135 protein-coding genes, 1 pseudogene and 1 CRISPR repeat array (2 of these 137 only partly in view) are annotated in these 230,686 nt (G+C 42.0%); of the genes and pseudogenes, 95 read left to right on the forward strand and 41 right to left on the reverse strand.

The features are described from left to right. The 5 genes in view from NQ505_RS05395 to NQ505_RS05415 are tightly spaced (at most 52 nt apart) and all read left to right on the forward strand, a layout consistent with a single transcriptional unit that may run on beyond the window. On the forward strand, positions 1-871 hold the end of the coding sequence (locus NQ505_RS05395; protein ID WP_009001271.1) for a SusC/RagA family TonB-linked outer membrane protein. 2,129 nt of this gene lie to the left of the window's left edge; 871 of the gene's 3,000 nt are visible here — the last part of the coding sequence; its start codon lies beyond the left edge, outside the window; its stop codon occupies positions 869-871. A 42-nt stretch (positions 872-913) separates the two neighbouring features. Next, positions 914-2,377: a RagB/SusD family nutrient uptake outer membrane protein gene (locus NQ505_RS05400; protein WP_369749101.1), complete on the forward strand. Its 1,464-nt coding sequence runs from the start codon at positions 914-916 to the stop codon at positions 2,375-2,377. Positions 2,378-2,413: 36 nt separating this feature from the next. Further along, on the forward strand, positions 2,414-3,928 hold the full coding sequence (locus tag NQ505_RS05405; RefSeq protein ID WP_009001269.1) for a SusF/SusE family outer membrane protein: 1,515 nt from the start codon (positions 2,414-2,416) through the stop codon (positions 3,926-3,928). A 14-nt stretch (positions 3,929-3,942) separates the two neighbouring features. Next, positions 3,943-5,721 carry a glycoside hydrolase family 66 protein gene (locus NQ505_RS05410; protein ID WP_009001268.1) on the forward strand — a complete coding sequence of 593 codons (1,779 nt, stop codon included), beginning with the start codon at positions 3,943-3,945 and terminating at the stop codon, positions 5,719-5,721. Positions 5,722-5,773: 52 nt separating this feature from the next. Further along, a complete protein-coding gene (locus NQ505_RS05415; RefSeq protein ID WP_009001267.1) occupies positions 5,774-8,290 on the forward strand; it encodes a glycoside hydrolase family 31 protein in 2,517 nt (838 codons plus the stop codon). A gap of 46 nt (positions 8,291-8,336) precedes the next feature. On the opposite strand, the gene NQ505_RS05420 is transcribed toward NQ505_RS05415, so the two are convergent. Then, positions 8,337-12,398: a two-component regulator propeller domain-containing protein gene (locus tag NQ505_RS05420; protein WP_009001266.1), complete on the reverse strand. Its 4,062-nt coding sequence runs from the start codon at positions 12,396-12,398 to the stop codon at positions 8,337-8,339. Positions 12,399-12,730: 332 nt separating this feature from the next. On the opposite strand from NQ505_RS05420, the gene NQ505_RS05425 reads away from it, so the two are divergent. From NQ505_RS05425 to NQ505_RS05460, 8 genes are all read left to right on the forward strand, one after another. Then, positions 12,731-13,930 (forward strand): glycoside hydrolase family 88 protein, encoded by a 1,200-nt coding sequence (locus NQ505_RS05425; protein WP_009001265.1) that lies wholly within the window; start codon positions 12,731-12,733, stop codon positions 13,928-13,930. 25 nt (positions 13,931-13,955) lie between these two features. Then, on the forward strand, positions 13,956-15,206 hold the full coding sequence (locus tag NQ505_RS05430) for an alginate lyase family protein (protein WP_009001264.1): 1,251 nt from the start codon (positions 13,956-13,958) through the stop codon (positions 15,204-15,206). Positions 15,207-15,230: 24 nt separating this feature from the next. Then, positions 15,231-18,323: a SusC/RagA family TonB-linked outer membrane protein gene (locus tag NQ505_RS05435; protein WP_009001263.1), complete on the forward strand. Its 3,093-nt coding sequence runs from the start codon at positions 15,231-15,233 to the stop codon at positions 18,321-18,323. Between the two features lie 11 nt (positions 18,324-18,334). Then, positions 18,335-20,056 carry a RagB/SusD family nutrient uptake outer membrane protein gene (locus NQ505_RS05440; protein ID WP_009001262.1) on the forward strand — a complete coding sequence of 574 codons (1,722 nt, stop codon included), beginning with the start codon at positions 18,335-18,337 and terminating at the stop codon, positions 20,054-20,056. A gap of 46 nt (positions 20,057-20,102) precedes the next feature. Beyond that, positions 20,103-20,414, forward strand: a complete 312-nt coding sequence (rhaM, locus tag NQ505_RS05445) for an L-rhamnose mutarotase (RefSeq protein ID WP_009001261.1) — start codon at positions 20,103-20,105, stop codon at positions 20,412-20,414. Positions 20,415-20,441: 27 nt separating this feature from the next. Beyond that, positions 20,442-21,926 (forward strand): alginate lyase family protein, encoded by a 1,485-nt coding sequence (locus NQ505_RS05450; RefSeq protein ID WP_009001260.1) that lies wholly within the window; start codon positions 20,442-20,444, stop codon positions 21,924-21,926. Positions 21,927-21,943: 17 nt separating this feature from the next. Beyond that, on the forward strand, positions 21,944-23,185 hold the full coding sequence (locus tag NQ505_RS05455) for a BACON domain-containing protein (RefSeq protein ID WP_032854058.1): 1,242 nt from the start codon (positions 21,944-21,946) through the stop codon (positions 23,183-23,185). Between the two features lie 71 nt (positions 23,186-23,256). Further along, on the forward strand, positions 23,257-24,690 hold the full coding sequence (locus NQ505_RS05460; protein WP_032854056.1) for a sialate O-acetylesterase: 1,434 nt from the start codon (positions 23,257-23,259) through the stop codon (positions 24,688-24,690). A 188-nt stretch (positions 24,691-24,878) separates the two neighbouring features. On the opposite strand, the gene NQ505_RS05465 is transcribed toward NQ505_RS05460, so the two are convergent. Beyond that, the gene (locus NQ505_RS05465; protein ID WP_009001257.1) at positions 24,879-25,751 is read right to left on the reverse strand and encodes an endonuclease/exonuclease/phosphatase family protein; all 873 of its coding nucleotides are present in this window, start codon (positions 25,749-25,751) and stop codon (positions 24,879-24,881) included. A gap of 21 nt (positions 25,752-25,772) precedes the next feature. Further along, the gene (locus tag NQ505_RS05470; RefSeq protein WP_009001256.1) at positions 25,773-29,756 is read right to left on the reverse strand and encodes a hybrid sensor histidine kinase/response regulator transcription factor; all 3,984 of its coding nucleotides are present in this window, start codon (positions 29,754-29,756) and stop codon (positions 25,773-25,775) included. Positions 29,757-29,913: 157 nt separating this feature from the next. Between NQ505_RS05470 and NQ505_RS05475 the strand changes: the two genes are divergently transcribed. The 10 genes from NQ505_RS05475 to NQ505_RS05520 all read left to right on the forward strand — a co-directional run bounded on the left by NQ505_RS05475 (position 29,914) and on the right by NQ505_RS05520 (position 43,242). Further along, positions 29,914-30,960, forward strand: a complete 1,047-nt coding sequence (locus NQ505_RS05475) for a glycoside hydrolase family 130 protein (protein ID WP_009001255.1) — start codon at positions 29,914-29,916, stop codon at positions 30,958-30,960. A gap of 17 nt (positions 30,961-30,977) precedes the next feature. After that, complete coding sequence (locus NQ505_RS05480) at positions 30,978-32,225, forward strand: MFS transporter (RefSeq protein WP_009001254.1); 1,248 nt, start codon at positions 30,978-30,980, stop codon at positions 32,223-32,225. 166 nt (positions 32,226-32,391) lie between these two features. Then, positions 32,392-33,552, forward strand: a complete 1,161-nt coding sequence (locus NQ505_RS05485) for a glycoside hydrolase family 130 protein (RefSeq protein WP_009001253.1) — start codon at positions 32,392-32,394, stop codon at positions 33,550-33,552. A gap of 8 nt (positions 33,553-33,560) precedes the next feature. Next, entirely contained in the window at positions 33,561-36,728 is a 3,168-nt protein-coding gene (locus NQ505_RS05490; RefSeq protein ID WP_009001252.1) for a SusC/RagA family TonB-linked outer membrane protein, read from the forward strand. 14 nt (positions 36,729-36,742) lie between these two features. Continuing rightward, a complete protein-coding gene (locus NQ505_RS05495; protein WP_009001251.1) occupies positions 36,743-38,683 on the forward strand; it encodes a RagB/SusD family nutrient uptake outer membrane protein in 1,941 nt (646 codons plus the stop codon). A 32-nt stretch (positions 38,684-38,715) separates the two neighbouring features. After that, positions 38,716-39,444: a DUF3823 domain-containing protein gene (locus tag NQ505_RS05500; protein WP_009001250.1), complete on the forward strand. Its 729-nt coding sequence runs from the start codon at positions 38,716-38,718 to the stop codon at positions 39,442-39,444. Positions 39,445-39,470: 26 nt separating this feature from the next. Further along, positions 39,471-40,304: an endonuclease/exonuclease/phosphatase family protein gene (locus NQ505_RS05505; RefSeq protein ID WP_009001249.1), complete on the forward strand. Its 834-nt coding sequence runs from the start codon at positions 39,471-39,473 to the stop codon at positions 40,302-40,304. A 17-nt stretch (positions 40,305-40,321) separates the two neighbouring features. Beyond that, the gene (locus NQ505_RS05510) at positions 40,322-41,701 is read left to right on the forward strand and encodes an SMP-30/gluconolactonase/LRE family protein (RefSeq protein ID WP_009001248.1); all 1,380 of its coding nucleotides are present in this window, start codon (positions 40,322-40,324) and stop codon (positions 41,699-41,701) included. A 61-nt stretch (positions 41,702-41,762) separates the two neighbouring features. Next, positions 41,763-42,557, forward strand: a complete 795-nt coding sequence (locus NQ505_RS05515; protein ID WP_009001247.1) for an endonuclease/exonuclease/phosphatase family protein — start codon at positions 41,763-41,765, stop codon at positions 42,555-42,557. Positions 42,558-42,756: 199 nt separating this feature from the next. After that, positions 42,757-43,242 (forward strand): HU family DNA-binding protein, encoded by a 486-nt coding sequence (locus NQ505_RS05520; protein ID WP_009001246.1) that lies wholly within the window; start codon positions 42,757-42,759, stop codon positions 43,240-43,242. A gap of 84 nt (positions 43,243-43,326) precedes the next feature. Here NQ505_RS05520 and NQ505_RS05525 read toward each other — a convergent pair whose 3' ends face one another. Next, complete coding sequence (locus tag NQ505_RS05525; protein WP_009001245.1) at positions 43,327-44,046, reverse strand: FadR/GntR family transcriptional regulator; 720 nt, start codon at positions 44,044-44,046, stop codon at positions 43,327-43,329. A 240-nt stretch (positions 44,047-44,286) separates the two neighbouring features. On the opposite strand from NQ505_RS05525, the gene NQ505_RS05530 reads away from it, so the two are divergent. The 11 genes from NQ505_RS05530 to NQ505_RS05580 all read left to right on the forward strand — a co-directional run bounded on the left by NQ505_RS05530 (position 44,287) and on the right by NQ505_RS05580 (position 61,167). After that, a complete protein-coding gene (locus NQ505_RS05530) occupies positions 44,287-47,442 on the forward strand; it encodes a SusC/RagA family TonB-linked outer membrane protein (protein WP_004324074.1) in 3,156 nt (1,051 codons plus the stop codon). A 13-nt stretch (positions 47,443-47,455) separates the two neighbouring features. Next, positions 47,456-48,973, forward strand: a complete 1,518-nt coding sequence (locus tag NQ505_RS05535; protein WP_009001244.1) for a RagB/SusD family nutrient uptake outer membrane protein — start codon at positions 47,456-47,458, stop codon at positions 48,971-48,973. A 21-nt stretch (positions 48,974-48,994) separates the two neighbouring features. Further along, positions 48,995-50,680: an IPT/TIG domain-containing protein gene (locus NQ505_RS05540; RefSeq protein WP_009001243.1), complete on the forward strand. Its 1,686-nt coding sequence runs from the start codon at positions 48,995-48,997 to the stop codon at positions 50,678-50,680. Positions 50,681-50,683: 3 nt separating this feature from the next. Further along, on the forward strand, positions 50,684-52,960 hold the full coding sequence (locus NQ505_RS05545) for a chondroitinase-B domain-containing protein (RefSeq protein ID WP_032854054.1): 2,277 nt from the start codon (positions 50,684-50,686) through the stop codon (positions 52,958-52,960). A gap of 36 nt (positions 52,961-52,996) precedes the next feature. Then, positions 52,997-55,204, forward strand: coding sequence for a heparinase II/III family protein (locus NQ505_RS05550; RefSeq protein ID WP_009001241.1), 2,208 nt, complete (start codon positions 52,997-52,999; stop codon positions 55,202-55,204). Between the two features lie 26 nt (positions 55,205-55,230). After that, on the forward strand, positions 55,231-55,575 hold the full coding sequence (locus NQ505_RS05555; protein WP_004324069.1) for a cupin domain-containing protein: 345 nt from the start codon (positions 55,231-55,233) through the stop codon (positions 55,573-55,575). 4 nt (positions 55,576-55,579) lie between these two features. Beyond that, the gene (locus NQ505_RS05560; protein ID WP_004324068.1) at positions 55,580-57,046 is read left to right on the forward strand and encodes an MFS transporter; all 1,467 of its coding nucleotides are present in this window, start codon (positions 55,580-55,582) and stop codon (positions 57,044-57,046) included. 22 nt (positions 57,047-57,068) lie between these two features. Further along, positions 57,069-57,821, forward strand: a complete 753-nt coding sequence (locus tag NQ505_RS05565) for an SDR family NAD(P)-dependent oxidoreductase (protein ID WP_004324067.1) — start codon at positions 57,069-57,071, stop codon at positions 57,819-57,821. Between the two features lie 225 nt (positions 57,822-58,046). Then, entirely contained in the window at positions 58,047-59,249 is a 1,203-nt protein-coding gene (locus tag NQ505_RS05570; RefSeq protein WP_009001240.1) for an alginate lyase family protein, read from the forward strand. Between the two features lie 27 nt (positions 59,250-59,276). Then, complete coding sequence (locus NQ505_RS05575; protein WP_009001239.1) at positions 59,277-60,266, forward strand: alpha/beta hydrolase; 990 nt, start codon at positions 59,277-59,279, stop codon at positions 60,264-60,266. A gap of 4 nt (positions 60,267-60,270) precedes the next feature. Beyond that, positions 60,271-61,167: a heparin lyase I family protein gene (locus tag NQ505_RS05580; protein ID WP_009001238.1), complete on the forward strand. Its 897-nt coding sequence runs from the start codon at positions 60,271-60,273 to the stop codon at positions 61,165-61,167. A 153-nt stretch (positions 61,168-61,320) separates the two neighbouring features. Here NQ505_RS05580 and NQ505_RS05585 read toward each other — a convergent pair whose 3' ends face one another. Then, entirely contained in the window at positions 61,321-63,456 is a 2,136-nt protein-coding gene (locus tag NQ505_RS05585) for a TIM-barrel domain-containing protein (protein WP_009001237.1), read from the reverse strand. 203 nt (positions 63,457-63,659) lie between these two features. Here NQ505_RS05585 and NQ505_RS05590 point away from each other — a divergent pair, with 203 nt between their 5' ends. From NQ505_RS05590 to NQ505_RS05600, 3 genes are all read left to right on the forward strand, one after another. Next, a complete protein-coding gene (locus tag NQ505_RS05590) occupies positions 63,660-64,463 on the forward strand; it encodes an alpha/beta hydrolase (RefSeq protein WP_009001236.1) in 804 nt (267 codons plus the stop codon). A 147-nt stretch (positions 64,464-64,610) separates the two neighbouring features. Continuing rightward, positions 64,611-65,558, forward strand: coding sequence for a cysteine synthase A (cysK, locus tag NQ505_RS05595; RefSeq protein WP_009001235.1), 948 nt, complete (start codon positions 64,611-64,613; stop codon positions 65,556-65,558). Positions 65,559-65,637: 79 nt separating this feature from the next. Next, positions 65,638-67,404: a CotH kinase family protein gene (locus NQ505_RS05600; protein ID WP_032854052.1), complete on the forward strand. Its 1,767-nt coding sequence runs from the start codon at positions 65,638-65,640 to the stop codon at positions 67,402-67,404. A 241-nt stretch (positions 67,405-67,645) separates the two neighbouring features. Here NQ505_RS05600 and NQ505_RS05605 read toward each other — a convergent pair whose 3' ends face one another. Continuing rightward, the gene (locus tag NQ505_RS05605) at positions 67,646-70,501 is read right to left on the reverse strand and encodes a hypothetical protein (RefSeq protein WP_009001233.1); all 2,856 of its coding nucleotides are present in this window, start codon (positions 70,499-70,501) and stop codon (positions 67,646-67,648) included. A 251-nt stretch (positions 70,502-70,752) separates the two neighbouring features. Here NQ505_RS05605 and NQ505_RS05610 point away from each other — a divergent pair, with 251 nt between their 5' ends. From NQ505_RS05610 to bglX, 5 genes are read left to right on the forward strand one after another with little or no spacing between them, the layout of a single operon-like run. Beyond that, positions 70,753-73,782: a SusC/RagA family TonB-linked outer membrane protein gene (locus NQ505_RS05610; protein ID WP_009001232.1), complete on the forward strand. Its 3,030-nt coding sequence runs from the start codon at positions 70,753-70,755 to the stop codon at positions 73,780-73,782. Between the two features lie 45 nt (positions 73,783-73,827). Further along, positions 73,828-75,294 (forward strand): RagB/SusD family nutrient uptake outer membrane protein, encoded by a 1,467-nt coding sequence (locus NQ505_RS05615; protein ID WP_009001231.1) that lies wholly within the window; start codon positions 73,828-73,830, stop codon positions 75,292-75,294. Positions 75,295-75,317: 23 nt separating this feature from the next. Beyond that, positions 75,318-77,426 carry a family 43 glycosylhydrolase gene (locus NQ505_RS05620; protein ID WP_009001230.1) on the forward strand — a complete coding sequence of 703 codons (2,109 nt, stop codon included), beginning with the start codon at positions 75,318-75,320 and terminating at the stop codon, positions 77,424-77,426. A 28-nt stretch (positions 77,427-77,454) separates the two neighbouring features. Beyond that, on the forward strand, positions 77,455-78,819 hold the full coding sequence (locus NQ505_RS05625; RefSeq protein WP_032854050.1) for a glucoamylase family protein: 1,365 nt from the start codon (positions 77,455-77,457) through the stop codon (positions 78,817-78,819). A 37-nt stretch (positions 78,820-78,856) separates the two neighbouring features. Beyond that, positions 78,857-81,142: a beta-glucosidase BglX gene (bglX, locus tag NQ505_RS05630; protein ID WP_009001228.1), complete on the forward strand. Its 2,286-nt coding sequence runs from the start codon at positions 78,857-78,859 to the stop codon at positions 81,140-81,142. 159 nt (positions 81,143-81,301) lie between these two features. Here the strand turns inward: bglX and NQ505_RS05635 are convergent, their stop codons facing one another. The 9 genes from NQ505_RS05635 to NQ505_RS05675 form a co-directional block, all read right to left on the reverse strand. Next, complete coding sequence (locus tag NQ505_RS05635) at positions 81,302-83,704, reverse strand: glycoside hydrolase family 3 N-terminal domain-containing protein (RefSeq protein WP_009001227.1); 2,403 nt, start codon at positions 83,702-83,704, stop codon at positions 81,302-81,304. A 7-nt stretch (positions 83,705-83,711) separates the two neighbouring features. After that, positions 83,712-86,024 carry a glycoside hydrolase family 3 N-terminal domain-containing protein gene (locus NQ505_RS05640; RefSeq protein ID WP_009001226.1) on the reverse strand — a complete coding sequence of 771 codons (2,313 nt, stop codon included), beginning with the start codon at positions 86,022-86,024 and terminating at the stop codon, positions 83,712-83,714. A 43-nt stretch (positions 86,025-86,067) separates the two neighbouring features. Further along, a complete protein-coding gene (locus NQ505_RS05645) occupies positions 86,068-87,702 on the reverse strand; it encodes a cellulase family glycosylhydrolase (RefSeq protein ID WP_009001225.1) in 1,635 nt (544 codons plus the stop codon). Between the two features lie 20 nt (positions 87,703-87,722). After that, positions 87,723-88,103, reverse strand: a complete 381-nt coding sequence (locus NQ505_RS05650) for a hypothetical protein (protein WP_007757599.1) — start codon at positions 88,101-88,103, stop codon at positions 87,723-87,725. A gap of 35 nt (positions 88,104-88,138) precedes the next feature. Then, positions 88,139-89,761, reverse strand: coding sequence for a SusD/RagB family nutrient-binding outer membrane lipoprotein (locus NQ505_RS05655; protein WP_009001224.1), 1,623 nt, complete (start codon positions 89,759-89,761; stop codon positions 88,139-88,141). A 12-nt stretch (positions 89,762-89,773) separates the two neighbouring features. Beyond that, positions 89,774-92,953, reverse strand: coding sequence for a SusC/RagA family TonB-linked outer membrane protein (locus tag NQ505_RS05660; protein ID WP_009001223.1), 3,180 nt, complete (start codon positions 92,951-92,953; stop codon positions 89,774-89,776). Positions 92,954-93,583: 630 nt separating this feature from the next. After that, complete coding sequence (locus NQ505_RS05665) at positions 93,584-97,666, reverse strand: hybrid sensor histidine kinase/response regulator transcription factor (RefSeq protein WP_009001222.1); 4,083 nt, start codon at positions 97,664-97,666, stop codon at positions 93,584-93,586. Further along, on the reverse strand, positions 97,663-98,142 hold the full coding sequence (locus NQ505_RS05670; protein WP_009001221.1) for a pyridoxamine 5'-phosphate oxidase family protein: 480 nt from the start codon (positions 98,140-98,142) through the stop codon (positions 97,663-97,665). Before NQ505_RS05670 ends, NQ505_RS05665 begins: the two co-directional genes overlap by 4 nt. 17 nt (positions 98,143-98,159) lie before the next feature. Further along, positions 98,160-99,029, reverse strand: a complete 870-nt coding sequence (locus NQ505_RS05675; RefSeq protein ID WP_009001220.1) for an AraC family transcriptional regulator — start codon at positions 99,027-99,029, stop codon at positions 98,160-98,162. 268 nt (positions 99,030-99,297) lie between these two features. On the opposite strand from NQ505_RS05675, the gene NQ505_RS05680 reads away from it, so the two are divergent. Genes NQ505_RS05680 through NQ505_RS05720 form a run of 9 tightly spaced genes read left to right on the forward strand, consistent with a single transcriptional unit; the run spans position 99,298 to position 113,352 of the window. Beyond that, the gene (locus NQ505_RS05680; protein ID WP_009001219.1) at positions 99,298-102,354 is read left to right on the forward strand and encodes a SusC/RagA family TonB-linked outer membrane protein; all 3,057 of its coding nucleotides are present in this window, start codon (positions 99,298-99,300) and stop codon (positions 102,352-102,354) included. An 11-nt stretch (positions 102,355-102,365) separates the two neighbouring features. Continuing rightward, on the forward strand, positions 102,366-103,889 hold the full coding sequence (locus NQ505_RS05685; protein WP_009001218.1) for a RagB/SusD family nutrient uptake outer membrane protein: 1,524 nt from the start codon (positions 102,366-102,368) through the stop codon (positions 103,887-103,889). A gap of 27 nt (positions 103,890-103,916) precedes the next feature. Further along, entirely contained in the window at positions 103,917-104,873 is a 957-nt protein-coding gene (locus tag NQ505_RS05690; RefSeq protein ID WP_009001217.1) for a hypothetical protein, read from the forward strand. Positions 104,874-104,877: 4 nt separating this feature from the next. Continuing rightward, positions 104,878-106,350 carry a cellulase family glycosylhydrolase gene (locus NQ505_RS05695; protein ID WP_009001216.1) on the forward strand — a complete coding sequence of 491 codons (1,473 nt, stop codon included), beginning with the start codon at positions 104,878-104,880 and terminating at the stop codon, positions 106,348-106,350. Positions 106,351-106,352: 2 nt separating this feature from the next. After that, positions 106,353-107,870: a hypothetical protein gene (locus tag NQ505_RS05700; RefSeq protein ID WP_009001215.1), complete on the forward strand. Its 1,518-nt coding sequence runs from the start codon at positions 106,353-106,355 to the stop codon at positions 107,868-107,870. An 8-nt stretch (positions 107,871-107,878) separates the two neighbouring features. Continuing rightward, positions 107,879-109,315, forward strand: coding sequence for a sialate O-acetylesterase (locus NQ505_RS05705; RefSeq protein ID WP_009001214.1), 1,437 nt, complete (start codon positions 107,879-107,881; stop codon positions 109,313-109,315). Further along, the gene (locus tag NQ505_RS05710; protein WP_009001213.1) at positions 109,312-110,733 is read left to right on the forward strand and encodes an aryl-sulfate sulfotransferase; all 1,422 of its coding nucleotides are present in this window, start codon (positions 109,312-109,314) and stop codon (positions 110,731-110,733) included. The genes NQ505_RS05705 and NQ505_RS05710 overlap by 4 nt, the downstream gene beginning before the upstream one ends. Before the next feature lie 7 nt (positions 110,734-110,740). Next, entirely contained in the window at positions 110,741-111,760 is a 1,020-nt protein-coding gene (locus tag NQ505_RS05715) for a glycosidase (RefSeq protein ID WP_009001212.1), read from the forward strand. Continuing rightward, complete coding sequence (locus NQ505_RS05720) at positions 111,757-113,352, forward strand: sodium:solute symporter (protein WP_009001211.1); 1,596 nt, start codon at positions 111,757-111,759, stop codon at positions 113,350-113,352. Before NQ505_RS05715 ends, NQ505_RS05720 begins: the two co-directional genes overlap by 4 nt. 98 nt (positions 113,353-113,450) lie before the next feature. Here the strand turns inward: NQ505_RS05720 and rnr are convergent, their stop codons facing one another. The 9 genes from rnr to NQ505_RS05765 form a co-directional block, all read right to left on the reverse strand. Then, positions 113,451-115,607, reverse strand: coding sequence for a ribonuclease R (gene rnr, locus NQ505_RS05725; protein WP_009001209.1), 2,157 nt, complete (start codon positions 115,605-115,607; stop codon positions 113,451-113,453). A 220-nt stretch (positions 115,608-115,827) separates the two neighbouring features. Continuing rightward, entirely contained in the window at positions 115,828-117,405 is a 1,578-nt protein-coding gene (locus NQ505_RS05730) for an FISUMP domain-containing protein (protein ID WP_009001208.1), read from the reverse strand. A gap of 55 nt (positions 117,406-117,460) precedes the next feature. Then, positions 117,461-118,513 (reverse strand): BACON domain-containing protein, encoded by a 1,053-nt coding sequence (locus NQ505_RS05735; protein ID WP_009001207.1) that lies wholly within the window; start codon positions 118,511-118,513, stop codon positions 117,461-117,463. A gap of 32 nt (positions 118,514-118,545) precedes the next feature. Further along, positions 118,546-119,898, reverse strand: a complete 1,353-nt coding sequence (locus NQ505_RS05740; protein ID WP_009001206.1) for a DUF4302 domain-containing protein — start codon at positions 119,896-119,898, stop codon at positions 118,546-118,548. 12 nt (positions 119,899-119,910) lie between these two features. Further along, a complete protein-coding gene (locus NQ505_RS05745) occupies positions 119,911-120,813 on the reverse strand; it encodes a putative zinc-binding metallopeptidase (RefSeq protein WP_009001205.1) in 903 nt (300 codons plus the stop codon). Between the two features lie 18 nt (positions 120,814-120,831). After that, positions 120,832-122,391 (reverse strand): RagB/SusD family nutrient uptake outer membrane protein, encoded by a 1,560-nt coding sequence (locus tag NQ505_RS05750; RefSeq protein WP_009001204.1) that lies wholly within the window; start codon positions 122,389-122,391, stop codon positions 120,832-120,834. Positions 122,392-122,426: 35 nt separating this feature from the next. After that, positions 122,427-126,017 carry a SusC/RagA family TonB-linked outer membrane protein gene (locus tag NQ505_RS05755; protein ID WP_009001203.1) on the reverse strand — a complete coding sequence of 1,197 codons (3,591 nt, stop codon included), beginning with the start codon at positions 126,015-126,017 and terminating at the stop codon, positions 122,427-122,429. Between the two features lie 151 nt (positions 126,018-126,168). After that, the gene (locus NQ505_RS05760; RefSeq protein WP_009001202.1) at positions 126,169-127,332 is read right to left on the reverse strand and encodes a FecR family protein; all 1,164 of its coding nucleotides are present in this window, start codon (positions 127,330-127,332) and stop codon (positions 126,169-126,171) included. Between the two features lie 62 nt (positions 127,333-127,394). Beyond that, the gene (locus tag NQ505_RS05765) at positions 127,395-127,997 is read right to left on the reverse strand and encodes an RNA polymerase sigma-70 factor (RefSeq protein ID WP_009001201.1); all 603 of its coding nucleotides are present in this window, start codon (positions 127,995-127,997) and stop codon (positions 127,395-127,397) included. 44 nt (positions 127,998-128,041) lie between these two features. Between NQ505_RS05765 and NQ505_RS05770 the strand changes: the two genes are divergently transcribed. Together NQ505_RS05770 and NQ505_RS05775 are read left to right on the forward strand one after the other, a co-directional pair. After that, positions 128,042-129,049 (forward strand): NAD-dependent epimerase/dehydratase family protein, encoded by a 1,008-nt coding sequence (locus NQ505_RS05770; RefSeq protein WP_004322948.1) that lies wholly within the window; start codon positions 128,042-128,044, stop codon positions 129,047-129,049. Beyond that, positions 129,040-130,005, forward strand: a complete 966-nt coding sequence (locus NQ505_RS05775) for a phosphatase PAP2 family protein (protein WP_004324044.1) — start codon at positions 129,040-129,042, stop codon at positions 130,003-130,005. Before NQ505_RS05770 ends, NQ505_RS05775 begins: the two co-directional genes overlap by 10 nt. A gap of 90 nt (positions 130,006-130,095) precedes the next feature. Here NQ505_RS05775 and dusB read toward each other — a convergent pair whose 3' ends face one another. Next, on the reverse strand, positions 130,096-131,091 hold the full coding sequence (dusB, locus tag NQ505_RS05780) for a tRNA dihydrouridine synthase DusB (protein ID WP_009001200.1): 996 nt from the start codon (positions 131,089-131,091) through the stop codon (positions 130,096-130,098). A 124-nt stretch (positions 131,092-131,215) separates the two neighbouring features. Between dusB and NQ505_RS05785 the strand changes: the two genes are divergently transcribed. From NQ505_RS05785 to NQ505_RS05820, 8 genes are all read left to right on the forward strand, one after another. Further along, a complete protein-coding gene (locus NQ505_RS05785; RefSeq protein WP_004302691.1) occupies positions 131,216-132,505 on the forward strand; it encodes a peptidase U32 family protein in 1,290 nt (429 codons plus the stop codon). A 45-nt stretch (positions 132,506-132,550) separates the two neighbouring features. Next, on the forward strand, positions 132,551-132,952 hold the full coding sequence (locus NQ505_RS05790; RefSeq protein ID WP_009001199.1) for an acyl-CoA thioesterase: 402 nt from the start codon (positions 132,551-132,553) through the stop codon (positions 132,950-132,952). Then, on the forward strand, positions 132,949-134,073 hold the full coding sequence (gene dprA, locus NQ505_RS05795; RefSeq protein WP_004322956.1) for a DNA-processing protein DprA: 1,125 nt from the start codon (positions 132,949-132,951) through the stop codon (positions 134,071-134,073). The genes NQ505_RS05790 and dprA overlap by 4 nt, the downstream gene beginning before the upstream one ends. An 883-nt stretch (positions 134,074-134,956) precedes the next feature. Beyond that, on the forward strand, positions 134,957-139,489 hold the full coding sequence (gene cas9 / locus NQ505_RS05800) for a type II CRISPR RNA-guided endonuclease Cas9 (protein WP_009001198.1): 4,533 nt from the start codon (positions 134,957-134,959) through the stop codon (positions 139,487-139,489). Beyond that, on the forward strand, positions 139,486-140,499 hold the full coding sequence (locus tag NQ505_RS05805; RefSeq protein WP_009001197.1) for a virulence RhuM family protein: 1,014 nt from the start codon (positions 139,486-139,488) through the stop codon (positions 140,497-140,499). The genes cas9 and NQ505_RS05805 overlap by 4 nt, the downstream gene beginning before the upstream one ends. After that, positions 140,492-141,424, forward strand: coding sequence for a type II CRISPR-associated endonuclease Cas1 (cas1, locus tag NQ505_RS05810; protein ID WP_009001196.1), 933 nt, complete (start codon positions 140,492-140,494; stop codon positions 141,422-141,424). The genes NQ505_RS05805 and cas1 overlap by 8 nt, the downstream gene beginning before the upstream one ends. Next, the gene (gene cas2 / locus NQ505_RS05815) at positions 141,424-141,756 is read left to right on the forward strand and encodes a CRISPR-associated endonuclease Cas2 (protein WP_009001195.1); all 333 of its coding nucleotides are present in this window, start codon (positions 141,424-141,426) and stop codon (positions 141,754-141,756) included. The genes cas1 and cas2 overlap by 1 nt, the downstream gene beginning before the upstream one ends. Positions 141,757-141,864: 108 nt before the next feature. Continuing rightward, a CRISPR array of direct repeats spans positions 141,865-144,287; the repeat unit is 47 nt; unit sequence ATTGTTTCCAATGGTTCAAAGATACTAATTTGAAAGCAAATCACAAC. A 290-nt stretch (positions 144,288-144,577) separates the two neighbouring features. Then, positions 144,578-144,799 carry a DUF4248 domain-containing protein gene (locus NQ505_RS05820; RefSeq protein WP_004324036.1) on the forward strand — a complete coding sequence of 74 codons (222 nt, stop codon included), beginning with the start codon at positions 144,578-144,580 and terminating at the stop codon, positions 144,797-144,799. A gap of 499 nt (positions 144,800-145,298) precedes the next feature. On the opposite strand, the gene NQ505_RS05825 is transcribed toward NQ505_RS05820, so the two are convergent. Continuing rightward, positions 145,299-145,523 (reverse strand): helix-turn-helix domain-containing protein, encoded by a 225-nt coding sequence (locus NQ505_RS05825; RefSeq protein WP_004322957.1) that lies wholly within the window; start codon positions 145,521-145,523, stop codon positions 145,299-145,301. Positions 145,524-145,646: 123 nt separating this feature from the next. Between NQ505_RS05825 and NQ505_RS05830 the strand changes: the two genes are divergently transcribed. The 7 genes and pseudogenes from NQ505_RS05830 to NQ505_RS05860 all read left to right on the forward strand — a co-directional run bounded on the left by NQ505_RS05830 (position 145,647) and on the right by NQ505_RS05860 (position 153,684). Next, positions 145,647-146,039, forward strand: coding sequence for a hypothetical protein (locus tag NQ505_RS05830; protein WP_009001194.1), 393 nt, complete (start codon positions 145,647-145,649; stop codon positions 146,037-146,039). A gap of 232 nt (positions 146,040-146,271) precedes the next feature. Then, complete coding sequence (locus NQ505_RS05835) at positions 146,272-148,047, forward strand: oxaloacetate decarboxylase (RefSeq protein ID WP_032854138.1); 1,776 nt, start codon at positions 146,272-146,274, stop codon at positions 148,045-148,047. Between the two features lie 397 nt (positions 148,048-148,444). Further along, positions 148,445-148,933, forward strand: coding sequence for an HU family DNA-binding protein (locus tag NQ505_RS05840; RefSeq protein ID WP_009001192.1), 489 nt, complete (start codon positions 148,445-148,447; stop codon positions 148,931-148,933). 231 nt (positions 148,934-149,164) lie between these two features. Next, positions 149,165-150,442 (forward strand): DUF3575 domain-containing protein, encoded by a 1,278-nt coding sequence (locus tag NQ505_RS05845; protein ID WP_009001191.1) that lies wholly within the window; start codon positions 149,165-149,167, stop codon positions 150,440-150,442. A 57-nt stretch (positions 150,443-150,499) separates the two neighbouring features. After that, positions 150,500-151,452: pseudogene (locus tag NQ505_RS05850) on the forward strand (DUF5119 domain-containing protein). Between the two features lie 54 nt (positions 151,453-151,506). Then, positions 151,507-152,499 carry a fimbrillin family protein gene (locus NQ505_RS05855; protein WP_009001190.1) on the forward strand — a complete coding sequence of 331 codons (993 nt, stop codon included), beginning with the start codon at positions 151,507-151,509 and terminating at the stop codon, positions 152,497-152,499. 345 nt (positions 152,500-152,844) lie between these two features. Then, positions 152,845-153,684, forward strand: a complete 840-nt coding sequence (locus tag NQ505_RS05860) for a helix-turn-helix domain-containing protein (RefSeq protein WP_009001189.1) — start codon at positions 152,845-152,847, stop codon at positions 153,682-153,684. Positions 153,685-153,805: 121 nt separating this feature from the next. Here the strand turns inward: NQ505_RS05860 and NQ505_RS05865 are convergent, their stop codons facing one another. From NQ505_RS05865 to NQ505_RS05880, 4 genes are all read right to left on the reverse strand, one after another. After that, complete coding sequence (locus NQ505_RS05865) at positions 153,806-154,561, reverse strand: succinate dehydrogenase/fumarate reductase iron-sulfur subunit (protein WP_009001188.1); 756 nt, start codon at positions 154,559-154,561, stop codon at positions 153,806-153,808. Between the two features lie 36 nt (positions 154,562-154,597). Next, entirely contained in the window at positions 154,598-156,577 is a 1,980-nt protein-coding gene (locus NQ505_RS05870) for a fumarate reductase/succinate dehydrogenase flavoprotein subunit (protein WP_009001187.1), read from the reverse strand. A 37-nt stretch (positions 156,578-156,614) separates the two neighbouring features. Then, positions 156,615-157,319 (reverse strand): succinate dehydrogenase/fumarate reductase cytochrome b subunit, encoded by a 705-nt coding sequence (locus NQ505_RS05875; RefSeq protein ID WP_004324017.1) that lies wholly within the window; start codon positions 157,317-157,319, stop codon positions 156,615-156,617. A gap of 120 nt (positions 157,320-157,439) precedes the next feature. Next, the gene (locus NQ505_RS05880) at positions 157,440-158,312 is read right to left on the reverse strand and encodes a helix-turn-helix domain-containing protein (RefSeq protein WP_009001186.1); all 873 of its coding nucleotides are present in this window, start codon (positions 158,310-158,312) and stop codon (positions 157,440-157,442) included. 155 nt (positions 158,313-158,467) lie between these two features. On the opposite strand from NQ505_RS05880, the gene NQ505_RS05885 reads away from it, so the two are divergent. Beyond that, positions 158,468-159,910, forward strand: coding sequence for a sulfatase (locus NQ505_RS05885; protein ID WP_009001185.1), 1,443 nt, complete (start codon positions 158,468-158,470; stop codon positions 159,908-159,910). 12 nt (positions 159,911-159,922) lie between these two features. Next, positions 159,923-162,286 carry a family 20 glycosylhydrolase gene (locus NQ505_RS05890; protein WP_009001184.1) on the forward strand — a complete coding sequence of 788 codons (2,364 nt, stop codon included), beginning with the start codon at positions 159,923-159,925 and terminating at the stop codon, positions 162,284-162,286. 146 nt (positions 162,287-162,432) lie between these two features. Here NQ505_RS05890 and NQ505_RS05895 read toward each other — a convergent pair whose 3' ends face one another. The 8 genes from NQ505_RS05895 to NQ505_RS05930 all read right to left on the reverse strand — a co-directional run bounded on the left by NQ505_RS05895 (position 162,433) and on the right by NQ505_RS05930 (position 174,409). Further along, a complete protein-coding gene (locus tag NQ505_RS05895) occupies positions 162,433-164,013 on the reverse strand; it encodes a sulfatase (RefSeq protein ID WP_009001183.1) in 1,581 nt (526 codons plus the stop codon). Next, a complete protein-coding gene (locus tag NQ505_RS05900; RefSeq protein WP_009001182.1) occupies positions 164,006-165,499 on the reverse strand; it encodes a sulfatase-like hydrolase/transferase in 1,494 nt (497 codons plus the stop codon). The genes NQ505_RS05895 and NQ505_RS05900 overlap by 8 nt, the downstream gene beginning before the upstream one ends. A gap of 195 nt (positions 165,500-165,694) precedes the next feature. Then, positions 165,695-166,825, reverse strand: a complete 1,131-nt coding sequence (locus tag NQ505_RS05905; protein WP_009001181.1) for a DUF1735 and LamG domain-containing protein — start codon at positions 166,823-166,825, stop codon at positions 165,695-165,697. 6 nt (positions 166,826-166,831) lie between these two features. After that, on the reverse strand, positions 166,832-167,764 hold the full coding sequence (locus NQ505_RS05910) for a glycoside hydrolase family 18 (protein ID WP_009001180.1): 933 nt from the start codon (positions 167,762-167,764) through the stop codon (positions 166,832-166,834). A gap of 29 nt (positions 167,765-167,793) precedes the next feature. Further along, positions 167,794-169,350 (reverse strand): SusD/RagB family nutrient-binding outer membrane lipoprotein, encoded by a 1,557-nt coding sequence (locus tag NQ505_RS05915; RefSeq protein ID WP_009001179.1) that lies wholly within the window; start codon positions 169,348-169,350, stop codon positions 167,794-167,796. A 13-nt stretch (positions 169,351-169,363) separates the two neighbouring features. After that, positions 169,364-172,597 carry a SusC/RagA family TonB-linked outer membrane protein gene (locus tag NQ505_RS05920; RefSeq protein WP_050547502.1) on the reverse strand — a complete coding sequence of 1,078 codons (3,234 nt, stop codon included), beginning with the start codon at positions 172,595-172,597 and terminating at the stop codon, positions 169,364-169,366. A gap of 261 nt (positions 172,598-172,858) precedes the next feature. Then, a complete protein-coding gene (locus tag NQ505_RS05925; RefSeq protein ID WP_009001177.1) occupies positions 172,859-173,761 on the reverse strand; it encodes a FecR family protein in 903 nt (300 codons plus the stop codon). 78 nt (positions 173,762-173,839) lie between these two features. Next, positions 173,840-174,409, reverse strand: a complete 570-nt coding sequence (locus tag NQ505_RS05930; RefSeq protein WP_009001176.1) for an RNA polymerase sigma-70 factor — start codon at positions 174,407-174,409, stop codon at positions 173,840-173,842. 222 nt (positions 174,410-174,631) lie between these two features. Here NQ505_RS05930 and NQ505_RS05935 point away from each other — a divergent pair, with 222 nt between their 5' ends. After that, positions 174,632-175,594: a glycoside hydrolase family 18 protein gene (locus NQ505_RS05935; protein ID WP_009001175.1), complete on the forward strand. Its 963-nt coding sequence runs from the start codon at positions 174,632-174,634 to the stop codon at positions 175,592-175,594. A gap of 117 nt (positions 175,595-175,711) precedes the next feature. Here NQ505_RS05935 and NQ505_RS05940 read toward each other — a convergent pair whose 3' ends face one another. Next, positions 175,712-179,830, reverse strand: a complete 4,119-nt coding sequence (locus NQ505_RS05940; protein ID WP_009001174.1) for a two-component regulator propeller domain-containing protein — start codon at positions 179,828-179,830, stop codon at positions 175,712-175,714. 190 nt (positions 179,831-180,020) lie between these two features. Here NQ505_RS05940 and NQ505_RS05945 point away from each other — a divergent pair, with 190 nt between their 5' ends. From NQ505_RS05945 to NQ505_RS06010, 14 genes are all read left to right on the forward strand, one after another. Beyond that, positions 180,021-183,152 carry a SusC/RagA family TonB-linked outer membrane protein gene (locus NQ505_RS05945; protein WP_032854041.1) on the forward strand — a complete coding sequence of 1,044 codons (3,132 nt, stop codon included), beginning with the start codon at positions 180,021-180,023 and terminating at the stop codon, positions 183,150-183,152. A gap of 15 nt (positions 183,153-183,167) precedes the next feature. Beyond that, complete coding sequence (locus NQ505_RS05950; RefSeq protein ID WP_009001172.1) at positions 183,168-185,018, forward strand: RagB/SusD family nutrient uptake outer membrane protein; 1,851 nt, start codon at positions 183,168-183,170, stop codon at positions 185,016-185,018. Positions 185,019-185,030: 12 nt separating this feature from the next. Beyond that, positions 185,031-185,705, forward strand: a complete 675-nt coding sequence (locus NQ505_RS05955; RefSeq protein WP_009001171.1) for a DUF3823 domain-containing protein — start codon at positions 185,031-185,033, stop codon at positions 185,703-185,705. 77 nt (positions 185,706-185,782) lie between these two features. Next, a complete protein-coding gene (locus NQ505_RS05960) occupies positions 185,783-186,781 on the forward strand; it encodes a family 43 glycosylhydrolase (protein WP_032854040.1) in 999 nt (332 codons plus the stop codon). 84 nt (positions 186,782-186,865) lie between these two features. Next, a complete protein-coding gene (locus NQ505_RS05965) occupies positions 186,866-188,458 on the forward strand; it encodes a glycoside hydrolase family 30 protein (RefSeq protein ID WP_009001169.1) in 1,593 nt (530 codons plus the stop codon). 222 nt (positions 188,459-188,680) lie between these two features. Continuing rightward, entirely contained in the window at positions 188,681-192,748 is a 4,068-nt protein-coding gene (locus tag NQ505_RS05970) for a two-component regulator propeller domain-containing protein (protein WP_009001168.1), read from the forward strand. A gap of 156 nt (positions 192,749-192,904) precedes the next feature. Then, positions 192,905-196,105: a SusC/RagA family TonB-linked outer membrane protein gene (locus NQ505_RS05975; protein WP_009001167.1), complete on the forward strand. Its 3,201-nt coding sequence runs from the start codon at positions 192,905-192,907 to the stop codon at positions 196,103-196,105. A 12-nt stretch (positions 196,106-196,117) separates the two neighbouring features. Beyond that, entirely contained in the window at positions 196,118-197,647 is a 1,530-nt protein-coding gene (locus tag NQ505_RS05980) for a RagB/SusD family nutrient uptake outer membrane protein (protein WP_004302645.1), read from the forward strand. Between the two features lie 28 nt (positions 197,648-197,675). Continuing rightward, positions 197,676-198,725, forward strand: a complete 1,050-nt coding sequence (locus tag NQ505_RS05985) for a formylglycine-generating enzyme family protein (protein WP_229036826.1) — start codon at positions 197,676-197,678, stop codon at positions 198,723-198,725. Between the two features lie 39 nt (positions 198,726-198,764). Then, the gene (locus NQ505_RS05990; RefSeq protein ID WP_004302643.1) at positions 198,765-199,937 is read left to right on the forward strand and encodes a glycoside hydrolase family 105 protein; all 1,173 of its coding nucleotides are present in this window, start codon (positions 198,765-198,767) and stop codon (positions 199,935-199,937) included. Between the two features lie 12 nt (positions 199,938-199,949). Further along, positions 199,950-204,059 (forward strand): hypothetical protein, encoded by a 4,110-nt coding sequence (locus NQ505_RS05995; protein WP_009001166.1) that lies wholly within the window; start codon positions 199,950-199,952, stop codon positions 204,057-204,059. A gap of 60 nt (positions 204,060-204,119) precedes the next feature. Continuing rightward, positions 204,120-205,388, forward strand: a complete 1,269-nt coding sequence (locus tag NQ505_RS06000; protein WP_009001165.1) for a DUF4861 domain-containing protein — start codon at positions 204,120-204,122, stop codon at positions 205,386-205,388. A 19-nt stretch (positions 205,389-205,407) separates the two neighbouring features. Next, positions 205,408-207,375: a hypothetical protein gene (locus tag NQ505_RS06005; RefSeq protein ID WP_259827811.1), complete on the forward strand. Its 1,968-nt coding sequence runs from the start codon at positions 205,408-205,410 to the stop codon at positions 207,373-207,375. A 93-nt stretch (positions 207,376-207,468) separates the two neighbouring features. Further along, positions 207,469-209,811: a hypothetical protein gene (locus NQ505_RS06010; RefSeq protein ID WP_009001163.1), complete on the forward strand. Its 2,343-nt coding sequence runs from the start codon at positions 207,469-207,471 to the stop codon at positions 209,809-209,811. Between the two features lie 104 nt (positions 209,812-209,915). On the opposite strand, the gene NQ505_RS06015 is transcribed toward NQ505_RS06010, so the two are convergent. Beyond that, on the reverse strand, positions 209,916-210,578 hold the full coding sequence (locus NQ505_RS06015) for an HU family DNA-binding protein (RefSeq protein ID WP_009001162.1): 663 nt from the start codon (positions 210,576-210,578) through the stop codon (positions 209,916-209,918). 764 nt (positions 210,579-211,342) lie between these two features. Here NQ505_RS06015 and NQ505_RS06020 point away from each other — a divergent pair. After that, on the forward strand, positions 211,343-211,687 hold the full coding sequence (locus tag NQ505_RS06020) for a hypothetical protein (protein ID WP_009001161.1): 345 nt from the start codon (positions 211,343-211,345) through the stop codon (positions 211,685-211,687). 184 nt (positions 211,688-211,871) lie between these two features. On the opposite strand, the gene NQ505_RS06025 is transcribed toward NQ505_RS06020, so the two are convergent. After that, entirely contained in the window at positions 211,872-214,229 is a 2,358-nt protein-coding gene (locus NQ505_RS06025; protein WP_009001160.1) for a glycoside hydrolase family 3 protein, read from the reverse strand. Between the two features lie 199 nt (positions 214,230-214,428). On the opposite strand from NQ505_RS06025, the gene NQ505_RS06030 reads away from it, so the two are divergent. The 9 genes from NQ505_RS06030 to NQ505_RS06070 form a co-directional block, all read left to right on the forward strand. After that, entirely contained in the window at positions 214,429-216,021 is a 1,593-nt protein-coding gene (locus NQ505_RS06030) for a glycoside hydrolase family 43 protein (protein WP_009001158.1), read from the forward strand. A 168-nt stretch (positions 216,022-216,189) separates the two neighbouring features. Continuing rightward, positions 216,190-217,755: a glycoside hydrolase family 43 protein gene (locus tag NQ505_RS06035; protein WP_009001157.1), complete on the forward strand. Its 1,566-nt coding sequence runs from the start codon at positions 216,190-216,192 to the stop codon at positions 217,753-217,755. Positions 217,756-217,942: 187 nt separating this feature from the next. Next, the gene (locus tag NQ505_RS06040; protein ID WP_009001156.1) at positions 217,943-219,451 is read left to right on the forward strand and encodes a cellulase family glycosylhydrolase; all 1,509 of its coding nucleotides are present in this window, start codon (positions 217,943-217,945) and stop codon (positions 219,449-219,451) included. A gap of 25 nt (positions 219,452-219,476) precedes the next feature. Further along, complete coding sequence (locus tag NQ505_RS06045; RefSeq protein WP_009001155.1) at positions 219,477-222,650, forward strand: SusC/RagA family TonB-linked outer membrane protein; 3,174 nt, start codon at positions 219,477-219,479, stop codon at positions 222,648-222,650. A 23-nt stretch (positions 222,651-222,673) separates the two neighbouring features. Then, positions 222,674-224,302, forward strand: a complete 1,629-nt coding sequence (locus tag NQ505_RS06050; RefSeq protein WP_009001154.1) for a RagB/SusD family nutrient uptake outer membrane protein — start codon at positions 222,674-222,676, stop codon at positions 224,300-224,302. 13 nt (positions 224,303-224,315) lie between these two features. Beyond that, positions 224,316-225,782: a glycan-binding surface protein gene (locus NQ505_RS06055; protein ID WP_009001153.1), complete on the forward strand. Its 1,467-nt coding sequence runs from the start codon at positions 224,316-224,318 to the stop codon at positions 225,780-225,782. Between the two features lie 65 nt (positions 225,783-225,847). Then, positions 225,848-227,341, forward strand: a complete 1,494-nt coding sequence (locus NQ505_RS06060; RefSeq protein ID WP_009001152.1) for a glycoside hydrolase family 43 protein — start codon at positions 225,848-225,850, stop codon at positions 227,339-227,341. Positions 227,342-227,394: 53 nt separating this feature from the next. Beyond that, positions 227,395-229,158, forward strand: coding sequence for a glycoside hydrolase family 9 protein (locus NQ505_RS06065; RefSeq protein ID WP_032854036.1), 1,764 nt, complete (start codon positions 227,395-227,397; stop codon positions 229,156-229,158). A gap of 64 nt (positions 229,159-229,222) precedes the next feature. Then, on the forward strand, positions 229,223-230,686 hold the 5' portion of the coding sequence (locus NQ505_RS06070) for a two-component regulator propeller domain-containing protein (RefSeq protein ID WP_032854034.1). It continues 2,565 nt past the right edge of the window; the window shows 1,464 of its 4,029 coding nt (coding positions 1-1,464); it begins with the start codon at positions 229,223-229,225; its stop codon lies off the right edge, out of view.

Below are 230,686 nucleotides of genomic sequence, written 5' to 3' on the forward strand. Positions count from 1 at the left end.
TTTTGAAGATACTACCGAAACTTTCACCAATGCCGGCAAGATGCGCAACAAAGGAGTGGAAATGACCTTGCGTACTATCAACCTGAAAGGGCTTTTCTCTTGGGAGTCTGCCTTAACAGCCACTTATAACAAGAACGAAATTCAGGACTTGAACAGCGAAACTCCGATGTTCATCAACCAGATGGGGAATTCATACGTGACTATGCTTAGAGCCGGTTATCCGATCAATGTATTCTACGGATACGTAACCGACGGACTTTTCCAGAACTGGGATGAAGTGAACCGCCATGCTACCCAACCGGGCGCTGCTCCGGGCGATATCCGTTTCCGGGACTTGAATAATGATGGAGTTATCAACGATGAAGACCGTACCGTTATCGGCAACCCGAATCCGAACTGGTTCTTCTCTCTAAGCAATAATTTCTCTTATAAGGGATGGGAACTCTCTGTTTTCCTGCAAGGCGTATCGGGAAACAAGATTTATAATGCCAACAATGTAGACAACGAAGGAATGGCAGCCGCTTACAACCAGACCACGGCCGTACTGAACCGCTGGACGGGAGAAGGAACAAGTAACTCCATGCCGCGTGCTATCTGGGGAGACCCGAATCAGAACTGCCGCGTATCCGACCGATTTGTGGAAAACGGTTCCTACCTCCGTCTGAAAAACATTACGCTTTCGTATACACTGCCTAAAAAGTGGATGCAAAAGATTCAACTGGAAAATGCCCGCATCTCTTTCTCTTGCGAGAATGTGGCGACTATCACCGGATATTCCGGCTTTGACCCGGAGGTTGACGTTAATGGTATCGACAGCAGCCGCTACCCTATCTCACGTACGTTCAGCATGGGTTTGAACTTTAACTTTTAAATCAGGAGGAAGAATATGAAAAAGATAACAACTTTGGTAATGATGTTTGCCATATTGGCATTGACCTCATGCAACGATTTCTTAGATAAATATCCTAAATATGGCGTCGATCCCGAATCGGAAGTAACGAACGAGATTGCCGTGGCACTGACTACTGCCTGCTACAAGACTCTTCAGTCATCTAATATGTATAACCAGCGTATCTGGAGCCTTGATATTATCGCAGGTAACAGTGAGGTAGGCGCCGGAGGGGGAACCGACGGACTGGAAACTGTGCAGGCTTCCAATTTCATAGCCCAGAGTGATAATGGCTTTGCTTTGTACGTATGGCGTTCTCCGTGGGTAGGTATCGGACGTTGTAACATTGTGCTTTCCAATCTGCCTTCGGCAGCTGTCTCCGATGAGGTAAAGACCCGTTGCATGGGTGAGGCTTATTTCCTGCGTGCACATTACTACTATATTCTGGTTCGTCTGTATGGAGGTGTGCCTTTGCGTTTAACGCCGTTTGAACCGGGAGAATCTACGGATATTGCCCGTAATACGGTAGATGAGGTATATGCCCAGATTTTTTCTGACTGCAAGAATGCAGTAAATATGCTTCCTCCGAAAAGCAGTTATGGAGACAGTGATAGAGGACGTGCCTGCAAAGAAGCTGCAATGGCTATGCTGGCGGATATTTATCTGACATTGGCGCCCAATCATCGCGAATACTATAATGAAGTAGTGACTCTGTGCGACAATATTGCTGCGATGGGATACGATTTGACCCAATACAATTATGCCGATAATTTCAATGCCACTATCAATAATGGTCCGGAATCCCTTTTCGAAGTACAATATTCCGGCAGTACGGAATATGATTTCTGGGGCGGTGATAACCAATCATCCTGGCTGTCGACTTTCATGGGACCTCGTAACTCAAGTCTGGTGGCCGGTGCTTATGGATGGAACCTGCCTACGGAAGAATTTTTCAAGCAATATGAGGACGGTGATTTGCGGAAAGACGTAACTGTCTTGTATCAAGGTTGTCCTGCTTTTGACGGGATGGAATACAGACGTTCCTGGTCGAATACGGGTTATAATGTGCGCAAGTTCCTTGTGTCGAAGACTGTTTCTCCGGAGTATAATACCAATCCCAACAACTTCGTAGTATATCGCTATGCAGATGTTCTATTGAAGAAAGCGGAAGCATTGAACGAGCAGGGACATCCCGACCAGGCTGCCGAACCATTGAACATCGTCCGCAAACGTGCCGGACTGGCAGATGTGCCGACTACTCTGACGCAGACTGAAATGAGGGAGAAGATTATTCACGAGCGCCGGATGGAGCTTGCCTTTGAAGGACACCGCTGGTTTGATATGATCCGTGTGGATAATGGAAATTATGCATTGACATTCCTGAAATCCATCGGTAAGAATAATGTGACCAAGGAACGTCTCCTGTTGCCTATTCCGCAGACAGAGATGGACTCCAATCATCTGATGACTCAAAATCCCGGTTATTAATCCGTTTTATAATCATTCATTTAGATAAATAATATCATGAAGAAATATATATATCAGTTGTTATGCTCTCTTTTCATCGGCGGAACGATGGTTGCCTGTGCCGAAGATTATATGGAGACAAATAAAGGACATGATACCCTCACTCTTTCGGTGAATCAGCAGGACTTGGTGTTGAACGAAAAGAACCATAGTCAGGAAGCACTCGCTCTCTCATGGACTACCGGAACGAATTATGGAAGCGGTAACCGTATCTCTTATACGCTGGAACTGGCGAAAGCCGGAACGGACTTTGCAAATGCTTATTCGGTGGATTTAGGTACGGGAACGTATCAATGGACTAAGAAAGTGGAAGAACTCAACCAATTCCTGAATACGCAGTTCGGTATCGGTTATGCTGTGAAAGCGGAGTTGGAGGCACGTATCACAGCGGTTGTTGCCGGAATGGAAGAGCAGAAGCAAAGTGCGACGACTGCTTTTACGGTGACTACGTATCAGCCGGTTACTACTACGCTTTACCTGATTGGTGATGCTGCTCCGAATGGGTGGGCTGCCGACAATGCGACAGCGATGGAGCGTACGGATAACGGACAGTTTACATGGACAGGAAAACTGAACGCCGGATCATTGAAATTTATAACGACATTGGGACAATTCTTGCCGTCGTACAACCGTGACGCCACTGCAGTGGAAGCACTCAAGCTGACTTACCGTACATCGGGCGACGAGCCGGACGAGCCGTTTGTAATCGATGAAGGGGCAACCTATATTGTAAAAGTAGACTTGCTCAATCTGACGTTGACACTGACTGAAACGGAAGATATCGGTTGGAGATTTGACGAGTTCTTCATTGTCGGTTCGTTTACCGGAAATGGTGGCTGGGAATTTGAGGCACTGTCTAAAGATGCTGTTCAGATGGATTTGTTCCATTATGGAGCTGTGATTCCTTGGAAGGCAGACGGAGAATTTAAGTTTAGCTCTGTGGCGGATTTCGGCCAGTCGGACGCTTTCTTCCATCCTGCCGTAGCAAATGCTCCGTACACTTCGACGTCAGTAGTGCTTGGAGGCGACGATAATAAATGGCAAATGAAAGAGGCTGAATGTGGCAAACCTTATAAAGTATGGTTCTATACAGGCAAAGGAAAAGAAAAGATGCTGATGCGTCCGTTTACTCCTTACGCAGGATTGTATCTGGTGGGTGAGGCAACTCCGAACGGATGGAGTCTGGACAATGCTACACCGATGACTAAGAGTGTCGACAGTCCTTATATCTTTACATGGAGCGGTATGCTGAAAGCCGGTGAGATGAAGATTTCCTGCGATAAGCAGACTGACTGGAACGGAGATTGGTTTATGGCGGATAAGGACGGTAAAACTCCAACGGGTGAAGTGGAAACAGCATTGTTCGTCACTAAATCGGATGCAGATTTGAGCAGTATGTATCCGGATGCAGATTTGGGTGGTCTGGACTATAAGTGGAATATTCAGGAGGCCGGTTCTTATCAGATTACGATTGACCAGTTGAAAGAGACGATCTCGATTGTGAAACAATAAAACAAGAATTCAAGATGAAAAAAATAATATATCTGGTAGCTGCTTTCCTGTGTATGGCTTGCAGTGATGATAATGAGTCGAACCAACAGAATGGAGGAGCTTCGGGCGGTGTTACCGAAGTGACTCCGGTAACATCGGATTTGAGTGTAGACCTGTCTACGGACAAGGCTTTCTACAAACCGGGGGAGAAAGTGGTGTTTACAGCGGATGATGCTTTGCCTGCCGGAACTAAAGTGCGTTATCGCCTTTCGGGTGAAACGGTGGGAGAAGAATCGGTAAATGGTACGAGCTGGACATGGCAACCGCCTACCACCGATTTTAAAGGGTACATGGCAGAGCTTTATCGTCAGGAGAACGGAACGGATGTAATAGTCGGTACGATTGCGGTAGATGTATCCAGTGATCCGGCACGTTTCCCGCGTTATGGCTTTGTCGCTGATTTCAGTCAGGAGAAGACAGCCGAAAAGACACAGGAAGAGATGGAGTATCTGAACCGTCATCATATCAACTGGGTGCAGTTCCAGGATTGGCATAATAAACATCACTGGCCGTTGGGCGGTACACGTACACAGTTGGATGAGGTCTATATGGATATCGCTAACCGGGAGGTTTATACAAGTTCGGTGAAAAATTACATTGAAGCGCAGCATCGTTTCGGTATGAAGTCTATGTTTTATAATCTTTGTTTCGGAGCGTTGAAAGATGCTGCTACGGATGGAGTGAAGGAGGAATGGTATCTGTTTAAGGATGCTTCTCACACTACTAAGGATAGCCATGACTTGCCGGGCGGATGGAAAAGTAATATTTGTCTGGTAGATCCTTCTAACAAGGAATGGCAGAAATATCTGGGCGAAAGGAATGACGATGTATATGCAAACTTCGCTTTCGATGGTTATCAGATAGACCAATTGGGACGACGTAGCACGCTTTATAATTATAGTGGTATTCCTGTTAACTTGCGTGAGGGATATGCCTCTTTTATAGATGCAATGAAGCAGGTACATCCGGACAAGAGTTTGGTGATGAATGCGGTGAGCCGTTACGGTGCCCGTCAGATAGGGGAGACGGATAAAGTGGATTTCTTCTATAATGAAGTATGGGCGGATGAGGCTGATTTTACCAATCTGAAAGCTATTCTTTATGAAAATGGAGTATATGGCGATTATCAGTTGAATACGGTTTTTGCAGCTTATATGAATTATAACAAGGCAGATAACCGGGGGGAATTTAATACGCCGGGTATTCTGCTGACGGATGCTGTCATGTTTGCTTTGGGCGGTTCGCATCTGGAATTGGGAGGCGATCATATGTTGTGTAAAGAGTACTTCCCGAATGAGAATCTGACAATGAGCGAAGAACTGAAAACAGCGATGGTTCATTATTATGACTTCCTGACTTCTTATCAGAATCTGCTTCGTGACGGAGGTACGGAAAATAGTATCACCATGAATTGTACCAACGGGGAAATGAGGTTGAATGTATGGCCTCCCCAACAAGGTTCGGTCACTACTTATGCCAAGCAGGTGGGCAGCAAACAGGTGATACATCTTCTTAACTTCTCGCAAGCAAACAGCCTTAGCTGGAGAGATGTGGACGGCACGATGCCGGAACCGACCTTGATAACGAAAGCTGCTTTACAAATGAATCTGCCGGCCAAAGTGAACAAGTTATGGGTAGCTTCACCGGATGTACATGGAGGCGCTTTGCAGGAACTGGCTTTTACGCAGGAGAACGGAGTTGTTTCTTTCACATTGCCGTCCCTGAAATACTGGACAATGATTGTGGCTGAATAAAACTAATTGCGCATGCTTAACTGAATAAATCGGCTATGGCAGAATAACTAAAATGATAGGTATGAAGATTAGATATAGGTTATGGGTGTGGGTATTGTGCCTGATGTTTCCAACATGGGTATGGGCGGAAAATGCGATATATACATGCACTTCTTTTACACAACAAGGACGTCAGGTGACTTTTCACCTGACGGACAGTGCTGCGTTGCAGTTACAGCTTTGTAGCCCTTCGGTAGTCAAAGTTTGGTTTTCGCCCGATGGACAGCTGCAACGGAAGAATGCCTCTTTTGCAGTGATTAATGAAGAGTTGGAAGATGTAGGAACCGTCCATGTGGACGAACAGGCAGCCTGTTATGAGATCTTTACTCCGAAATTGCGTATTCGGGTAAATAAATCTCCGTTGAGTCTTCAGATATTTGATAAGTATCAGAAACTCCTGTTTAGTGATTATGCCGACAAGGGGCATGTGAGTGAAGGAACAAAGAAGACGGAATATAAAGTGCTCCGTCGTGACGAGCATTTCTTTGGACTGGGAGAAAAGACAGGAAAGATGGACCGTCGTGGCGAATCTTATAAGATGTGGAATAGTGACAAACCCTGTTACAGTATAGTGGAAGATCCGCTCTACAAGAGTATTCCTTTCTTTATGAGCAGTTATCGGTATGGTATTTTTCTTGATAATACGTACAAAACGGAATTCAAGTTCGGTACGGAAAGTCGCGACTATTACAGCTTTGAAGCTCCGAACGGTGAAATGATCTACTATTTTATCTTCGGCAAAGACTATAAGGAAATTATCGGCCAATACGTCGGACTGACGGGCAAACCTATCATGCCGCCGAAATGGGCGCTGGGTTTTGCTCAATGCCGTGGTCTGCTGACAAGCGAAAAGCTAAGTCGCGAAATAGCCGAGGGTTACCGGAAACGTGGAATCCCTTGTGATATTATCTATCAGGACATCGGCTGGACGGAATACTTGCAGGATTTCGAATGGCGCAAAGGAAACTATGAGAATCCAAAGAAGATGCTTTCGGATTTGAAAGGGATGGGTTTTAAGGTAGTAGTATCTCAAGATCCGGTAATTGCACAAGCCAACAAAAGGCAATGGGAAGAAGCAGATCGTTTGGGTTATTTTGTAAAGGACAGTACGAACGGTAAAAGCTACGATATGCCCTGGCCTTGGGGTGGTAACTGTGGAGTGATGGATTTCACTTTGCCTGCCGTAGCCGACTGGTGGGGAACCTATCAGCAGAAACCGATTGACGACGGTATCTCCGGCTTCTGGACGGACATGGGCGAACCTGCCTGGAGTAACGAAGAGCAGACGGAACGTCTCGTCATGAAACACTATCTGGGTATGCACGATGAAATCCATAATGTCTATGGATTGACTTGGGATAAAGTGGTGAAAGAACAATTTGAAAAGAGGAATCCGGACCGTCGTGTGTTCCAAATGACTCGTGCTGCTTATGCCGGGTTGCAACGCTATACGTTCGGTTGGACAGGTGATAGCGGGAACGGAGATGATGTGTTGCAAGGCTGGGGACAGTTAGCCAATCAGATTCCCGTAATGCTTTCCGCCGGTTTAGGACTGATACCGTTTTCTTCCTGTGACATTACCGGTTACTGTGGAGATATTGAAGATTATCCGGCTATGGCCGAACTCTATACCCGTTGGATACAGTTCGGAGCATTTAATCCTTTGAGCCGTATTCACCACGAGGGAGATAATCCGGTGGAACCGTGGCTTTTCGGTCCCGAAGCAGAAAAGAACGCAAAGGCGGTTATCGAGTTGAAATATCGTTTATTGCCTTATATCTATACTTATGCCCGCGAAGCTTATGATACAGGATTGCCTATCATGCGCCCTCTGTTTCTCGAATATCCAATGGATATGGAAACATTTTCTACGGATGCCCAATTTATGTTCGGTCGTGAATTGCTGGTAGCTCCTGTGGTGAAGAAAGGCGCTCGTACTAAAAATGTCTATCTGCCCGAAGGTACATGGATTGACTATAATAACAAGAAGACGGTTTATACCGGAGAGCAATGGACTACGGTTGATGCTCCCTTGTCCTCCGTTCCTATGTTTGTGAAGCAAGGTTCTATCATCCCCACCATGCCGGTGATGAACTACACCCATGAGAAACCGGTATATCCACTAACTTTTGAAGTTTTCCCTGCACAGGAAGGTGCACAGGCTACCTTTACTCTCTACGAAGATGAAGGAGAAGACTTAAGATATCAGCGCGATGAATTTGTCAAAACGCCGATTGTTTGTAATACTTTGGCAAATGGATATGAATTGACTGTCTCTGTCCGTGAAGGAAAAGGTTACACTGTCCCCGGTCCGAGAAATCTATTATTCCGTATTTATTCTGCGAAAGCTCCGAAAGAGGTAACTGCTAAAGGAAAGGAGATAAAGAAGGTAAAACCTGAACGATTGGAAGAAAATTTAGAGAATGACACGGAATCTGTATTATGGAGTTGGGATAAAGAAACTGGTGTATGTAGTGTGCGAATACCTGATAAGGGTATTGATGAGCAGATTATGATTGCTTTTAAATAAGTGGTGAAGCGTGCAAGACAAAAGTATCTTGCACGCATCCATATTACTATATTGAGTGATTCTCTTTTTGTTCCTGGTGAAACTTACGATAAGCAGTAGGAGACATTCCGAAATACTCTTTAAAGCTTTTTCCAAAATAGTTTAATGAACTGAAACCCAGTTGGAAACTGATATCACTAATGTTGTATTCTTCATTCTCCCGAAGCATTTTTGCAGCAGTTTTCAGTTTTATATTTTGAATAAAATAATGAGGAGATTCCCCTGTTATCTTTTTCATTTTCAGGAATAGCTTTGTCCGGCTTAGTCCTAATTCTGAACATAACAGGGTGACGTTAATATCTCCGTTTCCTTCTTCCAACTTGGTTTGTACAATTCTTATTATATGATCGATGAAATCTTGGTCGAGCTTATTGTTGGTCAGTTGCTCTGCACTATTGTTTTCTAAAGTTTTGTATCGTTCCTGTAATTTTCGTCTGTTATTTAGTAGGTTAATGCATTTAGCGATTAGAATTCTGATATTAAATGGTTTGGTGATATAATCATCGGCTCCACAATTGAGTCCTTTAATATTATGTTCCACACTACTAAGTGCAGTGAGCAGAATGACCGGAATATGGCTGGTGTCAAAATGAGACTTTATCCTTGCACATAGATTTATACCGGAGATGCCGGGCATCATCACATCTGATAAAATAAGATCCGGTGAATTGAGCTGTGCGATTTTGAATGCATCTTCGCCATTCTTTGCTTCATAGATTTCAAAGATGGGTTCAAATATCTCTATGAGTAATTTCCTCAATTCATCGTCATCCTCAACGATAAGTAAAGTCGATGAATGATCGAAATCCTTTTTCTGCTGTATGATGAAATCTTCCAGGTTTTCCAAGCTCTCTTCTTCATTCTCTATACTAATCGGGCTATTGATTATCCCTGTGTTCCTTTGATTCTCTATGATGGTGATGTTTTTATCTTCTTTAAAGTACTCATTACCGATTGGTAATTCGACAATGAATGAACTACCTTTTCCTACTTCACTTTCAACCGTTATTTGTCCATGATGTGCCTTTACAATATTGAGTGACAGTGATAAGCCTATCCCTGTTCCGGTGTTGGATAGTTCTCTGTTTACAGAGTTGTTTACCTGAAAGAAACGTTCAAAGATTCGTTCTGTCATGTCTTTGGGTATCCCAATGCCGGAATCATTGAATGTTATAATTACGGAAGACGCAGAAGTCGTTATTTTAATCTCGACTGTTCCATTTTCCGGAGTGAATTTGAAAGCATTCGATAGAATGTTATTGAAAACCTTTTGTAGTTGTACTTCATCAAACCACGTGTATTGGCTCTTTTGGTCGAACACAAAATTGAAATGAATATTCTTTAGTTCGGCATAGCTAACGAAAGAATCATATATTTCCTGTGTGAATAAAACGATATCTTGCTGTTTGATTCTTAACGTGAAATTTTCTTTGTTATATTTCAGGAAGTCGAGTAGTTCATTGATTAAAGCACCCATTTTGGCAGCCCTGTTATGTACCTCACGCAAGCTGTTCTGGATAGTAGCCAATGAGTAATTTGACATAAGAATAAGTTCCAGTTGTCCGGATATTAATGCGATCGGTGTTTTTAACTCATGTGATATATTTTCAAGGAAACGCATTTTGGATTCATTTATCGCGTCTTTTTGCAGTTTATCCCGCCTTTCAAGTTCCAGTGAATTTCTTAACAATAGCTTGGAACGGTAGAAATAGGCAATGCTGATAATGATGGCTAGTATTAGCAACGTATATAATAGATAAGCGTACCAGGTGGCATAAACAGGAGGGATAATCGTGATCCCCAGACTGATTTCATTAAGTTCGGCTTCATCTTTAAAAGAAATATTTCTTACTTTTAGCTTATAGTCTCCATAAGGTAAGTTCATGTAGTTGATTGATTTTTGGGGATGAAATTCAATCCAGCTATTGTTATAGCCATCCAGTTTATACTGATATCTGGATTGTCCGAGATTTACGAAGTCGTTGGTTCCGATTTCGACAGATATATTATTCTCATGATGCTTCAACCTGATGCAGTCTGTTGCAAAAAGAGAACGAGGTAATATTCGGGAAGAATCATTTGCCGACACTTCTTTATTATTAACAAATAGTTTGGAGAAGAACATTTTAGTGGATAGACTTTCCGGAAACAAATTCTTTTCAGAAATCATGGCAAGGCCGTTTATTCCTCCCATGATGATACGGTTATCACTGCTTTTCATTATGTCACCCGGAATCATTGACGGTAAGACGAATTTGTTTTGTGACTTATAATTATAGCTTCTTTTTGTTTTGAGATCGATATGGGATAAGCCGTTTGCACTGGTGACCAAAAGCTGATGATCGGACAGAGGATAAACGGCGCTTAGATAATCACTGTCGAGATTGCTGTTTTTGCTGTTTATCTGTTCGAGCCTATCTTGAGTAGGATGATAAATAAGAATACCTGCGCCTAATGTGGTGGCTATGATGCGATTGCTATTATCTTGAATAAGAGACGTAATGGTATTCTTGGAAGAAGCGGTGATTTTAGCAAGATATTTGTCAAGACTGCGTACATAATTCTGTTTGATACTGTAATAGCACAGGTTATTCCCTCCAATCCACAAGTTGTCCTGCTTGTCTATCATCAATGAGTTTACAGCATAGATGTATTTGTCGAGAAGATGTATCTTTTGAATGCTGCCATCTTCCAGATTCATATAATATACTCCCGAAAGCGTGCCCAGATATAAGATATTTTTGTGACGGATGATAGCCTGAACGATTTCCGACCGTTTTGTATGGTCGGATGGATCGATTGTGAAATGTTTGAATTCTTTTCTGTCAATCGAGTAACTGCAAAGTCCGCCGAGATGAGTCCCGATCCATATTGTACTGGATGTATCATCATAATATAAGGTCTTGATATTGTTGTGGGATATTGTGTTGTTCTCTTTCGTATAGTATGTATATGCATCTGTTTCGGGTAGGTAGGATACCAACCCGTCTCCTTCTGTACTGATCCATATCCGTCCTGTCTTGTCTTCTATAATTTTGCTGATTACGGGTCCGATACCGGCATGTCCCAGTTTCAGATTATTATATTCAAAGATGTCAGTATGCGGATTGTAGTAATCCAACCCTCCATAGTAGGTACCGAACCACATTGTGCCTTGATCGTCTTTCATGATAATCCAGACAGAGAGGTTGCTTAGTCCCGCACTACCCTCTTTTTCCAGACCATAAAAACTGATATCACCTGTTTGCGAGTTGATGACATTCAATCCCAACATGGTTCCTATCCAGATATTTCCGTTGTTGTCTTCACATACTGTTCTTACATAATTGCTGGCTAAGGTAGGCTCCGTATATTGGATAACGTCGCCCGATGGAGTTAGTTTGAATAATCCTTCATTCAGGGTGCTCACCCAGATGTTCTTCCGGCTATCTTCGTTTATCGATATAATTTCACTGCGGGTAGTCAGTACTTTCTGTTGCCTGCCTGATGGATCAATGGTAAATACCCCGTCATGTTTGGTGCCGATATATAATAATTTGCCGGACGTTTCTTTCAGCGATGAGATACTTAGGTTGTTGCCATCAATTTTGTATTTGGCCTGACATATACCTTCTTTATAATTATAGACACTATCCAATAAACCGATCCATAATGAGTTGGTACCATAATTGAAGGCAATGGACGGCAATATCTGTGTGTTGGGCTGGCTGAATATGATACGGCTTTCCTCTTTTATCAGGTCATATTCAATGATGCTGTAATCCGTATTGACATATAAGTGGCCTTTCTTATCCCCACAGATTGTCGGAACAAGGTTGGACTGTATCCAGTTGTTTATTCCCATGAAGTTGACAGATTCGATATAATTTCCATTATATTTCTTCACACCGTCTTTAGTTCCAATCCATAAGATACCCGATTCATCCTGATAAAGTCCGTTAATCGTAATCTGGGGAAACATGGAATTGAGTGATAAATGCTGGAAGTTTATCGTCTCGAATCCAGCGATGGATGAGACGCATGAAACCAGCATAAATATAATAGCGACTAGTCTGTTATGTTCAGGCATATATTAAAAGCGTTAATTAAGTTTCTATTGTTTTCGGAACTTCCTATATTTAGTTTTGGTATTAGTCTTAGGGATTCATATAATGGGGGACTATTATTATATATCTTATATCTGATAGCAGGTTCGATAATTACAAATGTATCGTTATTTTTTGAGATAATGAAACAAAAAACGGTTTGTAATAGGGATATGAACAAAATTATAGAACCTTTGGAACTTTTTTATCCAATGCTGCTTCCTGTAATCTCCTACTTTTGCTCTTGCTATCAGGAGAAAACCTTTGGATGGATCTTTAAATTTTTAATATATCTCAAATTATAAGCAAAGAAAATATGAAAAATTATGTGGCAATATGTCTGCTCTCATTGATGGTATCAGGATGTACGACAACCTTGGAACCTTCTATGGAACACATGGTCGATTATGCCTTGAACCGGGCGGTAGAACAATATAAGCATATGTATTCTGTTATGGATTCTATCCCGGAAATGTTACCCCGTTCGATAGATAAAAATGGCGCGCTTGCAACCTCGGATTCTTATTTCTGGACGAGTGGCTTTTATCCCGGGACTCTTTGGAATTTGTATGAATATACTGGAGATGAGCAGCTCAAGGAGATGGCTTCCAAGATGAGTGATAGAGTCGAGATCCAGAAGTATAATAAAGATAACCATGATGTCGGTTTTATGATAAACTGTTCTTTCGGAAATAAATACCGGCTATTGGGTGATACTTCCTGCATGGATATAGTCACTACTACAGCCCGATCATTATCTACACGTTACCGTTCTGCTGTAGGATGCACACGTTCATGGAGTCATCCGGGCACTTTGCATTGGCAGTTTCCTGTAATCATTGACAATATGATGAACCTTGAATTACTTTGTCGAGCAACGGAGTTCTCGGGTGATAAACGTTTCTATGATATGGCAATTTCTCATGCTGACAAAACAATGGAGAATCATTTCAGACCGGATTATAGTTGTTATCACGTGGTGAATTATGATACAATCAGCGGCAATGCACTTCAGAAATGTACATGGCAAGGGTATAGTGACGAATCAGTATGGAGCAGGGGGCAGTCTTGGGCATTGTATGGATATACTATGATGTATCGGGAAACGAAACAACCACGTTATCTGGAACAGGCAAAGCATATTGCCGGCTTCCTTCTTAATCATCCGAAGATGCCTCAGGACAAGATTCCTTATTGGGACTTTGACGATCCAAAAGTTCCGGATGCCTTGAGAGATGCTTCAGCCGCTGCCATTATGGCTTCTGCTTTACTGGAACTGTCGGGTTATGTAGACAAGGTAACCGGACAAGGATATATCGCTGTTGCCGAAACACAGCTTAGAACACTGGCTTCGGACGAGTATCTGGCAAAGCCGGGAGAAAACTGTAATTTCATACTTAAACACAGTGTAGGCTTTTTGCCGCAGAATAGCGAAGTGGATGTACCTCTGACTTATGCAGATTATTATTTTGTAGAAGCATTAATGAGGTATAGAGCCATGCACTTGAAAGAATAGAGTTACTAACTAAAATCATTACTATATGAAAAACAAGTTGATGAAGGTATCATTGTTACTGTTTTTGATGGTTCTCATCGCAGGCAAGTCACTTTCTCAGAACCAATCGGTTAGAATTAAAGCGGGACATCCCCGCCTGATTCTGTCGGGTACGGACATTGAGTTGATGCGGGGAAATGCTCTTTCGGATATTGAGCCTTGGAAAACAGCTTGGAAAAAACTGAAAGGTGAAATAGACGGTTATGCAGACAAGAAATGGAAACCGAATGTGTATCGGGGAGATGCCAGTATGTCTTTCTACAAAGCTGCTATACGTGACGGGTCGGCTGCAAGAGATTTGGCAATTGGCTATCAGATCACTAAAGATAAACGCTATGCGCACAAAGCCATTGAAATAATCAATGAGTGGTCTTCTCCTAAAAATGCTCCGGGCACTTATTTCGATCCGGATAAATTCTATCCTAATACCGGTATGTTGGTTTCACGTGGCGTATTTGCGTTCCTTTATGCCTATGATTTGCTTTGCGCGGATAACTTGATAGAAAAAAGTAAGCAGATACAATTTGAGGCATGGCTCCGAATATTGCTTCCTCATATAGAAGAAGGCGTGAAACGCTGGGTGGAGAATGACTACTTTGGAAAACAATATTTTCAGAATCATATAGTTGCGGAAGTTGTGGGGTTGATGTCTATTGGTATTATTTTGCGTGATAATGAGCTGGTGAATTATGTATATGACGGAGAAACAAATCCACATAATATAAAGAAGGTAATTGAGGGTATCATTTTGATGAAAGGACAACCGCCTTACTGTGGTGAACCCGGCTCATGGCCAACACAAGATGGAGAGATAATGGATCGTTACAGGCATTTTGCATTGACTCATTACGGACAGACTACGAAGCCGAACAGAGCCTTACAGTATGCAGGATTATCGACTAATTTGCTAATGATAGCAGCAGAAATGGGACGTTTGAACGGGCTGGATCTTCATCATTATGTAGCTCCTACCGGTGAGAGTATTAAATTGCCTTTACTCTTCTATGCTGATTTTTATATCACTAAAGATGCTTCTATCAAGGGAGGATTCTATACAGGTGAAGACTCTTGGATTAACTACAACGATCAATCAGTATTTACACTGTGGGAGGTAGGGCATGCCCGTTATCCGGAGGAGAAAGTCTTTAATGAAGTTTTGCGTACCAATGATCGTACGGCTCATAACCTGCATTTGTTAGGTCCGGTGGTTTTGACTCATGGACGCTGTATTGAATAAAATAATCTTTAATAATTAATATCTATGAAACAGAGAAACATCAGTAAAGGAATATATTCATTATATGTGATTATGTTCATGCTCATGATCCCGATAGGAGATCTGTGGGCTCAAGATCCGTTAAATATAAGCGGTAAAGTCGTAGATGTGAACAATGAGCCCCTGATTGGAGCTACCGTTCAGGTAAAAGGGAAGCAAACGGGGACTATCACTAATATAGAGGGGCGGTTTTCTGTCAATGTTCAGGCAAAAGATATACTTGTCATTTCTTATATGGGATATGCTTCTCAGGAAATGATTGCATCAAAGGCTAATGGAGCGACTATTACTCTGGTTGAGGATGGGAAAACACTGGAAGAAGTGGTGGTAGTAGGATACGCCACCCAGAAAAAAGTGAATCTGACAGGTTCGGTATCTACGGTGAACCTGACTGAACAGGCTGAAAGCCGCCCGATGACCAGTCTTTCAACCGGATTGGCAGGATTAAGTTCGGGACTGTATGTCAATCAGGGATCAGCCCGTCCTAATAACGATGGAGCCACCCTGCTTATCAGGGGACAGGGAACTCTGAATAATTCTTCGCCATTGATTATTATTGATGGAGCAGAAGGAAATATAAATGAGGTTAACCCACAGGATGTAGAATCTGTTTCTGTACTGAAAGATGCGTCATCTTCTGCTATCTATGGTTCAAGAGCCGCCAATGGGGTTATCTTGATAACGACCAAGAAAGGCTCGGAAGGCAAAGCGTCGATTTCCTATAATGGGTATGTTTCTTTCCAGAAACCTTCGAATACAATTGAAACTGTATACAACTATGCCGATTATATGGAGTATTATAACGAAGCGGCTTATAATGTTGACCCGACAGCAATGCCGGTATATTCGGAACGGAAAATAGCGGAATGGAGAGTTCACCCCAATGAACCCTACTTGTATCCGAATACAAAGTGGGAGGATGAAGTTTTTTCAACAGGGGTGTCTACTAATCATAATTTATCATTCTCTGTCGGAAACCAGAAACTGAAAGCATTTGGATCTGTAGCTTATCTGAACAATCCGGGTATTGTGGAGAATTCGGCTTATGAAAGATTTACTGCCCGTTTGAATGTGAATGCCGAACTAAAGCCTTGGATTACAATGGGGATGAATATTAGCGGTCTGAAATCAAATGCCGAGATGGGTTCCAAATACATGAGTTCGCTTTTTAGTAACATCTCCAGCCCCGGTATTGTCTACCGGCATCCGGATGGCAGGTATGGATCTGCCGAGAATCCGGAAGAGAATCAGCAAGTGCAAAGTCCTCTCTATCATCTGAATATGTATCAAGGAGATATTGAAGTTAATAACTTCACCTCCCGCTTTTGGACGAATATAAAGGTTTTCAAAGGTTTAAATATAGAAGCATCTTACACGTATCGCCGTAATAATTCGCAAGAGGAAGAGACTCCGGTTTATGCTGACCGTTGGAATTTTCAATCTAACACAATAACCCAGATGGCAGCCGGTAGAACGTTTGTAAGGAATAAGAATTGGACTAATACGCATCACGTAGCTGATGTGGTAGCTCGTTATCAGAAGACATTTTTTGATAAGTTGGATGTAGGTATATTGGCGGGAGCTAGTCAGGAAAAGGATAATGTAAAATGGTTTGAGGCGAAGAGATATGATCTTCTTGCAGATAATTTGTCTGTCATTAATGGTGCTACCGGAGATTCTGAAACAAGTGGGGCTGCAACAGACTGGGTGATGCGTTCTTATTTCGGACGAATAAACCTGTCATGGGCGGACAAATATCTGTTTGAAGGGAATATTCGCCGGGACGGTTCTTCCCGCTTCCATAAGGATCATCGATGGGGGACGTTCCCTTCTTTCTCCTTGGGATGGCGTATGTCGGAAGAGAACTTTATGAAGTCAATTAAATGGCTGGATATGTTGAAGTTGAGGCTCTCATGGGGTGCATTGGGTAATAATGCGGTAGATAATTATGAATACCAGTCTGTGTACAATAAAGATAATTATGTTTTAGGAAACTCTGTTGTGTCGGGATTGGCACAGATACAGCTGGCTAATGCAATGGTTTCATGGGAAACGACCTATGTCACCAATATCGGACTAGACTTCAGTCTTTTTGGTTCAAAGCTGGATGGAACAATAGAACTTTTTAATAAAGATACGCATGATATTCTTATCGATTTACCAGCACCATTGCTTGTTGGTAATGCGTCCATCCCTACTCAAAATGCAGCAAGAGTGCGGAATAGAGGTGTGGAAATGAATCTGAAGTGGAATCATAGGATTGGTAAAGTAAACTATTTTGTGGGTGGTAATTTTACTTTCATAGACAATGAAGTAACGCGGTTTAAAGGAGAGGAAAGGTCGATTTCGGGGACGAACATGATTCAAGAAGGCTATCCTATCAATATTCAATATGTATTGGCGGTAGACCGGATTCTTCAAACGGACGAAGACATGTTGTTTGTTGAAAAGATGATTAAAGACGCACCGCTCGATCCTACCACCGGGCAACGTGTTAACCCGTTTGCTTCTTATGGAACTCCGAAGAAAGGTGATTTTTTATACAAAGATTTGAATGGTGATGGTGTTATCGACGATAATGATAAATATGCAGTAGGGCATGGACTTGCTCCCCGTCTGACGTATGGCTTCTCCTTAGGGGCAGAATGGAATGGATTCGACTTCTCTTGTTTGTTCCAGGGAAATGCCGGTTTGCAGGTATATTGGCAAGATAAATTCTATATGGGATATATTAATTATGGAGATGTAATCAACAAAGAAATAGCCGAAGGTGCCTGGCGGGAAGGGCGTACAAATGCCACTTATCCCAGATTACTGACCGGGTTGAATACGTTAAATGCCCAGCCGAGTGATTTTTGGGTTCAGAATAAGTCATATTTGCGATTAAAGAATGTTCAGATAGGGTACAAGATTCCTAAGAAACTTCTTCAAAAGCTGGATATATCCCAACTTCGACTATACACAAGTTTGGAGAATATGCTAACTTTTACTTCCTATAAAGGGATTGATCCGGAGATAAGTGGTACAACTTATCCGACGATGAAGCAGATAACGGTAGGTGTGAATGTAGTCTTTTAAAAAATACGATTATGAAAACAGTCAATTATATTATGGTAGCGGTTGCCGTGACACTGGGATTCAGCAGCTGTTATGATCTGGATGTGGCTCCGTATGATAAGGTCGCTCAAAATAACTATTGGAAAACGGAAGCCGATGCCAAATCGGGAGTTATGGGGGTATATGCCCAACTGAAGGATTATGGTGCTTATGGCTATATGCCTCTTTTCGACACTTACTCGGATATAGGTCACGGACCGGGCGGACCTGTTGAACAGGGCACATATAACGGTGCGTATGATTTCCTGGTGCAAAATTGGCGGGACACTTATGATGGTGTGCAGCGTGCCAATACCGTTATTAAGAATGTATCGGGTATGTCAATTGACGACCAGGTGAAAAATAACGTCTTGGGAGAAGCTCATTTTCTGCGGGCTTTGTATTATTTCCATTTAGCTGATTTTTTTGGCGGAGTACCTATCTATGATGAGAGTTGGGAAGTCTCCGAATCTTTCAATGAAATGTTGCTGCCTCGTAATTCAAGAGAGGAAGTTTGGAATTTCATTATTAAAGATCTGACTTTTGCTATTGCAAACCTTCCTCTCAAATGGGCGGTCTCCGACTATGGAAGGGCGACAAAGGGAGCGGCTTATGCATTACGTGGAAAAGCATATCTTTATACAAAGAATTGGTCTGAAGCGATTGCCGATTTTGAGGAAATTGTATATAACAAAACCAATCAGTATGGTTATCAATTGTATCCGGATTATCTGACTTTGTTCACTTCGGCAGGACCGGTTCCTAATGATAATGAAACAGTATTTGCCATTCAAAATAAAGGTACTACTGACAATTTGTATGGTATGCCGCTTTGTACTTTGTATGGAACACGCGGCTCTTATGGCGGTGGTCGTGCTACTTGTATGCCGTCGGTAACTTTGGCGGATATGTATGAAGAGAAGGATGGACAGAAGTTTAACTGGAATAATTATATTCCCGGATATAATGAAAGTGATGCTGTGAAGAAAAAAGCGTTTCAGGCAACCTTGAATTCGACCAAACAGAAATTGGAAACAATCCCTGATACCACTTTATTAGGTGAGATTTACAGAGGGAGAGATCCGAGAATGATGCAATCATTGATTGTTCCTTACTCTTATTATAATGGTTATATAGTGGGAACAGGGGCTAAAAAGCAATTGTATGCGATTGCGGCGGGTACTACGGTGGCCAATGGTTTTATTCAGAATGACAGAGGATGGAATGTGTATTTCTACCGGAAGTTTGTTCCGATTGAAGATATGGGTGGTGCCATCACCAATCGTAATCACACTCCTATCAACTTCCCTATCATTCGTTTTGCAGATGTGTTATTGATGCTGGCTGAAGCTTATAATGAAGATAACCAATTGGACGAGGCTGTCGCTGAACTGAATAAGGTAAGAAAAAGACAGTCAACGAATATGCCGGCATTAAATAGTGGACCGGCCTGGTTACAGGTTTCAGATAAAGAGGATATGTTCGAGCGTATTATGCATGAACGGGCCGTGGAACTTGTTGGTGAAGGACACCGTTTCAGTGATTTAAGACGTTGGGGGGTGGCTGCGCAATATCTGAATAATCGTCAGGAGAAAGACTTTACCGGAGAGATTCGCTTTACCCGTAAGTTTACGGAAAGAGATTATCTGTGGCCGATCCCAAGTGAAGAAATTCAGCGGAATCCGGCTCTGAAACCTAATAATCCGGGATGGTAACCTGTCCGTTTTTCGTATGTACTTAGTAAATAAATGGAGGTAAACAATGAAAAGAGAAGCTTTTAAAATGTATCTGAAACCCGGTTTTGAAAAAGAATATCAAAAGCGGCATAGCGAAATATGGCCTGAACTGGTAAAGCTTTTGAAGTCGAACGGAGTGTCCGATTATTCTATATTCTGGGATAAGGAAACGAATGTGTTGTATGCTGTGCAGAAGAATGATGGGGCAGGCTCGCAAGATATGGGCGATAATGAAATCGTGAAAAAATGGTGGGACTATATGGCGGATATCATGGCAGTTAATCCGGATAATTCACCTGTCAGTATTCCATTGGAAGAAGTTTTTTATATGGAATAAGAACATTAACTATTAAACGAAAATAATATGAAATTAGAATATAAACATTCGATCATCCTGACTTTGCTGTTGTTAACACAGATGCTTATGGCGTGTAATGATAACGCGAAGAATACGGAAATAGCTTTAGTTTCAGATGATGCCGTTAGTATTGGATATGGTGGCGGGGAAGAACTGATTAAGTTCATTTGCTATGATAACTGGACAATTTCATCAGATGTGTCGTGGATAACATTTGGGGGGCTGACAGAGGGTAGCGGCAATGCAATTATAAAGATTCATATAGAGAAAAATACATCTGGAGGGGATCGTACGGGAAAGCTCTCTATTACTTGTGGAGGTAACATAAAGATAATAGAAATCAGACAATCTATAAAAACGATTGATATAGAACATAAACATCCTTCTATCCTTTATACCAAAGAGGAATTGTTGAATATAAAACAAATGGTTGAAGGCAACAGTTCGGCAAGTATAACAACGACCTACAACAATCTGATGAAGCGCTGTAACAATGCACTGACTTATACGGCGACTCCTTATACGGGACAAGATCCTACAAAGTTTATTGAAGAGAGTTATGTTCCCGGATCAAACTCCCGCGATCTGGCTTTGGCATACTGGTTTACAGGGGATAAAAAATATGCCCGGAAATCAATTGAAATAATAGAGGCTTGGGCGAAAGCGTGTAAAGACATTAGTTATGTGGCTGATGCGGGCAGTGCGATGTATCTTACCAGAGGTATGTATCCAATGGTTTGTGCTTATGATATGCTGATTTCGGAGAATATCATGAGTGATGAGACAAAGAAGAATATAACAGATTGGTTCCAGGTGCTATATAAGGAAGGGATGATTAGTATCAATTTGTGGGAAGATAACGATTACTTTAATAAGCAATATTACCAGAATCATCTTGTAGCCCATTCAATGGGAATACTGATGCTCGGACTGGTTACAGATGATGATGAATTGGTTCAGTTCGCTATTGATTCTCCTGCAAACCCAAGGGATGTAAAAGAACTGTTAAGCGGCTGTATATTGATGGATGGCGATACTCCGTGCTCAAGAGAAAAAGCAGGTTCGGCTCCTCCTGTGAAGGGGGAAATTTATGATCGTTACCGTCACGACACAGGGCCATTAAAGGGATTGCAATATACGCATCTCACACTCACATTATTGTCTACAACTGCTCGTATGTGCTATAATAACGGGTTGGATTTGTTTGCGTATACAGCTCCGACCGGAGAGAATTTACGTTACTGTTTTGAGTATTACAGTGATTTCTACCGGTCTATGGATTCATGTATAAAGTCAGGATATTATTGTGGTGAAACGGAACGTATGACAAAAGCCGGTGATAATCCGGGTATGTATGAAATGGGGTTGCGATATTATCCGGATAGCGAACCTATCAGGCAATTGATAAACTCGGGTACATTCAACAGAGAGTCGTCATATATGGACTTATTGGGATATACCCGGCTTCTTTCAGCAGAAATTAATGAATAATTCAAAAGCGATAGATTATGAGAAAATATATTTCAGACCATTGGATAAAGTCATTTATGATAATGATAGGCATCGGGCTATTCGGAGTGTCTGCCGGAGTTTTGCAATCATGTGACGATGATGATGAAATACAGAACAAACCGACTCTTTATATCATAACGGAAGATATTGAAGCTCTTAGCACTTATGGGGGAACTATACCGATAGAATTCCTTTGTAATTTGGACTGGCAGGTATCAACAGATGCCGCTTGGATTACTTTGGATGCTAAGGCAGGCAGTCAGAGTGCTACCATAAATGCAAAGGTTACTAAAAATGATGAAGGGGTGGACAGAATGGGTGTGATTAAGATAGTGGCCGGTGAATTGGAAAAAAGATTGAATATTCATCAGAAATATAGAGATACTTCTACGCCACAGTTAAGCATCACTACCAAAAGTCCTATCAAACTGGATTTTGAGGGTGGAAGAAACTCTATATCTTTCGTTTGTAATGTCGGTTGGGAGGCTTCAACCGATGTAGAGTGGATTAGTTTTACCAGCGAAACCGCGGGCTTGGAGGATGGAACCTTGAATTTTGTAGTGGAAAAGAATGGGGGTGATGTGATCCGGGAAGGAAAGGTTACTATTACTGCTCAGGGTATCACTAAAAGTGTAGATATTGTTCAGCAAACTGAAGCAATGGGGGGAGTGAACTTATTGGATACTCCTGAAGAAGATTACAGCTTTGAGAGAATTACTACCAACAAATATTGGCCGGCTCTTGGAGAATGGGGTGGATCGGATAGTCAGGGGATTGGTAAATTCGGAGCAAGTGCCACTGCCGTCCGGGTTGCTGCAAACTCGCCTATATCTCATACCGGATCATCTTATTTATTCGTACGTATGCGTGAGAACGAAACTGCCAATTCTTTAGACTGGTTATGGAGAAAGGTGAAAGGGTTGACTCCAGGCAAGTCTTATACATTTTCCTTCTGGTTCAAGACTCCTTCAGCGGCGGAAATGCCTCAGCCGGGAAATATCAGGCTTGGTGCGGTGATTAATGAAACGGACATACCGACATTATCCAATCCATTGGCTCCGGAAGTTACTTTTGGATTTGTTGCGGCTTCCGATGGCGTTTTAAGCAGTTCTGATGAGCATAAGAAAGTTTCTTATACTTTCACTATGCCTGCTGATAAGACAGATGTATATATTGTTTGGAGAAGAAATGGAAATCAACAGCCGTTCCTTGACGATATGAGTTTGGTAATGAATTAACGGATATGAACGAATCTTGGCCCAGGGGTACAATTTTAATGTAATCCTGGGCCAAACTTTATATGAACAATATGAAAAAGCTTCTAAGTATTTTGATTTTATGCTTCTGTTTTTCATCTTTTATACAGGGAAAGATTAAATTACCTGCTATGATGGGAGATCATATGATACTCCAGCAAAATAGTAGCGTTAAACTGTGGGGATGGGCGGATAATAAGAAAGTTACTGTTACTACCTCCTGGAATAATCAGACTTATCAGGTACTAACGGATAAGAACGGAGCCTGGTTGGTTAAGGTGAATACTCCTGGGGCAAGCTATACTCCTTATTTCATTACAATTAGTGATGGAGAGGAGGTTATCCTTTCAGATATATTGATAGGGGAGGTTTGGATTTGTTCCGGTCAATCTAATATGGATATGCGTATGATGGGAAATACGGGACAGCCTATTGATCGTTCATTGGAGACAATTCTGCATGCTGGTAATTATCGTAACCGTATCCGCTTTATTGCTGTTTCAAGAACGAAAGATGTACAGCAACGAACTGATTTTGAAGGGAGAAAATGGGAGGTATCGGCACCGGAAGCGGTCATGACTTGTAGTGCGGTTGCTTATTTCTTTGCAAAACAAGTCACAGAAGTGCTCGATATTCCGGTAGGGCTGGTTATTAGTAGCTGGGGAGGTTCCCGGATAGAATCATGGATGAATGAGAAAACATTAGCTTCTATTGATGGAGTAGACATAGAGGCTGTCAGAAGTTCGAAATTAAAAATGCATCATCGCTTGGAGTGCATGTACGATACCATGTTGTGGCCTGTGAGGAACTTTACCGCACGTGGTTTCCTTTGGTATCAAGGGGAGTCGAATATCTTCAACTATTACTGTTATGCTCCGATGATGACTGCTATGGTTCAGTTATGGAGAGAGGTTTGGGAAGCACCGGATATGCCTTTTTATTATGTCCAGATTGCTCCTCATAAGTATAAAGATAGTCAGGATACGGATGCAGCTTTATTAAGAGAAGCGCAGACAAAAGCTCTTGAAGCGATACCCAATTCCGGTATGGTTTCTACTACCGACATTGGTGATGAGTTTTGTATTCATCCACCTCAAAAAGACATAGTAGGGCTTCGTTTGGCTACTCTGGCTTTAACTAAAACATATAACATTTGTAGACTTCCACCTACTGGGCCGACGATGACGAAAGTCGATTACTTAGAGGGTAAGGCAATTGTCACTTTTGATAATGCTTCTGCCGGATTAACGCCGGCATTCTGTAACTTGGAAGGATTTGAGATTGCAGGAGCTGATAAGAAATTTTATCCGGCTCAAGCACAAATTGTAGATCGTACACCCACAGTGAGAGTTTGGAGTGAACAAGTCAATCAACCGATAGCTGTGCGGTATGCTTTTCGTAACTATGTAGGAAATGTCTTACTGCGTAATACTTTTGGATTGGCTGCATTTCCTTTTCGGACGGATGCGTGGGATGATGTGAAATAAAGAAGATGTTTTGTATTGGATATACAACTTAATGCTTAGAGTCAGCAATCAATTTCTTTTGTATGCTGTTCCGAAAAGTGATTACTTTCAGAAAATATATTCAGGATAATTGATAATATTTTCTTTATGATAGCCCATAAGAAATAAGTTTGATATTATCCTGAATAATATTATCATAATACAGTTTTTTACTTTCTATTAAACCTTAATACTGCCTTTACCGGGAAATGATCCGAAGGAATATGAGATTCATACTTTCCAGTAGTTTCGTTCTTGGTGCGATAAGTATCTGTTAATACACCGTATTTCTCTACAGTAAAATTGGGGGTTACGAAGATATGGTCAATACGGTTCGGAGTATATGTATTCGGATTCCAGCCTGTACATGTCCCATTAGTCGCATATCTCATTTGAGCTACCTCGTAAGAATCTGATAATATTCCGGATTCATGAAGAACCTGATAACTTTCACTGGTTTGGTCTACATTGAAATCACCTGTCAGTATAACGGGATCTTTGCCGCACATTTCCTTAATTTTGCTAATAACCAGTTTGGCACTTTCTCGGCGGGCTACCACTCCGATATGATCCATGTGCAGATTAAAGAACCAGAATTTGAACTTACCGGTTTTGTCTTTGAATTCTCCCCACGTGCAGATGCGGGTATAAGCAGCATCCCATCCTTTATTTGGCTTTGTAGTGTCTTCCGACAACCAGAAGTTGCCGGACTTGAGTAGCTTGAATTTATCTTTCCGATAGAAAATAGGAGCATATTCTCCTTTTGTCTTGCCGTCATCCCGTCCTACACCTATGTAGTTGTACGCAGGCAGAGCGTTGAGCATGTCTTCCAGTTGATTATGTTTCACTTCCTGTGCTCCAAAAATATCGAAGTCATGGAAAGTGATTAACTGGGTAAGTACCGGGCAGCGTTGTTCCCAGCCATTTCCCGCTTTGGCATCGTTGGGATTACTGTTTCGTACGTTGTAGGAGGCTACATTTAGTTGCTGCGCATTCAGTATTGACACACCACAGAGCGTCAATACAATCAAAAGTTTTCTCATTGTCTTTTTATTGTTAAATGGTTATTTAGTATCTTTTTCTTCTGTTTGTTCGCTTCTGTATTCTTTGGGAGATGTATTGTACAATTTCGCAAACTCCCGGTAGAAATAAGACTTGTTCGAGAAGCCTGATTTATACATAATTTCGGTGACGGTGAGCTTAGTTGTTTTTAGCAGGCTAGCGGCATACTCTAAACGAATGGTACGGACAAACTCGCTTGGTGTTTTTTCAGTCAATTCTTTGAGTTTGCGGTACAATCCTGCTTTACTTACTCCTATAAAGTCTGCAAGAGAATCCGGATTCATGGATTCATCGTCGATATTATCTTCAATGAACTTGATAATCTTGTTCAGTAATAATTCATCCTCTTTGTGCATGGTGATCCCATCCCTTACAATAAGAGAGGAACGGCCGGATTTGAAATACTCTTTCATCAGAGAGTATTTATTAATCATATTCTCTACCGCACTCAACACATGTCTTGGATGGAAAGGTTTAGGGATATACAAATCTGTTCCGTGATTATAGGCATTGATCTGGTCTTCAATAGAGTTTTTGGCAGAAATATGAATAACCGGAATATGCGCTGTCCGTTCATTAGACTTCAATATATCTGTCAGTGTAATGCCATCTAGTTTGGGCATTAATACATCACTGATAATGATGTCCGGTTGCTTTTGTTCTACTTCTTTCAGCGCCTCTTCTCCATCGGCAGCTTCGCGAACCTGATAGTAGGGAAGCAGAATATCTTTCAACAGTTCCCGGATATTCTTTTCGTCTTCTACAATCAGTATGGTAATTTCTTTCTGCTTAGGAATGAAAAGCATTTCACTGATCTCTGTCTCTTCTTCTGTAGGCTGACTTTCTTTTTCGGAATTCATGTGCATAGGAGGCAGGGATACATTGAATTCTACATATTCTCCCAAAGTACTTTCTATAGTGATTTCTCCACCTAATAATTCAGTCAGGCTTTTGGTTAGGTTCAGACCCACTCCGGTACTTCCGGCGTGCTTCAGGTTACTGCTCTCGAAAATCTTAAAGCGACTGAATATTTCGCTCGTTTGCTTTTCAGTCAATCCCTTACCAGAGTTGCGTATACGGAAATGTAATGTTCCGGTAGTGGCATTCTGTCTTATTTCAGCCCGGATATATCCTCCGGACGGTGTATACTTGAAGGCGTTAGATAATAAGTTGAATATAATTTTCTCCAGTGCATTCCGGTCTGTAGTAAAAGACGACACTTCTTTACTTTTGAAACTAAAGTCTATTTTATTCTCTTCAGCAATTTCAGTATAGTTGTCTGACACATAATCAACGAGTAGCTGGATATCTACTTTCTCTGCATAGATAGCCGTATGTCCCGATTCTGCTTTCCGAAACTCCATTAGTTCGTTGATGAGTTTCTGCATCCGGTCGGCATTGTTCTTGATGATGTAGATATACCTTTTCGTATAACTGTCAAGGTCTGCTTTTTCCAGCAGATGCTGTGCCGGACCATATATCAGTGTTAGCGGAGTGAAGAACTCATGTGCCACGTTCGTAAAGAAGTTCAACTTCGATTCATGAATACGTTGTTGATTTTGCTTTTCAATATGTTCTAGTAAAATCTGGCGATTCAGTCGGATACGATTCTTGATGACAGACTGTGTTATATAAATAGCAATAGCAATTAAAATAAAATAGATAATAAAGGAAGTAGTACTTAGCCACCAAGGATAGGCGACATCCAGATGAAGAGAGTAGATCTGATTGCTCCATACACGGTCACCATTGGTACATTTTACTTCCAGTTTATATTTCCCCGGAGGAAGTTTGGTGATGACGATATTGGGGTTGTTTTCGTTGTAAATCCATTCATCGGCGAAGTCAATAATCCGATAACTAAATTCGCAGTTCTCGTTGTTGATAAAGTCGTGTGCTGTGAACCCTAATGTAATGTAAGGTTCGTCATAGTCGAGCCGGAGCGTATGATTAAAAATACGCTCGTAAATGTTTTGGCTGGTATTATTAATTTTTAGACTATTCAAACTTAGAGTAGCAATATGGTCCCGTAAACGTATTTTGTTCTCATCGAAATAATTCAGCCCACTGACTCCTCCGAAATACAACCATCCTGCTTTATCCTTAAAAATCGCTCCATCGGAAAATTCATCATTTTGTAATCCGTTTCTGGAAGAATAGTTAGTAATCTTTCCCGAAGATAGATTAATAAAAGAGATACCTTGATTGGTACTTGCCCAGATATTACCGTTTTCATCTTTCAGAATACCGTGAATCGTATTGTTGGGTAGTCCGTTGTGATCCGTATATTCCATAATAGATGGCGGAATGTCTGCCGGAAATAATCGATTGAGGCCGTAACTGGTGCCTATCCAAATGCTGGCAGAATCTCCTTTGGTCAGATAGAGTATATCATTGTTGGTTAGGGATAAAGTAGAGTCTATCTCATGAATTTGTTGGAAGCATTCGGATGCGATATCGAACTTATTGATTCCGCCACCTCGTGTGCCTAGCCAAAGTTCATTTTCATTATACCCGGCAATGACCGAATAAATGATGTTATTACTTGGTGAGGAAGGTCCGGGAGATTTATATTGTTTCATTTCTGTCACTTTATAACTTTTTCCTTCCCTTTGCAAGGTTAGTTTGATAAGTCCATAGCCGGAAGTGCCCAACCATAATAGTGAGTCGTTATGAGTGAACAGAATGCTGTATACAGCTTTGAAAGTCGGATATTCAGCAGGAATGCTTAACTTCTTTACCTGACTGCTATTAAGTGGAATATAATTGATGCCCGTTCCCTCGGTTCCGATAAATATGTCTCCGGACATATTTTTTCGGATAGTATAGACAGAATTGGAAATCAATCCGTTGCCGATTGACAGATAAGGTTCGACCTGCCGTTCCTGTTTGTCAAGCAGCAGAATTCCTTCTCCTTTGGTTCCCACGAGTATATTACCATTATCTTCTTCGCAAAAACAACGTACGGGATAATCAGTTTTTACGGTGTGGAATGGAGAACTGTGTTCATAGACTTCCAATACTCCTTGCCCGTCGGTGCCTACCCAGAGTATATTCTGCGAACCGATGTAGATGGTGAAAATGGATGCTTTCGCTGGTAATTGAGGTAATTCCATTGAAGCATTATCTTCCAGATTATACCTGATACATCCCCCTTCGATAAAGCTGATGAGAAGATACTCTTTGTGGCAGATAACTTGCGAAACCGTTTTATTTTCTGGAATATCTATGCTATTCAGTATGCGGTTGTCCAAAGAAACAGTTAATGCCCGGTCATCGTTAATGATAAGATAATCTTGAGAAAGATAAATGCCGGAAATGGAAGCAGGTTGTTTGATTTCTTTTTTGAACGAGAGTTCGGGATTAGAGCTATGGACAGATAGTTGATAATGTAATAATTGTCCATGTCCTGTGAGGAAGAATACTTGGTCTTTGGAATCAATAACGAAATTTTTGATGTCATCAGGAAGATTATTCTTCAATGGAACAAAGTCCTGTTTCCGGTCGTCAAAATAGAATAAACCTTGTTCCTTCACATAGCAGATAATGTATTTGCCGGAAGTGATACCCAGCAGGAATGATTTCTCTTGTTTGGGCGGATTGTTCTGCGTACCTAAATAATAAGGAGTAAATTGCTGTGTGGAACGTTTCCACCGGTTGACACCATAGTCGGTAGATACCCACAAGACAGAGTCATTTTGCTCGATAATTTGCCAGATTACATTATTACTGATAGATCCTGCATTTTTTTTATTATAAGAATAGGTTTTAAAGCTACGTCCGTTGTAGGCATTCAGCCCGTCCCATGTTCCTACCCAGAGAGTATGTTCCGAATCTTCCAGAAAACAATTCACTGAATTATTGGATAACCCGTCTGCATTCGAAATCTGTTTCACTACATTCTGGGAATGTAATAAAACAGGCATCAGGCATGAATAAATAAGGATGCAGATGTAGCGGAAATATGAGTGTTTTCGTAGAATCATGTCGCAAAGATAGAGAGGAAAAATAAGAAAACAAAGATAAAAATATGCTGTACAACACCTGTATACCCTTTTGAGAATATAGTACACCTTTTACGTTGTTGTGCAGGGTAGCTTTGTCACCAGAAATAAAAAAAAACACATATTTAATAATCTGAAAATGGATATTGCAAAACGATTTCATCAAAACCCATTGTTGAAACCCTCCGACTTACAACCAGGAATAGAAGGTATGGAAATCACCTGTTTCCTGAATCCCGGCGTGTTCCGTTTCGACGGAAAAATTTGGTTATTACTGCGAGTGGCCGAACGGCCTGTGCAGAAACAGGGAGTTATTAGTTTTCCCGTATATAATAAAGATGGAAAAATAGAAGTGCTCTCTTTCGATGAGAATGACCCGAAACTGGATGCTTCTGATCCTCGTGTGATAGGATATGCAGGGCAGAATTATCTGACTACCATGTCTTATCTCCGACTGGTGTCGAGTGAAGACGGAATTCACTTCAAGGAAGAGCCGGATTATCCTCCTATTTTTGGTAAAGGAGCATTAGAGGCTTTTGGCATTGAAGATTGCCGGGTGGCCACTACTGCCGATGGTTATTATCTTACGTTTACGGAAGTCTCTTCTGTAGCTGTTGGTGTAGGGCTGATTCATACTTATGACTGGAAAAACTATACTCGTTATGGCATGATTTTCCCTCCTCATAATAAAGATTGCGCGCTGTTTGAAGAGAAAGTGAACGGAAAATATCTTGCACTGCATCGTCCGAGTAGCCCAGAGTTGGGTGGCAACTATATTTGGCTTGCCGAATCACTCGACCGACTGCATTGGGGCAACCACTGTTGCATTGCAACTACCCGTCCTGATAGTTGGGACTGTGCCCGCGTGGGTGCAGGAGCGGCACCTATTTGTACAGAGGAAGGGTGGTTGGAAATTTATCATGGTGCGGACTATCAAAACCGTTATTGTCTGGGAGCTCTTCTACTTGATTTAAATGATCCTTCAAAGGTAATTGCCCGAAGTAAAGAACCTATCATGGAGCCTGTTGCTCCTTACGAACAAACCGGATTTTTCGGGAATGTAGTTTTCACCAACGGACATTTGGTAGAGGGAGATAAGATAAGGCTTTATTATGGTGCCAGTGATGAAGTAATCTGTGGGGCGGAGTTGTCTATTGCAGAGATTCTCCGTTCATTAAAGTCGTAATATAAATAAGATGGATAATGAATAAACTAAAAAGAGAGTATCAGTTCTTCAAACAGCAAACTTCTAATGTACGGGTCTTGCTGATGACTAATCTTCTTTATGCGCTGGTGCTTCCTGTAGTTGAGATTTTCGTGGGCGCTTATGTGATGCGCCATACCAGTGAACCGGTTTCGGTGGCTTTTTATCAGCTTTTCATGTACATTGGCATCATTACTACCTCATTTGTGAATGGTTTCTTGTTACGACATGTGAGTGTGAAGATGCTGTATGCAGGAGGGATATTAGTTAGTGGATTGTCGATGTTTGCCATGATGTTGGTAAAGTCATTAGGCTTTGTGGAATTGGGTATAGCCGGATTTGTACTTGGAGCTGCATCGGGCTTCTTCTGGACTAATCGCTATCTGCTGACTCTGAATAACACGACAGATGATAGTCGTAACTACTTCTTCGGGCTGGAGTCTTTTTTCTTTTCCATTACTTCGATTACTGTACCTTTATTGATTGGAGCATTTATCAGTCAGATAGATGGCAGGGAAATAATGGGATGCCTGATTGATATTAATGGAGCCTATCGGTTGGTGACGGTTGGAGTAATCATAGTGACTTTGTTTGCTGTAGCCGTTTTATGGCGTGGTAAGTTCGCCAATCCGGTGCAGAAGAATTTTCTGTATTTCCGGTTTTGTACACTTTGGAAAAAAATGTTGTTGCTGGCTTCCCTGAAAGGAATGGTACAGGGATTTTTGGTGACCGCTCCTGCTATTCTGGTTCTGAAGTTAGTAGGTGATGAAGGCGTATTGGGGCTAATACAGGGAATCAGTGGTACACTGACAGCTGTTTTGGTTTATGTATTGGGACGAATAACCAAACCTGAAGACCGGTCGAAGGTATTTATAGCCGGGCTACTTGTCTTTTTTATCGGTACTCTGTTCAACGGAATCTTGTTTTCAGCCACCGGAGTGATTATCTTTGTCCTCTGTAAGGTGATCTTTCAGCCATTGTTTGACTTGCCTTATTACCCTATTATGATGCAAACTATCGATGCAGTAGTAAAAATCGAAAAAAGAAATGAATATACCTATATTTTAAGCCATGAGTTCGGACTATTTCTGGGACGTGCTTTCGGACTAATACTTTTTATGGTACTCGCATTTGTCATATCACAGGATTTTGCATTGAAGTATGCATTGATCCTGGTGGGAGCTTTGCAGTTGATTGCCTATCCATTAGCCCGGAACATCATCAGACAGAATCAAGCTATTCGCTAATATTTCAAAATCGTTAAATCGTCGTTGCAAACGAATGAATTATTATGTTGTACAGCACCTATATACCCTTTTGAGAATATAGTACACTCAATTTTTGTGGAGCGAGGGTAGTTTTGCTGACAGAAAAACAAGGAACGACTGATTCGGAAAAACTAAAAAATGACGTATGATAAAACTAAAAGCTGTAATCTATTTAATTAGTATGATGACACTTGCCGGATGCTCGGGTCAGAAGCAAACATCTGCTGTTGTTGAAGAGCAGAACGAACATTGGATAATAGGTCCTTTCGTTCGTCCGGAAGGAGTGAATCCGGTGATTTCTCCACAACCGACTACTTTTCAATGCCCGATGCGCAAGCAGTTGGTAAAATGGGAGGAGAGTGATACTTTCAATCCGGCAGCCACCGTTAAAGATGGAAAGATTGTAGTACTCTATCGGGCAGAAGATAATTCAGCGCAAGGTATAGGAAAGAGAACATCCCGCATTGGCTATGCAGAAAGTACGGATGGAGTGACGATGAAACAATCGGATGCCCCTGTATTATTCCCTTCCGAAGACGATTATAAAGAAATAGAATGGGAAGGAGGTTGCGAAGACCCGCGTGTGGCAATGACGGAGGATGGATTATATGTAATGCTCTATACAGCTTGGAATCGTCATCTCCCCCGTCTGGCAGTTGCTACTTCCACCGACCTGAAGAACTGGACAAAGCATGGACTTGCTTTTGCAAAAGCGTATAACGGACGTTTTGCCAATATAGCGAGCAAATCTGCTTCTATTGTTACCGGGGTGAAGGATGGAAAACTTGTCATTGAGAAAGTGAATGGCAAATATTTTATGTATTGGGGGGAAAATGCCGTATGTGCAGCAACTTCCGACAACCTGACAGATTGGACACCGGTATTGAACGAGAATAATGAATTGAGAGAAATTGCCAAACCCCGCAGCGGCTATTTTGATAGTCGTTTGACAGAGTGTGGTCCTCCTGCCATAAAAACAACAGATGGTATTGTCCTACTGTATAATGGTAAGAACGGATATAAAGAAGAAAGAGATTCGGAATATCCAGCTGGAGCTTATTGTGCAGGGCAGTTTTTGTTCGATGCCGATGATCCTTATCAAGTACTGGGTCGTTTGGATAAACCATTCTTTGTGCCTGAGGCTGCTTTTGAGAAGAGTGGTCAATATAAAGACGGAACAGTATTTATAGAAGGATTGGCTTACTTCAAAAATAAACTATATCTCTATTATGGCTGCGCTGATTCGCAGGTTGCAGTAGCGATATGTGATAATAATATGGATTTAAAACTCAAAACACATAACTAATTTAATCTATGAAACATGGTTGTAAAATGAACACGGTTGTCTCAAAGTCGTTCAATGACCGGCTGAAGATAGCCACTGTTTCAGCTTTAATGGCAGGGACGTTCTTGTGTCTACCTTTCACGGTATATGCAGAAAATCCTTTGATATCAGATGTTGAACAGACGGTACGGAATATCTCGGTAAAGGGTGTGGTGGTTGATGCCAATGGAGAACCTGTTATCGGAGCTTCGGTACAGTTGAAGGGGAGTACCGGTATAGGAACGATTACTGATTTGGATGGTAAGTTCACTTTGTCAGTTCCGGCTAACGGAGTGTTGCAAATATCCTATATCGGATATAAAACGGCTGAAGTGAAAGTAAACGGACAAGCCGGATTGAAAGTAACTTTGCAGGAAGATACGGAAACGTTGGATGAAGTGGTAGTAGTAGGTTATGGTATTCAGAAGAAAGCTTCTGTGACTGGATCGGTAGCTGCCATCTCTTCAGATAAGTTGATGGAGGTAAAAGCTCCTAGTGTGACAAATATGCTTGCCGGACGTTTGCCGGGGCTGCGTGCCGTGCAACGTAGTGGTAGTCCTGGCGATGACGGAGCTTCTGTTGATATTCGCGGATATGGAAGTATGTTGGTGATTGTGGATGGTATCGAGCGTGATTATGCCCAACTAGACCCGAATGACATCGAATCAATTTCCATACTGAAGGATGCCGCCGCAGCTGTTTACGGTTTTAAAGGTTCTAATGGAGTTTTATTGGTGACTACTAAAAAAGGAACGGAGCAAAAGGCAAAGATAGAATATAATGGTTACGTAGGTTTTCAGAAAGTGACCCGCTATCCGGAAATGATGAATGCCTATGAGTATGCTTCACTTTACAATGAAGCGATTCATAATGCGAATCCGTGGCGCGGAGCTTCTGCTTACTCGCAGGAGCAGCTGGAAGCTTACCGGAATGGTACGGCAGGTACGGATTGGTGGAATGAAACCATGCGTAGCTCAGCTCCTCAAACTTCACATAACTTGAGCATGACGGGAGGTACGGAGAAGGTGAAATATTATATGTCTATCGGATATATGGATCAGGGCGGCATCATCCGTTCGGGCGACTGGAACTACCAACGTTACAATGTCCGTTCAAACCTAAGTGTAGAAGTTGCTAAAGGGGTGAACGTAGAGTTGCGTTTGAGCGGACGGTTTGATAACCGCAAGAAGCCTTATAACGGCGATAATCTGTTCCGTTCGGCACAAATGGCAATCCCGACTTATTCCATGTATGCCAATGATAATCCGGATTATTGGGGAGCGGTAGGTGATATGGCTAATCCTGTACATGTATCCAGTTCGGATGACAGCGGATATGAAGATCGTCTGCGTCGTGAATTTAACAGCTCATTGGCTATTACCTGGAAACTTCCCTGGGTGAAAGGACTGATGGCAAAAGCATTGGTTGCTTATGATTATACAAATAAGGAATGGAAAACATGGAGGAAAGATTTGTCGGAATATACTTATGATTATGCCAATGAAGAGTATATAGAGAAGGTGATTAATACCGCACATCTGGAATCGAAACTGGAAAATTATGATAAACCGACTTATCAGTTCTCAATGAACTATAATAATACGTTTGCCAAGAAGCACAATATTGGTGCTATGCTGGTATGGGAAATGTATAATGACAAAAGAAGTTGGGTGACCGGAACACGTGATTTTGCTATCGGACTCATTCCTGACTTGGATTATGGAGATAAAACCAATCAGGAAGCCTTCGGTAAAACACAGGAAACGGCACATGCCGGTCTGGTGGGGCGTTTGAATTATGATTTTTCCAATCGCTATCTTGTTGAGTTCAATTTCCGCTACGATGGAACCTATAAATTCCGTGAAGGTAACCGTTGGGGATTTTTTCCAGGTGTGTCTTTAGGGTGGCGTGTTTCCGAAGAGGCCTTTTTCAAGAAACTGTTGCCTGATATGGACAACCTGAAAATCCGTGCTTCGTATGCCAAAGTGGGAGATGAAGGAGACTTCGACGCTTTTCAATATCTGGATGGATATACATCTCATGGGAGCTATATTATGGGCAGCAACGGAGTGACTTCCGGTATGACTACGGTAGGTATGGCCAATCCGTGGCTGACCTGGTATGAATCAAAGATTATGAATATTGGCTTTGAAGCCTCTTATCATAGAGGATTGATTTCCGTAGAATTCGATTGGTTCCGTAGAAACCGTTCGGGACTTCCTGCTACTCGTGTAGGATCATTACCTACTATTTTCGGAGAATCAATGCCGCAGGAGAATCTGAATTCTGATATTAATACGGGATTTGAGATTGTAGTTGGACATAAGAACCGGATTGGTAACTTCAATTATAATGTGTCGGCTAATTTCTCTACTACCCGGATTAAGTATGATTATGTAGAGAGAGCTGCTTCTACCAATATGTATGATGATTGGCGTAATAACACGAACGGTCGTTATAAAGATATTCGTTGGGGAAAGAAAGTTATTGGACAGTTCTCCAGTTTCGAGGAAATCTTGAATTCACCGGTTCAGGATAAAGACGGTAACCGTTCATTAATGCCAGGTGATCTGAAATTTGAAGACTATAATGGGGATGGCATTATTGATGATAACGATACGCAGCCACTCGGACATGGTGCTACTCCACGTATGTATTATGGATTGAATATGTCCGGAGAATATAAAGGATTCGACCTGACGGTATTCTTTCAGGGGGCAGCAGGTCATGATATTTATGTCAGTGGGGATATTCTGGACCCATTTATCCAGCAGGGTTTGGGTAATGGACTGGCCATCATGACCGACCGTTGGCATCGGGAAGACCCGACCGATCCTTATAGTAAGTGGATTTCCGGGTATATGCCTGCCGCTCGTGTAGCGGGTGTTGCGGATAATCGTTCTGGTAATTCATGGTCACTGCACAATGCAAGTTATCTGCGTCTGAAAACATTGGAGCTAGGGTACACACTACCTAAAGCATTGACGAAGAAAGCAGCTATTGACCGTGTGCGTTTTTACATCAACTGCAACAATCTGCTGACTTTCACTAATCGTGATGGATTGATGAAGAATGTTGACCCGGAAAGCAACTCTAGCGGAGTGCGCTATTACCCGCAAATGAAGACATATAACTTTGGTGTGAATGTAACCTTCTAAAATCTATAAAGACAATGAATAGAAATTATTTGAAATATATATGGATAGCCGGAGTATCTATCCTCGGATTGACGGGATGTGATGATTACCTGAATCGTGAAAGTACCAGTGGGGTTAACACTCCGGATCTAATTTGGCAGAATCCGAAAGCAATTACAGCCGTTTTGGCGGATATGTATGATTCCGGATTAAAGCTGGATGAGTTTGATGATTGGTATGGAAGCAAGAAAGCGAATTTGGCGAATCAGACCAGTCTTTCGGATGAGGCTACGGCCAGTTATCAGAAAGAGAGTGCATTTGATAAATCAAATTCTACTTATTCTTATGGCGATTATGTATTTAATGACGATATGGTGACTCGTTATAAACAGATCCGTATCGTAAATAACTTCCTGCTGAATATCGAAAAGACTTCAGTGCTGAGTGAGGATGAAAAAGAAGAGATTGGAGCAGAAGCTCGCTTTATCCGTGCAATGCAGTATTTTGGGTTGGTGAAACGTTACGGAGGTGTGCCTTTGCAAACTATTCCTCAAGAATACACCGCCGGAAATACGCAAGCGCTGTATCAGGCTCGTGATACGGAAGCAGCTACGTATGATTTTATAATCAAAGAGTGTAAAGCCATCTATGGATCATTGCCGGAAGTGCGCAACAGCGATGCCAAATATCGGGCCAATCGTGGGGCGGTATTGGCTTTGTGGTCTCGTGCAGCATTGTATGCCGGTACTATTGCCAAATACTCTAAAACACTTACCTTGACGGGGGAAGCCGTTTCCAAAGGCTATGTTTATATTCCAGAGACAGAAGCAGAGCGTTACTTTGACGAATGTTATACAGCTTCATCAAAGATTTTGGATGAGATGGTTCCTCGTGTATATAGCTTGTACAAGTCGACAAGTACGGATCCGGAAGAGCTGGCACAGAACTTTTATAATCTTTTTTCTAAGACAGTGAACGGAGATAATGGAGAGTATATTTTTCAGAAACAGTATAATGTAGCTGCCGGAAAAGGGCATATGTGGGATAAACTGAACGTTCCTTTCTCATATCGTGGTGATGGTTGGGGATGTGGTATGTCTCCGGTTCTGGAAATGGTTGAGGAATTTGAATATATCGACGGTACAGAAGGTAAACTAAAAATGAAGGATAGCGGTGGAAAGGCGATTAGCTACGACAGTTCGTATGACATCTTTAAAAATAAAGATCCTCGTTTATTAGGTTCCGTTTACTTGCCTGGCGCTGATTATAAAGGATATGGCGGTGGTAAAATAGAGTGGATGCGCGGAGTAATCAACGGACAGGATGGAATAGGAACCAAATATGAAGCTTCCGCTCAACCGGATAAGGAGAATAAGGTAGTTATCGACGGACAGACTTACAATACTTCCGGGAAAGACGGTGGTTCATTAAGTGTAGGTGACGCCAGCAAAACAGGTTTCTATCAGCGTAAGTTTTTGGACGAAAGTCTGACGGATTATACGGATATTGATGCAAAACGTTCTTCTACTCCTTGGGTTGTGTTCCGTCTGGCAGAAATCTACCTGAATCGTGCAGAGGCTTGTATGGAGTTGAATCAGCATTTGGATGTGGCTTTGAAAGATATCAATGAGATCCGTGGCAGGGCAGGTATCAAGCTGTTGACTGCCGGCGATCTGACTCTTGACAAGGTTCGCCATGAACGAAAAGTGGAACTTGCTTTTGAGAAGCATCGTTACTGGGATTTGAAACGTTGGCGTCTGGCCCATTTGGATGTCAGCAAAGGTGGCTTGACTAATTTCCGTGGTACAGCTCTTTGTCCATATTACAATGTCAAGAGTGGAAAATACACATTTGAAACTGGGGTACCTGAAAAGAGAAAACGTCTTTTCCTCGAAAAGAACTATTATACGGTTTTCCGTGCGGAAGATTTGAGTACAAATCCGTTGATGACGCAGAATCCGGGTTACGGCAACTGATATGTTCAATTATAAGTTAAAGAAAAACCGATATGAATAAAATAATAAATATAGGATTGACTGCATTATTCGCCTGCTTCATGGTAGCATGCGAAAATGACATCGACAATTATGATGCGCCGAATGGCGGTGTGCATGGCACTATTTATGACAAGGAAACGAATGAGCCGATTCCCATGCCTGTGCCGGGAAGTAGTGGGGTGATGATGAGTTTGTATGAGCAGAACACCGGAGCTACTGCTTCGGTCGATTTCCGGGCCCGGCAGGATGGGACATTTGAGCATACCAAAGTATTTAATGGTAATTACCGCATTCAGGCAAAGGACGGCCCTTTTGTTGGAGTGTGTGAGGGATATGTCACCGTGAACGGACAAACGCAGGTTGACTTATATACCATTCCATTTTCGCGTATTAGTCTTGATGTTACTGTATCCGCAGATAATAAACTGACACTTACCTACGATGCAAAGACATCGAACGAAACATTGCAACTGACAGATGTTTCCGTTATCTGGAATTATGCTCCGGGAGTAGACGTGAACAATGCTAATCATGCTACTCTTTCTTCATTGGGAACAAAGGCCAGTGGTACGCATGTCATTGACTTGATGAGTGATACCGAATTTATTGAGAATCACTATAAGATTGTTTCCAATAAGAATCGGGTATACGTGCGTGTTGCGGCTACGGTAACGGCGGAAAGCAAACCGTATGTGAACTATAGCCGGGTGGTGGAAGTAACTGTGAATGATATCAGATAAGGTAAACGATAAAAAAGAATGTAACAATGAAACATAAATTCTATTTATTACTGGTACTGTTGATAAACGGTTTGTTTATCGGCTGCAGTTCGGATGATGATGGTGTAACTCCTCCTGACGATAAGGATGGAGTACTGGTAAAAGTCATGTCCTACAATATATACAGCGGCCAGAAAGTTTATTCTGGAAAGAAAGGAATGGAGGCTATTGCTCAAGTGATTAAAAAGATAAATCCGGATCTGGCTGGTTTACAGGAGTTTGAAACGAAAACCAATAAGGTGGAGAATGCGGATATTATTGCTTTGATGAAGGAGGTGACGGGAATGCAATATGCTTTCTTCGTTAAAACCCGTGATGTGGATGGTGGAGAATACGGTAATCTGATTCTCTCAAAATATCCGATAAGCGACGAGGTGAATTATGATTTACCGAGAATAGAGACCGTGGAAGATGTTTATCCACGCTCTATGGGAGTCGTGAAAACAGAAAAAGAGGGGAAGAACTTCTATTTCGGAGTAACTCATTTGTCTCATGTCGGTAATGAAACCAACCGTATCAATCAGACTTCAACTATTCTGGAAAAAACGAAGGGGATGGATGCCCCGATGATATTGACCGGCGACTTTAATGCGTTGGCTGATTCGGGTCCGATGAAGATATTGTATGAGCGTTTTGATATTGGTTGCCTGAACGGGAACTATGGATTGACGACCGGAACTCCCGTTCCGGTAAAGGCTATTGACTTCGTGTTGTATACCCCGGATAAAGGAATGGCTCCGAAGGCTTATGATGTGTATTATGATGCTTATGTAGAATCAGACCATTTTCCGGTAGTAGCTACATTCAGTATAAACGATTAATCTAAAAAGATAGAAACATGAAAACATTGATTCATCATTTGAAACGATTTTCTATATATACACTATTGCTTGGGGCAGTAGGTTTTGCTGGTTGCGAAGATGAGAATCGGCAGGATATGACGCCTGAAATCGGAGAAGGTGAAGTTACTCCTAAGATTACGATGTATACTCCGACGGCAGGTGGAAAGTCTACTAGCCTGACTTTATATGGTACTCATTTTGGTACGGACTTGGATAATATCCGAGTGACGGTCAACGGAGTAGATGCAGAGGTGACAGGTGCTTTGGGGAATATTATTACTGCCAATGTGCAGAGAGGTTCTGGCTCCGGTCCGGTGAAAATATATATCGGTCAGGGGGAAAACATTCAGGAACTGACTTATAAAACGGAATTCGAATATTCTCAGTCTCCTATTGTAAGCTCGTATATCGGCAGCTATGTTCCTGCTGCCAAAACAGAGAAAAAAGAGGGTTCCTTGATGGAAGCAGTCCTTTGGAAACCGGGTTCTATAGCCTTTGATAAGGAAGGCACTTTGTATATTGTGGAAGACGATGACCGTGATATTCGTATTGCGAAAGATAATCAAGTAGCTACTTTTCTTCGTGGGGACGCAACGGGTGGAGTTGCATTTAGAATGATGAATATCGCTTTCTCACTGGATGGCAACACTTTGTTCTTGTCTAATGATGCGAATGGCTCTGGAAGCGCACATATTGCCACTATGTCATGGAGTAATGATGCGCATCAGTATGATACTGGAAGTCTTGCTGCAATATGGTCGATAACTTCGTCTTTAGGTAACGGTGTTACCAATGTGGGCGTACATCCTGTTACGGGAGAAGTTTTTTCCGTAGCTCATGGAAATGCCATGATTTACAAATATGATCCGGAACAGAATACGATGGTGACTACCGGACAACAACTTCCCGATGCGGACGGAAAGAATGCATCGAAAGTGAAGATCCGTTGTATCCTTTTCGATAAGGCAGGAACTACAGTGTATATGAGTTCACAGGAGAAGGATGTGATTTATAAAGGGGATTATGATATGGTGACCGGATTATTTTCTAATCTTCATATTTGGATTGGACAGTATGATAAAACAGGCTTTGTAGAAGGGCAAGGAAACGATGCCAGACTTGAGGAGCCTTGTCAGATGGATTTGGATGAAGAAGGTAATATTTATGTGGCAGTCCGTAAAAAGCATCGTATCGCGAAAATTACACCTGATGGAGTAGTGACAAGTTATACAGGTACAGGTACTTCCGGTACTACGGATGGGCCATTGGATAAGGCACAATTCAATCATCCGGAAGGACTGCAATTCGGGCTCGACGGTGCATTGTATGTTTCAGATTATTGGAATCATAAGATTCGCAAGATAGAAAAGGATTAATAGGGTATTAGGTAAAAAAGATTGTTTTGAAGGATAACATTCACTCACTAATTGACGATATATGAATTTCAGAATATGCATTTTGTTATTTCTGGTATGCTGTCTGTTGTCCCCTGTGATGGCGCAGAGAGACAAAAATAAGCAGAAAGAAGTTACAGTAAAAGCGATGACTTACAATACTTACAGTGGGCGCAAACAAGGTATTGATAAAATAGCCGAGGTTATAAAACTGGAAGATCCCGACATTGTTTCACTTCAGGAAATAGAAAGAAATACAGAGATTAATCCCTGGGATACTCCTGAAAGATTATCGGTACTGACAGGCATGAAGTATTATTATTTTGCCCACGCACTTGATATTCCTACCGGAGGAGACTATGGAAATGTAATTCTTTCCAAGTTTCCGATTTCGGAAGAGAAAAGCTTTAAATTGAGTGTATTGAAGGAAAACGACTACGTTCGTTCGTTTGGTTATGTAAAAGTGATGAAAGAGGGCAAAGAATTTTATTTTGCTACGACACATCTGGACCATGAGTACGAAGATGCTGCCCGTCTGAAACAGATTGATGAGATTCTTGCTTGTATGGAACAACTGGACAAACCAATCATCCTCGGTGGGGATTTGAACTCCCGTCGTGGTTCTGCTACCATGGCTGTTTTTCAAAAGTATTTCACAGTAAACTGTTTGAGTGATGCTGCTCCGTGGACGGTGCCCGTTCCAAGTCCGACTTATACCTGCGACTGGCTGATTTATGCTCCGAATGAAGCCTTTACAGTAAAGGCGTACAATGTTTGTTATTGGGCAGATAAAGAATCGGATCATTATCCGGTAGTGGCTACTTATCTTATCAAATAAGATTAACCTTCCAGTTGAGGTTGTTTCCAATGGAAAGAAGATCGTGCTGGTGGCTTACACGAATATTTGTCTAAAAGGACTATTTTAGATTAACGAGTAGTTAAGCACCATTAAAGCACTTCGACGGTTTTTTCCTGCTGTATCTTTGCATCGTGATCACAAAACAACATTTTTATGAAATAATTTAAAACTTAAAATTATGGGATTACGGTATGCAGTAAAAGAAAGGGTCTTTAATTTCGATGAAACCAAAACTAAGAAGTATGTTGCTGCTCCGGTGAGTGACGGAGTGATTGATTTTTCGAAATTGTGTAAAAATGTATCATTGATTTGTAGCACTCATTGTGGTCAGGTTAAATTAGTCTTAGATGGTCTGCTTGATTCATTGGAAGGATATATGGATGAGGGAAAAACGGTGAAGTTAGGTGAGTTCGGTACACTTCGTCCTACTTTTAACGCTAAAAGTGGTATAGAAGCTAAGGATGTCGATAGTAGCAATATCATAGTGAGAGAAATAGTTTTTACTCCGGGAACCCAGTTAAAAACGATGTTGAATAAGATGAGTATCTCAAAATATGTACCATTGGATGTTGTGGCAACAAGTGGCAGTAATAGTGGCTCTGATCCTGGCAATGGCGAAAATCCGGGCGGCAATCAAGGGGAAGCTCCCGATCCGGCAGCTTAATTGAAAGAGTGGCTGTTATAATATTAAATAATAGAGGAGAACAAATGTCTTCCTCTATTATTTTTTATTGCTTTCTTTTGCTTTTTAGATATGCCCGTATTCGAATTCAGGGATCTCTCCTTTAGCTGATAATTTGGCAAAATCAATCAGGTTGGACAAGTGGCGAAGTACCAGTTCTTTCATCCCGTCCTTGTCTTTATCTTTTATCTTTTGCAACATTTCTCTATGTTCTGCATGAACTGTTTTTTGTGGAACAGCGCAGACTTTATATTTTTGATAATATTTTAATATATCAGGAGTAATGATAAGCAAGAGTGAACTAATTACCGGGTTGTGTCCACCTTGTGCAATTGCTTGATGAAACGCAAAATCTTTCTCAACACGAAGCTCTGTGTCAAACTTTTCTTCCAATTCGATAAGTGTTTTTTCAATATTCTCCAAATCCTCTTTTGTACGGTTTGATGCACACAGCTTGCAGACCTCGATCTCTAACAGAACGCGTACATATACCAAACTGGAAAAGTCATATTTGCTTATCTTTAAAGCATCGGTAATCATGGTATCCAATTGATCTTTGGAGAACTCGGAAACCACTGTTCCACTTTGAGGATATGTTTTTACAATACCATACAACTCCATCTTTTGCAAAGCTTCACGAACATGGGAACGGCTAACCTTCAGCAGTTCCGATAATTTCCGTTCAGACGGTAGACGTTCACCAGGCAGAATTTGACGTTCTGCGATTTGTTTTTTTATGTGCTCGATGACAAGTTTAACTGGTTGCGAATTTACTTCGTCCTTCATAAGATATAAAAATTTTAAAAGGTTTTCTTTCTTAATTCGGGTGTAAAAGTACGAATATTATCTTTCAAAGTAAAGCTTTACAGCAAAAATATTCTTTTCCCTTTTTATAAAGAGGTACGAATAAAGTACTGTTTATTAGATGTTCATTTAGTATTGTTAATAAATAATAATTGGTAGACCAAAATTTTGGTTTACCAATTTTAATCGTTACGTTTGTCACAGAAATTAAAACGCTAATCTATGAACAAACTTCTGCATTTTAAAAAAGTCGTATTGGTGCTCTTGTTGTTAGTTGGAGCATTGAACGTTTACTCCCAGCATGTAGTTACTGGTAAGGTGATAGATGAACAAGGTCCGTTAATCGGGGCTTCAGTGACAATTAAAGATGCTGCTGTTCCTACAGGTACTGTGACAGACGCTGAAGGTAAATATTCCATTAAAGTTCCTAACTCAAAGACCATTTTGGTTTATTCGTATATCGGTTACGTTGATAAGGCAGAGGCGGTAGGCAAACGCACCGTTGTCAATGTGACGTTGGAAGAAGATTCGAAGATGCTGGATGATGTGGTGGTAATCGGTTACGGTACACAGGCTAAGTCTCATTTAACGGGTTCGATTTCTAAATTGGAAGGTGAGAAACTGATTAATGCTCCTGTGAGTGATATGACTACTGCTTTGCAAGGTTCTATGAGCGGACTTACCGTTTCTAATGAAACGTCTGAAGTCGGTGTGACACCGTCTATCCGTGTCCGTGGAACAGGTTCCATCTCGGCTGAAAGTGAGCCGTTGGTGATTATTGATGGTTTTCCGGTAGCCGGTGGACTTTCATCTATCAATGCGGCAGATGTGAAGTCTATTGAAATATTGAAAGATGCGGCTTCTGCCGCTATTTATGGGTCACGTGCGGCAAATGGTGTTATCATGGTAACCACCAAAAGCGGTACTCCCGATAAACCGAAATATTCGTTCAAGTTCTATCAGGGATTTAAGTATGCTTATCAGTTGCACGATATGATGACTTCTTCCGAGTGGTTGAATCTGTTGACGCAGGAAGCAGAAATGGGAGGTCCGTCTGTACCGGCGGCAGCTCGTGGCGCTGCTTATCTGGAAAGTCAGATGGGGACTACCGACTGGCAGAAAGAGGGATTGCGCGATATGGCAGGTATTACCAATGTGCAGATGAGCGTTTCCGGTGGACGTAAAGAAACGAAGTACTTTATTTCGGCTGCCTATACCAAAGATGAGGGTGTGATGTTGCAGAACTCATTGGATAAATTGAATTTCCGTACGAAATTGGATGCCAAACTCTCGAATATTGTTAGTGTAGGGGTCAACTTATCCGGGACTTATACCAAAACAGAACGTCCGAAAAATAATTTTATAGATTTCTATCGTACTCCGTCTTTTCTTCCTGTTTATCATAATGATTGGAGTACTGAAATGACAGGGTATTCAGGTTTTGCAAGAGGTAGTCATTTCAATAATATCATGACTCCTACCGGTACACCGGATGCGGAGGGAAATCCGACGCTGGAGAAATCATCTCCTTTCTCGTCAGCCAATAATAATCCCCGTAGTGTGATGGCTAATACTTCTCGTTGGAGTGAGTCCATGCAGGGTTTGGCAAGTATGTATCTGACTATTGATCTTTGTAAAGGGTTGCAATTCAAGACGTCCAATGGTTTGAATGTCCGTTTTAGCCCGTCTTACTATTATGGTAATAAAGACGCGACAAAAGATAAAGAAGAGAGCAGAGCTACTTATTTTAGCACACTCTATGTAGATTTGTTGAGCGAGAATACATTGAATTATCACATTGATTTCGGAAGAAATAATGCTCATAGCATTGATGCTTTGTTGGGTTATACTGTGGAGTCCACTCGCAACCAGCGAGTAGCCATGACTGCAACAGGATTTGCTACTGATGATGTTCATACGCTGAATGCGGCAACTGTTTATTCATTGGCAAGTAAAGGGAATGGGAATACTGATGGTACGGGAACTTTCCGTTATCCGGATGTGGTATTAGAGTCTTATTTGGGACGTATCAATTACAGTTATTTGGGTCGTTATCTCTTGTCTACTTCTTTACGTCTGGACCGTTCTTCCTTGTTCTCGAAAGGAAATCGCAATGCCTGGTTCCCTTCTGTATCGTTGGGCTGGCGTGTGAATGAGGAGAAGTTTATGAAGAATATCGAAGTTATTTCTAATTTGAAACTCCGTGCTTCTTACGGTGTGACGGGAAATAACCGTATCAGTTATGATGCAGCTCTTGAAGTATTGAACAGTGCGAACTATGTGACAGGTACTGGTAATGGACAACTGGTTAATGGTTCGGCAAATATATCTTCTTCGCTTGCTAATCCTCACATTACATGGGAGAAGACAGATGAATTCAACTATGGTCTGGATCTGGGATTCTTCAAGAACCGGATTAATCTTTCGATAGATGCTTATTACTCTGTGACTCGTGCTCTGTTGTTTGAGCAGCCTACACAGTCATTCACCGGATATAGTTATTATTGGAATAATATTGGAAAGGTACGTAATTCGGGTGTGGAAATACAGATCGATACGCACAATATCAAGAATCGTAAGTTTTCATGGGATACAAATATAAATTTCTCCTTGTCGCGCAATAAATTGCTGGAGCTGGGAGGTGAACAACAGGTTATCAATCAGGGGGAAAGAAGCGAGTGTTACATTGCTAAAGTTGGCTCACCGTTGATTCAATTTTATGGATATAAAACGAATGGTGTATGGAATAGCGTGGAGGAAATCAATGCGAATCCTCACTTCTCGAATGACGTACCGGGTGGATTGCGTATCGTAGATACCAACAATGACGGTTCGTTGACTCCTGAAGACCGTGTTCCTTTGGGTAATCCGTATCCGGATTTTACATGGGGAATCACGAACACATTCCAGATTAAGAATTTTGATATTTCGTTCCTGATTCAGGGAGTACAAGGAATTGACGTTTACAATGGTGACGTTTATTACAATGAGACAGTGAAATGGAACAAAGCTTACACCAAGGATCGTTGGGTAAGTGCAGAAAATCCGGGTAACGGAAAAGTACCTTATCTGAAGTTGGGATATGATATCTGTTTGACTGATTATCCTTTGCAGGATGCTTCTTATGCATGTTTGAGAAACTTCACATTGGGATATACATTGCCAAGTACGGCTGCGCGTAAGTTGAAACTGTCGGGTGTACGTTTCTATGTGTCCGGTAGTAACTTGCTCTACATTTGGGGAAGCAGTTATAAGGGTATCAATCCGGAATCCCGCCTGACTTCTTCTCAATACTCAAGCTCTATGATTTCGGGATATCAGCGCGGTGGATTCCCATTGACCAGTACTATCTCCGCAGGTTTTGATATTAACTTTTAATGGAAAGTGAACGATGAAAAAGGTAAATTATATAGGATTACTGTTAGTAACGTTACTGTTTGCATCTTGTGATTTGGACAAGTATCCCTATTCGGAAGTTGCTGCGGATGAATATGTGAAAAATGCTTCTTCAGTGAATAATCTGGTACTTGGTTGCTATAATTCTCTTCATGACGTGATGTATTATGAATGGGCAATGACTGAATTACGTTCGGATAATGGACGTATGTATGCTACTGGTTCTTCCGCCAGCACTACGAAACTGGTTGAACAGCTTGACCAGGGAACTATCGTGGCAGAGCACCAATGGGTGGAAGAGTATTGGAATTCTTGTTATGCAACGATTGCCCGTGTCAATAATGCGATTTCATATCTTGATGTGGTAGAAGATGAAACTACCCGGAATCAATATGAGGGAGAGGTTTTGTTTCTCCGTTCTTTAGAATATTTTAATCTTGTTCGTTTATGGGGTCCTGTGTTTATGGTTACTTCCAAGGTTCCGTCAGATGTAGCCCGTGATATGCAGCGTTCTACGGTAGAAGAGGTTTATGCACTGATTGAGGGTGATCTGGAACGGATTCTTGATAATGGAATGTTGCCTGAACGAATGGCGGATGCAGATATGGGGCGTGCAGACAGAAATGCTGCTAAAGCATTGTTGGCAAAAGTGTATGCGACTCATTATAAATCGGGAGACGCCAAGTATGCCCGTGCCGCACAGTTATGCAAGGAAGTACTTGAAAGTGCTGCCGTAGGTAATCCGCAGACAGGTGCTGATCTGGTAGCATATAATAAGATATTCGACATCACAAATGAGATGAACAAGGAAATCATTTTTGCAGCCCGTTATCTTTCGGGTAATGTAGGACTCGGTTCTCCATTCGGTAATATGTTTGCTCCGGTCAATAATGGTGCAAATGTGATTATAGGAACTTCTTCCGGCTATAATACTCCAAGTGATAATATCATTACTGCCTATACAATGAGAGGCGCAACAGACAAACGCCTGGATGTAAATATTGCCCAGAAGTACTTTAACTCGACTACTCAAGAATGGGTGACTACGGGTAACTGCCGTTATTGCAAGAAGTACACAAATCCTGTGTCTACGCAGTATGATGGTGAGAGTGACTGGCCGATTATCCGTGTAGGCGATATCGCATTGTTGTACGCAGAACTGACGAATGAAATATCGGGTCCGTCTGCTGATAACTTGAAATATCTGAATATGATTTGCGAACGTGCCGGTGTTTCAACTTATACGTTGGCCGATCTTTCTAACCGTTACGACTTCAGAGAAGCCGTACGTAATGAACGAAGACTGGAACTTGCTTTTGAAAACCAGCGTTGGTTCGATATGCTCCGTTGGGGTACGGCTGCTCAAACAGTGAATAATTATTTCAAAAGTGAGACTTTCTATTCGGAATATACCTATGTCGTGAATGATATTGCTGATTGGCAGACATTCCTCCCGATTCCGGTAAGTGTAATCAACATCAATCCGGATATTGCACAGAATACGGGTTATTAATCTCTTAAAATGAATACGAATATGAAACAATATAGAAAATGGAGCCTTGCATCCTTATTTGCATGTGTTATCTTTTGGACCAGTTGTGATTCTATATCCATGAAAGACGTTGTGGTCAGTGCGCCACAAATCGTATCTTTCTCACCGGAGAGTGGAAGCATCGGAAGTGAAATCGTAGTTACCGGAGAGTATCTGGACGATGTGGTCAGTGCGACAATTGGAGGAGAAAAAGTCACGATACTTCAAAAAGTGTCCAATGAGCGTTTATCACTCAAAGTGACCGGTAATGCAAAGAGCGGAAAAATTGTATTAAGTAATTCAGTTGGCGAAGGAGTTTCAGAAGGCAATTTTACCATTGAATATCCGGCTCCCACTATTTCCTCAACGGGAATGCCTACCGAGGTAGAGATGGGTAATAAACTGTTGATTTCAGGTTCCCATATGAACGTAATCAGTGCTGTGCTTTTTACAGCTGAAGGACATACTACTGGAAACGAGGCTAGCATACTTTCGCAGAATGAGGATGAAATCTTAGTGAAGATTCCTTATGTAGAAAGTGATAAAGCTGCTATTACATTCAGATATTTCAATGGTACGTCACAGGTGGAAACTCCGATTGAATCTGCACCACAGATGACCGTGGCACGTTATGAACCGAATGTTACTACTTCTTCTTTTGAACCTGCAAACATAGGAGATATAGTCGTTCTGAATGGTACTTATTTGAATAAGATTGATAAAGTAATATTGGGGACCATTGAATGTAATATTGCTCTTCAAACAGAGAATGAACTGAAATTTGCCGTACCTTCGTCGGAAAACTATGTGGATGGAGATAATACGATGGCATTGAAGATTTCTTATTTTGACGGACGTGAGGTGCATACTCTGACAGATGCATTTGTAGTCAAAGTGCCTTTCGTTTATTTCTGGGAGAACAAGAAAGTATATGCACAAGGCCGTGACGTAGAAGAATTATCTTCATTCTTCTCTCCGGAAACAGGATTGGTGTATGCAAATGCGGATTGGAGAACAAAAGTAGATCCAATATCTTACCAATACAAGGCTGCAACTTGTTCTGCAAATAATAAACCGGCTGTCTCTGAAAGTGAATATAATTCTGTGAATCCTTATTTCTTCTTCTCGGGTGTTAATGCAGGAACATTGCAAATCAATAGCCCCGCGGGTTCTAATGGACAGTTGAAGAATTTTTATATGATAAATAATTCGGCAGATGAGAATAGGGTGCCAGGAATCAATGGAAACTGTTATGGTACTCCGGTATTGACTTTCTTATACTTAGACCCAACTAAGTCCGGTTATAAAGCATTGATAGATGAAGTGAAAAACGGTACGTTGGATAATATTGATGAAACTACCTTCCCGATAGATATTGAAGCTAAAACTTGTCGTGGATTTAGCATTTCGAGCATGAAAACATCAATAAACACAGATGTATGGGCACCTGGTATTTTTGAAGTGGGAAAAGAGCAAAAAGTGAATGTAGGTGCCGTCTTGCTTATATTATATTATAATGTAAATGGTTCGACGTCTAATGTCGCTGATAACGTGAAACGTATTGGATTACTACATATAAAGACGATTGACTTTAAAATGTACAATAACACCAATGCTCCTTCATCCAGTTCCATTGAATTTGATATGTACTGGCAGAAGAAAGACTATGATTACTCAAAAGTTCAATAACCAATGATGACACGAAAGATACATAAAGCGATTATAGCCTCCTTACTTATCGGGCTTCCTTTCACCTCTTTTGCAAAGAGATATGATGTGACACTTCCCGAAGTAGCCTCCTGCCTGAAGGCTGCACAACCGGGTGACCAGATTTATATCAAAGACGGTCAGTATAAAGACATGCAGTTGAAGTGGACAGGTAAGGGAACCGAGAAAGCTCCTATCAAGATAGAAGCCTTGAATCCTGGAAAAGTAAAAATTGAGGGAGGCTCTACTTTGCGGATAGCAGGAGAGTGGATGTCTGTCGGTGGATTACATTTTACAGATGGATACGCTCCCAAAGGTTCTGTGATAGAATTCCGCAACGGACAGGAACTGGCCAATCACTGCCGCCTGACAAATTGTGTGATAGACGGATTCAATCCGTCCCGTCGGGACCAGGCTTACAGCTATATCTTGCTTTATGGTCGTCATAATCGTGTAGATCATTGCTCATTGACAGGAAAACTTAATTTGGGGGTGACATTGATTGTCATCCTCAACGATGAACGTTGTCTGGAAAATCATCATCAGATAGACCATAATTATTTCGGAGAGAGGCCGGTGTACGGTTCGAACGGTGCGGAAACCATGCGTGTGGGGACTTCCCAACAGGCATACAGTTCCTCGAACACAGTAATTGAAAATAACCTGTTCGAACGCTGTTCCGGCGAAGTGGAAGTAATCTCTATAAAATCCAGCGATAATGTGATTCGGAACAATATCTTGCTGGAATGTGAGGGAGTAGTAGCACTGCGACACGGTGACCGTAACACGGTTAATAATAACCTGTTTATTGGCAACGGACTCCGTAACACAGGCGGTATTCGCGTAGTCAATGCCGGGCATCAGATTTATGACAATACCTTGGTCGGTCTGGCAGGAACCCGTTTCTTCTCTGCTTTGGGAGTGATGGATGCCGTACCTAATTCGTTGCCTAACCGTTATTGCCAGGTAGTTGACGTGAAGATGTACCGTAATACTTTCGTAGACTGTACGAATATCGAATTCGGCACAGGCAAAGACATGGAACGTACCCTTGCACCGGACAATGTGAGCTTTACGGATAATATCATAATAAATAAGGAACTGTCTCAACCTTACATAGCCGTTGATGATGTATCAGGTATTCAGTTCAAAGGCAATAAAGTGCAACTGGCAAAGAACTATTCGGCTCCGGGATTTACTACGGAGAAACTAAAGGTTCCCCAGTTGCCGGATCAGGTCGCAATACGTAAGGATAAAGGTGCTTCCTGGTTTGAAAACCGGGTAGCGCAACCATCTGCAAAGACTCATAAGGAATACAACGCAGCTCCGGGAACTGATCTTTCTGAAATCATTCGTTCAGCAGAACCGGGTGGGATTATTGTTCTGGTTGAGGGTACCTATCCTATCCAAAGCGCCATGTTCATCGATAAACCGCTGACAATTCGCGCTGCCAACGCAGCCAATAAACCATTGGTTCGTTTCAACGGAGAGAAACCGGATAACATGGTAACCATCGCCGACGGTGGTGAACTGATTATTGAGAATATCGCATTTGACGGAGTGCTGGAACCCGGTAAAGCCTTGGCTAAAGCGGGAATTTCTACAGCCACCGATATGATACAACCTTATACACTGACAGTAGACGGTTGCGAATTTCAGAACTTCGGAGAGGGCGGCTTCTTTGCCATCAAAGGAACGAAAGCCACTTTCGCCAAGAGTGTGACAATCAAAAACTGCTTTTTCCGCGACTTATCCGGAGATGCCATCAACTATGCCGCCGAGAAAGACGATATCGGTCGTTACAATGCGGATGATATGCTGATTGAAAACTGTTCTTTCTATCGTTTGCTGGGGTTACCTATCAATATTTATCGTGGAGGAAGTGATGAAAGTACGGCTGGCCCTTATATCACTATCAGACATTGTAACTTCGCAGACTGTTGTAACAAAGAGCGTGGAAGCGTGATGCGCCTGATTGGTCCACAAGTACTGACAGTAGAGAATTGTAATTTTGACAACAGCGGACGCGGAGGAGCAACCATCCGTTTGGATGAGGCCACTTGGGAAAAAGTTCGCATAGCCAACTGTAACCTGTGGAACTCCGGCAGAATGGTAACTACCACTTCCCAAGCTATACAAGGAAAAATGTATAATATCCGTCCCGCATATATCAATGCCGACGCATACAATTATACTCCAGTGCCGGGCAGCGAATTGGAAAAACTCTCTATTGGTTTGAAAAAGAATTCGCTTCCGCAATAACCGTAACCGTAAGTGGAACAAGAAAATAATGATTAGATGAGAAAACTTATTATTTGTATATTCATGGTCTTGGGAGGATGTCTCCTTTCGTTTGCCCAACATCCGTCTCTTCTTTTCACACAGGAAGAAGTGAACGAGATGAGGGAAGGAAAGGGAACCGTACCTGCATTCGATAAAACGCTCTCGGAAGTATTGAGCGCAGCCGACGCAGCGTTGAATTCTCCTATCTCCGTTCCCGTTCCGACAGATGGCGGTGGCGGGGTGGTACACGAACAGCATAAGTCGAACTATTATGCCATGTTCCATTGCGGAGTTGCCTATCAGCTGACCGGTGACAAGAAATACGCCCGTTACGTAGCAGATATGCTGGAAGCCTATGCAAAGCTCTATCCTACACTGAGTTTCCATCCCGTATCACTTTCCCCTGTTCCCGGACGCCTGTTCTGGCAGACACTGAATGAAAGTGTATGGCTGGTACATACAGCAGTAGCATACGATTGCATCTATCATACACTCTCGGCCAAGCAGCGCACCACCATCGAAAAGAATCTGTTTGCCCCAATGGCGGACTTCATCATGGATGGTATGGGCGATAACCATGCAAACAATAAGACTTTCAACAAGATGCATAATCATGCCACCTGGGCTACGGCTGCCGTAGGTATGATTGGTTTCGCCATGAATCGTGAAGATTACGTGAAGAAAGCCCTTTATGGCTCCGACGAAACAGGCAAACACGGAGGATTCATCCGTCAAATGGATTATCTATTCTCTCCCGATGGCTATTTCACAGAGGGGGCCTACTATCAACGTTATGCCATCTGGCCTTTCGTCATCTTCGCCCAATGCATTGAAAACAAATTGCCGGAGCTGAAAATCTTCAGCTATCGCGACAGCATACTCTCAAAAGCACTTTCCACGTTAATACAGCTATCTTATGAGGGAGAATTCTTCCACATCAACGATGCCCTGCTGAAAGGACTTTCCGCACAGGAACTGGTTTACGCTGCAGATATTCTATACAATGTCCATCCGTCGGATAAATCATTGCTCTCCGTAGCGAACGAATACCAGCATACTTATCTGCCTACAATCGGCGGTTTCCGGGTAGCTCGTGATATTGCCCGTGGCGAAGCTGCTCCAATCGTATATCGCAGCAGCGTGTTCCGCGACGGACGCAAAGGAGACGAGGGAGGCATTGCCGTGATTCGCTCGACAGACCCTAAACTGAATAGTGCCCTGACCCTGAAAGCCACTTCTCATGGCCTTAGCCACGGACATTACGATAAACTCACAATGGCCTATTACGATAATGGAAACGAGATTCTGACAGATTACGGAGCTTCCCGTTTTCTCAATATCGAAGCCAAGAATAAGGGACATTACACACGTGAGAACGAATCGTTTGCCAAACAGACCATTGCACACAACACACTGGTGGTCGATGAAACGTCTAATTTCGGTGGCGATATAAAAGTGTCTTCCCGTTATCATTCGGACATCATTTACAGTGATTTCAACGGAGATCATTTCCAAGTGATGGTAGCCAAAGAAACCAATGCATATTCTGGAGTGGAAATGAAACGTACATTAGTGTATGTGACTACTCCTTTCCTGCAATTCCCGCTGATACTGGACGTGTTGCAGGCTAACTCCGACAAGGAACACCAATACGACTATCCGCTATGGTATAACGGGCACTTCGTTTCTTTGAATTTCCCATATACCAAAGCAAGCAACGGATTGCAAACCCTCGGAACAAAGAACGGTTATCAGCATCTGTGGCTGGAAGCCTGGGGACAGAATGAGAAAACGAACACCTCCAGTTTCACTTTTGTCAAGGACAACCGCCTCTATACCATTAGTGCGGCCACCACTCCCCAGACAGAGCTAAAGATGCTTCGCCTGGGAGCCAATGATCCGGATTTCAATTTGCGAAACGAGACAGCGTTTCTAATCAGAGAAAAAGAACAGAAGAATCACACGTTTGCTACTTCCATCGAAACGCATGGAGATTATGACGTAGTGATGGAGACTTCCAACAATCTGACATCCTCCTGCGAGGAAGTGAAAGTGGTGATGGATACGGCCGAATACACCGTTATCAAAGCTATATATAAAGGTGGACATTCCGTAACACTCTGTCTGGCCAACGCAGAAGAAAGCAAAGAGAATAAACATCACTTGTCCGTCGAAGGAAAGAATTACGACTGGAACGGTCGTTGCGGAGTTTTTGCCAAATGAGAACAAACCATTAATAGATAGAAAGTATGAAAACATGTAGTGAAACTTTTCAGTTTGAGAAAGATTTGAAGTGGGAAAACCCCGCTCCGGGTGTCAATCGTCAGATTATGGCGTATGACGGACAGTTGATGATGGTCAAAGTGAAATTTGATAAAGGTGCGGTAGGAACCATGCACGAGCATTATCACAGCCAGGCCACTTACGTGGTGAGCGGCAAATTCGAACTCACCATCGGCGATAAGAAAGAAATTCTTTCTGCCGGAGATGGTTATTACGTAGCACCGGATGAATGGCACGGATGCGTTTGCCTGGAAGCTGGTATTCTGATTGATACTTTTAGTCCCGTGCGTGCAGACTTCTTAAACCTCTAGGCGCATGAAAGTAAAAGGACTTAGATGGGTGGTTATCGGATTAATCATGTTGATAACCATCATCAATTATCTGGATAGAGGCACGCTCAACTATATGTGGGTGGCTAATATCGACTATCGTCTTCTGCCCGAGGCAGAGGCGTTGAGCGATAAAGGCAACCACGCCGCATTGGTGGGCGACCAGTATATCCTGACAGCCGCCAACGGAAACCGCGATTCGGTCAGCGTAGCCAATGTGCAGATGAAAGAGAAGAACGGAGTCACCTTTGTCACCAATCGCGAGGGTATCGCCATCGACCTCGGTCTGATAGACCGTAACGATCCCGATGCGTCGCAGAAAGCGAAAGACATTCTCGGCCTGATTACGATTTTCTTTATGATTGCATACGGCATCAGCCAACTTGTCTCCGGCAAGTTGTACGATAAAATCGGATGCCGGAAAGGTTTCTTCTGGAGTGTGCTGGTATGGGGAGCGGCGGATGCGCTGGCCTCTCTTTCCAGAGGAATCTTCTCACTGACCTTTTTCCGGATGATGTTGGGCTTGGGTGAAGCCGGCCCATGGCCGGGCACTACGAAAAGTAATGCCGAATGGTTCCCGCAGAAAGAGCGTGCTTTTGCACAGGGATTGTTTGGAGCGGCAGCTTCCATCGGTTCCATTCTTGCTCCGATTATCATTCTGATGCTGTTCATCGCCTTTGGCTGGAAACTGACTTTCATTGTAGTCGGTGGATTGGGATTGATTTGGCTGATTCCCTGGTTGATAATCAATAAGGCAACTCCGAAAGAGCATCCCTGGATTACGGAAGAAGAGCGTACTTATATTCTAAGCGGTCAGCCCGAAAAGGAGATAAAGACAGAAGATAAAGGAAAGAGCTGGGGCGAACTGTTGCGTGTGAAAAAGAACTGGTCTGTCATTCTCGGCCGATTCTTCCTCGACCCTATCTGGTGGATGTTTGTAACCTTCCTGCCGCTTTATCTTGCCGACGTATTCCATCTGAATATAAAAGAGGTGGCGTTCTCTGCCTGGGTGCCTTATGTGGGCGCGGCTTTGGGAAGTGTTGCCGGGGGCTGGTATTCCGGTTGGCTGATAAACCGTGGAAAGACTGTGAACTATGCCCGCAAAGCAGCCATGCTGATTGGTGGATTTATAATTATTCCGTCCATTCTGGCAGCTATCATGTCTACCACGGCTCCGGTTGCCATTCTCTTTATGGCACTGGTATTGGGAGGCTTCCAGTTCTTCATGACGAACTTGCAGACCATTCCGAGCGATTTGCATAGCGGCAAGTCCGTAGGTTCTCTAGCAGGTCTGGGAGGTGCTTCGGCCGTGTTGGGTACAATTCTGGCTATTCTTTTTGCCAGCTATATTACAAACTGGATTTTATTATTCAGCCTGTTGGGAGCTTTGGTACCACTATCGTTGTGCTCCATCTTCCTGACAGTAGGAGAGATTAAACAAATCAATAAATAAACGTATTTTAAAAAAGACAATTATGAAATTAGAAGGAAAAGTTGCTATTGTAACTGGTGGTGCACGTGACCTGGGTCGCGCAATATCTGTAAAATTAGCCGCAGAAGGCGCTAAAGTTTGTTTGAACTATTTTGATAATGAAGCCGATGCACAGGAAACACTGGCATTGATTAAAAACGTGGGTGGTGAAGCAATCGCTGTTCAGGGTGATATGACGAAAGCTGCTGCGGTGAAGAATCTTTTTGCAGAGTGCAACAAGGCTTTTGGCGACAAGGTAGATGTATTGGTAAATGTAGTAGGCGGAATCGTAGGCCGTAAGAAAATCACCGAACAGGATGAAGACTGGTATGACTTCCTGATGGATGTCAATATGCGTTCCGTATTCCTTTGTACCCGTGAGGTAGTTCCGATGATGCCGGAGGGTGGTTCTATCGTAAACTTCTCTTCATTGGCTGCCCGCGACGGCGGTGGCAACGGAGCTTCCATGTATGCAACTGCCAAAGGTGCCGTAATGACATTCACTCGCTCTATGGCCAAAGAACTCGGTCCTCAAGGAATCCGCTGCAACGCTATCTGTCCGGGTACGATTGCTACTTCGTTCCACGACCGCTTCAATACACCGGAGAATCGTGAACGTATGAAAGGCTCTTACGCATTGCGTCGTGAGGGAACTGCTGATGAAGTTGCCGAACTGGTTTGCTTCCTGGCTTGCTCCGAATCTTCTTACCTGACAGGTACGAATATTGATATTAACGGTGGTTGTTTCTTCTCTTAAAGAAGAATCACCGAATCTGGAGCTAGTATAAGTAGTAAAGATTTAGCAATCAAGTAGTGAGTAGTTAAGTAGCAAATATTTTATACTCAACTACTTACTGCTTGGTTGCTTATTTCCTGATTACCTGCTTTTTGCTAACTTACCTCTTACTTGCTTCACTATTAATCTTACCATTACACATCTTATTTTAACCACTCATCTCCACTACTCTAAAAGAATACATTTATGAGACGAATCTTTGCTATATGGGCTCTATGCCTTTGTTGGGGAGTACTGAACGCGGCACCGTTGGGACCGTTTAATGCGACATTGCTCGAGAAGCTGAAGACCGATTATCAGAAAGGCGATAAAGAGGTGACCCAGTACATCGAATTACAGGAAAAGGCGGCAGAGAAATATATAAAGATGTCTCCTCTGTCGGTAACAGCTAAAAAGAAATTACCTCCCAGCAAGGACCCCCGGGATTATATGACTCTATCCCCATACTGGTGGCCGGACTCCACGAAGACAGATGGGCTTCCCTATATCCGTAAGGATGGCGAACGCAACCCGGAAGTTTATGAATACCCTGAACGTGAGAATGCCAACCGTTTTGGCGACGCTGCCTACTGTTTGGGCGTACTCTATTACATCACCGGAAAAGAAGTCTACGCCAAAGCCTGTGCCGATCATTTACGAACATGGTTTACCGACCCGAAATTGGGTATGAACCCCAATATGACTTATGCACAATCCGTTCCGGGAATGAAAAATATGCGTGGTTCGGGCTTCATTGACTCCCGTCGTTTCAGTCGTGCACTGGGAGTTGCCAAATTGATAGAAAGCTCGAAAAGCTGGACTGCCTCGGACAAGAAAAAGCTCGATGACTGGGCTACCGCTTTCTGTTATTGGATGGAGAACAGCACACAGGGACAAAGAGAATCTCATGCTGCCAACAATCATGGCCTGTGGTACGAAGCCATTCACCTGATGGTACTCGCCTATCTGGACCGCACCGACCGCATCCGTGAAGTAGCCGAGCAAAGCATCCTCCCCAAAATGGGTGCACAGATTGCCGATGACGGCTCACTACCCCAAGAACTGGAACGGACGCTCTCCTTGCATTATTCAACTTTCGCTCTCGAAGCTCTGATGGAAGCCAATCAGATTACCAGCCAGATAGGTATCAACTTGTGGAATACTCCGGCCGCCAACGGCAAAGTGGCTTCGCAGGCAGTAGACTACCTGTATCCTTATTATATGAATCCCGAAAGCTGGAAGTTCAAGCAGATTAAACCATTCGACCAGTCGCGTGCCGCCATTCTTCTTTATGAAGCGGGAACGGCATTGGGCAATCAGAAGTACATAGATACGGCAAAGCGCATCGGACTGAAATACAGTACGTCGGATGTAGAAACGATACCATATCTAATTTTAAAGAAGAAATAAGATTATCCCACCTAATGAAGTGATATCATGAAATTGAAACTGATTTTATGTTTGTGTATGCTGCCGCTTTTTTGCCTTGCCCAGGAAGCGCAACCGCAGCAATTTTCCAATCGCTATGGCATGAAGATGACGCAGAATGAGGACGGCTCCTATGCGCTGCTGTATGCAAAGAAATATGCGAAGTTTATCGATGTGAATACCATTCCCGATGTGATGGTGCCTTATACCTATCAGCCGGACCGCCTGAAAAGCAAGGACTATAAGGGAGTGACTACCAAAGACATTGTATATAAGAAACATAAGGATTATGAATTGATACTCACAGTAGACTTTGCGGAGACTGACAAGCCCGCTCCGTTCGTGGTCTACATCCACGGAGGTGGATGGGCACGTGGAGATAATGGTTCGTCCAGATCTCTGTCTCAATACCTGGCAAAGCAAAAGGGTATTACAGGTGTACGTGTCTCTTATACACTGGCACCGCAATCCGACGCAACCGTGAAAGTCTCCATTCAAGATATTCTGGATGCTGTGAAATACGTGCAGGAGCATGCTGCCGAATTGAATGTAAATCCTGCTTGTGTCGGCTTCCTGGGCACTTCTGCAGGTGCACACCTGGCGGCAGTTGCTGCCATGACTGTTCCCGGAACGAAAGCACTTGTCGGCTATTCCGGTATCTATGATCTGGAAAAGGCTGCCATCACCATGAAGACAAAAGATGCTCAACGCATCGCTTATTTCTGTGACCGGAACCCGAAAGTCCTGCGCGAAGCATCTCCTATTAATCTCATTCCAAAGAAGAACGTCCCTGCTTCCATGCTGATATGTGGCACGTGTGATGTGACGGTAGAGTGTGAGCAAAGTGAAATGTTTGCATCGGCACTAAAGAAAAAAGGAGGCGTCTGCAACCTGCTGACATATAAGTATTATGACCACAACGTAAGTTCAAAGACTTCTGATAAGATGGAAGAGATTTTCTTCAAGTCTGTCGATTTCCTGACTACCTATATGAAATAAACGTATGAAAACAGGAATCTTATTCTTAGCCCTCTTTGCCTTTATTGCCTGCTCCAATAGTTCATCCGAAGTGATAGACGACAAGGAACAGCCGAAGCCTGGACAACCGGAACAGCAAGTGGACGGTTCATTAATAGCCGATGGCAACAGCGCGAAAACGTACGACTTGATAAAGCGATCGGGCTACAACCACGAGGCTCCCGATTCTTCGCGCGAGCATAAAACGGAGCATTTCCAGCATATTCAGCAGGTGCGTGACAATCAGTTGAACAAATATGTATTCGCATTTTTTATTCATGCTACGATAGACGACGACCGCAGTCTGCCGAATATCACAGACCGTCAGCGGAATGAAATAAAAACAGATAATAAATCTCCGCAAAGCCTTGTTGGCCAGCAAGGAGAGACAATGGTGTTCCGTTGGAAATTCTGTTTGCCGGCAGGATTTCGTACAACTACCAAATTCTCCCATCTTCACCAGTTGAAAGGTATCGACAACGCATCCGGTACGGCAGACGTTAGCTCTCCGCTCATCACACTGACTGCCTATTCGAATAGTAAGGGCGGACAACAGTTACGTGTGCGCTATGACAAGCGTGGCGAGAGTACTACGACTATTGCCAGCACGGATTTGGCCGACTTCCTCGGTAACTGGGTAGAGGTGGAAGAGAAAGCCCGTTTCGGTGAGGATGGTTCTTATGAAGTAACCATCACGCGCGTGAAAGACGGGAGAGTTCTCTTGAAACTCGATCCCCAAAAGATGGATATGTGGCGCACCGATTGTACGGGACTTCGCCCCAAATGGGGTATCTACCGCTATTTGGGCGAGAACCGTAGCTGGCAAGACCAGTTGCGCGATGAAGAAATCCGTTTTGCCGATTTCTCCATCAAGAAACTTTAGAGAGGGACTTTGTTGTCTATAATGGTGGATCTCCTGTCTGGAAATGTGTTTTCGGGTACATATTCGGGCGGGAGATTGTCGTATTGTGTCCCTGGTGAAAATGTCCTTTCAAGAAAGTTATATAGTAAGTATATCTTCTTAAAAAGACATGCTCTAGTTGATAAATTCGTAGCCTTTGAGCTGGTATCTCTTAATCTTGTAGCCTTTTGTTCTTGTAAGTTTGACCTTTCCCTTAGCTGCATTCAACGTAACCTGATTGAATTGCCCTTTCTGGAAATCATAGCTTACACCATCATCTTCGAAAAGTTGGCAAGTAGCGGTGGGAGTGCCGTATATTTTGCAGTTCAGGTTGAATACGGTCTGCGTATTTATATAAGGAATAGGCTCGGCAAGAGGCAATAACGTTCCTTGACGTACGTAGAGTGGTAATTGATTAAGTTCGGTCGTTATCTCATATTCACGGTTACCTTCGTACTTTTCATTGGTGTTGAAGTTATACCAGACTCCTTCCGGGAAGTAAACTTTCCGTGATTTCTTATTCTCGTATAGGGGAGCAGCCATCATTCCGTTGCCAATCATGTATTGATCGCTGATGGTGCGCAGACGTTCATCCTTGGGATCATCCATCAGCAGCGGGCGAAAAGGAGGTATTCCCTCTTGCTGGTATGTGCGGAAAGCTGTATAAAGGTAAGGTATCAGTTCCATGCGAAGGTTAATCAGCGTGCGGGCATACTCTTCGTATTGTTTTGCTTCCGGCAGAAACTCTCCTCGCTCATTCTTTCCGCGGTCAAATTGTAGCCAGGGGGCATATTGCAGGTACCATGCGTTAACCATAGCTTGTGGGGAGAGAATCACAGTCTGCAGGCGATGGAAAAAATCCTCGGCAGAGTGAGCTTCGCGTACTTCGGGACACCACAACAATCCGCCGAATGCAGAGTTGCAGAGCGCCTGGATGTATTCTTTGGGATCGTATGTATCACTGTAGAGCACGGCGCTACGTGGAGACATAAACATACCGGATGAACGGTAATCTTGGTAAGCGCGGGTGTTTTTGGCACGGTAGATGCTGTCCATAGCGTTTACATAGAGAGAGCCGAATATCTGGTGCATCTTTTCACCGTCAATGCCCGAAGGAAATTGAGTCAAGTCTGGGAAACACCAGGTGGCAGAGGCGAATGAAATATTCGAGTTGTCACATTCGTCCAGTTTGAATCCGGAGATACCTTCATCTATCAGTGTACGGTGATAGCCGGTAAATATCTTGTGTGCTTCCGGTTTGATAAAGTCGGGTACAAGTCCATTCCATACAAGGAAGTCGCCAGAGTAAGGTTCAAGTTCTTTCCGGATAGGAGAAGTAGGGTGCACGTAAGCGTGTTCCCATAGATTGACCTTGTAGCCTTTCTCTTGGAGCCGGGTTAGCATTTCTTTGTGTTGTGGGAATCGTTCTTTGTTCCAGATGTAAGAACAGGAGTAAGTAGCTGTTTGCCATCCCGGTTCGAGTCCTAATACGTCACATGGAATATTGTTGTTACGGAAGTAATTGGCAAAACGCATGACAGAGTCTTGTGTGGCGTCTCCTTTCACACGGTATTTGAATCCGAGTCCCCACATCGGAGGGAGGCATCCCCCACCGGAAAGAAGATTGTATCTCTTCACCACATCCAGCAATTCCGGTCCGGTGATGATGAATACTTCGATACCTTTTGCACCGGGGACGTCGATAAAGACTTTGTCTCCGTTGCTTCTGTTCTTATACAGGTCTTCCGTAGTGGTGGAGATAGGTTTGCGGACCTCCGTGCTCTGCATGCTTTGTCGGGTTTTCTGGTTGGAACCACATAAGAATGTAGTGTAACGTGCTGTGTTGACGAGGATACCATAACCTTTGGTGGAGACATAGAATGTCTGCGGGGCATGTGTATATCCGAGTCCGTTCAAAGGATTATCGTTCACTATCGGGCATTTGCGTAAACCGCGCTGGCCGAAGGTTTCGAATTGAAGTCCGAAGCCATAGATTTGTTCATAGTCTTCCAGGGGGACTTCTATCAGGCATCCCCGGTCGGTTATCTTTATTTGTACTTCTTCGGTGTCGAAAGGCAACTTGGCTGTAGGAAGTGACTTCATTGCCTCAATGATGGGCTTTCCACCGAACAACGAATAGGGGGTGAAGGTATCGATCTCCCCCTTTTCCAGTTTGATAACTCCCGGAGCAATCTCTTTTTGAGCAAATACTTGCGCGGTGGACAAGAGTCCTGTTGTAAGTAGAAAAAGGTAAATTAATAGTTTATTCATAGTCGTTGATCTATTATGATTTTATTTATATAAGACTTTTTATGTCGTTCTTTCCACTAAGTAAGGTTATAAACATAAATAAAAATTGTGAGATTTTTACGCTCTTACTCTTTTAAATCTTTTCTTTTCTATTCTTGTCAGAATTTTGTAATATTGCATTTTATTAGAACCATGACTATTCATAACTGAAATAAATAAAAAACATGAAAAAGAATTGTCTTCTTCTTCTCTTTTTGCTTTGTGTTTGTGTTGTTCAGGCACAGACTGTTTATCGTACAGACAAGGATATATCTTATGTATCCGGTTCCGAAATAGATACTTATCGTTTGGAACGTTGTAAACTGGATATCTATTATCCCGAAAAAAAGAAGGGTTTCTCAACGATCGTATGGTTCCACGGTGGTGGCATGGAAGGTGGGAATAAATTTATTCCTAAAGAATTTACGGAACAGGGGTTTGCCGTAGTGGCGGTAAATTATCGTTTGAGTCCGAAGGCGAAAAATCCGACTTATATTGAAGATGCGGCTGAAGCTGTGGCATGGGTTTTCAAGAACATCGAGAAGTACGGTGGACGTAAGGATCGCATTTTTGTTTCCGGTCATTCTGCGGGAGGTTATCTTTCGTTGATTCTGGCAATGGATAAAAAGTATATGGCAACATACGGAGCAGATGCTGATAGCGTAGCTGCTTATCTTCCGGTCAGTGGTCAGACAGTAACCCATTTCACAATTCGCAAGGAACGTGGTTTGCCCGACGGTATTCCGGTGGTTGATGAATATGCTCCAGTAAATAAGGCCCGCAAGGAAACAGCCCCTCTTGTATTGATAACGGGTGACAAGCATCTGGAGATGGCGGCAAGATATGAAGAAAATGCACTGTTGGAAGCAGTCTTGAAAAGCATAGGCAATAAGAAAGTCGTTTTGTATGAGATGCAGGGATTCGACCATGGTCAGGTACTCGGCCCGGCATGTTATCTGATTGTAGATTATGTGAAGAGATTCAAATAATATACGAGCGGATTTCTTGGCGTAGTATCTGGATCGAAAGTCAGACAGATGTGGTATGAAATTACCACATCTGTGGTATTTCCTCTGAACAGAATCTGCACTATCTTTGTCATATCTTAAAACAAGAAAATTTAAAAACAGATATATATGGAAAAGATTGCAAAGAAATTGACGGATCTAGTAGGTAATACTCCGTTATTGGAACTTAGTAACTATAATAAAAACAATGATTTGAAAGCCCGTCTGATTGTAAAGATTGAATCTTTTAATCCTGCGGGAAGTGTTAAGGACCGTATCGCATTGGCTATGATTGAGGATGCCGAAACGAAAGGTGTCTTACAACCCGGAGCAACGATCATTGAACCGACTAGCGGCAATACCGGTGTGGGATTGGCTTTTGTTTCAGCAGCGAAAGGCTATAAACTGATTCTGACGATGCCTGATACAATGAGCATTGAGCGACGTAATCTTCTGAAAGCCTTAGGAGCAGAATTAGTGCTGACTCCTGGTGCGGATGGTATGAAAGGGGCAATTGCCAAAGCGGAAGATTTAAAAGGTGTAACTCCGGGAGCTGTCATCTTACAACAATTTGAGAATCCTGCTAACCCCGCCATGCATTTACGAACTACCGGTCTGGAAATATGGAGAGATACCGAGGGGAAAGTCGATATCTTTGTAGCCGGTGTAGGTACTGGCGGGACAGTTAGCGGTGTAGGTGAGGCATTGAAGATGCGTGATCCGAGTATAAAGATAGTGGCAGTGGAACCATCTGATTCTCCTGTACTGTCGGGAGGAAAACCTGGTCCTCATAAGATTCAGGGAATCGGTGCGGGATTTATTCCTAAAACGTACAAAGCTTCTGTCGTAGATGAAATTATTCAGGTGCAGAATGACGATGCTATTCGTACGAGTCGTGAACTGGCCAAACAAGAAGGTTTATTGGTAGGTATATCTTCAGGAGCAGCTGTATATGCCGCTACGGAACTGGCGAAACGACCGGAAAATGCAGGGAAGATGATCGTTGCTCTGCTTCCTGATACTGGAGAACGTTATCTGTCTACCATTTTGTATGCTTTTGAGGAATATCCTTTGTAAAAAAGAAAAAAGAGAGAGAATAGTCCTGTGGTTACCTGGTAAAAACGTATATTTGCCAGGTAACCATTTTTTTAATAGTATGTTAAACAAGACTTTAGGGATTCTAGTAACCATTCTCTTGCTGTTTTCCGCCTGTAAAGACGAAGATTCTCCTCTTTCTTCTACCAAACAGTTGAATAGCTTTTCTATTCTGAAAGGTGATAATCAAGGTAAAATCGGAAATGATGTAAATGCTCTCATCGTAGGGAATGTGCTGACATTGTCAATGAACAAGTATGATGATTTGAAATCATTGGTTGCCACGTTCGAATATGATGGGAAATCTATAACGGTAGATGGCATCGAACAAGAGTCTGGGGTAACTCTGAATGATTATTCCCAGCCATTGGCTTTTATTATAGAAGCGGAAGACGGCAGTAAAGAAACCTATACAGTTAAAGTTGTGCTTGAAGAAAAGGCGGGATTTACATCTTTCCGTTTCTTGAAAAAGAACAACTCTTTTTTAACAGCGGATGCTACGTGTTTGATTGAGGGAAATAAGATTGTTTCTCTTTATGAGTTTCCACAGTCCAAGTTGGTGGCAGAGTTTAGTTCTAATGCCGTGAAAGTTTTAGTAGATGAGGTGGAGCAAGTAAGTGGCGTAACAGAGAATGACTTCTCTTCTCCGGTTGTTTATAAGCTTGTCATGCGGAATGGAGACATTCTTCAATATACTGTAAGGATGGAATTTTTATTGGACTTGATACCTCTGCTAACTATTACTACAGATGATTCTTCTATTTCAGAAATACCAAGTAAAGATTCTTATCTGAATGCAACTCTGACAGTTAATGGGAAAAGCTTTTATGAAAGTTATACAGGTAAAACAGAGATAAAGGGACGAGGGAATTCAACTTGGGGTTATCCTAAAAAGCCTTATCGACTGAAACTTAACAAGAAAGCAGAGATTTGTGGTTTTGGAGAGGCTAAGAATTATGTATTATTGGCGAATCACATAGACCCCACATTAATGCTTAACTCTGTTGCTTTCAAGATTGGACGACTGCTGGAACTTCCTTTTACCAATCATGCAATTCCTGTAGATGTCGTTCTGAATGGAAAATACAAAGGCTCTTATCTGCTGACCGAACAGATAGAGGTTAAGAAAAACCGTGTGGATTTAGATGATAAAAATAGCGTTATGTGGGAACTTGATTCTTACTTTGATGATGAACCGAGGTTCAAGTCAACTGCATTCAATCTTCCGGTAATGGTGAAAGACCCTGATTTGACTACAGAACAGTTTGAATACTGGAAGAAAGACTTTAATGCATTTGCGACACAGTTTGCTAAAGAACCATTACAGGGCAACACGTATGTAGATATGATTGATATAGAGTCTGTAGCTAAATATCTGATAACCTTTAATCTGGTACATAACATGGAGATAAATCATCCTAAAAGTATTTTCCTCCATAAAGAGGGAAATGGCAAATATGTGATGGGACCGATTTGGGATTTCGATTGGGCGTATGATTATGAGGGAAAAGGAAAGCATTTCGCAAGCTATACTATTCCGCTGTTCTCTAATAGTATGAATGGCGTTGGTACTGCATTTTTCCAACGTTTCCTACGGGATAGTCGTGTAAAGACAATATATAAGGAAATCTGGCAAGATTTCAAGAAGAACAAATTAAATGCTTTGTTGCAATATGTCGATGATTATGCTGTAATGTTGAAACCCTCTATTGAAAGAAATAGTGTATTATGGGAAAACACTCGTTCATTCGATACGAAAGTTGCAGAGTTGAAAAGCTGGTTGAAAAATAGGGCGAACTATATAGATAGTGAAGTTAATAGTTATTGATTGAAGATCGCTGGTTAACAAAGCTACTTAACCGTTTGTAAAACAACAGTAACTTTTAGTGTATTGAATGGTTCGTTCCACCTGGGTGTTTGTTTAGTCCCACCCAGGTGGAACGAAAGGGAAACCCGGATGGAACGAATAAGAATTAGCAGAAGAACGAATTAATATTGGTATCTTAAGTTCTTAAGTAGTACATCTTACCCGATTTCCAAGCGAATCCTGTTGCTATTGTGCTGGAATATTATGTAAAATCAATAAGAAAATCGACAAGATTAATATTCCCGGGAATGGCAAGTTTCTTTCTTATTCGATAGCGTGCCGTCTCTACCCCACGAATAGTAAGGTTGGTGAACTGGGCAATATCTTTAGTCGAAAGATTTAACCGTAACAGTGCACAAAATCTCAAATCACTGGCAGTAAGACTGGGGTACTGTTTGCGTAGATTACGGAAGAAGTTCTTATGGATCATATCGAAATTCTTGTGGTAAATATCCCAGAATTCCTCTTCATTCAGGTTTCCATTAATCTGCTTCAATATAGTGTCTATATCATGCTGATTGATAATTCCCTTATGTTCTTGCTCTGACATAACTTCTTTCAGACTTTCGACCGCTTTGCGTTGAACTACGGCATCGAGAGCCAGACTAGCTAATTCCTTGCTTTTAACCTGCAATTCAGCTTCAAGTAATTGTTCGCGTTGTTGCGCAATGATATGTTCCTGTTCCAACATCTTGAAGTCCTGTTTCATTTTCTCTTTCTCAAACTCCCTATTGCGCTTTCTAAGCATTTTGGCAGCATGCCAGCAAGAGTAAAAGTATACTATAACACTCGCAAGAAGTGCGTATATTATCCAGGCATATATAGATAGATAAAATGGGCGTGGTTTATTGAAATAATATTCTACGGAACTAAGCACCTGCCCATCGACATTTTTCACTAAAGCTGTAAAATGATATTCTCCATACCCTAAGCTACCAAATGTGATGGCTGGATCGGCAGATTCTGATACCAGATTCAGGCTGCTTCCCGTGAGTTGATAGTAAAAACGGAGGGGTTCGCAATTGAAGTTAGGATAAGACAGATGGAAAGTTATATCACCCCATATTTTTTCATTATCTTTCTTTTGGGCAGATGTAGACATTAAATACAATTGATGATCTTGTGATAAAGAAGTGACTTCCCTAATGAGCAAAGAACTCCTTTGCAGTAAAGTGTCTTTTTTCAGATTCATATCAAGACGCCCGATGCCATTATTGAGGCAGAAATAAGTAACGTTACCGTTTACATATACATTATTATTGTTTTCATTACATTCAAGCCCGAAAAAAGACGAGGGAATGAATCGCTCCATTCTAAAATTATCATTGTCATATCTTATCAGGGTATATCCTCGATAATCGGTGAGCCAATAGAGATTATCATCTACCGGAATAGCCATATTAATCCCGTTTTTAAGAATAGAATTAAGTTGGACGAAAGGTATGATGCGCTGATTGATATCGTCATAAGTATACGTTCTTTTACTGTCGGATAATACGACTCTTCCCCGTATTTTCATGACATGCATCAGGCTTGCATTATTTTCTTCGTCTGACAATGACTTGATGTAAGTACACTTTTCCACCTTTTTTAGGTCTCTTGAAAGTTCTATCTTATAGATCCCAAGACTCATATGTGCTGCCCAGATATTACCGCTATGATCGACTTCGAACTGGCGTACCGGATTCCAGAAGCCGTCAATTGAGTTAGAAAAACTCCATTTACCATTATATTTGCGATAGACCCGAAGGTTATAATAAGACGACTCAATGAGAACTTCCTGCCCATTAATTATACATTTGCGCAGGCACGTGCTACTGGTTTCTGTTTCAGGGATGTTACTGGCTACAGTTCCCGTTATGATTTTAGTTCCGAAATTGTTTCCCAGCAGGATTTGTGAATCAAATGTGCTGATATGCCAGTTTTGCCCTTCGGTACCTCGGATAGGAACAATTGTTTGGTCTGCAAAAGAGTATAACCAGGCAGACTGGTTAGTGGCAATATATAGACTATTATTGAATGCATTAACTCCATATACCATTCCGAACGACTGTGAATTGCGATTGGGTATTAGAATGGAATAAGGAGAACCGGTATGGATTAAGGCAATACCGATATCAAGTGCCGCCCACACATTATTATCCCGGTCGCAGAATAGTCGTAATACGGAATTGTTGTATAACCGGTTGTCCATGTCATAATGCCACTTCTCTTTCCCTTCTTTATCAACGGCATAAATACCATTACGGATAGTTCCGAGTACAATTGTTGAATCTGATGGAATCATTATGGCACGATTCATCTGCTGGCTTTTTAATTCCTTGTCGATGGCAGTAGGATGAGGGGATACTGTTTTCCCGTCATAATCAAAAAGTCCGTTCCATTCGGTGCATAGAATCATCTTTCCTCCTGCTGTGGGAATGAGTGCGACCACAGAATCATCCTTTAGTGCTTTGCGTTTAATCAGCAGTTTATATTCATCATTTTCCAGGAGATAAAAATCACCATTGACCATCTGTACATAGATTTGTCCATTGGCTTGATGAAAATACAGTGGCAGGTGTTGGGAGTTATAATGGGCGGTTACTTTCTTTCCATCGTATTTAAACCATGAACTGAATGATTGGAAATAAATACATTCGCCTATTTTGAGTATATTCCATATTTCATCGTTGTGGGTTTTGATATTTTTGAGCTGGCTCCATAATGAGGTATATTCAAGTATACCGAGAGAGTTACGGCTGAAATAGCCGAAGTCTTCGTATGTTCCCACATAAATACGGTCGCCATCAATGAGTATAGATCTAACAAGTTGATTACCGGGCATCTGATATTTACTCCATGTATAACCGTCAAAACATAACAATCCAGTGTTATTGCCAATATACATCTCTCCATTTTTTCCTTGAGCTAAAGCCCAGTTCTGTAATCCCGCCTGGTAATCTTTGGCAGTATAGTTGGTAACAATAGGCATGAATGTAGATGCGTGACTTATTGCCGGGAATAAACATCCTTCTGTAAGAATAATAAATAAATATATAAAACGGGTGTACTTCATAGGATCATTTTTTCCTCTATATTTTGAATAAAAATAATTCCAAATATAATACCAATTTATTAAAAAATCCCAAATCACCGAAAAAACATGCTGAAATAAGTGTCTGTAAGCGATAAACGTACTAAAAACGTAGTGTTATACAGCATAAAAGTAGTAGCGTAGTATGCGTTATTTTGCAAGAATTTTAAAAAGTCCATTCCTTTGTTGCATCGATTTTTTAGCAACCTTATTATCAACTAATACGTAAAAAAATGAAGAGAAAGATTACTTTTCTTGTAGTTGTAGTGTTGTGCTTACAGACACTACTTGCTCAAAACAAAACAATCAGAGGTACTATTGTTGATTCCTTTAGTGAACCGATCATTGGTGCGTCTGCTCATGTTAAAGGTACCTATATCGGTACGATCTCGGATCTTAATGGTAACTATACTTTGGAAAACGTTCCTGATGATGCTATTATTACCTTTTCTTATATAGGAATGATACCTCAAGAAATTGCTGTAAAAGGGAAGAATGTAATCAATGTCCAATTAAAAGATGATGTTCAGAAACTGGAAGAGGTGGTAGTAATCGGTTACGGTTCGGCCAAAGCTAAAGACTTGACTTCTCCTATTACAGTAGTCAAGGGGGAAGCGTTACTTTCTACTCCTGCCTCTTCACCTATGGCTGCCATGCAAGGAAAAGTGGCCGGAGTGAATGTTACTAATAGCGGTACTCCGGGAGAAGGACCGAAGGTAGCTATTCGTGGTAAAGGATCATTTTCCAACAGTTCACCTCTTTATGTAGTGGATGGTATGTTCTATGATGATATCAATTTCCTTAATAGTAATGACATTCAAGATATGTCTGTGTTGAAGGATGCTTCGGCAGCTGCCATTTATGGTGTGCGTGCTGCTAATGGTGTTGTTATTATCACTACTAAAAAAGGCCAACGTAATCAGAAAGCTAAAATTACCTATAATGGGTATGTAGGTGTTCAGAAAGCTACTAACGTTCTGGAAATGGCTAACTCTAGCGAGTATGCTACTATGCTTCTTGAAGCCAATTATGATGCTTATGTATCCACAATGAAGGCTTCCATTGATAAATTTGGTGGTGACTATTCCGATCCCGATTTTCATAATTGGAAATTCGATTCAGACACAGATTGGTATAAGGAGTTACTGCGGAGTGCACTTATCACTAACCACAGTTTAGGAATTAGTGGCGGAACAGAGAAAAGCACTTATTCCGTAGGTATGAGTTATCTGTATCAGGATGGTGTAATGGATGTAGAGAACAACTATAAACGTCTTAACTTCCGTGCAGCACTTGATTATGAAGCAACTAATTGGCTAAAGGTAGGTTTTAATGGTGTATTTAGTAACTCTACCCAGATATTACCGCAAAATAAAGCTTGGCAGCAGGCATTTAATGCTCCTGGCATTTATCCGGTTTATGATACGACAAATGACAATACTTTCCCTGACAAGTATGCATCACCTGATGCAGTCGGTTTCACGTCTAATTTCTACAATCCTGTAGCGACAGCCAACTATTATGACTCACAAAATGAGAACTACCAGGTTCTGACTAATTTCTATGCTCAATTCCAGATCTTACCGGAAAAATTGAATTTCAGAACAAGTTATAGTTACGATTATTCAGCTATTCGTGGCCGTGAATATACTGCTCCTTACTATGTAAGTAGCTGGCAGCAACAAGCTGTTTCAGAACTGACAAAGAAAGATACGAACTATTACAATTATATTTGGGATAATATATTGACCTATAATAATCAATGGGGAAAGCATAATTTCAGTGCTATGTTGGGTTATTCTATGAGGCAACAACAGTATAGATATATGTGGGGAAAAGCCAATAACGTGCCTGACGGAAAAGATGAATGGCTTTATTTAAGCCAGGGAAATGCCGAAGGTGTGACTCTTGGAGATGACGGCTACTGTTATCGCGGCCAGTCCTATTTCACTCGTTTAAGTTATGACTATGCGGGAAAATATCTGTTGACGTTTACTATGCGTGCGGATGGTTCTTCCAAATATCAGGAGCATTGGGGATATTTCCCATCTGTTGGTGCTGCATGGGTTATCAGCGAAGAAGATTTTATGAAAGATCAAAAGTTCTTCGATTACTTGAAATTGCGTGCCAGCTGGGGACGTTTGGGTAATGACCACGTAGCTGCAAGTGATGGTTTTGCCTCCATAACCACAGGTAATTCTGCATCCGGTGTGTTTGGCAACTCTACTTTCCCTGGCTATCAAAATACCACTTATTACAGTTGGTTGAAGTGGGAATTGGTAGATGAAACAAACATCGGTTTTAATTTCTCAACTTTCAAGAATCGTTTGAATGTAGATTGGGATTATTTCTACCGTCTGACGAAAAGAGCTGTTATATCTCCACGTTTGCCATTCAGTAATGACGTCCTTGCAGGAAATTATGGTAAGATCCTAAACCAGGGTTTTGATTTGTCACTTAACTGGAATGATAATATCGGAAGAGACTTCAAATATAATTTAGGAGTAAACCTGTCATATTTGAAGAATAAGGTGAAAGATCTTGGAGGATTGAGTTCTATTAAAGGAGGAAAGACCATTAATATGGTCGGTGAGGAAATGAACTCATACTACGGGTATAAAGTAGTAGGTGTTTATCAGACTTTGGAAGAATGTGCAGAAGACCCGATTGCTGTAGCTAACAATCTTGTACCGGGTGACTTCAAGTATGAAGATGTAAACGGTGATAATGTGATTGATGGTGATGACCGTCAGGTGCTTGGCTCTTACATACCCAACTTTACGTATGGCATTAATCTTGGTTTGAACTGGAAGAATCTGGATTTTGAATTGACTACCTATGGGCAAACAGGTGGACAGATATACAACCGTAAGCGTGCTTTGCGTTATGCACAGTCTAATTATAATTTCGATAAGGCACAATATGAGAATCGTTGGACCGGACCGGGTTCTACTAATTCACATCCGTCCGCTGCAGCACTGGTAAAAGGCTGGAATGTATCTGACCAGAGAGTGAACTCTTATTTTGTAGAAAGTGCAGATTTCTTCCGTATTCAGAACATAACCCTCGGATACAGTTTGCGCAATATCAAGTTAGGAAATTATACATTGCCGGGTATCCGTTTCTCACTGACGGCAGACCGTCCGTTCACAACATTTAAGGCGAATTCATTTACTCCGGAGTTGAGCGATGCTGAAGGATGGGATACAGAGGTTTATCCTTTGACATCTACTTATAGCTTTGGAATTCAGATTGATTTCTAAGCCGGAATGAGAAAATTAATTTTAATCTAACAAAAGAACAAGAAAATGAAAATACTAAAGAATATCTTAATATATGCGTTGCCAGCATTAATGTTATGCAATACATCCTGTGATTATTTAGATAAAGAACCCGAAAATAAGGTTCCGGAAGAAAATGTAGACTTTACTCAGATAGAGAATATGTATCAAGCGGTTTCCGGAGTGTATGCCAAAGTTAGAACAGGCGGTATGCACTGGGTAATATGGCCATTGTCTGTAGTACGTGATGATGATGTTTGGTCCGGGCGTATAGACGACCAGGCGACCCTTGTTGATATGGGCAACTATATCTATGACAATTCATTCTGGGGACTCAACGAGATGTGGAATCAGTATTACGGTATTATAAAAGTGGCCAATGCTGCTCTTGAATCGCTGGATTCCTATGCCGAAAATATCACGTCGGATAATGATATGACCAATTATCGTTCTTATTGTGGTGAAGTGAAGTTCCTTCGTGCTTATGCTTATTATCGGCTTGTACAGGCTTTTGGTCCGGTGACTATTCTTCGTAATAATACTCAGGCAGACATGACACGTTCAACGATTAATGCTGTTTATAAATATGCTCTTGAGGATTTGCAGTATACGATGGATCACACTCCGAGATTACGCCCGAATGAAATGGCACATTATGGTGCTGTCACTGCTTTCTCTGCAGAGATGCTTGCAGCAAAGATACATTTGAATCTGGGAAATTATGGAGAAGTTGAAACACTGACAGATGATATTATAGGCAGCAAGAAATTTAAGCTTTATGATGATTACTATAATTTATTCAAGATTCCCGGTAAAGTATGTGACGAATCGTTGTTCGAATGTCAGTGTACAGACTTTGGGGTAGGTTCAGGTGATATGGTAGATGCTGATAACTGGTTTGTATTCCAAGGACCGGCAAATGACGGAAACATTTCAGGCTGGGGATTTATCGGAATATATAAGGAGCTTCGTGATTGGGCTGCGGCTCGTGGCGAGACTGTCCGTGCTACGACTTCATTCCTTTTGGCTGGTACAACTACTCCTAGTGGTGATGTGATTCGTCCATTGCAGAATCCGACTCAAACAGACTGCTGGAATGGAAAAGCTTATACACCGACAGATCAGTTAACACCGGGACGTACCAAATATGGTGCAAATAACAATGTCCGTATATTCCGTTACGCTGATGTATTATTGATGAATGCGGAAGCTAAGGTACGTTTGGGTAAGGATGGTGATGAGTCATTGAATCTTGTACGTGATCGTGCCGGAATGTCCGAAATTGATGGTGCGACTGTAGATCAGATCCTTGATGAACGCCGTATGGAACTTGTTTGTGAGTGGGGAGAACGTTACAATGACTTGATCCGTACCGGTAAGGCTGCTTCTGTGCTTGGTTCCAAAGGGTGGACTGCAGATAAAACCTATTATCCGCTTCCTTTCGATCAGGTATCCAATATCCCAAGTCTGACGAACGAACCGATTGACGAGTAATTATGTCTAAATAAAATTAGGAAATGACAGGAATAGTAAAAAAGATATTACTAAGTTCTGGGATAGCGTTCTCTGCCTTGGCAGGGAACGCGCTACCACCGGAAGATTCTATTAAAGTGGTAAAAGGACAGGTAAGCGACTACTATATCCCGGTAGTAAATCAATACGAAATAACCGGAATGGTTGTAGATGAACAGGGTAATCCGCTTGAGGGGGCTACTGTTATGTTTTTCTCAAGCCCCGTTCATTGTAACACAGATGCAGAGGGGCGTTATAAGTTGAAAGCTACTGACAATGATGTACATCTGTATGTGTATTATCCGGGAAAATCTTTTGCTGATGTAAAACGTGCCGTTGCCGATCGGCAAGTGAAAATCGTTATGCGACCGGAGAAACATAAATCAGTGCAGCGCCAGCCCGCTCAAGCTACAAGGTGGTATGATCCTGTGCATCCTGTCACTCGTACCTATTGCAATCCTATGAATATTAGTTATAACTATGAACCTTATAACAACAATGTTCAGTCTGGCGGATCATTCAGATCTTCTGCCGATCCGATGGGGTTAACTTATAAAGATGAGTATTTCCTGTTTTCAACGAACCAGGGAGGTTTCCATTATTCGAAAAATCTAAGCGACTGGGAATTTGCTCCGGCTTCTTTCCAACGTCGTCCTACAGATGACGATATGTGTGCTCCGGCAGCGTTTGTAAGTGGAGATACACTGTTCTATACCGGTTCTACTTATGAGGGATTGCCCGTATGGTATAGCACGTCTCCCAAGTCCGGGCGTTTCAAACGTGCTATCGAACGTAATACATTGCCTTCATGGGACCCTTGCCTGTTTTTGGATGATGATGGTAAACTTTATCTTTATTACGGTTCCAGTAATGAATATCCCCTCAAAGGTGTAGAGATCAGTCGTGATGATTTTCGTCCGGTTAGTAAGATCTACGATATCATGATGCTTCGTCCAGAAGAGCATGGCTGGGAACGATTTGGTATGAATAATGATGATGAAGTGACGTTACGCCCGTTTACCGAAGGGGCTTATATGACGAAGCATGATGGAAAATATTATTTCCAGTACGGTGCTCCGGGTACGGAATTCAAAGTGTATGCTGACGGGGTATATGTCAGTGATTCGCCATTGGGGCCGTTCACTTACCAGCAGCATAATCCGATGAGTTATAAACCCGGTGGATTTGTGCAGGGAGTAGGACACAGTGGTACTTTTCAGGACTTGAAGGGAAATTACTGGCATGTAGGTACTTGTATGTTGTCTCTCAAATATAAGTTTGAAAGGCGTATCGGATTATATCCTACGGCATTCGATCCGGATGGAGTAATGTATTCTACCACAGCATTCGGCGATTACCCATGCTGGAATGCTGACTACGATATTAAAAATCCGTCTGACCGGTTCACCGGCTGGATGCTTCTCTCCTATGAGAAACCGGTAAAAGTATCCAGTACCGACAGCATCTACTCCGCTTCCAATCTTACCGATGAAAATATGCGTACGTATTGGGCCGCTAAAACCGGAGAACCGGGTGAGTGGGTGGAAATTGACCTTGGTGGTATGAAACATATAAAGGCGATTCAACTCAATTATTATGACCATAAAAGTGTGCAGCATAATCGTGCAAACGATTTGTATTATCAATATCGTATTTACTCCAGTGATAACGGAACAGACTGGACACTGGTGGTAGATAAAAGCGATAATGATAAAGATGTACCTCATGACTACATCGAATTGAGCGAGACTTTGGATGCCCGTTATCTGAAACTGGAAAACATTCATGTCCCATCAGGCAATTTCTGTCTCTCGGAATTCCGGGTATTTGGTTTTGCTGATGGGGAGAAACCGCTTCCGGTACGAAATTTCAAAGTAGTACGTGACAAACAGGATAAGCGCAATGCGATGATTTCATGGAGTCCTTCATCCGGTGCCTACGGTTATAATATCTACTATGGCATTGCTCCTGAAAAGTTATACAACTGTATAACCGTGAACGGTGCGGATCATTATGACTTCCGGGGTCTGGACCTTGGTACGACTTATTACTTTGCCATTGAAGCCTTGAGTGAATCGGGGCGGTCGGCGTTGTCGAAAGTCGTGAAACAATAATTATTAATCAGAAGAAATACTTTATAAGATGATGGAATGGACAAGAACCGGCATATTTATTACCCTACTCGTAGTGATATGCGCATGTACACAAAAGAACAAGACAGTGATCGATGCGGAGCCTGATCGCCCCGTGGCATTTGCGAACGACAACGAACTGCTCGACTATATTCAAAAAACACACTTCAACTATATGTGGGAAGGTGCGGAAAAGACTTCCGGACTGGCCTGCGAACGCATACACCTTGATAATATCTATCCGCAGCAAGACCAGAATGTGATTACAATCGGAGGTAGTGGATTTGGAGTTGCCGGCTTGTTAGTAGCTATCGAACGGAACTTTATCGACCGGGAAGAAGGTGTAGCCCGCTTGACAAAGATTGTAGACTATCTGGCAAAAGCCGACCGATTTCATGGAGTATGGCCACACTGGCTGAATGGCCCTACGGGCAAAGTGAAACCATTCGGAACAAAAGATGACGGCGGCGACCTGGTGGAAAGTAGTTTCCTTATGCAAAGCCTGTTGTGTGTGCGACAATACGTGAAAGACGGCAACGAAAAAGAAAAAGCATTGGCCTCTAAAATAGATGAACTATGGCACGGAATGGAATTCGACTGGTACCGGAACGGCGGGCAAAATGTATTATACTGGCATTGGTCTCCTAACTATGGCTGGGAAATGAACTTCCCGCTTGAAGGTTATAATGAATGTCTGATTACCTATATCCTTGCCGCCTCATCTCCTACACATTCCGTTCCGGCGGAATGTTATCATGAAGGATGGGCGCGTAGCGGTGGCATCAAAAGTGCCTCTAAACCTTACGGTTACCCGCTCGAACTGAAACATAATGGAGCAGAAGAAAAAGGTGGCCCTTTATTCTGGGCACACTACTCTTACATCGGTCTTGACCCGCGTAATTTGACCGATCAATATGCCAACTACTGGAACGTGGTACGCAATCATGCGATGAGTGATTATCAATATTGTGTCACTAATCCGAAGGGATACAAAGGATACGGGCCTGATTGTTGGGGACTTACAGCGAGTTATTCAATAAATGGTTATTCAGCACACATGCCGGACAATGATCTTGGTGTGATTACTCCTACTGCCGCTTTATCCTCTTTCCCTTATACACCGGAGGAATCGATGGCTGCCTTGAAAGGTTTCTATAAACAAGGATCGTGGATCTGGGGTAAATATGGATTTTACGATGCATTCTCACCGAACGAGAAGTGGACTGTTCCGCATTATCTTGCCATCGATCAGTGTACGATTGCGCCAATGATAGAGAACTACCGTACAGGATTGCTTTGGCGGTTATTCATGAGTTGTCCGGAAATCCAGCAAGGACTGAAGAAGCTGGGCTTCACTTCTACAGCAACCGACTAAAAACAGAAGAAAGAATAATATAAATACAAAACAGAATATGAGAATAGGTAGATTTTTGCTAGCTGCAGTGATTTCGGCATCTGCTGCCACTGCCATGGCTACACCACAAGCCGATAAAGGTAAAATGGATAAGTTTATTGACAACCTGATGGGGAAGATGACTTTACAGGAGAAGATCGGTCAGCTCAACCTTCCTGTGTCGGGTGAAATTGTTACCGGACAAGCTAAGAGTAGTGACGTAGCCGGAAAGATAAGAAAAGGCCAGGTCGGCGGCCTTTTCAATGTGAAAGGAGTGGATAATATTCGTGAAGTACAAAAGATTGCCGTAGAACAGAGTCGTCTGAAAATTCCTTTGTTGTTTGGTATGGATGTCATTCACGGATATGAGACTGTCTTCCCTATTCCTTTGGCACTCTCTTGTAGCTGGGATATGAAGGCTATCGAAGAATCCGCCCGTATAGCAGCCAAAGAATCCAGTGCCGATGGTATTTGCTGGACTTTCAGTCCTATGGTTGATATCTGTCGCGATCCTCGTTGGGGCCGTATGTCTGAAGGTGGAGGTGAAGACCCTTATTTAGGTTCGGAGATATCGGTTGCTATGGTAAAAGGTTATCAGGGTGACGATCTGACGGATAAGAACACCATCATGGCTTGCGTGAAACACTTTGCCCTGTATGGTGCACCCGAAGCAGGTCGTGACTATAACACAGTGGACATGAGTCACCTAAGTATGTTCAATAATTATTTTCCTCCTTACAAAGCAGCTATTGATGCAGGTGTGGGTAGTGTGATGACTTCTTTCAACGTGGTCGATGGCATTCCTGCTACCGGTAATAAATGGTTGATGACCGATGTGCTGCGTGACCGCTGGGGATTTGATGGTTTTGTGGTAACGGACTATACAGCCATTTCCGAAATGATTGCTCACGGGATGGGGGACTTGCAACAAGTATCTGCCATGTCGCTTAGTGCCGGAACTGATATGGATATGGTTGCAGACGGGTTCCTCACTACTCTGGAGAAGTCCCTGAAAGAAGGAAAAGTAACAATGACGGAAATAGATAAAGCCTGCCGTCGTATTCTCGAAGCGAAATACAAGCTCGGATTGTTTGATGATCCTTATAAATATTGTGATGCAAGCCGGGTAAAGAAAGATATCTTCACTGCGGAGAATCGTGCTGTAGCCCGTAAAATAGCTACTGAAACATTTGTGCTTCTGAAAAATGAAAATAACCTGCTCCCATTGCAGCGTAAAGGTAAAATAGCTTTGGTTGGTCCGTTAGCTAATACAAAGGCCAATATGCCGGGTACATGGAGTGTGGCGGCTGCTTTTGATAAATACAATTCCTTGTATGATAGCATGAAGCAATCATTGGCAGGTAAAGCGGAAGTACTTTATGCAAAAGGATCGAATCTGATGTATGACGCCCAAAGAGAGGCAGAAGCTACCATGTTCGGTCGTGAGATGCGTGATCCGCGTAGCGCACAGGAATTGTTGGATGAGGCTCTGAATATAGCTTCGCAGGCTGATGTAATTGTAGCAGCTGTCGGTGAATCGTCTGAAATGAGCGGTGAATCCAGTAGCCGTACTAATCTTGAAATGCCGGATGCCCAGCGCGATCTTCTGATAGCATTGAAAAAGACAGGTAAACCGATTGTTTTGGTCTATTTTGCAGGTCGTAGCACGGTGATGACTTGGGAGCAGGAAAACTTCCCGGCTATATTGAATGTATGGTTCGGAGGCAGTGAAGCAGCCGATGCGATATGTGATGTTGTATTCGGAGACGTATCCCCCAGTGGTAAACTGACTACTACATTCCCTAAGAATGTCGGACAGATTCCTTTATACTACAATCATCTGAATACTGGTCGCCCTCTTGAAGCAGGAAAGTGGTTCACTAAGTTCCGTAGTAACTACCTTGATATAGACAATGAACCTCTTTATCCATTTGGATATGGTCTGTCATACACCACATTCCGGTATGGTGACCTCCAACTTAGTAACAACTCTATGAATGAAAATGGTAAGATAACGGCTTCTGTCACTGTAACCAATACGGGCAACTATGATGCTGATGAAATTGTACAAATGTATATCCGTGATATGGTAGGAAGTGTAGCACGTCCGGTAAAAGAGCTGAAAGGCTTCGAACGTATTCATTTGAAGAAAGGAGAAAGCCGTACTGTTTCTTTCGATATCACAGCAGAACAACTGAAATTCTATAACAGTGCGTTGAATTGGGTATGTGAACCGGGTGAATTTGAAGTGATGGTTGGCGGAAATAGCCGGGATGTACAAACAAAGAAATTTAGTTTGGAATAATATACATAGCTAAAGAGACGTTTTCAATAAGGTTAGTTTAGGTATATTCATCAAATATGGTCAAACGATAGAAAGAGAATGAAGTCTCAATTTATTGTTTGACCATATTTTAATAAGTATTTTGAATGTAGGTAACCTTTGCCTGCCTACATTTTTAGTTTATTGAACCTCGAAACTTCCCTTCAACCGAATATCCTCCGAAGAAGCCCCCACCATCACCGAGAAACTTCCCGGCTCTACTGTAAACTGATTATTCTTATCCCATAATCCCAAGTCTTGAGGAGTAAGTGTAAAGCTAATCGTTTGTTCTTCTCCCGGTTGCAAATGAATGCGTTCGAAACCACGTAATACTTTATCGTAGGTTGTTACACTACTAAAATCATCACGGATATAAAGCTGGACCACTTCATCCCCTGCTTTCTTTCCTGTATTCTTTACAGTGCATGAAAGAGTGATATTCTCTTGTGCCCCGATAACCGGTTTGGAGATCTTCAAGTTTGAATAATTGAAAGTCGTATAACTTAAACCATATCCGAAAGGATAAAGCACACCGGCAACGCGGACTTTTCCTTTAGAATCCGAACCCGGTTTGAATGGGAAAGCGAAAGGTATCTGTCCCACAGATTTCGGGAAAGTAACAGCCAGACGTCCGCCCGGGTTATAGTCTCCGAAAAGAACTTTGGCAATGGCATCTCCCATGAATTCGCCGGGGAACCAGGCATGAATGATGGCAGGAACATATTTGTTTGCCCAATTGATAGTAGCTGCTCTTCCGTCTACCATTACCAGAACGACAGGTTTTCCTGTGGCATAAACAGCTTCCAATAATTGCTGTTGGCGCCCGCAGAGATCGAGGTTGGTACGTGAGAATTCTTCCCGAACCGTCTTCTCATTTCCACCTAATACAAGGATAGCGACATCCGAAGCCTTTGCTAATTCTACGGCTTCATTAATCATCGCTTGCTCCTGTGTGTCTAATGGAACATTGTATAGTTCACTCTCCGGGAAATACTTATCAATAATATCACAACCTTTTGCATAGCGAACTTCTGCATTGGGCAGATATTCTTTGATTCCCTGATAGACAGTCTTTATAGATGCATTGGCCGGACCGTATCTGCAAGTCAGTTCTTTCACTTCTTCCGCATTCGGACCGATAACAGCTATTTTGCTAAAACTCTTGGATAGCGGAAGCATCTCTTTTTCATTCTTCAAAAGCACGATGGACTCTAAAGCTGCTCTCATAGATACATCCTGATGGGCGGCATTATGCACTACCACTTCCGGGCGACGGTCATCACCGGGATACGGATTATCAAAAAGCCCCATCATAAACTTGACACGGAGAATCTCACCAACACGTTGATCGAGCGTATGCAGAGAGACTTTTCCCTCACTAATAGCACGACGCAATGGAAGAATAAAATCCTGTGGCGGAGTGAAGTTCGTGCGGATATTCAATCCGGCATTTACCACTTGTGCAGCCATTTCTTCTTCAGTCGGAGTGATACGATGTTTAGTGTGTAGAAATTCCACCGCTTCACTATCCGAAACTACATATCCCTTAAATCCCCATTGCTGACGCAGAATTTCCGTGAGGAAATGATAACTTCCGGAAACAGGCTCCCCGTCATAGTCATTGTAAGAACTCATGACGCCCAATGCACCCGCCTCCTGAATACCTTTACGGAATGGTTCCAGATACAGAGTTTTCATCTCACGCGGAGCCACGTGCGGATCGGTACGTGTACCTCCATCGCGTCCACCGACCGGAATACTATAAACGGCAAAATGCTTCGGAGTGGCAACGATTCCTTCACTTTGCAGACCAAGAATCATTTGCTTACCCAATTCGCCTACCAGATAAGGATCTTCTCCATAACTTTCAACTACACGTCCCCAGCGAGGATCTTGTGCGATGTCCAGAATCGGAGCATAAATATTGGTATATCCGAGTGCTTTCGCCTCATCAGCAGTGACTTTCGCAATTTCCCGGATTAGTTTTTTGTTCCACGTGGCACCTTGCCCGCATTGAGCGGGAAACATGGTAGCCCGGTCGTGGCACAATCCGCGTATTCCCTCATTGGTAAAATCGACCGGAATACCCAGTCGTGTCTGTTCCACAAACCAGCGCTGAACGGTGTGGCGATTCTTCACACTGTTGGCATACGGATAGGAGATTTCAGAACCGAACTTACCCAGCCCGTTGGCCTGCTCATCGATATTTCCGATACCGTCTTTCCAGATTTCTGTCGACCATCCGTCGGTAGGCCATGCATCTTTCAGTACCCGTCCCGAACCGTAGAGAGTAGCCATCTGACAGGTCTTCTCCTCCAGTGTCATTTGCGAAAGCAAATCCGCAATACGGGCTTCGATAGGCGCGGAAGGATCTTCATATACATCCTTTACACCGTTCTTGTTGAAGTCAATCCAGGTCTTTTTGTATATATCCTTTGAGTTGTTGCCGGATTTCTTGCCGGCAGGTTGGTTGCTTGCCGAAACGCTGCCGGTATAAACACTTCCGGCAGACAATAACAGGGCGAGACATAGTAATTTCTTCATATCTATTTTATTTCACTGTAAGTATAATGCTTTGCAGATCGGTATCTCTTGAAGAAGCTCCCACCATAATCTTGAAAGTCCCTTTTTCTACTCCATAGTGCATATTAGCGTCATAGTAGGACAGCATTTCGGGAGTGAGAGTAAATGAAACCTCTTTCGTTTCTCCTGCTTTCAAAGGTATGCGGGCAAAGTCCTTCAACTCCTTTACAGGGCGGGTAGCAGAACTGTATTCGTCGCGGATATAGAGCTGAACCGTTTCTTCGCCATCCATTTTTCCGGTATTCGTGACATCTACAGTTACTTTCACGCTTTTGTCAGGAGTGATAGTTGCTTCAGACAGTTTGAGGTTCTCATATTTATACGTCGTATAACTCAAACCGTAACCGAACTCGTACAAAGGTAATGAATTTCCTGTTGCATACGGAAACCAATGGTTGGTAAATTTATGATTGTACATACATTGAATCTGTCCGGTGCTTCTTGGAATCGTAATCGGCAGTTTACCGCTTGGGTTTACTTTTCCGTAAAGAATTTCCGCCAAAGCCTGCCCCCCGGCTACTCCCGGCTCCCATGCTTCGATGATACACGGCATATTTTCATCTATCCATTCGGTAGTCAGCGGACGGCCGTTGACAAGGATAACGACTGTCGGAACCCCCGTAGCAGCTACAGCCTTCACCAATTCCTGTTGACGTCCCGGCAAAGAAAGTTCATAACGGTCGCTGTTCTCTCCGCACGTCTTCTCGTTCCAATGGTAACGCATTGAGTTTTCTCCTACCACCAGAATCGCCAGATCGGAGTTGCGTGCCTGTTGCACTGCTTCCTTTATTTGATTGTCCGATAGCAAACGTACGTTCCAGCCGAGATCAAGGAAATTATAATTCGTTTCGGGGCTGATAGCTTTCAGACCTTTCAATACGGTAGTGACATGTTCTTCCGGTTGTTCCATTGCCCAGTCACCTAAGATAGACTGATTGTTGGCATTATGTCCGGTAACAAACACTTTCTTATATTTCGAAGCATCCAATGGCAGCATATTACCTTCATTTTTCAACAGGACGATAGACTTCCGCGCTCCTTCCAGTGCAGTTTGTTGATGTTTCTCATTAAAGACAATTTCATCTTTCTTTTTCAGGTCGATAAACGGATTCTCGAACAATCCTAACCTGAATTTAACTTCCAGAATCTTAGAAACGGCAGCATCTATCTGCTTTTCAGGAATACTCCCTTCTTTCACACACTCAATGATAGCTTCGTAGAATTCCGGTCCATGCATGTGCATTCCCATTCCGGCATCTACACTGATCCGGTAAGCGTCTTTCAGCGTTTCAGCTACGTTGTGATAGTCGTGCATGCGCTCAATATCCATCCAGTCGCTGACAACAAAACCGTCAAACTTCCACTGATTGCGTAATACTTCCGTCATCAGATATTTGTTTCCGTGACAGGGAATCCCGTTCAACTCATTATGAGCCGTCATCACTGTAAATACACCCGCTTCCAGACAATCTTTGAAAGGCGGGAAGAATACCTCCTGCAACGTTCTTTCCGATAACTCGGCAGGAGCACCGTTGATTCCGTTGGCTGGCTGACTGCCACCTACAAGATGCTTTGCACACGCAATCACTTTATCGTTTCCCGTGAAATCCTTTGTCTGGAATCCGCGTACGGTAGCCGCCCCCATCTGTCCTACCAGATAGGGATCTTCGCCGAATGTTTCGCCCACACGTCCCCAGCGAGCGTCACGTGCCACTTCCACGTTCGGAGTAAACGTCCAGTGCATACCGCTGGCACGCATTTCAATAGCAGTCTCCCGCGACATCCGTTCTACCAGTGCAGGGTCAAAAGTAGCTGCCTGTCCGATAGGAGTGGGGTAAATGGTCGAACCACGATACAAACCGTTTCCATGAATGGCGTCAATGCCAATCAGGAGTGGAATCTTCAGGCGGCTTTGCTGTGCCAACGATTGCAGATAATTGGCTTCTTCGGCCTTTACCACGTGCAGAAACGAGCTAATCAGTCCTTTTTTCGTCATCTCTTCCACATCGGAAGAATGTAGATTGGGATAGAAACCCTGCGAATGACTGTGTTTCAAGTCTTCGGCGGACATATCCTTTTCTGCTTTCTTCATGTGTTCCAATCCCACGTATTGGCACATTTGGGCAACTTTTTCCTCCAATGTCATTTGAGACATCAGGCTGGAGACACGTTCGGACACAGGCAGCGTAGGATCGGTGTAATCTTTGCTTTTATCCTGGCAAGCTAATGTGGAAATGCCGATAGCACAACAAATTCCCATAGCGATGAATGTTTGTCGCATATTTCTTTTTTAATTTGAATGATTATTGTTATCTGAGTGATTATTATTTAGTTAACAAATCCAGTACCTCCTGTTCAATCACATTTCCTTGTGAATCGCAGAAACCGAATCCTGCTTTATATTCCCAATAAGAGTAGGAGATGTGACGATCCTTCAAGATAGATACTACGTCCCGTATCCATTCCATTCTGTCGGCGGCCGGAGTCTTTTTGTAGCATCCGAATTCACCGCAGTAGAGTTGCACGCCGAGACTGCTGGCTTTCATCTCCGCTTTCAATACGAGTGACTCAAGCGTGGTTTTATCATACGTTCCCATATAAGGAGTCACCAGCTTTTGCATCGCTTCGGATAGTTGGTTGAAGTCCGCCTCTTCTATCAGTTCGCCCGGATAGTGAATGGGTACATTCAGGTCTTTTTCTTCCGTCCACTCGGCTTGGTAGTGCGTGAGGGGATGTGGGTTGTAGAAGTGGAAACTCAGGATGATATTCGGGTCACCGCTGGGAATAGTCAGTTCGTTGAAAGTGTTGACACTCTGCCAGCGGTTGGAGCCGATGATGAGTTTACGTTCGGGTTCCGTTTGCCGGAGTTCACGAATCAGTTGGGCGGAAAGAGAGTTCCATTGTGAGGCGTAAGGGGCTACCGGTTCATTCAATAACTCGTAGGCAACGAGATCATTGGGATACTGGTTCAACTCTTCCGCCAGTGTTTTCCATAAGTCGAGATATTTATACTGGGCGTCTTTGTCTGTCCAGAGTTTGGGGACAACGGTGGTAGTTCCACTTTCAGGGTATATCTTGTTGTCGCCTGTTTTACTGTCGGAGAAGAATACATCGTCGAAATACATTGTTTCTCCTTCTTCCGGACGAAGAGCCACGCGACCGCAGTTTTTATTATAGTTGGATACGTCTACAGCGATTTCTTCCCATTCATTTGCCGTAGTATTGGTATATCCGTAGTAACCATCGTTCGTATTGTTCTCGTCACTCAATACGACGGTTATAGTGCTTTTGGTGCTTTTGTATATTTTGGCACGCAGGTACTTGAACTGCATTTTGCCTGACCCGACAGGAATAATGGTAAAATCTTTTTTCTTGGCGTTCGACCAAGTATCCACTCCTGATTTTCGTACCACAGAGAACACCTTGTTGCTGGTGTTTATACCGCTTTTGCTGGGATTGTCCACGTTGTTCACCGTCACGCCGGAGCCATTGGCAAACCATCCCGCCCATTTCATATCTTCAAATGTGTCGTAGAAACTCTCAATCGGGTCGCCCGATGTAGTGACCGTTGTATTGAAGTTATGATCGCGCAATACGTGCAGGTCTACAATCACTTTCATTCCGGCATCCCGGCACCATCCTATGGCATTGTGCAACAGTGTGAATGCTTCCGGTATCTTCTGACCGTCTTCCGTGAAGAACAGTTTTTCGTCTATCGGCAGACGGATGTGGTCGAAACCGTATCCTGCCAGCTTTTGTGCTTCGGCTTGTGAGAAGCCGTTGGCGGGGATGGCGTCTACCTGCGACAGCCAGTTACTGATATTCACCCCTTTGTTGATGGCAAAAGGAACATAGCTTTGCGGTTCTCCTCCGTTGCTGATTACTTCATCTTTTTCGGAACAGGAGGCTATCAGGCATGCAAACAGACAGGCCAGATAGATTATAAGTCTTTTTTTCATACAATTCTTGTTTTAATGGTTTACTCTGTTGCTTCGGTTACTTGGATAATAGCTTCACGGGTGGTTTCCTTAGTCGGAGTCTTTACAATCAGTTCGAGGTGGAAAGTGCCGATGGTCGAAGGAATGTACGTCAATCCTACTCCTTTATGAATTTCCCTTCCATCCAGATACCATGTCCCCTCGCATAGTTCGGCAGGAGTGTATTGTACATTGATGGAAAGCACCTGATTCAATGGAATACTGAATTTACCCAACGTGCCATCCTCCTGTTTGTCCGGCCAGCGGCCTAATATGCGCGGATATTCGTCAGTGGTCAGTACCGGAGTGTCTATATCGTCGCTGCAACCACTCATGGCAAACAGAGATACCAGCAACGTGCATATAAATATTATTTTCTTCATAATCGTTTTTTCTTTTAGTGTTGATGATCTTAGGTTTATTTGTCCCACCATACCGGTGAATTCCAGTCGTCTTTGCCTCCCATAGCCTGGATGGCAGATTGATAACCCTCCGGATTGTACGAACTTTCAAAGAGCGGGTAGCAGAGACGCAGCGGTGTAGTCTGCGAATCAATCGTCACTGCCCCGTAGTGGGGAGAAGGAAGCAACACCGGAATGTCTGTTCTTCTCCAGTTGGCATATCCTTCGGGGATATTGTTGAAGTGCAGAATCCATAATTGGGTGTTGATAGCAGTAAGCTGTGCATCCAATCCGCTGGCAGGTAGTGAATTAGCCTGCAGATAGGTATCGATGACCTGATCGTCAAAAGTCTTGGCACCGAATTTCTCCAGGAAATGGATGGCTGCGCGTACTCCGTTTTTATAATGGGTGGAAGCGTCGGCACCTGTTGTGATGTCTCCTGCCCAGCGGGCTTTTGCTTCCGCCAGTAATAATTCCGCTTCCGCGTATGTCATAATCACTCCGGGCATATCGCCTTTCAGGAAAATGTTGTTGAGCTGCGGACGGGTAGCTTTGTCCTGCCATTTATTAGTCAGTTTGCTCCAATAGCCCTCCGGCCATGTACCGTTGCTGTACCAGAAGTAACCCGGGTTGCAAGGCTGAAACTTGGCAGCTTCCGTATTCTGCATTTCCTCCGTCAGATCCACACGTCCGAATGGATTGTTTGCCGAACTTTCGTCATAGCAGCGTCCGAATACAAACTGCCGCGGGTCGGAAGTAGCGTCCAGTTGTTTCCAGAATGTGCTGCAGAGATAAGCCGTAGGATATGCTTCGCGCCCTCTCCATAGTTGGGCGAGTCCGTTTCTGCGGAATTCGTTGGATGCCCAGTCCTGAATATCGGTGTAAGCAATCAGGGCATCGTCAGCGGCCGATTGCATTAGGCCGGCTTCCTGACCGACAGCTTTGATGGCTTCTGCTTTTGCCAGTTCCGGATCTGCGTTTACGATGCGCATTGCATAGCGCAGGTGCAGGGAGTTGGCAAAACGTTTCCATTTGTCGATATTCCCTTGAAAGATAATATCTCCTGTGACTTTGTCACCACTGGCGGTGAGAGCATCTGCCGCTTCGCCGAGTTCTTTCAGGAAATCCTTGTATATCAGTTCCTGTTTGTCGTAGGCAGGCTTTACGTTACCGGTGATAAAGCCTTTACCCGCTTCGAAGTAAGGGCAGTCGCCGTACATATCCGTCAGTATGGAGAAAAGATATACTTTATAAATACGGGCAACGGAGTGGATGTTCACTTCCCGTTCGTTATCCTTGGTCTTGTCCAGAATGTCGACAATGTTCTTGATGAGTGCCGGGTACATCAGGTTCCATGTGTTTCCCATTTCCGCATCATTTTTGCGATACTGTCCGCCATAGTTGGTGGTGTTCCAGTCGCCTTGCATATATTGTGCGAAAGCAGCCAGATAGAATGGATAGGGCTGGCACATTTGCCAATGTCCCCATGTTTGCAACTGAATCATAGACAGTTGCTGGTTCGGGTCGGTAGAGGACGACTTGGAAGGGTCTGTATTCAGTTCCTCAAAGTCGGTGCAGGCTCCCAGCAGCAGACCGCATATACATAACATACCGAAGGCGATTTTATAGATTGTTTTCATGATTGCTTACTATTAGAATTTTACGTTAACATTGAAACCATAGCTTCTTCTGGATGGCAGCGAGCCGTATTCCAGTCCCATACCCGAGCCGTTGTTGTAGTTGGAGTCCGGGTCGATGTTCGGTACGTTCTTGTAGATGATGAACGGGTTACGTGCCACGAACGATACGGATACGGCATCAAACACTTTGCTGATCCATCTTTTGGGCAGGCGGTAAGCCAACGTAATTTCGCGCACCTTTACGTAAGAGTTGTCGTAGATAAACGGAACCGGAGTCTGATCGGCTATATGTTTCCAATATACTTCGGGGTCGACAAACTTCTTGTTTTCCGCGAAACTTCCGTCAGGCATTTCTACCACGCCCTCTACTACGTAACCGCCTGTCGCTTCCCAATTGCTTTCTTTCACTCCGGCTTGCAGTCGTTGCTCTTCCGATTCATACCAGCCGTCGCGTCCTGCAAGAGTAGCTTTGTCTTTTCCGGTCATGTAAGAAGAACGGGCGGACATGGAATAGACATCGGCGCCTACCTTAATATCGAAGATGGCAGACAAGGAGATGTCGCGGTAAGTCAGGTTGGTGGTGATACCTCCTGTCCATTTCCAGGTGGCGTTGCCCAGTACTCGCAAGTCTTCCGTCACTTTCGGAAGTCCCGTAGAAGCATCTACGATAATCTGTCCGGCGTCGTTTCTCAAGAAGTCTTTTCCGAGGATGGAGCCGTAGTTTTGACCTTCTACGGCAGCTACCTTCACGTTAATCCAGCGTGCCGATTCTAATTCAAATTCTTTAATACCTGAAGCTAATCTTTTTACCTTATTACTATTCTTTGAGAAGTTGATATTCAAGTCCCATGAAAAATCTTTCGTCTGTATGGGGCGTGTGTTCAGTGCGATTTCCACTCCTTTGTTCTCTATTTCTCCAGCGTTAATCAGCATAGAGTTATAACCGGAAGTACCTGTGGTGTTGAGGCGCATAATCTGGTTACTACTTTTCTGGGTGTAGTAGGTGAAATCTAGTCCGATGCGGTTTTTCAGGAATTTCAGTTCCAGTCCCACTTCGGCAGAGTTGGTCTTGGTCGGTTTCAGGTCTTTGTTCGGAATCGTCGTATTGGCGATTTGAGACAGTGCGTACCCTGAATAGTTTTTGGGAGACAGTTCGTAGGACAGTCCCAATTGGTAAGGATCTGTGTCGCTACCTACCTGTGCCCATGAAACTCTCACTTTACCGTAAGGCAATAGCGTCGGATTGATCTTAAAGAATTCCGAGAATAGGAAACTTCCTGATACCGAGGGGTATAGATAAGTGTTGTTTCCCGATGGCAGAGTGGAAGAGTGGTCACCGCGCAGTGTGGCGTCGAGGTAGACGAAGTTGCCGTAAGCCAGGTTGATAGAACCATAGAGGGAGTTAATCTGCTTGCGATAGGTTCCTTCGGTGATCTCTTTGCTTGTGAAGCTTTGCAGGGCAATCACGTCACGCATCACCATTTCTTTGGCAGTCACAATCTGGGTTTTGTTGTCCACTTTGTAGAGGTTGCCGCCGATGGTTACTCCATAGTCGAATTTCTTATAACTGTTGTTGTAGATGGCCAGTGCTTCTACGTTATACATTCTGTTTCTGAAATCGCTGATTTGCAACTGTCCCTGTTCGAATCCCGGTGATGTAGGGGCAGCATACTCCTGAAAGTTCATAAAGTTGATGTCCGCACCACCGGTCACCTGAATCTTAAGGTGTTCGTTGACGTTGTAGCGTACCAGTGCCGAACCCATGAACTTATCTTTTCCCGATTCATTGGTCATTTCGTTGAGCACCCAGTAAGGGTTGAGGTTCCATACGTCCCGTCCGTTCCAGTCGTAGTAGTTGCCGTCGGCATCTTTGTAGTTGTCGCGCAGCCATTTCTGGTCGTAGGTCGTTGCCAGAGACATCAGGTTCTTGGCAGGGTTGGCACGGTGGTCAGACAGTGCGGGACGGTTCTTTACGTCTTCACGGGTGTAAGTCACCTTGAAGTCGAGGTCTACTTTCTTGTTGATGGTCGTGTTGGCACGCAGGTTCAACGTATTACGGCTCATCTTCGTGTTGGGGAGAATGTCTTTGTTGCGCATGTCCGTATAAGTGGCGCGGATACCCGTGTCATCTTTCACGGTGCTGACAACGATGGTGTTGGTGGTGGTCATACCGGTTCTGAAGAAACCGTCGATATTATTGGGAATGACCACATACGGGCGGGTGACTCCGTCGAAATACGTCAGGTTCAGTCCCGGATCAATCTTCGGTCCCCAGTTCTTGTTGGAAGAATATTGGTCGTCTGTACCGTTGATACGTCCGCCGGTTCCCTGTCCGTAGACATACTGTACATCGTCCCACTTCGTCAATTGTTTTTCGAAAGTAGTGGTACTGTTCAGCTCCACTGCAAATTTCTTTTTGGTACTTGCCTTCTTGGTAGTGATAAGGATTACACCGTGAGAAGCGCGGCTACCGTACAAGGCAGATGCTGCCGGGCCTTTCAATACGGACATGCTTTCAATATCGTCCGGGTTGATGCTGGAGATACCGTCGCCGAGGTCATAACCTCCGTATTGTCCGGCACTTCCGTAGTTACTGTTGTCCAAAGGCACACCGTCTACTACATAGAGCGGCTGATTGTTGCCGGTCATCTCCGTGCTACCGCGGACGATCACTCTGGACGAACCGGAAGGACCGCCGGCAGTCTGGCTGATAACCAGTCCCGGAATCTTTCCTGCCAGCGAGTTGATGACATTGGTTTCTTTCGCTTTTTCAAGCTCTTCGCCTTTCACCTCACCGATGGAATAACCAAGCGCTTTCCGTTCCCGTTTGATACCCAGTGCGGTAACAACTACTTCATCGATGATTTTGCTGTCTTCTTTCAAGACGATTTTAAGATTAGATTGTCCTTTTACCTGTACTTCTTCCGAACGATAGCCCACATAACTTACTATTAATGTAGCGTTTCTGGAAGCGTCGATACTGAATTGACCGTTGAAGTCGGTAATCACTCCCTGGGAAGTTCCTTTGACGGCGATACTGGCTCCGATTAACGGTTCACCTTGTTCATCCGTAACAGTGCCTTTTACTTTGGTAGTTTGCTGTACAATTTGATGATTTACTTCATCTTCCGCATATCCATACATAGGTATGAATAGCAACAGACAGAGAAATAGGGTTAACTGCTTTTTCATCTTAAATAGATTATTAGATTGTTGATTTACCTCGCAAATATAGGACGTAACCATGTCCTGACGGGTTTGAAAGCTATCGGAATAGGTTGAAAAACTATCGGATTTGCATCTTTTCGTCTTTTTATGCTGCAAGTATACAAAAAGAATCTGGTATTAAAGGATAGGATAGCTGTTATAATAATGTTATAAACGGCTGTTTGGGTGCTGATGTATAGGGAAATAGATGTAATGAAGCAGGGAAGCATACCTTATCTCCCCTTTCTTTTTATATTAAGTAACCGGTCTTCTTACATTAGACTATCGGTATAGTTAGCTTCCCACGGCCGTGACGACTTCTCTCCACAGCCATGACGAGAAGCTACCACGGCCGTGGGAAGATCTCACCACGGCCGTGGTGAATGTACCATATCGGTAGTTTAACGGATAGATAACGAAAGGATAACAGATGTATGCCGGTTGTGTTTCCTATGTATATCGGTTGCATTTCTTATGTAATACAGGGAATCAGGACGAGACATAGGGTGAGGGTAATTCTTACCCTCACCTTTACCCTCACACCTGCAATGCCGATGAATAAGGAGATGCAGAAGAGGGTGAGGGTGTGAGGGTAAAAGTGATGCAAACTTTTATTTAGAGAAATTTGCTTGGAGATACTCCGAAATGCTTTTTAAATGCTGTACTAAAGTACTTGGAATCTGTGAAACCGACCAGGAGAGCGACATCCTGCACCGGAAGCCCTTGTTTTAGTAGGTTGGCAGCTTCTGTCATGCGCATGAGTTTTATAAATTCGTTAGGCGCCTGTCCTGTCAGAGCTTTCAGTTTTTCGTAGAATATCGTACGACTTAACGCCAGTTCGCGGGAGAGCTGGTTGATGGTGAAGTCCGGGTTTGCCAGATTTTCGGTAATGAGTCTTGTGCAACGTTCCAGAAACTCTTTGTCCATGGCAGATAAGAGGTTGGCACATTCCGTATCCTCTTTCTTTTCACTTGATTCGGCAGCAGGGACGGAAGGAAGCGAATGAGAAAGAAAATACTGTCGCATAATCTTGCGGTTCTGTAATACTCCCTTTATTTTTGTCTTTAGGATTTCCGTATCGAAAGGCTTGGTCAGATAATCGTCCGCTCCGCTTTCCAATCCTTCGAGGATGGCGTCTTTCTCCGTTTTGGCAGTCAGCAAGATAACGGGGATATGCGAAGTGGTGAAGTCTGATTTGATCCGTCGACACAGTTCGTCTCCTTGAATCCCAGGCATCATGACGTCAGAGATTATCAAATCCACAGATTTATCTTGCAGATATTCCAGTGCGGATTCTCCGTCAGGCTTGTCGATGACGGTGTAGATGGAGGCAAACGTTTTTTTCAGGTAGAAACGCAAATCGTCGTTGTCCTCCACAATCATGATTCGTTCTTTGGCGTTGCGGGCTGTTTGGGGTGGATCGTTTTCTCCGTATAAGTCTGTATTCTCAACTGTTCCTGCCTCCTGGTCTATGCTTTCCTCCGGAGATAGCTCATTGTCGATATCTTCTGTGGGGATATTCGAAATGGATGCAGAGAGAATGGATGCAGAGAGAGGAGACGTTTTCTCCGGCAAAATGTAGCGTGCGAGATGACGGTTCCCTTTTCGGAAAGTAAGCAGGAAGGTGGAACCTTCGCCTTCGTTGCTGGTAAAGGAAATGTTTCCTTTGTGCAGTTTCATCAGGCGGCGGGTCAGCAGTAATCCGATACCGCTTCCGGTTTCTTTGGAGTTGACTGCGTTTTCGGCACGGTAGAAGTTGGAGAAAATGTATCGTTGTGCTTTACGTGGGATACCTATACCGTTGTCTCTGACTTCTATGGTTATCTTTTTATCGTTCTGTTCTACTGTGATTGAAATATCTCCGCCGGAGGGAGTGTATTTCACTGCGTTCGAAAGCAGGTTATCGAATATTTTGTCCGCTTTATCTTTATCCATCCAAAGTGAGACGGGGGCTTCAGGCACTGATAATTCCATCCGGATTTGTTTGCTTTCGCAAAGGGACTGGAAACTGAATACCTTTTCCTGCAAGTATGATTTCAAATCGTACTCCGCTACCTGAAGCGTGAGATGTGTGGTGTCAATCTTCTGGAAGTCGAGCAGTTGCGTGATTAAGTTGTATAGCTTTTCTGTATTTTTGCGGGCTATCTGAAGGTATCGCTTCCCTTCTCCGGACAGTCCGTCCTCCTTGCTTAAATCGCTAAGCGGAGCCATGATAAGCGTTACCGGAGTGCGGATGTCATGGGCGGTGTTGATGAAGAACTGTATCTTTTCGGAGAAATGCTTCTTCTCCATCTTGTTGGCAAAGAAACGCCAGATAAAATAGGTGATACCTGCCAGTAGGATGATATATATCAGCCAGGCGATGGCTGTATTCCAGAAAGGTTGCGCTATGTGTATGCGGATGGTTTGCTCGTCCAGTTGCTGTCCTCCGTTTTTGCTCATGCTTTTCACGTGGAAAGTGTAGTTTCCCGGTGGAATGTTGGTATAACGGATGCTTAACTCGTTGGTAGGTGCACTCCAACTTTGTTCGAAACCTTCCAGTTGATAGCTGTACTGAATATCTTGCTGATATTGGTAGGAGACAGAGATAAATGAAAGGAGGAAAGAATTCTCGTTATACTTCAATTCAATCGTTTTTCCTTCATTCAGCATCCGGTTGAATTGAATCTTCTTTTTCTCGGTCTTTTCACGCGACTTTTGCGGAACTTCGAAGGAGGTGAACAACAAAGGGGCTTTGTAAAGATGCCGGGTGAAGTTCTTCGGACTGAAGCGCACTGCACCGTTGGTACTTCCGTAAACAAAATCCCCGTTTCGTAGACGGGTGTAGGACATGAAGTTAAATTCGTTTGCCAGTCCGTCGAGGAAGCCGATGTTGGTGATGGCCGGAGAAGGTGAGGTGGTGATGTAAGCCAGTCCCTTGTCCGTGCTAAGCCATAGATGTCCTTCGTTGTCGGGAAGGATACTGTATACATAGTTGGAAGGCAGACCGTCTGCTGTGGAATAGGTGACGGCTTTGCCTGTTTTCAAATCTAATAGGTTGATGCCACCACCATCCGTACCGAACCATACCTTATCGGGAGTGGGGAAATACATGGAGTAGATGAAGCTGTTGCTTCGGGTGTCGGCATTGGAAGGTGAGGTGAAATACTGTTTGAAGTTACCGGTTTGTTTGTTCAGCAGGTAGAACCCGTTTGCTGTGGCAAGGGCTATCGTGTCTTTACCGACTGTGGTTATCGAGTTGATAAGCGTGATGCTGTACGGAGTAAACTTTTCTGCCTTTCCCGCTTGAGGCGGGGTATATCGGATGAGGTTGCCGTACATGCCGCCAAACCATAAGTCTTTGTTATTGTCCTCTACGATGGAATAAATGTAGTTCGTTGTTAGTGTGCCCGGACGTTCGGTGGTGAGATGCTGGCGGATGCCGGTTTGTTTGTTGAGGCAGTAGACGCCTGTGCCGTAACCTCCGGTCCATACATTGCCATTCTCATCGTTGCAGAGAGTCAGGAATACATTTTCTTTCAGGAAATGTTTCCAGGTTCCGGATTTTATCAGGTGTACGCTGATTCCTTGATTTGTGGCATACCATAAGTCGCCTTCATGATCTTCGAGGATAGCGTTGACATGATTGTTAATCAGTGATTGCGGGTTTTTATACTCATGCTGGGTAAGCTCGAAAAGATATTTTTTCGGATTAGCGTATGCTACACCTCCTGTATAGCTGCCGATCCATAGATTGGAAGAGCTGTCTTTGCAGAGGGCATAAATACCGTTTCCTTTCAGTTCCCCTTCTTCTTCGAGATTGGCATTGAGGAAAGACCAGGAGTGTACGCCGTCACGGGTAGCTGCATAGACGCCTGCTCCGTCTACTCCCAGTAATAATGTATGTGCATCGTAAGCGATGATGGAACGGTAGGGGAGATGTGGCAGTTGATTCAGCGATCCGTTCGAGAGAAACTCCCCGGTACGGGTGTCCTTTACTTTTATTCCGGAATTGAAAGTGCCTATCCAGAGCAGATGGGTTGCGGGATCATAGAAAACGGACTGGATATAAAGGTCGGATAATAGGGTGCTGACTGTTCCGTTTTGCAGATTGCGTTCGTACAATCCTTCGGTAGTGGCGATATACAGAGTTTCGTTGGATGGGGAGAAATGGATGGAGTTGATACATTTCTTTTTTAGTATATTCTCTGTGTGGCGGTTAGTGTTGTCGTAGCAGAACAAGCCATTTTTCAGTCCGAACCAGAAATGATCGGACGAGTCGATGAAGAGATTGTTCAGGAATATTCCGCTTTCCGTCAGTTCCGTTACGTCAATCTCCAGTGTGAAGGCGTCAGAGATGGGGTCATATCTGAATACTTTGCCGGCACTGGTATAAGCCCAAAGCGTTTCGTGTGAGTCTTTCGTCAGGTAAATCATACGTCCGGCTCCGTCAACGATGATGTCTTCACCGAAAAGGCTGTAGTTTTTTACGGTTCTTCCGTTGAAGCAATCCACCCCTGAACGTGTAGAAATCCAGATGAAGCCTTTCTTATCTTCGAGGATGGAGAATACGCGCTGGTTGCTTAATCCTTCCTTGGTTGTGAGGTATTGATAGGTAAAAGAGTGACTGTTTACCTGCTTTTCTGATTGTGCGAAAATGGAAAGGGCAGGTAACAGAAGGAAGATGGTCAACAGGCAGAGAGCCGGAAAACGTTTCATGGCTTTTCGTTGGCTCGCAAACCGAAGACTTTTCCCGTCATCTGCTCGATGGGCACTTGCCATACTTTGACATTGCGCACGGCAGGTTCGGAATAGTTGAACTCGCTATCTGTGTAATGACGCATGATAATATCCAATACCCGGCGTTTTTCATCCATATCTTCTATGAATGTCACTTTTCCACGGCACATGGCGCTTTCGGAACGCATACTGTAACTGCACGCTACTTTCTCGTGCTGATATACGAGTTTATGACCGACGCTGAAAGTGATGCAGACATTATTATTATGTTCCAACATTTCCAGCTTGCTGCCTTCGGGACCCGAATGAAGGTATAGGATGCCATTCTCATAACCGAAGTTCATCGGAACTACGTAGGGATTACCTTCTAAATCTGTGATACCTACAAAGCAGGCATCGCAATGGAGGATAATGGACTCGATTCGTTGTTTGTCTTCGATAATGACAGTTTTCATAGATATAAATGATATTTTTAGAATTTAGTAATGGTTTTATGTACTCCAATACGGTAATCGGTTGGAGTTTGATTTTTGTATTTCTTGAAAATACGATTGAAATTCGAGAGGTTTGAAAAACCACATTCGAAAGCGATATCTGCCACACTTTGTGTTGTTTCAGCTAACAAACGGGAAGCGTAACCGATTCGTACATCAGTGAGATAGGTGATGAAACTCCGGTTTGTACGTTTTTTGAAGAAGTGGCTGATTGCTGATTCCGACATATTCACTAATTCGGCTATTTCTTTAAGGGTAATATCCTTTTTGAAATTGACTTCAATATACTTGCAGATTTTCTCTATCCGTCGACTACGAGACTCCCGGACAAGGAGTGAACTGTCATAAGAGGCACTAGTGAGTAATCTCTGTTCATCTGCAATGGATAAATCATAGAGAATACTGTAAAACTCTAATGCCGTATTGAAACCGCGGGCATTACTCAAATTCAGCAATCGCTCTTTGACTCGTTCAAAGGTTTTTCCTGTGTAGACAATACCTCTGGTCGAACGGATTAGTAATTCTCTGATAGGTTCGAATACTCTTTTATTAAGGAGAAACGAATTGTACATTTGCTCATGAAATTGTATGGTGATAACCTGCGTTTCATCCAAAGTAGGAGCTTTCCATTTATGAGGTAATCCGGGACCAAGTAATACAAGGTCGCAATTTTCAAAGTCTTCAATCGAGTCTCCTATGATTCTTTTTCCTGAAGTATTCATAACCAGATTTAATTCATAATCAGAATGAAAATGAATTGGATAATCAAATTTAGCCTTCGGATTATTCAGGAGCACGAATAAATCTTCATCAGTTAAAGGTGTTACTTCACATTGTATAGTTCCCATAATGTATCGTGTTTGGCTTGATTGAATGCAAAGTTATCAATAATTTCAATATAATATCAATAAAAAACAAAATAATATTATAGTGGTATTTATAATATGCAATTTGTAAAGCTTTGATATATAGTGGTTTATTGTTTTATTGGATTTTTTTGTTCAAGAAAGTATTATAAATCAGCATAAAAAGTGAATTCTAATTGTACTTAACCTCATATATTTGCCCCGAATTCTATAATCAACATGTATAAGTGTTAACTTAAAGTGGATATATATGAAAAAGGTATTTATGTGTATGATTCCATTGCTGATTTTTGCAATGGGGGTCTTTGCTCAAACAATTGATTTGAGTGGGACAGTAAAGGATGATAAAGGGGAGCCTATACCTGGAGCAAGTATTCTTGTAAAAGGGACACAAAATGGAGCTCTTTCTAATGTGAATGGGGAATTTTCCATTGTTGTAAAGAAGGGACAAACGCTGGTATGTAGTTTTATTGGTTATGTGACAGAACAGGCGATCGTTAATCAGTCACGAATAAATTTTGTATTGAGGGAAGATGTGGCGCAGTTGAATGAGGTTGTAGTTGTGGGTTATGGTGGTGTGAAGAAGGGAGATTTGACAGGTTCTGTTTCCACAATAAAAATGGATAAACTGGAAGATTTGCCTGCTAACAATTCAGTTTTCAGTTCTTTGCAGGGAAGGGTTGCCGGTTTGCAAATCGTGAATTCAGGGCAAGGGCCGGGCAGTAATCCTGCATTTATCGTTCGTGGTATTAGTTCAATTAATGGAACGCAGTCTCCATTGGTAGTAGTAGATGGTTTCCCTTTGGGAGAGGGGGCAGACTTAAAGCAGATTAATCCGGCTGATATTGCCGATATAGTAGTGCTGAAAGATGCCTCATCTACTTCTATTTATGGTTCTCGCGGAGCTAATGGAGTGATTATGGTAACTACAAGAAAGGCAGGTAAGGGCACTACTCATATTAATTTCTCACATCAGACAATCATTTCACAATTCTCATCCAAACTGAATTTGTGGCGTGACCCTGTATTGATGGCACAACTGGATAATGAATCAAGAGTGAATGCCGGGCAGTTGCCTTTGTATGTCGGAAGAACTGATAATGGTACATATTATCCTTCTGTAGAAGAAATTTCAAGTGGAGCATGGCCTTATTTCACGCGTTGGGATGATGAAATTTTGCGTACTCCTGTTACAAATAACACGTCGCTTTCTATAAGTGGTGCAAATGACAAACTGATTTATAATTTAAGTGTGAACTATTTCGATGATCGAGGGACGTATATTAAGGATAATTATCGTAAACTATCTGCAAAGCTGGATGTAGACTATAAAGCTTTTAAGAACTTTTCTATTCGTACATCTAATATTTTATCAAAGAACTGGAGAAATGCAAATAGTGGAGATATAGGTAGAAATCCCCTGTTCCCGGTTTATGATGAAGAAGGGAATTATTATCAATCCAGTCCTACGGATTATGGTAATCCGATTGCTTTAGCCAATACTGTCAAAAACAAAAATCAGGGGATGGATGTACTTTCTTCTTGGTTGGCGACATGGGAAATAATAGATGGATTGACATGGAAAGGTCAACTAAATTATAAGTATGGTACAACGGTGAACGACCTGTACAATCCTAAGAAGTATACAGAAGATGGTACTTTCAATAATGGTCATGCTTATATTGGCAATTGGTATGGGCAGGATGTTATTCCTGAAACTTATCTGACTTATGATAGAATGTTAGGAATGCATGGGCATTTAACTGCAATGGCAGGTTATTCATATAAGTATAGTATGGAGCGTTCTTCTGCTTTGGATAGCTATGATTTTGTGAATGAGTCGTTGGGTAATGAAAATATCGGAGCCGGAAATCCGCAAAAGAATCAGGTTTCTAATGGATTTTCAGAATCAAAACTGGTTTCTTACTATGGAAAGATCAACTTTTCATGGATGGATAAGTATTTGCTTACTGCTACTTTCCGTTCAGATGGTTCTTCTAAGTTTGGTGATAATAACAAATGGGCTAGTTTCCCTTCAGGAGCGTTGGCGTGGAAGTTGCATAATGAGAAGTTCATGTCTAATCTGAAGTTTATTAATGAGGCAAAATTACGTGCTAGTTATGGTATTTCCGGAAACCAGGGGATTGCTCCTTATCAGACATTAAGTCGTTATGGAAATGAAAAATATTATGATAACGGTGCATGGAATACGGCTATCGGACCTGGTTATGTGATTGGATCTTATGGTTCAGACGGACGATACAAGTATTGGGGAGGGATTCCTAATAAGGATTTGAAATGGGAAACTACCCGTCAACTGAATTTCGGATTTGATGTGACTTTGTTGGATAATCGTATTCGTTTGGTATTCGACTGGTATAAGAAGCATACTTTTGATTTGTTGCGTCAGCGTTATTTGCCTTTGTCTTCGGGTTATGACAAAATGTGGGTGAATGATGGTGAGGTTCAGAATCGTGGTTTTGAGTTTACGATTGATGCTGATGTTGTACGTACAAAAGATTTCTCTTTTAATTCTACATTTATTTTCTCCCGCAATAGAAGTAAGGTCTTGAGCTTGGGAAGTGTGGCGTCATCAGGATTGAATGTGGATCCGAATACGGGTATGCAATACGAGTTTACAGGAGCTACCCTTACTGAACAACCTGTAGGTAGCGTAAATATCCTTGCAGTGGGTCAGCCGTTAAATGTGTTTTATGGTTATAAGACAAATGGAATCATTCAATCTAACGCCGAAGGTATTGAGGCGGGGATGAGTGGTGATGAAGCGAAAGCCGGTGAATTGAAATACATGGATATTAATAATGATAGAGCGGTGGATGAAAAGGATCGCACAATCATCGGTAATCCGAATCCTGATTTTACAGCCAGTTTGAATTTGAGTTTTAAATATAAGAAATTTGATTTGTCGATTTTCTTAAATGGAGTATTTGGTAATGATGTGCTTTATCAATATGGAATGACTAATCCTGCCACAATGCCTTTACGCTGGACAGTTGATAATCCGAACAATGAATATCCGAGTTTGCGCCAGAACCGCACTCCGAAAGTTTCCGACTGGTTTGTACGCGATGGCTCGTTTGTGAGAATTCAGGATATAAACTTTGGTTATACATTTGACCATCTTTGTAAAGGTGTCTCCAGCCTTCGTCTGTATGGTTCGATTAATAATCTGTATACCTTCACTTCATTCGACGGATACGATCCGGAAGTTGGACTGGATGGTATTTACTGGGGAGGTTATCCGCGTTTCCGCAAGTTTACTCTAGGTATGAACATTACTTTTTAAATTCTAGCATTATGAGAACTAAAATACTATCTATATTTCTATGGAGCACTCTGATGGTCGGAGTTGTGTCCTGCGATTTAAGTGAATCGCCTTACGGATTTTATTCAGAAAAGAATTTTTATAAAACTCCTGAAGATGCAGAGTCTGCATTAATGTATGCTTATAATGCACTTACCTTTCTGGAGTATTCACGGGGAATATATTATATCGGCGAAGCTGCTTCTGAAACGGTCAGTTTGAAATCTGGTGAAGATGCCAATAACCCTGGTGCGCAAGCTTTAGATGAGTGGAAAATATCAGATAATGCCAATAATCAGACTTTACAGATATATTTCAAGTATTGTTATATTGCCATTAATCGGGCTAATGCCGTGATATATAACGTGGAACAGAGCGAACTGCCGAAAGAAGTTAAAGACAGAATACTTGGAGAAGCTTATTTCTTGCGTGCATATAATCACTTTAATTTGGTGAAGGTATTCGGCCTGGTTCCTATGCAGAAAGAGATGGTACAGACTGTGAGCGGTACAACTCCTTCCATGGCTAAATCGATGGATGATATATATAATTTTATGCTGGAAGATTTGAAGCAGGCAGAATCATTACTGGATTATACTCAAAAGACTGGACGTGCCAATAGAGCGGCAGCTCAAGGATTGATGGCTAAACTTTATTTGACCGCTGCTTCATCCAAGGAAAGCGGAGTAGCCAACTATACGGAAATGGCTGCTTCGGTGGAAGATTTGTATGCGAATGCAGCCACTTGTGCAAAGAATGTATTGGATGCTTCGCAAAGAGGTGAGTGCAATTTTGGACTCTCGGAGAATTTGGCGGATATATATGATGTAAACAAGCCTGACGGACCGGAACATGTCTTTATTATGTCAATGGATCGTACAGGTCTTAATGAGGGTAATTATTCTAAGATAGGAATGCTTTTCCTGCCATATAATAATGGAGGCAACTTTTATGTGAAAGCAGGCTCCTCTCTTTATCCTTCCCACTACGGGTTTGAGGTGTTCCCTACCAATATGGCATTTTATCGTACCTACGATGAAACTGATAAGCGTCGTACAGACCTGATTAATACCGAGATTTATAATGCTGACGGTTCGGTATATGCCACTTCGGCTTATCCGTATACTTTGAAATATACTGACCCTGATCAAGTGACGGGTAATACCGGTGATAAGTCAAGTGTAAAACCTTACTTGCTTCGTTTTTCGGATATTGCTTTGATGTATGTAGAGGCTAAGGGAAGTGATGATGGGGCCTGGTTGCAAAGAATTCGTGCGCGTGCTGGACTGGGTAATATTCCGACTCCTGCATCGGTGTCTGAATTCCGTGATATGGTTGTCCGGGAACGTGCGTGGGAGCTTGCTTTTGAGGGGAATCGCCTGTATGATTTACGACGGAAGGCAATGGTGACTAAAGTGGATCCTAATGCGAAGAGTGCAGGTATTACAGAAGCAGAAGCCGCATTCTATCCTATACCTCAACGAGAAGTGGATTTAAATCCTAATTTACGTAATTGATTCGTTTAATTTTAATGGAGTAATCATATGAAAGTACTACAATATATATATTGGCTTATTGTTTCCGCTTTTTTGCTGGGAGCTTGCCAGGTCAATCCATTGGATGAGGTGGAAGAAGGTGACTGGAATAAAGAGAGAAGAATATTGGGATTAACTTTTGAGAATCAGGCGGGAGATGCTACTATCAGCTTAAATGTAGATGATCCTACAAAAGGTACGGTTGAAGTGACAATTGTGAATCCAGACTTTTCACAGGCAATCAAAATTAAAAAGATGGAAGTTTCTTATAAAGCTTCTTCTTCTGTCAATTCCGGCGATGCGTTGAATTTCGATCCTGTCAGCCATTCTGCAACAATAATTGTAACGGCTGTGTCTGGCGAGAAGCGGGAGTATACGGTTCGGGTAACTCCATTGGTAGAATCACTTGTTGGAAAATGGGAGATTCACGAATTGGATGTATTTGGAGGAACAGGTCCTTATTATGGAGGTGTTGACTTTGTGAATCTGTCATCTGATCCATCTTGGTGGAATGAGCAGACCGGAGTGAAAGCAGAGCTTGATAATACGCTTGAATTTACTTTTGAGGGAATTACCGAAAACGGACAGACGTATGGAACTTGTATCCATGATGCAGGTGTGGATGGTAAATTTGCCGATTTTATTTGGGCCGGAGGTTTGCCGGATGGGCAAACTGTGATTGATGTGAATTATAATTATAGGAAAGTACCACAGGGTACAAGCCATTGGGTGCGTGACTATACTACGGAAACCGTAACGTTTACAAAAGGTGATAAAACGTATGTTGCCAGTTTGGTGAACAGTGGAGATATTGTGTATTGGGGTAAGACTCTTACCATACAGGATAGTGCTTTGAAATTTGGCAATCTGAAATCGGCTGGTGATTGGGGACCAATTTACTCTGCTTATGATAAGATAGTCTATGCTCCTTGGGATTTCTATGTTCAAATCAGAAAAAAACAATGATTTTATGAAAGTTCTGTTACAAATATTATTTCTGTTGTTTTGTATCGGCTGTCAGAAGCCGGTACAAAATGCGGAAGTGATTTTCAGGATAAACAAAGATAGTATTATCAGCACTTCTTATTTAGGTAATGGGGTACAATGGGACCCTTACCAGTTGGATTATGGAAATGGGCGTGTTACCATTTCCGAGTCAGACTGGAATAAACTTTATGCACGTCTTGATCACATGCGTCCCCAGTTTATCCGGATGATGGTGTATACTACAGATTATCTGAAGAATGGGAAACTGGATGAGATGTATGATTTCGATCAGGTCAGTAAAATTCTTACCTATTGCCAGGAACGGGGTATTACTGTGATGATGGGTGACTGGGGAGGTAGAATGGTGGATCCGGTAACTAACCGGATTGATACTTTCATGCTTTCTAATGCAGCACGTTATGCAGATTTTCTGGTCAACCGTAAAGGATATGATTGCATCAAATACTATAATATGATAAATGAACCGAATGGTGACTGGTCCTCTAATCAGGCCAATTATGATCTTTGGGCACGGGCCATTCGTTATTTTGACCGCCGGATGCATGATTACGGACTTGCTGATAAAGTGGGATTGGCCGGGCCGGATGCTGCTATTTGGGATCAATCGGAAGCTTGGTGGATAGACAGTTGTGCTACCCGGTTTAATGAGGCTATTAAACTTTATGATATTCATACGTATCCTCCAAAGTCGACTGTTAATTCTGGGGAGTATTCGAAGATAATTCGTGCTTATAAAGAAAGAGTACCTCAAGGAAGTCAAATTATTATGGGGGAGATCGGATTGAAATTTTTAAAAACAGATACTTTATTAGAAAAGGAGAATAACGAACGTATTTCCAAAGTTCCACACGCTTCGCGTGAGGACTCGCAGATGTTTGTTTATGATCATTTCTATGGGATCGATATGGCAGATGCGTTGTTTCAGACTATGAATGAAGGATTTTCCGGAGCCTTGATTTGGATGTTGGATGATGCTATGCACTCTAAGACAGAGGAAGGACCTGACAAATTGAAAATATGGGGATTCTGGAATATTTTGGGTGAAGAATATTTTGGAGGCGCTAAGGAAGAAGAGGTTCGTCCTTCATATTATGCCTGGTCGCTTTTGTCTAAATATATACCGAAAGGAAGTACTGTTTATGCGGTAGAGACGGGAGAAGATAAAGGAGTTCGTGCCGTTGCAGTAGAGCATAAAGGAAAATATACTATTGGAGTAGTTAATGTTTCCGGTCAAGAGAGAACTGTTTTATTCAAGAGTAACTCATTGCCTGTCTTGGAAGATATTCGTCAGTACAATTATATTGAGAATGAAATATTGAAGGAGGGTGATTGTAAGCAGTTACCGAATGTTACGGGAATAAAGCTAAATCTGGAAAAAGGTTTATTTCTTGAATTACCGACGGATGGATTAGTGGTTTATACAAATATGGAATAGGTATGAAGAATATAATAAAAGGATTGATATGTTTGGCTCTGTTTTTATCCGGTTGTGGTAAAGACAATGGAGGTGATACTCCTCCGGTTCCGGAACCGGATGTGAATACATTGTTGGTAACCCCAAAAGTATTAACGAATTCTTATTTGGGGAATGGGCCTCAATGGGGTGGGTATGATATTGTAAATGCATGGACAGGAAATGCTACCCTATCTGAACAGGATTGGAATACGCTCTTCAAGAGAGTCTCTTTTATGCGTCCTTCCTTAATTAGGATAATGGTGTCTCAGGGGTGGAACTACATGAATGGTGAAGTATACAGTCCGGAAAAAAGTGACCCGGTTCTGGGTAAGATATTGTCTTATTGTCAGGAGAAAGGCATTACGGTGCAGTTGGGTGAATGGGGACATGTAGGCGGTTCTGGTATTGATGCGACATGGGTGGATCATGCAACTGATTTTCTTTCTTATTTGGTTAAAGAGAAGGGGTTTACTTGCATCAAGTATTACACAATAGTCAATGAACCTAATGGAGACTGGTCTTCTACTGTAGGAAGTTATCCATTATGGAAGAATATAATTCAGCAGTTTTATAGAAAAATGAACGAAAAGCAACTCACAGATAAAGTTAGAATCATGGGACCGGATGTTGCCATCTGGAGCATTGCAGAGACTTCTTGGGTTGTGAATACGCGCAACGAACTGGCTGAAGAGGTAAAGGCATTTGATATACATGCTTATCCTAATAATGACGATGTGCATACAACTTCTTTTTTACAGTTATTGAAAGCTTATAAGGCAGCTTCTAATCTTGATGCTCCTATCATTATGGGGGAATTGGGATTTAAATATTCAGCAACCTCCTCGTTAGGTAAAGCCAATGCCAGCCGTATCAAGGCCGATCCATTTGCTGCGGATGACTCACAAATGCATGTATATGATGCTTTCTACGGAATAGATATGGCGGATGCGACGATTCAGGTAATGCTGGCAGGTTTTGGCGGAGTGACTTATTGGGATTTGGATGATGCTATGTATAATGATGACGGGAGTTCTTCTTCAACCAAGTTGAAACGATGGGGATTTTGGAATATTCTGGGAAGTGAGAAATTCCATAATCCGGATGATGAAAAGATACGTCCGTGGTTCTATACCACTTCTTTACTTTGTCGTTATTTTCCATCGGGAAGTACGATTTATGACGTGACATTACCTAAACCTGTGAAATCTGGTCTGCGCGCTATTGCGGGAATGAGGAATGGGAAAGTAACTATTGCTATTGTGGACTCCAGTACTAATGATTATTTATTCAATCTAGGTATGGAAAATGGAGCACTATTACAAGGAATAAAAACCTATAAATATCAATCTCAACAAGGCGCTCACTTTATTGGTACAGTGGATGCAGATGGTTTTGCTTCTCCTGTAGATGCAGGTGAAACAATCGATCTTAGTGGTGGAAAACTAAGAGAGATTAATTTGCCAGCGCAATCTTTTATGTTACTCACTAATATGGAGTAAGAATAAGTATGAGACGTATTTGTACATTCATAATGATATTGTGTAGCAGTTACCTGTTCTTGCAGGCTCAAGATCATTTGAGGTTTGCTTCTGCTTTTACTGATAATCTAGTATTACAGCAAAAGAGCCGGGTCAAGATATGGGGATATGCTCCTCCTCGGAGCACTCTTCAGGTGCTTGCTTCTTGGAGTAGGAAAGAGAAGACTGTAAAGGCAGATACTTGCGGAAAATGGATGATAGAATTGTCAACTCCCGCTGGAAGCTACCAGACATATAACCTTTCTATTGCTAATACTGAACAGACTGTAGTACTGAAAAATATTTGTATCGGAGAGGTTTGGTTTTGTTCGGGGCAGAGCAATATGGAAATGATTATGAGAAATGATCCTCAATGGCGGTTGTATGTTGATAATGCAAACGAGGAAATTGCTGTTGCTGATTATCCGGGAATTCGTTTTATGACTGTTCAACGTAATGAGAGTTTTACTGCATTAGATGAGGTCTTAACCGAAGGATGGCAGGTCTGTAGCCCACAGACTGTAGGAGGATTGTCTGCTGTGGGATACTATTTTGCTCGTAAATTACTTTCCAGCTTGGATGTTCCTGTCGGTTTAGTTGTTGATGCTTATGGAGGGAGCCCGATTCAGAGTTGGATTCCTTATGCAGAGACTTTAAAACCTCTTTATAAAGCAGAGCATGAGACCTTACAAGAAGCTGTAGAGAAAGGAAAAGAGAAGCCGGAATACAATATGCTTTCAAGTCTGTATAATGCGATGGTCCATCCATTGATTGATTATAAGATTCGTGGTTGGCTTTGGTATCAGGGTGAAGCTAATGTAGGAGATGCCGGACGGTATATTGCTATGATGAAAGATTTGGTAAGCTCATGGCGTAAAAAATGGAAGGCTAAACTGCCTTTTTATTATGTGCAGATAGCGCCATTTCAATATCCGGGTTATCAAAAGGAGAAGTGGGCTGAACTGGCTGAAGTACAGTCTATGGCATTACAGACGATTTCAAGTTCTGGTATGGTTGTTACGGCTGATCTGGGTGATTCAACTAATATTCATCCCGGGAAAAAGAAACCAGTAGGAGAACGATTGGCTTTGATTGCTTTATCTGATACTTATCATCAAAAGATAAAGAGCCAGTCTCCTTCTTTGAAGCGGTTAACTCTGGAACAGGGGAAATTGAGGGCGGAGTTTGATTTTGCTTATCATGGACTCCGATTGGAGGGAGTTCATCATGAGTTTGAGATTTCTTCAGATGGAATGACGTATTACAAGGCAATAGTAGAGATTAAAGGTAGTTGCGTATGGTTGTCTTCTCCTGAAGTTCCTTCTCCTCGCTATGTGCGTTATGGATGGAGAGATGCGTGTGTCTCTACTCTTTATAATTCGGAAAATCTACCATTAGGACCTTTTAAAGCATCTGTTGATATATGAGAATAGTAGGACTCTTATTCATTGTCGGATTTTTACTTTCTGCCTGTCAGTCGGAAGAAGGGGACAAGCAGATGGGGGAGTCAGATAATGAACTTATCGATATTGTCAAGATTCAGGATGATCCGGATAATGTATTAAGGATAGATGTTGAGGTTACGATGAAGGAGTCTGCTACATTGAAGTTGGTGTATTGGAAGGATGGAAATGAATCTGTCAAAAGGGAACTTGTTTTTGATGATCAAAAGCAGTCGTGGGCTACTAAATTAATTCTTTTGGAAGAGCAAACGAAATATTGGTTGAAGGTGTATGCAAGTAATCAAAACGGAATGGTAGAAGAATCAAAGCCGTTTCAGTTTATAACCAAAGCATTACCGGATGGACTAATGAAGTTCACTAATTTAATGCCTGATTATACGTATACTTTCAATGGATATATCCATGTTGGCGATAAGCAGCAGGGTACTTTGTATTTAATTAATGCTGAAGGAAAAGTGGTCTGGTATCAACCTACGGATGATTTGTCGGTGATTTGTTCCGGATTTGATCCGAAGACGAAAACCTTTCAAGCAATTCTGGGCTTTAATCCGAATGAAAGTTTTACAGGAGAATATATTTATGTAGTTGATTTATACGGAAATGTGAAGCTGAAAAAATATTATGCTCATTTGGATAATCCTTATTTTCATCATGATATACAGATGCTTGATAATGGAGATCTAGTGGTCGTGAACCAAATAAGACAGTCTTTTGATTTAACCCGTTGGGGTGGCTCTTCCAACGAGATGGTGACAGGGGACGGGTTCTCTATTCTTGATTTTTCGGGAAATACGAAGTGGACATGGTCGGCGTTTGACTTCATATCTCCGGAAGACGACCCGGATATAATGGGGGATAGAGGAGAATTTCAATACACTCCGAGAGAAGACTGGTTACATGCAAATACCGCTTATCCTTGTCCGGATGGAGATTTTCTTGTTTCATTCAATCGTATCAGGCAAGTTTGGAAAGTGGATGGACGTACAGGGGAAGTCATTTATAAGCTTGGGAGAAATGGTGATGTACACTTGACCAATCCTGAAGATTTCTCGGATAGACAACATGCCGCTTCTTTGACTCCGGACGGAGATGTGATGATTTATGATAATGGTTATACAAATAAACGTTCAAGAGTCATGGCTTATCGCATTAACGAAATAACAAAACAAGCAGAAGTGACGATGAGGATTGTATTACCCAAAGAAGACTTCTCTGTTAATCAGTCTAGTGCTTATTGTATGGATAATGACCGTATTCTATTTGGTTCTGTAGTACCGAAGACTATTGGAGTGATTGATAAGAATGGAAATTTGATGTGGCATTATAAAACGAACCGACCCTTTTATCGTGCCTTGTATATTGATTTTAAATTATTAAAATAAAGTAAAGATGAAACTAACAAAATCAACTTTTAACCCTATTTTGTCTCCTAATCCAACGAATCATTGGGAGAATTTGGTTGTATGCAATCCTGGTGTTTGGTATGAGAACGGTAAGTTCTATATGTTATACAGAGCAGCGGGTGATGATAAAGAACACATTATTCGTTTCGGACTGGCTGTCAGTGAGGATGGTTTCCATTTTGAGCGTGTGTCTGATGAGCCAGCATTTGGTCCTTCTGTTGATGGAGAAGATGCAGGGTGTGTGGAAGATGCTCGCGTAGTGAAGTTTGATGATTATTATTATGTGACTTATGCCTTTCGTCCTTGTGCTCCCGGACAATATTGGAAATTTGCACACGATGAGGTCATTGTCCGTGATTTCGGAGAAAATGCACCTTATTTCTTAAAACGCAATATGGCTAATACGGCATTGGCTATGACAAAGGATTTTAAGAAATGGATTCGACTGGGGCGTATTACACAATCAAATTTAGATGATCGTGATGTTATTCTTTTTCCGGAGAAAATCAATGGGAAATATGCAATGTTACATCGTCCTAAGGAATGGATTGGGCCACAGTATGGTCCAAAACATCCTGCTATCTGGCTACGTTATTCAGATGATTTGTTAGTTTGGAATGAGCCCAGTCATTTACTGATTGAAGGAATTGATGGTGGTTGGGAGGAAAAAATAGGTGGAAGCACTCCTCCTTTAAAAACAGATAAAGGGTGGCTCGTTCTTTATCATGGGGTTGAGAATGGCGGTTGCGGTTATTATAGAGTAGGAGCAATGATGCTTGATCTGAATGATCCGACTAAGGTTTTGGGACGTACTAAAGATTGGATTCTGGAACCGGAGTTTTCTTATGAGATAGATGGTTTCTATAAAGGGTGTGTATTTCCTACTGGCAACGTTATTGTTGGTGATACTCTTTATGTATACTATGGTGGTGCTGATAAATATATCGGTGTGGCTACTGCGAATGTAGATGAGCTGGTAACCTTCATTTTAACTCAGAAATTATGAACTGGACTAATACATTAACAATCACCGACCTGGTTATCATAGCTTTGTATTTTGTATTCATAGTCTATGCGGGATTACGCTACAGGAAAACGAGTGATTCGGAGTCTTATTTTTTGGCCGGGCGAAGTATGACTTGGCCGGTCATCGGGTTTTCAATGTTTGCAGCCAGTATATCAAGTTCTACTTTAATAGGACAGGCCGGAGATGCCTATTCTACCGGGATTGCCGTATTTAATTACAACTTGATGTCGATCTTTGTAATGATTATCTTTGCATGGTTTTTTCTTCCTTTTTATATTAAATCGAGGATATTTACTTTGCCGGAATTTCTAGAACGCAGGTTTGATGTACGTTCGCGCTATTATTTCTCTGGTATCACTATTTTAATTAATATATTCTTAGATGCAGCCGGTTCGCTTTATGCAGCAGCATTGGTTATGAAACTGGTTTTTCCAGAGGTCAGTTTAACCACATTAGCTGTTATTTTTGCGGTAATAGTTGCTATTTATACTATTCCGGGTGGATTGTCTGCTGCTATCCGGGTGGATTTGATACAGGGTATTATTTTGACAATCGGAGCTATTGCCTTAACATGGATTCTGGCGGAAAAGGGAGGTGCGGCATACGTTGCCGAACAGTTTAATCAAGGAGTTATGATGAAATTGGTTCGCCCGTTAGATGATCCTTCTGTTCCTTGGTTGGGAATGATCTTGGGTATTCCTATACTGGGATTTTTCTTTTGGGGAAACAACCAGCAACTGGTACAACGTGCATTGACAGCAAAGAGCATTGATGAAGGTCGAAAGGGAGTATTATTGGTAGGATTGTTAACCCTGATAACTTTGTTTATCATTATAATTCCGGGTGTTATGGCGCAAAAGTTCTTCCCGGGATTGGAGAAACCGGATATGGTATATCCTTCTTTGGTTATTGAAATGATGCCTGTCGGTATGGTTGGCTTTTTATTGGCTGCGTTAGTTGCTGCTTTGACTTCTTCTATCAGTGGTTTATTGAATTCTGTAGCAACTCTCTTTACGATGGACTTCTATTTAAAAATGAAGAAGAATGTTTCTTCGAAAGAACAGGTATTTGTCGGACGGATTGTTTCTGCTGTTGTGCTGATTATAGCAGTGGCTTGGGCTCCACAGATTGGGGAAAAATTTGGCTCTTTACTTAAATATTATCAGGAAATGTTGTCTATGTTGGCTCCTCCTATTGTTTCTGTTTTCTTTTTGGGTATTTTTTGGAAGCGGGCTACTTCACAAGGGGCATTTTATGGTCTGATAGGTGGAGCACTTTTGGGAATGACTAATTTAGTTTTCAAGATTTATTTCGGATATTCTATTTTCGGAGATATCCATTTCTTGTTGACTGTACCAATTTATCTGGCATGGAGTATGTTGATAATGTTAGTAATCAGTTATTTGACTCCTGCTCCTGATTATAAGATAGTAAAGCCTTATATATGGACGAAAGCTGATTTTGATAAAGAAACAGTTGCTCTGCAGAAACTACCGTTTTATAAGAATTATCGTAAGTTATCCTATATGTTGATAGCACTTTGCTTAATTGTATTGTTAGTTTTTGCATAATTAAAATAAAAAGAACTCGATGTGGGAGAAGTCTGTTTGCTTTTCTCGTACATCGAGTTCTTTTTAATATATTAGGGATAGAAACCGAGTCTTTGATTTTATTTTTCTATTAATTCAAAGTCCAACTGTTTCTTTTCCAGATTAGCGCGGGCTACGCGAACGGTGATGGCATCTCCCAAACTATAGATTTTATTTTTGCGACGTCCGCGAAGACAATAGTTCTTTTCATCGAATTCGTAATAATCGTCGTCCAGATCACGGACAGGAACCAGACCTTCGCATTTGTTCTCGTTCAGTTCTACGTAGAGCCCCCATTCGGTGACGCCGGAGATAACGCCGTCATAAATCTGTCCCAGACGTTCGCTCATGAATTCCACTTGTTTGTATTTGATGGAAGCGCGTTCAGCGTTGGCTGCAATTTGTTCCATGTTCGAACTGTGGTCGCAGAGGTCTTCGTATTTAGCTTCGGATACACTGCGTCCTCCGTCCATATACTTCGTTACCAGACGGTGTACCATCATGTCCGGGAAACGGCGGATGGGTGAAGTAAAGTGGGTGTAATATTCGAATGCCAGTCCGTAGTGACCGATGTTGTGAGTCGAATAACGGGCTTTTTGCATGGCACGGATAGATACGGTTTCAATCAGGTTCTCTTCTTTCTTTCCGTGTATGTCGTCCAGCAGGTGGTTGATGGATTTTGAAATATCCGTCTTCGTTCCGCTTGTACGTACTTTGTAGCCGAAGCGGGCGATGAATTGTGACAGATTCTCCAGTTTCTCCGGATCGGGAAGATCGTGGATACGGTAAGGAAGCACTTTGGGCTTTTTATTTTTAGGAACTTTACCGACGAATTCTGCCACTGTTCTGTTGGCAAGCAACATGAATTCTTCTACCAGTTTATTGGCGTCTTTTGATTCTTTGAAATATACGCTGATTGGTTTTCCTTTCTCGTCAATTTCAAATTTCACTTCGTAGCGGTCGAAGTTGATGGCTCCTGCCGCGAAACGTTTTTCACGAAGTGCTTTGGCAATGGTATCCAGTGTGAGTACTTCTTCTTTGTAGTCTCCTTCTTTGGTTTCAATAATCTGCTGCGCCTCTTCGTAAGTGAAACGGCGGTCGGAATTGATGACTGTGTGTACGATGCGCGAGTCTCTGACTTCTCCCTTTTCAGTAATATCAAAGATGACGGAGAAGGCAAGTTTTTCTTCATTCGGACGGAGTGAACAGATGAAGTTACACAACCGTTCGGGAAGCATCGGGATGGTACGGTCTACCAGATAAACGGAGGTTGCCCGCTTCTCTGCTTCTTTGTCGATGATTCCTCCTTCTTTTACGTAATGTGTCACGTCGGCGATGTGCACACCTACTTCCCATAATCCGTCTTTCAGTTTGCGGATAGAAAGTGCGTCGTCAAAGTCTTTGGCGTCTTTCGGGTCGATGGTGAAAGTGGTGGTCTTGCGGAAATCTTCGCGTTTGGCAATTTCTTCTGCTGAAATCTCGGCAGGTATCTTGTCTGCGGCTGTTTCCACAGCTTTCGGATATACGTACGGCAAGCCGAATTCTGCAAGAATGGCGTGCATTTCCGTAGTGTTATCACCGGCTTGGCCTAATATGTCTATTACTTGTCCGATAGGATTCTTTGCTTTATCCGGCCATTCGGTTACTTTCACGATGGCTTTATCGCCGGTCTTTCCGCCTTTCAGCTTGTCTTTCGGAATAAAGATGTCATTGGCAAGTGTACGGTTTTCCGTCACCAGGAATGCATAGGATTTAGCTACTTCCAGCGTTCCGACGAAAGTATCGTTGGCACGTTCCAGTATTTCTATTACTTCTCCCTCGGCATCTTTGTTCTTGCGTTTGGCATAGAAAGTGATCTTTACTTTGTCATTGTTCATGGCATGTGCCGAGTTACGTTCGGCCACAAATATCGGTTCACCTCCTCCTTCGGGGATAAATGAGTTTTTGCCATTGCTCTTCCGTTGGAAAGTGCCCACCATCTCTGTTCCATGGTTATTGAGACGGAACTTCCCTTTTTCTATTTCGGAAATATAATCGTCATCTAAAAGGTCATGTAGTATATCAACGCATAGCATTTTCTGCGGATGGGTGGTGAGACGCAATTCCGAGAAAATATATTTCATACTCAAGGTCTCGTTCGGTTTGGCATGGAAAAAGTCTATCAATAATGCTGCCAGCTCTTTCTTACTCATTCTCTTGCCGGCCTTTTTCTCTTTCTTTTCTTTCTTTTTCGCCATAATGTTGTCTTTTAAAAATATGTAGTTACAAAGATATAGGAATATTTTCCTTATGGAAACTTTGAAGAAAGAAAAATCTATCTTGAGTGAGAATCTGGATAAGAAAGAAAAGAGTTGTTTCCTTTAAATTAAGGAAGCAACTCTTTTCATGAACAATAAATGCTAAACTTTATTTGTTAGAGAGAATTTAGCTGGAAAAGCTCGCTCGCTTTATTCTTGATTATTTTCTAACGCAACGGATACAATGACCAAAATTAAAAGTATGAGTATCAGTTGGCATCCCTGTACTGGCATTGGCCAGACGATAGTAATGTGGAACATCTTGTCTTGCCAGCAGATCTCTTGTTTTTGTTGTACTCCAGAAATAAATGTCAGTACCACTTCCAGAATCTCCGGTGGCCGAGGTGTAATACCCGCTGGATAATGCATTAAATCCGGTAATGTTTGTCCCTTTATTGGTACTCCAATAAGAAGAGGAAGATGATTTCAGCTTCGTGCCATAAGGTGTGCCTATATATTTTCTCAACTTATTCCATTCGTCATCAGATGGAACAATCCATCCTTCCGGTGCAAGACCTGCTTCGTTATACATTGTATATCCATGATAGTAGGCTCCGTGAATGAGGAAGGTTTGTGTGTCAGCGAATGGTAACCGATATGCTCCTGTTGTATTTGCATCCCATTCTTTTCCATCTGTTACACGCGGAATCTCGGTTCCGTTCAAATAACTTTGTGCTTTTAGATTTTCAGCCATCCAATATTGTGTACCGATCTTAACTATTTTATAACTGAATTTAGTGTCGTTAGGACGAGTATCTATTAACAAATCTGCCTCAACCGTGGTTTTAATAGGAGAGGCTGCTGTTGTAGTTGTAGAGAAATTACCATCAGCCAGATAAACTTTAGATATTGCAGACGCTGTTCCGGCAGTATAGGTACATGTGTTGGTTTCTACATCCCAGACAATGCTTCCGCCATCTTCAACGGTAAGTCCTTTGGCTAAATTCGTTTTACCGTCTTCTGCTACCGGATAAATGACAACCATTCGTTTGTCAGTAGAGCCTGTCTTGATATACTCCCAACAAATCTCTGCTACTTTTACATTTTGATACATCGCTTTCTGAACATCTCCAGTCTCAAAGTCTGTCGGTATTTCAATAGCATATATAGGAGCTGCTCCTTGTTGTGTCACTTCAAATGTCTTTGGAGTGAGAGTAGCATCTTCTCCATAAGTAATCGTAATAGTAGTCTTACGTTCTGCATTGACTGTGTAAGCTTCTGCTGAAACAGTCAGTTTATTTCCCTCTTGTGACAAGAGACACCAAGTATCGGCGGCAGGGCGGCTAGCGTTCCAGGAACCGGTATTGGTAGTGACAGTCAATTCAACGGCAGTTCCTGCTGCATCCAGAGCTACTGGTGTGCCTGTGATTTCGAGAGATGGATCTGCTGCTTTTTGTGTTACTTTAATTTCTTGTATTTTGGCATTAGTACCAATACCAGCGGTCACTGTAACCAATGTTGAACGTGATGTGATTGTTTCATTGGTGGATGCACTGATCTTTAATGTATTACCATTCATCTTTAGAGTACACCAGCTATCCAGTTCAGGACGTGTAGCAGTCCATTCCGATTGGTTCGTGTTAATTTCAATAGACTCTTCTCCGCCGGCAGCTAAGATTGTGACAGAATTGGAAGATACTGTCATTGCGGGTGCATCGTCATCTTTATCACCACAACTTGTGATGACACAAAGCGCTAGTAAAGCACTAAAGAAAAAGTTTACATACTTCGTTGTCATACTGTAAATTATTAAAAGATTAATATTAGTCGTTTATTTTAAATGCTTCTTCCGGTCAGAAGAAGAAACAGTTACTCATAAGTCTCAAATGACCCTGGAAAGTGTCGAGACTGGGGTCTCCGAGGAAACCGGCAAATGATATTTTGCTTACTACTTCACCTGCTACGCCTCCGTTATCAGCGAATGCAAGTACAAAGGAACCATCGGATAATAAGACAGGAATAAGTCCGATACTGTTGTTGGCTGTCCATAAAGGGAATCCTATATTATCCACAATACAGAAATATACATTCATTGGTACGATAGATGAAACATAAACACCTACTTCCTGTCCGGTTATCACAAACATATTATTCTGATAGGTAGCCTGTACTTTATAATCATAAACACTGGTCTTATAGAGGCCGGAAATAGTGTATATTCCATTTTCATCTGCAGCTGAAATTGAGATATCAGGTAAGCTGTATTGACTTCCTTGGTTAACGTATGTTCCTTTCCAACTACCAACGAAATTTTCGGCACCATATTGTAATACCTGATAAGTTAACGTGCGTTCTCCTGATGTTATAGTCACATCACTGCCTCGTGCTTTCCCTGTATTATTGGCGCTGACAATAAAGCTTCCGCCACTGCCATCCGTTGAATGGGTGAATGATAACCAGCTCTTATTCTTTTCAGGGATGGTGACTTGTATAGGAAACGAACTCGACAATTTGATAGGTAATACTGCTGCCTGATTATTGGTGCTTTGTATTTGCTCGGCTTTATTATAAGTGAGTATGGCACCTTCCTGGATGAGAGTAGCCTGTTTGGTCTGGCTACCGTTTGTGATGATGATCTGGGCAGAACGGCCCGGATAGTCTCTGTTTTCCTGTACAGAAAGCTTAACGGTTTCTGTAGTCACTTCTGTGACCTGACACCATTCTACGTCTGATGTAGCTTTTACTTCCCCGGTAGCCTGTATTTGTATACTTGCTTCTCCACCGATCGCTTTCAGATTAAGATCTGTTTGAATGATAGTTAGAGATGGAGAGATGGTGTCGTCATCATGGCAACTGATAACGGTGAAGCAGAGGACGAATAGGAATATGTTTATTACTTTTTTCATATTTTGATCTGTCTGTTTACTTAAACTTAATTTCAATAAGGCATTAACTGGATGGAATCCATCCAATTTAGATATCCGAGGTATGTACTGCCGGTGATTTTATTAGAACTGTAAGCAGTCAGTACGAGAGAGGTAGCCGGTGATCCTACTATTGAACTGAAGAATGTATTATATTCAACGAAAGATAGAATACCATCTGCCGACGCTTCTGCAACTAGACCGTAATCTGTATCTACATACGATGTGATATAACCAAAATTAGCACCCATGTGGGCAGGTAATGCATAAGTTTCGTTATTCCCCAAGATGTATGTTCCGTAAAACTGTCCGATAGAGCCGGGTTGTTGCGGCTTTATGACTAATTTGCCAATTGATTTTTCGTAAGTCACCACAATATCTGCATCCAGATCGGAGCCTGTCATTACATAGCTTTCCTGATCTACTTTCCGCTTCAACTGCACAATGAAAGGCATAGCGTCTACAAAATTGAAAGTGCCGTCATCATTTACTTTGAGAGTCTTGTAATAGAAATAATAGAATCCGGTATAATCTTCATATTTTTTGTATCCGGCAGGATAGACTCCCTCCATGCTGACGTGTTCGGCTCCTGCATCTGTACAAGTAAATGTCATTCTGGTTTTGTTCCATTTGAAATTCTGTAACGCTTTCCCTCCGATAATGATGGGTTGGCGAAAGCGGAAACCATCTGTTGTGTAGGCAAATGCTGCATCTTGAGATTCTGTTTGAGTGGAAATATTGAAAACGTGTGAAAAACGTTCCACTTCTCCCACTTTTTCTCCACCTGCTTTTAATATGTAAGTGTTGAGGAATGCTTCATTGGCTATCTGGTTCAGATTGTTGATATATGTGTTCCAATCAGTATCTGCCGGCATTGGAGTCATAACCATTTCATTCCGATATTTCTTTCCCTGCAATACGATCTCATTTTCGGAAGCACTCATGATTGCAAATTCATAGTCACCTTGGAAGTTACTGTTTTGGCTTAAGATTGGTGTGGAGAAGCAATGCAGTAATTCATTGAAAGTGTCAAATGTTAATATGGTGCTTTGTTCGGAGACCACTTTGTAAAGTGAAGTAATTTTAACTCCCGGTTTGGTGGTTGTAGAGCCGATTTCAGATATAATGCTCACATTTTTACCATCAAATTTGCAGAGTAATGTAATTCCGCCCATTGAATAGTTCTTTCCGGCATAATATTCTAACTTCCAACCGTTAGGCGCGTTTTTTAATAATTCGTTGCATCGTTCTACATCTGATGTAGCCCGATTGGCGGAGGAATCATCGAAATAACTGTCTTCTTGATATAGACATGACTGCAAGCTTATGCATATCGAAGCTAACAGGAAATATAGTATTTTCTTCATAATCATAAACTTTTATTCAATGGTACTTAAGTTTAGTTCCGGGATTTCTTGCTGCCGGCGCAATACAATATCACGCAAGTCATCAAGGTTAATCCCCCAGATTTCAAGCATATAGGTATAAACGATTGTGAACTTTTCATTTATAATACTTGCACCCTCTTCTCCCGCTTTGGCCAGCATACTATTCCAGTAGGCTTCGCTGTGTGTGACATACATCGCTATATTTTCTACAAAGTCTTCACGAGCTTCACTCATTGAGTAAGCTGTAACAAAGCCTTTTTTCCATGCTTTGGTATTCCCACCATCCCGGTCTGTTTCCTGATACCAGTCTGTTCCTATGTATTTCCCTTCACAGATTCTATCGAATGAGGGATCATAGTTTCGCTTCTGATGTAGGATATGTGCAAACTCATGGTGCATTGTCTCAAAATAGTATTTATTGAGCATGTCTATGTCTATTTCGTTCGGGTCAAGATCATTGACATTATAAAGGGTGATTTTCTTTCCTCCTTCGGCTGTACCAAGAACCATCGTGCCACTACTGTCGTAGGCCGGAGAGCCTATCAGGTGAAACGTTTTGGGTACGTATGAACGTACGAAATTGGGGCCTGCCAATTCGGTATAGGCTTCCATCCATACATGTTTGATGATTTTGGATAGCATGACTGATTTATCGTATTCGGCCGGTACTAACTTATATTTCTGATCGCTTTCGATATCCTGCATCCGATACTTGAAGTCGATGTTGTATGGATATGTGTAATTTTTCAGTAACCATAGGTCGAAAGCATTCTCTTCTATGGCCGGAGTATCGGTGAAAATGCTGTGACTGGTATCAATATCGTCGTCATTGTTACAAGCTACAAGGCTGAAGCTTATCATGCATAATAAAGTATATATGATCTGTTTTTTCATATTTCTCCTCCTCTTTCTTTATTCGTTTGTTCTAGGATTGGGTTGCATTCCAGCCAGAATTACACTTTTAGGAATTTGGATGGCGCGTCGTAAGTCATTGACTGGCATCTCATCTGTAATACTTCCATAACCATCACTGATGAATCGGCGATAGATAACAATTCCATAACGTTTTATATCCGGCCAGCGGAGTCCTTCATGCAGGCTGGTAATACGTCTTATGTGCAGAATACATTGAATCATGCTTTCTTGCATTCCCTCTTCAATGGTGAAATCCGGATGTATTTTTTTCTTCGGTGTCAATGATGTCAATGGACTGTAATAGGGCATTTTCCCATAATATTCATGAATCATTTCCGGAGTCAATGTATTCTTATTCTTGGTATATGCCTTCTGCCAGGTGGTTATATCGGCAGCAGCCTGGGTGTAGTTTTTCTTCAAGGCATAAGCTTCGGCACGGTATAAAAGAATCTCATCCGTGTTGAAAATGACAGGCATATAATAGAGATAGTTACTTCCCTCATAGACTCCACTCTTACGGATGAAGCTACATTCGTAACCGCTGGTGGTGAAAGGCTTTACATATAAATAATCTGCATTTCCCCATAAACCGGATGATTGGGATGTTTCGTTACTGGCAATTAGTTTGTTGTGCATATAGCGTTTACCGGCCATGTAGTTGCTGATAAGGATACCCCAGTTGGATGTTGTACTGCTGATTAACAGGTTCGCTTTATTGGTCGAAGCAATGTATGCGTCGGGCTGCACATTGTCGTTAGCTGTAAGTTTCCCCCATGATTCCCAGTCGCGCAACTGACCGCTTGCATCATTGCCTAATACGCGGGTGGCGTAATCTATCACTTTGTCGCAATTAGAAAAGTCAGTCTGCATGTAATTGAGATAGAAACGTGTGGCAAAAGCATAGACGGCTTTCTTGGTGAAATGGTATTTTGGAACAGAATAGTTGTCATCTGAAATGAATGGTATGCTGGCCAACAGGTCATGCTCTATCTTTTCGTATACTTCTTTTAAAGTTCCACGTTTATATTGGGGATTAACCGTCGTTTCTACTTCTTCCATATAGGGGATTCCCAATTCTTCAGCGGCATGAGAATTGTATGCGTTACAAAAGATATTGGCTAGCATAAAATGGCTGTAAGCCCGGCATACCAAGGCTTCTCCACGTTGTGGGTTTAATGATTCGGGATTTCCTTTTTGCTCGATGGCTTTTAGTACCATGTTTGCAGCGGTAATAGCTTGGTAGTATCCTTGCCATAAATAGTTAGGAGTGTCCTGATATTCTTCCTGGGTATCTTTCCAGTTGTAGCAATCTTCTTCGGCCAACTGATAATAGGAGTATTTAGGTCCATTGTCGTCGGAGTTGTCACTGTAGAGTTCAAATAACTCATTGGCTGTCACTTCGGGATAGGCGGAAATGAGAAGTTTGGTAATCTTCTGTTCTGTATCTAATTCTGTACGATTGTCCGGAAGCTTATCCAGAAAGTCATTGCAGGAGCTGGTACCCAGTCCTAATCCGCTAATCAGTAACAACGTATGCAGTATATTGATATGTTTCATAATCATTGTTTTTTATATAGATAACTGTATTGTTCTTAAAGCCCTAGTCTCACTGTTAATGTGAACTGACGAGGAACAGGTGAAGCTACTCCACCGGTATTGAAAAATTCAGGGTCCTGACCGTTCAGTTTCTTATCAGCATAGATTAAGAATAGGTTTGTAGCTTGCAGTTTCAGAGATAAATTGGACACCTTTATCGGAGAAATCCATTTCTGCGGAAAATCATAAGTCACAGATATCTCTTTCATACGAATAAAATCTCCTTTAGCAATACGTTCTGTAGAGTAGTTGTATGCATTGTAAGCCTTGTATAAAGTTCGGTTGGCTTCATACTGCGGGCTGCTTAATATAACAGGGATATTGGTTTTGGATTCGTCACCGGAAACTGTCCAGCGGTTTTTAAACTCGCGGGGCATAGCACTCAAATCACTATACTTATAGTTGAAATATGGATTCAGACGAACTACATTCCCGAAAGAATAAGTCATGAATACATTCAGTTTAAAACCTTTATAGGTGAATATATTTCCAAAGCTTCCTGTAATGGTTGGGTCTGTCGGTCCCTCATACTTCAGATAGTCCAGCTTTTCACGTTCCTGGAAGTTGATATCTGTTGAGGTGATGTTCCCGTTAATATTAAACTGGGGCATACCATTACTGTTCAATCCGGCAAAGGGAATGGAAAAGAGTGCGCGTACCGGATAGCCTTCACGTGCAAATCCGCTGCCGGATACAAGTTCCATCATACGTGTGCGCCCTTTTAATTCAGTTACTTCATTCTTGGCGTATGAGAAGATGAAGTCAGAACTCCAGGAGAAATTCTCTTTTTTAATGTTCTTGGTTGAGAGAGTGAATTCGATTCCATGAGATTGCATAGAAGCTACGTTAGCAAACTTATATACACTTCCTCCTACTCCCTGAGTTGGAATCAAACCGATCAGATCGTAGTTGTTACGGGTGTACCAGTCAGCAGACAGGTTAATCCGGTTGTTGATGAATCCGATATCAATCCCCAGATTAAGTTCATGTTTCTTCTCATAAGTCAGTTCACTATTCTCGATGTCTTCAATATATAGACCTGTCTCTTGAATATCGGTGAAAGGACGATAAGGAGAGAAACTGCGAATGATTGCCTGTGAGTTGGTGACATCGGCAGGTCCACGGTCGGCAGTTAGTGAATAGGATGCTTTCAGTGTCAGGTTGGATAAAGTAGGCTCTAACGCTTGAAAGAACTTTTCTTCGTGTGCATTCCATGCACCGGATACATTCCAGGTTGGTAGCCAGCGGGAAGAGCGGCTGCGTCCCATACGGTTTGTTCCTTCATAACGGAAAGTACCATTAATTGTATAACGGCCATCGTACGAGTAAGTAGCATTTGCAAAGCCTGCTACGCTACGGGTTTCCGAATGACTGAGTGAATAATACTTATTCCCGGTTTCGATGCCTTGCTTGAAGAATTGATATACATAGGATGGAATTTCTCCCATTGAGTATTGCATTCCCCAGCCTTGGAAAGAAGAATATGACCTTTGTAAGTTATTAATTTCCATGCCGGCAAAGAAATTAGTGATATGTTTCTCTGCGAACAAGTGATTCCATGAGATGGTGCTGCGAAAGTCAAGCCCCAGCATTTTGCGGTCTTGACGTTGATAAATTCCTCCTTCAGGAAGTACGGAAATTGGCAATGCATAAGGATTGTCGGGATTGGTGTAAAGCCAACCGTTTTCTTTGCGGATAGTAGCATCATCCAGTCCACTACGGTATGCTATGGCCTGGTTGGAGTCATCAAGAATATTATGTTCCTGGGAGGAGGCTTGATAACGGACAGCTCCCAATGCACTGATTTCCAGTTCCGGAATCACTTTCCATTTTAGTTCTCCCTGAAATTTTACATCGGTCACGTTAAGTTCGATGTAGTTATTGTTTAGTTCCTGTAAGATATTGAACGGTGCATAATTGGCTATATAGTCAGTAGAGGGGTCTAATGTACGTGAGGTGTTCAATGCATACGAGTAAGGATTGATGTCAAAGTCACGGGTGACCTCTCCTGATGCGACATCTAGGGAGGAATTCATCGTTCCGGGTGCTTTCTGCTTGCGGTAAGATGCGTTGGAAATCAGACTGATAGATAAATTCTTGTATATATTATAACTTGTATTCAGATTTGCTGTATAACGCTTTACTTCACTTTGTTTATACCATCCCGGATCAAGCATGGCACTCAATGAAGCGTAGAATGAGGATTTCTCGGAACCGGATGTGATACTGACAGAATGGTTCTGCGTCATATTGTTTTCGAACAATATATCAAACCAGTTCGTATTGCGCATTTCGGCTTCACGTAAATAGGCATTACGTGTTTCAAGAGTGTTGGCTAAACCGAATTGTCCGTTACTTTCGTCAAACTGGTCTATTAATCTATACATCCGGCCATATACACCACTATTTTTCGCACGAAAAAGGTCTCCACTGTTCAACCAACCTTTTTGTTCCATTTCTTTATATATGCCCATTTGTTCTTGTGAATTCATGATGTTGAATTCATTGTAACTGGGTATCATGCGGGTAGTGAATTCACCGGTATAACTAATCTTGCTGACTCCTGCTTTTCCCTTTTTGGTAGTCACTACAATAACTCCCGCCATGGCACGTGCACCATAGATGGAAGTGGCGGAACCATCCTTTAATATTTGAAAGCTTTCAATATCATCAGAGTTTAAACCGGCAATGGCAGAACTGATTAGCGTTTCTGCATCACCTGAAGATAAATCATCCGGACCTACGTCAATAGCATCTTCCATGATTACTCCGTCTACCACCCATAATGGCTTTGAACTGCCATAGATGGAAGTTGCTCCACGGACACGGATTTTTGGCGCAGTTCCGAAAGTTCCCGATACATTCTGTACTGATACACCGGCTGCGCGTCCCTCCAATCCACGGCTGATATCAGGAAGGCCGTCCAGTTTCACGTTTTCTGCTGTCAGTTGGTTGGTAGCTCCGGTAAATAACCTTTTGTCCATCTTTTGCATACCCGTTACTACTACTTCAGACAGCGTTTGTACATCTGGCATCAAGGTTACACTCATGCTTGGGGCCGGAGTAAGATCCTGCGGTTTCATACCTATATAGGAGAATTGCAGAACGGACTTATTAGATACGTTTTCTATAGAAAACTTTCCGTCCATGTCTGTTAATACGCCGGATTTGCTTCCTTTGATAAGAACCGTTGCTCCGATAAGAGGTTGGTTGTCATCGCCTGAAATAACTACCCCTTTTACATTGAACACTTTTGCCTGTTTGGAGGGACCTTTAGGTGTTATAGTGACAAATTGATCTTCAATGTGATATTCTAATGGCTTATTACTAAGGATAACATCGAGTGTCTGTTCCAGGCTCTTGTCTTTTACAGAACCGGAAACGGTGAACTTCTTCACATCGTCGTACGTAAAGAGGATTTTGTATCCGGATATCTTTTCCAAGCGTTTTAGTACGGACGGCAGACGTTCGTTACTAAATTCAATTGTGATTTTCTTTTGTGGTTGCGTCTGGGCTCCTACTTGGTAGGGCAAAAAGTATAATACGCATAGAAAACACACAATAAATAGGTTCCAATTTTTTCTCATACGTTTGTTTTTAATAACACTATTTGGATATGTTTATAATACTAGTGCGTATGAGTTGAAAAAATGGATACCCCTTTTGCGAATTATTTTTTAATAAAAGTGATAAATTGCTATTATCTGTATGAATCTGTAATATTTATGCAATAGAAAGTTAATCTATAGTGAGCGTATTGCCTTGCAAGGTGACTGTCACTTTTTTCATTCTATTAAGTAATGAGATCGTATGTTCCAGGTCTTTCGTACGATCGGATATAAAGTGCATTTTGTACTCCATCGCTTCTTTATTTCTGAATTCTATGTTTACATTGTACCAACGTCCCAGATTCTGCATGATATCTTTCAATGTGACATCATCAAAATAGAAATAGCCGTCTTTCCAATAAACATAAGAGTCCAGATCTACTTCTGCCAGAACGAAATTGCCGTCAGATTGAAGATGTGCATCTTCGCCCGGGTAGAGTCTGGTATATGATCCTCCTTTGGTATTGCTGACTTCTACTTTCCCGTTAATGAGTACTACGTGAGTATCTTCGGGGGTATAGCTGCGTATATTAAATTCGGTACCGAGAACACGGGTCTGTACTGTCTTGGTTTTTACGATGAAAGGCCGCTTCGGATCTTTGGTTACTTTAAAATAAGCCTCACCCTCCAAAGTGACAATACGTTCGTTGCCAATAAAAGCTGTAGGATAGACAAAATTACTATTAGCATTGAGCCAGACTTCCGTGCCGTCACATAGCACTACTTTGAAGCTTTCACCGCGAGGGACGGTAAGTACGTGTGTTTGTGTAGTTGTTGAAATGACCTGTCTGTAGTCCAGTTCTTTCTTCTCCGATTTTGAGATGACTTTCTGGGGCAGGGCTTGATTAGTTGATTGCGGTTCGTCTAGTACGATCTTTTCTCCATTATCTTTTTGTAGCGTAATATGCTGGGGAGTGTTATCAGCGGTGAATACGGTAATTGGTTCGAGGACAGGAGTTGTCAGACTATTGATTAAGTAGTAAGCTCCGAATAAAATGGCGATCATGGCTGCTATTCCAATTCCCGTTTTCCAGAGGTTGGAATGCATTCGTACAGAATATTGGCGTTTTTTGAATCGCTCTAATTCCATATCCACATTGGGGAGTTCTATTCTGCTTTTTTGTCGCAGGAAGAGGCTGCTATCCATAATGTCACGACAAGTTTGCAGAGCTTCTTTATCTTCAAGTATCTCTTGCAGCTGTTCGTCACTTATTTCAGAAAGGCTCTCCATGATGTCGAGTGCCTTTTCCACAGATTCATCTGTGTTATTTATATGGTCGATATCTTTGTTCATTGCTGTTCGACTGTATCATACTTGTTTATATTACGTTTAATCATAAAATAAAGACACCTACTTTATGTTTTTTTTGCACATTCTTCGCGTATCACCTGCAATGCTTTCACGATATGCTTTCTTACTGCACTGACACTAATATTCAGTTCTTCTGCCACTTCTTGGTATTTTTTACGTTGGATATAGCATTCTTCTAAAATGTGTCTTGTATGTGGAGTCAGTTTTTCCATGGCTTTACTGATGTGCATCATTCTTTCATCCTGCTCCTGATATTCCGTCTCAACATAACTTTTAGTCAGTTCGGAATAGATTTGTATGTACTGTTCATGAGTGTTCTGATGGCGTAGGAAGTCAATGCTTTTGTTACGGACATAAACATATAGATAAGATTTGGCTGTGGCTTTATCAATTTTGGCATAATTGGTCCAGATAAATTCGAAAGCATCGCTTACGATGTCCTTACTAGCCTCCATATTATTAATCAGATGAAATGCATAATAATAAAGTTGAGGGTAGTACTCCTTAAAAAGAAAATCAAAATCAGCCTTATCTTCCACGTGCCTTAAAAGTGTTGAATAGTAAATAATTTGCCTTGCAAATAAACAAATAATAATTGAGAAAAGCAAAATGGCTTTTATTTTATATTTATCGTATCTTTGTGGCATCATATTTTTTGAATCAATATTCATGTAGAACCAGGGAAGTAATAATGGAGAGTGTTTTAATTACAGGTGCAAGTGGTTTTATAGGAAGTTTCATCGTGGAGGAAGCGTTGAAACGAAAGTTTGGTGTGTGGGCCGGAATTCGTCCCACGAGTAGCAAGAGGTATTTAAAGAACCGGAAAATTCACTTTCTGGAACTGGACTTTGCACATCCCAATGAGCTTCGCGCCCAACTCTCCGGGCATAAAGGTACTTACAGCAAATTTGATTATATCATCCATTGCGCCGGTGTGACAAAGTGTTCTGATAAAAAGACCTTTGATTATGTGAATTATCTTCAGACTAAATATTTTATAGACACGCTGAAGGAATTGAATATGGTTCCGAAGCAGTTTATATATATTAGCACGTTGAGTGTATTCGGACCTGTACGTGAGAAGGATTATACTCCGATAAGCGGAGAAGATACTCCGATGCCTAATACGGCTTATGGATTGAGTAAATTGAAAGCGGAATTATATATTCAGAGTATTCCCGGTTTTCCTTATGTCATTTATCGTCCTACGGGAGTCTATGGTCCCCGTGAGTCAGACTATTTCCTGATGGCCAAGTCCATTCAGAAGCATGTAGACTTTTCGGTCGGTTTTCGACGCCAGGACTTGACTTTTGTTTATGTGAAGGACATTGTGCAGGCGATTTTTCTGGGAATGGAGAAAAAAGTGGTTCAAAAGGCGTATTTCCTGACAGATGGGAAAATCTATAAAAGTCGTGCCTTTTCGGATCTGATACAAAAAGAATTGGGCAATCCGTTTGTTCTTCACTTGAAATGTCCATTAATTGTGCTAAAAGTTATATCTTTGTTCGCTGAATTCATTGCTACACGTTCCGGGAGGAGCAGTACCCTGAATTCGGATAAATATAAGATAATGAAACAACGCAACTGGCAATGCGACATATCCCCGGTAATGAAAGAACTTGGGTATGTACCCGAATATGATTTGGAAAAGGGAGTTCGTGAAACCATTGCCTGGTATAAAAATGAAGGATGGCTTTAGACTTATTTAAGCGCGTAGAAACCCGGAAAGGGTTGTTTGCTGTGGAAAAGATTACACTGATTTATAATCTGTTGACTTCCATATTGATTCTATTCCTGTTTCAGCGAATGGATCATCCATGGCACATGTTGCTGGATAGGGCTATGATCGCGGCGATGACCTTTTTGTTGATGTATCTTTATCGTCTTGCCCCCTGTAAGTTTTCAGCGTTTGTGCGCATTGTTATCCAGATGAGTCTATTGTCTTACTGGTATCCGGATACTTTCGAGTTCAATCGTTTCTTTCCGAATTTAGACCATGTATTTGCAACTGCCGAGGAGTTTATTTTCAATGGTCAGCCTGCTATCTGGTTTTGCCATACGTTTCCGCATCTTATTGTCAGTGAGGCATTTAATATGGGATATTTCTTTTATTATCCTATGATGCTGATTGTGGCGTTATTTTATTTCATTTATAAGTTTGAGTGGTTCGAAAAGATGTCTTTTGTTCTCGTCACTTCTTTCTTTATCTATTATCTGATTTATATATTCGTTCCTGTTGCAGGGCCTCAATTCTATTTCCCTGCTATCGGGATTGATAATGTATCTAAAGGTTTTTTTCCTGCTATCGGTGACTATTTCAATCATAATCAGGAATTACTTCCCGGACCGGGTTATCAGCATGGATTCTTTTATAGCTTAGTGGAAGGTTCGCAGCAGGTAGGCGAACGTCCTACGGCAGCATTCCCCAGTTCGCACGTCGGCATTTCTACCATTTTGATGATTATGGCATGGCGTGGCAGTAAGAAATTGTTTGCTTGTCTGATACCTTTCTATATGTTGCTTTGCGGGGCTACCGTATATATTCAGGCGCATTATGTGATTGATGCTATTGTAGGATTTTTCTCTGCATTCCTATTGTATGTGGTTGTGACCTGGATGTTTAAGAAGTGGTTTGCACAACCGATGTTTAAGTAGAAAATAGGAATATACTTCTGTATTTTGAAACAGATAATCTCCATCCGCAGGAGTCAGAGTTTGCGGATGAAGATTATGATCTATGGTGGATTAAATTTCCGGATTCTCTTTACGTTGGGAAGTGATTTCTTCAAATATGCGGAAAAGCTCTTCCTTTGTTTCTGCCCGTAACATGGCAATACGCGTATTACGGAAATTAGGTATTCCTTTGAATAATGGACTGGCAGCCAAATGACGGCGTACGTGCAGAATACCTCTGCGCTCATCAAGTAGATTTACACTGTCGACCACTTCCTGGCGAAGAACTTCCATGCACCAGTCGAAACTTAGCGGTGGTAATTCTTCACCAGTCTCCAGATAGTGTTTCACTTCTTTGAATATCCATGGACGACCAAAGCTGGCACGACCAATCATGACAGCATCTACTCCATAACGGTCAAAACACTCTTTGCAGCGTTTAGGCGTCGTCACGTCACCATTACCGATAATAGGAATATGCATCCGTGGATTATTCTTCACTTCGCCTATTAATGTCCAGTCTGCTTCTCCGGTGTACATTTGTGCACGGGTGCGGCCATGTATAGTCAGTGCAGCAATGCCGCAATCCTGTAGCTGTTCTGCTAATTCTACAATTACTTTGTTGTTAGCATCCCATCCTAGGCGGGTCTTGACCGTTACGGGGATTCTCACCGCATCTACTACCGCACGGGTGATCTCCAGCATCTTGGGGATATTCTGTAACATACCTGCTCCTGCTCCTTTTCCGGCTACTCTTTTTACCGGGCATCCGAAATTGATATCCAGAATATCAGGTTGTGCCTGTTCCACAATCTTGGCAGCTTCCACCATCGTTTCCGTATCTTTCCCGTATATCTGGATGGCAACGGGACGTTCGGCATCACTGATACTTAGTTTCTGCGCAGTCTTGCTGACAGCGCGAATCAGCGCATCGCTCGACACAAATTCGGTGTATACCATATCTGCTCCGAACCTCTTGCACATCAGGCGGAAAGCCGGATCAGTCACATCCTCCATCGGAGCAAGTAAGATGGGATATTTACCCAAATCTATTTGGCCTATCTTCATATATGAATCTGATATTTACTGTTTATGATTGAAGTAACTTCTTGTTTTCGCTGCAAAAATACGGAAAAAAGCCTACCTTTGTACGCATTCATTTGCTTAACTGATACAAATAAGTATATATTCTATGAGTCTTAGTTTGAAAGATTTTGAAATAATGGCTCCTGTCGGTTCGCGCGAATCTCTTGCTGCGGCTATTCAGGCAGGTGCCGATTCTATCTATTTCGGTATAGAAAACCTGAACATGCGTGCCCGTTCGGCCAATACGTTTACGATTGATGATTTGCGGGAGATCGCCCGTACGTGTGATGAACACGGGATGAAAAGCTACTTGACGGTCAACACGATTATCTATGATAAAGATATTCCATTGATGCATACCATTGTCGATGCAGCCAAGGAAGCCGGAATCTCTGCGGTGATTGCAGCCGATGTGGCGGTGATGAACTATGCCCGTCAGATAGGGCAGGAGGTACACCTTTCCACTCAACTGAACATCTCCAATGCAGAGGCTTTAAAATTCTACGCACAATTTGCAGATGTGGTAGTATTGGCCCGTGAGTTGAATCTGGAGCAGGTAGCCGAAATCTATCGCCAGATTCAGGAAGAACATATTTGTGGTCCGAGCGGTGAACAGATTCGCATTGAGATGTTCTGTCACGGTGCGCTTTGTATGGCTGTATCGGGTAAATGTTACCTCTCTTTGCATGAGATGAACCATTCTGCCAATCGCGGCGCTTGTATGCAGGTGTGTCGCCGTTCCTATACAGTCCGTGACAAAGAGACGGATGTGGAACTGGATATTGATAACGAATATATCATGTCACCGAAAGATTTGAAGACCATCCACTTTATGAATAAGATGTTGGATGCCGGTGTGCGTGTATTCAAAATTGAAGGCCGTGCCCGTGGACCTGAATATGTGCGTACAGTGGTAGAATGTTACAAAGAGGCTATCAAAGCTTATCTGGAAGGAACATTTACCGATGAAAAGATTGCAGCTTGGGACGAACGTCTGAAAACAGTATTCAACCGCGGCTTTTGGGATGGCTATTATTTGGGACAACGTTTAGGCGAATGGACCAGAAACTATGGTTCGGCAGCTACGGAACGTAAGATATATGTAGGTAAAGGTATCAAATACTTCTCTAACATTGGAGTTTCCGAATTTCTGGTAGAGGCTGCGGAAGTTAGCGTAGGCGATAAACTTCTCATTACCGGACCGACCACAGGTGCTCTATTCATGACTTTGGAAGAAGCCCGTGTTGACTTGGAATCCGTGCAGACTGTGAAGAAAGGCCAGCACTTCTCCATGAAATCAGATAAGATACGCCCCAGTGACAAGCTGTATAAACTGGTATCAACCGAAGAACTGAAGAAGTTCAAAGGACTCGATATTGAGCAAAAGAGAGGCTAACTGCTATTTCTCAACTTTTAATTTTTAATCTTCAATTTTTAACTGATGAACTATATTTATGAATTGGAAATGAAGGTGCGTGATTACGAGTGCGACCTTCAAGGGATTGTTAATAATGCGAACTATCAGCATTATCTGGAACATACCCGCCATGAGTTTCTGACGTCGGTAGGCATCAGTTTTGCTGCACTCCACGAACAGGGAGTCGATCCGGTAGTGGCACGCATTAATATGGCATTCAAAACGTCGTTGAAAAGCGGAGACGAGTTTGTCTCTAAACTTTATATGAAGAAGGAAGGTATCAAATATGTATTCTATCAGGATATTTTCCGTAAGAGTGATAATAAAGTAGTAGTGAAATCCACTGTTGAAACGGTATGTGTGGTAAACGGACGTTTGAGTGACAGCGAATTATTCGATAGCGTCTTTGCCCCTTACCTGAAATGAGCAGTTCCGAGGAAGAACAGATTTATAGTATCGCCCTGACAATGGTGCCCGGTATTGGGCACATAGGGGCGAAACATCTGATAGACGGAATGAATAATGCTGTTGATGTCTTCCGTCTGCGTAAAGAAATACCGGAACGTATTCCTGAAGTGAGTCAACGGGTGGTAGATGCGTTGGATTGTCCACAAGCTGTGATCCGTGCCGAACAGGAATATGAATTTATCCGGAAGAACCGGATCTCCTGCCTGACTTTCCATGACGAGGCTTATCCTTCCCGTTTGCGGGAATGTGAAGATGCTCCTATTGTCCTTTTCTTTAAAGGAAATACCGATTTGAATTCCCTGCATATAATAAATATGGTAGGCACTCGTAATGCCACTGATTATGGTACCCGGATTTGCGCCTCTTTCTTACGCGATCTGAAAACACTTTGTCCTGATGTGTTGGTAGTCAGCGGACTTGCTTACGGAATCGATATTCATGCGCATCGTGAAGCGCTGGTCAATGATCTGCCTACGGTAGGTGTCCTTGCCCACGGTCTGGATCGTATTTATCCTTATGTCCATCGGAAAACAGCCATTGATATGCTCGAAAAAGGAGGACTATTGACCGAATTTCTGTCCGGTACGAATCCCGACAAACATAATTTCGTCAGTCGTAACCGCATTGTCGCAGGTATGTGTGATGCTACGGTTGTCATTGAATCGGCAGAAAAAGGAGGCTCATTAATCACTGCTGAACTTGCTGAAGGCTATCATCGCGATTGTTTTGCTTTTCCCGGCCGGATAAATGATGAATATTCAAAGGGGTGTAATCGGTTGATTAGAGATAATAAGGCTTCCTTACTATTATCGGCTGAAGATCTTGTACAGGCAATGGGATGGAATATACCAACAACTTCTTCCGAAAAAGTAAATGTGCAACGTAGTCTTTTTCTCGACTTGTCCGAAGAAGAACAGAAGATTGTCTCTATTCTGGAGAAACAGGGGAATTTACAGATTAATTCTCTGGTAGTAGAAGCAGATATTCCCGTACATAAGATAAATGCTATTCTTTTTGAACTGGAAATGAAAGGAGTAGTTCGTGTATTGGCAGGAGGAATGTATCAGTTATTGAATTAACTCGTATAGACTAACCTCATATATGGATATAAAAAAAGGAGCAACGCCTTGCTCCAACCTTTGTTAACCTTAAATCTAATACTATGAAAAAAATCACATGACAAATGTAAGCGTTCAACTTATTCTTTCCAAATAATTCTGTTGTATTTGTTTCTCTTTTAAATTCTTTCACTGATTTTCACTGTTATCGGACACGACGCACTTCTAATGGATAAAGTTTGGCACTTTCATGGTAAGTAATGGAAAGAAATGCAAGCTTTCTTGAATATGTTTTCATGGTCATTCGAAGGGTTCGTGAAATAAGGCTTAAAATAAGTGCTTTGTTGGTTTAAAAGGAACGCCCCGTTGGTTTAAAACCAAGGCATCGTTCCTTTAAAACCAACGAGGTGTTCCTTTTAAAGGAAAATGTGTACTTGTATGTTGCTGTGTAATATATAGAATTATCTTTTCATAATAGCCATGGTGGATTTTTTTGCTGTCAAATTCAATGACTACCAATGAATGCTTTTATGAGAATGCTATAACACTAATGCTTGTCACTACGGAGCATAAATTTTATATAATAAAGAAAAGTGTTACGAGGACTATTGGGGAAAATCAACAAAAAGTTCTCATAAATGTATAGAAGGAGATTATGTGATTCATTCGAAGAATTTGGTGTTGAAGGATGATATAACCTATCTGCTGATATGGGATGTTTTGTTTGTAGTAGTACAAAAAAGGCGAGGCAAATGCCCCACCTTGAATGTTTTCACAACGGAATAATCCTTATTGTGATTTGCTTTTAATTAGTGTGACAAAGATAGTAATTTATTTTGTTTTAATGTCTAATTTGTGGAAAAATATTAATATATTTGATGAGTTATAATAAGATAGGGCAAATATGAAAAGAATATTAGGACTGGATTTGGGAACCAACAGTATTGGTTGGGCATTGGTTGACAGCGAAGAGCAGAGAATTTTAGGAATGGGTAGTCGGATTATTCCTATGGATCAGGGTGTGTTGGATACTTTCAGTGGGGGGAATCCGGTAGAGACTCAAACAGCTGCGCGAACGGCCTATCGTGGCACACGCCGATTGCGCGAAAGAGCATTATTACGTCGTGAGCGTCTGATTCGTGTTTTGAATATGATGAAGTTTTTACCCGAACATTATGCTTCTCAAATAGATTTTGAGAAGCGATTAGGACAATTTTTTGACGAAAAGGAGCCCAAACTAGCTTGGAAACAAAATGATGAAGGGAGGTTCGAGTTTATTTTTCAACAGTCTTTTAATGAAATGATAGAAGAATTTAAGAATAAGGGGGTGGTTAGAGAAGATAAAAAAATCCCATATGATTGGACTATCTATTATTTGCGTAAGAAAGCTCTTTCTCAAGAGATAGAGAAGGAAGAACTAGCTTGGATTTTATTAAATTTCAATCAGAAACGGGGATATTATCAATTAAGAGGGGAAGAAGAGGAAGAGAACCCTAATAAATTAGTAGAATATTATTCATTGAAAATAGTGGATGTCATAGCCGATGAAAAACCGAATAGTAAAGGTGATATATGGTATTCTTTACATTTAGAAAACGGCTGGATTTATCGTCGCTCCAGTAAGATTCCGTTATTTGGATGGAAAGATAAAACACGTGATTTTATTGTTACTACAGATTTGAACGACGACGGGACGGTTAAAAAAGATAAGGAAGGAATAGAAAAGCGGTCTTTTCGTGCGCCAAGCGAAAATGATTGGGTATTGTTGAAAAAGAAGACGGAGAGTGATATAGAAAAGTCTCATAAAACAGTTGGTGCGTATGTCTATGAGACATTACTGCAAAATCCTATGCAAAAAGTTCGTGGAAAGCTTGTACGGACAATCGAACGTAAGTTCTACAAGGATGAACTGAAACAAATTCTTGAGAAACAAAGAGAGTTTCATCCCGAATTGAGAGATGAAGATTTATACAACGACTGTGTAAGAGAGTTATATCGGAGTAATGAGACGTACCAATTTATTTTAAGTAAAAGAGATTTTGTTCATTTATTCTTGGACGATATTTTATTTTATCAGAGACCATTACGGAGTCAGAAGTCTGCGATAGGTGATTGCATACTTGAATTTAAAACATACAAAGATAAAGATGGAAATAATATTAAAGAGTATCTGAAGGTCATTTCAAAATCCAATCCTCTTTATCAGGAATTCCGTATATGGCAATGGCTGTACAATTTGAAGATATATCGGAAGGAAGATGACGAAGATGTTACTTTGCAATTTATTGCAAACATTGAAGATAAAGAACAGCTATTTGATTTCTTAAGTAATAGGAAAAGTATAGAACAGAAACCTTTGCTTGAATATTTGATAAAGGCAAAAGGTCTGAAAAAACAGGTAAAGACAGAGGCATATCGATGGAATTATGTTGAAGATAAGATATATCCTTGCAGTGAAACAAAAACGATGATTTCTACACGTTTGGCTAAAGTAGAAAATATTCCAGATAATTTCTTTACAAAAGAAATAGAACAAAAACTTTGGCATATCATTTATTCTGTTACAGATAAAAATGAGTTTGAGAAAGCGTTGAGAACTTTTGCAAAAAAGTATGATTTAGATATTGCTTCTTTTGTAGATAATTTCAAGAAAATTCCTCCTTTTAAAAATGAATATGGATCATTCTCCGAAAAAGCAATAAAGAAACTGTTACCTTTGATGCGTTTGGGGAAATACTGGAAATGGAATGATATTGATAATAATACCCAAAATAGAATATCCAAAATAATCACAGGCGAGTATGATGAGGAAATTAAGGATATAGTTCGTGAAAAGTCTATTGCTTTAACTAATGAAAACGATTTTCAAGGTTTACAGTTATGGTTGGCTCAATATCTTGTTTATGGGCGACATTCAGAAGCAGATATTGCAGGAAAATGGCATTCGGTTGCTGATTTAGAAAAGTATTTGAATGAGTTTAAACAGCATTCCTTACGTAATCCGATTGTAGAACAAATAATTACGGAAACTTTACGGGTAGTGAGAGATATTTGGCGAAAATACGGACAGGGAGCAGAAAACTTTTTTAGTGAAATCCATGTTGAGCTTGGACGTGATATGAAGAACACTGCTGACGAAAGGAAAAAAATAGTTAATGTTGTAACAGAAAATGAGAATACCAATTTGCGAATCAAAGCATTATTAATGGAATTAAAGAATAATTCTGATGGCAAATTGGAGGTTGAAAATGTCCGTCCTTATTCACCCACGCAACAGGATATTCTGAAAATATATGAAGAGTATGCAATTAGCACTGGGCTTGATAACGAAAAGGATGAAAAGGTAAAGGAAGATATAAAGAAAATAAGCAGGGTTGCACAACCCACAACGACAGAGCTACAACGCTACAAACTATGGTTGGAGCAAAAATATTGTTCTCCATATACGGGTAAGGTCATCCCGTTAGGGAAGCTCTTTACCGAAGAATATCAGATTGAGCATATCATTCCAAAATCTCGTTACTATGATGATAGTTTCAGTAATAAAGTAATTTGTGAGGCCGCTGTAAATAAATTGAAGGATAAATGTTTAGGGTTGGAGTTTATAAAAAACTACCATGGGCAGATTGTGGAAACAGGCTTTGGACAAAAAGTAACTATCTTTGATGAGGAAGCGTATCAGAATTTTGTAAAGCAGCATTATGCTTATAATCGTTCCAAGAGGACAAAGCTTCTATTGGAAGAAATACCTGAAAAGATGATAGAACGCCAAATGAATGATACACGTTACATCAGCAAATTTGTTCTCCCTCTTCTGTCAAATCTTGTACGTGCAGAAGAAAATGACAATGGAGTAAATTCAAAAAATGTACTTCCTGTAAATGGCAAGATTACAACTATGTTGAAACAAGATTGGGGGTTGAATGATGTTTGGAATGATTTGATTCTTCCTCGTTTTGTGCGGATGAATGAGTTGGCAAAGACTATCGCATTCACCAGTTGGAATGAACAACATCAAAAATATTTACCTACTGTTCCATTAGAACTATCAAAAGGGTTTCAAAAGAAGCGTATTGATCATCGGCATCATGCAATGGATGCTTTGGTAATAGCCTGTGCAACTCGTGACCATGTCAATCTGTTAAACAATAAACATGCAAATACAGATACAATTCGATATGATTTACAACGAAAATTACGATTGTTTGAGCGAGTGACATATATTGACCCGCAAACAAAGAACAATGTAACAAAAGATATTCCGAAAGAATTTAAAAAGCCATGGGATAATTTCACTGTTGATGCCCGTAATGAATTGGAAAAAATTATTGTTAGCTTTAAACAAAACCTGCGTATAATTAATAAGGCAACCAATATATATACGAAATATGAAAACGGTAAAAAGATAAAGGTAGGCCAGAAAGGTCTTAATTGGGCAATTCGTAAACCTCTACACAAAGAAACTGTATTTGCAAAAGTATCACTTCGTAAAAGAAAAACCGTGCGTTTGAGTGAGGCTTTAAAAGATTGGAAAAAGATAGTCGATAAAAAGCTAAAACAAGAAATAAAACGGCTTACCTGTCAATATGGTAAATTTGATGTGGATACAATCTTGCGATATTTTAAAGATCGGAAGTACCAGTTTGGAGAAGTAGATGTATCAAAAGTAAAAATGTATTATTTTGATGAAGAAAATGCGGCGGTGCGAAAAAATGTAGATACATCTTTTACAGAAAAGTTTATTCAAGGATCTGTAACAGACACTGGCATACAAAAAATCTTGCTTAATCATTTAGAGGCAAAAGGGAATAAGGTTGAAATTGCGTTCTCTCCTGAAGGTATTGAGGAGATGAACAAGAATATCATTCAGCTTAATGAAGGGAAGTTGCATCTTCCAATATTTAAAGTTCGTGTTTATGAAACAATTGGTAATAAATTCTCTGTTGGAGTAAAAGGAAACAAGAAAGACAAATATGTGGAAGCGGCAAAGGGAACCAATTTGTTCTTTGCTATATATGTAGATGAAAATGGTATTCGTTCTTATGAAACTATACCTTTAAATATCGTAATAGAACGTTTAAAACAAGGATTAAGTGTGGTTCCGGAAAAAAATAGAAAGGAACATAGTCTATTATTTTATTTATCTCCTAATGATTTGGTATATGTGCCTATAGAGGATGAACGAGAAAACATTCACGCTGTTAATTTGGACCAACTTAATAATGAACAACGGAAGAGAATTTATAAAATGGTAAGTTGTACAGGTTCAGAGTGCCATTTTGTTCCTTATTATGTAGCAAGTCCTATAGTAAACAAAGTTGAATATTCGTCATTGAATAAGATTGGAAGGAGTCTGACTGGCGAGATGATTAAAGACGTTTGTATAAAACTAAAAGTTGATCGATTAGGAAATGTTAAAGGAATATCTGGCTTATGAATAAAAACAATAACACCCCAATTCCCTCTGATTTCTTTCTTTACAAAGACAGTAATGGAGAAGTGAAAGTCGAAATCTATATTTTTAATGAAACAGTTTGGCTGACACAGGATAAGATTGCGCAATTGTTTGGAGTAGATAGAAGCGTAGTGACAAAACATTTGAAGAATATCTTTCAAACGGCTGAATTGCAGGAGGATTCAGTTAGTGCAAAAATTGCACTAACTGCTGCTGATGGTAAAAAGTATCAAACGAAGCTATACAATCTTGATGCTATCTTATCCGTAGGCTACCGTGTCAACAGCATTCAGGCCACACATTTTAGAATCTGGGCAAACAGCGTACTGAAAGAATATTTGATTAAGGGTTTTGCCATGAACGACGAGCGATTAAAAAATCCACAAATGCTATTCGGCAAAGATTATTTCGAGGAGCAATTGGCTCGTATTCGTGATATTCGTAGCAGTGAACGTCGTTTTTATCAGAAGATAACTGATATTTATTCGCAATGTAGTGCTGATTACGAAGCTGGTAGCGAGGTGACAAAGACGTTTTTTGCAACTGTTCAGAATAAGTTGCATTGGGCAATTTCCGGACAGACGGCAGCGGAGATAATTGTTGCCCGTGTGGATGCAGAGAAACCTAATATGGGATTGACTACTTGGAAAAATGCGCCTAACGGGATGATTCGTAAACCGGATGTATCCATCGCAAAGAACTATCTCAATGAAACTGAAATGGATGATTTGAATCGTATTGTTTCGATGTATTTGGATTATGCAGAACGTCAAGCGAAAAAAGGACAGGTGATGTATATGAAAGATTGGGTGAAGAAGCTAGATGCATTCTTGCAATTTAACGAAGAAGCGGTATTGCAACATAGTGGGCAGGTGAGCCATGAGGTCGCCAAAGCATTGGCGGAACAAGAATATGACAAGTTTCATACTAGGCAACTTCGGAATTACGAATCGGACTTTGATAAACTTTTGAAAGGAATGAATCATGATTAAGAAAACACTTTATTTCGGAAATCCGGTTTATCTGTCGTTGCGCAATGCGCAGTTAGTTATTAAATTGCCTGATGTGGAAAAAGCAACGGCCTTACCGGAAGTATTGAAAAAGCAGGCGGAAGTGACAAAACCTATAGAAGACATTGGCATTGTAGTTTTGGATAACAAGCAAATCACCATCACTTCCGGTGTGTTGGAGGCTTTGCTTGAAAACACTTGCTCTGTAATCACTTGCGATAGTAAGAGTATGCCAGTTGGACTGATGCTTCCTCTTTATGGAAATACAACGCAGAATGAGCGTTTTCGTGAACAATTAGACGCTTCGTTGCCGTTGAAGAAACAACTTTGGCAACAAACTATTCAGGCGAAGATTAACAACCAAGCATCTGTGCTCAAAGATTGTATGAATGAAGAGGTAAAGTGTATGCGCGTGTGGGCAGCTGATGTACGTAGTGGCGACCCTGATAATTTGGAAGCACGTGCTGCTGCATATTATTGGAAATCTTTATTTGCAGATGTTGACGGTTTTACGCGAGATCGTGAAGGTATTCCTCCAAATAACCTATTAAACTACGGATATGCAATTCTTCGTGCAGTGGTAGCACGTGGGTTGGTAATAAGTGGATTACTTCCTACTTTGGGTATCCATCATCATAATCGATACAATGCTTATTGCTTGGCGGATGATATTATGGAACCTTATCGTCCTTATGTGGATGAATTAGTATTTAGCTTGATACAGGAGTATGGAATGGGTGTGGAGCTAACGAAAGAGGTGAAAACGCGATTGCTTATTATTCCGACATTGGAAGTAATAATTGGAGGTAAACGCAGTCCGTTGATGATTGCTGTGGGGCAAACTACTGCCTCACTTTATAAATGTTTCAATGGAGAGCTTCGTCGAGTTGCCTATCCCGAACGGTAATGGATCGTCTTAGTGAATATCGTATAATGTGGGTGCTCGTTCTTTTTGATTTGCCAACTGAAACGAAGAAGGAAAAGAAGGCTTATGCGGATTTCAGAAAGAATCTGCAAAAAGATGGTTTTACGATGTTTCAGTTTTCCATTTATGTACGTCACTGTGCTAGTAGCGAGAATGCAGCAGTACATATAAAAAGAGTTAAATCTTTCCTTCCGGAACTAGGGCATGTCGGAGTCATGTGTATTACGGATAAACAATTTGGGGACATAGAACTTTTCTATGGAAAGAAGGCGCAGAGTGTCAATACACCAGGGCAGCAATTGGAATTGTTTTAGAACACAAAATCTCGCATTAATGCGAGATTTTGTGTTGGAAACAGTCTTCTTTTTTCTTTTCTAATCTTCTTTGTAACTAATTGAATTACATTTTATTATATGAAATGTATTGTTTCCAATGGTTCAAAGATACTAATTTGAAAGCAAATCACAACCACATCACCAATGCCCTGATGAACAAATTATTGTTTCCAATGGTTCAAAGATACTAATTTGAAAGCAAATCACAACTTAACAGATAGCGAACTAGATAATGATAGATTGTTTCCAATGGTTCAAAGATACTAATTTGAAAGCAAATCACAACACCGGTATCTTTCACATAAAAATAGACGCATTGTTTCCAATGGTTCAAAGATACTAATTTGAAAGCAAATCACAACACGTCGTCCGGTGTGATCGCAGCCGTTCCGATTGTTTCCAATGGTTCAAAGATACTAATTTGAAAGCAAATCACAACACCCTATCAAGAAATATCTAGAGGCGCAAAATTGTTTCCAATGGTTCAAAGATACTAATTTGAAAGCAAATCACAACTAGTGAGCTAGCCCGGTTAGACGCTATGAAATTGTTTCCAATGGTTCAAAGATACTAATTTGAAAGCAAATCACAACGTGCGGCTGCCTCGTACATAACCACGTCGGATTGTTTCCAATGGTTCAAAGATACTAATTTGAAAGCAAATCACAACCTCATCGCGGATCAAGTCTAAAAACTCCTCATTGTTTCCAATGGTTCAAAGATACTAATTTGAAAGCAAATCACAACGCCTAGCGGCTTGTACGCGTTCGTCACGTCATTGTTTCCAATGGTTCAAAGATACTAATTTGAAAGCAAATCACAACCAGACAGCTCTACAAAGTTGTTAACGTATGATTGTTTCCAATGGTTCAAAGATACTAATTTGAAAGCAAATCACAACCCATACCTTAGAATATTAAATTGATTAAAATTGTTTCCAATGGTTCAAAGATACTAATTTGAAAGCAAATCACAACGTAAAGCGGGCGGAACGGCTGCGATCACACATTGTTTCCAATGGTTCAAAGATACTAATTTGAAAGCAAATCACAACTTGCGTCTGCTACGGCATCCGCCAACTTGTATTGTTTCCAATGGTTCAAAGATACTAATTTGAAAGCAAATCACAACGAAGGAATGCGAGGAGTACGGAGGTATTGAATTGTTTCCAATGGTTCAAAGATACTAATTTGAAAGCAAATCACAACGTAAAGCGGGCGGAACGGCTGCGATCACACATTGTTTCCAATGGTTCAAAGATACTAATTTGAAAGCAAATCACAACTTGCGTCTGCTACGGCATCCGCCAACTTGTATTGTTTCCAATGGTTCAAAGATACTAATTTGAAAGCAAATCACAACGAAGGAATGCGAGGAGTACGGAGGTATTGAATTGTTTCCAATGGTTCAAAGATACTAATTTGAAAGCAAATCACAACCGGCTATCCCGTGGTCAGTAAACCATTTCATTGTTTCCAATGGTTCAAAGATACTAATTTGAAAGCAAATCACAACTATCGTCACAAAGATATATTATTATACGGATTGTTTCCAATGGTTCAAAGATACTAATTTGAAAGCAAATCACAACCGCTTGCTGTCTCCGATCGCCTAGCCTCGAATTGTTTCCAATGGTTCAAAGATACTAATTTGAAAGCAAATCACAACTACCTGCTGATGTGCGTTTTAAGTCTGGGTATTGTTTCCAATGGTTCAAAGATACTAATTTGAAAGCAAATCACAACCCGTCGGGCGTATGCGCTACGATACGTATAATTGTTTCCAATGGTTCAAAGATACTAATTTGAAAGCAAATCACAACATAAGTATCTTGATGAATCCGAACAAACTATTGTTTCCAATGGTTCAAAGATACTAATTTGAAAGCAAATCACAACCCGTGATCGGGCGTTTACCTTTATCGATTATTGTTTCCAATGGTTCAAAGATACTAATTTGAAAGCAAATCACAACGGGAAGTCAATAATATTTGGCAGAACATGATTGTTTCCAATGGTTCAAAGATACTAATTTGAAAGCAAATCACAACCGTCCCATAGTCCTTCGTCTAACAGCATGTATTGTTTCCAATGGTTCAAAGATACTAATTTGAAAGCAAATCACAACTTGCTTCCGCTACGGCGTCCGCCAACTTGTATTGTTTCCAATGGTTCAAAGATACTAATTTGAAAGCAAATCACAACAGTCCAGTGCTTTAGAAAGGTTTCCTAAGATTGTTTCCAATGGTTCAAAGATACTAATTTGAAAGCAAATCACAACTTGCTTCCGCTACGGCGTCCGCCAACTTGTATTGTTTCCAATGGTTCAAAGATACTAATTTGAAAGCAAATCACAACAGTCCAGTGCTTTAGAAAGGTTTCCTAAGATTGTTTCCAATGGTTCAAAGATACTAATTTGAAAGCAAACCACAACGTGAAGCTTTGAAAAAGGCTTGGTTTCTGGATTGTTTCCAATGGTTCAAAGTTACTAATTTAAAAGTAAATCACAATCCATTCATGCATCTCTTTTTAGTATAAATATGTTATTTCTTGTGATTTAAAGATTGTCATTTTCGTATAAGTATTTTTAAGTTTCCTTTTGTGAGCATTAGACTTAATTCTAGTGTTAAATATTGAGAATGCTCAATCTGTTTCAATTGCTTAGTAATTGGGTTAATAAAGGTGGGTATTCCTTTATATTAACGATAAAATCCCAAATGACTTGACAAACGCTTTTTGATGTTGTATATTTGTAGAACGAAAGAAACAATGAAACGACAAATTAAAACTTTAAAAACGAAATGAGACGAATCTTATCTTTTGCAGTATTAGCTGCATTGTACTTCCCCGGATGTACGACCAGTAAAAATGCAGTGCGTTGTCTGAGCCGATGGATTAAAGACTGTAACCCGTTGACCAAAGAGCTTGTACCGACTGGTTATATGCCGTATAATCATCGTTATTTGACGATGAAACAGTATAAGATTATAACAAAACATCTAGGAGATCCTTATGAGGATTAGGGTATAGACGACCCGAAGAAAAGCTTGAGGCTGCAACCTTTTACAGGATTTGCAGTCTTTTTTGTTGCATAAATTCAATGTAAATCCTTCTGAAAGCTACATTCGGTTTTTTAATAAACTTGGATACCGTTTTTAATAAACTCCTTGAGAACTTATTAGAAACTCAAAAGTCGTTTATGCAGAAAAGATAAACTTTTTTCGGTGTCCTGAAATGAACAGTATGAGAAGTTTCTTTATTAAATTCTTTGTGTGGTTAATAATTGTGACATTTGAGGGCGTTTTATCTAACAAGTATGGAACTTGTGATAATATGTTTCTCAAACTGGTAATGTTGGTAGTAGTGTTTGAGCTGTATTTTGAAATAACTTCCTTGTTGAGAAATTGTGGAGCTTTAACTAAGACTTAATAAGTTTGCTTGAAATTTAGGCAGCTATATACTTTATTGTACAAATGATTATATATAATAAAGTATATAGCCACATATCATTATCTTTAATGACTATACTATATCTTTTAAATTTACCTCTAATGTATTAGCGATTTTTACAAGAGTACCAATAGTGAAGTTTGTTCTTCCTTTCTCTATTCGAATGACATTATTGTATTCTATTTCAAGCTTATCTGCAAACTCTTGAATAGATAGATTCTTACTTTCTCGTAATCTTCTAATTCTAGTACCTATCTCATTTAATGTTTTTTGTTTATCGAGCATAATTTCTGTCATATATGATTGTTTTCAAAGAAAAGTATTTATATTTGCATACCTGCAATCATATATGATTGTATTGTGGATTTTAGTGTTGAACATAAAATATTTAGCAAAGTAATAACAATAAAAAATGATGAAATGGATACTCTTAAATTGCATTCACACTTTGAAAATTTACTGTATGTGGGAAGAAGCGTGCTCACTAATACAAGTAGCCGCATTCAAAGATTGTTTTTTAAAAAAGAGATGTGTATATATGAATACTTGTTTAGGGAGGAAGCAAGTAAAGGCATTGAGATTGTAGTGGACAATGCTGTCTTAGTTTGTGTTTTAGAAAATGATATCTGTAATAAATCTATTCTTTATCTTAATGACTCCACTAATATAACATCTTATATTAATTATTGCAATAGTAATTTTGAATATGATAAACTCCATGATAGATGGATTATGCCTGATGGTTATCTTACCCTTTTTATACCGAATGATGACTTTGAAAAGCGATTTGCATTCGTGCAAACCTTAGTATGAATAAATTTCGTGAAGCCTTTGGATTCTTAAGGGGATATATCTGAACATTAGACAATTTGATTTGTTATTTATATTGTTAAGATGCGTTTGAGAGGATTTTACTTTCATTATGATGTAAAACATCTCTATTTGCCCATTTTTTAAAGGTTACTTTTGACTATATGTCAAAACAAACCTTTATATTTGTATATGTGAAGTTAACCAAAGAAAAAATCACTTATTATTGGCTATGATGAAAAAGGAAATCAAATTCAGTCTTGTTTATCGGGATATGTGGCAATCTTCCGGTAAGTATCAACCTCGGGTTGACCAGCTTGTACGTATAGCTCCATTGATTGTTGAGATGGGCTGTTTTACAAGAGTTGAAACGAATGGAGGTGCTTTTGAGCAAGTGAATCTATTGTACGGTGAAAATCCTAATAAAGCCGTCCGTGCTTTTACCGCACCTTTTAAAGAAGCGGGCATTCAAACGCATATGCTCGATCGTGGTTTGAATGCATTGCGTATGTATCCGGTTCCGGCGGATGTGCGTAAATTGATGTATAAAGTCAAGCATGCACAAGGGGTGGATATCACACGTATCTTCTGTGGACTGAATGAGACGAGAAACATAATTCCCTCCATTAAATATGCTCTGGAAGCAGGTATGATTCCGCAGGCAACTCTTTGTATCACGTATTCTCCGGTGCATACCGTTGAGTATTATGCCCGAATTGCCGATCAGCTGATTGAGGCCGGTGCACCTGAAATTTGTTTGAAAGACATGGCAGGTATCGGTCGTCCGGGTATGTTGGGGCAATTGGTCAGGACTATCAAGGAGAAACATCCGGATATATTGATTCAATATCATGGTCATAGTGGGCCGGGATTGTCTATGGCTTCTATCCTTGAGGTTTGCGAGAATGGTGCGGATATCATTGATGTAGCTATGGAGCCGATGTCTTGGGGCAAAGTGCATCCGGACGTAATCTCGGTACAGGCAATGTTGAAAGATTTAGGTTTTCAGGTTCCGGATATTAATATGAAAGCATATATGAAGGCTCGTGCGATGACGCAGGAATTCATAGATGACTTTCTGGGTTACTTCATGGATCCTACCAACAAATATATGTCTTCGCTTTTATTGAAATGTGGTTTGCCGGGTGGTATGATGGGTTCCATGATGGCAGACTTGAAAGGAGTGCATTCCGGTATCAATATGATATTAAAGAGTAAGAACGAACCAGAACTTAGTCTTGACGATTTGCTGGTAATGCTTTTCGACGAAGTGGAATATGTGTGGCCTAAGTTGGGTTATCCTCCTTTGGTGACTCCTTTCAGTCAGTATGTGAAGAATGTTGCATTGATGAATCTTATGCAATTGGTAAAAGGGGAAGAGCGCTGGACAATGATAGACAACCATACCTGGGATATGATTCTGGGTAAGAGTGGACGTCTGCCGGGTACGCTTGCTCCGGAGATTATAGAATTGGCGAAGTCTAAAGGATATGAGTTTGTCGATACTGATCCACAGTTGAATTATCCGGATGCTTTGGATGATTATCGCAAGGAAATGGATGAGAATGGCTGGGAGTATGGAGAGGATGACGAGGAACTTTTTGAACTGGCTATGCACGATCGTCAGTATCGCGATTATAAGTCGGGTGTTGCCAAGAAACGTTTTGAGGATGAATTACAACATGCTAAGGATGCATCTATGGCAAAGAGTGGTTATTCCGAGGAAGATATCAAGAAGTTGAAACGTGCCAAGGCAGACCCGGTCATTGCTCCTGATAACGGGCAGGTACTTTGGGAAGTTTCCGTAGAGGGTCCATCCATTGCTCCTTTCATCGGACGCAAATATCAGCATGACGAAGTCTTTTGTTATCTTTCTACTCCATGGGGAGAATATGAAAAGATTCTGACTGGATTTACCGGACGTGTGGTGGAAATATGTGCACAACAAGGCGCTACCGTACGTAAGGGAGATGTTATCGGTTATATTCTGCGGAGCGATATCTTTGCGTGAGACTTCTTATAAGAGCTAGGGTATAGAGGGTCTCCAATAAAAAATCGGGCTGCAATCTCGTAAAAGATTGCAGCCTTCTTTGTTTGTAGACATTCAATGTAAAAGTTACAGGAAGGCTTCTAGCTGTTAGGATTTCAATGGCTATCCATTGATAAGTTAGAGTGTTGAATATAGAAAATACGCATTTTATGAAAAAAATAATTCTTTGATATATCCTGTTGATAACTAGCAATATTCTCTTCCGATGATAATTGATTCCAAACGATGAAAGGAGACATAAAGGAGACAAAAGGGGACCGGACGTTTTACGGTTGATATACCTTTGCAGAGTCATTCAAACAAAGAGAATGACAAACAGATAACCTTTATTTTTTTAACCAATTAAACTTTAACAATTATGGGTTTAGGGTACGTAGTAACAAAAAGAGTGTTCGGTTTTGACAAAGACAAAAACGAAAAGTATGTGGCAAAATCGGTTCGTTCTGGTAAGGTGAGTTTTGCAAAAATGTGTCGGAAAGTGAGTGAGCTTTGTGGCGTCCATCGTAAAGTGGTAGATTTGGTCGTCAGTGGTCTGGTGGACAAGATGGCGGAGGATATTGATGATGGAAAGAGCGTGCAGATAGGTGAGTTTGGTATCTTCACTCCTACTATCCGTGCTAAGAGTACGGATGACGAGAAGGAGGTCTTATCCAAGTCGATCGTTCAGAGAAAGATCTTATTCTATCCGGGAAAAATCTTCAAAAATACGTTGGAAGATATGAGTATTACCCGCCGTGCGGAAATTGAAACGGATTATACGGACGGAAGTAGTAATGGGGGGAATAATGGGGGTAACCCTGATTCGGGCGATGATGGCAAAGGGGAAGCACCGGACCCGGCTGCATAATTGGACTGGACTTTGTATTAAAGCAAGCCTTTAATTAGTGAATGCACAGAGAATCGATTCTTAATCGGTAATCTGTGCATTCTTTTTATATGATTTTCAGCTTTTATACTCCTCAAACTTGCAAAATCGTTTCAATCGTTTCACAGAACCTTTCAGGGCCTGTGTTTTCTCCTGAAAGTATGATTTGATTTATTTTCTAACTTCTATATTTGTCAACAGAAACGAACGACAATGAAACATGGTATCTTTATCTTGGCTATTCTTATGGCTTTGTTAAGCCTTCCAGAAAGTGGGTATGCTTCGGTGCCATTTTTTACTGTTGTAAATGATACAATCCGACGGGTAGTGATATATTTTGATGCGAATGAAACGAATGTAAATCCTTATTATAGGGATAATAATCAGGTAATTATTGCATTGGATTCCTTGTTGTCCAGAAACTTGGATACGAAATATATAACAGCGTTAAATGTAGTAAGTTTTGTTTCTCCTGATGGTGACGAGTCTTATAATAAAAGTTTGGTTACTAAGAGAAATAACTCGATAAAGGAATTCTTGAGGCGATATGAATTAGTTAATAATGTTGATAAGATTCATTTTTGTTCAAAGGGAGAGGATTGGTTGGAGTTTCGTAAGTTGGTGGCATCTGACACCAACTTACCCGACCGGGAAGAAGTGCTGATGTTGATCGACTATCATAAGGATGATATCGCCAAAAGAAAGCGACTGTTGCGTAAGCTAAATCGGGGAGCCGCCTACCGATATATGGTTCGTAATGTATTTCCGGAATTGAGGCGGTCTGTTATAACGATTGTCGGGGAAACTGCGATAATAGATAGAGAGGTTTTTGAACCGGTATCTTCTGTCTCCGGGTTGTTTGTTTCGAATCAGGAAGAGGCGCTTCCGAAGAATCAACCTGATAAGCCTGTGGGAGAAAGTGATGATAAACAGACCTGTGAGGTCGATATGTCGGAGGCAGAAGAGCCGGTGAAAAGCCAAACAGTGCTTGCAGTAAAGAACAATCTATTATATGATTTGGCATTGGCTCCGAATATAGAAATAGAAATTCCAATAGGTAAGAGGTGGTCTTTGAATACTGAATATAAATGTCCGTGGTGGTTGAATAGTAAACACGATTTCTGCTATCAGCTCCTTTCTGGAGGGATGGAAGGACGTTATTGGCTGGGAAACCGGCAGAAACGTAACCGATTGACCGGACATTTTATAGGACTTTATGCTGAAGGTGGAATATACGATTTCCAGTTACGTGGAGATGGGTATCAGGGTAAGTACTATGGAGCTGCTGGAGTGACTTATGGATATGCAAAGCAATTAGCACGGCACTTCTCCCTTGAATTCAGTCTTGGCATAGGGTATTTGACAACAGAATATAAGAAATATACTCCTTATGAGGGGGATATTGTATGGACAAATAGTGGGCGTTATAACTTTATTGGTCCTACCAAAGCAAAAGTTTCTTTGGTATGGTTGATAACAACAAAGAGATAGGAGGGCGTTATGCGAAATGCAAGATTCATGCTTCTTGTGCTTCTGTCCTCGCTGCTGATGCTAAACGGGTGTAGCCGTCGCGATATATTGGATGATTATCCTGTAAGTGGGGTAGAAATTTCATTAAACTGGGATGGAGTAACAGATAAATTACCAGAAGGTATCCGGGTTATATTTTATCCGAAAGATGGTGAGGGTAAAAAAGTGGACAGGTACCTTTCGGTACGGGGTGGAGAAATGAAAGTTCCTCCGGGACGATACTCGGTTGTAGCTTACAACTATAATACGGAGTCCATACGTATCCGAGGAGAAGAGTCCTATGAAACGATAGAGGCTTATACAGGAAACTGCAATGGTTTAGGAATTGCAGGAACGGAAAAGATGGTTTGGTCACCGGACTCATTGTATGTGCTGAATATTGATGAACTGAAAATAGATAAGAGTGAAGAGGTGCTTTCTTTGGATTGGAAACTGGAATCGGTAGTGAAGAAATATTCTTTTGCGGTAGAGGTCAAAGGTTTGGAGTATGTAACAACAATCGTAGGGTGTATTAACGGACTATCTGATTGTTACCACATTGGTAAAGGTCATGGAGCATCTTCCTGGCAGCCTATCTATTTTGAGGTGAAGAAAGATGGTAATAAGGTAGTGGCGTGTTTCACAGCTTTCAAGCAGACAAAGGAAATGTCAGTCCCGACACGAATATCAGAATCAGGGAGCGCAACTTCCCGTGGTGTGGTGATATAGAGTTGATCTTGAGATTTATCAGAACGGATAATACGGTGCAAGAAGCAGCGATTGATGTTACTGAAATAATAGAGACACTTGAAGATACTGGAACAGGAGATGATGGAAAACAGGACCCTCCACCGGAGATTGAGTTACCGCCTGATGATAAGATTGAGGTTGATAAGCCAGAGTTACCGCCGAATCCTGATGGGGGTGGAGGAATGGATGGCAATGTTGATGGGTGGGGACCGGAAGATAATGTTGAATTACCTGTGATTTAAAATAGATGTTATAAACAAAATAGAACAATATTATAAACTTTAAAAAATACAGTTATGAAGAAAATTTTATTGGCAGTAACAGCTGCTTTAGCAATTACGAGTTGCTCACAGAATGAAGAATTTGAGAATGCAGGACAGAAAGCGGTCATAAACTTTGAGAGTATAGTTAGTAATGCTACAAGAGCTACGGAGATGAAGCTTCAAGGATTAAAAGATCAAGGTTTTCATGTTTATGCATATAATACAGGTGATGCTGTTGTTGGAACTGGAACTCTTGATAAGTCGATAATAGAGAATGCACTTGTTTCATGGGATTCTGGTACTAGTAAATGGACGTCTGCTACATATTACTGGCCTTCTAAGGGAAATATTCAATTCTTTGCATATTCTTCTTCTAAGTCATTAACATTAACAGCTACTGATACAGATAAATATCCTACATTGGTTGATTATCAAATTGCTGATGCTGCATCTGGACAAGAAGATTTGCTCACGGCTAAGGTAACAAACAAGACAAAAGCAGACTTGAATGTTAGTTTTACATTTTCGCATGTACTTACACAGATTCAATTCGCTATAAAATCAAAACTTGCTGATAATTTAACTTATACTGTATCTAAAATAGAAATAAGTGGAGCAAATAATAAAGCAACATATAAATATGCTGATAATAGTTGGATTTCTTTGGCAGGATCTGCAAAATATACTTATCCTTTGGATGATGTTACTGCAAATAATGCAGTTCAAGGGACAACAACGGGTAAAAATATTGGTACTGAATCTTTAATGTTATTGCCTCAAACATTGACGGCAGGGAAAATATTAGTAAGCTATAGTGTCACTGATAAAAATGGTGATGAGGTGTATGCGACAGGAGCTACTCCTAAAGAAGTTGACTTGAAGGATGCTGTATGGGGAGTAGGTAAAAGTATACGTTATACATTGTCTTTAACAAATGATGCTGCAACTATTGGATGGGATGTTACTGATGTAGATACATGGACTGATGAGGAGCAACAAAAAGAGCCTGAAGCTCCTACAGTGTAATAACTAGTTGTCATAGGAAATATAGAATGCTTGAACATTCCTTAAATTAAGAATTTTGGAGCTTAGTTTTTCAAAACAGAAAAGCTAAGCTTTTTTATTATTTCGAGTAGGTTTAAAAATGGCACAGAGTATTATACTTTATGTCAATTTATTAATTATCCAATGAAATAATAAATAGCCTATGTTTATTTCAGTAGTCATATCACCTGCAGTCAATGTGTATCTGGTGGTTTGTTTTTTCTCTGACCTAATCTATTTTTTACTTTTCTTCCCATTTTTTATGGCTATATGAAATCTTTCATATATTTTGCTGGCAGCATAAACAAATACAAACACAGCCAGCTTATGCCATCTATTTGTCAAGGAACTTGGGATTGTCAAATATGTCCGAAAGCAGTGAGTAATGCTATTACTCATGTTATTTATCAGCGTGGTTTTCATAAACCAGCTCAGAGGTGTGAGGAAAATTTTATTCTTTTCTTGATTAAAGGAGAAATGCTGGTTAATAGTAAGGAATATGCCGGTACCATGCTCAAAGAAGGTGAATTTATACTTCAAGCTATTGATTCTACATTTGAGATGCTTGCCATGCTTGAATGTGAGTGCATCTATTACCGTTTTATTCAACCGGAATTGTTTTGTGATTCTCGTTTCAATCATATAATGAAAGATGTATCACCTCCACTTATCTGTTCCCCAATAAAGATAGTTCCTGAACTACAATATTTTTTGAAGGGTTCCATCACTTATTTAAAAGGAAATAAAGTCTGTCGGGATTTGTTGTCTCTCAAGCGGAAAGAGTTGGCATTTGTGTTGGGGTATTATTATTCTGATTATGACCTTTCGAGTCTGGTGTATCCGCTCTCTAAGTACATCAATAGTTTCCACAACTTTGTTATCCAAAACTATAAGAAAGTAAAGACTGTAGAAGAACTAGCCCAATTAGGAGGGTATACCCTTAGCACATTTCGTCGTATTTTCAATAATGTCTTTCATGAACCAGTTTATGAATGGATGCTGGCAAGGCGTAAAGAGGGTATTCTCGATGACTTGAATAATTCTGCTTATAGTATTTCCGAGATATGCTATAAATATGGTTTTGAGTCCTTACCTCATTTCTCTAATTTCTGTAAGAAATCTTTCGGCGCTTCTCCACGTAATTTGCGTGGACAAAACCGTTCATGATAATTGATTATTAATAATAATCATGATCCATTCATATATAAAGAAATCCCCTGTCGGACTAGCCGGCAGGGGATTCTGTCATTAATCAAATTAAGCTCTCGCTCTCGAAATCTAGCAATTTCTAGTCTTTTAATTTTGCGATGATAAAGTCACGGTTCAAGCGGGCGATGTTGCTGATAGAGATGTTCTTCGGACATTCAGCCTCACAAGCACGCGTGTTTGTACAGTTACCGAATCCCAGTTCATCCATCTTTGACAACATAGCTTTTGCACGACGCAAAGCTTCCGGTTTACCTTGCGGCAGCAAGTTCAACTGGCTAACTTTTGCAGAGACGAACAACATAGCAGAGCCATTTTTACATGCAGCTACACAAGCACCGCAACCGATACAAGAAGCAGCATCCATAGCTTCGTCAGCGATAGGTTTTGCGATCAGGATAGCGTTAGCATCCTGCGGAGCACCTGTGCGTACGCTCACGTAACCACCAGCTTGCATAATCTTGTCATAAGCTGTACGGTCTACCATCAAGTCCTTGATTACAGGGAAACCGGCCGAACGCCAAGGTTCAACAGTGATCGTATCACCATCCTGGAAACGACGCATATAGATCTGACAAGTAGTAGCACCTGTTGCAGGACCGTGCGGGTGTCCGTTGATGTAAAGAGAACACATACCGCAGATACCTTCGCGGCAGTCATGGTCGAATACTACCGGTTCTTTTCTTTCGCTGATGAGCTGTTCGTTCAGAATATCCAGCATTTCGAGGAAGGAAGTATCGCCAGGGATATCTTTCATTTGGTAGGTTTCAAAAGCACCTTTAGCCTTCGGACCAGCTTGGCGCCATACCTTCAGTGTAAATGATATATTTTTATCCATTTTCTTCTAATTCTTTTAAATGTTTAACTTCACCGATTAGCTCTTGTAGTTACGGGTTTGAACCTTGATAGCTTCGTATACCAACGGCTCTTTGTATAATACCGGAGCTTTTTCATCGTCACCTTGATATTCCCAACATGCTACATAGAAGAAGTTTTCGTCATCACGTTTAGCTTCTCCTTCTTCAGTCTGGTATTCTTCACGGAAGTGACCACCACAACTTTCGTTACGGTTCAATGCATCGTAAGCAACAAGCTCACCCATTGTGATGAAGTCGTACAGACGGATTGCTTTGTCAAGCTCTACGTTCATACCTTCTTTGGAACCGGGGATAAACAGATTCGTTTCGAACTCCTTGCGGATTTCTTTCAGTTCGGCAATACCTTTCTTCAAGCCTTCTGCCGTACGTCCCATACCTACATATTCCCACATGACATGACCCAGTTTCTTGTGGATAGAATCAACAGATTCTTTACCCTGGATACTCATGAACTTGTCGATCTTAGCTTGAACTGCTTTTTCTGCTTCAGCAAATTCAGGAAGATCAGTAGAGAAACGAGGAACAGTGATTTGATCTGCCAGATAATTCTGGATTGTATAAGGCAATACGAAGTAACCGTCAGCCAAACCTTGCATCAATGCAGAAGCACCGAGGCGGTTTGCACCGTGGTCGGAGAAGTTACATTCACCGATAGCGAACAGACCCTTGATAGTGGTTTGCAGTTCGTAGTCTACCCAGATTCCTCCCATTGTGTAGTGGATAGCCGGATAAATCATCATCGGATTATAATATTTTACGCCATTAATTTCTTTTGCCAGTTCGCCCGGATTAACGTCAGTGATTTCCTCGTACATATCGAAGAGGTTACCATAACGTTGGAGGACAACATCGATACCCAAACGGTTGATAGCTTCAGAGAAATCGAGGAATACGGCTAAACCGGTGTTGTTTACACCGAAACCGGCGTCGCAACGTTCTTTAGCAGCACGGCTGGCAACATCACGCGGAACCAGGTTACCGAATGCCGGATAGCGGCGTTCCAAGTAATAGTCGCGGTCTTCTTCCGGAATATCACTTCCTTTGATTTCGCCTTTCTGAAGTTTCACAGCATCTTCTTTTTTCTTCGGAACCCAGATACGACCGTCGTTACGAAGAGATTCAGACATCAAAGTCAGCTTAGACTGCTTGTCACCGTGTACAGGGATACAAGTCGGGTGAATCTGAACGTATGCAGGATTAGCGAATACAGCACCCTTGCGGTAGCAAGAGATAGCAGCTGTACAGTTACAACCCATAGCGTTGGTAGACAAGAAGTAAGCGTTACCATAACCACCGGTAGCGATCACTACTGCGTGAGCGGCGAAACGTTCCAATTCACCTGTTACAAGGTTTTTAGCGATAATACCGCGAGCACGTCCGTCAACGATGACAACATCCTGCATTTCATAACGAGTGTACAGTTTAACAGTACCTACGTTTACCTGGCGGCTCAATGCAGAGTAAGCACCCAGCAATAATTGCTGTCCTGTCTGGCCTTTAGCGTAGAAAGTACGTGATACCTGTGCACCACCGAAAGAACGGTTGTCCAGTGTACCACCGTATTCGCGAGCAAAAGGAACACCTTGAGCTACACATTGGTCGATGATAGCGTTGGATACTTCAGCCAAACGATATACGTTTGCTTCACGGGCACGATAGTCGCCACCTTTTACAGTATCGTAAAACAGACGGTAAACCGAGTCACCATCATTTTGATAATTTTTTGCAGCATTGATACCACCCTGTGCAGCGATAGAGTGTGCACGACGGGGAGAATCTTGAATACAGAAATTGAATACTCTGAAACCCATTTCACCAAGTGAAGCAGCGGCAGAAGCACCTGCCAGACCCGTACCCACAACGATGATGTCCAAACGACGTTTATTAGCGGGATTCACCAATTTCTGGTGAGCTTTATAGTTGGTCCATTTCTCAGCCACCGGGCCTTCTGGAATTTTTGAATCTATCTTGATCATAATATTATTTACAATTTAATCATTTACAATTTACTATTTAGCAAGCACCACCACAAATCAGTGTTTTCACAAAGAATACCACTACTACCAGTGCGAAACCGAGTACAACGATTGTAGAATAGATGTTAGAAATACATTTCCAACGATCAATCCATACTTTGTTGTTCCATCCCAGTGATTGCATTGAACTCCAGAAACCGTGAGTCAGGTGGAACCACAAAGCAAACAGCCAAACAAGGTAAAGAACTACGTAAACCGGACAAGAGAAAGTCTGCTGAATGTGATATGCACCGTTAGCAGCATAAGCCAATGTCAATGTATCAGCGTGCATGCCCATGTTGTGCATCAGTTCCGGCAACTGCATTTTTGCCCAGAAGTTGAAGAGGTGCAAACCAAGACCTACGATAACGATAAGACCCAGCACCAACATGTTTTGAGATGCCCATTCTACAGTTTTCGGTTTGTCTGTCACTGCATAGCGTTCGCTACCACGCGCTTTGCGATTCTGCATTGTCAGCCAGAATGCGTAGATAATGTGAATTACGAAAAGAGCAGCCAGTCCTGCGGTAGCCACTAATGCATACCAGTTTGCTCCCAGGAACTCACAAATCATGTTGTAACCATCAGCCGAGATGATCGCAACCAAGTTCATCGCCATGTGAAATGTTAGAAACAGGACAAGGGCGATACCGGTAACGCTCATCACCACTTTCCTTCCTACAGATGAATTACTTAACCACATAAATGATTGAATTTAAATTATTTAATTGTTAGAACTAAAATTTCGACGTTTTACACCTCTTACGGACTGCAAAAATAGGGGAAATAGATTGATTGAGCAAGGAATTAAAGAAATAATTCCTTAATCGACAATCTTTCCGATTTTTTCACCGTCGGCTGCTTTCTTGCGTAAAGCACGTGGAGTGTCGCCAAAAGAGTCTTTGCAGAAGTGCGCAAAGTGGGACAAAGAGTCGAAACCATATCGGTTGCAGATCTCTGTGATTCGCATATTCGTGTGTTGGAGGTCTTCCAGGATGCCTTCCCGTTTTTTCTCCAGAATCCATTCATATACCGGTACGCCGTAGAGGTTTTTGAAAAGACGGCGGAAAGTAGTGGTAGTGTAGCCTCCCAGATGTGCAAATTCTTCGACGTTCTTCACGGTGCCGTAGTTCTGCATAACGAAGTAGTGGAAGCTTTCTGTGTAGGTGCTGATCGGATAGAAGAACGAACTTAGTTGGGGCTGCGGATAGAAATTGGTAATCAGGAACACCAGTTCCTTACATTTTAGGTCGATGTATTTGCTGCAAGGAGATTCTTCGTTGAGGAATTCGGGCATACTGGTGAGCAGATGATACAGCCTTTCACTCATAATCAACGGAGTATAGGTCAGAGGTGTTTCTGTATGTTCTATCACTTCCCGATAGCGGTCCTCGCATAGCAAAGGTAATTCGTTGAACCAGTACACGATGTATTCGACATCCGTAAGTGCCAGTATTTCAACCTTAGATCCGATAGCTTGCAGGATAAACTGCTTTTCACGCAGTGTATTTCCGGGGTATTCTTCGCTGTTAATCAGTAATTCACCTTTAATCATAAACAGCATACAATTTTGCGTACACTTATCCTTAGGAATATGTTCTCCCTTGGGTAAGTTTCTATATACAAGGATGTTCTCAGTTGCTTTGGGGCATCCAGTACAGTTTGTATATTGTATGCAAAATGAATCTCCTGCCATGAAGTTATGCGTGAATTGTTATTTACGGGGAACAAAGATATAATTTTTTTGCGGAAAACGACATGCTTTCTTTCATTTATGTTTTAGTAGAAAGCTTTGTATGATTGTCTTTATTATAGTGGAATGAATTTATAACTAAAATATGCAACTATATTATGAAGAACAAAAAGGTATTAATAGGAATGGCGGGCATGGCTGTATTGTCTGCCGAAGCTATCGCACAGAAGCCGGTCAATATCGTCCTTATCAACCTGGATGATGCCGGAAACGGAGATTTCTCTTGTCGTGGAGCAGTTGGTTATCAGACCCCACATATTGACTGGATGGCTGCCAATGGGATGGCAATGAACAATTTCTATGCGGTTCAGCCCATTAGCGGTGCTTCGAGGGCGGGGCTAATGACAGGATGCTATCCGAATCGTATCGGATTCGCTTACGCTTTGAATCCCGGTTCCCCTTATGGGATCAGTGCGGAGGAAGAAACGGTTGCGGAGTTATTGCGTGACAAAGGATATGCAACGGCTATTTTCGGGAAGTGGCATCTGGGAGATGAGAAAAAGTTTCTTCCGCTTCAGCATGGCTTTGATGAATATTACGGTTTGCCTTATTCAAATGATATGTGGCCTCGCCATCCTCAATATAAGTTTCCAGATCTTCCTTTAATTAAAGGTAATGACATCATTGGTTACAATACCGATCAGACACGGTTGACTACTGATTACACCAATTATGCGGTCGATTTTATTCACCGCAATGTGGATAAGCCGTTCTTCCTGTATCTGGCTCATTCCATGCCGCACGTACCATTGGCGGTATCCGATAAATTTAAAGGAAAAAGTAAACAGGGATTATATGGAGATGTGATGATGGAAATAGACTGGAGCGTGGGAGAGATTCTCCGAACCATCCGTGAAGAAGGAATAGAGGATAATACCATGGTGATTTTAACGTCGGATAACGGTCCATGGGCTAATTACGGCAACCATGCCGGTTCGTCCGGCGGATTGCGGGAAGCGAAAGCAAATACCTTCAATGGAGGCACCCGTGTTCCTTGTTTCTTCTACTGGAAAGGGAAGATTCAACCGGCTACCGTATGTAATAACTTGTATTCCAATATTGATATTTTGCCTACTCTGATAGAAATAGCGGGAGCCGCGAAACCCAAACGGAAAATAGACGGAGTCAGTATGTTGCCTACATTGACGGTGGACCCGACAATTGCGGTTCGCAAATATCTTTGTTTCTATTATCATAAAAACTCGCTGGAGGCTATTACTGATGGAAGTTATAAACTGGTGTTCCCTCATAAATATGTGTCCTATGACGGACAGATTCCCGGTAATGACGGACTTCCGGGAGCTCTTGGAAAAGGAGAGGTGACGGAGTGTGAGCTGTATGATCTGCGACGGGATATGGGAGAGCGTACGAATGTCGTCACTCTATATCCGGAAGTGGTGAAAGATTTGACGAGAGAGGCGGAAGTGTGGCGCGAAGAACTTGGCGACGACTTGACGGGACATCCGGGGAAAGCACGTCGGGAAGCAAGTAAGTCGGACAAGGTGAATAAATCAGCGAAGCCGGGCAAGGCAGCCAAGTAAATCTGAAGAAATATGGTTAAAACTAAGTTCCATCGGTGTCTCTTTTTCCCACATATCTTATTGGTGTGGATATTTCTTCTTTTTTTCACGGCAGATTCTATGGCATCGGTTTCGTATCGGAATTTGATTCCCGAACCGGTATGTGTGATAGAAAAGGAAGGAGCTCCGTTTGTTTTTAACGACCAGACAAGGATCATCTGCTCCGGCAATCATCCCGAGTGGAAACGTATAGTAGACTCTTTAATCCCGTATTTATCAGAGATGGCAGGTCGCGAGCTATCTGTCGGGAAGATGAAGAAGTTTGTGGAGAGTAATGTTATTTATTTTATGTTGGAACCACAGGTACGAAAAGAAGGGTTCAGACTGAAGATAACAGAAGATAAGCTGTATATTGAAGCATCAGATGGGGCAGGAGCTTTTTATGCCGTACAGTTGTTGCGAGAATTATCGCTTTCGGCCTCGGATCAGCAAGGCGAATGTAATAAAGAAGTAAATGGAAAGAAGTGGGAATTGTGCTTTCCTCCCGTTGAATTGGAAGACTATCCTTCCATGTCATATCGGGGAGCCATGCTTGACGTGAGCCGCCATTTCTTTTCGGTCGATCAGGTGAAACGCTATATTGATCTGTTGGCTTTCCATCGCTTGAATCATTTTCACTGGCATCTGACGGACGATCAGGGATGGAGAATTGAAATAAAGAAATATCCGAATCTCACAAAGGTCGGTGCATGGAGAGGGACGGATAATTATGGTGGATATTATACCCAAGAGGAGATAAAGGAGGTAGTAACCTATGCCTCCGAAAGGTATATAACGATTATTCCGGAAATAGATATGCCGGGACATACCCAGGCTGCATTGGCGGCGTATCCTGAACTCGGTTGCAGGGGAACTTCTTACGAAGTGGCTACGGAAGTAGGCGGTGTACATAAGGATGTGATGTGTATGGGCAGTGATTTCACTTTTCCTTTTGTAAAAGACGTGTTGAAAGAAGTGGCGGAATTATTTCCGGGACCTTACATTCATATCGGAGGGGACGAAGTTCCTAAAGACCGTTGGAAGGAATGCAATGCCTGTCAGAAAGCCATTAGGGAACATGGTTTGAAGAATACAAAACTGCATACAGCAGAAGAACGGTTGCAAAGAACTTTTAATGAGGAAATAGCGGTCTATCTGCATGGACTGGGTAAACGAATGATAGGCTGGGACGAAGTACTCGCAGATGATTTGAACCGGGAGGTTATTGTTATGTCCTGGCGGGGATTGGGACGTGCCACGGCTGCCATTCGCAAAGGACATGACGTAATTGTATCTGCTGATTCTCATTTATATTTGAACCATTACCAAACGATAAATTCAGAACAGGAACCTCGTGCAACCGGTGGACTGGTAGAAATGAAGAAGGTATTCGAGACTCCTTTTTTCTCTCCGCAACTGACAGAAACGGAGCGGACACAGGTGCTGGGTGCGGAAGCCTGTTTGTGGAGTTCATTCGTTGATGATGACTCAATCCTGGATTATATGCTTTTACCCCGTTTGGCTGCTTTCGCAGATGCAGTCTGGTGTGAGGGGAGACGTGGCACTTACAATCATTTCTTGCAGCGTCTGCCCTCGCTGCTTCGTTGCTATGAGCAGTTAGGATATGGTTATGCCCGTCATTTTTTTACGATTTCTGCTACTTATACATCTGTTCCTGATGATAAATGTCTTGTCGTCTCGTTGGAGAGTCTGCCTGATACGAAAACTTATTATACGCTGGATGGTAGCCAACCGACAAAAGGCGCTTTTCTGTATGAGAATCCCCTTCGGATAGATAAAAGTTGTATCTTGAAAGCCGTTTCTTACTTGCCGAGTGGGCTTGCCAGTGACGAACTAAGCAAAGAAGTGGTGGTAAACAAAGCGACATTTAAACCGATTCATCTACAAAATGCTCCTTCGGAACGTTATCAGGGAGAAGATGGAAAAGTATTGGTAGATGGTGTCCGTAGCATCAATTTCCACAATACGGGCTTGTGGGTGGGCTATCATGCTGCTGATATGATTGCAACTATTGATCTTGAATATCCGCAGGAGATTAATGCGGTGGAAGTTTCGGCTTTGACAGATTTAAGTGCATGGATTATGGGGCCACAGTCCATTTCTGTTTATATTTCTTCGAATGGAAAGAGATATAAGATGGTGGCGCATAAAACCTATCAGGCATTAACAGATGCGATGGGAGAAAAAAGTAGTGATTTGCATCGTCTTTCGTTTAAAAAAAGTGCTTCTGCCCGTTTTGTGAAAGTGATAGCTGTGCCTTTTAAAGGATTGCCTAAAGGACATTCCGGTGAAGGGGAACCGCCTTTCTTATTCGTAGATGAGATTCGGGTACATTAATTATTTGCGCGGGCTGCATAAACAACTTGTACGACACCCGGGTCTCAAGGGCATTGACACCCGGGTGTTGATATGCTTGACACCCGGGTGTCAGTACTACCAAGACCCGGGTGTCAGACAACTCATTTGTGCCTAATTATATTTTCTTACTTGTAGTAGAACTTTTCGAGGACTGTTTGCATTTCAGGATACTTATCATCCGTATCTCCTGTTTCTTTGCGAAGTCTCAATAAATCTTTCTTCATTTGTTTGATGATTGATGCGTACTTCGGATCATTATAAAGATTATGATTCTCGTGCGGGTCATTCTGCAAATCGTAGAAATCCCATGCAGGTGTAAATTCGAAGTTTTCCGTGTCGGTCATGCCCAGATTCTTTGCATAGTAGAAAATGAGCTTGTATCGGTCTGAACGGATGGCAAAATGTGCCGGACGAATGGCATGATTGGTCCAGTAGCGATAATAGATTTCTTTTCGCCAGTCTGACGGGGTCTTTCCTTCGAGGTTGTCGACAAAGCTGCGTCCCTGTACATTATCCATCTTTACTCCGGAGAATTCTGCCAGTGTCGGTGCAAAGTCGACATTTAATACGAGGTCTTTCAGACGTTGTCCTGCAGGAATCTTTTTGGGGTAGCGAATCACGAAAGGCATACGGGCTGATTCTTCATAGAACATTCGTTTGTCGAAGAAACCATGTTCGCCTAAGAAATAGCCTTGGTCGGATACATACACTACGATGGTGTTATCGGCAATTCCCATTTCGTCCAGTGCTTTCAGGAGTTTGCCGATGTTGTCGTCGACGGTGGCTCCACAACGCATATAGTCACGGATCAGTTTCTGATAAGCTGCTCGTCTGGCGGTGGTTCGTTGCATACCTTCCGTGCTGAATGGTAGTCCGGGATAGCGGCACCACCATTTGTCGGGATCTTTCGAAGCTGTTCGCCAGCGGCGTACCAGCTCTTCCAGTTTTTGTCCGATAAAAGAACGTCCGTTTGTTTCCGGTCCCCAGTCCAACAGGTTTTCCGGTTCGGGGAAAGTGACGCCGTCGTAAAGATGTTCCATACGTATCGGATAATCATAAGGTTCGTGAGTGGCTTTGAAGTGGCAGCACATCAAGAAAGGTTGTTTTCCGTCCTGCTGTTTCATCCACCGGATTGCTTTTTGTGTGACGAGATCGGTAGAGAAACCAAGTACCCGTTGACCAAAGTTTCGGTTGCCCGGCCAAGGGTCAGTGCTTTCGATGAAAGTCGGATCACGATATTCTCCCTGGTCGTGGAAGATGGAGTAGTAGTCGAATCCCTGTGGTTGTGACTTGATATGCCATTTTCCGACAAGTCCCGTATGGTAGCCGTTGGCTTGCAGGACGGTTGCCAGTGTAGGGAGCGAAGTGTCCAATGAATCTGCCAGTGTGTAAAGTCCGTTCTGGTGACTGTATAGTCCGGTCAGGATGCTGGCACGGCTGGGGGCAGAGATAGAATTGGTGCAGAAACAATTATCGAGGACTACACCTTCGTTGGCGAGCCGGCGGATATTGTTGTTATAGGCATAATCTGCCAGTACTCCACCGTAAATACCCCATGCTTGCGAGGTATGGTCATCGCTTAGAATAAAGAGAATGTTGGGACGTTGTTCGTCCTTTTGTCGGTTTTCTTGTCCGGCTGTTTGGGCATTCAGGATTTGAGTAGCTGTTCCTGCTGTCAGAATCCCAGTTAATAGTAGTTTATTCATAAATATATAATTGTTGCATTTCTTTAAAAGTCAGTTTATGACCGTCCTGCCACCAGTTAGGATCGTTCAGGTTGCAGAAATCACCTTCCTCTTCCATGCGGAAAGCTAGTTGCTTTTTTAATTTATTCGCTTCTTCTCTCTTTTCGGTCAGTAAGTTATGCATTTCCAACGGATCTTTTTGAAGATCGAACAGTTGTTCGGTTATCTTTCCATTTACGTGATAAATGATGTATTTGTAGGAGTCGTTGACAAATGCCCGCTGGATGTTGGAGTAAGCTAGGAACAGCTCTTTACGGTGCGTTGTCCCAGAGTCTTCCAGTACGGGATAGAGCGACTGGGCGTTCATGCTTTCCGGCAGGGGAATATTTGCCAGCTCGCAGAGAGTCGGGGCGATGTCGTGCAGATAGCACAGTGATTGATTCTTTTCTCCTTTCCGGTTTTTGTATGAAGGGGCTATGATGGTGAGCGGCACTTTGACGCTATGGTCATAGAGGTTCTGTTTACCCAATAAGCCGTGTCGTCCTACTGCCAGTCCATTGTCTGAGGCAAAGACGACGATGGTGTTTTCTGCTTGTCCCGTTGCGCGCAATACTTCCATGATACGTCCTATCTGTACATCCACTTCACTTATCATGCCGTAGTAATCGGACAGTTCTTTTTGTACCTGCTGTTCGGTGCGTGGTGCCGGTAGCAGTAATTCGTCGCGTACTCTCATTTCACCGTTATTAAACGGATGTTTGGGAAGAAAGTTGCGGGGGACATCCAGTGTGTCGGGGCTATATTTCCGACCGTAGTTGGGGAGTTGGTTGCGCGGATCGTGTGGAGAGGTGAAAGCCACGTAAGCCAGGAAAGGTTGTTTATCTCCTTTTTGCTTTTGAAGAAACCGGATGGCTGCGTCTGCATACATTTTGGAAGAGAATTCTTCTCCTGTGAATTTTGTTTTCGGTCCATATACCCCTGTGGAGTCGTAATGGTTGAGGTGTGGCGAACAGTGCCCGTTTTGTTCATAAGGATGCATTCCACCGAAATAGATGTTGTCTCCCTCCTGAAAGGAACGGTTGAATGCGGCTTTGTCCGAGTGCCATTTTCCGGTGGCAAAGGTACGGTAACCATGTCGGCGGAATTGTTGCGGGAAGGTGGTATGTGCTTTCGGAATTTTCATACCATCGGATTGAATGTTGTATAGTCCGCGCCCTGTCATGAGCATGGCCCGGCTAGGCATGGACAAGGCTCCGCATAAAGCACCGTTAGTGTACGTGTTTGTGAATGTGACACCTTCGGCAATCAGGCTGTCGATGGCGGGTGTATATACATCTTCGTTTCCCAAAGCATGGATGGAAGACGCCTGCAGGTCGTCCGTCAAGATGAAAAGTACATTGGGCTGTTGAGGGATCTCTTTGGCAGTCGATTGACACTCGGCGGTTAATGGGCTGAATGCCAACGATAGACAGCAGGATATAAATGAATACTGGATGGCTGGTTTCATGTTAACAATGGTTGTATTGTTCTATTTAAAAGTGTCTTATAATGTTTTAGACGCGAATTAAGTAGGTAAACGAATTGACGAAATCCGCAGAGGCTACTTAATTCACGTCTAAAGATAGTGAATGTTATTTATATAATACAGTTTCTTTACAAAAAAACTTCATTTATTCAGAATGGATGCTTCTGATAAAGTGGATTAGTTTTTCTTTGTGAAACATTGGTCGGCTCTCCATTCTGTGATTGAACCTGTAGCTATGGTGGCATCATTCTTGTTGCCGGAACTGTCATATACAACATTACCTTGACCCTCGTCCATTTTCCAATAACCGATGAGGCTTGGACTGACTGTGACAGGTCCGCCCATATTACTCTGAATTTCCGCTTGTGTGAGAACCCTGTTCCACAGCCGGACTTGTCCCATCATGTGTTCATTTGAAGTGTTGCCATTAAAGAATGTGATTGATGTGATGTCAGCAGGTACACCGGTGGCTTCTACATCTTGCACTTTCTCGCCGTTTGCGTAGAAATGACATTTGCTTTGGTCGTATACCATGGCTACATGTGTCCAGGTTTTCTTTTGGAAATTGAATTTCGTGAAAAATCCTTTGTTGTTTTCTGCGCTCTTACCAAAGATATTGATTTGCATCTGATCTTTCGTAATCTGGTTATTGGCATTACCCAAACGAATGTAGAAGGCAGAACAGTCGATGACACATTGGTTGTTATAACCGAAATCGGCCATCCATATCCAAAATTCTATCGTGAAATAATCCATCGAGAGAGTTGTCACGTTCTCAGATTTGAATCCCCCTCCTCTACCCAGGTAAGGAGTAAACTGAGTCCATGGTTTATCAAGTAATAAAATGTAACTGGCTCCCTGTATCTCTTCTTGGACACTGCCGTCGCTTATCACTCTGATAGGCAATGCATATTTCACTCCTTCGGCAGCTTCATAAGGACTGATAGTTACTACAGTCGGTTTGGCCATAGTCTTTCCGCTTTCGATAATGACCTCTTTTTCAAACGAGTACTTGTCGGCTGGTAATACAGCATAGTCAAGTTTCATTTTCTTGTTGTATTCTTGTAGCAGACTTTCATCTACTGCCAGTGTGGCTTGAACATCTTTCCCCATAATGTCGCCTATGCGGACTGTGAAGTCTGTCACTGTTTTTTCACTGACGTTGATGGGCAAGCTCTTTACATTCTTGAAAGCAGCTTCATTGATGTAAATACGGTTCTCTATCGGTTCATATTCTTGCTTACAGCCCATTAAGGCTATAAGAGTGAATGCTCCGGCAAATAATGTATATATTTTATTCTTTCTCATATCATTTTATTTTTTGGCAGGGTTCATGATTTGAATAGCTTGACGCAAGTATTTGTAATTCCTGGAATACTCGTACTCCATGTGGAAACTTCCTATTCCTCCTTTACGGCCTTCGTCTGGATTCCAGTAGGCCATTCCCAATAGTGAGGGTATCGTTCCCCGTTCGGGATCTTTGAAATTCACCCCGCCATTAGCGGCGTAACTTTCAAAGTTCTCGGTGACAATGAAACGATTGGAACCTATATACTGCTTTACCCGGTCAAATCTTTCTTGTAATCTGGTAGGGGAACCTGTTGCGTATGCTTGTGCTACGGCGTAATTGGCGTGCTTCCATCCTTCTTCAGTGATAAGATGCACAAAGCCGTCTACCATGATGATTTTGTCTGTCCCGATTCTTTGACGGGTTTCTTTTAATAAGGCAGTCATGTTGTCCTTATCGTAAAACAAGTCAGAACCACTACATTCATGGTCGAAATCGATTCCATCGTAACCGTATTTGTGAATAGTGTCTGCTATCGCTTGTGCAGCAGCCGGAATATTAGCGGCGATATTTTCAAATTTCCCGGGGAGATTTGCCATATTGTGTGAGAAAACAGTGAATACAACCCGTGTACCCAGTACTTCTTGAACATATTTCAAATCTTCTTTTTGATAATCTGTCAGACTACCGTAGGGGCCCCAAATGGAGACGATATCTACACTGTCAGGGATACTTTTCAGACTGTAGTACAAGGAGGCTGCACCCTGATTTGACCAACTTCCGAACCATCCGAATGAAAGGGCATGGTCGCTCTTCTTGTACTCTCTGAGTGCTGCATAATATTCTTCACCCAATGGCTCCGGTTCGAAGTTCTTGGCATCCATATCAGTCCAGTCATCACAACTAAAGAAATTAGTTGCCAGGAATGCTGCAAATAATATAATGAATATTTTTTTCATGTTGTTTTTATTTTTAATAATCAATCAGATTAGTTTTTCTTAGCCCACCATAGGTCGGTAGCATCTGTGTCTTGTCCGTTCGACAGGAAAGAACAAGCTTCTGTTACATTATTCCCATTACTTGCGTATTCGTCTTCAGAGAAACGCAGACGGCGTTGCTGGCGTTCTTTCGTGACACCTTGTGTAGAGAGATTGTCATAGGCAGGGAACACGGCAGGATATCCGGTACGACGGAAATCAGCCCAAGTTTCATTTCCAATCGGGAAGTTGGCAATCATTTTCTGTGTCAGAATACGTTCCAGGTTCTCTTCTTTGGCGCTGGTGGTAGTAGCAGGATTCCAGGCTACCGGTAATTTGCACGGATTGGTGTAATTATAAGCAGAGTTCAACGGGCATATATAATCTGCCGGAACATTAATGCTGTTAGCTATGTATGTATCAGCTCCTGATATACTGTGTTCGTTGAATGATAACTGGATGCCTTTTTTATAGAATTCTTCTGCTGTTCCTCCCATAGTCCATCCTTTCAAGGCACCTTCTGCTCTTAAGAAGGCTACTTCGGCAGCGTTGAATATCAGCATAGGAGTCTTGGTTTCTACTTTGACTGTGGAATAGGTGGAGAACATACCGGTTGTGATACCACTGATTCCCGAACGCACGCCGAGATACTCGTAATCAGGAGATACTGTTGTCTTGGTGAAGTATGCTTCACGGCGCGGGTCACCATATCCATTCATGAAAGAGACGATACAGGCATTGGCACGAACTTCGCCCCACGAATTGACGCTTGCGAGTCCGTTCTTGAAGTTGGTTGATCCAATATTGTCGTAAGCATCGCAATCATTGCTGTCCATCACCCCATACGGATGTGCTACGGCTTTTTCTGCTATTTCTTGTGCATATTCAGGAACAGCATTGCTGATACGGATAGCTATGCGCAACTTCAGTGAGTTGGCAAATTTTATCCATTTTTTATAGTCTCCCTGATAGATGCGGTCTTCTGTGGTCAGTTCGTTAAAACTTGGGTCGGTATTCATTAGGGAAGTAAGCACATCAATGCTGTAGTTCAAATCATCAATCATTGCCTTCCAAGCCGCTTCTTCATTGTCATATCCTACGGAGTACTGTCCGCTTTCCACCTTAGTATAAGGAAGCGGCCCTTGCATGGAGGCGATAATCTGCATGATGTGTACCCGCATGATTTTGGCAAGTGCATAATAATGACCTGATGCTTCTGAAAAACGTTCGATGGAGAAATAGTTAGGGTAGAAATTTTTGAAATACCAGTCAACAGACCATTTATTCCAGGCGTCATCTACGTTATAGGTATAGAAGTGCTGGCTCCTGCTCCAACTGCTGGTTGGAGTCAGCATACCCCCGAATGGCCCTGCCCAGAAAGTAATATTGCGCTGGGAGGGGTTTTCTTCTGTGGAAGACATACAAGTAATGAGCTGTGCAAATAATAACCGGGAGTTCAATACAGGGGGCTGGTATTGGTTGGTGTTATAGTCCTCAAATTTTCCTGTACAATTGCACACGAGTAGTACCAGTAGTACTGAACATATAAATTGAGTTATCTTTTTCATGGTTCTTCTCTGTTTAGAAATTAAGTTTTACGCTAAATCCGATGTTACGTGTAGTAGGCTGCATAAAGTAATCATAACTTTGATAGTAGTTAGATTGTGTTGATGCAGTTGCTTCCGGGTCGAAAGGCGCTTTACAATAAATCATCCAAAGATTCTTGCCGACTAATCCGACAGTCATCCTGAGTTTGTCACGGAACCATTTTTGAGGTAATGTGTAACTGAGGTTCAGTTCAGACAAGCGTACGTTGGTAGCACTGTATGTATAATAAGCGGCGTATCCTTTTACTGTATCGAAATATTTTTCAGTGTCTACATATCCGTAATTGGTGAAGATACCACCGGCATCGCGATAGTCGGCGGTTACTTGCGAAACTCCATACTGGTCGAGCGTGCTCTGTGTGCCTGACAAGGCAATACCGCCGAATCGTGCAGTCAGTGTCACTCCCAGGTTTACACCTTTGTATGAGAAGTTGTTGCTCCATCCCATGTTTGATTTCGGCAGGATAGAGCCCAGTTTGAATTCCTCAACGGATTCGATTTCAATTTTTCCTTCTTGTGAAACGTAGATGTTGTTATTGCCATCCCTCTTGATGCGGTGAGTGGCGTACACGTCGCCGATAGAGCCACCTTTGTATAATTTGACGCGAGCATCAAGGTTACCCAGTTGTCCCATTTCATAATTGTCCTTGGTAATCGGTTCTCCGGTCATCGGATTCACGGAACCCTCGGTCAATTTAATGATTTTATTCTGGTTCCAGGAGAACGTCAGGTTGCTGTCCCAAGAGAATCCACCCCATTTGTCACTATAACCTAAAGCGATTTCCATACCTTCGTTGCGGACATTACCACTCTGTATATATGCTTTGGAATATCCGGACGAAACAGAAAGATCGGCAGTAAAGGTTTGATTGATAGTGCTCGACCGATAATAGGTCAAATCAAATGAAAGACGATTGTTCAACCATTTTGAGTTGACTCCGACTTCCCATGAACGGGTCTTTTCTGGTTTTAAGTTACGTACCGGATAGATAGATGTAGATATCCATTTTCCGGAAGCGATATTAAACTCATAAGACGGACGCGTAATGAAACGTTCAAACGAGGTTCCGACTTCTGTATATGAGCCACGTACTTTCAGATATGAAAGCCAGTCCGGCAATTTCACCATACTTGAGATAATTCCCGATAAACCTACGGAAGGATAAAAGAACGAAGAGGCTTCGGAATATGCCAACTGTGATTCCCAGTCGTTACGTCCCGTAACAGTCATATACAGCATGCTTTTGTAACCTACTTCCGCATTGACAAACACGCCTTGTGATTGCTGGATATATCCTGACTGGATTCTCCTGTACTTGGCGGATGTATCTATATTGTGTATGGCAAAGAAGTTGTAAATACCTTCCAGATTACCGCCATGTCCTATTTGCTCTTCTCTCTGATCGTTGATAGATGCACCGATGTTGGCATTGAAAGACCACATGTTATCGTTGAATGTCTTGGAAATATTCAACATGATATCTCCATAGAAGCTGCTGTATGATTTATGAATATCATAGTAGCCACCATAAGGACTGGCGAACTGTTCGATGGTTGAGGCATGACGTTTGTCAGTCGAACGCATATCCGTCTTGTCATATTTCAGACGTCCGGTGATGTCGATTCCGTCAATGATATTCCATTTCAGGGACGCGTTGGTCATGAAACGTTTCTTCTTGTTTTCACGAACAATACGATTCATCGTCCAGTATGGATTCTGTAATTCCATACTTTGCGTGTCGTAAGGCCAGTATTGTTCGTAGATACCCAGTCCTTCGTTGTAACGCTCGTACATACGAATGGCTTCGAAATTCTCTCCGCGCGGGAATAGGTAGAGAGCAGTCAGCGGATTGAAGTAACGTCCCTGTGCTGTCATATTCCTGTCATTCTGGAAAATCAGGTTAGCTCCGAAATCCAATGTAAGTTTGTCATTCAGGAAAGTAGCGGTATTGCGTCCCGATACGTTGTAGCGTTCGTACTTGTTGTTCGGAAGAATACCTGTCGAGTTGGTTGCCGAAACTGAAACGTACGTCTGGTTCTTTGATGTACCTGTGGAGAGTGATACCGAATTGATGGTATTCACACCTGTGCGGAAGAACTTTTCAGGGTCGTAGTTACTGTTTACGACGTCACCCCAACTGGCGAATACACCGTCCTTATTACCATATTTGTTTTGCATTTTGGGCAACATGGTAGGGTTGGAGAAAGTAGTACTGCTCGATACACTGATGTTCGTCTTATCTTTCGTTCCTTTCTTTGTGTTGATAAGTACTACACCCGAAGCGGCGGCATTACCGTAAAGTGCGGCAGCGGCAGGACCTGTCAGCATATTGATTGATTCAATGTCTTCCGGATTAATGTCGGCTACGGCATCACTACCCGGCTGATCTGTCAGTAGCCCTGTATCTGTAGATTCGTTTACTACATTGAACATGGGAATACCGTCGATAACGTAAAGTGCGTTGTTTGATTTAGTAATTGACTTCACGCCACGCATGACTACGCGGGCGGCAGAACCTGCACCCGATGCGGAAGAGTTGATGGTTACACCTGCCACTTTACCGGTCAGCGAGTTCATAAAGTTCGCGTCTTTTACGGTAGTGATATCATCAGAAGATAATTGCTGTACGTTGTAACTCAATGCTTTCTCCGAACGTTTGATACCCAAAGCGGTTACCACTACTTGTTCCAGTGCGGTCGCTTCCTCTGTTAAGGAAATATTCAGTCTTGGCTGACCGTTGAATACGATATTACGAGTTTGATAACCGACATAAGATATCGTTAGTACGTCACCGATATGTATATTTTCCAAACGGAAATCACCATCGATGGAAGTAATCGTTCCTTTACCATCCTTAGTGGAGATAGAAGCACCGATGACCGGTTCCGAGCCATCGCTCACTACGCCCGTAACGGTGTAGGCTTTCTTTTGTTCTTCTGCCGCTTGTTTTTGGAACAGGACGATACGTTTATCCGAAATACGGAAATCAATAGTTGTGTTTTTCAATAGAGTACTTACGATTTGATTGATATTATTCGAAGTAATTTGTATTGAAGTTCTTTGACTTGTATTAATGTCATTGTTGTAAAAGAAAGAGTATTCACTTTGCTTCTCGATACTTTCAAACACTTTAGTCATAGGAGCATTCGTGAAGTTGAGCTGGATGTCTCGCTTGGTTGTCTGTGCGAGCGCAAAACCGGGAATCATTAAAAGTAATATTGCCGCATAAATGCTTTTTTGAAGCGCTTTTATGGAAGTGTGGCAACATTTTTGATAAGAAATTTGGTACTTTCTTAAGTTTGTCATACTTTTATAAATTAGAAATTAAGGATTGTGGCAATGAGAGCACTGCCATGATTTTTACAAAGTCTTGAAAGCGAGGAAATACTGGTACTATTTTCTCGCTTTTTTTTGTGCTTTTACAGTATTATACCATAGGCTTTTCGGTTTTAATGTTTTACAATCTTGTTATTTTAATATTATATTCTTTCCTTTGTATTCATATTCGAACGGAGTACTGATCTGCATAGTCTTTAAGATTGACTCCAATGATTCGTTTGTATAAAACTCTCCGGTGAAAGATTTACCTATCAGTTCATCATTCATAATAATAATCTTTATATTGAATTGTTGTTCCAGGCGTTGGCAGATGTCTAACAGGGGAGTATCGGAAAGTACCCATACATTCTGTGTCCATCGTATCTCGCGACTGGCGTTTGTCAATTCCGTAAGTGATACTCTACCGCTGCTGGTATCATACTTCAGTTGCTGATTGGGCTTCATCAGTATGTTCTTTTTCCCGGTAACGGCTTCAATGGAACCTTCTATCAGAGTTGCCGTAATCTGCGGAACCAGCGTGCTTGCATTTACATTGAACTTTGTTCCCAGTACTCTGATCTTCAATTCCCCGGCACGTACAATAAATGGATGGCGTTTGTCGTGTGCTACATCAAAGTAAGCCTCACCATCAAGAAATACTTCTCTTGATTTTCCTGAAAAACTTTCCGGATAAGTCAATCGGGAGCAAGTATTCAGGTTGATAATCGTTCCGTCGGGGAGTGTTACCTTCTGTACAATACCGGTATTGTTGCTGGCCACAATAAATGCAGGTTCACTATCCGATACGATATTATACAGCCATCCGCTCATTGCGATTAACATAGCCACCGTAGCGGCTGCCATCCATATCCGGTAGCGGTTGGCACGCTGACGGAAAATGTCAATCGAGTTATTGTCGGGTTGAATTCGTGCCATCAGGCGGGAGAATGACTTCTCTGCCGAATGTTCTTTGGGAGGACGGGGTGAATGCAGCTCGATGCCGTCAATCAACTCATCTAATTTGTCAGTTTCTTCTTCTTTTCTAATGCGCATTTTCTTTCGTTTTCTAAAGCTTTATACTATATAGAAAACTGAAGGCGCCAAACTACTAAAAGGAAAAAGCACTTTTTTTTAAAATTTTTCCAGAAATGGCTGAATCGCTTCTTTTATCTTGGCTTTAGCGATTAGAATCTGTCGTTCTACGGTGCAGACTTTTACGTCAAGAGCCTCTGCTATTTCACGGTGGCTCATTTCATCTTCCTTTGCCATCTTGAAAATAATGCGGCAACGTTCCGGCAGTGCAGTAATAGCTTCCTTTACTGCTTTGTGTAGTTCTTTATAGGATAGTTCGTCAAGAGGAGTATGCGTAGAGATGCTTACTTGTAGCTCCGTTTCGGGAATATCGTCTCTTTTCGATATATATCCGCTCTTTAGTACGTTCAGGCATCCGTTACGTATTGCCTGATAAATGTATGGATGGAAATTGGGAATAGAGGTAAGCATGTGTCGATCTTTCCATAAATTATAGAAAACATCTTCCACCACATCTTCCGAAGCGGGTTCTGAACGAAGAAACATCATGGCAAACTGGAATAACCGGTCATAGTAGTGCATATACAACGTACGGAAGGCATCCGAATTGCCTTCAGATACTAATTTTAGTATCTCTTGCTCATTGCTGATACGTTGTGGGTTATTCATAGTTAATAAGTTGCTTATTATACAGTATGCATCTCAGTTTAGTGCACAAAGAAACAGACTTTATTTTGTTTTTCCTAACGTTTTATCAAACGCCCTCCTCTTTTCAGCTTTCATTCAGATACCTTTATGTTGATTTTTGGAAGTAATATAGTGATTTTTGAACATCATTTTGTACAGTTGTTGCCTATTTTTGTGCCTGTAATCCATTAATTATTAATCATTATGCTACTACCGAGAAAATTTACATTTTTCTTTTTTTTGTTGCTTGGCGTATCTATTCATGCACAACAAAACTTCTTTGTAAGTTCTTATGTGCGTGGAAATTTCTACAACCGGGGACGTGTCGCAACTGAAAGTCTGCGGGCAAGTGACGACCTTATTTTCTTGAATGTTCATCCTAATAAAGACGGATCACTTTCATTTGAAAATCCGCGTGCATTTCAAGGAAAAGGGGTGACAACTTGGGAAGGATTGATTAAATCGGTTCGTGCAAAAGTAAAAGGTACAAAAACGAAAATACGTCTGGGAGCTTCCAGTGGCGAATGGAAAGCGATGGTAGCTGATGAGGCTGCTTGTACGGCATTTGCAAAGAATATAAAGACTGTACTGGAAAAGAATAAGCTGGATGGCATTGATCTTGATTTTGAGTGGGCGGAGAATGAGAAAGAATACAAAGATTATAGCCTGGCTATCGTGAAGATGCGGGAGGTGCTGGGAGATCAATATCTATTTAGTGTATCTCTGCATCCTGTTTGTTATAAGATTAGTAAAGAAGCCATTGAAGCCGTTGATTTTATTTCACTCCAATGTTACGGTCCTTCACCGGTTCGTTTTCCGGTAGAGAAATATGATTCGGATATTCAGATGGTACTGAAATATGGCATTCCCAAAGAGAAACTGGTGGCGGGAGTTCCTTTCTATGGTGTGACAAAAGATAATTCGAAGAAGACAGAGGCTTATTTCAGTTTTGTACAAGAGGGACTGATTACGGAGCCTGCACAAAATGAAGTAATATATAAGGGAGAGAAATATGTGTTTGACGGACAGGACAATATCCGCACTAAGACCCGTTATGCGATGGAGCAAGGACTGAAAGGCATGATGAGTTGGGATTTAGCCACGGATTTGCCACTGGATGATTCTAAATCATTGCTCAAAGCGATGGTTGAAGAATTAAGGAAATGACCTCCCCCACAGGTCGCTAAATTTCCTATTGGGAGGTATCAGAAGAGATTTTTCATTATTGTTCTGAATGACAGAGCAACATGAAAGTAAATTCTACTTCTGATACATCTTCCTTTCTCAAGATTGCTTAATTTGTTTCAGATAATCTGAAGGAGAGACACCAAATTCTTCCTTAAAGCATTGGCGGAAATATCCCGTACTGTTCATTCCTACTTTATAGGCTATTTCAGAGATATTGAACTTCCCTTCAAGCAGCAAACGTTCTGCATTCTCCATTTTCACTTTCCGGATATATTCGTTGGTCGAGAGTCCTGTAAGTGCTTTCATTTTCCGGTAAAGAGTGGAACCGCTCATGCACATTTTATCGGATAGATAGTTAATATCAATCTTCTCTGAAGAAAGGTTTTCCTCGATTAAAAGGGTGATTTTTTCAATAAACTCATTATCTAATTTGCTCAAAGCTTCGGCAATTACTATACGCTTTTCACTTAAATCTATTTGATTTCCCGGAGTAGATTGCGCCTGGAACTGGGCAACTAACTTTTTCCTTGAATCGAGCAGATTATTGATTCGGCTACGTAGCAGAGAAGCACTGAAAGGTTTCGTCAGGTAAGAATCGGCTCCTACTTCATATCCTTCTTCTTTATCTTGCAGAGAATCTTTGGCTGTCAGCAGGATAATAGGAATATGGCTGGTGCGCACATCATCTTTTAATTGCTTACATAAAGTGATGCCGTCCATCACAGGCATCATAATATCGCTGACTACAATATCGGGGATACGGCTAAGGGCTTGTTGTTTTCCTTCTTCTCCGTTGTTGGCTGTGATTACCTCGAACGAGTCGGTGAAGGATTCAACTATGTATTTCTGTATTTCTTCATTGTCTTCTACAATCAATAGGATTGGTTTACCGGTATCTAATGTCGCTTCTTGTGAATACTCCAGCTCCGTATTCTGATTCATCTCCTCTTGAACCGGTTCTGTAGAATCTGCATGTAAGGCATTGGGGTAGATGTTATCCGTCAGTAAACTGATATAGAACGTACTTCCTTCATTTTGGACGCTTTCTGCACGGATTTCCCCTTCATGTAAGGTGACGAGATTCTTCACTAAAGCCAGCCCGATACCTGTACCGGATGCCTGATGCTTACCGCTTTCCTGATAATAGCGGTCGAAAATATGTGGCAGGGCCTCGGCGGAAATTCCGTACCCTGTATCACTGACTTTAATTTCCGTATAAGCTACCTCATTACGCATGGTCTGATGCAAACTTAGTGTTACGCGCCCTTGTTCCGTATATTTGATAGCATTGGAAATCAGATTGTCCAAAACAATCGTGATGATTTCTTTATCGAAGAAAAGAAACATTTCTTCTTTTTCTATCTGAATCCGGAAATCAATTTTGGTATTTTGATTTAACTCTTTGTATTTAAGCCCTATTTCATAAATCAGAGGGGCAATGTTCCCTTTGCTGACACACAATTTCTTGTTTTGTGTTTCTGTTTTTCGGAATTCTAGAATCTGATTAATCAGATTGAGCAATCGTAGCGCACTCTGATGGATAACTGATAGTTTCTGGGCTTGTTTTGCAGGAAGCGATACTTCTTTTTGCATATCTTCGAGAGGACCGAGGATTAAGGTCAGAGGGGTACGCAGCTCATGTGTGATATTGGTATAGAAACGCAAGCGTTCCTGATTTAATTCCTGTTCCTGCTCATGGTTTTTCTTTTCCAAAGTATAAAGACTTTCCAGATCTAACTTCTTTTTGTAAGCATGCAAGATAAGATAAATGATACTGATAGATGCCAGGATGTAGATAAGTTTTGCCCACCACGTCAACCAAAGAGGAGGATTGATACGGATGGTCAGGGAAGTGGCTTCTTCCGGCCATTCCTGATTATGTACTCGCGCTTTGATGAAGAATTCATATTTTCCCGGGGGAATGTTGCGGAAAGTGACATTGTTACTTTCATTGACGGTGTACCACGAGTTTTCGAGCCCTTTCAGCATATAAACATACTCTACTTGATTGACGAGAGAATAGTTTTGAACGTTGAATCTCACTCCGAAGCTATTTTGTGCATGACTCAATTCAACGTTTGATCCTTTGGAGAGATTGATAATCATATCATTGTTTTCCAGATTACTCAACCGTCCCAGTATTTTCATCTCTGTGACAACTGCCGCTGGAGCCGGTTGTTCATTCATGGTAATGTCAGGGTTGAAGCAACATACTCCATTGATAGAACCGAAATAAATCTGTCCATTCTTACTTTGTGTTACACAACCGCTTGAGAAACTTCCTGCCGGAACATCGTCAGAGTGGCCATAGTTATAAAAACAGTCTTTATTCGTAACATAGCAACTGATACCTTTATTATTGCTAAACCAGATATTCCCTTTTTTATCTTCTGTTATTGCACAGATATTTGTATTGATTAAGCCATCTTTTCGTTGGTAAGTTTTGTAATTCAGTTCATTAGTCGACAGGAAACAAATTAATCCTTCTCCCGTTCCTATCCACATTCTTTTTTGTTTATCTTGTATGATCTGATTGATGGTGTTAGAACAAAAGCCATCTCTTTGAGTGAACGTCTTGATTTTCTGTAAGTCCGGGGTGTATATGCCAAGTCCGTCTCCGAAAGTTCCAATCCAAAAACGTCCTTTCTCATCTTGGGCTATAGAACGTATAAAATCACTGTGCAGTTCGCTATTATCTGTATTGTAATGCTTGATAATCTTCATGGTTAGAGGGTTTAATACAACAATTCCTCCACTATATCCTACCCAAATGTTATGTTGGGCATCTTCATAGATCGTACGGACGTCTAGATTAGATTGTCCCATGAGGGAGATGGAACGGAATCTTTTATTCCGGCTATCATAATAGCTGATTCCTCCTTGGTAGGAACCGAACCATAAATTCCCTTTTGAATCTTGTAAAGAAGCTAATATAAAATTCGAAGGAATGTCTCCACTCTCTTTTCTATAAATAGCAATACGTTTCTCTCCTTCAAATACATTAATACCTCCTCCATCTGTTCCGATCCAAACCCGTCCTTGTCTGTCCATACAAAGACTGCTGGCTACTTTGTTGTTCAGGCTGTTTTCATTGTTTGGAATCGGAGAATAGCTTAACGTGGTGAACAAAGGAGGTTTACTACTAATAAAGTTGATGCCTCCTCCCCATGTTCCTATCCAGATATTGTCGAAAGAATCCTGGAATATACATCGAGCGCTTGCATTAGAGAGGCTTCGACTATCATCACCCTCCTGTATGTATTCAATAGAAAGCTCCTCTGGCGAGAGAAACATACCCTGTTTCAGGTTTAATATGGCAATACCATTGAGCTCTGAAGCAATCCAGAGCCTATTATCTTTTAATTGACGGATAGATAATATGCGACTGCATAAAGTGGCATACTTGTCATTCTTATTATTTCTGAATGTGATAAAGTTTTCATTAGCAGCATTGTATAGAGCCAATCCATTATTTGTTCCTAACCAGATGTTACCGTTTGCATCTTTAATGATACAAAACACATCATTACCGGGCAAACTTGCCGGATTTCCCGTTTCATTCTGGAAGTTCTTTACGCTTTTGTCTTTAAGAGAAAAAATACTGAATCCGCTTCCAACATGGCCGATATACAAATTGTTGTCTCCTCCGTCCAATACTGTCCATGTCTGATTGGAGGGCAGACTAGGCACCGTACTCTTATTATAATGTGTGAATTGCCCATTATTAATATTTAGATATTCTATACCTCTATAATAGGTGCTGACCCATAAACCATCATCGTTTTGGGTGGAAGGAGAGATATCCGTTACATCATTTGTAATCAGGCTGTGTGGATTTTCCGGGTTATGTTGGTAGGCGGTAAATGTTTGTTCGTCATAATTGTATGCATTTAGTCCGTCTCGTTGAGTGGCTATCCAAATGATGGGACGTTTGGAATCAGTATACACCCGGTTGAGTTCGTTGCCGGTGATTCCCTGATTGTTATGTGGCAAATCATTTTTATAATAAGTAATGAAGCGGGTGCCGTCAAATTTATTAAGTCCTTCTTCTGTAGCAAACCATAAAAAGCCTTGTTTATCTTGTGTAATACTGACTACATAATTATTGGATAATCCTTGTTCTATTCCCAGTCGTTTTACAGAATGAGACTGGGCTGTCAATTGAAGAATGGACAACAAGGATAAAAATAAAGTAGAAGCAATGTGTTTTTTCATAACTCGTGCTTATTTGTTTCAATTATCAGCTCAAAAATAAGAATAAATATTTTATTTAGAGTATGTAAATCGTTCATTGCACGATTTGCATAGCTCTTCTGCATGATTTTTGCTTATTTCATTTATATCAATATTCTATATTTGCATCGGAAAAAACAACAAAAAATGTTTAATCTTTAAATTCTAATTTATGAGGTATGTAAGAATCTTATGCATGTGTGTCGTACAGTTGCTTCTGTCAGCTGCAGCATTTGCACAAACACAAGTTACAGGACATGTGGCCGATGTGAGAGGAGAGGATATCATTGGTGCCAATGTTACTGTCAAAGGAACTTCTAATGGAACCATTACCGATATCGATGGTAACTTCACAATTAATGTAGATGATAAAAATGCCACATTGGCAATTTCGTTCATCGGTTATAAGACTAAAGAGATGAAGATAGGCGAAAAGGCACATCTTCAAATCGTTCTTGAAGAAGATACGGAAACTTTGGATGAAGTTGTGGTGGTGGGCTATGGTACACAAACCAAGAAAAGTCTGACCGGAGCCATCAGTGATGTTAAGTCTGATGCGTTGACGCGTTCTGTTTCTACGACCACTGCGGGAGCCTTATCCGGTAAGATAGCAGGTGTGTCTACACGTGCTGTGGATGCCCGTCCGGGTAGAGGTATCAATCTTGAAATCCGTAATATGGGTAGCCCCCTGTTTGTAATCGATGGTATTCCTTATGGTGGAATGAACAGCCGTGACTGGTTGCAGGCATCGGATGTTTCCGGTAGCGATGTGTTTAATGCTCTGAATATCGAGGATATCGAGAGTATCACAGTCTTGAAGGATGCTTCTGCTGCTATTTACGGTTTGCGTGCATCAAATGGTGTAGTTTTGGTAACTACCAAGAAAGGTAAAAAGAATGATAAGGTAAGCATCAATGTAAATGGATACTATGGTTGGCAGAATCTGACCCGTTTCCCCGAATTGGCAAATGCAGGACAATATGTAAGAGGTTTGGCTGAAGCAGCACAGAATAGAGGTGAAGATCCAAGCAAATTATATAGTCCCGAGGAACTTGCTAAATGGGAAGCTGGTACCGAACCGGGATATAAGAGCTATGACTATTATGATATGGTAATGAGAAAAAATGTACCTCAATACCACATCAATGCGAATGTGACAGGTGGCTCTGAAAAGACCAACTATTATCTTTCTGTAGCTCATACTGGACAAGATGCGATGATGCCTGACTTTAAATATGAGCGTACCAATCTTCAGTTGAATATTGATACTAAGATAACAGACCGTTTTACAATAGGTGCACAGATTAGCGGTAAGTATGAAAAGAGTGAAGACGTAGGTTTGCCGGGTGGTGACGGTTATTATTCGGCTATATTGGCTATGTTCAAAATGCAGCCTATCGAAAGCCCTTATGCCAATGATAATCCGGAATATATCAATAATGTACATGAGAATGGTTACAATCCAGCTGCTTTCAGTCGTGACATTGCCGGTTACAAAGATAATTTGACTCGTAATGCCAATATCAATGCTTATGCGCAGTATGATTTCTCTTTCGGTTTAACTGCAAAAGCTACGTTCTCATACAATTACACCAACAGCCGTTTCGATGGTTATCAATATGCTTATCAAATCTATACATACGATAAGGAGAAAGATACTTATAACGGGACACCTGCTACAGGACGTTGGAGAAATCAAATAGATCGTAGTGTCCCTGCGCGTTATATGCAATTGCAATTGAATTATGCAAAACAGATTAAGAACCATAATATCTCGGCAGTTTTGGGTTACGAAGCTTCCGATTATGATTGGAGTAAGAAAACGTATGGTACCGAACCTTCTACTGATTATCTGCCTTTATTGCAGTTTGATGAAATCAATAGTTTCGGTGATGAGTGGAGTTACGAAGCACGTGCCGGATGGATTGGCCGTATCAATTACGACTTTGCCCACAAATATCTGATTGAATTATTGGCTCGTTATGACGGTTCTTATCTCTATGCAGCTAATAACCGTTGGGGATTCTTCCCGGGTGTGTCTGTAGGTTGGAGAATCTCGGAAGAGAAATTTTTTGAAAAGCTGCGACCGGTTGTAGATGATTTGAAGATTCGTGCTTCTATCGGTCAGACAGGTACAGAGAAGGATGTAAAACTGTTCGATTACTTGAGTGGTTATACGTGGAATAATGGTAATGCAGTATTGGATGGTGAACTGGTGACCGGACTGAACCAGAGAGGACTACCTATTACTAACTTATCCTGGACTAAGAATACGACATCGAATATCGGTTTTGACCTGACTATGTTCAATAATCGTTTGAAGATTACAGCCGATGCTTTCCGCAAGGATATTACCGGTGTACCGGCTGCCCGTTATGATGTATTGCTTCCGAGTGAAGTGGGATATACATTGCCTAATGAGAACTTGAACAAACAAGCATATATCGGTGCGGAAGGTATGGTTACATGGACCGATCATATTGGTGATTTGAACTATACCGTAAGCGGTAACTTTACTTTCTCACGTTATAAGAGCATTGAGACTTATAAACCGCGTTTTAATAACTCTTGGGATGAATACCGCAATTCTGCGGAAGGCCGTTGGGGAGGTATCTATTGGGGATATCAGGTAATTGGCCAGTTCCAGTCGGAAGAAGAAATTCGTAATTATCCGGTAAATTTGGATGGAAATAATAACCGGACACTGCTCCCCGGTGACTTTATCTATAAAGATGTAAATGGTGATGGTATTATCAACAGTATGGATGAGCGTCCTATCGGTTATCCGGAAGGCTGGGCGCCTATCATGTCGTTTGGTGGTAATATCGGTTTGGCGTGGAAGGGTATTGACTTGAATATCGACCTTTCCGGTGGTGCTATGCAAGGATGGAGACAAAACTATGAATTGGCTAATGCATATCATGGAAATGGAAACTCACCGGTTTATCTATTGGAAGACCGTTGGCACCGTGCCGACTTGTACGATCCGGAAAGTGAATGGATACCGGGACGTTATCCGGCCATCCGTAAAGGTGAGTTCAGCTATAACAATAAGAATAGTGACTTCTGGTTGCACAATGTACGCTATCTCCGTATTAAAAACTTGGAAGTGGGTTATAGCTTGCCGTCACAACTGTTGAGACCGATTCGTGCACAGAAGGTACGTATTTATGCTAATGTTTCTAACTTGTGTTCGTTCGACAATGTGGGTAAGTTTGGAGTCGATCCTGAAATTACTGCCGCAGCTGCAGTGGTATATCCGCAACAACGTACATTCCTTCTTGGATTTAATATTACATACTAAAAAATGAACGCTATCATGAAAAGCAAATCTATAAAAATAGTTCTGTTGGGAGCCGTCCTTACTTCCATGTTATCGGGTTGTGGCGACAGCTGGTTCGAAAGAGATCCCAAAAATATTCTTACCAATGAGTTGGTATGGAACGATCCGAACATGATTAAATCACAGCTAGCCAATTTATATAATCGTATTCCACAGTTACACGGTGACTTCAATACCGGTGGTATGTGCGAAACGGATGATGCTATGTACTGTGGCACGCTGGATCAGAATTATCGTAATGAATTACGTTATGGCAACGACTACGGACGTTGGTGGGATTATGGATTGATACGAGACATCAATATGTCTATTGAGAATATCGACAAATATGGAACAGATATTTCAGCAGATGACAAGTTACAGTTCAAAGCTGAATTTCGCTTTATCCGCGCTTACGTTTATTTTGAGCTTGTAAGACGTATGGGTGGTGTACCATTGATTACAACTACTTTGGAGTATGATTTTAGCGGAGATCCTTCTTACTTACGTAATCCACGTGCCAAGGAGCACGAAATATATGACTTTGTATACAGTGAATGTGAAGAAATCAAGTCGCAACTGGGTAATAAAGGCAGTCAAAGTCGTGCCAATTACTACACTGCATTGGCATTGGAGAGCCGTGCTATGTTGTATGCCGGTTCTATTGCCAAATACAATGCGCTGAAAACTCCTAATATTGTAACGTCTGGCGGAGAAGTGGGTATTCCGGCCGATATGGCAGACGGTTATTATCGGAAGTCGTTGGCTGCTTCGCAAGAAATTATCACAAAAGGCGGATATGAACTTTATGAAAAGGAGTCGGATAAAGGAGTGAACTTCTATAAAATGTTTATGGACAAGACACTAAATAAGGAAGCTATTTGGGTGAAAGATTATAAGAATCCTTTGAAAGTGCATAGCTTCGGTTATGATAATGTAGTCCATCATTTGAGAGAAGATAACGATAATTCTTCTTGCATCGGCCCATCTTTAGGATTGGTAGAAGCATTTGATTATTTGGATGGAGCTCCGGGAACTTTACATTATAAGAATGGTAATGACTATGTAGTATATGATACTCCGAGTGATATCTTTGCCAATAAAGATGCACGTTTGTATGGTACGATCGTCTATCCGGGCTCAAAGTTCAGAAATCAGGATGTAGATATTCAGGCAGGAGTGGCAGTATGGAATGATAAGACGGGTTCTTATGATTTACTGACAGATTCGAAATTGGGAAGTGCTTATGACGATAATAAAACTTTTGTCGGCCAGGATGGTCCCCAGACTAATAGTCCTAACGTGAGCAATACCGGATTTTATATCCGTAAGTTTATCAGTGAGGCATCCGGTTATACTCTCCGTAACTATGCTGAAAACTGGTGGCCTTGGTTCCGTCTGGGTGAAATCTATTTGAATGCTGCCGAAGCTGCTTTCGAATTGAATGACGAGCCGACAGCTTTACCCTACATCAACCGCTTGCGTCAGCGTGCCGGTTTCCCGGCCAATAGCCTGACAAGCCTGACAATAGAAAAGATTCAGAACGAACGTCGTGTGGAACTGGCTTTCGAAGATCACCGTTATTTTGATATGAAACGATGGAGAATAGCTGATATCACCTGGAACGGAAATACAGATAACGATAAAGCGATCGTTTACGGTTTATATCCTTATCGTATTGCTAAACCAAAACCGGGAACATCGGATCAGGACAAGTACATTTTTGTAAAGACAAAATCCGAACGTTTCAAGGTGGCAAGAACCTTCCAGCAGTCTAACTATTATTCATTCATTGCTGATGATGTAATTAATAACAATCCGACGATTGTGAAGAATCCATTCCAATAAAAATAAGAGATTATGAAAAAGATTATACCTTTCTTTATTATGATATGTTGTTTGTTGGCAGTAAGCAGTTGCAGCTACGACAACTTTGAGGAACCTAAGGCTACGTTGACCGGAAGAGCAATTTATGACGGTGAAGCAGTAGGAGTTAGAAGCGGAAGTTCAGAGTTTGCTTTATTCCAGGACGGTTATGCTTTGCATGGCTCTATTCCGGTGTATGTTGCGCAGGACGGAAGCTATTCCGTGTCTCTTTTCAATGGTGATTATAAATTGGTGCGTATGGGCAATGCACCTTGGGAAAGACCTTCTAATGACACAATTTATATTACAGTGAAAGGAAACACTGTGCAGGATATTCCTGTGACACCGTATTTCTCTGTCAGAAACGTATCTTTTGCCAGAAACGGCAATAAGGTTACCGCACGGTTTACTATCAATAAGGTAGTTGCCGATGCCAATCTGGAGAATGTAGGTATCTATTTGGGAACAGGTATCCTGACAGATGAGAAACAAAAGGAAGCGGAGTTGGCGTTGGGTAATACCGTTTCACTCAATCAGGAGAACACTGCTGAAATTGAGATTCCAAGTGGCTTACTCAATGAATCCTATCTTTACGCTCGTGTCGGAGTTAAATCAGACAAATCATCGGAATATTGTTACAGTCAATCTATTAAAGTAGCATTGAAATAAATAGTATCAAGAATGTAAATACCGGAGGGGGAGTATCACAACCTGATATTTCCCCTTTTTATCCAACTCATGAAAATATGATAGTATCTATTAAACAAACTTTGATTATAATCGGCTTGATGTTGGCAGTGACGCTGCCTGCTTTCGCGTTATCTGGTAATCCTGTGTTACCAGGTTTCCATGCTGATCCTGAAATTTTATATTCCAACAAGACTAAGAAATACTATATCTATTCCACCACAGACGGACAGCCTGGATGGGGTGGTTGGTATTTTACCGTTTTTTCGTCTGTAGACTTAAAGAATTGGAAAGATGAAGGGACAATGCTGGATTTGAAATCAGATCAGGTACCTTGGGCGGATGGTAATGCATGGGCACCTTGTATGGAGGAGAAGTTGATAGGAGGAAAATATAAATACTTCTTTTACTACAGTGGTAATCCGAAAGCAGGCGGAGGAAAACAGATTGGAGTAGCCACGAGCGATTCTCCCACAGGGCCGTTTGTTGATTTAGGGCGTCCCATTGTAACGGATTCACCCACCGGAAACGGTCAGCAAATAGATGTGGATGTGTTTACCGATCCGGTTTCGGGGAAGTCTTATCTGTATTGGGGAAATGGCTATATGGCAGGTGCGGAACTGAATGAGGATATGGTTTCCATTAAGAAGGAAACGATTACAGTGATGACTCCTGAAGGAGGAACTTTGGAGGATTATGCTTATCGTGAAGCTGCTTATGTGTTCTACCGTAACGGACTTTACTATTTCATGTGGTCGGTAGATGATACAGGGTCTCCCAATTATCATGTAGCTTATGGCACTTCAACCTCACCTTTGGGACCAATTAAAGTAGCTAAGAATCCTGTTATACTGATTCAAAACCCGGAAAAGGAAATATACGGTCCTGCTCATAATGCTGTTTTGCAAGTTCCCGGCACTGATAAGTGGTATATTATTTATCATCGCATTAATAAGAATTATCTCAAAAGTGATCCCGGTGTCCATCGTGAAGTATGTATAGATCGTATGGAATTTAATGAAGATGGGAGCATTAAGCAAGTAATACCCACTCCTTAATAATATCTTTCCTGATTTCGGTAGATGGTCAGGTTGTTTCAGGACGGAATTGTATTGTATGATTTGAATAATGAAAGATTATAGATGAATAGGATTATAGGTAAAAAGAGAGTAGCGATTTTAGGTTTTCTGTTTGTATGTGTGGCGGGTGGATGTTCTCAATCTGTTCCTGATGTAAGTTATCAGATAGAAACGGATAAGCCTTGTCAAACGATGGCATATTTTAGTGCTTCAGACGCCTGGAGTATGCAGTTTATCGGACTTTGGCCGGAAGAGAAACAAAACCAGGTAGCCGATTGGCTGTTCAGTACGGAGAATGATGTGAACGGACAGCCGAAAGGTATCGGCCTGTCCCTCTGGCGTTTCAATGTCGGTGCAGGCAGTGCGGAACAAGGGGAGGCTAGTCAGATCGCTTCTCCCTGGATGCGAGCCGAGTGTTTTCTGAACGCGGATGGAACGTACGATTGGAACAAGCAACAAGGACAACGCAATTTTCTGAAACTGGCAAAGGAACGGGGAGTCAATAAATTCCTGGCTTTCCTGAACTCGCCTCCCGTACATTATACGCAGAACGGATTGGCAACCAATACCGGTCGTGGAGGCACGGCAAATCTGAAGTCGGATTGTTATGAAAAGTACGTCCGTTTTCTGGCAGATGTAGTACAGGGAGTAGAAGAACATGATGGCATCAAGTTCAACTACATCTGTCCTTTCAACGAACCGGATGAACATTGGAATTGGGTAGGACCGAAACAAGAAGGTTGTCCGGCAACCAACAAAGAAGTAGCTCATACTGTCCGTTTGTTAAGCAAAGAATTTGTAAGCCGGAATATGGATACGCAGATTTTGGTGAATGAATCTTCCGATTATCGCTGTATGTTCCGCACTCACGAAACAGATTGGCAACGGGGTTATCAGATTCAAGCCTTTTTCTGTCCGGATAGTGTAGATACATATTTAGGAGATACTCCGAATGTTCCCCGCCTGATGCTTGGTCATAGTTATTGGACAACGACTCCGTTAAGTGAATTACGTAATATCCGCTGCCAGTTGCGGGATACCTTAGATAAACATCAAGTTGGCTTCTGGCAAACGGAGACTTGCATCATGGGTAATGATGAAGAAATTGGTGGTGGAAATGGTTTCGATCGTACAATGAAGACAGCGCTCTATGTAGCACGTATCATTCATCATGATATTGTATATGCCAGAGCTGAAAGCTGGCAATGGTGGCGTGCCATTGGCGGTGACTACAAAGACGGACTGATTCGTGAGTATACAACAGACGATAACTTCTTGGATGGTACAGTAGAAGATTCTAAACTGATGTGGGCTTTAGGAAATTATAGCCGTTTTATCCGTCCGGGAGCAGTCCGGCTATCCGTTTCGGCTTTCGATCAAACAAACGCTTTCATTCCTGATGGCGACACCGACCAGCAAGGATTGATGTGTTCTGCTTACAAAAACGTAGATGGAACGTATGTGATAGTCGTTATAAACTATGCCAATGAGGAAAAAGAGTTTTCTATTCATAAAGAAAAAGTAGGAAATACGCAATGGCAGATTTATCGTACTTCAGATAAAGAAGGGGAGAATTTGCTTCCGGTAGGAAAAGTGAAAAGTGGAAAAAACATTCAGATTCCGGCACGTTCCATTATAACGCTTCAGAGTAATTAATAAAAGCGATTTTATATTCTTTATTTTTTGAGGAGAATAATACATCTATGTGCCCGTCTATTGCTACGAAAGTAATAGACGGGTACAGTGTATAAGAAGAGGTATTTCATAGACAATAGAAGATATTTTCAGGTATCTATATCGCTTCTTAGAGTTACAGGGGCTAAAGCTGAAAATGCCATATATCAGTTTAGTTAAAACCCTCATGCAGACTATTATTTTATGAAAAGACATATTATCTTTGCCTGCATATATGAATATGTCTGTACCATGGTGATGAAAAAGTTTACGTTCTTGTTGATTACATTGTTCAGTAGTACCCTGATTCTTTTAGCCGATAATCCCTACCGTTCGTATACTGTAGCAGACGGACTGTCAAACAGTACGGTAAAAGCTATTTATCAGGATGAGATGGGATATATATGGTTAGGGACAAAAGACGGGTTGAATCGTTTGGATGGTTATGAAATTAAAAGTTTCTTTTATGAATCCGATGAGACCGTCAGACAATCCAATGATATTGTCAGTATTACAGGAGACAGGCAGGGCAGAATGTGGATTGGAACTTTTAATGGAATTACACTTTTCGATCCCTTTGAAGAGAAATATATAGATTTAGCCACTTTGTATAAAGGTAGCGAATTGCCTCGTGGGGTGGTGGTTGGTTTGTCAATAGCAGCAGACGGAGCAGTATGGGTGGTTACCAAAATGGGGGTGTATATCCTTCGGGATGGAAAATGTACCTGTCTGGAAGCGTTGAGAGGACTTTATATAAACAGTATGGCACCCAGTGCAGATAATTCTCTTCTTTTGAATGTAGCAAACAAAGGCATCCTTAGACTGGATACACGAACCTCCCGTTTCTCATATATTCTGAAAGGGCCGGATTATCCGGTATTTCTGAAAATTTTTCAGGACGAAAAAGAACGTACCTGGTTGGCCTCTTCTCTGGATAATTTACAACTTTATAATCCGGCTACCAGTACAGCAACAAAAATTGAAGTGAATTTCCCGGCTGATATGAGTGTATGGAAAGGACAGGTGCATGATATAAAGGTGTATAACGATTCTCTTCTACTATTAGCTACAGATAATGGGCTAGCAGTGATGAATGAACATACACATGTTATTAGCCGGACATTTGAAGAATGTATTCCTTCCGGACTGCTTGCTAACCGTCGTTTGATGAGCCTTTACAAAGACAAACAAGGATCGTTATGGTTGGGAACCTTCAATGAAGGTGCTCTGTTTTATAATGCCAGACAATATCTATTCCGTTATCATCCGCTCACTTTGAATATAAATCAGCCGATACGAGTAACCGGGAAATTAATAGAGGCACAAGGAAAATTATGGATCGGACATAATAGAGGGATATGTACTTTAAACCTGGCTAATGGTAAAGTGGAGGAAGTTCGGTTGCCAATAGGAAAAGTAGGAGCTAGCGAAGATGAAGTATACTATATGTTTCAGAATAATGAGAATGAGATACTTTTCTATGTACTCAATAAAGGAGTATACTCGCTGAATCTTCGAGATCTTTCTATTAGTAAGGAAATGATGGATATGTTCCCCCCGGATGCACAGATACGGGCTATGGCAAAAGATGTGCAGGGAAATATCTGGATTGCAGAGGATGAACTGTCTTGCTACAATCCCAAGACAAAAAAACTTAGCCGTTCTTTTTCGACAAATCAAGATGGAAACACACGTTTTATGCTGACGCAGGACTTGTTAGCGTATGGCTCCAGTATGTTGGTAGGCGGGCGTACGAGTGGAGTGTGGAGTTTTCCTTATCATCCCAATAATGCAGCCCATTACTTTAAAGGCAATCAACTTGATTTTGATGAACTGAAAAATAAAAATGTGAGTCTGCTTTATTTGGATAGCCAGCACTACCTTTGGGTGGGAACATATAATATGGGTGTATATCGTTGCCATTTGGAGAGAGGAACTATCGATCATTTCGGTATAGAACAGGGTCTCATACACAATTCTGTCTGCGGTGTACTTGAAGATAAAGAAACCGGAGATTTTTGGATATCTACTGTGATCGGACTTTCTAAACTGTCAATGAAAGATTTCAGAATTGTCAATTATACTAAAGATACAGGATTTCCTTTGAATGAGGTTTCCCGGAATACTCTGTTACAGGTAGAGGATGGAAGGATTTATGTAGGTGGCAATAATGGTATGGTGGAGTTTGCTCCCCGGGAAATTATCGCCGGTCAAGAGAGCTTGTTACCTGTAGTACATGTATCTTCCGTAAATAGTCTCGACTCCGACGAAGGAGCCGACCGGGTACAATACGATAATACACGCAGTCTGGAACATGTAGAATTATCCTATAAAAATGCAGCCGTACTCATCAAGTATTCCCCTTTGGATTATATCTTTCCGAAAGGATATAAATATGCTTATCGAATGGAGGGACTTGATCTGAATTGGAATTATATTGAACGTAATGAAGTCATTTATTCTCATTTGCCAGCCGGGGAATATACCTTTTATATAAAAGCATGTAACAGCGATGGCATTTGGGGGGATGCGACAGGTATCGATGTCGTGGTTCATCCTCCTGTTTGGCTCACCGGATGGGCTAAGGTGATCTATGTGCTTCTGGCACTGATGCTGATAGGAGGCGTGCTGTATTATTTCTACAAGCGGAAATCGGATAAATATAAGCGGAGAATAGAAGAAATAGAAAAAGAGAATATTGAACGTAATTATCGGATGAAGATAGAGCTTTTCACCAACTTCTCACATGAATTACGTACTCCGCTGACTTTGATTACCGGTCCGGCGGAAGATATTTTGCAGGATGAGACATTGCCTCATAAATTTCTTTTCCCGATGAAGCAGATTTATAAGAATTCGAATCGTCTGCTTTTGCTTGTCAACCAACTAATGGATTTCCGAAAGTTGGAGTATGGAGCCATGACATTGAAGTTGAGTCGTGTCAATATAGGGACTTTCCTTACCAGTCAGATTGATAGTTTCTCGGATTTATTGCATAAGAAGGAGTTGACAATCGGATATGACAATGATTATTATGGGGATAATCTCTGGATGGATACAGACCTGATGGAAAAAGTTATTTTCAATCTGTTATCGAATGCTGTGAAACACTCTCCCAAAGGCACGCAGATAAAAGTTCGTTCAGTGGAGAAAGCTGGCAGTGTTGTGATTTCAGTGAAAGATTGTGGGGAAGGAATCTCGGAGGAGAATTTGTCGAAGATATTTGATCCGTTTTTTCAGGTAGAGCAGGGTAGCAAGTCGGATCTGTTTGGTAGTGGCATCGGGCTGAATATGGTGCAATATGTAGTGAGACTGCATAAAGGGAAAATATCGGTGGAAAGTACACCCGGACATGGAGCCGAGTTTTTGGTGGAATTGAACTTGGGAAAAGAATGTTTTGCCGGGGCGAATGTAGAGTTTGTCGAAAATCGTGAAGATACCTATCTGGAAAAAGTAAGGCGGGAGTGTATTGCTCCTATCGAAGAAGAGAAACCGGCTTCAGTAGAAGATGACCACCGTTATCGTGTACTTGTTGTGGAAGATGATGACGATATGCGCCAGTATATCGTGTCTTTGCTATCCCAACAGTATATCGTATACGAAGCCTCCAATGGAAAGGAAGGATTGAAAGAAGCGGTTGAACAGATTCCCGATTTGATAGTCAGTGACGTGATGATGCCGGTAATGGATGGGCTTGAGTTATGTAAGGCCATTAAAGAAGAGATGATTACGGCCCATATACCTGTTGTCTTGTTGACAGCAAAGGCCTTGAATGAGCATATTGAAGAGGGCTATAGTGTGATGGCAGATGATTATGTATTAAAGCCATTTGCTCCGAAAGTATTACTGGCAAAACTGGATAGTCTCATCAAAAACCGAAATCGCCTTCGCCGGATTTTCTGCGAAAAGCTGGATGCTATTGAAGTTCCCGTAGCTGAACTTAGTGCTCAGGATAGTTTCATGCAACAACTGATGGAGCTAATCCGCGAAAGAGTACATGATCCTAACTTGTCCGTTAACGATCTGCATGAAGAATTGGGCATGAGCCGTTCGCAGTTCTTCCGGAAAATAAAGGCTGTTTCCGATGTATCACCTAATAAACTTATTTTGAATGTCCGCATGAAACTGGCTGCCGAGAAATTGGCCACTGGTAAATATACTGTTTCTGAAGTAGCTTATGATGTCGGATATTCTGACCCTTCTTATTTTAGTAAAGTTTTTAAATCTACGTATAACATCGCACCTGCCAATTACCTGAAGCAACGGATGTAAAATCGTGTTTCTCTGGTAAAAATGTCCCAGACGAAATGTTCTGGGCTTATTTTGCAGGTCTTTGATACTATTTTCCAAGTCGAGCGGGTGAACATTCTCTATGTTTGCACCGCTAAGGAATAGTAAATGATTTATTAACCTTGTAAAATTTAGTTTATGAACGACAAAGAAAATCAAGAAAAGAGTTCTTATGAAAAACTAAGGTTTCTGGCGACTCTTTTTGTGTTATGCTTGAGCACGATGGCTTGGGCGCAGATGAAAGTCACCGGGACAGTGGTCGATATGATGGGGGAACCCATTATTGGCGCCAATGTAGTGGAAAGTGGGAATAAAACTGTAGGTACAATTACCGACCTTGATGGTAAGTTTACCCTGAATGTAAGTAAAGAAGCAACGTTGGTCATTACTTACGTAGGTTTTACAGAGAAAAGAGTAAAAGTGAACGGCAGGTCACAGCTTACCATTAAACTGGAAGAAGATTCTAAAACGTTGGATGAAGTGATCGTGGTAGGATACGGTTCAGTGAAAAAGTCGAATCTGACTACTTCAGTTGCTAAAATTTCCTCCGATGCGATTGATGGACGCCCTATTACCAGTCTAAGTGATGCACTTTCCGGTCAGTTGGCAGGCGTACAGACACAAACATCAAGTGGAATTCCGGGTGAAGAGATGCAGATTCTTGTCAGAGGAGCAAGCTCCATTAATGGTTCCTCTTCTCCGCTAATTGTGGTGGATGGTGTAATTACAGAATCCATGAGTGATGTAAATCCGTCAGATGTAGCTTCTATTCAGGTATTGAAGGATGCTGCCGCTACCTCTATTTATGGAGCCAGAGGTTCGGCGGGAGTTGTGCTGATTGAAACCAAGCAGGCAAGTGGGTCTAAACCGGTGATTACCTGGGAATCATACATTGGTACACAAAATGCGGTGGGATTACCCGAAATGATGACAGCAAAAGAATGGCTGGCATATAATATATGGTATACCAATGCCAAGTATTTGAACAAAGGAGGAACGAATAGCATGTATGTTCCTAATAAGAAAAGATCCTCCGGCGATCAGATCAACGAACAATGGTTGGTGAATCCTAATTCAGATGTAGCCGACTGGACGTTTAGAAATGACATTCCGACTACCAACTGGATCGATCAGATTATGCAAAATGCCCTGACTCATAATCACCAGGTATCTGTTTCCAGCAAAGGAAAGAAATATTCTATCTATCTTTCTGCCGGTTATCTGAATCAGGAAGGTATTGTTAAAAATACAGGCTTCGAACGTTTCAACTTCCGTTTAAATGCTTCGGTAGATCTGAATAGATATATCAAGGCCGGTGCCACGTTTGCCCCCACTATTTCTCATCAGGATAAAGGAGAGTCCGAGGGAAAAGACAAACAGATTATGAATGCATTGCTTATGCCTCCTATCATTGGCTTGGATGAAAATACCCGTGAATATGGATTCAATGCAAGCTATCGTAATAATGTGAACCCTTACGAAAGATTGATGTCAGTAGTAGATAAGAGGGAAAAGAAAACCTTCAATACCTCTTTGTGGGCGGAGGCAAAAATCATAAAAGGATTGACTTTCAAAACATTGTTCAGCTATAATTCGGACATGAGAATTGATGAGTACTTTCTTCCGGCAAATGTGCAGCCCAATAATGGCTCGACTACGCAAGGAACTACCTCAACTCTTAGCATAAGCCGTACCGGTATTCAGAATACGTTGACTTATAACACAACACTGAATAAGAAGCATGCTTTAGAGATTCTGTTGGGGCAAAGTATTGACGAACGTAATGAATTCAGGACAAGTTTGGGAGCAATGGACTATCCGCTGGAAAGTGTGCCGACCCTCAATATGGGTGCTACCCCTACAGAAGCCAGCAGTTCAAGAACCATTGTTCGTACTTCATCGCTTTTCGGACGTGTGAACTATAATTATGCAGATAAATATCTGGCTTCAGCATCAGTGCGTCGTGATGGTTCCTCTCGTTTCGGTCCGGGAAACCGTTGGGCAGTTTTCCCGTCCGTATCAGCCGGATGGAAGATCAGTGGTGAGGAATTTATGAAAGATATCAAGGTTATCAACCTGTTGAAACTACGTGCTTCCTGGGGTATGTCCGGTAACGACCGTATTGGTACTGCCGATTATATTCCTAATTATGATGTGACTAACACCGTGTATGGAGGGACTTCACAAGTGGGTGTGTATGCAAAGAATATAGCCAATGACAAACTTAAATGGGAGACGACCAAAGCATTTGATATTGGTTTTGACCTCTCTTTATTCAATAATCGTGTACAGTTGAATGTAGACTATTACATTAATAAAACAGATGATTTGCTTTACTCTACGAAGTTGCCTGCTGCAACCGGTTTCAGTACAGTAAAAACCAATCTTGCATCCATTGAAAACAAAGGATGGGAGATAGACCTGACGACAGTCAATGTGCATACTAAAGCATTTAAATGGTCAAGCTCGCTCAATCTGGCAACCAATAAGAATAAGGTACTCGATATGGGAGGCAATGATAATGTAATTACAGAAGCCTATGATGCTCGTTTTATCACAAAGGTGGGAGGTCCGATTTCACAATTCTATGTTTACCGTACGGATGGTTTGTTAACAAACGACGACTTTGAACTTGGCCCTGATGGTAAGTATGACAAATCCCGTCCCCGTGTTCCTGTTCTGACAAATCAGATTCCCGGAAATGTGAAATACGTGGATATAGATGGAAATGGGGAAATCAATTCCGATGATATGGTTCCTTATGGATCGAACGACCCGGATCTGACATACGGATTCACCAATCGTTTTTCTTATAAGAACCTAGAATTAAGCGTATTCCTTCGTGGACAAATCGGTGGTAAGGTGCTTTATCTGGCTGGTCGTAGTTTGGATACGGGACGTGGAAACTACAATGGATTGAAAAGATGGCTACACGCTTATAAAGAAGAGTACGCCGGAGGAAATCCGATACCGACAAGTCTGGGAGTAGACATGTCCTGGGATGGTAAGACTCCATTACCTTACGGACTTGGCAACAACTCTCCTCTTAATAAGGACGGTCAAATGCACATGACAGACATGGCTATTTATAATGCTTCTTTCTTGCGGATACAGAACATCAGTCTTACTTATAAATTGCCTAAGAAATGGTTGAGAAAATCTCATATCCAGGCAGCTAAAGTATATGTGACGGCAGAGAACCTGTATACGTTTACAGATTATATCGGTAATCCGGATGTAAATAGCTATTCGCCCGATAATCCGATGGTACGTGGTGCGGATTATACCACTTATCCACAGTCGAGAAAGTATATATTCGGAGTTAACTTAACATTTTAATCTATTGCCATTATGAAATCATTTTATAAACTAATAGTAAGTATAAGTTGTCTGTTCGCACTATCTTCCTGTGAAGGATACCTGGATGTGGAGCAACCCTCTATTTATACTGACCAGAACTATTATAAAACGCCGCAGGATTTTGAAACGGCGATTAATGGTTGTTATGCACAATTGCAGACTATCTATAATAAGAATTATATGGAAGCAATTGTCACTCGTGCCGACGAGGTTCGTAACTCTACCCCGATAGGACGTTTCATGGATACCCCGATGGAGAGCAAATGGTCAAAGCCCTGGTCGGCTTGGTGGACACTGGTGTTTCGTTGCAATCAATTATTAAGCAGGATAGATGCAGTGGTTTTTACCGATGAAGATCGTAAAGCATATATTACCGGAGAGGCTTATGCATTGCGCGGACTGGCTTATCTTCAGTTTGCCTGGTGTTGGGGTGGTGCTCCGTTGATTACTAAGGAAATTTCTCGTGAAGAAGTGTATAAGGTAGCACGTTCCAGTCAGGAGGATACTTACAAACAGGCGATTTCTGATTTTGAAGATGCGTTTAACAGGCTGCCTGACAGTTGGGCAAGCAGTGAGGCAGGCCGGGTGACGAAATATGCTGCTGCCGGTATGCTGGGACGTACTTATATGTATATGCATAATTACACGAAGGCGGCAGAATATTTGGGAAAAGTCATTGAACAGGAAGGCACTCTTTATGAACTGGCTGGTAAATATGAAGATTGTTTCAGTGACGAATATAATAATGGTAAAGAACGGGTTTGGGAAGTTCAATATCTGGGTGGTACTACTGGTAAGGCTTTGGGATTAAGTCAAAGTTTTAGTGGTTGGTTCATTCCTTCTACGCTGAATAAAGAGAAAGGGGACTATGCTAAGTTGAACGGCATTACGTTCAATGGTGCTTCCAGCTCCATCCGTGCTTCCATGTCCATTGCGGGCGACGGAGTGTATGAAACAGGAGATAAGAGAAGAGACTTGACAATAGTCAATAACCTGTATCTTGACAAGAGCGCTCCGCAGGCCGATGTATATGTGGTGCGGAAGTTCTTAAGAGCCACTAAGAATGCGCCGACGGCAGTTGACGAATGGGGAAATAATATTCCTATCCTGCGTTATACGGATGTTAAGTTGATGTATGCGGAAGCACTGAACGAATTGGATTATGCTACTTATCTATCTACCGATATATTGCCAATTATCAATGACGTAAGAAAGAGAGCAGGTCTGTCTGCTAAATTGTCAAGTGATTTTGCCGATAAACAAGCGGTATTAGACTATCTCGTTAAAGAGCGTTTTGTAGAATTCTCTTTCGAAGGAATCCGCTGGCCGGACTTGATTCGTTGGGATTTAGCAGAAGAGGCGATGGCAACACACTTTGCCCTGGTAGACGAAGGTTATAATGAAACGACCGAACAGCCTACGTATGCAATGAAGTCATATAATAAATTGGCGCCTATTCCTCTGTCGGATATATTAGCTTATGGAAATAAGGATATTATGTGGCAGAATGATGGTTATTAATCGTTGGTTAACACAAAAAAAGAAAGCTATGATGATAAAAACATTGAGATATATGATGTTGGGTGCTGTGCTGGTTATGGCAGGGACCTCTTGCAGTGATAATGATGAATATGACAATCCTTCACGTCCGGTAGAGCCGGGTGATTCCTACTTCAGTTCGGAACCGGTTGAAGAAGGTCCTTCCCTCTTTGATGCCGCAACCATAAATACCAGTAAGATTCCCCGGGTCACTTCGAACAAGAATACTGGCCTGGATGAATACTATCCGTTAGATCCGGGAGATACATGGGCGTCGGTTATTCGTCCGGAACGTGTGAAGTTTTTTGAGAAATTCCTGAAAGAAGATATGATATTTGTCAATGGGGGTACGTTCCTGATGGGAGCTACGGCAGAACAGGGAGAAGGTGTGCATATTGACGAACTTCCGGTACATAAAGTAACTGTGAGCGATTTCTATATTTGCAGGTTTGAGGTAACACAGGAAATGTATTCATACGTAATGGGTAAATGGGAGAATTTCTCATGGAAAGATCTTGCTACTACCCGGTTGCCGATGGATAATCGTCTTTTCTCTGAAATGCAGACATTCTGTAATAAATTGAATGAGATAACAGGATTACATTTTACCTTACCTACGGAGGCGCAATGGGAGTTTGCGGCTCGTGGAGGCAGGAAAAGAACTTCAACGGTTTATGCCGGAAGTAATAATTTTGATGAAGTGGGCTACAATCTTTCCAATTGTTACCGTTTGCCGGAAGGACAGACTGGTATGCAGTTCTGGCCGGAAGAAGTAGGAAAAAAATTACCAAACGAATTAGGACTTTATGATATGTCCGGCAATGTAGCGGAAGTCTGCCTCGACTGGTACGACGAATATAGTGGTGAAGATCAGGTAGATCCGGTAGGTCCGGACGCATTGCCGTCGGATGTGCCTCAAAAACGGATCTGTCGTGGTGGAGGATGGAATACAAATACGAGTGCTTGCCGGGTTTCTGCCCGTGCTGCCTTTCCCGTAGATAAACGTAATAAGTTGATTGGTTTCAGGTTAGTACATCCTAAATTGGAGAATGTACAATAAGTGTTTGTTTTAAGGTATTGAATATTAATAGGTAAAGTAATGAAGAAGTATGGTATAATAGGGATCGTGTTTGTCGGGGTAGCGGTGATTTGTGCTTTCACATTTAGAGGGCATAAAGAGGCTGACTATTTGTTGACGGATTTTCCGGCAGAAGCTGATCCGGTGACGGTTGGAAACAAGATAGCCGATCGTTTTCTGGAGCAATGGCATTCGCAGTATGGCAGTCCGCTACGTGTAGACGAACCGCGTACACAAATCACTTATCCGGATGTATGCACTTGGTTGGGTGGATTGTGGTTCGCGCAGGCAACAAAAAACAGAGGCTTGGAGGAACGCTTGGAAGCGCGCTTCCAACCTCTCTTCACGACAGAGGCTTATCTGCAACCGCAAGCCAATCATGTGGATAATAATGTGTTTGGTGCTGTTCCTCTGGAATTATATATGCAGACTAAAGATGAAAAGTATCTGGCAATGGGTATGAAATATGCAGATACACAGTGGGATGCACCTGCAACGCAAGAACTAACCGAAGAAGAAAAAGCATGGGCCGACAAAGGATATTCCTGGCAAACCCGTTTGTGGATGGATGATATGTTTATGATAACAGCCGTTCAGGCGCAAGCCTACCGGGTTACGCAGGATATGAAATATATTACCCGTGCTGCCCGTGAAATGGTAGTGTATCTGGACTCCCTCCAGTTGGACAACGGTTTGTTCTATCATGCTCCTTCTGCTCCTTATTGTTGGGGAAGAGCCAACGGCTGGATGGCTGTGGGTATGGCAGAATTGTTACGTATCTTGCCGGAAACGAATCCGGATTATGCGGAAATAATGGCTGCTTATCTGAAAATGATGAAAACGCTGAAAGAGACACAGAATGAAAAAGGAATGTGGAGACAGCTGGTAGACGATCCGGAGTTGTGGGAAGAAACATCAGGAAGTGCAATGTTTACGTATGCCATGATTGTAGGAGTAAAAAAAGGTTGGCTGGATGCGAAAGAGTATGGCGAAGTTGCCCGCAAAGGATGGATTGCTTTATGTAGCTATATTGATAAAGCGGGTGATGTGAAGGCGGTATGCGAAGGCACGATGATAAAAAACAGTCGTGAGCACTATATCAATCGTTTGGCATTGACAGGTGATCTTCACGGACAGGCACCCGTACTTTGGTGTGCTTATGCTCTGGTGACAGATTTTAAAACAAATAAGTAAACAAAAAAATCCATGAAAACACGTATCATATTCTTTTTCCTGATAATAGTTGCTTCGTGCATACAGGCACAGGTCCGTATGGTCGCCGGGCAACCAGTCTTGTTCGAAAAACAGGATGTGATTGACCTTGCTACATATAACTGGCCACGTACATTGATAAGTTATGTAGTGGTATTTGATGGAGGAGTAAAAGAAGAAATGCTATCGTTAACGGATAAGAGCCAAGGCGTACCTGTTCCTTTTCAGTTATCGGAGAAAGTGGTAAAAAACGGATTCTTGCAACGCGCCAGAGTCAGTTTCTTTGCCGCATTGCCACAGGGAGGGAAATATGCGTATGAACTGGTCGCAACCGGGCGGAAGCCGGTTACTGTCGACAACCCTTTAGCAGTGGTATCAGAAGATGGACAGTTTTCAATAGGTAATAAAGATATGACTGTGTACATTCCCGCATCACAGTCTGTAAAAGCCGGAAAAGCTCCGGCTCCGGTGTTGTCTGTGCAGAAAGGCGACCGGAAGATAGGGAATAATAGGTTGTATGCCCACCGTAAGAATGTAGAACGGATTGAAACGCTTCCGGTGGAGGTCGGTGAACTGTTTGTGAAATATCAGATGAAGTACTATCTGGCAGGAAACGCTACGTATACTGCATGGATAAAGGTGGTACAAGGATATCCGTTTGTCATATTGGAAGAAGAGATGAACGGATTATCAAAAGAAGACCGGGTATATCTGGATATGTGTTGGGACAATTTTGCTCCGGTCAAACGCTTCGGTACACAATGGGACCGCGTGTTCGACAAGGCTTCACAATGGATAGGTATTGATACGCCTGTACATACCAGCTATTCTCAGGAAGACCCGCACTGGACAGGAATGGGATGGATCGAAGACCCTTCTAAAGAGATGATCTTCCGCATTTCCCCGTTTGGTGGAAATTCGGTCAGGGAACAGCCTCCTGTCATGTCTTTTTGGGAAGAGGGAAAGAATGCGGATGAATTGGGCGTCTTTGTTTACGATCATCAAAAGTGGGATGACCGGCAGTATGGTATCTGGCAGCCTACTCCTGATTTGAGTATTTATTTCCGGTATGATGATAACAAACTATACTTTAAATATCCGCTTGTCGATGGAAGCCGCTCTACGGCAATCGCCTTTTTCTCCGAAGAACAGGGACGGAAAGCAGTGGCCGGTTTTAATAAACGTATCGATGAGATAGCCAAAGCTGGAGGCGCGCATAAATCAGAGTTTTTGTTGTATCGGTATACACAGATGCTTCATCAGCAATACGCTTCTTTAAGCCTGGATAGGATAAAAGACTGGGAACTTGAATATGCTAATGACAAAAAACAGCCGGAGAACCTGTTTACAAAGGATCATACCGGACAGACAGCGGAGAGTTTCTATCAGAATATGATTTCGTCCGCTTTTGCTTATTATCCGATGGGACTGAATTTTTATCCGGGGATTCATTCGATAGAACATCGTCCGGTATATTCCAAGTTGGTAGAAGGATACTTGTTTCATGCCCGGAGTTTGACAGAAAAGCAACGGAAAACAGTGAACGCCTTGTTTATTCTCGGAGGTTACGTGAATATGCTTGAAGAGATGAATGCCATCCGGAATTCGTTGGCAGGTACGGCTAATATGGCCGCTGATGGTTGGTGTGTCCCGATGCAGACAGCCTATTTGTTTCCGGAGCATCCGATGGCAAAAGAATGGGGGGACTTCTTCGAGAAATGTCTGGAGATATACGGAGTGTTTTATACACGTCCCGAAGTAAAGACTTTCGAAGGTAAAGGCGGACGTTGGGTAGAAAGCCTGGGCGTTTATAATTGGGCTTATCTTCGTCCGACAGGGCATTCCAACATTGCAGGTGAATTATATGACGGGAAAAACCGTTTTGCCAGTCCGTATATGGCAGAGAGGGGAAAATGGTTGGTTGATATGCTGACTGCTCCCGTGTATAACTATAGAAATGTAGAAGGGGCACAGCCGGGTTATCCGGAAGGATGGAAGCCGGGAGATGCCTTGGATGAAAAATCTTTTACCCGTCAATATCCCGCTCATGGTGCGCATGGTGGGGGAACAACCGTAGATCGTCCCAGTTCATTGTTCGAATTGGGTGAATGGTTGTTTAATTATGATCCGATAGTGGCAGAGAATATATTCTGGGCAGGAACATTTGGCAAAGAGTTGGAGCATAAACCGAAAGACTCTGACTGGTCTGAAGTGTATAAGCGAATCCATACAGTAGATAACCGGGGTACAAATCCTCATCTGAAAAGCTGTAAATACGTGGGACACGGTATTGTGCTTCGTGCGGGAGTTGATACGCCGGAAGAATTATCCATCCATCTGGAGCAGGTGGACAAGGGACCCAATTATCGTTGGGGAAATCAGGCACAGGGAAATTCCGGCGGTATTTACTTTTATGCGCAGGGACAGATTTTTACAGGGCATGAGAATGAGAATGCCGGAGATCACATCACCAATAATCTGGATGGTGTCACTAACTTCGGTGTCATGAAGAATGGGGAATTCCGTACCATCGGCATGAATGAGTTGACTGCTCCCCTGTATGACTTGGGTGTCGCACAGTTTGCGGAGTTACTGCCTGCCACCGGAAAAGATTTATATAGTTGGCCTGAATATCAGTCGCGTAGCATTTTGCTGGTAGGTACGGACTACTATTTGATTTTTGATGAAACAGGAACTAATTGGAGAGCGGCACATCGTTTTTCCTGGTTCACTGGGAAAGGATTTGAATACCCTCAAATTACTTTCCTATCTAAAAAAGCACGTGATGACCATTGGACTGTGGCAGAAACTGCTACTTCCAGAGGCTTCTATCGGGATGCGTTTGGTTCGCTGCTTACGTTGGTTTCGCATAAGAAGGGAGAAGTGGTTCCGTTGCGTGGAAAATTGAAGAATATTCCTTTATTGGGAACTGAAGAAGTGGCTGATTTTATTCCGGCAAAGGAAGGGGCTTATCCTGAAGGAGTCATTGGTATTCGTGCTCCCCAAAGTGAGGATTTGGTATTTCGTGCAGGAAAAACGTTGGAATATCGTACGGAACAGGAAGATTTTGAAGGCAAAGCAGGAGTCATTCGACGGATGAAAGATGGCAGTCTGCAGTTGGCTTTGATTCGAGGTACTGAGATTGCTGCAGATGGGTTAGCTCTGTCGATGGAAGCCGGGGATGAGGCAGCGATTGCTTTAACTCGTGCCGTTGACGGAACTTTATCCGGTACGTTTAAGGCTTTGAAAGTAACAAAGGTCACTCTTACCGGAGTGACGGCCAAGGGGACTTTCTATATAGATGGAGTGGTTCAACCTGTCCGTGTGAAAGCCGGTCAGACAGTGCTAACCCTTCCGGTGGGACAACATAGTTTGGAATACACAGCCGGAAAAGCAATGCCGTTGCCTGCTGAAATCACAGATGTGGAATATGAGAAGAATCATTTCCGGATTTACTGGCAAAATCCGAACCGGTTGAAGAGCGTCCGGCTGGAAGTTTCTATGGATGGTGGAAAACGTTGGGAAACAGTGACGACAACTACTCATTCTCCTTATCAGTTGTCTAAAGATGGATATAAAGATAAAATACATATCCGTGCTGTTGCTATGAATGGTAAAAGAGCTGCTTCATCCGCCAGGGAATATCCGGTTTATGTTACCGGTGAGGCTCCTCATTATCCGGAAGGAATCTGGATGAAACTGGATGATAACCGGGTGGAAATATCATGGGGAAAAGTGCTCGGAGTACAGAAGTATCGTTTGTACCGGAGAATAAAGGGGGAACAGGAGTTCCGTCTGATATATGAAGGCAAAGCAAATAGTTTTGTTGATAAGACAGCAGCAGGAGTTTGTAAGGCATTTGCAATGCCCGGTTCATTGGATAACCGCTTGCAGGACAGGCACGGTTTGAAGGTGTATGAATATGCAGTGGCCTCTGTCAACGGAAATGGTGAAGGAGCCTTGTCGCCTGTTGAAAATACAGATCCCGCTTCGTGGAAGAATTGGTATCCGGCTGTTACATTGAAGTTCAAACGTCAATCAGCTTTCTGGATGCCTCCATATATGCCTGCGAATATGTCGCCGGAGAAGTATTATCCTGATTAATAACGTGCCGGTTTATGTCCGGTTAAAATGCCCGTTAGGGTCTAAAATAACAGAAATAAAATGAGAATAATATATTTTTTATGGGCGTTGGTGTTCGTTCTTTCTTCTTGCAAGGAGAAACCCGCTACCTCTATTGTGTTGAAGAATCCTATAAATGAAGAGCGTGTGGACGAAAGTTTCAGACTTTCGCGTACGGAGTTGAGGGCAGTTGGAGAAGAATTGCTTCCTGTGGTGAAGAAAGCGGATGGAACATATATCCCTTGTCAAGTGGACGATATGGACCAGGATGGTTTATGGGATGAACTGGCTTTTGTATATACCTTGGGCGGTCATGAAACGGTAGAGCTGTCGCTGGACTGGATATCGGCTACCGATTATCCGGTTTTTGAACGACGTACGAATATCCGCTACGGGAAGATGACTTCTCCGGGACGGGTGGAAGAACTGTCCTCCGATACACATGGAAAGCAGAATCTGCCCCGTTCGGTCAATTATCCTTATCAGATGGATGGACCGGCATGGGAGAATGACAAAGTGGGGTTCCGCCATTATTTTGACGGTAGGAACTGCCGCGATTTATTTGGTAAGAGAGTTTCTGAAATGGTGCTTGATACGGTAGGTCTCCGTACGGATGGATATCCTGACAATACCTATCAGGTGTTGAGAGAATGGGGATGTGATATTTTAAGTGTGGCGAATTCTTTCGGACTGGGAGGAATCGCTATCCAGTTGCAGGATACGCTGTTGCGGATGGGAGTGGAGCAAAAAGATACGGTGGACATCATTGATTCTTCTCATTTTGAGGTGATAGCAGAAGGACCTGTACGTTCCGTCTTTCGGTTGGATTTCACGAGATGGGATGTGTTGGGAACAAAAGTCGATGTTCATGAAACGGTCACTATCTGGGCAGGTAAAAACGGATATGAGGAAGAAATACGTACTTCGCCGCTTCCTGAGAATGCGGTATTGGTAACAGGACTTGTTGCCAATAATAATACGAAGGAATGTGTAGAGAAGCAGTATGAAGGGAAATGGGTTTCCATGATTACACATGATAAACAGACGGTGAATAAGGATTACGAATTGGGTATGGCATTGCTAATCCCTAAGGATCAATTAGTGGAAACATTCCATGCACCCGATGAAGGAAACGGGATTCTTAAAACATGGTGTGCCAAACTGAAACCGGGTAATAATGGATATCGTTATCAGGTGTATGCCGGTTGGGAACTTGGAGTGGATGATCTCTCTAAACGTGAGGAATTTATTCGTCTGGTCGATACGTATGTCGATTATTTAAATCATCCTGTTAGTATAAGTATTAATTAACCTGATAATAAAGGAATAGATGAAACCGAAAGTTTTTCAATATATAGTTCTCTCTCTGTTGTTGTTCTTCTGCACTTCGGCTTGTAATGATAGCGATGCCAGAGAAAACAGTAATCAGCCTTTGCCTTCAACTCCGGAGGAAGGGCAGGTAGAAGAAACTGGCCCTTTTATGCGGGGGGGTACTTATGAAGAAAGGGGAAAGTCGCTTATCGACTGCATGCTCCGGGTGTCTCCGGGTAAAGGTTACAGTATCAAGTATCTGGCTCCGTTCTATTATGCCAGACTGTGGAGTAATTATGAAACGGCAGAAGCAACGGCCAAACTGATTGAAATCTATCAATATCAGTTGGAACATATCGATGAGATTTATCATTCAGATTCTGATTTAGAGTTCTTTGTGCATGCCACCATGCATGGATATATGCTTACTAAGACCCGGATGTCGGAGCAGTTGCAGAAGAAGATAAAGGATTTCATGAAATCAGGAAAGTATGCAACTGATAAGGGCACGCTGAATATGCGGATGATGCGTCAGGCAAGTGGTTTCCTTTGTGCTGAAGAATGGTCTGATTTTGTGGATGCGGACGGGCAAACTTCTTCCCAGCTAAAAAGCTATTTGCATGGCAGAATACTGAAAACCTTGAAATCTTTCTTCACAGACAACTGCCCTGAAGCCGACGCTTTTACTTATTTGGGAATAAATCTTCAGTATGTGAGGATGCTTGCAGAATTTAGCAGGGATGAAGAAATTCGAAAAACCGCTGCGACGACTTACCAACACATGGTGGCACAGCTGCTGTTACCTTGGAATCAGGGACTTTATTGTGCCAATCCTTCCCGTTGTAAAGGCTGGGCGAATTTATGTACCGGAAATTTGAGTGTAGATGTGCAGATTGGACAGTTGGCCTGGCTGTTTTACGGAGGACAGAATGAGCGTAAGATTCGTTTGGATGCCGGTAAAGATAATTTTGCCTGTTTCAATTTCTGGATGGCTTACCAGCGTAATGTCAAACCTCTTCCTTACTTTCAGTCGCTCAATGCCGGTAAGCAATACCCCTATCATTTTGAGGCTTTGCGTATAAACGACGATCATTTCTGTAGCAGATATACGTATCAAAGTAAAAGCTATGGTTTATCCACACAAACGATAGAGGCTTTCCCTAATAAGTTGAAAGGTTTCCAGTATACTTATGCCTTTAAGGAAACTAAAAATCTGCATTTAGTGTGGCAGTCCGACCTGCCTGAAGCTTCCGTATTCAGTGTGTGTCATGATAATCCCGAACGTCCGCAAAGCTATCAGACGGTATCAAATAAACCGGGATATGGGGAAAATCCTTATCACAGGGTGTTAGGGTACGAAAGAAGCGCTATCGGGGTGTATAATGTGGCGGAGGATTATATGGACCAGCCTAAGTTCTACCAGATGTATGTGCCTTTCACTCGTAAGGGGATTAAAACGAAAATGATTAGAGAAATTAATGGTATGCGGTGGGTGTTATGCCATACCGGTTCGATGATGTTTGCCTTTGCTACTCCTGAAGACTGGGATTTCGGCTTGCAAGATAATAAGTATGGTATCAAAGATCACCATATACTGACGCTTAAAGACGTTAACCGCCGTAGAGGCTCCTGGGTGTTGGAAACAACAGAGATTACTGAACGATACAAAGATGCTCAAGGGGATATGGATGCTGAATTGGAGAAGTTTGCCGGTGACATTGCTGCAAAAGTAAAACTTCAGCTTTCTGCTGACTATGAAACGAGTGATACCCCGTCCATATCTTATACCAACATTCAAGGGGATGTATTGGAGCTGACTTTCTTTTCACCGGAAATGTCATATAACGGACAATATAAGGTCAACGGCAATGCTGTGGATTTAAATACTGAATACATATCCAAAAGTGATTATATGCAACAAAAGGCGGGTAGTAACAGTGTGCAATTCCATACGGAAACAGGAACAGAAACCTTACAGTTAGAATAGTTTTATCTATTCTCTGCTGCACGGGCATCTTTGCAGTGTGCGGTCTTTCGGAATGGAGAGCTTATAAATTCGTGAATAATTAATAGATCGGCTATGAAGGTTATGAAACTGAAATCTTGTTTTCTGCTTATCGGATTATTGCTGGTATGTAATGTTTATGCACAGGAGTTATGTCGGGCGGATTTCCTCCCTAAAGCTTCTGCAGCTTTTGATTTACTGACGCAGAAATATAGTGAGGAACGGATCATAAAAGAAATAAGGGCTAAAAATGTCCGTTGGGTGACTAATCTGATGTCGGCATCTGCTGTTTTCTATAAGGCAACGCACGAAAAGCGTTACCTGGATATGTCAGAGCAGGTGTTTGGGAATGTCATTCGTGAATGGAAGAAAAATGAGAAACTGATGCACGGCAAGGATGATTTCTTTGCATTGCAGAACCTGGCGCTGGCCTATGAAATATTGCAGGACAATGACCGTCTGCCAATGGGAGCTGATGAAGTGATGATTCGTTTTGCCGATCTTCACTTTGATCCTGATTTTGTAATTGATAATAATCAGGGACAGGAACGTGCATTGGGGTTTGTACGGATGTGTAATTTGTTCCCCGATGCTCCGGGCGTTTCCCATTGGAGAGAGTATATTGATAAGATGTGGCACTTTTGGTATCGTAATAAAGACGTAGATGAAACCGCGACTCTCTATGCTTCCATTCATTTGAATGACCTCATCAATATTGCCGTTGAGAGTGATAAAGTGGCGTTGTTGAAGACTCCGGAAATAAGACGGTGGTTCGAACGCTATCGTGACCAACAAGCTCCCAGTGGCTATATGCCCGAATATGGAGATGATTATTTCTTTGCCTATAACAACTGGATATTGGTATTTGAAAAGATGGCACGTCTGACCGGTGATGCTTCTTTTCGAAAAGCTGCTTGGAAGCTATTTACTATCGGATATCCTAATTTAGATATTAAGTACTTCAAACCGGGATGGAATCTTCGGCAGGCCTGTGATTGGGCTGCTCTTGCAGAGGTAGCCTTGTTGCCTACCTTTTTTGAAAAATCAGACTCTCCTGTTCGTACTTCTCTGGTTACCACCCGTACAAACCGGAGGGGAAAAACGGATATACCGGACCAGCTGCTATTGCGGGCCTCTTCTGAAGCGGGAACTCCGTTTATAATGAGCGACCTGTATGCATCCGGCACTCATCAGCATCCAAACCTGCGTGGTACGATTAATTACTTTGAGGTGGATGATAACCCTCTGTTTCATGGTGTACAGAGGCATGCTACTGATGTGCGTCATGGCAACACTGTTGTTTTAATGAAAGAGAGCGGGAATGGATTCCCGTTTGATGAGAAGGGCAGTCGGTTGCTCACTAACGTTTGGTTTACAGATTGTGTTGATTTCAGCCAGTCCACAGAGATTTCCGGCGATGCAGCAATGCGTGGGATGAGAAAGATGACATTCCGCTTTCAGGGAGAGCCGGGTGAAGAGATTTATATTAAGAATGTCCGGTTGATTGGAAAGGTAGGAAACAGGTTGTTGCATGATTGTAGCACGTTAGAGAATTGGAGTAAAAACGTGACCTTGGTTGACTTGGGTAAAGAAGGAAAAGCTGTGAAAGTTGTCCTTCCGGACAAGAATGTCTGTTTTGTGAATCTAGATGTAGCCGCAGATTTTAGTCTGAATGATTATCGGTATATTGGTTGTGATTGGAAGCATATGGCAAAAAGCGGAGCAAAGAAATCGGTATTAGATTTTATGATACGCGCCTATAATAAGGTTTCTCTTCCGGGTGAGGAATATATTCACGAGAAAGTAGGAACATTGTTTAATCCGAACACAGTAAGAGAAGCTATGGCAGAAACGAGGGAGGGAGATTCTTATGGACGAATTGTGTTGGATGACCAATGTGTGGATGGGTCTGTCCTACAACGGAATATGGTGCTCACAAAAGAAGGAGTACTTGTTATACAGGATCATTTATTGCCTGGGGCAGGAACTGAAGGTTATACCGCCGGCAGTTTATGGCAACTTTATTCGTTGGATAAAAGCGGTAAGAATTGGTTCAATTCCACAGGAGAGAATAAAAAGTGGAAAGATCGTTCGGGGAAAGATATTGAAACAAATCAACTATTAGTTTACTTTGAGGAACAGAAGGAGCGTCATTTTGGGGCGCAACAACAGGAGTATACAGTCAAGCCTGTTACAACTTTTGCCAAACAAAAGGTAATCCCCGGTTCTGCTGTTACGTTCGTAACTATTATTGTTCCTCACACTGCTTTATGGAAAGCTGAAGACATAGTGAAAGCTATTTCTGCTCAAACGGATGCTACTCATCAAAGTAATGTTTGGATTACTCTTGCCAATAAGAATAATTTGAAGATTGAAATAACAAAGGAAGGAAATTGGAAAGTGGAAAGGAATGAATGAAACGGGGATAATAACCAATTTGTGCAATTTCTGGATCAGTTAGGTAGAAATAGTAAGAGCATTCAGTTGTTGCAAAATTTGCAACAACTGAATGCTCGCTCCTTTTAATTTTCCTTTTCTATATTGTATTCTTGATTCGTGTTTATTTCCGCCTTACCGTAATATCCCGGCATCGGCACATAAATCGGATTATAATAAGTATTGATATTCTTCAACTTCTTCTCCTCCTCTTTCAGCCGTTTGATTTGCCGTGCGGCAGTGGTAGGGGTAAAGCCGCACAATCCTTGAAAGTCGCGACGGGTTAATACAGGGTTGCTCTTGAAGTAGTTTGTCAGCAATTTGTCTATTTCGTCATTTGAAAGGACAGCCGAATGGGGTTTCAGTTTACTTCGCTCCACATGAACAACACTGACTGACCTTTTCAGTTTGGCATCCGCTTTAAAGCTGATGTTGGCTTTGAGTTTTATCTGATTCGCTTTTAGTTTGGGCGAAGTGATAGGCTCTTGACTATTCAGCTTTATCTGGAAATAACCGATGCCATCCAGATGGACGCTTTGTCCTTCCCGAAGACGATCCCCCATAAAATGACTTAGAGATTCGAGAACTGACTTTACATCCCCTTCAGTTAGAGAAGTGGCTATCTGGATTTCTTTTGCCAGATAGTCTGTGTCAATGTGTTGGAAGTTGACTACACGTGCGTGGTACGTTTCTTTGTCTTCCTCATCCTTGGGACGGGGAGTCTTGTACAATTCAAATTGTATTGCCATTATTAATTTGTTTTCGCCTTATACATTACTACGTATTTTAAATTTATCGTTGTAAGCCTATAAGGACATTGTTTTTTTTGTTGCGAAGCTAATCGATCATCTTCGGACTTAGGGGGGAGGGTGTTATATAGCTGTTGTTTGTTTGCTATCAAGCGGCTTTTATAAGTTATCCTGCCTTTATTCTTGGACTAAGGCATAGGGATAGTTATCTTCCGGTGCCTTTATCATTAGTTTCCCACGGCCGTGGAGAGATCTCGTCATGGCTGTGGTAGTATCTTTTCACGGCCGTGGTAGGAATTCGCCACGGCCATGAAGAATGAACTATATCGGTAGCAAAGATAAACTATATCAGGGAGAAAAACAAAGTATTCCTACTTGTTGTAGGTATTTATATGCCTTGTTCTATTTGATGGATATAGGGCAAGGGAGAATTAAACTATTTTACTGTGATAACAGTGGCATTGTCTGAAAAATATAGTTATATTTGTGGCGTGTCTTCAGAGAGAAGATACATTTGTTTTGAATTGGAGATAGTGTTTTTATTATCTATTGTGAGAAATCTGGTAAATTTAGCACCCATAGATAATAAGTGACCAGTCTCCACGTCCATGTTGTATATATATTTGTTATATACCTCAACGGGCGTGGAGCTATTGCTTATTATTCGGGTACGGCCCACCAGAGCCTCTCACGGGATAGTACAGTAATAGTTTCCGCGCCTTTTTTATTGGCAAACGGGAACACATAATTAAAAAATGATAGTTATGAGTGACTTTACTTGTTCCTGTTCCTGCCTGATGAAGCACGATTTAGAACGCTCCGTCGACAAGCTTAGTTTTATGAAAGAAAACTGGCCTAGCTTTGCAAATATTGAAAGCGTAGACCAATTGTCAAAAGCTGAATTGCAGTGTTCTCTCTGTTTATTGAATATAGTGATAGACGGGCTGTCAAAAGATGAATTCTCATGTCCGAATAAAGAACTTATCCATTTGGTCATCATGTATGTGTATATACAGGAAAGGTTCGATTTATGTGAAATCAAAGAACTGCATACTAAATTGGTGATGGTTCCTGTGAAGAAAAGAAAGAAATGGCTCTCTAAGTCATAGCTATTCAGGTTGTCTTTGCAAAAATGTGATGAAAGTAGTGCTTTTTGCGGTGATAGGTGACAGATGTGGTGACAGGTTGAAAAACAACCTATCACCGCCGGGAACCTCGATGAATAAGGTATTTGATTGCCGTCGGTGATAGGTGATAGAGAAAAGTGATTTTTTGTATATGAGAAGAAGCTTATTAATGAAGAGTATTTTTATTCGGAGTATTCCATACTTTCGTCTGATCGCATACAATATCAATCCATTGGTCACCGCATTTGATCTTGAAATCTCCTTTTTCCAGTCTCCACTTACCGTCATACCCGACAAATGCCAAATCGCTTCCTTTTAGCTTCAACGTAACAGTCTTTGTTTCTCCCGGTTTCAGAGAGATCTTTTCAAAGTTCCGCAGACGGATATTGTCCGGTGTACTGCTTGCCACCAAGTCTTTAGAGAATAACAACACACTTTCTTTTCCGGCAACTTTGCCCGTATTGGTTACATCAATCGTGAATATCAGCTCATCATCGGCATTGAAAGTCGGTTTGTTTACTTTTAGGTTATTATATTTATAATTGGTATAGCTTAATCCGAAGCCGAACGGCCATTGAATATCCATCACCGAATCATAATTGTAGTTACCTCCCATTTGCCCCATATTTTCACAAGGCTTGTAGTCATAAGTCGCCAAAGCGTTGATTAGGCGGGGATAAGTAAACGGTATTTTTCCACTGAAGTTGGCATCACCGGCCAATAAGTTAGCAAGTGCATCGCCACCGTAATTGCTTGGCAGCATGATGTTGACGACAGCTTTTGCCAAAGGCTCTATGTCATTGATAATACGCGGACGTCCCTGGTTCAGAACCAAAACGATAGGTTTACCCGTAGCGGCCAGAGCTTTTACCAGATTGCGCTGATTTTCCGATAAGGTAAGATCCGTCAGGTTGCCGGGAGTTTCGCAATAAGAGTTTTCGCCAATGCAGGCGATGATAATATCTGCCTGTGCTGCCGCTGCTACCGGTTTTTCAATTTCCGGTTTGTTTTCTTCCCACCAGTTATCGTTTTTGTAAGGAGCATAGGTGACTCCCGGTTCGTAGATAATATTCTCTTTTCCGTATTTCTCACACAAAGCCTCGTAGATTGTATGATATGCCTGCGTGTAATCATCGGCAACGTGTCCCTGCCAGCTATACGACCATCCGCCATTCAGGCAACGCATGGAGTTTGCGTTCGGCCCGGTCAGCAGAATCTTTTTGCCTTTCGCTATCGGCAGGGTATGTGCGTCATTCTTCAATAACACTTCCGATTCTTCGGCAGCCTGGAGGGCAACGGCCGCAAATTCCTTAGAACCGAACTTGTCATACTTCTTAATGTCCCAATACGGATTGTCGAATAATCCCAGACGATATTTCAAACGCAACACACGGGCTACTGCATCGTCGATGCGTTCCATAGATACCTCTCCTTCTTCAACCAACTCTTTCAGATAATCGCAGAAACTCACTTCATAAGGAACCATTGACATGTCGATTCCGGCATTGATGGCAATCTTGATGGCTTCTTTCTTGGTGGCAGCAATATGATCCCGTGTGCAGAGATTGTTTATGTCCGCCCAGTCTGTTACAATCAGACCGTCCCAGTTCAAGTCTTCTTTCAGCCATTCGGTCAGTAATTCACGGTTGGCATGAAAAGGCAGGCCGTTGTCAACGCCAGAATTCACCATCACGCTCAATGCACCATGACGCACGGCAGCCAGGAAAGGAGCGAAGTGTTTTTCACGCATATCGCTGCGTGAGATGGAAGAAGGAGTACGGTCTTTCCCGGAAACGGGTACACCGTAACCCATATAGTGCTTCATACAGGCAGCTACATGGTATGCTCCGATGCGGTTCGGGTCTTCTCCTTGAAATCCCTTTACGGCCGACACGCCCATTTCTGCATTTACATAACAATCTTCTCCATAGTTTTCCCACATACGTGCCCAGCGCGGGTCACGACCTAAATCGACAACCGGGGCAAACGTCCAGGGGATGCACCCTGCTTTGGTTTCATAGGCAGATATTTCGGCACTTTTCCTTGTCAGTTCCCGGTTGAAAGTGGCTCCCATGTTGATACCTTGCGGAAACATTGTTCCGTCCAGCGTGTAGGTCGTCCCATGAATCTGGTCTACTCCATAGATGCACGGGATACCGATTTCTTTCATTGATTTCTCCTGTATCTGCTTGATGGCTTCCGCCCACTTCTCCTTCTTCTGTGCTACTCCCAGAGGGACATTCAGTAGTGAGCCTACCTTATATTTACCGATAACCGTGTCGAGCATCGCCTCGCTTAGACAGAATCCTTTCTCACGGCTGGTTTCAAGGTCAGACACCACATCAATGGTGATTTCACACATCTGACCGATCTTCTGTTCGAGGGTCATTCTCTGAAGCCATTGCCGGATGTTAGCTTCAATAGCCGGATCGGCTGGGATGGCGGGAGGGTTAGCCTGCGCGTGAGTTGTAAGGCAGGTACCGGCAAAGGCTGATACTAATACCATTTTCTTAATGCTTTTCATGAGTTGATATTTTTAGAGTGAGACTTAAAATCTACCACAAATGTAGAAAGATTTGCAGTCACTCGAAAGGGCGAAATGCAATTGAATACATATGATGCCCCAATAAGATACATTCTATTCTCTTGCTCGAAACATAACACACCTTGTTTTTGCCGGATTATGGTGAACTTTGCCATCAGTACAAACTTTAAAAATAAGAATGATGAAGAACAGTTGCAGACTTTTATTAATCTTAATCGGATTATGGATGGCTAATAATGTCTCTATCGCACAGGAGACATTCAGGAATCCTATTATTACAGGAATGAATCCCGATCCGAGTATTTGCAGGGTGGGAGATGATTTTTATTTGGTTACGTCTACCTTTGAGTATTTTCCCGGTCTACCGGTTTATCATAGTAAAGACCTTGTTCATTGGAAACTGATCGGGCATGCCCTGTCCCGTCCGGAAAATAATCCGTTGATGGGATGCAGTGCCTCCACCGGTGGACAGTATGCTCCGACGTTGCGCTATCATGAGGGTACATTCTATGTGATTGGCACGAATTATGGCGGGAAAGGTTCGCAAGGAGTATTCTATGTGACGGCCAAGAATCCTGCGGGTCCCTGGTCTGATCCGGTATGGGCGGGGAACTGGTATGTAGACCCGTCTATTGAGTTTATTGACGGAAAGATGTACTTTTTGAGTCCGGATAATCAAGGCAGCTTCCTTTTGGGAGTAATGGACCCGGAAACCGGGAAGTTTGTCGAACCCTTGCGGAAAGTGGCTGCCGGTCTGGGAGGTTCTTCACCGGAGGGACCTCACTTCTATAAAATGGGTGAATTCTATTATATCATGTCTGCCGAAGGAGGAACGGGTTATGAGCACCGGGAAGTCATACAACGGAGCAAATCCCCTTGGGGACCTTATGAACCCAGTCCTGTGAATCCGGTTCTTTCGAATATGAATTGCCCCGGACATCCTTTCCAGGCAATAGGGCATGCGGATCTTGTCCAACTGAAAGACGGAAGCTGGTGGGCAGTTTGTCTGGGAATAAGACCTGTGGATGGCAAGTTCCAGCATTTGGGACGTGAAACTTTCCTGGCACCTGTGACGTGGGATGCCGACGGTTGGCCTAAAGTGGGTAAAGATGGCGTCGTACAGGAAACATATCCCTTCCCTAACCTGCCGTCACATGTTTGGGCGAAACAACCGGTTCGTGATGATTTCGATGCGGAAACGCTGGGGTTGGACTGGACTTTTATCCGTAATCCTGCTCATTCGTTCTGGTCATTGACGGAGAAGCCGGGCTCGCTGCGTCTGAAAGGAACAGCAATCAACTTCACAACGAATGATTCTCCTTCTTTTATCGGCCGCCGGCAGGCTGCTTTCAATCTGACTGCATCTGCAAAAGTCAACTTTATTCCGAAAGTGGAAAATGAAGAGGCGGGACTGGTAGTAAGAGCGGATGATAAGAATCATTATGATTTGCTGATAACAAAGAGGAATGGTCAGCGGACCGCCATGCTTCGTAAGACTTTGAAAGATAAGGTTGTTGATACAATCTATAAAGAACTTCCTGCCACCGGAGATGTAATTTTATCCATCACTGCTACCAAGACGGCATATACGTTTGAGGTGAAAGCCGGTCACGCTGTTGAAGTGTTAGGGATGGCTTCCACGCGTGATGTCTCTAATGAAGTGGTAGGTGGATTTACCGGTGTATTTATAGGTATGTATGCTTCCGGTAATGGGCAGGCAAATACAAATCCTGCCGACTTTGACTGGTTCGATTTTCGCTGCTTGGACTAAGCTGAAGAGGGTTGAAAACAAATCATACGCAAAAGGGAAACATTCTGTGCGTATGGGTAAAACATTTAGCAGACCGGGTGTGAACGAAATACCATGTCTCCTTGGGGAAAAACATCTACTTTTGTATCGTCGGCTGGCAAAAGATGTTTAACTCTTAAATTATATGATATGCGAAACGCTTTATTCCTTATTTTCATCTCGCTTTGTTCTGTATGCAAATCATCGGCTCAAGGTTACAGTAATCCTGTAATTCCCGGTTTCCATCCCGATCCGAGTGTTTGCAAGGCAGGGGATGATTATTATTTAGTCAACAGCAGCTTTCAATATTTCCCCGGAGTGCCTTTGTTTCATAGCAAAGACCTTGTGCATTGGGAGCAGATAGGAAACTGTCTGACTCGTCCGTCCCAGCTTGATCTGACTAATGCCAATTCGGGAAGCGGTATTTTTGCTCCTACCATTCGTTACAATGATGGAGTGTTTTACATGATTACGACTAACGTTTCCGGTAAGGGGAATTTCCTGGTACATACTACTGATCCCCGTAGTGAATGGTCGGAACCTGTCTGGCTCGAACAAGGAGGCATCGATCCTTCGCTTTATTTTGAAGATGGCAAATGTTTTATGGTCAGTAATCCGGATGGATACATCAACCTGTGTGAGATTGACCCCATGACAGGCAAGCAGCTTTCTTCTTCCAAACGAATATGGAACGGTACCGGGGGCAGATATGCCGAAGGTCCACACATTTATAAGAAAGACGGCTGGTACTATCTGCTGATTTCAGAGGGCGGTACAGAATTGGGACATAAAGTAACCATTGCCCGCAGTCGTTACATAGACGGTCCTTATCAGGGAAATCCGGCAAATCCTATTCTGACCCATGCCAATGAGTCGGGACAATCCAGTCCGATTCAGGGAACAGGGCATGCTGATCTGGTGGAAGGCACCGATGGTTCTTGGTGGATGGTGTGCCTGGCATACAGAATTATGCCGGGAACTCATCATACATTGGGACGTGAAACGTATCTGGCTCCGGTGCGTTGGGATAAGGATGCCTGGCCTGTGGTCAATGCCAACGGAACTATTTCTTTGGAGATGGATGTAACCACTCTGCCTCAACAGGAAATGAAAGGCAGACCGGAACAGATAGACTTTAAAGAAGGAAAACTTTCTCCCGAATGGATTCATTTGCAAAATCCGGAAGCAAAGAATTATACTTTTACCAAAGATGGCAAACTTCGTTTGATAGCAACTCCAGTTACGCTAAGTGACTGGAAAAGTCCTACCTTTGTCGCCTTGCGACAGGAACACTTTGATATGGAAGCATCCGCTCCGGTAGTCTTGCAGAAAGCGGGAGTAAATGATGAAGCGGGACTTTCCGTTTTTATGGAGTTTCATTCTCACTATGATTTATTTGTCCGTCAGGATAAGGATCAGAAACGTTCTGTTGGTTTGCGGTATAAACTGGGAGAGATTACTCATTATGCCAAAGAGGTTTCCTTGCCAACTAGTGGTGAAGTGGAACTGGTGGTGAAGTCGGATATCAATTACTATTATTTCGGTTATAAAGTGAATGGAATATATCATGATTTGGGTAAGATGAATACTCGTTATCTAAGCACTGAAACAGCAGGTGGGTTTACCGGAGTCGTCTTGGGACTTTATGCTGTATCAGCTTCTAAAGAATCAAAGATGTACGCTGATTTTGAGTGCTTTAAGTATAAAGGGGAATAGGAAGAAAACAAATGAATCCCCTTTATAAAACAAATTCACCCCATCGTTTCCAAAACGCTCCCTATATGAATAACATTACAGAAGCGAAGTTACATGTCGAATACATAATTTTGCAGTGTAGAAAACAAATATGTTTTGATAAGACGGGGTTAACGGTTTTAAATTTAATCTAATAGTATAGAAGAATATGGAAAAACAGTCATTTAGTGATGGATTATTTGGTCCATTGGGTATTAAACGAGTCATATTTATGCTGGTGTTGCTGACTACCTCTTTTATATCATGTAGCAATAGCGATGAAAAAGGAGGAAGTCTGGAAGTGGCACAGGAATATCGCAATCTGGAATTTGATGCTCGTGGAAGCAGGCAGACTATTCAGATCAACGGTCCGTCCGAATGGCATATCAGCACTTCGGAAAGTTGGTGTAAAAGTTCCCACGCAATCGGGGAAGGGAAACAATATGTAAATATCACAGTAGAGGCGAATGATACGCAGAAAGACAGGACGGCTACCGTCACTGTTTCGGCTAGTGGTGCTCCTGATATTATTATCAATGTCAAACAGTCTATGTATAGCGTGCCTCCATACGATGAATATATTGATCCTGATAATACAGGAATGCGTGATTTGACTTCTATGCAACTGTCGGCATTGATGAAAGCCGGAGTAAATATAGGTAATACATTCGAAGCGGTGATTGTGGGGGAAGACGGAAGTCTTTCCGGTGATGAGACGTGTTGGGGAAATCCTACACCGAATAAGGCTCTTTTCGAGGGAATCAAGGCAGCAGGCTTTGATGTTGTACGTATGCCTGTTGCTTATTCTCATCAGTTTGAAGATGCATCAACGTATAAGATTAAGAGTGCATGGATGGATAAAGTAGAGACTGCGGTGAAAGCTGCGCTTGATGCTGGTCTTTATGTTATTATCAATATTCATTGGGAAGGTGGTTGGCTGAATCATCCGGTGGATGCCAATAAAGAGGCTTTGGATGAAAGACTGGAAGCGATGTGGAAACAGATTGCCTTAAAATTCAGGGATTATGACGACCGTTTGCTTTTTGCCGGAACCAATGAGGTCAATAATGATGATGCTGACGGTGCACAACCTACAGAGGAGAATTACAGAGTGCAGAATGGTTTCAATCAGGTATTCGTCAATACGGTTAGAGCTACCGGAGGACGTAACCACTACCGTCATCTGATTGTGCAGGCATACAATACGGATGTAGCGAAAGCAGTGGCGCATTTCACAATGCCGCTCGATATTGTTCAAAACCGTATTTTCCTGGAATGTCATTACTACGATCCTTATGATTTCACGATCATGCCTAATGATGAAGATTTCAAGAGTCAATGGGGAGCTGCGTTTGCAGGTGGAGATGTGTCTTCTACCGGACAGGAAGCGGATATAGAAGCTACATTAGGTTCGCTGAATGTATTTATTAATGATAATGTGCCTGTAATCATCGGTGAATATGGACCGACGTTAAGAGATCAGTTGACCGGAGAGGCATTGGAAAACCATTTGAAATCACGTAATGACTATATCGAATATGTAGTAAAGACCTGCGTGAAAAATAAACTCGTTCCCTTGTACTGGGATGCCGGCTATACCGAAAAGCTGTTCGACCGCACTACCGGACAACCGCATAATGCAGCGTCTATAGCAGCTATTATGGAAGGATTAAATTGAATATTAACCATTTAAATAAGGTACAATGAATAAACACTTTCTTGGAAAATGTACATTTGTACATTGGTACTGTCTTGCATTGGCAATATTACTTTGGTTGCCGATAACGATATTGAAGGCTGCCCCTTCACAGGACTTAAAGGTGTCCGGAATAGTAACTTCTGCAACTGACGGAGAACCGTTGATTGGGGTAAGCGTACAAGTGAAAGGAACGACGACAGGGACAATTACAGACCTGAACGGTAAGTATACGCTGAATGTATCTACCGGACAGACGCTGGTATTCTCTTACATCGGTTTCATGGAACAGCAAGTGGTGGCAACAAAACCTGTCATTAACGTAGTCTTGAAAGAAGACACTAAAACGTTGGATGAGGTGGTAGTTGTCGGCTATGGAACCATGAAACGAAGCGACCTTACGGGTTCGGTTGTTTCCGTGACTGGAGACGAACTGAAAAAGTCTGTTGTTACTTCGTTAGACCAAGCTTTGCAGGGACGTGCAGCGGGTGTTTCCGTTACACAAAATTCGGGAGCTCCGGGTGGAGGTATCTCTGTGAGTATTCGTGGTATCAACTCTCTGAATGGTAACGAACCTCTATATGTGATTGATGGTGTAGCGATTTCTGGTAATACAGACGGTAACTCCAGTGTATTGTCTTCTATTAATCCATCGGATATCGTTTCCATGGAAATTTTGAAAGATGCTTCGGCCACAGCTATTTATGGTTCGAGAGCCTCTAATGGTGTGGTACTTATTACCACTAATCAGGGGAAAGCTGGTAAAACGAAAGTTTCCTACGAAGGATATTATGGTCTACAACAGTTGCCTAAGAAGTTGGATGTTTTAAATCTACGCGAATATGCGGAATATCAGAATCTGCGCGCTCAAGTGCTGGGCTTTGGAGATCGTGAGGAGTTTAAAGATCCCAATTTATTGGGAGAGGGAACGAACTGGCAGGATGAAATTTTCCGCAATGCCTCCATGCACAATCATCAGATTAATATCTCCGGAGGAAATGAAGGGACTACTTATTCGCTTTCGGGTGGTTATTTAAGCCAGGATGGTATTGGGATCGGTTCTAGTTTTGAACGTTTTTCTGCCCGTGTCAATATGGATAATAAGATAACGAACTGGCTCTCTACCGGATTGCGTGCCTCTATTGCCAAGACACAACAGAACAATACGATTGACAATGGTAATATTATCCGCACAGCAATACAACAGTTACCCGAAGTGCCGGCGAAAAATCCTGACGGCTCGTGGGGAATGCAGTCGGAAAACATGTACGGTACTTATTTTACGAATCCGGTAGCGGAAGCATTGATGCGTGAGAATTATGACAAGGGGCTGCAACTCTATGTAGACTTCTTTGCTGATATTACGCTCTACAAAGGCTTGGTCTTTCGGGCAGAATATGCAGGTAATTACTATTATAACAACAGTTACAAGTATACACCGTCTTATGACTATGGTCTTTATACCCAAGAGTCATTGGGTAGCCGTAGTGCCAGTAACGGTAGTAACTGGACGTTAAAGACTTATCTGACTTATACTAATACTTTTGGTCGACACCAAATTACTGCCATGGCGGGACATGAAGCGCAGGAGAATAATTGGGAGTCACTTTCCGGTACTCGGAGCGACTATTTCCTCAACTCTGTTCACGAACTGGATGCAGGTAGTTCACTCACAGCAAAGAACAGTAGTTCCAAAGGTTCTTCTGCTATCGAATCTTACTTCGGTCGTGTTAATTACGGATTTGATGACCGTTATTTGTTAACACTTACCGTACGTGGTGACGGCTCTTCCACGTTTGCTCCGAAAAACCGTTGGGGTATATTTCCATCGGCAGCTCTTGCTTGGAAGTTGAAAAATGAGAAATTCTTGAAGAACGTCTCTTGGTTGGATAATTTGAAGCTGCGTCTTGGCTGGGGATTGGTTGGTAATCAAGCGGCAGACAACTATGCTTATGGCGTAAAGATGAGAACGGTGGCAACTATTTGGGGAAGCGGATATTATGCGGAGAACTATGGAAACGAAAACTTGAAATGGGAAGAGACTGAAGCATGGAATGCCGGACTAGACATTAATCTTTTTGGTAACCGGGTTGAGCTGATTATCGATGGATATTACAAGAATACTGATAATCTGTTGATGAAAGCATCGCTTCCCTCTTACGTTAACGGTGTTATTTCTTCACCGTGGGTAAATGCGGGTGCCATGACCAATAAAGGTTTGGAATTCACGTTGAATACGGTTAATATCAATAAAAAAGATTTCATGTGGAGATCAGGACTGACTATTTCATTCAACAGGAATGAGATTACAAAACTTTATACGGAAACAGCAGGACTTTCCGGTACTATCAATAGTGAAACTTACACTTACTCGGAAGTAGGACAGCCGATAGGACAGTTCTACGGATATAACGTGATAGGTATGTTTGCAAAAGAAGATGACTTTTACAAACGGGATTCTTATGGCAATTATATCCTCGATAAAAATGGCGAGCGTGCGAAAGTGGCCATTCCAAAAGGAAAAAACATCTCTGAAAGTGAGATATGGGTAGGGGATTATATTTATGAGGATATTGACGACAATGGTGTTATTGATGAGAAAGACCGTACCTATTTAGGTAATCCCGAACCAAAGTTCTCTTACGGTTTTAATAACTCTTTTTCTTATAAAGGCTTTGATCTGAATGTTTTCATCAATGGTGTATACGGTAATAAAGTGGTGAATATGTTGCGTAAAGAATTTACCAATCCGATGAATAACAGTGGCATGCTGAAAGAGGCTGTTAATATTGCCCGTGTGGAACTGATTGATCCGTCACAGCCGGCGACACTTTCCAATGTCTATGTTTCGAATGCCGGTTCTGCACAAGTGCAGCGCATCACTGCTGCCAATGCCAATGATAACAACCGTATGAGCAGCCGCTTTGTGGAAGACGGTTCATATCTTCGTATCAAGAATATTTCGTTAGGTTATACTTTCCCTAAAAAGTGGATAAGTAAGCTCAATATTGATAATCTGCGGGTGTATATGAATATCCAGAATGCATTCACCTTTACAAAGTACAAAGGATATGATCCGGAAGTGGGTGCTTACAATTATGACGTGTTGACGCGTGGTATCGATAATGCCCGTTATCCTTCACAACGGATTTATACTTTCGGACTTAACCTTAGTTTCTAACCAGACAAATAACGAGAACATTTATGAAAAGGAAATTATTAGCAATAGCAACTACCGCACTGCTGCTTGTAGCATGTAGTGACAGTTTTCTGGACAGAGCACCAGAGGGAAGCTATGTAGACGCTACGTTCTATACTTCCGATGAAGCGTTGGAAGCAGCCACTGCTCCACTTTACAATCGGGCATGGTTTGATTACAATCAACGTTCCATAGTTCCTATCGGTAGCGGGCGTGCCAATGATATGTACAGCCCGTGGAACTATCCGCAGTTTGTTACTTTCCAAGTGACAGCATTAGACGAAAATCTATCGGGTGCATGGAGCGGATTTTACTCGGTAGTAACGATGGCTAACTCTGTAATCAATGCGGTAGAGACACAGACACAGGGTAGTGTGAGCGAAGCGGCCAAGACAAAAGCAATTGCTGAAGCCCGGCTGATGCGTGCATGTGCATATTTCTATATGTTGCGTATTTGGGGGCCGGTGATTCTCATAGAAGACAATCAGAAATTGGTTGACAATCCCGTTCGTCCACTCAATCGGGAAGAGGATGTGTTCCAGTTTATTATCAACGACCTGAACTATGCCGTTACTCATCTGCCGGAACAGAGCGATAAAGGACGAGCTACGTCGTGGGCAGCAAAAGGAATATTGGCAAAGGTTTATCTGGCACGTTCGGGATGGAACAACGGTGGTACACGCAATGAAGATGATTTGGAACTTGCCCGCCAATACGCCGGTGATGTTTGCGAGAATAGCGGGCTGGGTCTGATGACAAACTACGAAGATCTATTCAAGTATAAGAATAATAACAATCAGGAATCCCTACTCGCCATGCAGTGGGTGCCATTGGGTGAGTGGTACGAATGTAATACACTGCTGTCCGATTTGGCATTCTCTACCGAAGTGACGGGTGGTGTCAATTGCTGGAGCAGCTATAATGGAAGTATTGATATGTTGCAGCAGTACGAGCTGGCAGATACGTTGCGCCGGAACGCTACCTTCTTTACTAAAGGTTCTTATTATTCTTACATTGCCATGAAGGACGGAGGCTATACTTATAAGGGCACTGCTTCTCCTATCAAAAAAGGTGTTCCGGGAGGACCGGATGATGATAATGATGGCAAAGTAAAACAAATGAACTCACCGCTTAATACCTATATCTTGCGTTTGGCAGATGTCTACCTGACATATGCGGAGGCTTGTTTGGGTAACAACTCTGTGTTGAGTGACGGACGCGGACTCTACTTTTTCAATCTGGTACGCGAGCGTGCAAAGGTTAACAAGAAATCTTCCATTACACTGGACGATATTATCCGCGAACGGCGTGTTGAGTTTGGCATGGAGTATTCAAACTGGTATGATATGGTGACTTGGTTCCGCTATTTGCCGGACAAGATGCTCAACTACTTTAATAATCAGTGGCGGGGATACCGGGCAGATGCTATTATCAAGGATGAGGATGGAAAGTTGCATTTCGGGAAATATGATACGGACGGAACTACCTTCCTTGAAGGTCCTGAAAATTATACGGCTCCGGAGTTTACTATCAACATTGAAGCAGAGGATATCTTCTTACCTTATCCGGAGTCTGATGTAATCCAGAATCCATTGCTGAATGAACCACCGGTTCCTTATACGTTTAACGAATAAATCAGACGAACTTATGAAATCAATATATAAGTATACAGATGCGCGGCTACTCTTGTTGTTTTGGCTGTTTCTGCCATTACTCGCGCTTATTTCTTGTCAGAACGACGATGACAGTATTCCTGTGATTCATTATATCCGGGTGACCGACCCTACCCGTGCAGACAGTACTTTCACCGATGTGAGTCCCGGTACGATGATTGTTGTGGTGGGAGAGCATCTGGGCGGTACGCAGAAAATATTTATCAATGATCAGGAGGTAAGTTTCAACCGAAACTATGTGACTTCTACTAATATCATACTGACGGTTCCCAATGAGCTGGAATTGACAGGGCAAAATCCTGAATTGAAAGGTGAAATTCGCTTGGAGACTGATCATGGAATAGCGACCTACAATATGCACGTGCTTTCGCCTGCACCTTACATCACCCGTATTTCCGCGACCTATCCTATTAAGCCGGGAGATCAGATGACTGTGATAGGCGGTAACTTTTACGAGGTACAGGCTGTTTATCTTTCTACAGAACAACCGGCAAAGGATGGAACACGCCCTGTTGACGTTCAGGAGATAACAAACTATGAAGTAAATAATAAATATAATCAAATTACTCTGACAGCTCCGGCAAATCTGCTTGAAGAGGGATATCTTGTGGTAGAGTGCTATACGAGTAGTGCGGTTACAGAGTTCAAGAAGAATGGTCCGAGACCGGTTGTTACTGCTGTCAGTTCGACAATGCCGGTTGTAGGAAGTACGGTTACTATCACCGGACAGAACTTTATTAAGGTATCACGTGTGAATATTAACGGTGAGTTCGACATTCCAGTGGAGGATATCACAACCTCAAACACTTTTGATGAGATTAGTTTTGTATTGCCACAGGCTCCTACCCAGTCCGGTCACATTTCTGTGACTGCGATTGGAGGAACGGTAGAATCTGCAGAAATATTCTATCCTTTAGAAAATGTGATACTGAACTACGATGGAATCGGTAGTCATGTTTGGGGCGATTGCAGTTTTGTAGTAGCAGACGGCTCATCGGCTCCTTATGTTTCTAATGGAACTTGTCTAGGTATTACTGGAACAGTGAGTGCATACAACTATTGGTGGAAACAAAGTTATTCCAACGCTCAATGGGTAGGTACAAGCATCATTCCGGGAAATACACCGATCAGTGACTTGAAATTACAGTTTGAATGTTTTGTGAAAGAAGTCTTTACCGGGCCTGTTTTCCAGATTGCAATGTGCGAAAACTTCGATGCTGCATTAAATGGCTATGTTCCGGTGAGCTCTTTTACAGGAGAAACGGAGACTGGAAAATGGATGCAATGTTCTGTATCTTTATCTTCTGTTGTCGCGGATGCTACATATCAAGAGTTCTTGAACAGGAATTCTGCTCACATAGGTGTATATGCAACAAATCCTGGTGGTAGTGAAGCTACTATAGAAGTTTATTTCGATAACTTCCGTATCGTGAAGAAGTAATGATTTAAATGAAGCAGGAGAAGGTAAACGATTCGTTCTACCCTCTCCTGTATTTTTAGTAAACAATGAGAAAGAATATTATTTATTTCGTCGTTTTTTCAATGGCAATAGTGGCAAGTATGGCATGTCATGCACAGGAACTTCAGATGCAGGATAGAATAGCGAATGGTAGTTCTACCCCCGTGATAATCATGCCGGAAGTCTCCCCAAAATTGTTGTCGGGAGATGCCAATCCACTGCTTGATTTTATATTTACTGCAGATCCTACAGCAGTAGAGTACGAAGGAAGACTTTATGTGTATGGCACAAATGATCATCAACAATATGAAGCAGTAGGAGGGAACGGCAAAAATTCTTACGAATACATTAAATCGTTGGTGATGATGTCTACCAATGATATGGTAAACTGGACGTATCATGGACTGATTCGGACAGATAGTATCGCACCATGGATTAAAGCATCATGGGCGCCTTCTGTCGTGAGTCGTAAAGAAGGCGATGGTAAAACGCATTTCTATCTTTATTTCTCTAATAGTGGAGATGGCAGTGCTGTATTGACAGCTACCTCGCCCGTAGGTCCGTGGGAAAGCCCTTTGAACCGCAGTGTGATAGATACACAGTCACCGGGCATCGGAGACTGTAAAGCCGCCTTCGATCCTGGAGCCGTTATCGACGAAGAAGGGACGGGGTGGCTTGCTGTGGGAGGTGGATGCGCACGTATCATACGTTTAGGAAAGGATATGATCAGTATAGACAGTCCGATAGTGCCGATTAATGCACCGCATCATTTCGAAGCCAATGAACTCAACTTTATTAATGGAACTTATGTATATACTTATAATATCGACTGGCAAAACTTTGATGATTGGCCACTACCAACAGAGAAACCGACCATCTGCTGTATGAGTTATATGACAAGTAAAACTCCGCTTGAGAGTGATAGTTGGCAATATCAGCATAATTATATGAAAAATCCCGGTGAATATGGGTTCGAGTTTGGAAACAATCACACGCACCTACACAAATATGGCGGGAAATGGTATGTGTTCTATCACACGATGAGCCTGCAGCGCAGTTTCAATACAACAGGAGGCTTCCGAAATATATGTGTAGACGAGATTGAAATAGACGAGGGAAATGTGAACATACACATGGGAAAACAAACCCTGAAAGGTGTCTCGCAGATAAAAGTACTAAATCCATTTATGCTCCAACAAGCTGAAACAACGGCTGCTACACAAGGTGTTAAGTTCTTGAATGGAAAAGATGTAGGCGATATGTATGCAGTGACTGTACCGGGCATGGAAGGTATTTTATCTGTCAGAGGTGTGGAATTCTGTAAGACTCCCTCACGTCTGGAGCTGCAAGCCGCAGGAGATGGTATTATTGAAGTACACCGTAATACTCCGGATGGAGAAATGATGGCTGCCATTCAGATAAATACCCCCAATATGAAACTCCTGAAAACTAAGATTCAGACACAATTTGAAGGTACAACAGATCTCTGCTTTGTATTGAAAGGGGAAGATATTGTTTTTGACCAATGGCAGTTTAAATGAAACTGTTTACCAAGAGTTTGTTAATAGTGGGACTTTTCATGAACTGAATGTGTATGAAAATAATAAAATATATTGCTCTGTTTGGGATGTTGAGTGGATTGGCGGTTGCATGTACCCCTTCAACAAGTGTGATATCAAACGACGTTGTTCGATTGAATCAGCTGGGCTATTACCCCAATCAGGAGAAAATAGCTGTGATAGACAGCGGAAAGGTTGAAGAGTTTGTAATATTAGATGCTGTTTCCGGCGAACAAGTGTTTGCCGGAAAATCTTTATATACAGCAAAATCTGCATGGTCGGATAAAACAAGAACAACACTGGATTTTAGTGCAATAACAACTCCGGGAGAATATATTCTGAAGGTGAACGGAGCATCGGTTGCTTTTCCTGTAAAGGACAGTGTATTATCTCCTTTGGCTGATGCGGCTTTGAAGTCTTTTTATTATCAACGTACCGCAATACCAATCGAGGAACAGTATGCAGGGCAGTGGAACAGACCGGCCGGACATCCGGATAATCACGTATTAATACATGCTAGTGCTGCTTCTCCCGGCCGTCCCTCGGGAACGATTGTCTCTTCTTCCAAAGGCTGGTATGATGCTGGCGATTATAATAAGTATATTGTGAATTCGGGCTATTCGATAGGTCTGATGCAGTCTATTTATCAGCTGTTTCCGGATTACTTCTCACGGCAAAAGATAAATATTCCGGAGAGCGATAATCACACTCCCGACTTACTGGACGAAATGCATTATAACTTGGATTGGATGTTAACAATGCAAGATCCCGCAGATGGAGGAGTGTATCACAAACTGACCACTCCCTTTTTTGAAGGCTTTGTGAAGCCTGTCGATTGTAAACAACAGCGTTATATCGTACAGAAATCGATCACTGCTGCCTTAGACTTTGCTGCTGTCATGGCACAGGCTTCCCGTCTGTTTGCCTCTTATGAGAAAGATTATCCGGGATTTTCCAAACGTGCTCTGCTGGCTGCGGAGAAGGCTTATGCTTGGGCGGAAAAACATCCGGAGGACTATTATAACCAGAATCTGCTCAATCAGAAGTTTCAACCGGAGATAGCTACGGGAGAATACGGTGATACACATGCAGACGATGAATTTTTCTGGGCGGCAACCGAACTCTATTTTTCAACCGGAAAAGAGATATACCGGGAAGAAGTAATAAAAAAGGCTCCCAAAGTATACACAGCTCCGGGATGGGGTAACACGTTTGCACTAGGCATATTTGCATGGCTTCAGCCGGACAGAAAATTGAATGAAGCCGATCGTCGTTTTGCCGGTTCATTGAAAACTGAACTTTTGAAATATGCTGATAAAGTAATACAAGGAGCCGAACAGACTCCATTTCATGCCCCTTATGGTAATGATGCCAAAGACTTCTTTTGGGGATGTCTTGCAGAGAAATGTCTTAATCAGGGTGTATCATTGATGTATGCTTATATTCTGACTGACAAAGAAACGTATTTGACTAATGCCTACAGAAATATGGATTATATATTGGGGCGAAACGCGACAGGTTTCTGCTATGTAACGGGACTTGGAACAAAAAGTCCGGAGCATCCGCATCATCGCCTTTCTGCATCAGATGATATAAAGGCTCCTATTCCGGGATTTCTTGTCGGAGGACCTAATCCGGGGCAACAAGACAAGGCATTTTATCCTACGGCCAGTCCGGATGAATCGTATGTGGATACGGAAGATTCTTATGCTTCCAATGAAGTGGCAATTAATTGGAATGCCGCTTTGGTGGCATTATCCTCTTCATTAGATGCGCTTGCTGTTGATTCTGTCAAATAATCCGCAGGCTCTTTTTCTTGGCTGTTTGATAATATTTTATTTCCTTTGTACAAATCTGAAAAACATGATAAGAAAGAGCCTTTTATTGTTAGCTTTACTTTTTACTTCATGGATTGTGCAAGCACAATCCTATTTATTCAAGCATCTGGAAGTGTCGGACGGATTGTCTAATAATTCTGTAAATACTATTTATAAGGATCGTGACGGATTCATGTGGTTTGGCACGACTACCGGATTGAATCGTTATGATGGATATACTTTTAAGGTTTATCAGCATGCCGAGGACGAGCCGGGATCTTTGCCGGATAATTATATCACTGATATTGTAGAAATGCCTGATGGACGGTTTTGGATAAATACTGCCCGGGGATATGTATTGTTTGACAAGGAACGGGATTGTTTTATCACCGATGTTACCGGATTTATGAAGACTCTCGAATCATGGGGAGTTCCGGAACAGGTTTTTGTAGACCGGGAAGGGAATGCCTGGCTTAGTGTGGCAGGTGAGGGATGTTACCGTTACAAGGAAGGCGGAAAAAGACTTTTCTTCTCGTACATGGAACATTCGTTACCGGAATATGGAGTGACACAAATGGCAGAATGCAGTGACGGGATCTTGTTGATTTATAATACAGGACTACTTGTTTGCCTGGATCGTTCCACATTAGCAGTAAAATGGCAGTCTGATGAAATCAAAAAATATATTCCGGAAGGAAAGAAGATAGAGCTTTCGCTCTTTGTAGACAGAGACAATTGCATCTGGGCATATAGTCTTATGGGAATCTGGGCGTATGACAGCGGAACAAAAAGTTGGCGGACAGACTTAACCGGTATTTGGTCGTCACGTCCGGACGTAATCATTCATGCGGTGGCACAGGATATAGAAGGCAGAATCTGGGTTGGAAAGGATTATGACGGTATAGATGTGCTTGAGAAAGAAACTGGAAAAGTGACTTCTCTTGTTGCCCATGATGACAATGGACGGAGTTTGCCTCATAATACAATTTATGATTTATACGCTGATAGAGATGGTATCATGTGGGTGGGAACTTATAAGAAAGGAGTATCTTATTATAGTGAAAGTATCTTTAAGTTCAATATGTATGAATGGGGAGATATAACCTGCATAGAGCAGGCAGATGAAAATAGATTGTGGTTGGGAACGAATGACCATGGGATTCTTTTGTGGAACCGTTCTACAGGAAAGGCGGAACCTTTCTGGAGAGATGCCGAAGGACAGTTGCCGAATCCGGTTGTGTCTATGCTAAAGTCAAAAGACGGCAAATTATGGGTCGGAACATTTAATGGAGGGCTGTATTGTATGAATGGTTCTCAGGTGCGTTCTTATAAGGAGGGTGCCGGAAATGCTCTGGCAAGTAATAATGTCTGGGCATTGGTGGAAGATGATAAGGGGAGAATCTGGATTGCTTCCTTAGGAGGTGGTTTACAATGTTTGGAACCGTCGTCCGGTACTTTTGAGACTTATACGGGTAATAACTCGGCTCTGCTGGAAAATAATGTTACCTCT

It is taken from the genome of Bacteroides sp. D2 (genome assembly GCF_025147085.1).
Lineage (GTDB): Bacteria > Bacteroidota > Bacteroidia > Bacteroidales > Bacteroidaceae > Bacteroides.

Bases quoted from the DNA above. Each gene is read 5' to 3' on its own strand.
- NQ505_RS05555 (WP_004324069.1), top strand. From the start codon at position 55,231: ATGAAAACATGTAGTGAAACTTTTCAGTTTGAGAAAGATTTGAAGTGG.
- NQ505_RS05495 (WP_009001251.1), top strand. From the start codon at position 36,743: ATGAATAGAAATTATTTGAAATATATATGGATAGCCGGAGTATCTATC.
- NQ505_RS06065 (WP_032854036.1), top strand. From the start codon at position 227,395: ATGAAAATAATAAAATATATTGCTCTGTTTGGGATGTTGAGTGGATTG.
- NQ505_RS06015 (WP_009001162.1), bottom strand. From the start codon at position 210,578: ATGGCAATACAATTTGAATTGTACAAGACTCCCCGTCCCAAGGATGAG.
- NQ505_RS05520 (WP_009001246.1), top strand. From the start codon at position 42,757: ATGGGATTACGGTATGCAGTAAAAGAAAGGGTCTTTAATTTCGATGAA.
- NQ505_RS05505 (WP_009001249.1), top strand. From the start codon at position 39,471: ATGAAACATAAATTCTATTTATTACTGGTACTGTTGATAAACGGTTTG.
- NQ505_RS05635 (WP_009001227.1), bottom strand. From the start codon at position 83,704: ATGAAGAAATTACTATGTCTCGCCCTGTTATTGTCTGCCGGAAGTGTT.
- dusB (WP_009001200.1), bottom strand. From the start codon at position 131,091: ATGAAGATAGGCCAAATAGATTTGGGTAAATATCCCATCTTACTTGCT.
- bglX (WP_009001228.1), top strand. From the start codon at position 78,857: ATGAGAATAGGTAGATTTTTGCTAGCTGCAGTGATTTCGGCATCTGCT.
- NQ505_RS05690 (WP_009001217.1), top strand. From the start codon at position 103,917: ATGAAAGTACTACAATATATATATTGGCTTATTGTTTCCGCTTTTTTG.
- NQ505_RS06010 (WP_009001163.1), top strand. From the start codon at position 207,469: ATGAAGGTTATGAAACTGAAATCTTGTTTTCTGCTTATCGGATTATTG.
- NQ505_RS05530 (WP_004324074.1), top strand. From the start codon at position 44,287: ATGAACAAACTTCTGCATTTTAAAAAAGTCGTATTGGTGCTCTTGTTG.
- cas1 (WP_009001196.1), top strand. From the start codon at position 140,492: ATGATTAAGAAAACACTTTATTTCGGAAATCCGGTTTATCTGTCGTTG.
- NQ505_RS05430 (WP_009001264.1), top strand. From the start codon at position 13,956: ATGAAAAACAAGTTGATGAAGGTATCATTGTTACTGTTTTTGATGGTT.
- NQ505_RS05990 (WP_004302643.1), top strand. From the start codon at position 198,765: ATGAAGAAGTATGGTATAATAGGGATCGTGTTTGTCGGGGTAGCGGTG.
- NQ505_RS05730 (WP_009001208.1), bottom strand. From the start codon at position 117,405: ATGACAACGAAGTATGTAAACTTTTTCTTTAGTGCTTTACTAGCGCTT.
- NQ505_RS05475 (WP_009001255.1), top strand. From the start codon at position 29,914: ATGGATATTGCAAAACGATTTCATCAAAACCCATTGTTGAAACCCTCC.
- NQ505_RS06020 (WP_009001161.1), top strand. From the start codon at position 211,343: ATGAGTGACTTTACTTGTTCCTGTTCCTGCCTGATGAAGCACGATTTA.
- NQ505_RS05915 (WP_009001179.1), bottom strand. From the start codon at position 169,350: ATGAAAAAGATAACTCAATTTATATGTTCAGTACTACTGGTACTACTC.
- NQ505_RS05565 (WP_004324067.1), top strand. From the start codon at position 57,069: ATGAAATTAGAAGGAAAAGTTGCTATTGTAACTGGTGGTGCACGTGAC.
- NQ505_RS05640 (WP_009001226.1), bottom strand. From the start codon at position 86,024: ATGCGACAAACATTCATCGCTATGGGAATTTGTTGTGCTATCGGCATT.
- NQ505_RS05950 (WP_009001172.1), top strand. From the start codon at position 183,168: ATGAAAAGCAAATCTATAAAAATAGTTCTGTTGGGAGCCGTCCTTACT.
- NQ505_RS05680 (WP_009001219.1), top strand. From the start codon at position 99,298: ATGAAAAAGGTATTTATGTGTATGATTCCATTGCTGATTTTTGCAATG.
- NQ505_RS05720 (WP_009001211.1), top strand. From the start codon at position 111,757: ATGAACTGGACTAATACATTAACAATCACCGACCTGGTTATCATAGCT.
- NQ505_RS05905 (WP_009001181.1), bottom strand. From the start codon at position 166,825: ATGAGAAAGAATAAAATATATACATTATTTGCCGGAGCATTCACTCTT.
- NQ505_RS05955 (WP_009001171.1), top strand. From the start codon at position 185,031: ATGAAAAAGATTATACCTTTCTTTATTATGATATGTTGTTTGTTGGCA.
- NQ505_RS05920 (WP_050547502.1), bottom strand. From the start codon at position 172,597: ATGATTCCCGGTTTTGCGCTCGCACAGACAACCAAGCGAGACATCCAG.
- NQ505_RS05470 (WP_009001256.1), bottom strand. From the start codon at position 29,756: ATGATTCTACGAAAACACTCATATTTCCGCTACATCTGCATCCTTATT.
- NQ505_RS05610 (WP_009001232.1), top strand. From the start codon at position 70,753: ATGAAGAGAAAGATTACTTTTCTTGTAGTTGTAGTGTTGTGCTTACAG.
- NQ505_RS06045 (WP_009001155.1), top strand. From the start codon at position 219,477: ATGAATAAACACTTTCTTGGAAAATGTACATTTGTACATTGGTACTGT.
- NQ505_RS06055 (WP_009001153.1), top strand. From the start codon at position 224,316: ATGAAATCAATATATAAGTATACAGATGCGCGGCTACTCTTGTTGTTT.
- NQ505_RS06030 (WP_009001158.1), top strand. From the start codon at position 214,429: ATGATGAAGAACAGTTGCAGACTTTTATTAATCTTAATCGGATTATGG.
- NQ505_RS05550 (WP_009001241.1), top strand. From the start codon at position 52,997: ATGAGAAAACTTATTATTTGTATATTCATGGTCTTGGGAGGATGTCTC.
- NQ505_RS05975 (WP_009001167.1), top strand. From the start codon at position 192,905: ATGAACGACAAAGAAAATCAAGAAAAGAGTTCTTATGAAAAACTAAGG.
- NQ505_RS05985 (WP_229036826.1), top strand. From the start codon at position 197,676: ATGATGATAAAAACATTGAGATATATGATGTTGGGTGCTGTGCTGGTT.
- NQ505_RS05625 (WP_032854050.1), top strand. From the start codon at position 77,455: ATGATGGAATGGACAAGAACCGGCATATTTATTACCCTACTCGTAGTG.
- NQ505_RS05490 (WP_009001252.1), top strand. From the start codon at position 33,561: ATGAAACATGGTTGTAAAATGAACACGGTTGTCTCAAAGTCGTTCAAT.
- NQ505_RS05970 (WP_009001168.1), top strand. From the start codon at position 188,681: ATGAAAAGACATATTATCTTTGCCTGCATATATGAATATGTCTGTACC.
- NQ505_RS05450 (WP_009001260.1), top strand. From the start codon at position 20,442: ATGAAATTAGAATATAAACATTCGATCATCCTGACTTTGCTGTTGTTA.
- rhaM (WP_009001261.1), top strand. From the start codon at position 20,103: ATGAAAAGAGAAGCTTTTAAAATGTATCTGAAACCCGGTTTTGAAAAA.
- NQ505_RS05695 (WP_009001216.1), top strand. From the start codon at position 104,878: ATGAAAGTTCTGTTACAAATATTATTTCTGTTGTTTTGTATCGGCTGT.
- NQ505_RS05980 (WP_004302645.1), top strand. From the start codon at position 196,118: ATGAAATCATTTTATAAACTAATAGTAAGTATAAGTTGTCTGTTCGCA.
- NQ505_RS05900 (WP_009001182.1), bottom strand. From the start codon at position 165,499: ATGAAACCAGCCATCCAGTATTCATTTATATCCTGCTGTCTATCGTTG.
- NQ505_RS05845 (WP_009001191.1), top strand. From the start codon at position 149,165: ATGAAACATGGTATCTTTATCTTGGCTATTCTTATGGCTTTGTTAAGC.
- NQ505_RS05710 (WP_009001213.1), top strand. From the start codon at position 109,312: ATGAGAATAGTAGGACTCTTATTCATTGTCGGATTTTTACTTTCTGCC.
- NQ505_RS05455 (WP_032854058.1), top strand. From the start codon at position 21,944: ATGAGAAAATATATTTCAGACCATTGGATAAAGTCATTTATGATAATG.
- NQ505_RS06050 (WP_009001154.1), top strand. From the start codon at position 222,674: ATGAAAAGGAAATTATTAGCAATAGCAACTACCGCACTGCTGCTTGTA.
- NQ505_RS05995 (WP_009001166.1), top strand. From the start codon at position 199,950: ATGAAAACACGTATCATATTCTTTTTCCTGATAATAGTTGCTTCGTGC.
- NQ505_RS05535 (WP_009001244.1), top strand. From the start codon at position 47,456: ATGAAAAAGGTAAATTATATAGGATTACTGTTAGTAACGTTACTGTTT.
- NQ505_RS05650 (WP_007757599.1), bottom strand. From the start codon at position 88,103: ATGAAGAAAATAATATTTATATGCACGTTGCTGGTATCTCTGTTTGCC.
- NQ505_RS05670 (WP_009001221.1), bottom strand. From the start codon at position 98,142: ATGAAAACTGTCATTATCGAAGACAAACAACGAATCGAGTCCATTATC.
- NQ505_RS05870 (WP_009001187.1), bottom strand. From the start codon at position 156,577: ATGATCAAGATAGATTCAAAAATTCCAGAAGGCCCGGTGGCTGAGAAA.
- NQ505_RS06025 (WP_009001160.1), bottom strand. From the start codon at position 214,229: ATGAAAAGCATTAAGAAAATGGTATTAGTATCAGCCTTTGCCGGTACC.
- NQ505_RS05895 (WP_009001183.1), bottom strand. From the start codon at position 164,013: ATGAATAAACTACTATTAACTGGGATTCTGACAGCAGGAACAGCTACT.
- cas9 (WP_009001198.1), top strand. From the start codon at position 134,957: ATGAAAAGAATATTAGGACTGGATTTGGGAACCAACAGTATTGGTTGG.
- NQ505_RS05700 (WP_009001215.1), top strand. From the start codon at position 106,353: ATGAAGAATATAATAAAAGGATTGATATGTTTGGCTCTGTTTTTATCC.
- rnr (WP_009001209.1), bottom strand. From the start codon at position 115,607: ATGGCGAAAAAGAAAGAAAAGAAAGAGAAAAAGGCCGGCAAGAGAATG.
- NQ505_RS05835 (WP_032854138.1), top strand. From the start codon at position 146,272: ATGAAAAAGGAAATCAAATTCAGTCTTGTTTATCGGGATATGTGGCAA.
- NQ505_RS05805 (WP_009001197.1), top strand. From the start codon at position 139,486: ATGAATAAAAACAATAACACCCCAATTCCCTCTGATTTCTTTCTTTAC.
- NQ505_RS05410 (WP_009001268.1), top strand. From the start codon at position 3,943: ATGAAAAAAATAATATATCTGGTAGCTGCTTTCCTGTGTATGGCTTGC.
- NQ505_RS05585 (WP_009001237.1), bottom strand. From the start codon at position 63,456: ATGAATAAACTATTAATTTACCTTTTTCTACTTACAACAGGACTCTTG.
- NQ505_RS05770 (WP_004322948.1), top strand. From the start codon at position 128,042: ATGGAGAGTGTTTTAATTACAGGTGCAAGTGGTTTTATAGGAAGTTTC.
- NQ505_RS05735 (WP_009001207.1), bottom strand. From the start codon at position 118,513: ATGAAAAAAGTAATAAACATATTCCTATTCGTCCTCTGCTTCACCGTT.
- NQ505_RS05480 (WP_009001254.1), top strand. From the start codon at position 30,978: ATGAATAAACTAAAAAGAGAGTATCAGTTCTTCAAACAGCAAACTTCT.
- NQ505_RS05560 (WP_004324068.1), top strand. From the start codon at position 55,580: ATGAAAGTAAAAGGACTTAGATGGGTGGTTATCGGATTAATCATGTTG.
- NQ505_RS05750 (WP_009001204.1), bottom strand. From the start codon at position 122,391: ATGAAACATATCAATATACTGCATACGTTGTTACTGATTAGCGGATTA.
- NQ505_RS05500 (WP_009001250.1), top strand. From the start codon at position 38,716: ATGAATAAAATAATAAATATAGGATTGACTGCATTATTCGCCTGCTTC.
- NQ505_RS05875 (WP_004324017.1), bottom strand. From the start codon at position 157,319: ATGTGGTTAAGTAATTCATCTGTAGGAAGGAAAGTGGTGATGAGCGTT.
- NQ505_RS05740 (WP_009001206.1), bottom strand. From the start codon at position 119,898: ATGAAGAAAATACTATATTTCCTGTTAGCTTCGATATGCATAAGCTTG.
- NQ505_RS05755 (WP_009001203.1), bottom strand. From the start codon at position 126,017: ATGAGAAAAAATTGGAACCTATTTATTGTGTGTTTTCTATGCGTATTA.
- NQ505_RS05880 (WP_009001186.1), bottom strand. From the start codon at position 158,312: ATGGCAGGAGATTCATTTTGCATACAATATACAAACTGTACTGGATGC.
- NQ505_RS05925 (WP_009001177.1), bottom strand. From the start codon at position 173,761: ATGCGCATTAGAAAAGAAGAAGAAACTGACAAATTAGATGAGTTGATT.
- NQ505_RS05580 (WP_009001238.1), top strand. From the start codon at position 60,271: ATGAAAACAGGAATCTTATTCTTAGCCCTCTTTGCCTTTATTGCCTGC.
- NQ505_RS05460 (WP_032854056.1), top strand. From the start codon at position 23,257: ATGAAAAAGCTTCTAAGTATTTTGATTTTATGCTTCTGTTTTTCATCT.
- NQ505_RS05525 (WP_009001245.1), bottom strand. From the start codon at position 44,046: ATGAAGGACGAAGTAAATTCGCAACCAGTTAAACTTGTCATCGAGCAC.
- NQ505_RS05865 (WP_009001188.1), bottom strand. From the start codon at position 154,561: ATGGATAAAAATATATCATTTACACTGAAGGTATGGCGCCAAGCTGGT.
- NQ505_RS05760 (WP_009001202.1), bottom strand. From the start codon at position 127,332: ATGAACAAAGATATCGACCATATAAATAACACAGATGAATCTGTGGAA.
- NQ505_RS05765 (WP_009001201.1), bottom strand. From the start codon at position 127,997: ATGCCACAAAGATACGATAAATATAAAATAAAAGCCATTTTGCTTTTC.
- NQ505_RS05510 (WP_009001248.1), top strand. From the start codon at position 40,322: ATGAAAACATTGATTCATCATTTGAAACGATTTTCTATATATACACTA.
- NQ505_RS05675 (WP_009001220.1), bottom strand. From the start codon at position 99,029: ATGGGAACTATACAATGTGAAGTAACACCTTTAACTGATGAAGATTTA.
- NQ505_RS05660 (WP_009001223.1), bottom strand. From the start codon at position 92,953: ATGAAAAAGCAGTTAACCCTATTTCTCTGTCTGTTGCTATTCATACCT.
- NQ505_RS05620 (WP_009001230.1), top strand. From the start codon at position 75,318: ATGACAGGAATAGTAAAAAAGATATTACTAAGTTCTGGGATAGCGTTC.
- NQ505_RS05590 (WP_009001236.1), top strand. From the start codon at position 63,660: ATGAAAAAGAATTGTCTTCTTCTTCTCTTTTTGCTTTGTGTTTGTGTT.
- NQ505_RS05945 (WP_032854041.1), top strand. From the start codon at position 180,021: ATGAGGTATGTAAGAATCTTATGCATGTGTGTCGTACAGTTGCTTCTG.
- NQ505_RS05685 (WP_009001218.1), top strand. From the start codon at position 102,366: ATGAGAACTAAAATACTATCTATATTTCTATGGAGCACTCTGATGGTC.
- NQ505_RS05940 (WP_009001174.1), bottom strand. From the start codon at position 179,830: ATGAAAAAACACATTGCTTCTACTTTATTTTTATCCTTGTTGTCCATT.
- NQ505_RS05575 (WP_009001239.1), top strand. From the start codon at position 59,277: ATGAAATTGAAACTGATTTTATGTTTGTGTATGCTGCCGCTTTTTTGC.
- NQ505_RS05715 (WP_009001212.1), top strand. From the start codon at position 110,741: ATGAAACTAACAAAATCAACTTTTAACCCTATTTTGTCTCCTAATCCA.
- NQ505_RS06035 (WP_009001157.1), top strand. From the start codon at position 216,190: ATGCGAAACGCTTTATTCCTTATTTTCATCTCGCTTTGTTCTGTATGC.
- NQ505_RS05415 (WP_009001267.1), top strand. From the start codon at position 5,774: ATGATAGGTATGAAGATTAGATATAGGTTATGGGTGTGGGTATTGTGC.
- NQ505_RS05860 (WP_009001189.1), top strand. From the start codon at position 152,845: ATGCCATCTATTTGTCAAGGAACTTGGGATTGTCAAATATGTCCGAAA.
- NQ505_RS05405 (WP_009001269.1), top strand. From the start codon at position 2,414: ATGAAGAAATATATATATCAGTTGTTATGCTCTCTTTTCATCGGCGGA.
- cysK (WP_009001235.1), top strand. From the start codon at position 64,611: ATGGAAAAGATTGCAAAGAAATTGACGGATCTAGTAGGTAATACTCCG.
- NQ505_RS05910 (WP_009001180.1), bottom strand. From the start codon at position 167,764: ATGAAAAAAATATTCATTATATTATTTGCAGCATTCCTGGCAACTAAT.
- NQ505_RS05655 (WP_009001224.1), bottom strand. From the start codon at position 89,761: ATGAAAACAATCTATAAAATCGCCTTCGGTATGTTATGTATATGCGGT.
- NQ505_RS05425 (WP_009001265.1), top strand. From the start codon at position 12,731: ATGAAAAATTATGTGGCAATATGTCTGCTCTCATTGATGGTATCAGGA.
- NQ505_RS05745 (WP_009001205.1), bottom strand. From the start codon at position 120,813: ATGAAAAAACAGATCATATATACTTTATTATGCATGATAAGCTTCAGC.
- NQ505_RS05465 (WP_009001257.1), bottom strand. From the start codon at position 25,751: ATGAGAAAACTTTTGATTGTATTGACGCTCTGTGGTGTGTCAATACTG.
- NQ505_RS05790 (WP_009001199.1), top strand. From the start codon at position 132,551: ATGAACTATATTTATGAATTGGAAATGAAGGTGCGTGATTACGAGTGC.
- NQ505_RS05600 (WP_032854052.1), top strand. From the start codon at position 65,638: ATGTTAAACAAGACTTTAGGGATTCTAGTAACCATTCTCTTGCTGTTT.
- NQ505_RS05400 (WP_369749101.1), top strand. From the start codon at position 914: ATGTTTGCCATATTGGCATTGACCTCATGCAACGATTTCTTAGATAAA.
- NQ505_RS05615 (WP_009001231.1), top strand. From the start codon at position 73,828: ATGAAAATACTAAAGAATATCTTAATATATGCGTTGCCAGCATTAATG.
- NQ505_RS06000 (WP_009001165.1), top strand. From the start codon at position 204,120: ATGAGAATAATATATTTTTTATGGGCGTTGGTGTTCGTTCTTTCTTCT.
- NQ505_RS05665 (WP_009001222.1), bottom strand. From the start codon at position 97,666: ATGAAACGTTTTCCGGCTCTCTGCCTGTTGACCATCTTCCTTCTGTTA.
- NQ505_RS05825 (WP_004322957.1), bottom strand. From the start codon at position 145,523: ATGACAGAAATTATGCTCGATAAACAAAAAACATTAAATGAGATAGGT.
- NQ505_RS05420 (WP_009001266.1), bottom strand. From the start codon at position 12,398: ATGCCTGAACATAACAGACTAGTCGCTATTATATTTATGCTGGTTTCA.
- NQ505_RS06005 (WP_259827811.1), top strand. From the start codon at position 205,408: ATGAAACCGAAAGTTTTTCAATATATAGTTCTCTCTCTGTTGTTGTTC.
- NQ505_RS05435 (WP_009001263.1), top strand. From the start codon at position 15,231: ATGAAACAGAGAAACATCAGTAAAGGAATATATTCATTATATGTGATT.
- NQ505_RS05515 (WP_009001247.1), top strand. From the start codon at position 41,763: ATGAATTTCAGAATATGCATTTTGTTATTTCTGGTATGCTGTCTGTTG.
- dprA (WP_004322956.1), top strand. From the start codon at position 132,949: ATGAGCAGTTCCGAGGAAGAACAGATTTATAGTATCGCCCTGACAATG.
- NQ505_RS05960 (WP_032854040.1), top strand. From the start codon at position 185,783: ATGATAGTATCTATTAAACAAACTTTGATTATAATCGGCTTGATGTTG.
- NQ505_RS05965 (WP_009001169.1), top strand. From the start codon at position 186,866: ATGAATAGGATTATAGGTAAAAAGAGAGTAGCGATTTTAGGTTTTCTG.
- NQ505_RS05545 (WP_032854054.1), top strand. From the start codon at position 50,684: ATGATGACACGAAAGATACATAAAGCGATTATAGCCTCCTTACTTATC.
- NQ505_RS05820 (WP_004324036.1), top strand. From the start codon at position 144,578: ATGAGACGAATCTTATCTTTTGCAGTATTAGCTGCATTGTACTTCCCC.
- NQ505_RS05485 (WP_009001253.1), top strand. From the start codon at position 32,392: ATGATAAAACTAAAAGCTGTAATCTATTTAATTAGTATGATGACACTT.
- NQ505_RS05775 (WP_004324044.1), top strand. From the start codon at position 129,040: ATGGCTTTAGACTTATTTAAGCGCGTAGAAACCCGGAAAGGGTTGTTT.
- NQ505_RS05440 (WP_009001262.1), top strand. From the start codon at position 18,335: ATGAAAACAGTCAATTATATTATGGTAGCGGTTGCCGTGACACTGGGA.
- cas2 (WP_009001195.1), top strand. From the start codon at position 141,424: ATGGATCGTCTTAGTGAATATCGTATAATGTGGGTGCTCGTTCTTTTT.
- NQ505_RS05605 (WP_009001233.1), bottom strand. From the start codon at position 70,501: ATGAAGTACACCCGTTTTATATATTTATTTATTATTCTTACAGAAGGA.
- NQ505_RS05540 (WP_009001243.1), top strand. From the start codon at position 48,995: ATGAAACAATATAGAAAATGGAGCCTTGCATCCTTATTTGCATGTGTT.
- NQ505_RS06060 (WP_009001152.1), top strand. From the start codon at position 225,848: ATGAGAAAGAATATTATTTATTTCGTCGTTTTTTCAATGGCAATAGTG.
- NQ505_RS06040 (WP_009001156.1), top strand. From the start codon at position 217,943: ATGGAAAAACAGTCATTTAGTGATGGATTATTTGGTCCATTGGGTATT.
- NQ505_RS05785 (WP_004302691.1), top strand. From the start codon at position 131,216: ATGAGTCTTAGTTTGAAAGATTTTGAAATAATGGCTCCTGTCGGTTCG.
- NQ505_RS05705 (WP_009001214.1), top strand. From the start codon at position 107,879: ATGAGACGTATTTGTACATTCATAATGATATTGTGTAGCAGTTACCTG.
- NQ505_RS05930 (WP_009001176.1), bottom strand. From the start codon at position 174,409: ATGAATAACCCACAACGTATCAGCAATGAGCAAGAGATACTAAAATTA.
- NQ505_RS05840 (WP_009001192.1), top strand. From the start codon at position 148,445: ATGGGTTTAGGGTACGTAGTAACAAAAAGAGTGTTCGGTTTTGACAAA.
- NQ505_RS05935 (WP_009001175.1), top strand. From the start codon at position 174,632: ATGCTACTACCGAGAAAATTTACATTTTTCTTTTTTTTGTTGCTTGGC.
- NQ505_RS05570 (WP_009001240.1), top strand. From the start codon at position 58,047: ATGAGACGAATCTTTGCTATATGGGCTCTATGCCTTTGTTGGGGAGTA.
- NQ505_RS05830 (WP_009001194.1), top strand. From the start codon at position 145,647: ATGGATACTCTTAAATTGCATTCACACTTTGAAAATTTACTGTATGTG.
- NQ505_RS05885 (WP_009001185.1), top strand. From the start codon at position 158,468: ATGAAGAACAAAAAGGTATTAATAGGAATGGCGGGCATGGCTGTATTG.
- NQ505_RS05855 (WP_009001190.1), top strand. From the start codon at position 151,507: ATGAAGAAAATTTTATTGGCAGTAACAGCTGCTTTAGCAATTACGAGT.
- NQ505_RS05890 (WP_009001184.1), top strand. From the start codon at position 159,923: ATGGTTAAAACTAAGTTCCATCGGTGTCTCTTTTTCCCACATATCTTA.
- NQ505_RS05645 (WP_009001225.1), bottom strand. From the start codon at position 87,702: ATGAAAAAAAGACTTATAATCTATCTGGCCTGTCTGTTTGCATGCCTG.